This is a genomic window from Streptomyces sp. NBC_01294 (assembly GCF_035917235.1).
Classification (GTDB): domain Bacteria; phylum Actinomycetota; class Actinomycetes; order Streptomycetales; family Streptomycetaceae; genus Streptomyces; species Streptomyces caledonius.
In genome coordinates this window covers 3829188-4054279 of the sequence record NZ_CP108423.1, presented here as the reverse complement: position 1 = coordinate 4054279, position 225092 = coordinate 3829188, and the positions used below count along the sequence as shown (strand labels likewise).

216 protein-coding genes, 3 tRNA genes and 9 pseudogenes are annotated in these 225092 nt (G+C 71.6%); 114 read left to right on the top strand and 114 right to left on the bottom strand.

Going from position 1 to position 225092, the window contains the following annotated elements:
* The first annotated feature begins 374 nt into the window (after positions 1–374).
* The 10 genes from dnaN (at position 375) to OG534_RS18280 (ending at position 12323) form a co-directional block, all read left to right on the top strand.
* Entirely contained in the window at positions 375–1505 is a 1131-nt protein-coding gene (gene dnaN / locus OG534_RS18325; protein WP_326589129.1) for a DNA polymerase III subunit beta, read from the top strand.
* Positions 1506–1694: 189 nt separating this feature from the next.
* Complete coding sequence (gnd, locus tag OG534_RS18320; protein ID WP_326589128.1) at positions 1695–2570, top strand: phosphogluconate dehydrogenase (NAD(+)-dependent, decarboxylating); 876 nt, start codon at positions 1695–1697, stop codon at positions 2568–2570.
* Between the two features lie 117 nt (positions 2571–2687).
* Positions 2688–3824, top strand: coding sequence for a DNA replication/repair protein RecF (gene recF, locus OG534_RS18315; RefSeq protein ID WP_326589127.1), 1137 nt, complete (start codon positions 2688–2690; stop codon positions 3822–3824).
* Positions 3821–4363 (top strand): DUF721 domain-containing protein, encoded by a 543-nt coding sequence (locus OG534_RS18310; protein ID WP_326589126.1) that lies wholly within the window; start codon positions 3821–3823, stop codon positions 4361–4363. Before recF ends, OG534_RS18310 begins: the two co-directional genes overlap by 4 nt.
* A 690-nt stretch (positions 4364–5053) precedes the next feature.
* On the top strand, positions 5054–7123 hold the full coding sequence (gyrB, locus tag OG534_RS18305) for a DNA topoisomerase (ATP-hydrolyzing) subunit B (protein ID WP_326589125.1): 2070 nt from the start codon (positions 5054–5056) through the stop codon (positions 7121–7123).
* 43 nt (positions 7124–7166) lie between these two features.
* Positions 7167–9773: a DNA gyrase subunit A gene (gene gyrA / locus OG534_RS18300; protein WP_326589124.1), complete on the top strand. Its 2607-nt coding sequence runs from the start codon at positions 7167–7169 to the stop codon at positions 9771–9773.
* An 87-nt stretch (positions 9774–9860) separates the two neighbouring features.
* Positions 9861–10418 carry a DUF3566 domain-containing protein gene (locus OG534_RS18295; RefSeq protein ID WP_326589123.1) on the top strand — a complete coding sequence of 186 codons (558 nt, stop codon included), beginning with the start codon at positions 9861–9863 and terminating at the stop codon, positions 10416–10418.
* A 106-nt stretch (positions 10419–10524) separates the two neighbouring features.
* Positions 10525–10598, top strand: a tRNA-Ile gene (locus tag OG534_RS18290).
* A 145-nt stretch (positions 10599–10743) separates the two neighbouring features.
* A complete protein-coding gene (locus OG534_RS18285; RefSeq protein WP_208809277.1) occupies positions 10744–10878 on the top strand; it encodes a DLW-39 family protein in 135 nt (44 codons plus the stop codon).
* A gap of 119 nt (positions 10879–10997) precedes the next feature.
* Positions 10998–12323: a hypothetical protein gene (locus tag OG534_RS18280; protein WP_326589122.1), complete on the top strand. Its 1326-nt coding sequence runs from the start codon at positions 10998–11000 to the stop codon at positions 12321–12323.
* On the opposite strand, the gene OG534_RS18275 is transcribed toward OG534_RS18280, so the two are convergent.
* Together OG534_RS18275 and OG534_RS18270 are read right to left on the bottom strand one after the other, a co-directional pair.
* A complete protein-coding gene (locus tag OG534_RS18275) occupies positions 12310–13650 on the bottom strand; it encodes a serine/threonine-protein kinase (protein WP_326589121.1) in 1341 nt (446 codons plus the stop codon). The two genes, OG534_RS18280 and OG534_RS18275, sit on opposite strands and share 14 nt — an antisense overlap.
* 44 nt (positions 13651–13694) lie before the next feature.
* The gene (locus OG534_RS18270; RefSeq protein ID WP_326589120.1) at positions 13695–14243 is read right to left on the bottom strand and encodes a helix-turn-helix domain-containing protein; all 549 of its coding nucleotides are present in this window, start codon (positions 14241–14243) and stop codon (positions 13695–13697) included.
* 161 nt (positions 14244–14404) lie between these two features.
* Between OG534_RS18270 and OG534_RS18265 the strand changes: the two genes are divergently transcribed.
* Positions 14405–14477 (top strand) — tRNA-Ala (locus OG534_RS18265).
* Between the two features lie 55 nt (positions 14478–14532).
* Here OG534_RS18265 and ddaH (OG534_RS18260) read toward each other — a convergent pair.
* Entirely contained in the window at positions 14533–15399 is an 867-nt protein-coding gene (ddaH, locus tag OG534_RS18260; RefSeq protein ID WP_385148928.1) for a dimethylargininase, read from the bottom strand.
* 338 nt (positions 15400–15737) lie between these two features.
* On the opposite strand from ddaH (OG534_RS18260), the gene OG534_RS18255 reads away from it, so the two are divergent.
* The 12 genes from OG534_RS18255 to OG534_RS18200 are packed head-to-tail and all read left to right on the top strand — an operon-like array spanning position 15738 to position 28579.
* Positions 15738–17051 carry a SidA/IucD/PvdA family monooxygenase gene (locus OG534_RS18255; protein WP_326589119.1) on the top strand — a complete coding sequence of 438 codons (1314 nt, stop codon included), beginning with the start codon at positions 15738–15740 and terminating at the stop codon, positions 17049–17051.
* Between the two features lie 60 nt (positions 17052–17111).
* The gene (locus tag OG534_RS18250; protein WP_326589118.1) at positions 17112–17480 is read left to right on the top strand and encodes a cupin domain-containing protein; all 369 of its coding nucleotides are present in this window, start codon (positions 17112–17114) and stop codon (positions 17478–17480) included.
* The gene (locus tag OG534_RS18245) at positions 17477–19096 is read left to right on the top strand and encodes a class I tRNA ligase family protein (RefSeq protein ID WP_326589117.1); all 1620 of its coding nucleotides are present in this window, start codon (positions 17477–17479) and stop codon (positions 19094–19096) included. The genes OG534_RS18250 and OG534_RS18245 overlap by 4 nt, the downstream gene beginning before the upstream one ends.
* A gap of 17 nt (positions 19097–19113) precedes the next feature.
* Complete coding sequence (locus OG534_RS18240; protein ID WP_326589116.1) at positions 19114–20418, top strand: MFS transporter; 1305 nt, start codon at positions 19114–19116, stop codon at positions 20416–20418.
* 14 nt (positions 20419–20432) lie between these two features.
* On the top strand, positions 20433–21686 hold the full coding sequence (locus OG534_RS18235; protein WP_326589115.1) for an ATP-grasp domain-containing protein: 1254 nt from the start codon (positions 20433–20435) through the stop codon (positions 21684–21686).
* On the top strand, positions 21679–22503 hold the full coding sequence (gene ddaH, locus OG534_RS18230) for a dimethylargininase (protein ID WP_326589114.1): 825 nt from the start codon (positions 21679–21681) through the stop codon (positions 22501–22503). Before OG534_RS18235 ends, ddaH (OG534_RS18230) begins: the two co-directional genes overlap by 8 nt.
* Positions 22500–22835, top strand: coding sequence for a hypothetical protein (locus tag OG534_RS18225; RefSeq protein WP_326589113.1), 336 nt, complete (start codon positions 22500–22502; stop codon positions 22833–22835). The genes ddaH (OG534_RS18230) and OG534_RS18225 overlap by 4 nt, the downstream gene beginning before the upstream one ends.
* Positions 22832–24610 (top strand): ABC transporter substrate-binding protein, encoded by a 1779-nt coding sequence (locus tag OG534_RS18220; RefSeq protein WP_326589112.1) that lies wholly within the window; start codon positions 22832–22834, stop codon positions 24608–24610. The genes OG534_RS18225 and OG534_RS18220 overlap by 4 nt, the downstream gene beginning before the upstream one ends.
* Positions 24610–25113 (top strand): YbaK/EbsC family protein, encoded by a 504-nt coding sequence (locus OG534_RS18215; RefSeq protein WP_326589111.1) that lies wholly within the window; start codon positions 24610–24612, stop codon positions 25111–25113. Before OG534_RS18220 ends, OG534_RS18215 begins: the two co-directional genes overlap by 1 nt.
* Positions 25114–25118: 5 nt before the next feature.
* Positions 25119–26381 (top strand): ATP-grasp domain-containing protein, encoded by a 1263-nt coding sequence (locus OG534_RS18210; RefSeq protein WP_326589110.1) that lies wholly within the window; start codon positions 25119–25121, stop codon positions 26379–26381.
* 36 nt (positions 26382–26417) lie between these two features.
* On the top strand, positions 26418–27563 hold the full coding sequence (locus tag OG534_RS18205) for an NAD(P)/FAD-dependent oxidoreductase (protein ID WP_326589109.1): 1146 nt from the start codon (positions 26418–26420) through the stop codon (positions 27561–27563).
* A 29-nt stretch (positions 27564–27592) separates the two neighbouring features.
* On the top strand, positions 27593–28579 hold the full coding sequence (locus OG534_RS18200; protein WP_326589108.1) for an MmcQ/YjbR family DNA-binding protein: 987 nt from the start codon (positions 27593–27595) through the stop codon (positions 28577–28579).
* Positions 28580–28601: 22 nt separating this feature from the next.
* Here OG534_RS18200 and OG534_RS18195 read toward each other — a convergent pair whose 3' ends face one another.
* The gene (locus tag OG534_RS18195; protein WP_326589107.1) at positions 28602–30050 is read right to left on the bottom strand and encodes an NB-ARC domain-containing protein; all 1449 of its coding nucleotides are present in this window, start codon (positions 30048–30050) and stop codon (positions 28602–28604) included.
* A gap of 175 nt (positions 30051–30225) precedes the next feature.
* Between OG534_RS18195 and OG534_RS18190 the strand changes: the two genes are divergently transcribed.
* Entirely contained in the window at positions 30226–33453 is a 3228-nt protein-coding gene (locus tag OG534_RS18190; RefSeq protein WP_442807105.1) for an AfsR/SARP family transcriptional regulator, read from the top strand.
* A gap of 75 nt (positions 33454–33528) precedes the next feature.
* On the opposite strand, the gene OG534_RS18185 is transcribed toward OG534_RS18190, so the two are convergent.
* Together OG534_RS18185 and OG534_RS18180 are read right to left on the bottom strand one after the other, a co-directional pair.
* Complete coding sequence (locus tag OG534_RS18185; RefSeq protein ID WP_326589105.1) at positions 33529–33702, bottom strand: hypothetical protein; 174 nt, start codon at positions 33700–33702, stop codon at positions 33529–33531.
* An 88-nt stretch (positions 33703–33790) separates the two neighbouring features.
* Entirely contained in the window at positions 33791–34714 is a 924-nt protein-coding gene (locus tag OG534_RS18180; protein ID WP_326589104.1) for a hypothetical protein, read from the bottom strand.
* 208 nt (positions 34715–34922) lie between these two features.
* Here OG534_RS18180 and OG534_RS18175 point away from each other — a divergent pair, with 208 nt between their 5' ends.
* Entirely contained in the window at positions 34923–35456 is a 534-nt protein-coding gene (locus tag OG534_RS18175; protein ID WP_326589103.1) for a LysM peptidoglycan-binding domain-containing protein, read from the top strand.
* Positions 35457–35593: 137 nt separating this feature from the next.
* Here OG534_RS18175 and OG534_RS18170 read toward each other — a convergent pair whose 3' ends face one another.
* Positions 35594–36316: a DUF5324 family protein gene (locus OG534_RS18170; protein WP_326589102.1), complete on the bottom strand. Its 723-nt coding sequence runs from the start codon at positions 36314–36316 to the stop codon at positions 35594–35596.
* Positions 36317–36463: 147 nt separating this feature from the next.
* On the opposite strand from OG534_RS18170, the gene OG534_RS18165 reads away from it, so the two are divergent.
* Both OG534_RS18165 and OG534_RS18160 read left to right on the top strand, forming a co-directional pair.
* The gene (locus OG534_RS18165) at positions 36464–36991 is read left to right on the top strand and encodes a peptidylprolyl isomerase (protein WP_326593688.1); all 528 of its coding nucleotides are present in this window, start codon (positions 36464–36466) and stop codon (positions 36989–36991) included.
* A gap of 132 nt (positions 36992–37123) precedes the next feature.
* The gene (locus OG534_RS18160; RefSeq protein ID WP_326589101.1) at positions 37124–38008 is read left to right on the top strand and encodes a rhomboid family intramembrane serine protease; all 885 of its coding nucleotides are present in this window, start codon (positions 37124–37126) and stop codon (positions 38006–38008) included.
* A 115-nt stretch (positions 38009–38123) separates the two neighbouring features.
* Here the strand turns inward: OG534_RS18160 and crgA are convergent, their stop codons facing one another.
* Positions 38124–38378: a cell division protein CrgA gene (gene crgA / locus OG534_RS18155; protein WP_326589100.1), complete on the bottom strand. Its 255-nt coding sequence runs from the start codon at positions 38376–38378 to the stop codon at positions 38124–38126.
* Between the two features lie 91 nt (positions 38379–38469).
* Here crgA and OG534_RS18150 point away from each other — a divergent pair, with 91 nt between their 5' ends.
* The 6 genes and pseudogenes from OG534_RS18150 (at position 38470) to OG534_RS18125 (ending at position 42446) form a co-directional block, all read left to right on the top strand.
* On the top strand, positions 38470–39243 hold the full coding sequence (locus tag OG534_RS18150) for a DUF881 domain-containing protein (RefSeq protein WP_326589099.1): 774 nt from the start codon (positions 38470–38472) through the stop codon (positions 39241–39243).
* On the top strand, positions 39215–39967 hold the full coding sequence (locus tag OG534_RS18145; protein ID WP_326589098.1) for a class E sortase: 753 nt from the start codon (positions 39215–39217) through the stop codon (positions 39965–39967). Before OG534_RS18150 ends, OG534_RS18145 begins: the two co-directional genes overlap by 29 nt.
* An 89-nt stretch (positions 39968–40056) precedes the next feature.
* Positions 40057–40233 (top strand): hypothetical protein, encoded by a 177-nt coding sequence (locus OG534_RS18140; protein ID WP_030011120.1) that lies wholly within the window; start codon positions 40057–40059, stop codon positions 40231–40233.
* Positions 40230–40868, top strand: coding sequence for an aminodeoxychorismate/anthranilate synthase component II (locus OG534_RS18135; protein WP_326589097.1), 639 nt, complete (start codon positions 40230–40232; stop codon positions 40866–40868). The genes OG534_RS18140 and OG534_RS18135 overlap by 4 nt, the downstream gene beginning before the upstream one ends.
* A pseudogene (locus OG534_RS18130) lies at positions 40817–41704 on the top strand (class E sortase); the annotation flags it as partial. The gene OG534_RS18135 and the pseudogene OG534_RS18130, both read left to right, overlap by 52 nt.
* A gap of 13 nt (positions 41705–41717) precedes the next feature.
* Complete coding sequence (locus OG534_RS18125; RefSeq protein ID WP_326589096.1) at positions 41718–42446, top strand: class E sortase; 729 nt, start codon at positions 41718–41720, stop codon at positions 42444–42446.
* 176 nt (positions 42447–42622) lie between these two features.
* Here the strand turns inward: OG534_RS18125 and pknB are convergent, their stop codons facing one another.
* The 6 genes from pknB to OG534_RS18095 all read right to left on the bottom strand — a co-directional run bounded on the left by pknB (position 42623) and on the right by OG534_RS18095 (position 50749).
* On the bottom strand, positions 42623–44650 hold the full coding sequence (pknB, locus tag OG534_RS18120) for a Stk1 family PASTA domain-containing Ser/Thr kinase (protein ID WP_326589095.1): 2028 nt from the start codon (positions 44648–44650) through the stop codon (positions 42623–42625).
* Positions 44651–44844: 194 nt separating this feature from the next.
* A complete protein-coding gene (locus tag OG534_RS18115; protein WP_326589094.1) occupies positions 44845–46314 on the bottom strand; it encodes a peptidoglycan D,D-transpeptidase FtsI family protein in 1470 nt (489 codons plus the stop codon).
* The gene (locus OG534_RS18110) at positions 46311–47735 is read right to left on the bottom strand and encodes an FtsW/RodA/SpoVE family cell cycle protein (RefSeq protein ID WP_326589093.1); all 1425 of its coding nucleotides are present in this window, start codon (positions 47733–47735) and stop codon (positions 46311–46313) included. The genes OG534_RS18115 and OG534_RS18110 overlap by 4 nt, the downstream gene beginning before the upstream one ends.
* Positions 47736–47766: 31 nt before the next feature.
* Entirely contained in the window at positions 47767–49290 is a 1524-nt protein-coding gene (locus tag OG534_RS18105; RefSeq protein WP_442807104.1) for a PP2C family protein-serine/threonine phosphatase, read from the bottom strand.
* Between the two features lie 93 nt (positions 49291–49383).
* Positions 49384–49881, bottom strand: coding sequence for an FHA domain-containing protein FhaB/FipA (locus OG534_RS18100; protein ID WP_326589091.1), 498 nt, complete (start codon positions 49879–49881; stop codon positions 49384–49386).
* Positions 49882–49891: 10 nt separating this feature from the next.
* The gene (locus OG534_RS18095; protein ID WP_326589090.1) at positions 49892–50749 is read right to left on the bottom strand and encodes a DUF3662 and FHA domain-containing protein; all 858 of its coding nucleotides are present in this window, start codon (positions 50747–50749) and stop codon (positions 49892–49894) included.
* A gap of 293 nt (positions 50750–51042) precedes the next feature.
* Between OG534_RS18095 and OG534_RS18090 the strand changes: the two genes are divergently transcribed.
* The 6 genes from OG534_RS18090 to OG534_RS18065 all read left to right on the top strand — a co-directional run bounded on the left by OG534_RS18090 (position 51043) and on the right by OG534_RS18065 (position 56756).
* Positions 51043–51125 (top strand) — tRNA-Leu (locus OG534_RS18090).
* 289 nt (positions 51126–51414) lie between these two features.
* Positions 51415–53121 carry a sensor histidine kinase gene (locus OG534_RS18085; RefSeq protein WP_326589089.1) on the top strand — a complete coding sequence of 569 codons (1707 nt, stop codon included), beginning with the start codon at positions 51415–51417 and terminating at the stop codon, positions 53119–53121.
* 9 nt (positions 53122–53130) lie between these two features.
* Positions 53131–53790 carry a response regulator transcription factor gene (locus OG534_RS18080; RefSeq protein WP_326589088.1) on the top strand — a complete coding sequence of 220 codons (660 nt, stop codon included), beginning with the start codon at positions 53131–53133 and terminating at the stop codon, positions 53788–53790.
* A gap of 47 nt (positions 53791–53837) precedes the next feature.
* Complete coding sequence (locus OG534_RS18075; protein ID WP_326589087.1) at positions 53838–55238, top strand: DUF2252 domain-containing protein; 1401 nt, start codon at positions 53838–53840, stop codon at positions 55236–55238.
* Positions 55239–55500: 262 nt separating this feature from the next.
* The gene (locus OG534_RS18070) at positions 55501–56262 is read left to right on the top strand and encodes a hypothetical protein (RefSeq protein ID WP_326593687.1); all 762 of its coding nucleotides are present in this window, start codon (positions 55501–55503) and stop codon (positions 56260–56262) included.
* 149 nt (positions 56263–56411) lie between these two features.
* The gene (locus tag OG534_RS18065; protein WP_326589086.1) at positions 56412–56756 is read left to right on the top strand and encodes a rhodanese-like domain-containing protein; all 345 of its coding nucleotides are present in this window, start codon (positions 56412–56414) and stop codon (positions 56754–56756) included.
* A 6-nt stretch (positions 56757–56762) separates the two neighbouring features.
* Here OG534_RS18065 and OG534_RS18060 read toward each other — a convergent pair whose 3' ends face one another.
* The 6 genes from OG534_RS18060 to paaA form a co-directional block, all read right to left on the bottom strand.
* Positions 56763–57905 (bottom strand): acyl-CoA dehydrogenase family protein, encoded by a 1143-nt coding sequence (locus OG534_RS18060; RefSeq protein WP_326589085.1) that lies wholly within the window; start codon positions 57903–57905, stop codon positions 56763–56765.
* Between the two features lie 79 nt (positions 57906–57984).
* Positions 57985–59088, bottom strand: a complete 1104-nt coding sequence (locus OG534_RS18055; RefSeq protein ID WP_326589084.1) for a 2Fe-2S iron-sulfur cluster-binding protein — start codon at positions 59086–59088, stop codon at positions 57985–57987.
* Positions 59089–59595 carry a 1,2-phenylacetyl-CoA epoxidase subunit PaaD gene (gene paaD, locus OG534_RS18050; protein ID WP_326589083.1) on the bottom strand — a complete coding sequence of 169 codons (507 nt, stop codon included), beginning with the start codon at positions 59593–59595 and terminating at the stop codon, positions 59089–59091.
* The gene (gene paaC / locus OG534_RS18045) at positions 59589–60332 is read right to left on the bottom strand and encodes a 1,2-phenylacetyl-CoA epoxidase subunit PaaC (protein ID WP_326589082.1); all 744 of its coding nucleotides are present in this window, start codon (positions 60330–60332) and stop codon (positions 59589–59591) included. Before paaC ends, paaD begins: the two co-directional genes overlap by 7 nt.
* On the bottom strand, positions 60329–60613 hold the full coding sequence (gene paaB, locus OG534_RS18040) for a 1,2-phenylacetyl-CoA epoxidase subunit PaaB (protein WP_030009045.1): 285 nt from the start codon (positions 60611–60613) through the stop codon (positions 60329–60331). The genes paaC and paaB overlap by 4 nt, the downstream gene beginning before the upstream one ends.
* A complete protein-coding gene (gene paaA, locus OG534_RS18035) occupies positions 60610–61659 on the bottom strand; it encodes a 1,2-phenylacetyl-CoA epoxidase subunit PaaA (RefSeq protein WP_385160451.1) in 1050 nt (349 codons plus the stop codon). Before paaA ends, paaB begins: the two co-directional genes overlap by 4 nt.
* 135 nt (positions 61660–61794) lie before the next feature.
* Between paaA and OG534_RS18030 the strand changes: the two genes are divergently transcribed.
* From OG534_RS18030 to OG534_RS18020, 3 genes are all read left to right on the top strand, one after another.
* Complete coding sequence (locus tag OG534_RS18030; RefSeq protein WP_442807103.1) at positions 61795–62457, top strand: DUF5819 family protein; 663 nt, start codon at positions 61795–61797, stop codon at positions 62455–62457.
* On the top strand, positions 62454–63623 hold the full coding sequence (locus OG534_RS18025; RefSeq protein ID WP_326593685.1) for an HTTM domain-containing protein: 1170 nt from the start codon (positions 62454–62456) through the stop codon (positions 63621–63623). Before OG534_RS18030 ends, OG534_RS18025 begins: the two co-directional genes overlap by 4 nt.
* A 112-nt stretch (positions 63624–63735) precedes the next feature.
* The gene (locus OG534_RS18020) at positions 63736–64515 is read left to right on the top strand and encodes a TrmH family RNA methyltransferase (protein WP_326589079.1); all 780 of its coding nucleotides are present in this window, start codon (positions 63736–63738) and stop codon (positions 64513–64515) included.
* Here OG534_RS18020 and OG534_RS18015 read toward each other — a convergent pair.
* Positions 64471–65352 (bottom strand): annotated as a pseudogene (locus OG534_RS18015) (hypothetical protein); the annotation flags it as partial. The gene OG534_RS18020 and the pseudogene OG534_RS18015 sit on opposite strands and share 45 nt — an antisense overlap.
* Before the next feature lie 152 nt (positions 65353–65504).
* Between OG534_RS18015 and OG534_RS18010 the strand changes: the two are divergent.
* A complete protein-coding gene (locus OG534_RS18010; protein ID WP_326589078.1) occupies positions 65505–66146 on the top strand; it encodes a MerR family transcriptional regulator in 642 nt (213 codons plus the stop codon).
* Between the two features lie 44 nt (positions 66147–66190).
* On the opposite strand, the gene paaN is transcribed toward OG534_RS18010, so the two are convergent.
* Positions 66191–67873 carry a phenylacetic acid degradation protein PaaN gene (paaN, locus tag OG534_RS18005; protein ID WP_326589077.1) on the bottom strand — a complete coding sequence of 561 codons (1683 nt, stop codon included), beginning with the start codon at positions 67871–67873 and terminating at the stop codon, positions 66191–66193.
* 124 nt (positions 67874–67997) lie between these two features.
* Between paaN and OG534_RS18000 the strand changes: the two genes are divergently transcribed.
* From OG534_RS18000 to OG534_RS17990, 3 genes are all read left to right on the top strand, one after another.
* Positions 67998–69509, top strand: a complete 1512-nt coding sequence (locus tag OG534_RS18000) for a 3-hydroxyacyl-CoA dehydrogenase (protein WP_326589076.1) — start codon at positions 67998–68000, stop codon at positions 69507–69509.
* Positions 69506–70093, top strand: coding sequence for a TetR/AcrR family transcriptional regulator (locus OG534_RS17995; RefSeq protein WP_326589075.1), 588 nt, complete (start codon positions 69506–69508; stop codon positions 70091–70093). The genes OG534_RS18000 and OG534_RS17995 overlap by 4 nt, the downstream gene beginning before the upstream one ends.
* Before the next feature lie 218 nt (positions 70094–70311).
* A complete protein-coding gene (locus OG534_RS17990; RefSeq protein ID WP_326589074.1) occupies positions 70312–71907 on the top strand; it encodes a hypothetical protein in 1596 nt (531 codons plus the stop codon).
* A gap of 156 nt (positions 71908–72063) precedes the next feature.
* Here OG534_RS17990 and OG534_RS17985 read toward each other — a convergent pair whose 3' ends face one another.
* Entirely contained in the window at positions 72064–72642 is a 579-nt protein-coding gene (locus OG534_RS17985) for an Lrp/AsnC family transcriptional regulator (RefSeq protein WP_326589073.1), read from the bottom strand.
* 178 nt (positions 72643–72820) lie between these two features.
* Between OG534_RS17985 and pdhA (OG534_RS17980) the strand changes: the two genes are divergently transcribed.
* The 3 genes from pdhA (OG534_RS17980) to OG534_RS17970 are packed head-to-tail and all read left to right on the top strand — an operon-like array spanning position 72821 to position 76313.
* Positions 72821–73957 (top strand): pyruvate dehydrogenase (acetyl-transferring) E1 component subunit alpha, encoded by a 1137-nt coding sequence (pdhA, locus tag OG534_RS17980; protein ID WP_326589072.1) that lies wholly within the window; start codon positions 72821–72823, stop codon positions 73955–73957.
* A gap of 50 nt (positions 73958–74007) precedes the next feature.
* Positions 74008–74976, top strand: a complete 969-nt coding sequence (locus tag OG534_RS17975; protein WP_326593683.1) for an alpha-ketoacid dehydrogenase subunit beta — start codon at positions 74008–74010, stop codon at positions 74974–74976.
* Positions 74976–76313 carry a dihydrolipoamide acetyltransferase family protein gene (locus OG534_RS17970; protein ID WP_326589071.1) on the top strand — a complete coding sequence of 446 codons (1338 nt, stop codon included), beginning with the start codon at positions 74976–74978 and terminating at the stop codon, positions 76311–76313. Before OG534_RS17975 ends, OG534_RS17970 begins: the two co-directional genes overlap by 1 nt.
* Before the next feature lie 34 nt (positions 76314–76347).
* On the opposite strand, the gene OG534_RS17965 is transcribed toward OG534_RS17970, so the two are convergent.
* From OG534_RS17965 to OG534_RS17910, 12 genes and pseudogenes are all read right to left on the bottom strand, one after another.
* Positions 76348–77760: an RNA-guided endonuclease InsQ/TnpB family protein gene (locus OG534_RS17965; RefSeq protein WP_326589070.1), complete on the bottom strand. Its 1413-nt coding sequence runs from the start codon at positions 77758–77760 to the stop codon at positions 76348–76350.
* A gap of 268 nt (positions 77761–78028) precedes the next feature.
* Positions 78029–78470 (bottom strand): annotated as a pseudogene (locus OG534_RS17960) (GNAT family N-acetyltransferase).
* Between the two features lie 336 nt (positions 78471–78806).
* Entirely contained in the window at positions 78807–79784 is a 978-nt protein-coding gene (locus OG534_RS17955; RefSeq protein WP_326589069.1) for an NAD(P)H-quinone oxidoreductase, read from the bottom strand.
* Positions 79785–79810: 26 nt separating this feature from the next.
* Positions 79811–80911: a potassium channel family protein gene (locus tag OG534_RS17950; protein ID WP_326589068.1), complete on the bottom strand. Its 1101-nt coding sequence runs from the start codon at positions 80909–80911 to the stop codon at positions 79811–79813.
* A complete protein-coding gene (locus OG534_RS17945) occupies positions 80899–82194 on the bottom strand; it encodes a molybdopterin molybdotransferase MoeA (RefSeq protein ID WP_326589067.1) in 1296 nt (431 codons plus the stop codon). Before OG534_RS17945 ends, OG534_RS17950 begins: the two co-directional genes overlap by 13 nt.
* Positions 82191–83129, bottom strand: coding sequence for a DUF6457 domain-containing protein (locus OG534_RS17940; RefSeq protein ID WP_326589066.1), 939 nt, complete (start codon positions 83127–83129; stop codon positions 82191–82193). Before OG534_RS17940 ends, OG534_RS17945 begins: the two co-directional genes overlap by 4 nt.
* A gap of 330 nt (positions 83130–83459) precedes the next feature.
* On the bottom strand, positions 83460–83999 hold the full coding sequence (locus OG534_RS17935; protein ID WP_030014634.1) for a bacterial proteasome activator family protein: 540 nt from the start codon (positions 83997–83999) through the stop codon (positions 83460–83462).
* A gap of 82 nt (positions 84000–84081) precedes the next feature.
* Positions 84082–86841, bottom strand: a complete 2760-nt coding sequence (locus OG534_RS17930) for an ABC transporter permease (protein WP_326593681.1) — start codon at positions 86839–86841, stop codon at positions 84082–84084.
* A gap of 101 nt (positions 86842–86942) precedes the next feature.
* Positions 86943–87689: an ABC transporter ATP-binding protein gene (locus OG534_RS17925; protein ID WP_326589065.1), complete on the bottom strand. Its 747-nt coding sequence runs from the start codon at positions 87687–87689 to the stop codon at positions 86943–86945.
* 25 nt (positions 87690–87714) lie between these two features.
* Positions 87715–88368 carry a PadR family transcriptional regulator gene (locus tag OG534_RS17920; protein ID WP_326589064.1) on the bottom strand — a complete coding sequence of 218 codons (654 nt, stop codon included), beginning with the start codon at positions 88366–88368 and terminating at the stop codon, positions 87715–87717.
* A gap of 72 nt (positions 88369–88440) precedes the next feature.
* A complete protein-coding gene (locus OG534_RS17915; protein WP_326589063.1) occupies positions 88441–88962 on the bottom strand; it encodes a hypothetical protein in 522 nt (173 codons plus the stop codon).
* A gap of 140 nt (positions 88963–89102) precedes the next feature.
* Entirely contained in the window at positions 89103–90776 is a 1674-nt protein-coding gene (locus tag OG534_RS17910) for a protein kinase domain-containing protein (protein ID WP_326589062.1), read from the bottom strand.
* Positions 90777–91004: 228 nt separating this feature from the next.
* On the opposite strand from OG534_RS17910, the gene OG534_RS17905 reads away from it, so the two are divergent.
* Positions 91005–92576 carry a protein kinase domain-containing protein gene (locus OG534_RS17905; protein WP_326589061.1) on the top strand — a complete coding sequence of 524 codons (1572 nt, stop codon included), beginning with the start codon at positions 91005–91007 and terminating at the stop codon, positions 92574–92576.
* Positions 92577–92656: 80 nt separating this feature from the next.
* Here the strand turns inward: OG534_RS17905 and OG534_RS17900 are convergent, their stop codons facing one another.
* Together OG534_RS17900 and OG534_RS17895 are read right to left on the bottom strand one after the other, a co-directional pair.
* Positions 92657–93073, bottom strand: coding sequence for a pyridoxamine 5'-phosphate oxidase family protein (locus OG534_RS17900; RefSeq protein ID WP_326589060.1), 417 nt, complete (start codon positions 93071–93073; stop codon positions 92657–92659).
* Between the two features lie 144 nt (positions 93074–93217).
* The gene (locus tag OG534_RS17895) at positions 93218–93877 is read right to left on the bottom strand and encodes a response regulator transcription factor (RefSeq protein WP_326589059.1); all 660 of its coding nucleotides are present in this window, start codon (positions 93875–93877) and stop codon (positions 93218–93220) included.
* 326 nt (positions 93878–94203) lie between these two features.
* Here OG534_RS17895 and pdhA (OG534_RS17890) point away from each other — a divergent pair, with 326 nt between their 5' ends.
* The 9 genes from pdhA (OG534_RS17890) (at position 94204) to OG534_RS17850 (ending at position 104363) form a co-directional block, all read left to right on the top strand.
* Positions 94204–95406 carry a pyruvate dehydrogenase (acetyl-transferring) E1 component subunit alpha gene (gene pdhA / locus OG534_RS17890; RefSeq protein WP_326589058.1) on the top strand — a complete coding sequence of 401 codons (1203 nt, stop codon included), beginning with the start codon at positions 94204–94206 and terminating at the stop codon, positions 95404–95406.
* A complete protein-coding gene (locus OG534_RS17885; protein WP_326589057.1) occupies positions 95406–96386 on the top strand; it encodes an alpha-ketoacid dehydrogenase subunit beta in 981 nt (326 codons plus the stop codon). Before pdhA (OG534_RS17890) ends, OG534_RS17885 begins: the two co-directional genes overlap by 1 nt.
* Before the next feature lie 12 nt (positions 96387–96398).
* Positions 96399–97835 carry a dihydrolipoamide acetyltransferase family protein gene (locus OG534_RS17880; protein ID WP_326589056.1) on the top strand — a complete coding sequence of 479 codons (1437 nt, stop codon included), beginning with the start codon at positions 96399–96401 and terminating at the stop codon, positions 97833–97835.
* A 128-nt stretch (positions 97836–97963) separates the two neighbouring features.
* Positions 97964–98902, top strand: a complete 939-nt coding sequence (locus OG534_RS17875; protein ID WP_326589055.1) for a GNAT family N-acetyltransferase — start codon at positions 97964–97966, stop codon at positions 98900–98902.
* A 79-nt stretch (positions 98903–98981) separates the two neighbouring features.
* A complete protein-coding gene (locus OG534_RS17870) occupies positions 98982–99743 on the top strand; it encodes a hypothetical protein (RefSeq protein ID WP_326589054.1) in 762 nt (253 codons plus the stop codon).
* Positions 99740–100225 (top strand): hypothetical protein, encoded by a 486-nt coding sequence (locus OG534_RS17865; RefSeq protein ID WP_326589053.1) that lies wholly within the window; start codon positions 99740–99742, stop codon positions 100223–100225. Before OG534_RS17870 ends, OG534_RS17865 begins: the two co-directional genes overlap by 4 nt.
* 1 nt (position 100226) lies before the next feature.
* Positions 100227–100622: an Imm50 family immunity protein gene (locus OG534_RS17860; protein WP_326589052.1), complete on the top strand. Its 396-nt coding sequence runs from the start codon at positions 100227–100229 to the stop codon at positions 100620–100622.
* Between the two features lie 45 nt (positions 100623–100667).
* Positions 100668–101432, top strand: a complete 765-nt coding sequence (locus tag OG534_RS17855; RefSeq protein WP_326589051.1) for a hypothetical protein — start codon at positions 100668–100670, stop codon at positions 101430–101432.
* A gap of 171 nt (positions 101433–101603) precedes the next feature.
* Entirely contained in the window at positions 101604–104363 is a 2760-nt protein-coding gene (locus OG534_RS17850) for a PKD domain-containing protein (RefSeq protein ID WP_326589050.1), read from the top strand.
* Between the two features lie 112 nt (positions 104364–104475).
* On the opposite strand, the gene OG534_RS17845 is transcribed toward OG534_RS17850, so the two are convergent.
* Positions 104476–104895, bottom strand: coding sequence for a PPOX class F420-dependent oxidoreductase (locus tag OG534_RS17845; RefSeq protein ID WP_326589049.1), 420 nt, complete (start codon positions 104893–104895; stop codon positions 104476–104478).
* A gap of 75 nt (positions 104896–104970) precedes the next feature.
* Positions 104971–106176, bottom strand: coding sequence for a DUF1266 domain-containing protein (locus OG534_RS17840; protein WP_326589048.1), 1206 nt, complete (start codon positions 106174–106176; stop codon positions 104971–104973).
* A gap of 132 nt (positions 106177–106308) precedes the next feature.
* On the opposite strand from OG534_RS17840, the gene OG534_RS17835 reads away from it, so the two are divergent.
* From OG534_RS17835 to OG534_RS17825, 3 genes are all read left to right on the top strand, one after another.
* The gene (locus OG534_RS17835; protein WP_326589047.1) at positions 106309–106548 is read left to right on the top strand and encodes a glutaredoxin domain-containing protein; all 240 of its coding nucleotides are present in this window, start codon (positions 106309–106311) and stop codon (positions 106546–106548) included.
* A 329-nt stretch (positions 106549–106877) separates the two neighbouring features.
* Positions 106878–108773 (top strand): C1 family peptidase, encoded by a 1896-nt coding sequence (locus tag OG534_RS17830; protein ID WP_326589046.1) that lies wholly within the window; start codon positions 106878–106880, stop codon positions 108771–108773.
* A gap of 15 nt (positions 108774–108788) precedes the next feature.
* Positions 108789–109196 carry a protease inhibitor I42 family protein gene (locus OG534_RS17825; RefSeq protein WP_326589045.1) on the top strand — a complete coding sequence of 136 codons (408 nt, stop codon included), beginning with the start codon at positions 108789–108791 and terminating at the stop codon, positions 109194–109196.
* Here OG534_RS17825 and OG534_RS17820 read toward each other — a convergent pair.
* Positions 109168–110373 (bottom strand): DUF418 domain-containing protein, encoded by a 1206-nt coding sequence (locus OG534_RS17820; RefSeq protein WP_326589044.1) that lies wholly within the window; start codon positions 110371–110373, stop codon positions 109168–109170. The two genes, OG534_RS17825 and OG534_RS17820, sit on opposite strands and share 29 nt — an antisense overlap.
* A gap of 182 nt (positions 110374–110555) precedes the next feature.
* Between OG534_RS17820 and OG534_RS17815 the strand changes: the two genes are divergently transcribed.
* The 3 genes and pseudogenes from OG534_RS17815 (at position 110556) to OG534_RS17805 (ending at position 113720) form a co-directional block, all read left to right on the top strand.
* Complete coding sequence (locus OG534_RS17815) at positions 110556–111242, top strand: GntR family transcriptional regulator (protein WP_326589043.1); 687 nt, start codon at positions 110556–110558, stop codon at positions 111240–111242.
* A pseudogene (locus OG534_RS17810) lies at positions 111239–112531 on the top strand (MFS transporter); the annotation flags it as partial. The gene OG534_RS17815 and the pseudogene OG534_RS17810, both read left to right, overlap by 4 nt.
* Before the next feature lie 199 nt (positions 112532–112730).
* Positions 112731–113720: a helix-turn-helix domain-containing protein gene (locus OG534_RS17805; RefSeq protein ID WP_326589041.1), complete on the top strand. Its 990-nt coding sequence runs from the start codon at positions 112731–112733 to the stop codon at positions 113718–113720.
* Between the two features lie 65 nt (positions 113721–113785).
* Here the strand turns inward: OG534_RS17805 and OG534_RS17800 are convergent, their stop codons facing one another.
* Positions 113786–114616: a maleylpyruvate isomerase family mycothiol-dependent enzyme gene (locus OG534_RS17800; protein WP_326589040.1), complete on the bottom strand. Its 831-nt coding sequence runs from the start codon at positions 114614–114616 to the stop codon at positions 113786–113788.
* A 149-nt stretch (positions 114617–114765) separates the two neighbouring features.
* On the opposite strand from OG534_RS17800, the gene OG534_RS17795 reads away from it, so the two are divergent.
* A complete protein-coding gene (locus OG534_RS17795) occupies positions 114766–115545 on the top strand; it encodes a carbon-nitrogen family hydrolase (protein WP_326589039.1) in 780 nt (259 codons plus the stop codon).
* Positions 115546–115574: 29 nt separating this feature from the next.
* On the opposite strand, the gene OG534_RS17790 is transcribed toward OG534_RS17795, so the two are convergent.
* Both OG534_RS17790 and OG534_RS17785 read right to left on the bottom strand, forming a co-directional pair.
* Positions 115575–115940 carry a hypothetical protein gene (locus OG534_RS17790; protein WP_326589038.1) on the bottom strand — a complete coding sequence of 122 codons (366 nt, stop codon included), beginning with the start codon at positions 115938–115940 and terminating at the stop codon, positions 115575–115577.
* A gap of 209 nt (positions 115941–116149) precedes the next feature.
* Positions 116150–116647, bottom strand: a complete 498-nt coding sequence (locus OG534_RS17785; protein ID WP_326589037.1) for an LURP-one-related/scramblase family protein — start codon at positions 116645–116647, stop codon at positions 116150–116152.
* 32 nt (positions 116648–116679) lie between these two features.
* Between OG534_RS17785 and OG534_RS17780 the strand changes: the two genes are divergently transcribed.
* Both OG534_RS17780 and OG534_RS17775 read left to right on the top strand, forming a co-directional pair.
* Entirely contained in the window at positions 116680–117495 is an 816-nt protein-coding gene (locus tag OG534_RS17780; RefSeq protein WP_326589036.1) for a hypothetical protein, read from the top strand.
* Positions 117496–117523: 28 nt separating this feature from the next.
* Entirely contained in the window at positions 117524–118051 is a 528-nt protein-coding gene (locus tag OG534_RS17775) for a DUF4240 domain-containing protein (protein ID WP_326589035.1), read from the top strand.
* On the opposite strand, the gene OG534_RS17770 is transcribed toward OG534_RS17775, so the two are convergent.
* Positions 118042–118707: an MSMEG_1061 family FMN-dependent PPOX-type flavoprotein gene (locus OG534_RS17770; protein ID WP_442807102.1), complete on the bottom strand. Its 666-nt coding sequence runs from the start codon at positions 118705–118707 to the stop codon at positions 118042–118044. The two genes, OG534_RS17775 and OG534_RS17770, sit on opposite strands and share 10 nt — an antisense overlap.
* A gap of 36 nt (positions 118708–118743) precedes the next feature.
* Positions 118744–119298: a Uma2 family endonuclease gene (locus OG534_RS17765; RefSeq protein WP_326589033.1), complete on the bottom strand. Its 555-nt coding sequence runs from the start codon at positions 119296–119298 to the stop codon at positions 118744–118746.
* Between the two features lie 122 nt (positions 119299–119420).
* On the opposite strand from OG534_RS17765, the gene OG534_RS17760 reads away from it, so the two are divergent.
* Positions 119421–121262 (top strand): NHL domain-containing thioredoxin family protein, encoded by a 1842-nt coding sequence (locus tag OG534_RS17760; RefSeq protein WP_326589032.1) that lies wholly within the window; start codon positions 119421–119423, stop codon positions 121260–121262.
* Between the two features lie 93 nt (positions 121263–121355).
* Here the strand turns inward: OG534_RS17760 and OG534_RS17755 are convergent, their stop codons facing one another.
* From OG534_RS17755 to OG534_RS17735, 5 genes are all read right to left on the bottom strand, one after another.
* On the bottom strand, positions 121356–122648 hold the full coding sequence (locus tag OG534_RS17755; RefSeq protein ID WP_326589031.1) for a M18 family aminopeptidase: 1293 nt from the start codon (positions 122646–122648) through the stop codon (positions 121356–121358).
* Between the two features lie 100 nt (positions 122649–122748).
* Positions 122749–123483 (bottom strand): hypothetical protein, encoded by a 735-nt coding sequence (locus OG534_RS17750; RefSeq protein ID WP_326589030.1) that lies wholly within the window; start codon positions 123481–123483, stop codon positions 122749–122751.
* A 137-nt stretch (positions 123484–123620) separates the two neighbouring features.
* Complete coding sequence (locus tag OG534_RS17745) at positions 123621–125447, bottom strand: acyl-CoA dehydrogenase (RefSeq protein WP_326589029.1); 1827 nt, start codon at positions 125445–125447, stop codon at positions 123621–123623.
* Between the two features lie 116 nt (positions 125448–125563).
* Positions 125564–125932 (bottom strand): ATP-binding protein, encoded by a 369-nt coding sequence (locus OG534_RS17740; protein WP_326589028.1) that lies wholly within the window; start codon positions 125930–125932, stop codon positions 125564–125566.
* Complete coding sequence (locus tag OG534_RS17735; protein ID WP_326589027.1) at positions 125929–126138, bottom strand: hypothetical protein; 210 nt, start codon at positions 126136–126138, stop codon at positions 125929–125931. The genes OG534_RS17740 and OG534_RS17735 overlap by 4 nt, the downstream gene beginning before the upstream one ends.
* 117 nt (positions 126139–126255) lie before the next feature.
* Between OG534_RS17735 and OG534_RS17730 the strand changes: the two genes are divergently transcribed.
* From OG534_RS17730 to OG534_RS17710, 5 genes are all read left to right on the top strand, one after another.
* Complete coding sequence (locus OG534_RS17730; RefSeq protein WP_326589026.1) at positions 126256–127107, top strand: helix-turn-helix domain-containing protein; 852 nt, start codon at positions 126256–126258, stop codon at positions 127105–127107.
* Positions 127088–127303: a DUF397 domain-containing protein gene (locus tag OG534_RS17725; RefSeq protein ID WP_326589025.1), complete on the top strand. Its 216-nt coding sequence runs from the start codon at positions 127088–127090 to the stop codon at positions 127301–127303. The genes OG534_RS17730 and OG534_RS17725 overlap by 20 nt, the downstream gene beginning before the upstream one ends.
* A 68-nt stretch (positions 127304–127371) precedes the next feature.
* Positions 127372–127833 (top strand): SseB family protein, encoded by a 462-nt coding sequence (locus OG534_RS17720; RefSeq protein WP_326589024.1) that lies wholly within the window; start codon positions 127372–127374, stop codon positions 127831–127833.
* A gap of 39 nt (positions 127834–127872) precedes the next feature.
* Positions 127873–128832, top strand: a complete 960-nt coding sequence (locus OG534_RS17715) for a helix-turn-helix domain-containing protein (protein ID WP_326589023.1) — start codon at positions 127873–127875, stop codon at positions 128830–128832.
* Positions 128833–129108: 276 nt separating this feature from the next.
* Complete coding sequence (locus tag OG534_RS17710) at positions 129109–130092, top strand: pirin family protein (protein WP_326589022.1); 984 nt, start codon at positions 129109–129111, stop codon at positions 130090–130092.
* Between the two features lie 28 nt (positions 130093–130120).
* Here the strand turns inward: OG534_RS17710 and OG534_RS17705 are convergent, their stop codons facing one another.
* The 8 genes and pseudogenes from OG534_RS17705 to OG534_RS17670 form a co-directional block, all read right to left on the bottom strand.
* Positions 130121–131380, bottom strand: a complete 1260-nt coding sequence (locus tag OG534_RS17705; RefSeq protein ID WP_326589021.1) for an ABC transporter permease — start codon at positions 131378–131380, stop codon at positions 130121–130123.
* A gap of 19 nt (positions 131381–131399) precedes the next feature.
* Positions 131400–132095, bottom strand: coding sequence for an ABC transporter ATP-binding protein (locus tag OG534_RS17700; RefSeq protein ID WP_326589020.1), 696 nt, complete (start codon positions 132093–132095; stop codon positions 131400–131402).
* Positions 132092–133555 (bottom strand): peptidoglycan-binding protein, encoded by a 1464-nt coding sequence (locus OG534_RS17695; RefSeq protein WP_326589019.1) that lies wholly within the window; start codon positions 133553–133555, stop codon positions 132092–132094. Before OG534_RS17695 ends, OG534_RS17700 begins: the two co-directional genes overlap by 4 nt.
* 19 nt (positions 133556–133574) lie before the next feature.
* Positions 133575–134105 carry a hypothetical protein gene (locus OG534_RS17690; RefSeq protein WP_326589018.1) on the bottom strand — a complete coding sequence of 177 codons (531 nt, stop codon included), beginning with the start codon at positions 134103–134105 and terminating at the stop codon, positions 133575–133577.
* Positions 134102–135019: a hypothetical protein gene (locus OG534_RS17685; RefSeq protein WP_326589017.1), complete on the bottom strand. Its 918-nt coding sequence runs from the start codon at positions 135017–135019 to the stop codon at positions 134102–134104. The genes OG534_RS17690 and OG534_RS17685 overlap by 4 nt, the downstream gene beginning before the upstream one ends.
* A gap of 103 nt (positions 135020–135122) precedes the next feature.
* On the bottom strand, positions 135123–135428 hold the full coding sequence (locus OG534_RS17680) for a hypothetical protein (protein ID WP_326589016.1): 306 nt from the start codon (positions 135426–135428) through the stop codon (positions 135123–135125).
* Between the two features lie 344 nt (positions 135429–135772).
* Positions 135773–136289, bottom strand: a pseudogene (locus tag OG534_RS17675) (AI-2E family transporter); the annotation flags it as partial.
* A gap of 25 nt (positions 136290–136314) precedes the next feature.
* On the bottom strand, positions 136315–138552 hold the full coding sequence (locus tag OG534_RS17670; RefSeq protein ID WP_326593680.1) for an ATP-binding SpoIIE family protein phosphatase: 2238 nt from the start codon (positions 138550–138552) through the stop codon (positions 136315–136317).
* Between the two features lie 157 nt (positions 138553–138709).
* Here OG534_RS17670 and aspS point away from each other — a divergent pair, with 157 nt between their 5' ends.
* Positions 138710–140527, top strand: coding sequence for an aspartate--tRNA ligase (gene aspS, locus OG534_RS17665; RefSeq protein WP_326589015.1), 1818 nt, complete (start codon positions 138710–138712; stop codon positions 140525–140527).
* Between the two features lie 84 nt (positions 140528–140611).
* On the opposite strand, the gene OG534_RS17660 is transcribed toward aspS, so the two are convergent.
* Positions 140612–142312 carry a VWA domain-containing protein gene (locus OG534_RS17660; RefSeq protein ID WP_326589014.1) on the bottom strand — a complete coding sequence of 567 codons (1701 nt, stop codon included), beginning with the start codon at positions 142310–142312 and terminating at the stop codon, positions 140612–140614.
* Between the two features lie 411 nt (positions 142313–142723).
* Here OG534_RS17660 and OG534_RS17655 point away from each other — a divergent pair, with 411 nt between their 5' ends.
* Positions 142724–144814 (top strand): PhoX family protein, encoded by a 2091-nt coding sequence (locus OG534_RS17655; RefSeq protein ID WP_326589013.1) that lies wholly within the window; start codon positions 142724–142726, stop codon positions 144812–144814.
* Positions 144815–144877: 63 nt separating this feature from the next.
* Here the strand turns inward: OG534_RS17655 and OG534_RS17650 are convergent, their stop codons facing one another.
* The 4 genes from OG534_RS17650 to OG534_RS17635 form a co-directional block, all read right to left on the bottom strand.
* A complete protein-coding gene (locus OG534_RS17650; protein WP_326589012.1) occupies positions 144878–146137 on the bottom strand; it encodes a HAMP domain-containing sensor histidine kinase in 1260 nt (419 codons plus the stop codon).
* Entirely contained in the window at positions 146125–146826 is a 702-nt protein-coding gene (locus OG534_RS17645; protein ID WP_326589011.1) for a hypothetical protein, read from the bottom strand. The genes OG534_RS17650 and OG534_RS17645 overlap by 13 nt, the downstream gene beginning before the upstream one ends.
* Before the next feature lie 282 nt (positions 146827–147108).
* Positions 147109–149103, bottom strand: coding sequence for an FUSC family protein (locus OG534_RS17640; protein ID WP_326589010.1), 1995 nt, complete (start codon positions 149101–149103; stop codon positions 147109–147111).
* An 80-nt stretch (positions 149104–149183) separates the two neighbouring features.
* Positions 149184–150011, bottom strand: a complete 828-nt coding sequence (locus tag OG534_RS17635) for a hypothetical protein (RefSeq protein WP_326589009.1) — start codon at positions 150009–150011, stop codon at positions 149184–149186.
* Positions 150012–150135: 124 nt separating this feature from the next.
* Between OG534_RS17635 and OG534_RS17630 the strand changes: the two genes are divergently transcribed.
* From OG534_RS17630 to OG534_RS17615, 4 genes and pseudogenes are all read left to right on the top strand, one after another.
* Positions 150136–150657: an RrF2 family transcriptional regulator gene (locus OG534_RS17630; protein ID WP_326589008.1), complete on the top strand. Its 522-nt coding sequence runs from the start codon at positions 150136–150138 to the stop codon at positions 150655–150657.
* Between the two features lie 75 nt (positions 150658–150732).
* Positions 150733–151131, top strand: coding sequence for a RidA family protein (locus tag OG534_RS17625; RefSeq protein ID WP_326589007.1), 399 nt, complete (start codon positions 150733–150735; stop codon positions 151129–151131).
* A gap of 66 nt (positions 151132–151197) precedes the next feature.
* Positions 151198–151605 carry a hypothetical protein gene (locus tag OG534_RS17620; protein WP_326589006.1) on the top strand — a complete coding sequence of 136 codons (408 nt, stop codon included), beginning with the start codon at positions 151198–151200 and terminating at the stop codon, positions 151603–151605.
* A gap of 32 nt (positions 151606–151637) precedes the next feature.
* Positions 151638–151795 (top strand): annotated as a pseudogene (locus OG534_RS17615) (ATP-binding cassette domain-containing protein); the annotation flags it as partial.
* Between the two features lie 279 nt (positions 151796–152074).
* Here OG534_RS17615 and OG534_RS17610 read toward each other — a convergent pair.
* The 7 genes from OG534_RS17610 to OG534_RS17580 form a co-directional block, all read right to left on the bottom strand.
* A complete protein-coding gene (locus OG534_RS17610; protein WP_326594049.1) occupies positions 152075–152245 on the bottom strand; it encodes a hypothetical protein in 171 nt (56 codons plus the stop codon).
* 92 nt (positions 152246–152337) lie between these two features.
* Positions 152338–152742, bottom strand: coding sequence for a hypothetical protein (locus OG534_RS17605; RefSeq protein WP_326594046.1), 405 nt, complete (start codon positions 152740–152742; stop codon positions 152338–152340).
* 186 nt (positions 152743–152928) lie between these two features.
* Entirely contained in the window at positions 152929–153528 is a 600-nt protein-coding gene (locus OG534_RS17600; RefSeq protein ID WP_326589005.1) for a class F sortase, read from the bottom strand.
* A 355-nt stretch (positions 153529–153883) separates the two neighbouring features.
* Entirely contained in the window at positions 153884–154906 is a 1023-nt protein-coding gene (locus OG534_RS17595) for a hypothetical protein (RefSeq protein ID WP_326589004.1), read from the bottom strand.
* A 93-nt stretch (positions 154907–154999) separates the two neighbouring features.
* Positions 155000–155242, bottom strand: a complete 243-nt coding sequence (locus tag OG534_RS17590) for a hypothetical protein (RefSeq protein ID WP_326589003.1) — start codon at positions 155240–155242, stop codon at positions 155000–155002.
* Positions 155243–155263: 21 nt separating this feature from the next.
* Entirely contained in the window at positions 155264–156013 is a 750-nt protein-coding gene (locus OG534_RS17585) for a CbtA family protein (protein ID WP_326589002.1), read from the bottom strand.
* Positions 156014–156055: 42 nt separating this feature from the next.
* The gene (locus OG534_RS17580) at positions 156056–156271 is read right to left on the bottom strand and encodes a CbtB domain-containing protein (protein ID WP_326589001.1); all 216 of its coding nucleotides are present in this window, start codon (positions 156269–156271) and stop codon (positions 156056–156058) included.
* A gap of 189 nt (positions 156272–156460) precedes the next feature.
* Here OG534_RS17580 and OG534_RS17575 point away from each other — a divergent pair, with 189 nt between their 5' ends.
* Positions 156461–156931: a histidine phosphatase family protein gene (locus OG534_RS17575; protein WP_326589000.1), complete on the top strand. Its 471-nt coding sequence runs from the start codon at positions 156461–156463 to the stop codon at positions 156929–156931.
* 132 nt (positions 156932–157063) lie between these two features.
* Here OG534_RS17575 and pucL read toward each other — a convergent pair whose 3' ends face one another.
* The 5 genes from pucL to OG534_RS17550 form a co-directional block, all read right to left on the bottom strand.
* A complete protein-coding gene (pucL, locus tag OG534_RS17570; RefSeq protein WP_326588999.1) occupies positions 157064–157981 on the bottom strand; it encodes a factor-independent urate hydroxylase in 918 nt (305 codons plus the stop codon).
* 281 nt (positions 157982–158262) lie between these two features.
* A complete protein-coding gene (locus tag OG534_RS17565) occupies positions 158263–159612 on the bottom strand; it encodes an aspartate aminotransferase family protein (RefSeq protein ID WP_326588998.1) in 1350 nt (449 codons plus the stop codon).
* Positions 159609–160550 (bottom strand): SigB/SigF/SigG family RNA polymerase sigma factor, encoded by a 942-nt coding sequence (locus OG534_RS17560; protein ID WP_326588997.1) that lies wholly within the window; start codon positions 160548–160550, stop codon positions 159609–159611. Before OG534_RS17560 ends, OG534_RS17565 begins: the two co-directional genes overlap by 4 nt.
* Positions 160551–160725: 175 nt before the next feature.
* The gene (locus OG534_RS17555) at positions 160726–161577 is read right to left on the bottom strand and encodes a PaaX family transcriptional regulator C-terminal domain-containing protein (protein WP_442807230.1); all 852 of its coding nucleotides are present in this window, start codon (positions 161575–161577) and stop codon (positions 160726–160728) included.
* Positions 161578–161696: 119 nt separating this feature from the next.
* On the bottom strand, positions 161697–162305 hold the full coding sequence (locus OG534_RS17550; protein WP_326588995.1) for a GNAT family N-acetyltransferase: 609 nt from the start codon (positions 162303–162305) through the stop codon (positions 161697–161699).
* A gap of 79 nt (positions 162306–162384) precedes the next feature.
* Here OG534_RS17550 and OG534_RS17545 point away from each other — a divergent pair, with 79 nt between their 5' ends.
* The gene (locus tag OG534_RS17545; RefSeq protein WP_326588994.1) at positions 162385–163548 is read left to right on the top strand and encodes an alpha/beta hydrolase family protein; all 1164 of its coding nucleotides are present in this window, start codon (positions 162385–162387) and stop codon (positions 163546–163548) included.
* On the opposite strand, the gene OG534_RS17540 is transcribed toward OG534_RS17545, so the two are convergent.
* From OG534_RS17540 to OG534_RS17515, 6 genes are all read right to left on the bottom strand, one after another.
* Complete coding sequence (locus OG534_RS17540) at positions 163545–166937, bottom strand: AfsR/SARP family transcriptional regulator (protein WP_326588993.1); 3393 nt, start codon at positions 166935–166937, stop codon at positions 163545–163547. The genes OG534_RS17545 and OG534_RS17540 overlap by 4 nt on opposite strands.
* Before the next feature lie 207 nt (positions 166938–167144).
* Positions 167145–167513 (bottom strand): hypothetical protein, encoded by a 369-nt coding sequence (locus OG534_RS17535; RefSeq protein ID WP_326588992.1) that lies wholly within the window; start codon positions 167511–167513, stop codon positions 167145–167147.
* A 24-nt stretch (positions 167514–167537) separates the two neighbouring features.
* Positions 167538–167846, bottom strand: a complete 309-nt coding sequence (locus tag OG534_RS17530; protein ID WP_326588991.1) for an SCO5918 family protein — start codon at positions 167844–167846, stop codon at positions 167538–167540.
* A gap of 122 nt (positions 167847–167968) precedes the next feature.
* Positions 167969–169501 (bottom strand): DEAD/DEAH box helicase, encoded by a 1533-nt coding sequence (locus OG534_RS17525; protein ID WP_326588990.1) that lies wholly within the window; start codon positions 169499–169501, stop codon positions 167969–167971.
* Positions 169502–169864: 363 nt separating this feature from the next.
* Positions 169865–170068 carry a cold-shock protein gene (locus OG534_RS17520; protein WP_030011983.1) on the bottom strand — a complete coding sequence of 68 codons (204 nt, stop codon included), beginning with the start codon at positions 170066–170068 and terminating at the stop codon, positions 169865–169867.
* Positions 170069–170396: 328 nt separating this feature from the next.
* Positions 170397–170660 (bottom strand): MerR family transcriptional regulator, encoded by a 264-nt coding sequence (locus OG534_RS17515; protein WP_326593679.1) that lies wholly within the window; start codon positions 170658–170660, stop codon positions 170397–170399.
* A gap of 386 nt (positions 170661–171046) precedes the next feature.
* On the opposite strand from OG534_RS17515, the gene OG534_RS17510 reads away from it, so the two are divergent.
* The gene (locus tag OG534_RS17510; protein WP_326588989.1) at positions 171047–171562 is read left to right on the top strand and encodes an RNA polymerase sigma factor; all 516 of its coding nucleotides are present in this window, start codon (positions 171047–171049) and stop codon (positions 171560–171562) included.
* Entirely contained in the window at positions 171559–172035 is a 477-nt protein-coding gene (locus OG534_RS17505; RefSeq protein ID WP_326588988.1) for a hypothetical protein, read from the top strand. The genes OG534_RS17510 and OG534_RS17505 overlap by 4 nt, the downstream gene beginning before the upstream one ends.
* Here the strand turns inward: OG534_RS17505 and OG534_RS17500 are convergent.
* Entirely contained in the window at positions 172032–172772 is a 741-nt protein-coding gene (locus tag OG534_RS17500; RefSeq protein WP_326588987.1) for a PP2C family protein-serine/threonine phosphatase, read from the bottom strand. The two genes, OG534_RS17505 and OG534_RS17500, sit on opposite strands and share 4 nt — an antisense overlap.
* Positions 172773–172982: 210 nt before the next feature.
* Between OG534_RS17500 and OG534_RS17495 the strand changes: the two genes are divergently transcribed.
* The 4 genes from OG534_RS17495 to OG534_RS17480 all read left to right on the top strand — a co-directional run bounded on the left by OG534_RS17495 (position 172983) and on the right by OG534_RS17480 (position 176290).
* Complete coding sequence (locus OG534_RS17495) at positions 172983–173228, top strand: hypothetical protein (protein ID WP_326588986.1); 246 nt, start codon at positions 172983–172985, stop codon at positions 173226–173228.
* A gap of 46 nt (positions 173229–173274) precedes the next feature.
* Positions 173275–174645 (top strand): FAD-binding oxidoreductase, encoded by a 1371-nt coding sequence (locus OG534_RS17490; protein ID WP_326588985.1) that lies wholly within the window; start codon positions 173275–173277, stop codon positions 174643–174645.
* A 120-nt stretch (positions 174646–174765) separates the two neighbouring features.
* A complete protein-coding gene (locus OG534_RS17485; protein ID WP_326586481.1) occupies positions 174766–175719 on the top strand; it encodes an IS481 family transposase in 954 nt (317 codons plus the stop codon).
* Positions 175720–175864: 145 nt separating this feature from the next.
* On the top strand, positions 175865–176290 hold the full coding sequence (locus OG534_RS17480; RefSeq protein WP_326588984.1) for a hypothetical protein: 426 nt from the start codon (positions 175865–175867) through the stop codon (positions 176288–176290).
* A gap of 63 nt (positions 176291–176353) precedes the next feature.
* On the opposite strand, the gene OG534_RS17475 is transcribed toward OG534_RS17480, so the two are convergent.
* Together OG534_RS17475 and OG534_RS17470 are read right to left on the bottom strand one after the other, a co-directional pair.
* Positions 176354–177685 carry a chloride channel protein gene (locus OG534_RS17475; protein ID WP_326588983.1) on the bottom strand — a complete coding sequence of 444 codons (1332 nt, stop codon included), beginning with the start codon at positions 177683–177685 and terminating at the stop codon, positions 176354–176356.
* Between the two features lie 67 nt (positions 177686–177752).
* A complete protein-coding gene (locus OG534_RS17470; protein WP_326588982.1) occupies positions 177753–178304 on the bottom strand; it encodes a potassium channel family protein in 552 nt (183 codons plus the stop codon).
* Positions 178305–178439: 135 nt separating this feature from the next.
* Here OG534_RS17470 and OG534_RS17465 point away from each other — a divergent pair, with 135 nt between their 5' ends.
* The gene (locus tag OG534_RS17465) at positions 178440–178835 is read left to right on the top strand and encodes an SHOCT domain-containing protein (RefSeq protein ID WP_326588981.1); all 396 of its coding nucleotides are present in this window, start codon (positions 178440–178442) and stop codon (positions 178833–178835) included.
* Here the strand turns inward: OG534_RS17465 and OG534_RS17460 are convergent.
* The gene (locus OG534_RS17460; RefSeq protein WP_326588980.1) at positions 178793–179671 is read right to left on the bottom strand and encodes a DUF2254 family protein; all 879 of its coding nucleotides are present in this window, start codon (positions 179669–179671) and stop codon (positions 178793–178795) included. The two genes, OG534_RS17465 and OG534_RS17460, sit on opposite strands and share 43 nt — an antisense overlap.
* Positions 179672–179908: 237 nt before the next feature.
* Positions 179909–180415 (bottom strand): C40 family peptidase, encoded by a 507-nt coding sequence (locus OG534_RS17455; protein ID WP_442807098.1) that lies wholly within the window; start codon positions 180413–180415, stop codon positions 179909–179911.
* Between the two features lie 555 nt (positions 180416–180970).
* Here OG534_RS17455 and OG534_RS17450 point away from each other — a divergent pair.
* From OG534_RS17450 to OG534_RS17440, 3 genes are all read left to right on the top strand, one after another.
* Positions 180971–181438 (top strand): hypothetical protein, encoded by a 468-nt coding sequence (locus OG534_RS17450; protein WP_326588978.1) that lies wholly within the window; start codon positions 180971–180973, stop codon positions 181436–181438.
* Between the two features lie 166 nt (positions 181439–181604).
* Positions 181605–182279 carry a DUF998 domain-containing protein gene (locus OG534_RS17445; protein WP_326588977.1) on the top strand — a complete coding sequence of 225 codons (675 nt, stop codon included), beginning with the start codon at positions 181605–181607 and terminating at the stop codon, positions 182277–182279.
* Between the two features lie 63 nt (positions 182280–182342).
* Entirely contained in the window at positions 182343–182555 is a 213-nt protein-coding gene (locus tag OG534_RS17440; protein ID WP_326588976.1) for a DUF4287 domain-containing protein, read from the top strand.
* A 39-nt stretch (positions 182556–182594) separates the two neighbouring features.
* Here the strand turns inward: OG534_RS17440 and OG534_RS17435 are convergent, their stop codons facing one another.
* Together OG534_RS17435 and sigJ (OG534_RS17430) are read right to left on the bottom strand one after the other, a co-directional pair.
* The gene (locus tag OG534_RS17435) at positions 182595–183122 is read right to left on the bottom strand and encodes a DUF1772 domain-containing protein (RefSeq protein ID WP_326588975.1); all 528 of its coding nucleotides are present in this window, start codon (positions 183120–183122) and stop codon (positions 182595–182597) included.
* Between the two features lie 6 nt (positions 183123–183128).
* A complete protein-coding gene (sigJ, locus tag OG534_RS17430; RefSeq protein WP_326588974.1) occupies positions 183129–184094 on the bottom strand; it encodes an RNA polymerase sigma factor SigJ in 966 nt (321 codons plus the stop codon).
* Positions 184095–184281: 187 nt separating this feature from the next.
* Between sigJ (OG534_RS17430) and OG534_RS17425 the strand changes: the two genes are divergently transcribed.
* On the top strand, positions 184282–184686 hold the full coding sequence (locus OG534_RS17425; RefSeq protein WP_326588973.1) for a hypothetical protein: 405 nt from the start codon (positions 184282–184284) through the stop codon (positions 184684–184686).
* A 40-nt stretch (positions 184687–184726) separates the two neighbouring features.
* Here OG534_RS17425 and OG534_RS17420 read toward each other — a convergent pair whose 3' ends face one another.
* From OG534_RS17420 to lxmA (OG534_RS17350), 15 genes are all read right to left on the bottom strand, one after another.
* Positions 184727–185959 carry an NAD(P)/FAD-dependent oxidoreductase gene (locus OG534_RS17420; RefSeq protein WP_326588972.1) on the bottom strand — a complete coding sequence of 411 codons (1233 nt, stop codon included), beginning with the start codon at positions 185957–185959 and terminating at the stop codon, positions 184727–184729.
* A gap of 133 nt (positions 185960–186092) precedes the next feature.
* Positions 186093–187037 (bottom strand): RNA polymerase sigma factor SigJ, encoded by a 945-nt coding sequence (sigJ, locus tag OG534_RS17415; protein WP_326588971.1) that lies wholly within the window; start codon positions 187035–187037, stop codon positions 186093–186095.
* Positions 187038–187087: 50 nt separating this feature from the next.
* On the bottom strand, positions 187088–188059 hold the full coding sequence (locus OG534_RS17410; protein ID WP_442807097.1) for an alpha/beta hydrolase: 972 nt from the start codon (positions 188057–188059) through the stop codon (positions 187088–187090).
* Positions 188060–188307: 248 nt separating this feature from the next.
* Positions 188308–189042 (bottom strand): ABC transporter permease, encoded by a 735-nt coding sequence (locus tag OG534_RS17405; RefSeq protein WP_326588970.1) that lies wholly within the window; start codon positions 189040–189042, stop codon positions 188308–188310.
* A gap of 4 nt (positions 189043–189046) precedes the next feature.
* Complete coding sequence (locus OG534_RS17400; RefSeq protein ID WP_326588969.1) at positions 189047–189838, bottom strand: ABC transporter ATP-binding protein; 792 nt, start codon at positions 189836–189838, stop codon at positions 189047–189049.
* Between the two features lie 95 nt (positions 189839–189933).
* Positions 189934–190959 carry a F420-dependent peptide dehydroalanine reductase LxmJ gene (gene lxmJ / locus OG534_RS17395; protein ID WP_326588968.1) on the bottom strand — a complete coding sequence of 342 codons (1026 nt, stop codon included), beginning with the start codon at positions 190957–190959 and terminating at the stop codon, positions 189934–189936.
* Between the two features lie 5 nt (positions 190960–190964).
* A complete protein-coding gene (locus OG534_RS17390) occupies positions 190965–192218 on the bottom strand; it encodes a M16 family metallopeptidase (RefSeq protein WP_326588967.1) in 1254 nt (417 codons plus the stop codon).
* Positions 192215–193516, bottom strand: a complete 1302-nt coding sequence (locus OG534_RS17385) for a M16 family metallopeptidase (protein WP_326588966.1) — start codon at positions 193514–193516, stop codon at positions 192215–192217. Before OG534_RS17385 ends, OG534_RS17390 begins: the two co-directional genes overlap by 4 nt.
* Complete coding sequence (locus tag OG534_RS17380; protein WP_326588965.1) at positions 193513–194316, bottom strand: class I SAM-dependent methyltransferase; 804 nt, start codon at positions 194314–194316, stop codon at positions 193513–193515. The genes OG534_RS17385 and OG534_RS17380 overlap by 4 nt, the downstream gene beginning before the upstream one ends.
* Position 194317: 1 nt before the next feature.
* A complete protein-coding gene (locus OG534_RS17375; protein ID WP_326588964.1) occupies positions 194318–195328 on the bottom strand; it encodes a T3SS effector HopA1 family protein in 1011 nt (336 codons plus the stop codon).
* Positions 195325–196470, bottom strand: coding sequence for a class V lanthionine synthetase subunit LxmK (lxmK, locus tag OG534_RS17370; protein WP_326588963.1), 1146 nt, complete (start codon positions 196468–196470; stop codon positions 195325–195327). Before lxmK ends, OG534_RS17375 begins: the two co-directional genes overlap by 4 nt.
* Positions 196467–197417, bottom strand: a complete 951-nt coding sequence (locus OG534_RS17365; protein ID WP_326588962.1) for a hypothetical protein — start codon at positions 197415–197417, stop codon at positions 196467–196469. The genes lxmK and OG534_RS17365 overlap by 4 nt, the downstream gene beginning before the upstream one ends.
* Positions 197414–198001, bottom strand: coding sequence for a flavoprotein (locus tag OG534_RS17360; RefSeq protein WP_326588961.1), 588 nt, complete (start codon positions 197999–198001; stop codon positions 197414–197416). Before OG534_RS17360 ends, OG534_RS17365 begins: the two co-directional genes overlap by 4 nt.
* A gap of 123 nt (positions 198002–198124) precedes the next feature.
* Positions 198125–198340, bottom strand: a complete 216-nt coding sequence (lxmA, locus tag OG534_RS17355; protein WP_326588960.1) for a lexapeptide family class V lantibiotic — start codon at positions 198338–198340, stop codon at positions 198125–198127.
* Between the two features lie 163 nt (positions 198341–198503).
* A complete protein-coding gene (gene lxmA, locus OG534_RS17350; protein ID WP_326588960.1) occupies positions 198504–198719 on the bottom strand; it encodes a lexapeptide family class V lantibiotic in 216 nt (71 codons plus the stop codon).
* A gap of 220 nt (positions 198720–198939) precedes the next feature.
* Between lxmA (OG534_RS17350) and OG534_RS17345 the strand changes: the two genes are divergently transcribed.
* The gene (locus OG534_RS17345) at positions 198940–200694 is read left to right on the top strand and encodes an ABC transporter ATP-binding protein (protein ID WP_326588959.1); all 1755 of its coding nucleotides are present in this window, start codon (positions 198940–198942) and stop codon (positions 200692–200694) included.
* Between the two features lie 87 nt (positions 200695–200781).
* Complete coding sequence (locus tag OG534_RS17340; protein ID WP_326588958.1) at positions 200782–201294, top strand: hypothetical protein; 513 nt, start codon at positions 200782–200784, stop codon at positions 201292–201294.
* Between the two features lie 85 nt (positions 201295–201379).
* On the opposite strand, the gene OG534_RS17335 is transcribed toward OG534_RS17340, so the two are convergent.
* Positions 201380–201616 carry a helix-turn-helix domain-containing protein gene (locus OG534_RS17335; RefSeq protein ID WP_326588957.1) on the bottom strand — a complete coding sequence of 79 codons (237 nt, stop codon included), beginning with the start codon at positions 201614–201616 and terminating at the stop codon, positions 201380–201382.
* A 187-nt stretch (positions 201617–201803) separates the two neighbouring features.
* On the opposite strand from OG534_RS17335, the gene OG534_RS17330 reads away from it, so the two are divergent.
* Positions 201804–202793: a helix-turn-helix transcriptional regulator gene (locus OG534_RS17330; protein WP_326588956.1), complete on the top strand. Its 990-nt coding sequence runs from the start codon at positions 201804–201806 to the stop codon at positions 202791–202793.
* 19 nt (positions 202794–202812) lie between these two features.
* On the opposite strand, the gene OG534_RS17325 is transcribed toward OG534_RS17330, so the two are convergent.
* Positions 202813–203073 carry a hypothetical protein gene (locus tag OG534_RS17325; protein ID WP_326588955.1) on the bottom strand — a complete coding sequence of 87 codons (261 nt, stop codon included), beginning with the start codon at positions 203071–203073 and terminating at the stop codon, positions 202813–202815.
* 7 nt (positions 203074–203080) lie between these two features.
* Positions 203081–203302 (bottom strand): hypothetical protein, encoded by a 222-nt coding sequence (locus tag OG534_RS17320; RefSeq protein WP_326588954.1) that lies wholly within the window; start codon positions 203300–203302, stop codon positions 203081–203083.
* A 397-nt stretch (positions 203303–203699) separates the two neighbouring features.
* On the opposite strand from OG534_RS17320, the gene OG534_RS17315 reads away from it, so the two are divergent.
* The 6 genes and pseudogenes from OG534_RS17315 to OG534_RS17290 all read left to right on the top strand — a co-directional run.
* Complete coding sequence (locus tag OG534_RS17315) at positions 203700–204086, top strand: hypothetical protein (RefSeq protein WP_326588953.1); 387 nt, start codon at positions 203700–203702, stop codon at positions 204084–204086.
* 570 nt (positions 204087–204656) lie between these two features.
* Entirely contained in the window at positions 204657–204923 is a 267-nt protein-coding gene (locus OG534_RS17310) for a hypothetical protein (RefSeq protein WP_326588952.1), read from the top strand.
* The gene (locus tag OG534_RS17305; RefSeq protein ID WP_326588951.1) at positions 204920–205288 is read left to right on the top strand and encodes a hypothetical protein; all 369 of its coding nucleotides are present in this window, start codon (positions 204920–204922) and stop codon (positions 205286–205288) included. Before OG534_RS17310 ends, OG534_RS17305 begins: the two co-directional genes overlap by 4 nt.
* Positions 205285–205563 carry a hypothetical protein gene (locus tag OG534_RS17300; protein ID WP_326588950.1) on the top strand — a complete coding sequence of 93 codons (279 nt, stop codon included), beginning with the start codon at positions 205285–205287 and terminating at the stop codon, positions 205561–205563. The genes OG534_RS17305 and OG534_RS17300 overlap by 4 nt, the downstream gene beginning before the upstream one ends.
* Positions 205564–206270: 707 nt before the next feature.
* Positions 206271–208196, top strand: a complete 1926-nt coding sequence (locus tag OG534_RS17295) for a multicopper oxidase family protein (protein ID WP_326588949.1) — start codon at positions 206271–206273, stop codon at positions 208194–208196.
* Between the two features lie 108 nt (positions 208197–208304).
* Positions 208305–208513: pseudogene (locus tag OG534_RS17290) on the top strand (tyrosine-type recombinase/integrase); the annotation flags it as partial.
* A 319-nt stretch (positions 208514–208832) separates the two neighbouring features.
* On the opposite strand, the gene OG534_RS17285 reads toward OG534_RS17290, so the two are convergent.
* A complete protein-coding gene (locus OG534_RS17285) occupies positions 208833–210404 on the bottom strand; it encodes a carboxylesterase/lipase family protein (protein ID WP_326588948.1) in 1572 nt (523 codons plus the stop codon).
* 97 nt (positions 210405–210501) lie between these two features.
* Here OG534_RS17285 and OG534_RS17280 point away from each other — a divergent pair, with 97 nt between their 5' ends.
* Entirely contained in the window at positions 210502–211074 is a 573-nt protein-coding gene (locus OG534_RS17280; RefSeq protein WP_326588947.1) for a TetR/AcrR family transcriptional regulator, read from the top strand.
* Positions 211075–211717: 643 nt separating this feature from the next.
* Here OG534_RS17280 and OG534_RS17275 read toward each other — a convergent pair.
* Positions 211718–212728: a quinone oxidoreductase family protein gene (locus OG534_RS17275; RefSeq protein WP_326588946.1), complete on the bottom strand. Its 1011-nt coding sequence runs from the start codon at positions 212726–212728 to the stop codon at positions 211718–211720.
* Positions 212729–212872: 144 nt separating this feature from the next.
* Between OG534_RS17275 and OG534_RS17270 the strand changes: the two are divergent.
* From OG534_RS17270 to trhA, 3 genes and pseudogenes are all read left to right on the top strand, one after another.
* Positions 212873–213022: pseudogene (locus OG534_RS17270) on the top strand (IS481 family transposase); the annotation flags it as partial.
* A gap of 49 nt (positions 213023–213071) precedes the next feature.
* Positions 213072–214055 carry a hypothetical protein gene (locus tag OG534_RS17265; RefSeq protein WP_326588945.1) on the top strand — a complete coding sequence of 328 codons (984 nt, stop codon included), beginning with the start codon at positions 213072–213074 and terminating at the stop codon, positions 214053–214055.
* A gap of 212 nt (positions 214056–214267) precedes the next feature.
* On the top strand, positions 214268–215008 hold the full coding sequence (gene trhA, locus OG534_RS17260) for a PAQR family membrane homeostasis protein TrhA (protein WP_326588944.1): 741 nt from the start codon (positions 214268–214270) through the stop codon (positions 215006–215008).
* 62 nt (positions 215009–215070) lie between these two features.
* On the opposite strand, the gene OG534_RS17255 is transcribed toward trhA, so the two are convergent.
* Positions 215071–215430 (bottom strand): PRC-barrel domain containing protein, encoded by a 360-nt coding sequence (locus tag OG534_RS17255; protein ID WP_326588943.1) that lies wholly within the window; start codon positions 215428–215430, stop codon positions 215071–215073.
* Between the two features lie 520 nt (positions 215431–215950).
* Here OG534_RS17255 and OG534_RS17250 point away from each other — a divergent pair.
* Positions 215951–217159, top strand: a complete 1209-nt coding sequence (locus tag OG534_RS17250; RefSeq protein ID WP_326593676.1) for a PP2C family protein-serine/threonine phosphatase — start codon at positions 215951–215953, stop codon at positions 217157–217159.
* A gap of 99 nt (positions 217160–217258) precedes the next feature.
* Here OG534_RS17250 and OG534_RS17245 read toward each other — a convergent pair whose 3' ends face one another.
* A complete protein-coding gene (locus tag OG534_RS17245; protein ID WP_326588942.1) occupies positions 217259–217597 on the bottom strand; it encodes a MerR family transcriptional regulator in 339 nt (112 codons plus the stop codon).
* A gap of 995 nt (positions 217598–218592) precedes the next feature.
* Here OG534_RS17245 and OG534_RS17240 point away from each other — a divergent pair.
* Together OG534_RS17240 and OG534_RS17235 are read left to right on the top strand one after the other, a co-directional pair.
* The gene (locus OG534_RS17240; RefSeq protein WP_326588941.1) at positions 218593–218949 is read left to right on the top strand and encodes a PRC-barrel domain-containing protein; all 357 of its coding nucleotides are present in this window, start codon (positions 218593–218595) and stop codon (positions 218947–218949) included.
* Between the two features lie 28 nt (positions 218950–218977).
* Positions 218978–219151: a hypothetical protein gene (locus OG534_RS17235; RefSeq protein WP_326588940.1), complete on the top strand. Its 174-nt coding sequence runs from the start codon at positions 218978–218980 to the stop codon at positions 219149–219151.
* Positions 219152–219323: 172 nt separating this feature from the next.
* Here the strand turns inward: OG534_RS17235 and OG534_RS38695 are convergent.
* Positions 219324–219447: pseudogene (locus tag OG534_RS38695) on the bottom strand (SCO5918 family protein); the annotation flags it as partial.
* 656 nt (positions 219448–220103) lie between these two features.
* On the opposite strand from OG534_RS38695, the gene OG534_RS17230 reads away from it, so the two are divergent.
* Positions 220104–220319 carry a hypothetical protein gene (locus tag OG534_RS17230; protein ID WP_326588939.1) on the top strand — a complete coding sequence of 72 codons (216 nt, stop codon included), beginning with the start codon at positions 220104–220106 and terminating at the stop codon, positions 220317–220319.
* Positions 220320–220522: 203 nt separating this feature from the next.
* Positions 220523–220696: a CsbD family protein gene (locus tag OG534_RS17225; RefSeq protein WP_078626466.1), complete on the top strand. Its 174-nt coding sequence runs from the start codon at positions 220523–220525 to the stop codon at positions 220694–220696.
* 75 nt (positions 220697–220771) lie between these two features.
* On the opposite strand, the gene OG534_RS17220 is transcribed toward OG534_RS17225, so the two are convergent.
* The 3 genes from OG534_RS17220 to OG534_RS17210 form a co-directional block, all read right to left on the bottom strand.
* The gene (locus OG534_RS17220) at positions 220772–221218 is read right to left on the bottom strand and encodes a DUF2267 domain-containing protein (protein WP_326588938.1); all 447 of its coding nucleotides are present in this window, start codon (positions 221216–221218) and stop codon (positions 220772–220774) included.
* 54 nt (positions 221219–221272) lie between these two features.
* The gene (locus OG534_RS17215) at positions 221273–221668 is read right to left on the bottom strand and encodes a DUF2267 domain-containing protein (protein ID WP_326588937.1); all 396 of its coding nucleotides are present in this window, start codon (positions 221666–221668) and stop codon (positions 221273–221275) included.
* A gap of 97 nt (positions 221669–221765) precedes the next feature.
* The gene (locus tag OG534_RS17210; protein WP_326588936.1) at positions 221766–222200 is read right to left on the bottom strand and encodes an Hsp20/alpha crystallin family protein; all 435 of its coding nucleotides are present in this window, start codon (positions 222198–222200) and stop codon (positions 221766–221768) included.
* Between the two features lie 129 nt (positions 222201–222329).
* On the opposite strand from OG534_RS17210, the gene OG534_RS17205 reads away from it, so the two are divergent.
* From OG534_RS17205 to OG534_RS17195, 3 genes are all read left to right on the top strand, one after another.
* On the top strand, positions 222330–223007 hold the full coding sequence (locus tag OG534_RS17205; protein WP_326588935.1) for an HSP18 transcriptional regulator: 678 nt from the start codon (positions 222330–222332) through the stop codon (positions 223005–223007).
* Positions 223008–223081: 74 nt separating this feature from the next.
* A complete protein-coding gene (locus OG534_RS17200; protein ID WP_326588934.1) occupies positions 223082–223480 on the top strand; it encodes an STAS domain-containing protein in 399 nt (132 codons plus the stop codon).
* 424 nt (positions 223481–223904) lie between these two features.
* A complete protein-coding gene (locus OG534_RS17195) occupies positions 223905–224180 on the top strand; it encodes an isoamylase early set domain-containing protein (protein WP_326588933.1) in 276 nt (91 codons plus the stop codon).
* Positions 224181–225092: the final 912 nt, after the last annotated feature.

The following is a 225092-nucleotide window of genomic DNA, read 5'->3' as shown; positions in this document are numbered from 1 at the left end:
TGGACTAGTGGGGGTCCCCTGGGGACAGCCTGTGCAGAACTTTTCGTTCTCCACAGAGACACCGTGTTGTCCACCGGTGTCGCCCACAGGGTCGGTGGATAAAAAACGAGGGTTGACCTGCGAGAACGGGCTTATCCACCGTTTCCACAGGCCCTACTACTACCCCCATAGAGAGTTAGGCCGGTTTCGGTTTTCAAGCGGGTCCTGTGCACAACTCGTCGATCGCCCGCCCCGACGCCTCGCTCCCGACTTGACCGCCGGCCGCACCGAGTGTCGGCGCCGTACGTCAGACTGGTCCCCGGCATCGGTCGAGGCATCGACGAGCCGACGACGAAGGCCGGCAGACGAGCGAGCAACAGCAGGAGGCGGTTCCGGTGAAGATCCGGGTGGAGCGCGACGTACTCGCGGAGGCGGTGGCTTGGGCGGCCCGTAGCCTCCCGGCCCGGCCCCCGGTGCCCGTTCTCGCGGGCCTGCTGCTCAAGGCCGAAGAGGGCAAGCTGAGCCTCTCCGGCTTCGACTACGAGGTCTCGGCCCGGGTCTCCGTCGAGGCGGACGTCGAGGAGGACGGCACCGTCCTGGTCTCCGGCCGGCTGCTGGCCGACATCTGCCGCGCCCTCCCCAACCGTCCGGTGGAGATTTCCACAGACGGTGTACGGGCGACCGTGGTCTGCGGCTCCTCGCGATTCACACTCCACACCCTGCCTGTGGAGGAGTACCCGGCGCTGCCGCAGATGCCGACCGCGACCGGCACCGTGCCCGGCGAGATCTTCGCCTCCGCCGCCAAGCAGGTGGCCACCGCCGCCGGCCGCGACGACACGCTGCCCGTGCTGACCGGTGTCCGCATCGAGATCGAGGGCGACCGCGTCACCCTGGCCTCCACCGACCGCTACCGCTTCGCGGTCCGCGAGTTCCTGTGGAAGCCGGAGAACCCGGACGCGTCGGCCGTGGCCCTGGTGCCCGCCAAGACGCTCCAGGAGATCGCCAACTCGCTGACCAGCGGTGACACCGTCACCCTGGCGCTGTCCGGCTCCGGCGCGGGCGAAGGCCTGATCGGTTTCGAGGGCGCCGGCCGCCGCACCACCACCCGGCTGCTCGAGGGCGACCTGCCCAAGTACCGGACGCTCTTCCCGACGGAGTTCAACTCGATCGCCGTGATCGAGACCGCGCCCTTCGTGGAGGCCGTCAAGCGCGTCGCCCTGGTGGCCGAGCGCAACACCCCGGTCCGCCTGAGCTTCGAGAAGGGCGTGCTGATCCTGGAGGCCGGTTCCTCCGACGACGCACAGGCTGTGGAAAGGGTCGACGCGCAGCTGGACGGCGACGACATCTCGATCGCCTTCAACCCGACCTTCCTGCTGGACGGCCTGAGCGCGATCGCCTCTCCGGTGGCCCAGCTCAGCTTCACCACGTCGACCAAGCCCGCGCTGCTCAGCGGCCGCCCGGCGATCGACGCGGAAGCGGACGAGGCCTACAAGTACCTGATCATGCCGGTGCGCCTCTCCGGCTGATTCTTCGCAGGTCAGGCCCGGTTTCGCAGACCGCGAGGCCGGGCCTCGCCGCGTTACGGGGACAAGGCGCGGCAGCGCGCGCCCCATGGGGCCGGGCGGCGCGGCCCGGCGTAGGCTCGGGGCCGGGGGTGTCCCCGGGATCCACGGGCACCCCGGCAAAGACGGCCACAACGCTTAAGGAACCACCTGATGGAGCTTGGTCTCGTCGGTCTCGGCAAGATGGGCGGCAACATGCGCGAGCGCATCCGCCGCGCAGGCCACACCGTCATCGGATACGACCGCAACCCGGACCTTGCCGATGTCCACAGCCTGCGGGAACTTGTGGACAGCCTGCAGGCCCCCCGCGTCGTGTGGGTGATGGTCCCGGCAGGTGCGGCGACGCAGTCCACCGTCGACGAGCTCGCGGAGCTGCTCTCGATCGGCGACATCGTCGTCGACGGCGGCAACTCGCGCTGGACCGACGACGAGAAGCACGCCGCGGAGCTGGCAACCAAGGGCATCGGCTTCGTCGACTGCGGCGTCTCCGGCGGTGTGTGGGGCCTGGAGAACGGCTACGCGCTGATGTTCGGCGGCGCCAAGGACCACGTCTCACGCGTCCAGCCGATCTTCGACGCCCTCAAGCCCGAAGGCGATTTCGGCGCCGTACACGCCGGCAAGGTCGGCGCGGGCCACTTCGCGAAGATGGTTCACAACGGCATCGAGTACGCCATGATGCAGGCCTACGCCGAGGGCTGGGAGCTCCTGGAGAAGGTGGACTCGGTCACCGACGTCCGCGAGGTCTTCCGCTCCTGGCAGGAGGGCACCGTCATCCGCTCCTGGCTGCTGGACCTGGCCGTGAACGCCCTCGACGAGGACGAGCACCTGGAGCAGCTGCGCGGCTTCGCGCAGGACTCGGGCGAGGGCCGCTGGACGGTGGAGGCTGCGATCGACAACGCCGTGCCGCTGCCCGCGATCACCGCGTCGCTCTTCGCGCGGTTCGCCTCGCGGCAGGACGACTCCCCGCAGATGAAGATGATCGCCGCGCTGCGCAACCAGTTCGGCGGCCACGCGGTCGAGAAGAAGTAGTCGAGAGGGACGACCGCGCAGCCCGGAGCGGCTGCACGGCTCGTCAGCAGGTCAGCAGCAGGTCAGCAGCACAGCACCACAGCGAGTAGTGGGAAAGCCGGGGGAGGTCGGCGCCGTATGCATGTTTCGCATCTCTCATTGGCCGACTTCCGCTCGTACGCCCGGGCCGAGGTTCCCCTCGACCCGGGCGTCACCGCTTTCGTGGGCCCCAACGGGCAGGGGAAGACCAACCTCGTCGAGGCGATCGGCTACCTCGCGACGCTCGGCAGCCACCGGGTCTCCTCGGACGCCCCGCTCGTACGGATGGGCGCGGACCGGGCGATCATCCGCGCGGCCGTCACCCAGGGTGAGCGACAGCAGCTGGTGGAGCTGGAGCTGAACCCGGGGCGCGCGAACCGGGCCCGGATCAACCGGTCCTCGCAGGTCAGACCGCGGGACGTGCTGGGGATCATACGGACGGTGCTGTTCGCGCCGGAGGACCTGGCCCTGGTCAAGGGCGACCCGGGCGAGCGGCGGCGGTTCCTGGACGAGCTCGTCACGGCGCGCTCGCCCCGGATGGCTGCGGTCCGCTCCGACTACGAGCGGGTGCTCAAGCAGCGCAACACCCTGCTGAAGTCGGCGGCGATGGCCCGCCGGCACGGCGGCCGCTCGATGGACCTCTCCACCCTCGACGTGTGGGACCAGCACCTCGCGCGCGTGGGCGCCGAGATGCTGGCGCAGCGGCTGGATCTGATCGCGACGCTGCTGCCGCTCGCGGACAAGGCGTACGAGCAGCTCGCGCCCGGCGGCGGCCCGCTGGGGCTGTCGTACAAGTCCTCCGCCGGAGAGGCGGTGGACAGCGGTGAGGCGCGCACCCGCGAGGCCGTCTACGAGGTGCTCCTGGCGGCGCTGGCCGACGTGCGCAAGCAGGAGATCGAGCGCGGCGTGACACTGGTGGGACCGCACCGCGACGACGTGGTGCTGCGGCTGGGGGAGCTGCCCGCGAAGGGGTACGCGAGCCACGGCGAATCGTGGTCGTACGCGCTGGCGCTGCGGCTGGCCTCGTACGAGCTGCTGCGCTCGGAGGGCAGCGAGCCGGTGCTGATCCTGGACGACGTGTTCGCGGAGCTGGACGCGCGGCGCCGGGAGCGGCTGGCGGAGCTGGTGGCTCCGGGCGAGCAGGTGCTGGTGACGGCGGCGGTGGACGACGACGTCCCGGGGGTGCTGGTGGGAACGCGGTTCGGGGTGTCCGGCGGTGAGGTGACCCGACTGTGAACGAGCACGGCAAGGACCCGCATCAGGAGCAGGGTCGCAAGGCCCCGGAGGCATCCGGGGTGGACCTCGCGCGCCAGGCCCTCGCGGCGGCGCGGGAGCAGGCGCGGGCCCGGGGCAACGCGGCGGGCGGCAGGAAGCGTCAGCAGCAGCCGGGGCTGCGGTCGGGTGCGCGGGCGGACGGCCGGGACCCGATGCCGTTGATGGCGGCGCTGGACCGGCTGCGGACCGAACGCGGCTGGGAGATGCCGATGGCGGTGGCGGGCGTGATGGAGCGCTGGCCGGAGATCGTCGGGCCGGAGATCGCGGCGCACTGCGTACCGGAGCGGTACGAGGACCGTGAGCTGGTCGTGCGGTGCGATTCGTCGGCGTGGGCGGCGCAGCTGAAGTTGCTGGCTCCGCAGCTGGTGGCGCGGCTGAATGCGGATCTGGGGCAGGGGACCGTGCGGATGCTCAAGGTGCAGGGGCCGGGTGGGAGGCCGAAGGGGTATGGGCCCTGGCGGGCGCCGGGCAGTAAGGGTCCGGGCGACACCTACGGCTGAGTCCTCACTGGGTGCGGTGCGCTGCGGGTACAGGCAGCCCGCTCCGCGGGACCCCGGGGCTCCGCCCCCGACCCCGCGCCTCAATCGCCGGCGAGGCTGAAAGAGCGGGGCTCCGCCCCGGACCCCGCGCCTCAAACGCCGGCGGGGCTGAAAGAGCGGGGCTCCGCCCCGGACCCCGCGCCTCGATCGCCGGCGGGCCTGTAAAGAGCCGGGCTCCGCCCCGGGCCCCGCGCCTCAAGCGCCGGCGGGGCTGGATTGTCGCGCCGGGGCTGGATTGTCGCGCCGAGGCCGGATCGTTGCGCCGAGGCCGGAGAGGGCCGTTGGGGCTGGATTTTGCCGGGGCTGGAAGATCGGCCGCTTCGCCCCCGACCCCGTGTCTCGAAGGCCGGCGAGGCGGGCTGGCACGGGTGAGTTTGGTGGCGTCCCTCACGGTAGTGGGAGGTTGACAGTCCGAAGGGCTGGATGCCCGTGTGAGCCTCTTTGAGCCCCTTCCCGGATGTGGGGAGTCGGAGAGAGGAGGTTCAGGGCGGCACATGCGGACTCAGGTACCGGCAAACCCCCATTCATGTCGGTGGTACCGGTAGACTGAAGCAAATCCCGCCCGCTTGCGGGATCCCGCTGACAAACGCTGACAACGCAGATCGACGCAGCCGCTCCTGCTTGCATGCCTGCTGGCCCGGAGTACGGCCTGTGCTGTGCCAGAAAGGGCGCTTCGTGGCCGATTCCGGCAACCCCAACGACAAGAACGAGTCCACCGCCGACGGCGAGGCCGCCGAGGCAGGTGGATCTTCGTATACCGGCAGCAACATCCAGGTCCTGGAGGGCCTGGACGCGGTCCGCAAGCGGCCCGGCATGTACATCGGCTCCACCGGCGAGCGTGGTCTGCACCACCTCGTCTACGAGGTCGTCGACAACTCCGTCGACGAGGCCCTGGCCGGCCACGCGGACACCATCGACGTGACGATCCTGGCCGACGGGGGGGTCAAGGTCGTCGACAACGGCCGCGGCATCCCGGTCGACATCGTCCCGTCCGAGGGCAAGCCGGCCGTCGAGGTCGTCCTGACCGTCCTGCACGCGGGCGGCAAGTTCGGCGGCGGCGGCTACGCCGTCTCCGGCGGTCTGCACGGCGTCGGCGTCTCCGTCGTGAACGCCCTGTCGACGCGCGTCGCGGTCGAGGTCCGGCGTGACGGCTACCGCTGGACCCAGGACTACAAGCTCGGTGCCCCGACCGCCGCCCTGGCGAAGAACGAGGAGACCGCCGAGACGGGCACCTCGGTCACCTTCTGGGCCGACGGCGACATCTTCGAGACGACCGAGTACTCCTTCGAGACGCTGTCGCGCCGCTTCCAGGAGATGGCCTTCCTCAACAAGGGCCTCACCCTGTCGCTGACGGACGAGCGCGAGTCGGCGAAGGCGACGGCGGGTGCCGACGACCCGGACGCGGACGCGGCCGAGCCCCAGGCGCGCACGGTGAAGTACTACTACGAGGGCGGCATCGTCGACTTCGTGAAGTACCTCAACTCGCGCAAGGGCGAGCTGATCCACCCGACCGTCATCGACGTCGAGGCCGAGGACAAGGAGCGCATGCTCTCGGTCGAGATCGCGATGCAGTGGAACTCGCAGTACACCGAGGGTGTCTACTCCTTCGCGAACACGATCCACACGCACGAGGGCGGTACGCACGAGGAGGGCTTCCGTGCGGCGCTGACGGGTCTGGTCAACCGGTACGCGCGCGAGAAGAAGCTGCTGCGCGAGAAGGACGACAACCTCGCCGGCGAGGACGTCCGCGAGGGTCTGACGGCGATCATCTCGGTGAAGCTGGGCGAGCCCCAGTTCGAGGGCCAGACGAAGACCAAGCTGGGCAACACCGAGGCGAAGACCTTCGTGCAGAAGGTCGTGCACGAGCACCTCAACGACTGGTTCGACCGGAACCCGAACGAGGCCGCGGACATCATCCGCAAGTCGATCCAGGCGGCCACGGCGCGCGTCGCGGCCCGCAAGGCCCGTGACCTCACCCGTCGCAAGGGTCTGCTGGAGAGCGCCTCGCTGCCGGGCAAGCTGTCCGACTGCCAGTCGAACGACCCGACCAAGTGCGAGATCTTCATCGTCGAGGGCGACTCGGCCGGTGGCTCCGCGAAGTCCGGCCGCAACCCGATGTACCAGGCCATCCTGCCCATCCGCGGCAAGATCCTGAACGTCGAGAAGGCCCGTATCGACAAGATCCTCCAGAACACCGAGGTCCAGGCGCTGATCAGCGCCTTCGGTACCGGTGTGCACGAGGACTTCGACATCGAGAAGCTCCGCTATCACAAGATCATCCTGATGGCGGACGCCGACGTCGACGGCCAGCACATCAACACCCTGCTGCTGACCTTCCTGTTCCGCTTCATGCGGCCGCTGGTCGAGGCCGGTCACGTGTACCTGTCGCGCCCGCCGCTCTACAAGATCAAGTGGGGCCGGGACGACTTCGAGTACGCGTACTCGGACCGCGAGCGCGACGCGCTGGTGGAGCTCGGCAAGCAGAACGGCAAGCGGATCAAGGAAGACTCGATCCAGCGCTTCAAGGGTCTGGGCGAGATGAACGCCGAGGAGCTGCGCGTCACCACGATGGACGTGGACCACCGCGTCCTCGGCCAGGTCACGCTCGACGACGCGGCGCAGGCCGACGACCTGTTCTCGGTGCTGATGGGTGAGGACGTCGAGGCGCGACGCTCCTTCATCCAGCGCAACGCCAAGGACGTCCGCTTCCTCGACATCTGAGTCGGCTCCGCTGACCGCCGCCTGAAAGGACTTCTGACCAGCAATGGCCGACGAAACAACCCCCACCGCAGAGAACTCCGCGGAGGAGCAGCCCGTGGTGCGCATCGAGCCCGTCGGGCTCGAGACGGAGATGCAGCGCTCCTACCTCGACTACGCGATGTCCGTCATCGTCTCGCGCGCCCTGCCGGACGTGCGGGACGGCCTCAAGCCGGTGCACCGCCGCGTGCTGTACGCGATGTACGACGGCGGCTACCGGCCCGAGAAGGGCTTCTACAAGTGCGCCCGCGTCGTCGGCGACGTGATGGGCACGTACCACCCGCACGGTGACAGCTCGATCTACGACGCCCTGGTCCGTCTGGCCCAGCCGTGGTCGATGCGCATGCCGCTGGTGGACAGCAACGGCAACTTCGGCTCTCCGGGCAACGACCCGGCCGCGGCGATGCGCTACACCGAGTGCAAGCTGATGCCGCAGGCCATGGAGATGCTCCGGGACATCGACGAGGAGACCGTCGACTTCCAGGACAACTACGACGGCCGCAACCAGGAGCCGACGGTCCTGCCGGCGCGCTTCCCGAACCTGCTGGTCAACGGCAGCGCCGGCATCGCGGTCGGCATGGCGACCAACATTCCGCCGCACAACCTCCGCGAGGTCGCGGCCGGTGCGCAGTGGGCGCTGGAGCACCCGGAGGCCTCGCACGAGGAGCTCCAGGACGCGCTCATCGAGCGGATCAAGGGTCCTGACTTCCCGTCGGGTGCCCTGGTCGTGGGCCGCAAGGGCATCGAGGAGGCGTACCGGACCGGTCGCGGCTCCATCACGATGCGCGCGGTGGTGGAGGTCGAGGAGATCCAGAACCGCCAGTGCCTGGTGGTCACGGAGCTTCCGTACCAGACCAACCCCGACAACCTCGCGCAGAAGATCGCGGACCTGGTGAAGGACGGCAAGGTCGGCGGCATCGCCGACGTCCGTGACGAGACCTCGTCGCGGACGGGCCAGCGCCTGGTGATCGTGCTGAAGCGCGACGCCGTCGCCAAGGTCGTGCTGAACAACCTCTACAAGCACACCGATCTGCAGACGAACTTCGGCGCGAACATGCTGGCGCTGGTGGACGGCGTGCCGCGCACGCTGTCGATCGACGCCTTCATCCGCCACTGGGTGACGCACCAGATCGAGGTCATCGTCCGGCGCACGCGCTTCCGCCTGCGCAAGGCGGAGGAGCGCGCCCACATCCTGCGCGGCCTGCTCAAGGCGCTGGACGCGATCGACGAGGTCATCGCCCTCATCCGGCGCAGCAACACGGTCGAGATCGCGCGCGAGGGCCTGATGGGCCTCCTGGAGATCGACGAGATCCAGGCGAACGCGATCCTGGAGATGCAGCTGCGCCGCCTGGCGGCGCTGGAGCGGCAGAAGATCGTCGCCGAGCACGACGAGCTCCAGGCCAAGATCAACGAGTACAACTCGATCCTGGCCTCGGAGGAGCGTCAGCGCACCATCGTGAGCGAGGAACTGGCGGCCATCGTCGAGAAGTTCGGCGACGACCGGCGTTCCAAGCTGGTGCCCTTCGACGGTGACATGTCCATCGAGGACCTGATCGCCGAAGAGGACATCGTCGTCACGATCACGCACGGCGGCTACGTCAAGCGCACCAAGACCGAGGACTACCGCTCGCAGAAGCGCGGCGGCAAGGGCGTGCGCGGCACCAAGCTGAAGCAGGACGACCTGGTCGACCACTTCTTCGTGTCCACCACGCACCACTGGCTGCTGTTCTTCACGAACAAGGGCCGGGTCTACCGGTCCAAGGCGTACGAGCTCCCGGACGCCGGCCGTGACGCGCGCGGGCAGCACGTGGCGAACCTGCTGGCCTTCCAGCCGGACGAGAAGATCGCGCAGATCCTCGCCATCCGCGACTACGAGGCGGCGCCCTACCTGATCCTGGCCACCAAGGGCGGCCTGGTGAAGAAGACGGCGCTCAAGGACTACGACTCGCCCCGTTCGGGTGGTGTCATCGCCATCAACCTCCGTGAGACGGGGGACGGCAGCGATGACGAGCTGATCGGCGCCGAGCTGGTGTCCGCCGAGGACGACCTGCTGCTGATCAGCAAGAAGGCGCAGTCGATCCGCTTCACGGCGACCGACGACGCGCTGCGCCCGATGGGCCGTGCGACTTCGGGCGTGAAGGGCATGAGTTTCCGAGAAGGAGACGAACTGCTTTCCATGAGCGTGGTCCGGCCCGGTACGTTCGTCTTCACCGCGACCGACGGCGGCTACGCCAAGCGGACGCCGGTGGACGAATACCGCGTCCAGGGTCGTGGCGGTCTGGGCATCAAGGCCGCGAAGATCGTGGAGGACCGCGGGTCGCTCGTAGGGGCGCTCGTGGTGGACGAATCGGACGAGATTCTCGCCATCACGCTCAGCGGTGGTGTGATTCGTACGCGCGTCAACGAAGTCAGGGAGACCGGCCGTGACACCATGGGCGTCCAGCTGATCAACCTGGGCAAGCGCGATGCCGTCGTCGGCATCGCCCGCAACGCCGAAGCCGGTCAGGAAGCTGACGAGGTCGAGGCGGACGAGATCGAGACCGAGGTGGCCGACGGACAGGCCGCCGAGGCCGCCGAGGGCACGCAGCCTTCGGCCGGGGAGCACGAGGAGTAAGTCGTGAGTGGAGCCACGGGCGCCGGACCGGCCAAGACTGGAGCGAACGATGCCCGTGGCCCCGCCGCGGACTCCCAGGGGGGAACCGTGACGGACACCCGAGGACCGCAGCCGTCGGCCGATGCGGACGCCGGCCAGGACCGGTCCTCACAGCCCGCACAGCCGTACCAGCCGCCGCAGGCCTACGCGGCGCCCTCGGGCCCGGGGGCGCCGCGGGGTGGCACGGGAGCCACCGCGCAGCGCAAGCCGCGCCCCGGGGTCCGTACGGCCCCCAGGACGCGCAAGGCTCGGCTGCGGGTGGCCAAGGCCGACCCGTGGTCGGTGATGAAGGTCAGCTTCCTGCTGTCGATCGCGCTGGGCATCTGCACGGTCGTGGCGGCGGCGGTGCTGTGGATGGTCATGGACGCGATGGGCGTCTTCTCGACCGTCGGCGGCACCATCAGCGAGGCGACCGGCTCGAACGAGAGCAACGGCTTCGACCTCCAGTCGTTCCTGTCGCTGCCGCGCGTACTGACCTTCACGTCGGTGATCGCGGTGATCGACGTGGTGCTGGCGACGGCACTGGCGACGCTGGGCGCGTTCATCTACAACCTGTCGGCGGGCTTCGTCGGCGGTGTGGAGCTGACGCTCGCCGAGGACGAGTGACCCTCGGACGACGGGTCGGATGACCTGCGCAGACGTCGCCCGACAACGGATTTTGGCCTGACCGGGTCTGTGCGCTAATCTTCAGGAGTCAGCGCGCAGCGCGGATGGGGCTATAGCTCAGTTGGTTAGAGCGCATCCCTGATAAGGATGAGGCCACAGGTTCAAATCCTGTTAGCCCCACAGTGTCGAAGACCCCCAGGCCCCAGGCCTGGGGGTCTTTGTCGTAGGGCCAGTTGGGGGGCCGCCAGGTCACCGAACGGTATCGGTCGGTGTGTATTGTTGGATGCCAGAAGTCCCCTACGTCAACGAAAGACGAGGTCGCGCGGTGAAGAAGCTGCTCCTGGTCGCACTGGCCGCCATCGGCGGGCTCCTCGTGTACCGCCAGATCCAGGCGGACCGCGCCGAGCAGGACCTGTGGACGGAGGCAACCGACTCCGTGCCCTCTGGTTCCGGTGTGTGAGACCCAAGGCATCTCATGAAGCCCCGGCTGCCGCTGCGGCCGGGGCTTTGTGCTGTTCTGTGACGAAATCTTACGTTATGCAAAGATTTGGCTTGCGCTAGCAACTCGGGGTGGGCGTGATGGGTCGGGTACGGACGACAGTGCGGACGGGAGCCGTGGCGGGGGCGGCGGCCCTGGGCCTCGTGGCGGGCCTGCCGGGGGCGGCGCACGCCGAGGGGGCCGCGCCCGGGCCCGTTCCGACGTACCGCGCCGCCGACGGCGCGAAGCCCGTGGAGGGCAAGCCGTCCACGGCGGACGCCCCGCAGATCGAGGCGGGCAGCGTCTACCAGGACACGCTCGGGCCGGGCGAGCGCGTGTACCGGCTCGTCCTCGACAAGGACGAGTCGAACGTCTACGTCTCCGCCGTGGTCCGGCCCGCGCCGGGCGCGAAGGTCTCCGGCGGCGACGGCATCGAGGTGGAGCTGATGACCACCGCCGGCCCGACCTGCGACGACAGCGCCGGCCGCGCCAACTTCGGCTACGACGCCTATCCCATCAGCGCGACCGGCGTCCGGTGGGGGGCGGAGGACGCGAACTGCGCGGCCGCCGGCGTGTACTACGCCAAGGTCACCCGCACCTCGGCCAAGGGCTACGACCAGAGCCCCTGGCCGCTGGAGATCAAAGTCCAGCGGGAACCCGGCCGCGGCGCGGGCGTCCCCACGACGGCGCCCAGCACCTGGCCCTCGGGTCCCCCGTCGCTGCCGGGGACCGAGGCGGTTCCCCGCGCCGGCGGAACCGGCTTCAACGACGCCCGCGCCCTGGGCGCCGGGGTGTGGCGCGACGAGATGCGGCCCGGCCAGACCCGCTTCTACCGGGTCCCGCTGGACTGGGGGCAGCAGCTCGGGCTCAGCGCCGAGCTGTCCTCCGCGACGATGACCAAGACGTACGGCTCCGCCTCGGGCGGGCTCACCGTCTCCCTCTACAGCCCGGCCCGGAGCCCGATCTCCGACAAGGACATCTCGTACGACGGCAAGCAGGCCGGGATCACGATGGGGAAGACCCCTCCCGTCGCCTACGAGAACCGCTTCGCGAGCGACCGGGCCGTCAAGCCGGTGGCCATCGCGGGCTGGTACTACGTCGCGGTGACGATGGGCGGGAAGGTCGCCGAGTTCACCGAGGACGCGACGCCCGTGCCGCTGACCCTGCGGTTGGACATCACCGGCACCCCCGCCAAGGCGCCCGCGTACAAGGGGAGTCTGGCCGCGGGCGGCTTCGGCGTCGACGCCGAGGACCGGACCGCCGCCGAGGAGGGGCTCACCGCACCGGAGGCCGCCGCGGCCGCCGGGAACCGCTCCGTGATGCGGGTCGTGGCGGGCGCCGGCTTCGGCACCGGGACGCTGCTGCTGCTCGTCCTGGGCGGCTGGATCCTGCTGGGCCGCAGGGGACGCGGCGCTACAGCCGCGTGAGCGCCCAGACGCCCACCGCGAAGCAGACCAGCGCCGCGGCGAGCAGCGAGGCCACCGCCTTCGCCGGGGGCGGGGCGATCCCGCGGGCCTTCCGGGCCGGCGGCGCGGCGGCGGGGACCGACGGGGCCATCCCGGTCGCCGCCGTCGGCCCGGTCGGCAAGGTCGGCGGCGGCAGGTGGAAGCTGCCCGTCTCCGAGGGCCCGTACGCGGGCACCTGGGCCGGGACGGCCGGGTACGGGGTCAGCGGGGCCGTCGGGGTCACCGGGCCGGTCGGCGCCAGCGGGGCCGTCGCTGCGGTCGGTGCCGTCGGCGCCGTGGCAGCCGTACCGCGCGGATCCGTACGGGCGGGCTCCGTGGCCACCGTCACCGAGGCCGAACCGCCCGGCTGCGCAGCGCCGGCGCCGGCGCCGGACGCCTGCGCGGCCACCGCCGCCTTCGTGGTGGTGGCCGGCGGGCCCTGCGGACCGAATCCGGGCGGGAGCGGGCCCAGTTGGTCGAACACCTCCACCGGATCCTCGTCCGGGGCGGGCGGCGCCAGCATCTCCACGGCCTCGGCAAGGGCCTTGCGCGCCCCTGTGGCCGTCCGGAACCTGCTCTGCGGGTCCGGCTGCAGGAGGCCGGCGATGACGTCCCAGAGCGGCGCGGGAACGCCCTCGGGGGCGCTGGGGGTCCCATGGGCGAGGAAATGCTCCACCAGGCCCTGGGAATCGGGCTTGCTTCCCTTGAGGAGGTACAGGGCGACCAGCCCGACGGCGAAGAGGTCGGCGGGGAAGTCCGGCTCGGCACCCAGCAGTTGTTCGGGGGCGAAGTAGCCCGGCGTGCCGACCACGTAATCGGTCTCGGTCAGCCGGGGCTCGCCCTTGCGCATGGAGATGCCGAAGTCGGACAGCCGCAGGTGCGGCCGCCCGGTCCCGGTGGCCTCCATCAGGATGTTGGCCGGTTTGATGTCACGGTGGACCACGCCTTCCGCGTGCACCGCCGCCAGCCCCGACAGGAGCTGGTCGAGCAGTGTGCACACGAAACGGGGCGGCAGGGGCCCGTAGTCCCCGATCACGTGGGCGAGGGAGCCGCCGCCGACCAGGTCCATGGTGAACAGGACCTTGTCGTCGTCGGCCGCCCAGCTGGCGGGGGCCAGCACGTGCGGGTGGTCGATCCGCAGCGCCTGCTCCCGCACGAACCGCAGGAGCGTGTGGGCATCGCTCTGCAGCAGGACCTTCGCGGCGACGTACCGGCGGCGCCGGTGGTCCCAGGCCCGCCACACGGCACCCGCGCCACCGCGCCCGATCGGATCGATCAACTCGTACCGACCGGCGAAGATCTCACCCATCGCTGTGCCCGTCCCCCGTCACCCGTCGTCCGCCCTCGTACGTGTCAGTTCTGGTGGGCCTCGTAGTGCGCCACCGCGTCGGCGGTGCGGCCCGCGCCGTACACCCGGAGGAACTCTGCCAGTTCCGGGTGGCTGGGGGCGAGGGTGTTCGCCGCGTCGATGATGTCGCCGGCCGCGGAGACCGAGCGCAGCAGCGACTGGATCTCGCGGACGACCCGCTTGACCGTGGGTGCGCCGGAGCTGGTGGTGGTCTGGCCGCTGTTGCTGAGGACGGAGCCTCCCTGGGTCTTCTTGATCTCGTCCATCCGGTCGGTGGCCTCCGCCGCGCTGACGCTTCCGTCGGCCACCTGGCCGGCGAGGTCCTGGAGGGCCTGGACGCGCTGCACCACGGCCGGGTTGCCGATCTTGGCACGCTGGCCGCTCATCAGCTGGGACAGCATGGGCGCCGACAGTCCGAGGACGGCAGCGAGGCGGGCCTGGTTCAAACCGAGGTCATCTATGAGCCGGCGGAAGAGCGCTCCCAGCGGCTCCCCGTACCAGCTGCGCTGAAGCTCTCTGGCTCTGGCCGTGGCCTCTTGCTGTACTGCGTCCACTCTTACTACTCCCCTTCGCTGGTGCGAACCTCGCGAGCATCTTACGGAGAGTGGTCGCACGGCGGGAGTCCCTATCATTTTGCGAGATGAGGGGGTACACCCGGTACTCTGTTCTGCGGAACGACCACTCTCCCGCGAGGGAGAGGTGCGTCCAGTTCCACGGGGCCTTAGCTCAGTTGGTAGAGCGCTGCCTTTGCAAGGCAGATGTCAGGAGTTCGAATCTCCTAGGCTCCACATGCAAGACCCTCCTGACCTGCGGAAACGCGGTCAGGAGGGTCTTTTTTCTTGCTCAGCGGTCGCGCAGCTCCAGCGTGCAGCACTTGACGCTGCCGCCGGCCTTGAGCAGTTCGGAGAGCTCGACCCCGATCGGCTCGAAGCCCCGCGCCCGCAGTTTGGCGTGCAGGCCGGTGGCCGCGGCGGGCAGGAGCACGTGGCGGCCGTCGGAGAAGGCGTTGAGCCCGAAGACGGCGGCGTCCTCGGCGCAGGCCAGGACGGCGTTGGGGAACATGGCGCGCAGGACGGCCTGGCTGCCCTGGGAGAAGGCCGCCGGGTAGTACATGATCTCGTCGTCCGACAGCACGGAGAGCGCCGTGTCCAGGTGGTAGTAGTCCGGGTTCACCAGGGTCAGCGAGGTGACCGGGAGGCCGAAGAACTCCTGGGCCTCCGCGTGTGAGCGCGGGTCGGTGCGGAAGCCGGTGCCGGCCAGCAGGCGGCGGCCGACGGTGAGGATGTCGCCCTCGCCCTCGTTGACGTACTCGGGCCACAGCGTGTCCTTGTAGCCGCGGCCCTCCAGCCATCTCAGGTACGCGGGCCCCTCCGCGGTGCGTTCCGCGTGCCGGAAGCGGGCGCCGTAGACCTTGCCGTCGACGACGGTGGCGCCGTTGGCCGCGAACACCATGTCGGGCAGGCCCTCGATGGGGTCGATCTCCTCGACGACGTGGCCGAGTTCGAGGTACAGGTCGCGCAGCCCCTCCCACTGGCTGACGGCGAGCGCGTTGTCCGTGCCGTGCTGCGGGTTCATCCACGGGTTGATCGAGTACGTGACGTCGTAGTGCCGGGGCCGGCACATCAGCAGACGGCGGCGGGTGGCGACCCGGGTGGGGCTGTCGGAACGGTAGAGAGCGCCGGCAGGGGTGATGGGCTCGGTGAGCGGCACGAGGGCTCCTTCATGGGGTTTCGACGGAGGCCCGGCCGCCCGAGGGATGGTTCGGGCCGGCCGGATGCGTGTGACACGACTGATCACATGCGCCCCATGGAAATGGCGCCCCGCATTGACCGGAAGCGCCGGAGAACACCGGCCAATCAATGCCCCGACCAGGGGCCGGTGCCGAGTTGATTGTTCGTGTCCGAAACGCCTTCCGGGCAATCGGGCGCTCCCGTCGAATGTGGTCATCACCCGGTTTTCGGGAGCCAACGCAAGTACGGGAACAGTGGCGAGAACCGTCCTGAACGACCGTACAAACCCGTCCACCTGTTCCATCTGGAGGTACTTCCATGGCGCATCGCAACGTCGAACTGCTCGCAGTCGGTGCAGGTCCGGCGAACCTCGCCCTGGCGGTCGCCGTCGAGGAGCTCGCTCCCGAGCTGGCCGGCGACACCCTGCTGATCGAGCGTGAGCAGGACATCGTCTGGCAGCGCGGGATGCTGCTGCCCGACGCGCTGAGCCAGGTCTCCTTCCTCAAGGACCTGGTCACCATGCGCAACCCGTGCAGCCGGTTCTCCTTCGTCAACTTCCTGCATTCCCGGGAACGCCTCGACGCCTTCGTGAACCTGGCCAGTTTCGTTCCCTACCGCAGCGAGATATCCGAGTACCTGCAGTGGGTCGCCGATGAACTCGCCACGGTCCAGGTCGAATACGGCCGCGAATGCACCGCCGTCGAGGCGCAGACGGGCGACGACGGCGAGATCGCCGGCTGGCTGGTCACGCTCGCCGACGGCGACACCATCGGCTGCCGCTACCTCGTGATCGGCGCGGGCCGGGACGCCCACGTCCCCGCCGTGTTCGACGGTCTGCCGGCGGAGCGCGTCATCCACAGCACGCAGTACACGCAGCGCATCGCCGGCGTGCGGGCCGACCTGCCGCACCGCGTCGCGGTGATCGGCGGGGCGCAGAGCGCGGCCGAGCTGTTCGGCGCCGCGCTGCGGGACCTGCCCGAGTGCAAGCCGGCCATGATCATGCGATCCATCGGCCTGAACGGCTACGAGAGCAGCAAGTTCACCAACGAGCTGTACTACACGTCCTTCATCGACGAGTTCTACGACGCGTCGCCCGAGGCCCGCGAGCAGCTGCTCGGCGAGATGTACCGCTCCAACTACGGCGGCCTGTCCCCCGCCACCCTGGACGGCCTCTACCGGCAGTTCTACCAGGACCGCCGCACCGGGCAGGAGCGCCTGGCGATCCACGCGATGACCGACGTCAAGGCCGCGCGGATGGACGGCGAGGAGATCGTCCTCACGCTCGCCGACCGCAAGACGGGCGCCGAGCGCGAGATGCGCACCGACCTGGTGCTGCTGGGGACCGGCTTCGTCCGGGACATGCCGTGGGCGGTCAAGGCCCTCGCGGAGTCGATCGGCCTCGACGAGGTCAACGTGAGCCGGCACTACCGGCTCGACCTGGGCCGCCCGGCGACCGCCGCCTGCTACCTGCAGGGCGTCAACGAGGCCACCCACGGCATCGCCGACTCGCTGCTCAGCGTGCTCGCGGGCCGTTCCGCCGAGATCACCCGGGACATCGTCGCGCACCGCGGCACCGGACCGGTGGAGATCCCGGCCCCGGAGCGCGAGCTCGCGCTCGCCGGCGCGGTCTGAGCACCCCGACCGCGTCCCCCTCACGAGCCGTACCCGCCTGACGAGGAGAGAACGACCCCCATGCTCACGAAGCAACTCGACCGCGACGGACTGACGCACGAGAACGGCCTGGACGCCCAGCGCCTGCTGCCCTGGCCCGAGCTCAACGCCCCCTTCGAGGGGTCCTGGTGCGTGATCCGGCCCGGCACAGCGTCGACGGCGCACGCCCACCACGAGTACGAGATCTTCATCGCCGTCGCCGGCTCCGCGGTCCTGGAGTCGCAGGGCGTCCGCAGGCCCTTCACGACCGGGGACATCGTCCACTTCACCCCCGGCTCCGAGCACCGTGTGATCAACGAGTCCGCGGAGGACTTCGAGATGTACAGCGTGTGGTGGGACCTCGACATGACACAGCGGTTCGCAGCCCGCCACGAAGGAGCCCAGGCATGACACGCCGTACGGTCATCATCGCGCCGCCGCCGACCCCCAACGGGGACCTGCACACCGGGCACCTGGCGGGCCCGTACCTGGCGGGCGACGTCCACGCACGCTACCTGCGGGCGTCCGGCCGCCCGGTGATCTTCACCAGCGGTACCGACGACAGCCAGACCTACGTGGTGTCCAGCGCGGCGCGCGCCGGTCTGACGCCGGAGGAGCTTGCGCTGCGCTCCGCGACGCAGATCCGCGCCACCCTGGAGGCGGCCGGGATCTCCGTGGACGGCTTCGCCCCCTTCGACAAGGGCTACCGCCAGACCGTCATCGACTTCGTCACCGACCTCCACAGCGACGGCGCCTTCCGGCTCAAGACCGTGCGCCTGCCCTACGTCGAGGCCACCGGCGAGTACCTCATGGAGGGCCTGGTCGCCGGCGACTGCCCGGTGTGCCTCCTGGAGAGCCGCGGCGGACTGTGCGAGTCCTGCGGACACCCCAACAACTTCGACGAGCTGCTGCACCCGCGCTCCACCGTCGACCCGGACGCCGTGGTCACGCACCGCGAGGCGCAGATCCTCGTGCTGCCGATGGAGGAGTACCGCGACCGCCTCGCTGACTACTACGTCCGGCACCGGGACGTGCTGCGGCCGCACACCGCGCAGCTGGTCCGCGAGGCGCTGGAGCGCCCGCTGCCGGACTTCCCGATCACCTATCCCACCGGATGGGGCATCCCGGCGCCGTTCACCGAGACGCCGGGGCAGGTCCTCAACGCCTGGGCCGAGGGCATGGCCGCCTCGATGTACTGCACCTGGTACGCGGCCGAGCAGCTCGGTGAGCACGCGGACCGGTTCGACGAGCACTGGCTGTCCGAGCACGGCATCGAGCTCGTGTACTTCCTCGGATTCGACAACGTCTACTTCTGGGGAATGACGCACCTGGCCCTGCTGATGGCGCACGGCGCCCGGTACGTCGAGCCGCACGCCATCGTGTCGAACGAGTTCTACGAACTGGAGAACCAGAAGTTCTCCACGAGCAAGGGCCACGTGGTCTGGGCCGCCGATCTGGTGGCCGAGGTGCCGCGCGACCTGGTGCGCTTCTACCTGGCGCTCACCGCGCCGGAGCACTCCCGTACGAACTTCAGCCGCGAGGCGCTCGCCACCCTGGCGAGCTCCCGGCTGGTCGAGCCGTGGAACCGGCTCGCGGGACGCCTGGACGAACTGCAGGCCGCGGTCCCGGCCGACGCGCTGCTGGAGGTGTCCGAGACCGGCGCCGCGCACGCGGCGATCGTCGTCGAGCGCTTCCGGTCCCACTACGAGCTGGAGAGCTTCAGCCTCCACCGGGCCGCGGACCTGGTGGTCGTCCACCTCGACCGGCTGCTGAAGCAGGCGGACCGCGTCGCGGCGGACGTACCGGGCGACCTCGGGGACCTGGTCCTCGCCGTCAGGACGCTGACCGCGTGCGCCGCTCCGCTGCTCGTGGACCTCGCCGCCCGTGCCGAGCGGGCCGGCGTCGGCCTGACCCTTCCGGCCGGCCCCGTCGCGGCCGCCCCCGTCGCTCCCCTGCGACTCCCCCTCCTGTCCACCGAGGTCGGGGCTTTCGAGTCCTTGGCCGTGCCGGTCGACATCCGAGCCTGACCTCCCGAGGAGCAACTGTGTCCACGATCGCCCCATACCGGCCCAATCGGGCAGAACGTCTGCTCATCCCCGCGACGTTCATCACCAACCTGGGCAACGGCATCCAGCTCACGGCCGCCTCGTACCTGGTGTTCTCCGAGGAGAACACCATGCTCGCGGTCAGCTGGCTGATGATCGCCGTCACCATTCCGCAGGTGGCGCTCTCCCTCTTCTTCGGCAAGCTCGCCGACCGCTTCGACCGCCGCACGCTGGCGATGATCTCGGACCTGGCCAGTGCGGCCGCGGCGATCGGCCTGCCGATCTGGCTGGCCCTCGGCGGTGACCCGTCCACGGTCAGCTACGTCGCCAGCTTCGTCCTGTCGATCTCGGCCGCGCTCTTCTTCCCGGCCAGCAACGCCCTGATCAAGGAGCGCATCCCCGAGGCCCGGCTCGCCCAGTTCAACGGCAACGCGGAGATCGCCATCCAGGGCGGCACGCTCGCCTCGGCGGCCCTCGGCGGCTGGGTGATCGTCTGGGTCGGCACCACCTCGCTGTTCTACTTCAACGCCATCACCTTCCTCCTCTCGGCCGCCCTGCTGTTCTTCATGGGCCGCCGTCCGGCCGACGTGGTCCTCAGCGCCCCGGAGGCCGCGGCCAAGGCCGCGGCGGCCGCCGCCGCCAAGCTGTCCAGTGCCCGCGCCCCGCTGGCCCGCCTCGCGGTGCTCTACATCATCGGCAACATCGTGATCATCGTCGGCAACAGCATCATGCTGGTCCTGGTCATCGAGGGCTTCAAGTCCAACGCCGGCTACCTCGGCATCGTCGACGCGCTGTTCGGGATCGGCGCGCTGTTCGCGGCGTGGGCCTTCAAGAAGCTGAGCGCCAAGGCGACCGTCCTGAAGACGGCCCTGATCGGCTACCTCGCCTTCTCCGTCCTCCTGGTCCTGGAATCGATCCACCTCTACTCGATGATGGCCGTCATCCCGTTCGCGGCGATCGCCTTCTGCGTGGCCCGCATCTCGGCCCGTACGGCCCTGATGAGCGCGGCGCCCGAGGAGCGCACGGGCTTCGTGTTCGGCGCCACCAACGCCTTCGGCCTCGCGGCCGGCACCACGGCCGTCGTCCTGATCTCGCTCCTGGTCGACGCCACCCACGTCCGCAACGGCTTCTACGCCCTGTCCGTGCTCACGGCCCTCATCGCGACCGTCACCGTCATCTCCCTGCGCAAGCACGACCGCGAGGTCGCGGCTGCCGCCGCCGCCGAGCAGGCCGCTCCGGTCGCCGAGTCCGCCGCCTCCGACACCGAGACCGTGGTCGCCGAGCCGGTCCCGGCCAAGGTCTGAGGGGGGAACCGGAGATGAAGCTGCTCGCCATCGAGGCCAGCCAGAACGCCACCTACTACGTCTCCCGCTACCAGCAGATCCAGGACCGCGGAGCACAGGTCTACGTGCTCAACGGCCTGGGCACCGAGGACTTCTGGGACGCGGAGCGCTACCGGATCGCCGGATCCAAGCACATCGAGGACATCGTCACGGCCGCCAAGGTCTGGCACGCGGAGGAGGAGTTCGAAGGGGTCCTGACCTTCTCGGAGTCCGGGGTCGTCACGGTCGCGGTCGTCGCCGACGCGCTGGGACTGCCGACCATCGGGTTCGAAGCCGCCCGGACCAGCCGCAACAAGCTGCTGATGCGCCAGGCGCACGAGCGCGGCGGCGCGGCCCACCCCGGCTTCCGCTACGCCCCCGACGCCGAGGCCGCGGTGGCCGCCGGCGCGGAGCTGGGCTACCCGCTGATCCTCAAGCCGACCCTGGGCGCGGCCAGCAACTTCGTGTTCAAGGTCGACGACGCCGAGGAGATGCGCGCCCGCTTCGAGGACGCCACCCGGGGCATCGAGACCATGTCCTGGGCGCTGATGGAGGCGGACGGCCTGGACCTGGGGCCGAACGGGATCATCATCGAGGGCTACCTCGACGGCCACGAGCACCTCATCGAGGCGCTGGCCTGGGACGACGAGGTGTACCTCGGCTCCATCGTGGACCGGATCACCGTCGAGAGCGGGACCTTCGACGACGACGTCCACCACGCGCCGAGCTCCCTGACCCCCGAGCAGGTGGCCGCCGTCCACGAGGTGGTCCGGGACGCGGCGCACGCCCAGGGACTGCGCCGGTCGGTGCTGCACGCCGAGGTGAGGTTCCACCAGGGCAAGCCGTTCATCCTGGAGATCGCGATCCGTCCCGGCGGCGGCGGTCTCGACCACATGGCACGGATCAGCGCGGGCCACGACCCCATCCAGTGCGTGGTGGACGTGGCCCGGGGCACCCGGCCCGACGTCTCGCACTACGCGCCGACGTCCGTGCACACCGCCGCGATGTGCCTGATCAGCGGGGCGGGCACGGTCGAGTCGATCGAGGTGCCGGCCGACGTCGCCGAGGACCCCGCGGTGTTCTTCCTCAAGATCACGGCCGGGCCGGGGACCGTCGTCAAGCGGCCGCCGGCGGGCAACACCATCCTCGGCTTCCTCGGGGCCACCGGCACCTCCCTGACGGAGGCGCTGACCACGGCCCACGTCCTGGCCACCCGCATCCGTACGGAGATGAGGCCGGAACATGGCTGAGCCGACGGAGCGGCGGTCCACGAAGCGGTACTACCTGATGTGCCGGCCCACCCACTTCGAGGTGAGCTACGCGATCAACCCGTGGATGAACCCGGACAAGCCGATGGACGCGGGCCTCGCGCTGGCCCAGTGGGAGCGGATTCGGGACCTGTACCTCGGCTTCGGACACGAGGTCTCGTACATCGACCCGGTCGAGGGCCTGCCGGACATGGTGTTCTCCGCCAACGGCGCCACGGTGATCGACGACAAGGTGCTGATCGCGAAGTTCCGCCACCAGGAGCGGGCCGCCGAGGCCGACGCGTACCGCGCCTGGTTCGCGGACCGCGGCTACGGCGAGGTCCTCGTCCCGGAACACGTCAACGAGGGCGAGGGGGACTTCGCCCCGGCCGGCCGGCGCGTCCTGGCCGGCGCGGGATTCCGCAGCGACCCCGTCGCACACGAGGAGCTCCGCGCGTTCTTCGGCCTTCCGGTGGTCGGCCTGACCCTGACCGACCCGCGCTTCTACCACCTGGACACCGCGCTGTGCGTCCTCGACGACGACCTGGTGGCGTACTACCCCGCCGCCTTCTCCGAAGAGAGCAGGGAGGTGCTGCGGGAGCTGTACCCGGACGCGATCCTCGCCACCCGGGACGATGCCGAGGCCTTCGGTCTGAACGCGGTGAGCGACGGACTGAACGTGGTCCTGACGGAGACCGCCACGGACCTGATCGATGAGCTGCGCGCACGCGGCTTCGAGCCGCACGGCGTGGACATGTCGGAACTGCTGAAGGCCGGCGGCGCGGTCAAATGCTGCACTCAGGAGATACGACACCGGTGATCGACTACGACGGCAGGAGTTTCCGCAACACCGGTTACCCGTCCGACCAGGACGCCCCCGTCGGCCACTACCGCCAGGAAGGCGACCTGCTCTGGGCGGACTTCGACGGAGGTCCGGTCCGCCGGGGCTCGCTGAACGGGCGCGTGGAGCCCGACGGGAACCTCGAATTCGCCTACACGATGGTCCTCGCGGACGGCGAGGTGGTCGCCGGGCGGTGCTGGAGCACCCCCGAGTTCCTGGACGACGGACGGATCCGGCTCAACGAGCGCTGGGAGCGCTACGGCGCCCACGCGGACAGCGGCGAATCCGCATTGGAGGAGGTACCGAGATGACCCCGCCCACCACCCCGCTCCGCGGGGGCAGCGTGACCTGGGCCTGCACCAGCGGCTTCAGCCCGGTCTTCATCTTCCCGTTCACCCCCGGCGAGTACTACGGGGTGGCCAACCTGCACGAGTTCCAGACGCTGATGTACCGCCCGCTGTACTGGTACGGCAGCGGCGGCCAGCCGACGGTCGACTACGAGCGCAGCCTGGCCGAGCCGCCGCAGTGGAGCGAGGACGGCCTGACGGCGACGATCACCGTCAAGCCCTACAAGTGGTCCAACGGCGAGACGGTCGACGCCGACAACGTGATGCTGTGGATGCACCTCCTGGAGGCCGAGAAGGACAGCTTCGGCGGCTACACGCCGGGCTTCTTCCCGGACAACCTGGCCGGCTACGAGAAGGTCGCCGACGACAAGGTCAGCTTCACCTTCGACCGCGCCTACTCGCACAACTGGGTGCTGATGAACCAGTTCAGCACCATCACCCCGCTGCCCAGGGCATGGGACCGCACCGGCGACGACCGGCCGGCCGACGCCACCCACGACCCGGCGCAGGCCTCCGCGGTCTACGCCTACCTGCGGGCCTGCAACGACGAGCGCAAGAGCTGGGACACCAGCCCGGTGTGGAGCGTGGTCAACGGTCCCTGGAAGCTGAGCAGTTACACCATCGACGGGGTCTCGGGCGAGGCCGTCCTGGTGCCCAACGAGAGCTACTCGGGCCCCAACAAGCCCTACCTGGACGAGTTCCGGCTGGTGCCCACGGCCTCGGACACCGAGCAGTACGAGATGCTCCGCCGCGGCCCGGACGCGCTCGACGGCGTGCAGATCGGCTTCCTGCCCTTCGACGAGGTCACCGAGCCGGCCGAGGACCCGCAGCGCGGCGGCCCCAATCCGCTGGGCGAGCACTACGATCTCGTGCCCCAGCTCACCTACAAGATCCATTACTTCCCGATCAACTTCAACAACCCGACGGTCGCCGGAAAGATCTTCAAGCAGCTCTACTTCCGCCAGGCCCTGCAGTCCTGCCTCGACTCCCGGGGCGCCATCCGCGACGTCTACAAGGGCTACGGCTACCCGACGACCGGGCCCATCCCGGCGCTGCCGGACAGCCCGCTCCTCTCGCCCGCCGCGCACGGGGACCCGTACCCCTTCGACGTCGACGCGGCCCGCCGCTTCCTGACCGAGAACGGCTGGGACACCAGCTCCACCCCGGGTACGTGCGTCCGCGAGGGCACCGGACCCGGGGAGGCGGGCGAGGGCATTCCCGCCGGCACCCCGCTGCGGTTCTCGATGCGGTACGCCAAGGGGCACGAGACCCTGACCGAGGTCATGCGGAAGTTCGCCGCCGACGCCGCACGGGCCGGCATCGAGATCGTGCTGACCGAGGTCGAGGCGAGCGTCCTGGTCCTGGAGGACACCACCTGCACGCCGGGCCCCGACAGCCCCTGCCTGTGGGAGTTCAGCGACTGGAACGGCGGGTGGGGTTACGGCCCCGGCTTCTACCCGACCGGAGAGGCCCTGTACTCGACCGGCTCCTCGGTCAACTTCGGCAGCTACAGCGACCCGAAGGCGGACGAGCTGATCGCCCGCACGGTGGTCAGCGACGACCTGGAGGACCTCTACGCCTACCAGGACCACATCGCGCAGCAGGTCCCGGTCATCTGGATGCCGAACTTCCCCTTCCGGCTGCTGGAGGTCGCCAAGGACCTCCAGGGCGTGGCCCCGGTCAACCCCTTCGGGCTGATCAACCCCGAGGACTGGCACTACGTCGGCGAGGAGCGGTGATGTACCAGCGGCTGATCGACCTCCTCGACGGGCACCGGGCCCGCTACCGGCTGATCGACCACCCGGCCGAGGGCCGGACGGACCTGGCGAGCGTCCTGCGCGGCCACCCGCTGGAGCAGGCCGCCAAGTGCATCATCGTCCGCGTCAGCATCACCAAGCGGGTCGGCAAGTACGTGCTCGCGGTGGTGCCCGGGGACCGGCAGGTCGACCTGGACGCGGTCGCCGCGCTGTTCGGCGGGGGCCGCACGGCCTTCGCCACCCCCGAGATCGCCGAGCGGCTGGCCGGCAGCGTCTGCGGCACGGTGATGCCGCTGAGCTTCCATCCCGATCTGCACCTCGTCGTCGACGAGGGCCTGATCCTCACCGAAGAGCTCTACTTCAACGCGGCCCGCCTGGACCGCTCCGTGGCCCTGTCCACCCCCGACTACCTGGCCATCGCCACGCCGCAGGTCGCGGCCATCGCGACGGCCGGGGACCGGGTCCTGACCCACTCCGCGAGGTGACGAACATGACTGATGACGCCAACGTGACCGATGACGGCGTGGTGATCCTGGTCGGCAGCGGACAGCAGGCCTACCGCGAGTACCTGCTCGCGGGCGCGGCCCGCCGACGCCCGATCTGGATCCTGGACGCGGCGGAGCCGACCTGGCAGACGCAGTACGTCATCGGCTCCACCACGGTCGAACTGCTCGACCGGGAACGCCTGGTGCCCGACCAGGAGGCGCTGATCGCGGCCGCCGAGGCGGTGGCCGCCGAGCACCGGGTGGTGGGGGTGTTCAGCTACGACGAGACGCTCGTGGTGACCACCGCGCTCATCGCCGAACGGCTCGGACTGCCCGGCCTGACCCCGCGGGGCGCCGACAACTGCCGCAACAAGCACAACACCCGGCAACTGCTGACCGCCGCCGGGCTGCCGCAGCCGCACTTCGCCTGCGTGACCGACGCCGGGGAGGCGCTCGCCGCGGCCGACTCCTTCGGCTACCCGGTCGTGCTCAAGCCCCGCGGCATGGGGGCGAGCATCGGCGTCATCCGGGTCGACGGACCCGAGGCGGTCCGCGCGGCCTTCGAGGTCGCGGACACCGCCAGCCACGGCGGGAACAGCGCCTACGAGGGCGGGGTGCTGGTCGAGGAATGCGTCATGGGACCCGAGATCAGCATCGACGGAGCGGTCTTCGACGGCAGCTGGACCCCGCTCTTCCTCGCGCACAAGGAAGTGGGCCTGGAGCCCTACTTCGAGGAGACCGGGCACATGGTCAGCGCCACCGACCCGCTGCTGGCCGACGAGGAACTGCTCGGCGTACTCGGGGAAGCCCACCGCGCCCTGGGCATCGGCTACGGGATCACCCACACCGAGGTGAAGCTGACCTCCCGCGGCCCGGTGATCATCGAGGTGAACGCCCGGCTGGGCGGCGACCTCATCCCGTACCTCGGCAGTCTCGCCACCGGGATCGAGCCGGGCGAGGTGGCCGTCGAGGTCGCCACCGGCAGCCGGCCCGCGTGGACGCCGGCCAGGGCCCGCACCGTGGGCATCCGCTTCCTCTACCCGCACCGCAACGGCACGGTCCGCTCGGTCGACGTGCCCTCCCTCCCGGACAGCCCGGGGCTGCTGGAGGCGAACGTCATGGTCCGGCCAGGCACCTCGCTGCTGCTGCCGCCGGAGGGCTACCTCAGCCGGTACGCCAACGTGATCTGCGCCGGCGACTCCCCGCTGAGCTGCGAGGAGTCCCTCGCCAAGGCGACGGCGCTGACCACGATCGTCCTCGACAGCTGACCCACAGGCCATCGGAACACGGAAAGGAGGTGTGTGATGTCGGCGAGGGTGACGGTAGTGGGCGGCGGTGTGATCGCCCTGCTCACGGCGGTCGAGTGCGTGCTCGAAGGACACAAGGTCACGGTCGTGGACCAAGGCCCCATCCCGCACAGCAGAGCCACCTCTTTCGACCAGCACCGGATCCTGCGGGCCCTGCACCCCGCGGATCCGCGGACCACGGAGGCCGCGCTGCGGGCACACCGCCGCTGGGTCGAACTGGAAGAGCTCTTCCTGACGCGGTTCTACGAGCAGGTCGGCGCGCTCACCGTGCTGCCGCCCGCGGCGGCGGCGGACGGCGCGGCGATGCTCGGCGACGCCGGGGGCAGCGCGAGGGAGCTGACGGCGGCCGGCCTGTCCGACCGCTATCCGCACCTGCACGTGGACGGCGGTCTCGGCGCGGTGCTCGAGGACGAGGCGGGGGTCCTGCTCGCCGAACGCGTCCTGGCCGCCTGTGTCGGCTGGCTGAAGTGGCAGCGGGGCATCGAGCTGATCGAGCACCGGGCCGTGACCGCCGTGGACGGCGAGAGCGGCAGCGTACGGCTGGTGGACGGGCGGGTGCTGCACGGTGACGCGGTGCTCGTGGCGGTGGGGCCCTGGTCCCGGGGCCTGCTGCCGCAGGCCGTCGCGGAACGGCTGACCCTGCACCGGCAGTCCCTCCTCTACTGCCGGGTGCCCCGCAACCAGGCGCGGGCCTGGGCGGCCACCCCGGCCATCCCGGCCCTGGGCACCAGGGGCGGGGCCTGGCTGATCCCGCCGGTGGCGGGCACGGCCCTCAAACTGACCTCGGCCACCGCCTGCCGGGTGGTGGACGACATCACCGACTACGCCACCGACCCGTACTGGCAGCGCAAGCTGGAGAAGGAGTTCGGGGACATCCTCCCCGGCTTCGGCCCGGCCTGGGTCACCGCCGCCAAGGACGCCTACTACACGTCCTTCACCGAGACCGGCGGCCCGCTGCTGGTCGCCCTAGGCGGCGCGGGATACGCGTACGCGGCCTGCGGTGGCACATCCTTCAAGTTCGCGCCGCTCATCGCACGGTCGCTGGCCGACCGGCTGACCGGCAGGAGTCCGTCGCTGATCGGCCTCGGCGCGCTCGACGGGCCACCGCTGGACGTCCACGCCCCGCAGCTCGCGGGCCTGTGAGCCGGCGGCCGGAAGTGGAGGAGGACACGGTGGTCACGGTGCACGACGTACGGCGGCTCGCGCTCGCCCTGCCCAGGACCGAGGAGCACCTGATCCGGGACCGGGTGAAGTTCCGGATCGGCCAGATCGTCTATCTGGCGCTCTCCCGGGACGAGAGCGAACTGGGCTTCGCCTTCCCCAAGGAGGAGCGGGCGGCGCTCGTCGCCGCCGAGCCGGAGAAGTTCTTCCTGCCGCGCGAGTCCGACCTGCGGTTCCACTGGGTGGAGGCCAGGCTCCCGGCCCTGGACCTGGACGAGCTGACGGAGCTGGTGACCGAGGCCTGGCGGATGGTGGTGCCGGCCCGGGTCGCCCGCGAGCACCTGGACCCGCCCGCCGCACCGGAGCCCCCGCCCGCCCCGACCCTGGCCGAACTGGAGGCCTCGGCCGAGGTGTTCAACGGGTTCGCGGGAGTCGACCGCAGCTGGCTGGCGCTGCGCGAGGAGACGGCGGGCGCCCTCGACCTCTCCGACGCCGGGCACCGCACGGCCCTGCACCGCTGGCTGAACTCCTGGGGCTGCCGGATCCGCTACCCGCGCGAGGGCGAGCCCGACCTGTTCGGCGAGGGGCTCGCCGCCTGGTGGGGACGCCACCGCCTGCCGGACGCACCGCTGGCCGGGCTCACCCCGCGCGACATCGCCCGGTTCGTCCGGGCCTACGAGGAACTGGCGGCCCTGCCGATCGGCCGCCGCAGCCTCGGCCCGACCGCCGCCTCCAAGGCGCTGTACGCCCTGCGCCCCGCCTCGGTCATGCCCTGGGACGCGGCCATCGCCGACCGGCTCCACGGGGCCCGCGACGGGGCGGCCTTCGGCCGCCACCTGCGGATCGGCCGGAGCTGGGCGCGTGCGGCGCTCGCGGAGGCCGGCGGCACGGACGAGGTGGCCCTGTGCGCCCGTCTCGGCCGGCCCGGCATTCCCCTGTCGAAGATCCTCGACGAACACCTCTACGTCACGATCACCTACGACGCGAGGAAGACATGAGCGGGCGGGCGGCCGGCCGGGACTACCGCGGGAGCCGCGCGTGCACGGGCGCCCCGGGGCGGGCGGCGGGCGCCGGCGCCTCCTCCGTAGGGTCCGGCTGGGCCAGCGCGAAGGCCCGGGCCATCGGGGTCAGTCCGTACTGCACCGGCAGGTCGGAGTGGTCGAGCAGGCCCGCGTCGAGGAGCCGTTCGAGGAGGTCCTCCACCGGCTGGGCGGACCGCTCGACCAGGACGGCGAGCGCGTCCGCGGACTCGTACACGACGTTGTCCACGGAGGGCGGGTTGTCCGAGTCGGCGAACTGGCGCAGCATCAGCCGGGCCCACGGGGTCAGCAGCCGGTAGGCGCTGTCGAGGCGGACGCTCAGGGAGTCGTCCCCGACCTGCAGCCGTCTCAGGAACCGGCCGGGCTCCGGCCGTCCGTCGCCGAGCAGCTCGGACACGGCGTCCTGGAGCATCCACTCGGGCCGGGCCGCGATGCGCCGGCCGGCCAGGTTCAGCGCCAGCGGCAGGTCCCCGCAGGCATCGGCGAGGCGCAGGCAGGCGCGCGGCTCGGTGCCGACCCGGTCGCCGCCCAGCAGCTGCGCGAGCAGCTCCATCGACTCGTCGCGGTCCAGGGCGGGCAGCCGGATCCGGCCAATTCCGTCGAGGCCCAGCAGCCGGGAGCGGCTGGTGATGATGATGCGGCTCTCGGGCGCCGCGATGAGCAGCTCCCGTACCTGGCGCTCGTGCTGGACGCCGTCCAGCACCACGAGCAGCCGCCGCCGGTTGAGCAGCGAGCGGTACAGGCCGATCCGCTGCCCGGGGTCGTTCGGGATGCGGTCGGCGGGGATGCCGAGCGCCTCCAGGAAGCCGCCCGCGATCCCGGCGGCGTCCTTGCGTCCGTCCGCGGCCGGGTCCAGGTTCGCGTAGAGCTGCCCGTCGGGCAGGTTCACGGCGAGCTCGTGGGCGAGCCGCAGGGCGAAGGCGGTCTTGCCCGCGCCGACCTGACCACTGATCACGAGGGGGGCGACGGCGCGCTGTTCACCATACGAAGGGGCCGTCATGGCCCTGGCCTGCTGGAGCAGTGCACCCCGTCCCACCAGCGGGTGGGGCTCCATCGGCAGCTGGGCGGGCGGCGGCAGGACGGCGCGCACGCCGGCGGCGCGCAGCTCGTTCTCCTGGTGCTGCTGGACGGCCTTGGCCGCCGGCCGGGCCGCTCCGTCATCGCCCTCGGCGCGCGCCGCCTCGTGCCAGCGGCGCTCCCAGCCGGCGCGGTCCCCGCCACAGGCCTCCGCGAAGGCGAGGGCCACCTGAAGGGTCGGGAGGCGGTATCCGGCGGCCGCGTCGGAGAGCACCGAGGCGGAGAACATGGCCCGCGTGGCCATGTCGCGGTAGCCGGGACTGCCGGCCGCGGCCCGCAGCCTGCGCAACTCCCGGGCGAACGCGGTGACTGGTCCGGCATCGGGGGCCAGCGGTCTCTCCAGTCTTCCCACGACTCTGCTCCTTTGGCATTCGCTCCGTGTGCTGCCTGCTGCGGCCTGCTCGTGAACTGTCGATGTCGCCCTTCCCGATCTGCTACCGGATGCTTACCGCGCGCTAGCAGGAACCCCTATGATCCGGTTGACATGGCCTGGCCAGGGGCCCTGTTCACTTGGGGGTGGATGCCCGATGCCGGGGGCGGATTCGGATTCCGGGGAGAGACGGAGCGTGGATCCTGTGGGGGACAGGACGCGCTTCAACGTGCTGGGGTCACTTGAGGGCTGGGTCGACGAGAAACGGCTGCGGCTGGGGGGATCGATCCAGGAACGGGTCCTGTGCATGTTGCTCCTCGAAGCCGGCCGGGTGGTGCCCGTCGCCCGGCTCGTGCAGGCGACCTGGGAGAACGACCCGCCGGTGACCGCGGCGCACCAGGTCCGCAAGGCCGTCGCCGACCTGCGGCGGCGCATACCGGACGGGACCGAGGTGATCGTCACCGACGGGCCGGGATACCGCGTGGTGGTGGCGGACGACCAGGTCGACCTCCTGGAGTTCGACGCGCTGACCAAGGACGCGGCCCGGGCCGTGCGGCAGGGCCGGCAGTCCGAGGCCGCCGACCTCCTGCGGGCCGCGCTCGCGCTGTGGCGGGGCTCCGTCCTGTCGGGCGTGGGCGGACCGGTGATCGAGGCCGCGGCGACGGCGCTGGAGGAACGCCGGCTGGCGGCCGCCGAGCAGCTCTTCGACCTGTGCCTGGCACTGGGCGAGAGCGGTGAACTCATCTCCGGCCTGCGCGAACTGATCACCCGGCACCCGCTGCGGGAGACGCTGCGCGGCCAGCTGATGCTCGCCCTGTACCGCTCGGGACGGCAGGCCGAGGCGCTCAAGGAGTACGGGGAGGTCCGCGGGCTCCTCGTGGACGAACTCGGGATCGATCCGGGACCGCGGCTGGCCAGGCTGTACGAGGCGATCCTGCGGGACAGCCCCGAACTGGCCACGCCCGAACGGCCCGCCCCCGTACGCCCGGCGCCCGAACCGGCCGCTCCCGTACGGCCGGCGCCCGAGCCTGCGGTGGTCCCCGTACGGCCGGCGCCCGAGGAAGCGGCCCCCGAGCCCGCGGCCCGTGCGCAGCCGGTGCCCGGGCAGGCGCGAGAGCAGCCGCAGTCCCAGCCGCTGTCCCCGGCCCCGCCGGGGGACGCGGCCCCCGCACCCGCCGACGCCCCGTGCACCCTGCCGTACGACCTCCCCGACTTCACCGGCCGCGTCAAGGAACTGGCCGAACTCTTCGACTACGCCCAGGATGAGGGCCGGGGCGGCGAGCGGCACTCCCGGATCGTCGCCATCGACGGCATGGGCGGCATGGGCAAGACCACCCTGGCGGTCCGCGCCGCCCACCACCTGGCCCCGCGGTATCCCGACGGGCAGCTCCACATCGACCTGCACGGATTCACCCCGGGCCGCCAGCCCGTGACGCCCGCCGCCGCGCTCGACAGCCTGCTGCGGGCCCTCGGGACACCCGGCGACCGCATCCCCGAGGACCTGGAGGGCCGTACCGGCCTGTGGCGCTCGAGGCTGGACGGCCGGCGGATGCTGCTCCTGTGCGACAACGCGGTCGACGCCGCGCAGATCCGGCCCCTGCTGCCCGCTTCGCCCGGCTGTCTGGTGCTGATCACGAGCCGGGGGCGGCTGCTGGACCTCGACGGCGTCGAGTGGGTGTCCATCGGGATGATGGAGCCCGAGGACAGCACCAGCCTGATGACCGAGACGCTCGGCACGAACCGGGTGGGCGCCGAACCGGAGGCGTCCGCCGAACTGGCCGAGCTGTGCGGCCACCTGCCGCTGGCCCTGCGGATCGCGACCGCCCGGCTGCGCAACAGGCCGCGCTGGACGGTGCGTTACCTGGTCGAGCGGCTGCGCGACGAGACGCGCCGGATGGACGAGCTCAGCTCGGGCGAGCGCAGCGTCGCGGCGACCCTGCGCCTGTCGTACCTGGCGATGGACGAGGAGTACCGCACCGCTTTCCGCATCCTGAGCCTGTACCCGTGCGCCGGTACGGACGTGCACTCGGCGGCGGCGCTCCTCGGCACGGCGGTCCGCGACGCCGAGGACGCCCTGGAGTTCCTGCTCGACGTCCACCTCGTGCAGCAGCCCGACATCGGCCTCTACACCTTCCACGACCTGGTGCGCAGTTTCGCCCAGAGCCTGCGGGGCCCGGCGACGGCGGCCGACGACGCCGCGGCGGTCGAGCGGCTGCTCGGCTACTACCTGACGACCTCGAACGCGGCCTGCGAGATGCTCTTCCCCGGCCGTGAGCGCCGGCCCACCGGCATCCCGCCCTACCACGGCGAGCGGCCGTACTTCAGGAACGCCGACCAGGCCGTGAGCTGGTTCGACCGGGAACAGGCGGGACTGCTCGCCGCCGTGTCGCTCGCCGAGCGGTGTGGCCACGACCGGTACGCGGCCTGTCTGAGCCGCAACGTCGGCTTCCACCTGCACGCGCACGGACAGCTCGACGAGTTCTGGAGCGTCGGGCACCTCGCGGTCGCCGCCGCCCGCCGGCTCGACGACCCGGCACTGCTGGGCATCAGCCTGGCCAACCTGGGCGCCGCCTGCTGGAAGCTCGGCCGCTTCGAGGAAGGGCTGGAGGTGGCCACGGAGGCGCGCGACACCGCGGTGCGCGCCGGGGACCGGCACACCGAGGCGCACAGCGAGTCGACCATCGGGCTGCTGATGTCGATGCTCGGGAGGTACGAAGAGGCGCTGCCCCTGCTGGAGCGGGCCGTCGCCATGGCCCGGGAACTGGGCAATCCGCGCGCGGAGGCCGAGGCCCTGACCATCCTCAGCACGCTGTACGAGCGGTGGGGCCGCTATCCGGAGGCGGCCGCCGCCGCCCGCCAGGCGCTCGACGTCGGCGGTGACCCGGTCAACGAGATCATGGCCCTGACCGACCTGGCCTTCGCCCACGTGGGCCTCGGCGAGGACGCGGACGCCCACGAGAGCCTGAAGCGTGCCCGTGACCTGTGCGACGAGACCAGGTCGCCCGGGGACGTCGCCCTGGTGTTCGCGCTGTCCGCCCAGGTCGCGGAGCAGCGGGGCGACGGTTCGCAGGCGCGCGCGTTCGCCGAGCGCGCCCTGGTCCTCGGGCGGACGAGCGGTGCCCCGATCCGGCTGGCGAAGGTCGTGAACGTCCTCGGCCAGCTCCACATGACGTGGGGGGAACACGAGGAGGCGCTGGCCCTGCACGCCCAGGCCTACAAGATCGCGGCGCCGATGAGCTTCCGCTCCGAGGAGGCGTTCGCGCTGGTGGGGCTCGCCCGGGCGGCCGAGGCGCTGGGCGACGCGGAGACCGCGGCCGGCCACCGCGCCGCGGCGGAGGAATTATTCGACTTCATGGGTCTGCCGGAGCACCGCCGGTCGCACTGACCCCGCACGTGGACGTGCCCCGCACCGGATCTCCGGTGCGGGGCACGTCCACGTCCTGCGCGGCGCACGGCCGGCTTACGGGGTGGGGACCGGGGAGGGGAGCGGGGAGGGAGCCCCCGGACCCTTGTTGTCCGCGACCACCTGGTACCCGGAGGGCTGACCGGCGTCCACCGAGGACACCGTCACACCGACCGCGATCGCCAGCGTCGCGGCGAAGATCCCGATCAGTCCAGCCAGCTTGCTGCGCATGTGTTGAACCCCCTGGTTGCGTACCCGGTGCGCGGTTCCCGTGTGGTGCGGTGGCCGCTCTCGACAAGACAAAGACTGGCCGAGGGCCTTACCGGTCCGTTCCCCTCTCGATACCGCTCGCGGCCGTGGCACGGGAACCGCCGTTCCCGCCCCGTTCCCGTTCCCGTTCCCGGTCCTCGTCCCGGGCCGCCGCGATCCGCGATCCCCGCGCGCTGACCAGCACGTCCGTCCGCGTGGCCCCCGATTCGTACCCGGCCAGATCCAGCAGGGCCCGCACCGTCGCGCGGATCCCGGCCCGCTCCGCGTCGTGGAGCGGCGCCGCGTTCCCCTCGGGGGTGATGTCGGCGACCAGGTGCATCCCGTCGACCGTGAGGGTCTCCACGCGGAACTTGGCCCCCGTCAGCAGCTCTTCGACGAGGTACGGGGCCGAGTGCCGGGCGGTGACGGCCTGTTCGGCCCACTGGTCGAGTCCTGGCCGGTCGTGCACCGGTACGGTCCACCAACAGCCGCTCTTGTCGGCCGACTTGATGACCACCGGCAGCGGGAAGTCCTCCGCCAGGGCGCGCGCCTCGGCGACGGACTGCGCCTCCTCGGCGCGGACGGCCGAGGTCCGGCTCTGATTGAGGATCCGCCGGATCGTCACCGCGTCGGGCAGCCGGCCCGCGGGCTCCTCCCGGCTCGCGGAGAGCTCACGCAGGACTTCCTCCGCGGCGGCCGCGGACCCCGTTCCCAGACCCTTCTCCAGATCGCTCGCGAGGTACAGGACGTGCCCGATCCCGTGCTTGAGGACCGTGTCCGCCAGCAGAGCGCGCAGTGCTTCCGCGTCGTCGAAGTCCACCTTGAGGAGCCGCTGCGGGGGCAGTCCGGCGGGGGGTCGCGCGTCCTGCGGCCGTGGCCGCGGTCCGAGATCCGACACCACCCAGACGTCCAGGCCCGCCACGACCGCGGCGCTCACGAGCCCGGGTCCGGGCCTGACCAGCACCACTCGTTCCGCGGCCTGTTTGATGATCACAGCATTCTCCTCCATCGTGTCCCACGATGCTGGCGCCCCGTCTTCCCGGTCCCTTCCCGCCGCGGTACCGAATAGGTGTACGGGCCTTGCATCCCCCGGATGGCCCCGTCACTGGGCCGCCCGGCGCCCGGTGTCCGACAGTGGGGGAAGGCACCGAGCCCAGGGGGCACCATCACGCCGGAGGCGTACACACCGGAGGCGTACAGACATGGGACTCTTCGACTTCCTGAAGTCCGACAAGAAGAAGGCGGACGAGGCCGCCGAGAAGGTGAAGCAGCAGGTGCAGGAACAGGCGGCCGCGCGGGGGACGCCTCACGCGAGTTCGGCGGCCGACGCCGCCGCTGCCACCAGGGCCGCCGCCGAGCGGATGACGGCCGCGGCGCCGCCCCGGCCCGCGACCCCGACACCCGGGTCCGCCGCGCACAAGGCGGTGCCCGCCACGCCCAGGCCCCCCGCGATGCCGAAGGCCGCTCCCTCCGCCGCGGCGCCGGGGGCGATGCACACCCCCACGCCCAAGTCGGCCGCGCACAAGGCCGTGCCGGCGGCCCCGGTGCCGAAGCCGCCGGCCGCCGCGGCGCAGCGCACGTACACCGTCAGGGCCGGGGACTCGCTCTCCGAGATCGCCCGTCGCGAGCTGGGCAACGAAGCCCGCTGGCGTGAGCTCTACGCCATGAACCAGGGCGTCGTCGGCTCCAACCCCGACCTCCTGCGCCCGGGCATCGTCCTCACCCTCCCCGGCTGACCCGGCTGACAGGGCGGCGTGGGCGGCGGAATCCGCAACGGCCGGTCCCACGTGGAAGGGCCCGGATCCAGCAGGATCCGGGCCCTTCCACGGTGCTCGTTGCCGGCGCGCGTCGCCCGGCGCGGCTCAGCGCGTGTTCAGCGCTTGTCCTCCGGGCCCGGACCGGACCCGGCCTCGCGCTCCTTCTCCGCCAGCTCGTCGTCGAAGCTCGCGGGAGCGGCGTCCTGCGTGGACAGCTCCGTGGCCGCCGGCGGTTCGACGAGCCAGTCCGGGTTCGACTGCTGGTCCCACCAACGCCACGCCAGGTAGGCGCCGACGGCCAGCACGCCGACCACCGCGACGCCCTTGAACAGCCGGCCGCACTTGGCCCGCCGCTCGTGACGCCGCACCAGCTTCTGCACCTCCTTGGCCGACACCTGGCCGCGCAGCGCCGCCAGGGCCGCCGTCGACCGCGACGCGGCCTCCTCGGCCACCGGCGTGGCGGCCGCGATCGCGCTCTCGATCCGCGGCTGTGTGTAATCGGCCGCCTGCCGCGCCGCCAGGCGCGTCTGCTCCACCGCCTTCGTCGCCGCCCGGTCCACGTGCGGCGGCACGTGCGCCCGCGCGGCCTTGAGCCGGGGATGCAGATGGCTGTCGTAGGTCATGCGGGCATGCCGCGCGGCGCCGTTGGCCGCGTGCGACATCTTGGGCGCCAGCAGCTCGTTCGCCTCCTGCGCGTAGTGCACCGCGGCGTCCCTGGCGGATTCCGCATACGGCGCAACTGCCTCCGTCGCGTGCCGCACGGTCTCCCTGGCGCTCTCGGCTGCCAGGCGCACGCTGTCCTTGCCGGTCACGGGATCCTCCTCCTCGGTGGCGGACACAGTTCACCTTTCCACCCTTTGTCGGATCATGCCTGCCATATCGCTGACAGGCATGCGTGACAGGGCATACGGGTGGACGATTTCAGTGCCGCGGAGCGCTCCGTGCGACCATCTGGACCGACAGTGATGACTATGGAAGGCAGATCCGTGGCCGAGAAGCTCTACGCCACCCTGAAGACCACCCACGGCGACATCGAGATCGAGCTTCTGGAGAACTTCGCTCCGAAGACCGTCCGGAACTTCGTCGAGCTCGCCACGGGCGCCCGCGAATGGACCCGCCCCACCGACGGCCAGAAGACCACGGACCCGCTGTACGACGGCACCGTCTTCCACCGCGTCATCAGCGGCTTCATGATCCAGGGCGGCGACCCGCTCGGCAACGGCACCGGCGGCCCCGGCTACCAGTTCGCGGACGAGTTCCACCCCGATCTGGCCTTCACCAAGCCCTACCTGCTCGCCATGGCCAACGCGGGCCCGGGCACCAACGGCTCGCAGTTCTTCATCACCGTCGCGCCCACCGCCTGGCTGACGCGCAAGCACACCATCTTCGGCGAGGTCGCCGACCCGGCCAGCCGCAAGGTCGTGGACGCCATCGCCGGCAGCGCCACCAACCCGCGCACCGAGCGCCCCCTGGACGACGTGATCATCCAGTCCGTCGTCGTCGAGAAGCGCTGACGGACCGGATTCCGTCCCGGGCCCAGCGGGCTCACCGGGCGCACCGGGAACCTTTCCGCCCCGCCCGTCCGTACTGGATACATACCGGACCGGCGGGGCGCCCCCCTGCCCCGCCGCCGATCGAGGGGACCGATGGACACCGACCGTCTGCCGGGCTGCTACCGCCACCCGGACCGCGACACGGGGATCAGCTGCACCCGCTGCGAGCGTCCCATCTGCCCCGAGTGCATGATCAGCGCCTCGGTCGGCTTCCAGTGCCCCGAATGCGTCCGCGAGGGCTCCGGCGCGGGGCACCGCCCCACCGCGAACGCGCCGCGCACCATCGCCGGCGGGGTGGTCGCCGCCGACCCCCACCTCGTGACCAAGATCCTCATCGGGATCAACGTCCTGGTGTTCCTGGTGGCCGCGGCCAACCCGGCCCTGGTGGTCCAGCTGGAGTTGATCGGCCGGTACCGGGAATTCGACCAGTTCCTCGTCGGCCCCGTCGAGGGCGTCTCCACCGGCGAGTACTACCGACTGCTGACCTCGGTGTTCCTGCACACCGAGTGGTGGCACATCATCGGCAACATGCTCGCCCTGTGGGTCATCGGCGGTCCGCTGGAAGCGGCACTGGGCCGGGCCCGCTACCTCGCGGTCTACCTGCTGTCGGGCCTGGGCGCCAGCGCCCTCGTCTATCTGCTGACCGCGCCGAACACCGCGACCCTCGGTGCGTCCGGCGCCGTCTTCGGCCTGCTCGGCGCCACCGTCGTGCTGGTGCGCCGGCTGCGGTACGAGATGCGGCCGGTGATCGTCATGGTCGTGCTGATGCTGGTCCTGACCTTCGTCCCGCTCGGCGGCAGCCTCAACGTCTCCTGGCAGGCCCACGTGGGCGGCCTGGTGACCGGCGCCCTGGTCGGCCTGGGCATGCTCACGCCCGCCACCGGCAGGACCCGCACACTCGTCCAGTGGGGTACCTGTGTGGTGGCGTTCCTGCTGGCCGCGGCGGTGATCGTGCTCCGCACGGCGGAACTCACCTGATCACATCGGCGTCAACTCTCCACAGAGTTATCCACAGATCTTCTGTCTTTTCCTCAGGTGTGGATGACGCTGTGGATAACTCATGGGGAGAGCTTCCATCAGGGACTGGTGCGTGCTACTTCCACTGCGTGGAAACGCCGAATCCCGCGGCGATGAATCCGAAACCGACCACGATGTTCCAATTGCCCAGTGCCTGGATCGGCAGCTGGGTCTCGGTCACGTAGAAGACGACGATCCACGCGAGTCCGATCAGGAAGAACGCCAGCATGACCGGGGCGACCCAGCTGCGGTTCGTCAGCCGGATGCTCTGCGGCGTCCGCGTCGGCGGCGGCGTGTAGTCGTCCTTCTTGCGGATACGTGACTTCGGCACGAGGGGCTCTCCTGTCGATGCGCTGGGGACCTTGCCTGCCCCGGGCGTCCGTTAGCGTAGTGGACCTGTGGCGTTGAAGGAGAAGGGTACGTTGAGCAATTCCGACGACTCCTCCGCGGGTCCCCGTCGCCGGGCCAGACCGGTCCGGCTGCTGACGGCCGCCGTCTTCGCCCTGGCCGGGCTGCTCTTCGTCACCAGTTTCAACACCTCCAAGGGTACGAACATCCGGACGGACGCCTCACTCCTGAAGCTGTCGGACCTGATCAAGGAACGCAGCCAGGACAACGCGGAGCTGGAGCAGAGCATGGGGGCGGTACGCCGCCGGGTGGACACGCTCGCCGATCGCGACGACGGCAGCACCAAGGCCGAGGACGCCAAGCTGGCCGCCCTGCGCGCGGCCTCGGGCACCCAGGAGCTGTCCGGCAAGGGCCTGACGGTCACCCTCAACGACGCCCCGCCGAACGCCACCGCCCGCATCCCCAACGTGCCCGAGCCGCAGCCCAACGACCTGGTGATCCACCAGCAGGACCTGCAGGCCGTGGTGAACGCCCTCTGGCAGGGCGGCGCCGAGGGCATCCAGGTCATGGACCAGCGGCTCATCTCCACCAGCGCGGTGCGCTGCGTGGGCAACACCCTGATCCTCCAGGGCCGGGTCTACTCCCCGCCGTACAAGATCTCGGCGGTCGGCGACCCGGCCGCGCTGAAGAAGGCCCTCGCCGCCTCCCCCGCCCTGCAGAACTACCAGGCGTACGTGAACGCGTACGGGCTCGGCTGGAAAGTGGACGAGCACAAGGCGCTGACACTTCCCGCCTACTCCGGCACAGTGGACCTCCACTATGCGAAGCCGGTGGCGCCCACCCCGTGATCGGGTCCGTCCCGACGTCCTGCTGCGCCTGGTGGTACGGACGTTCAGCGAGGTGTGCCTGACGGCGGGCACGCTGATCGTGCTGTTCGTGGCGTACGTCCTGCTGTGGACCGGGGTCAAGGCCGACCGGGCCATGGACGGCGAGATGACCCGGCTGCGCGACGGCTGGGCGGCGGCTCCGGCGGCCGCGCCGCAGCCCGCGCAGCCCACGCCGTCGGCACCCCCGGCGGCCCCCGCGGAGCCGGAGCGCTACCCCGCCGGCAAGGCCTTCGCCGAGATGTACGTCCCCCGCTTCGGCCCGGACTGGGTCAAGCCCGTCCTGGAGGGCACGGACCCCGAGCTGCTCAAGCGGGGCCTCGGCCACTACGCCGGCACCGCCCGCCTCGGCGCCGTCGGGAACTTCTCGGTGGCCGGCCACCGGCGCACGTACGGGGACCCCTTCAAGGACTTCCCGCGGCTGCGCCCGGGAGACGAGGTGATCCTCAAGGACGCGGGCACCTGGTACACGTACACGGTGCGGGGCGGACCCCTGCGCACGCTCCCGACCGACATCGGCGTGGTCGACCCGGTCCCGGAGAAATCGCCCTTCGGGCAGCCCGGCCGGTACCTGACGCTGACGACCTGCGACCCGGAGTGGGGCCACAGCCACCGGCTGGTCGTCTGGGCGGAGCTGACCGGCACGCGCACCGCCGAGCGGGGCAGACCGGACGGTTTGTCCAGGTGACCCACCCTTTCGGGCCGCTGCCTTTAGTCTGTTCGCGTACCGCCCCTGCGGTGCGTTGAACGAACGCGGACGAAAAGGAATCAGGCGGCATGTACGGCTGGATCTGGCGGCACCTGCCGGGCAACGCGTGGGTACGCGCGCTGATCTCACTCGTACTGGTCCTCGCGGTGGTCTTCGTGCTGTTCCAGTACGTCTTCCCGTGGGCCGAGCCGCTCCTGCCGTTCAACGATGTGACGGTGGACGAGGGATCGGGAGCCACTCCGTGAGCGCGCGCATTCTGGTTGTCGACAACTACGACAGTTTCGTCTTCAACCTGGTCCAGTACCTCTACCAGCTCGGCGCCGAATGCGAGGTCCTGCGCAACGACGAGGTCGAGCTCTCGCACGCGCAGGACGGCTTCGACGGCGTGCTCCTGTCCCCCGGGCCGGGCACGCCGGAGGAGGCGGGCGTCTGCATCGACATGGTCCGTCACTGCGCGCAGAGCGGCGTTCCCGTCTTCGGCGTCTGCCTCGGCATGCAGTCGATGGCCGTCGCCTACGGAGGGGTCGTGGGCCGGGCGCCGGAGCTGCTGCACGGCAAGACCTCGCCCGTGGTGCACGAGGGCCGCGGGGTCTTCGAGGGGCTGCCGTCACCGTTCACCGCCACCCGGTACCACTCCCTCGCCGCCGAGCCCGAGACCCTGCCCGGCACGCTGGAGGTCACCGCGCGCACCGAGGACGGGATCATCATGGGCCTGCGCCACCGGGAGCACGACGTCGAGGGCGTGCAGTTCCACCCCGAGTCGGTGCTGACCGAGTGGGGCCACCGGATGCTCGCGAACTGGCTCGTGCGGTGCGGTGACGCGGGTGCCGTGGAGCGCTCGGTGGGGCTGGCCCCGGTGGTGGGCAAGGCCGTCGCGTGACCGCGGTCGCGCCGTCCGCGCCCACGGAGGGCCGGGCCGCGCGACGCAGGGCAGCTCAGGAGGCCGCGAAACGGACCGCCAGACGCACCCGGAGGCGGGGCGGGCGGCGGCGCAGGCGGCCCGCGTCGGGCGGCCCGGTGGTCATCGCGAGCCGGCTGGGCGGAGAGCTGTTCATCACGCTGGGCCTGGTGATGCTGCTGTTCGTCGCCTACCAGCTCTGGTACACGAACCTCGTGGCGGAGCGGGCGGCGAACGGGGCCGCCGGCTCGCTGCGGCAGACGTGGGAGCGCCAGGCCGGTGAGGGCGAGCCGGGTGAGGTCGGGGCCGCCGCACCGCCCGTCACGGCCTTCGAGCCCGGCCAGGGCTTCGCGATCCTCCACATCCCGAAGCTGGACGTGAAGGTCCCCGTCGCGGAGGGCATCAGCAAGCCGAAGGTGCTGGACCGCGGCATGGTCGGGCACTACGGCGAGGGCGCACTGAAGACGGCGATGCCGGCGGACGAGAAGGGCAACTTCGCGGTGGCCGGACACCGCAACACGCACGGTGAGCCCTTCCGCTACATCAACCGGCTGGTGCCCGGGGATCCCGTCGTGGTCGAGACCCGGGACGCCTACTACACGTACGAGATGACCTCGTCGCTGGCGCAGACCCCGCCGACGAACGTGGCGGTGATCAAGCCCGTGCCCGAGGGATCGGGGTTCACGTCCGAGGGCCGGTACATCACGCTGACCACCTGCACCCCGGAGTTCACCAGCACCTACCGGATGATCGTATGGGGCAGGATGACCGAGGAACGCCCCCGCAGCCAGGGCCCGCCGCCCGCGCTGACCAGCTAAGGACGAATCAGCAGTGTCTCGTGCCCGCCGCCGCGCCGCGGCCCCGCCCGCCGGCAGCCGCAGTGTGCTCGCCGGGTTCCTGAGCCTGCTGGGCGAGGTCCTGATCACGGTCGGCCTGGTGCTCGGCCTGTTCGTGGCCTACTCGCTGTGGTGGACGAACGTGCTCGCGGACCGGCACGCGTCGGCGGGGGGCGACCAGGTGCGCCGGCAGTGGCAGACACCGGACCCGTCGACGCCCGCGCAGCCGGGGGCGCTGGACACCAAGGACGGCGTCGGCTTCCTGCACGTGCCGGCGATGAAGAACGGCGAGGTGCTCGTCAAGCAGGGGACGGCGCCGGACATCCTCGACGACGGCGTGGCCGGGTACTACACGGAGCCGGTGAAGTCGGCCCTGCCGTGGGACGAGAAGGGGAACTTCGCGCTCGCCGCCCACCGGGACGGTCACGGGGCGAAGTTCCACAACATCGACAAGGTGAAGAACGGCGACGCGATCGTCTTCGAGACCCGGGACACCTGGTACGTCTACAAGGTGTTCGCGGAGCTGCGCCAGACCTCGAAGTACAACACCGACGTGATCAACCCGGTCCCGAAGGACTCGGGCAAGGCCGCCCCCGGCCGGTTCATCACGCTCACCACCTGCACCCCGGTCTACACCTCGAAGTACCGCTACATCGTGTGGGGCGAGCTGGTCCGGACGGAGAAGGTGGACGCGAAGCGCACGCCGCCGGCCGAGCTGCGCTGAGCCGCCGCTGAGCCGCTGAGCCGCTGAGCCGCTGAGCCGCTGAGCTGCGGGGCCGCTGAGCCCGGCGGCTGCGGTGCTCCGGACCAGGAAGGCCCCTGGGCGCCGCTGTGAGGCCCGTACGCAAAAGGTCCGGCCCCCGGGGAGGGGCCGGACCTTTTGCGTACGTAGCGGGGCGTCTAGCGGCCGTCCAGGCCTCCGATGAAGCCGCCGCCGTTGTTGCCGCCGTTGTTGCCGCCCTGGCCCGGCGTCGTGATGACGTTCACGTTCTGGCCCGGGGTGGCCGGGGCACCGGGCTGCGGGTCGGTGCCCACCACGATCGCGTTGTCGTCCGACGGGCCGACGACGACGCTGCCGAACCTCAGGTTGGCGCGCCGCAGATCGTCCTTGTACTGGCCGAGGGTCCGGCCCGCGAAGTTCGGCACCGCGGTCTGCGCCGAGGCCTTCGCGATGCTGATGTTCACCGTCTTGTTCAGCTCGAGCGGCGTCCCCGCCGGGTACTGCTGATCGACGACCGTGCCCGGCGCGGCTCCGGGCGAGTCGATCTCGGTCACGCTGCCGAGCCGGAGGTTGACGGCCTTGAGGGCCTTCTCCGCGTCTTCCTGCTTCTTGCCCTTGAGCTCCGGGACCGAGGCCTTGGAGACTTCCTTGGCGACGGTCAGCGTGACGACGGAGTTCTTCTCCGCCTCGCCGCCCTTGGGGCTCTGGTCGAGCACGGTTCCGGCGGGGCGGTCGGACTCCTTGGCCTTCCGGTCGACCTGGAAGCCCTTCTCCTTCAGCGCCGCCTCGGCCTGCTCGTACATCAGGTTGATGACGTTGGGGACCGGCTCCTTGGGCGCGCCCGCGGAGATCGTCACCGTGACCGTGGAGCCGTCCTCGACCTTCTTGTCGGGCTGCGGGTCCTGCTTGCAGACGTTGCCCTTCGGCTGGTCCGCGCAGGGTGCGTCGCCGCCCTTGACCACCGTGAGTCCGACGTTGTTGCCGCTCTTCTGGGCCTGTTCGAGGGTCTGGCCGATGAGTTTGGGCACGGCGGGGCGGTTGTCGGCGGTGTCGCCGAAGAGGGAGCGGCCGATGAGGATCGCGCCGACGAGGACGAGGATGCCCGCCGCGACGAGCAGGATCGTGGAGGCCTTGCTCTTCTTCTGCTGGCGGCGGCTGGGGCCCTGGTCGTAGCCGCCGTGGCCCTGGTCGCCGTAGCCGTACCCGCCGTCGCCCGGGGGCATCGGCGGCATCATCGAGGTCTGGCCGGCGTCGGTGGTGCGCAGGGCGGTGGTGGGCTGGTCGTAGCCGGGCTGCCCGTAGCCGTGGCCTTGGTCGTGCGGGTAGCCGTAGCCGGCCGCGCCCATGGTGGCGGTGGCGGCGACGGGCTGGCCGTCGAGGCAGGCCTCGATGTCGGCGCGCATCTCGTCGGCCGACTGGTAGCGGTAGTCGGGGTCCTTGACCAGGGCCTTGAGGACGATGGCGTCCATCTCGGGCGTGATCTCGGGGTCGAAGTTCGACGGGGGCTGCGGCTCTTCCCGTACGTGCTGGTAGGCGACGGCCACGGGGGAGTCGCCGACGAACGGGGGCCGGACGCTGAGCAGCTCGTAGAGCAGGCAGCCCGCGGAGTAGAGGTCGGAGCGCGCGTCGACCTGCTCGCCCTTGGCCTGCTCGGGCGAGAGGTACTGGGCGGTGCCGATGACGGCAGCCGTCTGCGTCATGGTCATGCCGGAGTCGCCCATGGCGCGGGCGATGCCGAAGTCCATGACCTTGACCTGGCCGGTGCGCGTCAGCATCACGTTGGCGGGCTTGATGTCGCGGTGCACGATGCCGGCGCGGTGCGAGTACTCGAGGGCCTGGAGGATGCCGATGCACATCTCCAGCGTGCGCTCGGGCAGCAGCTTGCGGCCGGAGTGCAGCAGCTCGCGCAGGGTGGAACCGTCGACGTACTCCATCACGATGTACGGGATGGAGATGTTGTCGACGTAGTCCTCGCCGGTGTCGTAGACGGCGACGATCGCCGGATGGTTCAGCGACGCGGCCGACTGGGCCTCGCGCCGGAACCGGGCCTGGAAGGACGGGTCACGGGCGAGATCGGCACGCAGGGTCTTGACGGCGACGGTACGGCCGAGCCGGGTGTCGTGGGCGAGGTAGACCTCGGCCATGCCACCACGGCCGAGCACGTGGCTCAGCTCGTACCGGCCGCCGAGGCGACGCGGCTCTTCCATAACGTTGCAGCCCTCTCCGTCAGTCCCGACCGCACCTGTGTGTGGTCCGGCGGTGTGCTGTTCGCGCAAAGGCTACCGGCCGATCGTCCGTGATCGGTTCGTGGCCACAGGCTGATACTGGACCGGTACCGTACGCTCGGTTCCGGGCGGAATTCAGTGACGTGCGTCACTCCGCTCCACCCGCAATCCGGCGGTTACTTCTGGCTCTTGAGCACCGCTTCCATCACGGCCTTGGCGACGGGGGCGGCGAGACCGCCACCGCTGATGTCGTCGCGGGCCGTGCCCTCGCTGTCCTCGATGACGACGGCTACGGCGACGGGCGAGGCGCCTTCCGGGTTCTCGGCGTAGGAGATGAACCAGGCGTACGGACGCTTCTTGTTGCCCTCGCCGTGCTGGGCGGTGCCGGTCTTGCCGCCGACCGTCACGTTCTTGATCTTGGCCTTCTCGCCCGTGCCCTTCTCGACGACGTTGACCATCATCTGCTGGAGCTTCTCGGCGTTCTCGGCGGACAGCGGCCGGCTCATCTCCGACGGGTCGTGCTTCTCGATGATGTCCAGGTTGGGGGACGTGAGGTTGTCCACCATGTAGGGCTTCATCAGCTTGCCGTCGTTGGCGATCGCGGCCGTGACCATGGCCATCTGCAGCGGGGTGGCGGCGGTGTTGAACTGGCCGATGGCGCTCTGCGCGTTGCCGTCCTTGCCCATCTTCTTGTCGTAGATGCTGGCGAACGCGCGGACCGGGATGTCGATCTTGTCGTTGTTGAAGCCGAACTTCTCCGAGGTCTCCACCATCTTGTCGCGGGTGACCTTGTCACCGAGGTTCGCGAAGACGGAGTTGCACGAGATGCGCAGCGCCTCGTTGAGGCTGGCCTTCTCGCACCCTGTGTGGGAGTTCGGCAGCTGGGTCTTGGTGCCGGGGAGGAAGTACGGCTCGGGGGTGTCCGTCGGGTCGTCGATGCCCTTGACGACGCCGTGCTCGAGGGCCGCGGCCGCGGTGACCACCTTGAACGTGGAGCCGGGCGGATACGTCTCGCGCAGCGCGCGGTTGACGAGCTTCTTGTCCTCGCTGTCCTTCAGCTCGACCCAGGCCTTCTCGTCGGCCTTGGAGTTGCCCGCGAAGCTGGAGGGGTCGTACGAGGGGGTGGAGACGAGGGCGAGGATCGCGCCGGTGCGCGGGTCGATGGCGGCGACCGCGCCCTTCTTCTCGCCGAGCGCCTTGAAAGCGGCCTTCTGGGCCTCGGGGTTGAGCGTGGTGACGACGTTGCCGCCCTGCTTCTTCTCCCCGGTGAACATGCCGATGGTGCGGTCGAAGAACAGCCGGTCGTCGTTGCCGGTGAGGATGCCGTCCTCGAGCGATTCGAGCTGGGTGGCGCCGAAGGCCTGCGAGGCGTACCCGGTCACGGGCGCCCAGAGCGGGCCGTCCACGTAGGTCCGCTTGTACTTGTAGTCGCTGCCGGCGGTGACCGCGGAGCCGGTGATCGGTGCGCCGCCGTTCACGATGATGTTGCCGCGTTCGGTGGCGTACTGGGCGATCTGGACCCGGCGGTTCTCCTTGCGCGTGCTGAGTTCCTCGGCCTGCACGTACTGCAGCCAGTTGGTGCGGATCAGCAGGGCGAGGACGAGCAGCCCGCAGAACAGCGAGATGCGGCGCAGGGGCTTGTTCATGACGGGCGGACCACCTGGGTCATCTCGGAGTCGGGGGACGGGGCGGGGGCCGGGGCAGGTCGGCGTGCGGTGTCGCTGATCCGGATGAGGACGGCGATGAGGATCCAGTTCGCGAGGACGGAGGAACCGCCCGACGCGAGGAAGGGCATCGTCATGCCGGTGAGGGGGATGAGGCCCATGACGCCGCCGGCGACCACGAAGATCTGGAGCGCGAAGGCGCCGGAGAGGCCGATGGCGAAGAGCTTGCCGAAGGGGTCACGGGCGGCGAGGGCGGTGCGGACGCCCCGCTCGATGATCAGCCCGTAGATCAGGAGGAAGGCCATCACCCCGGCGAGGCCGAGCTCTTCGCCGACGGTGGAGAAGATGAAGTCGGAGTTGGCGGCGAAGCCGATGAGGTCGGAGTTGCCCTGGCCCCATCCGGCGCCGAGGACACCGCCGGAGCCGAAGCTCATGATCGACTGGCCGACCTGCTCGCAGGCGCCCGAGGTGGCGTAGCAGCCGAAGGGGTCGAGCCAGGCGTTGACGCGGGCCTGGACGTGGCTGGCGAAGGAGGCCACGACGACGGCGCCGCCCACCGACATCAGCAGGCCGATGACGATCCAGCTGGTGCGCTCGGTGGCCACGTACAGCATGACCACGAACATGCCGAAGAAGAGCAGCGAGGTGCCGAGGTCGTTCTCGAAGACCAGGACCAGCAGGCTCATCGCCCAGATCATCAGGATCGGGCCGAGGTCGCGGCCGCGGGGCAGGTAGAGGCCCATGAAGCGGCGGCTGGCCAGGGCCAGGGCGTCACGCTTCACCATCAGGTAGCCGGCGAAGAAGATCGCGATCACGATCTTCGCGAACTCGCCGGGCTGGATGGAGAAGCCGCCGACGCTGATCCAGATCTTGGCGCCGAAGACGTCGGCGCCCAGGCCCGGGATGACGGGCAGGATCAGCAGCACCAGGGCGCCGGCCATGGAGATGTACGTGAAGCGCTGCAGGACGCGGTGGTCCTTGAGGATCAGCAGTACGGCGGCGAACAGGGCGATCGCCAGCGCCGTGTACATCATCTGGCGGGGCGCGGAGGGCGAGAAGTCACCGAAACTGCGCTTGGCGAGGTTCTGCAGCCGCTCGGACTGGTCCAGGCGCCAGATCAGGACCACGCCGAGCCCGTTGAGCAGGGTGGCGAGCGGAAGCAGCAGCGGGTCGGCGTACTTCGCGTACCGGCGCACGACGAGGTGCGCGATGCCGGCGAGGACCGCGAAGCCGAGGCCGTAGACGAACATGCCGGGGGGCAGGTCGCCGTGGATCGCCAGACCCACGTTGGCGTAGGCGAAGATCGGGATGACCACGGCGAAGACGAGCAGCAGAAGCTCGGTGTTCCGCCGGCTCGGCAGCTCGATGGCGCCGATGGTGGTCGTGTTGGTGACAACGCTCATGGTGTGGCAGGCCCCCTGTGCCCGCGTGTGTCTACTGCTTCCCGCACAGGCCGACCAGCTGCTGCTCCTCGGGAGTCAGGCTGGGGCCGGGTGGCTGGCTGTTCTGTGCCTCGGCGTTGCGGCGTTCCTCGTCCTTCTTGCAGGCGGAGACCTGGACGCCGAGGTCGTCGAGCTTCTTCCGGGCGCCGTCGAGGCTGCCTTCGCTGATGGTGGCCTCGACCAGCTTGCGCTTGAAGGGCGGGAGGTACTTCAGTTCGATGTCGGGGCGGTCGGTCTCCACCTTGGAGAGCTCCAGCGGCCCCAGCTTGGGGCTGATGCCGCGGAAGAGCGCCACGTGCTCGCCGTTCTTGCCGACGTAGAACTGGGTCTGGGTCCAGCGCCAGCCGGCGTAGAGGCCGCCGCCGATGACGCCGACGACGAGCAGCAGGGTCAGCGTACGCGTGGTCCACTTGCGCCCTTTGCTGCGGCGCCTGCGGGGGTGGTCGTACGTGTCCTCGTAGCCGGGGTCGGCGTCGTAGCCGTCGGCCTCGCCGAAGCTGCCGTAACCGCCGCCGCCCTTGGCCTGGCCCTGCTCGGAGTACCCGTAGCCGGGGGCGTCGCCGCTGCCGGGGGGGCCGAAGGATCCGGCGGGCGGCGGTGCCTGGCGGCCGAGGCCCGAGGCGCGGCCCGCCGGGGTCTGCATGGCGTTGCCGCCGTCGAAGAGCTGGTGCTGGTTCTCGGCGACCGCGCCGACGACCACCGGGGTGTCGCTGACCTGGGCGGCGAGGGTGTCGCCGCTGTCCGTGTCGAGGACGTCGGCGACGATGCAGGTGATGTTGTCCGGGCCGCCGCCGCGCAGCGCGAGCTGGATCAGGGACTGCACGGTCGCGCGGGGACCGTGGTAGTCGGCGAGGGTCTCTTCCAGGGTCTGGTGGGAGACGACGCCGGAGAGCCCGTCGGAGCAGATCAGGTAGCGGTCGCCGGCCCGGACCTCACGGATGGAGAGGTCGGGTTCGACGATGTCGCCGCTGCCGAGCGCGCGCATCAGGAGCGAGCGCTGCGGGTGGGTGGTCGCCTCCTCCTCCGTGATGCGTCCCTCGTCGACAAGGCGCTGCACCCAGGTGTGGTCCTGGGTGATCTGGGTGAGGACGCCGTCGCGCAGCAGATAGGCGCGGGAGTCGCCGACGTGCACGAGGCCCAGGCGCTGGCCGGTCCACAGCAGGGCGGTCAGGGTGGTGCCCATGCCCTCGAGCTGGGGATCCTCCTCGACCATGGCCCGCAGCTGGTCGTTGGCGCGCTGCACGGCCGTGGCCAGGGACGTGAGGATGTCGGAGCCCGGGACGTCGTCGTCGAGCTGCACGAGGGTGGAGATCACCTCGGAGCTCGCGACCTCGCCGGCGGCCTGACCGCCCATGCCGTCGGCGATCGCGAGGAGACGGGGGCCGGCGTAGCCGGAGTCCTCGTTCCCCTCGCGGATCATGCCCTTGTGGGATCCGGCTGCGAACCGCAGGGACAGACTCATGCGCACCTGCCCTGTCGACGAAGCTTCCTCCGGGTACAACCGGTCTCGAGCCACACTGCCCACCCTCCGGTCGGGAGCGCGCTCGTGTCCGTGTCCTCGGTGGGACGGATCGCCGCCGCGCGCTCGCTCCGCTCGCTCATTCTCGTACTACTTCCGCAGCTCGATGACGGTCTTGCCGATGCGGATCGGTGCGCCCGGCGGAATGGGCGTCGGGGTGGTCAGCCGGGTCCGGTCGAGATACGTGCCGTTGGTGGACCCGAGATCCTCGACGATCCACTGGCCGTCACGGTCGGGGTAGATCCTGGCATGGCGGCTGGACGCGTAGTCGTCGTCCAGCACGATCGTGGAGTCGTGGGCGCGGCCCAGCGTGATCGTCTGGCCTGCGAGGGCCACCGTGGTTCCGGTGAGGATGCCCTCGGAGACGACGAGCTTGGTCGGCGCACCACGGCGCTGGCGCTGCTGCGGTGGGGCAGCCTGGCGGCCCGCCTGCTGCGGGGCGCCGCCGGCGCCGCCGCGGCGGGAGCCGCGCTGGGTCACTCTCGTTCCGAAGAGATCGCTGCGGATGACCTGAACGGCCACGATGACGAACAGCCACAGAACGGCTAGGAAACCCAACCGCATGACCGTCAGGGTCAGCTCTGACATTGCCCCCGCTTCACCCTTCGGCTTGCCGGTAAATGATGGTCGTGCTGCCCACGACGATCCGCGAGCCGTCGCGGAGCGTAGCGCGGGTGGTGTGCTGCCCGTCCACCACGATGCCGTTGGTGGACCCGAGATCCTGGATCGTCGAGGGCGTTCCGGTCCGGATCTCACAGTGCCGGCGCGATACGCCGGGGTCGTCGATCCGCACGTCGGCTTCCGTGCTTCGGCCGAGTACGAGCGTGGGGCGCGAGATCTGGTGGCGGGTGCCGTTGATCTCGATCCAGTGGCGCCGGGGACCCCCCGGGGTCGCCACGGGGGCCGCTCCGGCGGGTCCGCCGGGAGCGGGCCGTCGCGCGCCGGGTCCGCCGGGCGGCGGGGCGCTGGGCATGGGCGGGGCGGCGACCGGCGGGTAGCCGTAACCGCCCTGCGGCTGGTTCTCCGGCGGGTATCCGTAGCCGCCCTGCGGTGAGGGCGGCCCTGCCTGCGGCTGGGAGGTGCTGGAGGCGAGGGTGCGGCTGCGGACCCGGTAGAGCCCGGTGTCGAGGTCTTCGGCCTTCTCCAGGTGGACCTTGATGGGGCCCATGAAGCTGTAGCGCTGCTGCTTGGCGTAGTCGCGGACGAGGCCCGCGAGCTCGTCGCCGAGCTGCCCGGAGTAGGGGCTCAGGCGGTCGTAGTCACCGGCGCTGAGTTCGACGATGAAGTCGTTGGGGACGACGGTCCGCTCGCGGTTCCAGATGGTGGCGTTGTTGTCGCACTCCCGCTGGAGGGCGCCGGCGATCTCCACCGGCTGGACCTCGGACTTGAAGACCTTGGCGAAGGTGCCGTTCACCAGACCTTCGAGTCGCTGCTCGAACCGCTTCAGAACTCCCATGGGGCACCTCCTCCGTCGTTGTCGCCCTGTACTGCTTACTGATCGTATCCACGCGTGGCGGATTCGGGTGGTTCCCCATCGCTCCTGTGAGGACGAGTGTTGGTCCTCACAGGCGATCGTAGGGGCGCTCCCAGGACAGTGTCCCGCACCGGGAGCGGAGCGCGGGAGGGGCCGTCCGCAGCGGGGTGCGGGGGCGGCGGGAAAGCGATGTGAAACCACCCCGTCCACCGTGCTAATGTTTCGACGTCGCCAGGGGAACGGCCCGAAAGGGAAGAACCACTGGGGCGCTGCTCGGGCGAGTGGCGGAACGGCAGACGCGCTGGCTTCAGGTGCCAGTGTCCTTCGGGACGTGGGGGTTCAAATCCCCCCTCGCCCACATCGACGAGACGGTCGTCACTGCGAAAGCGGTGGCGGCCGTTTCGTGTTGTCCGGCCCGGCCCGGCCCGGTCCGGCCCGGCCCGGTCCGGCCCGGTCCCGATCCCGGTCGCGTGTGTGACGTACGTCCCTCCCAAGGGGCTCCTGACGTGCGGTGTTTCGACGGACCCGGTTCGGGTTGATCAACTGTCCGCATGGCGAGACCAGTTGTGTCCGTCCGACTTTCGTTGCGGCGGACGGCGACGAAAGAGGGCGGCCGCGGGTGCGGGCGGGTGTCTAGGGTCGGTCGGGTGGATGTGAAGGCGAAGACGCGTGCGGGCTGGGACTGGCTGAGGGGGCCCGAGCCGTGGACCCGGCGGATGCTGGCGGGGGACCTCGCGCTCGCCGGTGTGCTGGCCATCCTCGGGCTGGGCGTCGAGGAACTCGACCGGGGGTCCGGGCAGCGGATGCTGCTGGGCGCCGTGGTCGTGGTGGCGCTGACCCTGCTGCGCCGGCGGCTGCCGGCGACGACGCTCGTGGCCGGTTCGGCGCTGAGCTCCGCCCTCCCGGGACTGTTCTTCGTCCTGCCGCTGCTGGGCTGGTCGGCAGGGCGGCGCATCGTCGGCGTGGGCCGGGCGCTGGGCTGCTTCACGCTGGCCTTCGCCGCGTCGCTCGCCTTCAGCGTCCTGGACCAGTGGTCGCAGATGCGACCGCTGCTGGTGATCGTGTTCTCCACGCTGATGTTCCTGGCGGTCACGGTGATGCCGGGGCTGGCCAGCCGGTACTGGTCGCAGCGCCGCACCCTGCTGGCCGCGCTGCACGAGCGCAACGGGCAGCTGCTGCGCGAGCGTGCCATGGTCGCCGGGCAGGCGCGGCTGCGCGAGCGGCAGCGCATCGCCCAGGACATGCACGACAGCCTCGGCCACCAGCTGGCGTTGATCTCCGTGCACACGGGTGCGCTGGAGGTGGATCCCGTGCTCACCGACCGTCAGCGGGAGGCCGTGGGCGTGCTGCGGCAGGCCTCGGTGTCCGCGATGCACGAACTGCGCGAGGTCGTCGGCATCCTGCGCGACGGCGTGGAGGCGCCCGCGCCGGTGGAGGAGGCCCAGCCCGCGGCGCGCGGCGTGGCCGGGATCGTGGGGGTCGTGGAGGCGGCACGCGGTGCCGGGACCGAGGTGCGGATGACCACCTCGGGGCGGCCGAGGCCGCTGGTCGCGGCGTGCGACCACGCCGCGTACAGGATCGTGCAGGAGGCCCTGACGAACGCCTACAAGCACGCTCCGGGGGCGCCGATCACGGTGGAACTGCGGTACGAGGACGACTCGCTGGTGGTGGAGATCGCCAACGGGCCGTCGGCCGGACCGGGCGAGGACGTGGTGTCGGGCGGGCAGGGGCTGACGGGGCTGCGCGAGCGGGCCCGGCTGGTCGGCGGCATGGTGCACGCGGGTCCCGCCGAGGGGGGCGGCTTCCGGGTGGCCGGGGTGCTGCCGTACGGCGCGGAGCCGGCCGGTGCCCAGGACGTGGCCGACGACTTCGGGCAGCGGGCGCAGGCGCAGAAGCTCACGCAGCCTCAGGCGCGGGGGCGGCGCGGCGAGCAGCAGCCGATGGACTGGGCGGCGGTGGACCGGGAGCTGGCCGTACGGGTGCCCAGCCGCAGCGGTGGGATCGCGGTGGGCTGCGGGATCGCCTTCGCGGCGGTGGTGGTGCTAGTGATCGTGACGGTCGCCGCGGCGGTGATGTTGATGGACTCGGCGGGTGACGCGATGATCAGCCGGGACGAGTACGACGCCGCGCAGGTGAACGAGAGCGAGAAGGCGGTCCGGGGGCGGCTGCCGAGCGGCGCGAGCTTCCTGACCGCGGGAGCCGATCGGAAGGGGCCGCCCCGGCCGGAGGGCTCGCAGTGCCTGGCGCTGCTCGCCGACCATCAGCCCAGCACACTGACCACGGATCTGGTGTACCGGTTCTGCTTCAAGGACGGCAAGCTCGTCGACAAGCAGGCGTACGAGGTCAAGCAGTAGGAGCACGGGGTGACAGCCGAAGTGATCAGAGTGGTGATCGCCGACGACGAGCCGCTGATCCGGGCCGGGATCAGGATGATCCTGACCTCGGCGCCGGACATCGAGGTCGTCGCGGAGGCGGCGAACGGCAGGGAGGCGGTGGAGCTGGCCCGCCTGCACGCCCCAGGCGTGATGCTGCTGGACATCCAGATGCCGGTGATGGACGGGCTGACCGCGCTGGGGGAACTGCGGCGGGCCGCGCCGGAGGTGCGGGCGCTGATCCTGACCACCTTCGGCGAGAAGGAGAACGTGCTGCGGGCGCTGGGCCAGGGCGGCGCGGGATTCCTGCTGAAGGACTCGGCTCCCGGCGAGCTGATCGGAGCGGTCCGGGCGGCCGCGGCCGGGGACGCGTACCTCTCGCCGGGGGCGGCCCGGCACGTGGTGGACCAGCTGGCGTCGGGGAAGGCCGCCGTGCGCGGTGAGGAGGCCCGGCGCCAGGTGGCGGAACTGAGCGAGCGGGAGCGCGGTGTGCTGGCGCTGCTGGGCGAAGGGCTGTCCAACGCGGACGCGGGCCGGCGGCTGCACATGAGCGAGGCGACCGTGAAGACGTACGTCAGCCGGATCCTGGCGAAGCTGGACTGCGAGAACCGGGTCCAGGCGGCACTGCTGGCCAGGGACGCCGGGCTGTAGATACGGTCGGCGCGTTCGAGAAGCGATCAACGGGTGGGGGCGGCGCCATGGCGGCGGTAGCAGGGCAGCGGATTCCGGACGTGGCGGGGTTCGCGCCGCGGGTGGCGGCGGGCTCTCCCAAGGAGGAGGGCAAGGCGCTGCGCGCACGCGTGCCGCGGGCGGCGCACGCCGCGTTCGAGGCGCCGGCCGGGCGGCCGGACGCCGTGCGGGCGGTGGAGGAGTCCAACGCCGGCCGGGTCGCCGAGCTGACTCCGATACGGGTGGGCCGGATGGCCGCGAACCCCTTCGCGTTCCTGCGCGGGGCGGCCGGGCTGATGGCGCACGACCTGTCCGGCGGTCCGGTGACCGGGGTCGGCGCGCAGATCTGCGGTGACGCGCACGCGGCGAACTTCGGTCTGTACGGCGACGCCCGCGGGCGCCTGGTCATCGACCTGAACGACTTCGACGAGACCGTCTTCGGCCCGTGGGAATGGGACGTGAAGCGGCTGGCGACCTCGCTGGTGCTGGCCGGCCGGGTGGCCGGCGCGGACGAGGACACCTGCCGGGCGGCCGCGCTGGACTCGGTGGGCGCCTACCGGCGCACCATGCGGCTGCTGGCCAAGCTGCCCGCGATGGACGCGTGGAACGCCATCGCGGACGAGGAACTGGTCTCGCACACCGATGCCCGCGACCTGCTGGGCACGCTGGAGCGGGTCTCGGAGAAGGCCCGCAACAACACCTCCGCCCGGTTCGCCGCCAGGTCGACGGAGATCGGTCCGGACGGTGGCCGCCGCTTCGTCGACGCGCTGCCCGTGCTGCGCCGGGTCGGGGACCGGGAGGCGGCGGCCGTGGCGGCCTCGCTCGGCTCCTACCTCCATACGCTGCAGGGCGACCGGCTGCCGCTGCTGGCCCGGTACGCCATCCACGACGTGGCCTTCCGCGTGGTGGGCACCGGCAGCGTCGGCACCCGCTCGTACGTGGTGCTGCTGCTGGACCACCGGGGCGAGCCGCTGGTGCTGCAGGTGAAGGAGGCGCGGCCGTCGGTGCTGTTGCCGTACCTGCCCGGTCTGGGCTTCGTGTCGCAGCCGGAGGAGCACGAGGGCCTGCGGGTGGTGGCCGGGCAGAAGCGGATGCAGGTGGTCTCGGACATCATGCTCGGCTGGACCACGGTGGAGGGCCGGCCGTTCCAGGTGCGGCAGTTCCGCAACCGCAAGGGCAGTGTGGATCCGGCGGCGCTGGCCGTCGACCAGATCGACGACTACGGCCGGATGACCGGCGCCCTGCTGGCCCGGGCGCACGCGCACAGCGTCGACCCGCGGCTGCTGGCCGGGTACTGCGGGAAGAACGAGGAGCTGGACGAGGCGATGGCGGCCTTCGCGGTGGCCTACGCCGACCGGACCGAGGCCGATCACGCCGATCTGGTCGCGGCGGTACGGGCCGGGCGGATCGCGGCGGAGGCCGGGGTCTAGGCCGGGGTCTAGGCCGGGGTCCGGGCCGGGGTTCAGGCCGGGGTTCAGGCCGGGGTTCAGGCCGGGGTTCAGGCCGGGGTTCATGGTCCGTTCCGGGCGCTCTCGGCCGCTGTGGTGCGGGCGATGTTTCACGTGAAACATCGCCCGCGCGGGGTGGCCGTAGGCTGGCCGGGTGAGCGAGCAGACCGAGCAGCCCGAGCAGCCAGTCCCCGGTGATTCCGGCGACTCCTCCGTCACCGGTGAGGAGCGCCCCGAAGCGCGCCTGGAGCGGGCTGTACGGGCCGCCGAACAGGCACTGATCGAGTTCGAGATCGCGGTGGAGACCTTCCGGGTGGAGGTGGAGAACTTCTCCCGCCTGCACCACCAGAAGCTCGGCCCCATGTACTCGAGGCTCGACGAACTGGACGCGCTGATCGCCGAGGCGAAAGCGGCCCGCAGCGGGGATCCCGAGGACCTCCGGCGGGCGAAGGAAGCGCGTGCGCTGGTCATGCCGATGCCCGGGGTGGACGAGCTTTTCCACGACTGGCTGGACTCGGACGGGATCTCCGACGACGCCGCCGCGATGCTCACCGACCGGCCCGTGCGGCCCCCGGAGCGGGTGCGGCCCTCGGAGGAGGTCCGCCGCCTCTACCGCGAGCTGGTCCGCCAGGCCCACCCGGACCTGGCCCAGGAGGACACCGAGCGGGAGCGGCGCGACGCGTTCATCGCGCGGGTCAACGCCGCGTACGGGCGGGGCGACGAGGGGCTGCTGCGCGAGCTGGCCGAGGAGTGGGCGGCCGGGCCGGCGCCGGTTGCTGCGCGGCTGAGCGAGAGCGAGGAGCTGTACGAACGGCTGGAGTGGCTGGCTCGGCGCAAGGAGCTGTTGGCGCTGGTGGCCCGGGAGCTGGAGGACAGCGCGATCGGGTCGATGCTGAGGATGGCGCCCGAGGATCCGGACCGGCTGCTGGAGGAGATCGCGGAGCAGCTGCTGGCGCAGGTGTCCGAGCGTGAGGCGGAGCTGGCGGTTGCGCTCGCCGCTGAGTGAGGCTGAGTGAGGGCGGGTGCGGCGCCGCTGCCGGGGCTCCGCCCCGGAGCCCGCGCCTCAAACGCCGGCGGGGCTGGATTGGTGCCCGCGGGGCTGGGGCGGGCGTCGGCTAGGTTGGAAGGACAATCTGCGATGAGAGAAGGCGACGTATGAACTTCGGACCGCTTCCCTCGGTGGACGCCGCCGCGGTGCCCTCCGAAGGCTTTGTCCTTGACGTCCGTGAGGACGACGAATGGGCGGCCGGCCACGTCGAGGGCGCTCTGCACATCCCGATGAGCGACTTCGTGGCCCGCTTCGGTGAGCTGACGGAGGCCGTCGACGACGGCCGCCGGGTCTTCGTGATGTGCCGGGTCGGCGGGCGTTCCGCGCAGGTCACCCAGTACCTGGTGCGCCAGGAGATCGACGCCGTGAACGTCGACGGCGGGATGCAGGCCTGGGACGGTGCCGGGCGCCCGATGGTGACGGACAACGGGAACCCGGCCTTCGTGCTGTAGTCCCGCTCAGGCGAGGGGGTGGGCGGCCAGCAGGTCGCCCAGGGCCTCCTCGTGCGCGGCGGCCGGGCCGAGCTGGAGTTCCAGCTGCTTGGCCCAGGCGTGATAGCGGTGCAGCGGGTAGTCGGTGTCGGCGCCGAAGCCTCCGTGCAGGTGCTGGGCGGTCTGCACGACCCGCCGTACGCCCTCCGAGGCCCAGATCTTGGCGACCGCGACGTCCCCCGGGCTCGGCAGCGGACCGCCGGCGCCGCCGGTCGCGGCGTCCAGCCGCCAGGCGGCCTGCCACAGGGTGACCTCCATCGCGCGCAGGTCGATGTAGCGGTCGGCGGCCTGGACGGCGACGGCCTGGAAGGTGGCCACCGGGAAGCCGAACTGCTCGCGCTTTCCGGTGTACTGGCTGGTCATGCCGAGGACGGCCTCGCCGAGCCCGAGCGCCAGCGCGCAGGTCCCGGTGGCGAGGAGGAGGCGCAGCCGCTCCCAGGCCTCCGGGTTGTCGATGAGGTGGGTCCGCTCCACCCGGACGCCGTCCAGGGCGAGTTCGGCGAGCCGCTCCCCGCTGGTGGACACCTGCTCGGCGAGCGCGAGGCCTTCGGCGGTGCGCGGGACGAACGCGAGGACGGCCTCGCCCTCGCCGGTGTGGGCCGGTACGGCGATCCAGTCGGCGTTCTGCGCCCAGGGGACGGCGGTCTGCGTGCCCTCCAGGATCCACACCCCGCCGTCGAGGCGTGCGGTGACGGCGAGTTCGGCCGGGTCGTGGCCGGAGCGGCCGTGCGCGGCGGCGGTGAGCACGAGCGTGCCGCGCCCCGCGGCGGGCAGCAGGGCGGCGGCCAGTTCGGGGCTGCCGTGGGCCTGGACGGCCATCGCGGCGGCGCAGTGCTCCAGCAGCGGGACCCGCGCCAGTACCCGGCCGGCCTCGCGCAGGACCAGGCACAGGGCGATGGCGTCCAGGCCGGCGCCGCCGTGTTCCTCGGCGAGGACCAGGCCCAGCAGGTCGGACCCGGCGAGCTTGGCCCACAGGGGGCGGTCGAAGTCGTCGGCGACGGCCCCCGGGGTCAGCGCGGGGCTGGGAACGCCGTCGGGGGCGACGTCGGCGAACACGGCCCCGGCCGCCTCGACGGCCGCCTGCTGCTCCTCGGTGAAGGTGAAGTCCACTGCCTGTCCTCCCGCGCGCGTTCAGGTCTGACGGTGCGTCAAGATAGAACACGTTCTGGAAATTGGACAGGGGTACTCCCTAGCGGTCGAAGTCGATCTCCACTTCCTCCGTCACCGGGTGCGACTGGCAGGCCAGCACGAACCCGGCCTCCGTCTCCTCGGCCTCCAGCGCGAAGTTCCGGTCCATCCGGACCTCGCCCGACACCACGAACGCCCGGCAGGTGCCGCAGACCCCGCCCTTGCAGGCGTACGGGGCGTCCGCACGGTTGCGGAGCACCGCGTCCAGCAGCGATTCCCCGTCCTGGACCGGCCAGGTGCCGGAGCGCCCGTCCAGCCGTGCGGTGACCCGCCCGTGCGCCGGGGCCGCCGCGGCGCCCGTGCGGACCGGCGCCGTGGTGTCCTCGACGTGGAAGATCTCCTCGTGCACCCGCGTCCGGGCGACGCCGAGCGCGCCCAGGGCCCGCTCCGCGCCCTGCACCAGGCCGTAGGGGCCGCACAGGAACCAGCTCGTCACCTCCGTCACCGGCAGCAGCGCGGGCAGCAGGGCCGCCAGTCGCTCCTCGTCCAGCCGTCCGGAGGGCAGCCCGGACTCCTGCTCCTCCCGGGAGAGGACCGTCACCAGCTGGAACCGGGCCGGGTAGCGGTCCTTGAGGTCGGCGACCTCCTCCAGGAACATCGTCGAGGCCGCCGTACGGTCGCTGCGCACGAGGCAGAAGCGGGCATCGGGCCGGGTGGCCAGCAGGCTCGCGGCGATCGACAGCACGGGCGTGATGCCGCTGCCGCCGACGATCGCCGCGTAGTGCCCCGAGGCCGGTGCCGCGGCGGGCTCAAGGACGAAGCGACCGGCCGGGACCATGACGTCCAGCACGTCCCCGGCGACGATCTCCTTGTGCGCGAACGTGGAGAACTCGCCGCCCTCCACCAGCCGCACCCCGACCCGCAGCTCCGCCGGTCCCGGGCCGTCCGGCACCGGGGCGGGGGAGCAGATCGAATACGTGCGGCGGATCTCCGAGCCGCCCTCGGGGGCGGTGCGGCGCAGGGTCAGGTGCTGGCCGGGGGCGTGCCGGTACTCCTCGCGCAGTTCCCCGGGAACCCGCAGGGTCAGTGCCACCGAGTCGTCGGTGAGCCGGTCGACTGCCGCCACCGTCAGCGGGTGGAACGCGCCGTGGCGGGGGGCGGCCATCTAGAGCTCCTTGAAGTGGTCGAACGGTTCGCGGCAGGCGGTGCAGCGGCGCAGCGCCTTGCATGCGGTGGAGGAGAACCGGCTGAGCAGTTCGGTGTCGGTCGATCCGCAGTGGGGGCAGCGGACCGACAGGGCGATCGGGACCGGCCCGCCGGCCGCGTGCGGCCGGGGCGGGGCGATGCCGAACTCGGCGAGCTTGCGGCGGCCCTCGGCGCTGATGTCGTCGGTGGACCAGGCGGGGGCCAGCACGGTGGTCACCCGCACCTGGGGTATGCCGTGACCGGTCAGGGCCCGCTCGATGTCGGCCGACATGGCCTCGATGGCCGGGCAGCCGGTGTACGTGGGGGTGAGGGTGACCTCGGCGTGGCCGTCCTCGTGCATTCGCACCCCGCGCACCACGCCCAGCTCGCCCAGGGTGAGCACGGGCAGCTCGGGGTCGGGGACGGAGCCGGCCAGCTCGGCCAGCTCCGCCTCCAGGCGGGTCGTCGCGGCGTCGGTGGTCACCATGACGCCCCCGGGTGGCTGCGGTGCAGGTGCTGCATCTCGGCGAGCAACCGGCCGAACGGCTCGGTGTGCAGCCCCTGGCGGCCGGCTCCGGCCACCCAGGCGCCGGTGCGCGGTCCCTCGGGCAGAGCGAGACCGGCCCGCTCCAGTACGCCGGTCAGCGCGGCCAGCCAGCGTCCTTCCAGGGCGTCCCGGTCCAGGTCGCCGAGCCCCTCCACCGGCTGGAACATCTCCCCGGTGAACTTCCACAGGGCGTCCAGGCCGGCCCGCATACGGCGCCGGCTCTCGTCGGTGCCGTCGCCGAGCCGCAGGGTCCACTGCTCGGCGTGGTCGACGTGGTACGCGGTCTCCTTGACGGCCTTGGCCGCGAGCGCCGCGAACGGGCCGTCCCCGCGCGCGAGCTCCGTGTAGAGCCCGTGCTGGTAGAGGGAGAAGTAGAGCTGGCGGGCGATGGTGTGGGCGAAGTCGCCGTTCGGCTGCTCGACCAGCTGGAGGTTGCGGAAGGACCGCTCCTCGCGCAGGAACGCCAGCTCGTCCTCGTCGCCGGCCATGGACAGCAGGATGCGGGCCTGGCCGAGCAGGTCGAGGGCGATGTTGGCGAGGGCGACCTCCTCCTCCAGGACGGGGGCGTGCCCGGCCCATTCGCCGAGGCGGTGGGAGAGGATCAGCGCGTCGTCGCCGAGCGCGAGAGCCGCCGCGTAGGTGCCGGCGGTGCCGGCGGTGGTGTCGGTGCTGGTCACAGGTGGCTCACCCCCTCCGGGATGTCGTAGAAGGTGGGGTGCCGGTACGGCTTGTCGGCGGACGGGGCGAAGAACGGGTCCCGCTCGTCCGGGGAGGAGGCGGTGATCTCGGTGGAGGGCACCACCCAGATCGAGATGCCCTCGCCGCGCCGGGTGTAGAGGTCGCGGGCGTTGCGCAGGGCCATCTCCGCGTCGGGGGCGTGCAGGCTTCCCGCGTGCGTGTGCGAGAGGCCGCGGCGCGAGCGCACGAACACCTCCCACAGGGGCCAGTTCTGCGTCATACCCGTGCCTCCTCGTTCTGTCCGGCGTGCTTCGCCGCTTGCTGTGCCGCCTGCTTGTCCGCATACGCCGCGGCCGCGTCGCGCACCCAGGCGCCTTCCTCGTGCGCCGTGCGCCGCTGGCTGATCCGCTGCTCGTTGCAGGGGCCGTTGCCCTTGAGCACGTCCCAGAACTCCGCCCAGTCGATGGCGCCGAAGTCGTGGTGCCCGCGCTCCTCGTTCCACTTCAGGTCCGGGTCGGGCAGGGTCAGGCCGAGGGATTCGGCCTGCGGGACGGCGATGTCCACGAACCGCTGGCGCAGCTCGTCGTTCGAGTGCCGCTTGATGCGCCAGGCCATCGACTGCGCCGAGTGCGCCGACGCGTCGTCCGGCGGGCCGAACATCATCAGCGACGGCCACCACCACCGGTCCACCGCGTCCTGGGCCATCGCGTGCTGGGCCTCGGTGCCCTGCGAGAGGGCGAGGAGCAGCTCGTACCCCTGGCGCTGGTGGAAGGACTCCTCCTTGCAGATGCGGACCATGGCGCGCGCGTACGGACCGTAGGAGCAGCGGCAGATCGGCACCTGGTTGGTGATCGCCGCGCCGTCCACGAGCCAGCCGATCGCGCCGACGTCCGCCCAGGTCAGGGTGGGGTAGTTGAAGATCGAGGAGTACTTCTGCTTGCCCGAGTGGAGCTTGTCGAGCAGCTCGTCACGGCTGGTTCCGAGGGTCTCGGCCGCGCTGTAGAGGTACAGCCCGTGGCCCGCCTCGTCCTGGACCTTGGCCATCAGGATGGCCTTGCGGCGCAGCGAGGGCGCGCGGGTGATCCAGTTGGCCTCGGGCTGCATGCCGATGATCTCGGAGTGGGCGTGCTGGGCCATCTGGCGGACCAGGGAGGCCCGGTATTCGTCCGGCATCCAGTCGCGCGGCTCCACCCGCTCGTCGGCCGCCACCGCCGCGTCGAATGCCGCCGCGAGCTGTGCGCCCAGGTCAGCAGTCATGCCTGTCCCGTCCGTCCCGTCTGTCCCCAGGGCCGTGTCCGGTCCCGTTTCCGGGGTCACTGCCACCATTCCGGCCCCTTCTCAGAGTCTGCCGTCCGCCCGACCGACCGATCGTTCGGTTCATCCGCTTCAATGGTGAGACGGCGGCCCGTAGGGTGTCAACCTCTGTGGTCAACCCTGTGGACGCCGGACGATCGGGGCGGGATGGATTCGAACGAGCAGGAGCCCGCCGAAGGGGCCGCTCCGCCACCCCCGCGGGCACCCGGAATCGCCGGCCTCTCCACCCCCTACCGGGTCGTGACCGCGCTGGCCCTGGGGGCCATAGCCGTGGCCGCGTGCGCGCACCTCGCGTTCGTGTTCCTGCACGTGGCCCCGTCCAACACGGTGAGCAAGCGGCACGCGAAGACGATCGACGACTGGATCTACCCCGAGTTCGAACAGAACTGGAAGCTCTTCGCACCCAACCCGCTCCAGCAGAACATCGCGGTCGAGGTGCGCGCGGAGGTGCGGACGGCCGGCGGCGAACTGATCACCACCGACTGGCGGAACCTGAGCGCCGAGGACGGCGAGGCCATCCGCCACAGCCTGCTGCCGAGCCACACGGAGCAGAACGAGCTCCGCCGGGCCTGGGACTTCTTCACCGGCTCCCACGACGAGGACAACAAGCCGAACGGCGAGCGCGGCGAGCTGTCCGAGGAGTACCTGCGGCGGATCGCGGTCGACCGGCTCACGCCGGAGCACCGGGGCGGCCACATCCTGCGGATCCAGCTGCGCTCGGCGACGACGGCGGTGCCCGCGCCGAAGTGGAGCACCGAGACCACCGACACCCAGACCTACTACCGGGAGCTGCCGTGGTGGACGGTGTGAGGCGCGCCCGCGAAGCCGTGGGCCGGGCGGCCGCGCAGGTCACCGGGCAGGCGCTGGGCCCGTACCAGAGCGCCGTGGTGCGCATCGGCTTCGCCGGTACCTGGCTCTTCTTCCTGCTGCGCGAGTTCCCGCACCGCGCCGAGCTGTACGGGCCGGACGGGCCGTGGAGCTGGGCCCTGGCGGAGCGGCTGACCGCCTCCAACGGGGCCTTCACGGTGCTGATGTGGTCCGACTCGACGCTCTGGTTCGAGATCGTCTACGCGCTGTCCGTGCTGGCGAGCGTGGGGCTCATGCTGGGCTGGCGGACGCGGGCCACGTCCGTGGTGTTCATGATCGGGGTGCTGTCGCTGCAGAACCGCAGCGTGTTCATGGGCGACGGCGGCGACAACGTCATCCACCTGATGGCGATCTACCTGGTGCTGACCCGCTGCGCGCAGGTGTGGTCGCTGGACGCGCGCAGGGTCCGTACGCACGGCTCGGCGACGGCGGGGGCGGGCGGGCCGGTGCTGTGGGCCGTGCTGGGGGCGGTGTTCGCGTACGGGGCCGCGACCGGGCGGTTCAGCTACGGCTGGCTGGCGGGGTTCGCGGCGGTGTGGGTGGTCTGCGCGCTGTGGTGGCTGGTCGACCGCTACGAGCCGGAGGGCGAGGGGCGGGCGGTCCTGGACGTCCTCGCCAACCTGCTGCACAACGCGGGGATGCTGGTGATCATGGCGGAGGTCTGCCTGATCTACGCGACGGCGGGCTGGTACAAGATCCAGGGGTCGCGGTGGCAGGACGGGACGGCGCTGTACTACCCCCTGGGGCTGGACTACTTCACCCCGTGGCCGGGGCTGTCCGCGCTGGTGGCGGGGAGCGGGACGCTGGTGATGCTGCTGACGTACGGGACGGTGGCGGTGCAGGTGGCGTTTCCGTTCACGCTGTTCAACCGGCGGATCAAGAACGTGCTGCTGGCCGTGATGATGCTGGAGCACGCGGGGATCGCGGTGCTGCTGGGCCTGCCGTTCTTCTCCTTGGCGATGATCGCCGCCGACGCGGTGTTCCTGCCGACGGGGTTCCTGGTGTGGGTGGGCGTGCGGTGCGCTGTGCTGCGGGCTCGGCGGGCCGCGGCGGATTCCCCCGCGGACCCCGTCCCGCTGGACGCGGAGCCGAGCCCCGTCCCCCGCTGAAAGAACGGGGCTCCGCCCCGGACCCCGCGCCTCAAACGCCGGCGAGGCTGGATTTTCAGCCCGGAGAGGCCCGCGCAGCGGCTCGAACAGGGGCGGGCCGTAGGGTCGGGGTATGAGTGAGGATCAGGATCCCGAAGCGGTCGCGCGGCACTGGCGGGAGGCCGCCGTGCGGGCGGATCTCGTCCTGCTCGACGGGTTCCACGCGCTGAAGCACGCCCTGCGCTTCGGGGCCGACGTGCGGATGGTCATCGCCGAGGACCCCGCCGCCGTACGGGCCCTCGCCGCCGAGCTGGCCCCGGACGTCGAGCCCGACGTGGCCCGGCTGGTGCGGCGGGCCACGCTCAGGGAGGTCATGCCCCGCGTGCACCCCACCGGCGTCGCGGCCCTCGCGGTACGCCCCGACCGGGCGGCCGGCCTCGCCGCGCTCGGGCGGATGCCCAGGCCCGCGCCCGTCGTCGTGCTCGACAACCCGCGCAACCTCGGCAACGTCGGCGCCGTCGTCCGCCTCGCCGCCGGCTTCGGCGCCACCGGCGTGGTGACCCGCGGCGACCTCGACCCCTGGCACCCGAACGTGGTCCGGGCCGGGGCCGGGCTGCACTACGCCACCACCGTCGCGCGCCTCACCCTGGACGAGCTGCCGCCCGGGCCGCTCTACGCCCTCGACCCGGAGGGCGAGGACATCCGCGCCCTCACCCTCCCGGACGACGCCCTGCTCGCCTTCGGCTCGGAACGCCACGGGATCTCACCGGAGCTGCGCGCCCGGGCCGACCACCTCGTCTCCCTGCCGATGCGTCCGCAGGTCTCCAGCTACAACCTCGCCACCAGCGTGGCCATGACCCTCTTCCACTGGGGCGGCCCGCCGGCCGGCGAGCAGGGCGGCGAGGACGCCTAGCGCGCCCGCGGCCAGGATCAGCGCGGCCGCGCCGAGCGTCGCCCCGTCCGGGTGGATGAGCGACTGGCCGCGCAGCGCCTGCCAGGTCACCAGCGCGAACGTCGCGGCGTAGACCCCGCCGGCCACCAGGACCAGGTGCAGCCGTACCCGCTCCCGCCGCAGCAGGGCGAAGCGCGCCGCGAGGACGGTCAGCGCGAGGACGAGCAGCGGGAGCAGCTGCAGTGCGTGCATGCCGAAGAAGTGCGGGACGCGCAGGTCACCGCCGGTGGTCGACCAGCCCGTGAGCGGCATGGCGGGGCCGCCGTCCGGTACGCCCACGCTGTGGGCGCCCACCACCGGCGCGTCGTCGACCGCGAGCTGCGCCTCGGTGGGGCGGGTCATCGCGAAGCCGATTCCGGCGCCCGCGAGGGCGAGGACGGTGGCGGTCCGGATCGCCCAGGTGGTGGCCCGGTCGGCGACGCGGGTGCGGAAGAGCAGCACGGCGATGACGAGCGTGGCCGTCCACAGCACGACGACGGTCACGGCCATCGCGTTGTAGAGCCGCTCGTCGAACGGAGTGCCTTGGTTGAAGTGGCTCTGCCTGCCCCGGATCACCTGACCCGTCATGAGCAGCATCTCCACCGCACTGGCCGCGGTGACGACCGTGCCGGCCCACCAGGCGGTCCTGCGCAGCCGTGGGCGGGCCTCGACGGCCAGGGAGAGCATCCAGGCCAGGCTGAGCGCGTAGCCCACGAACGAGACGGCGAACTTGAAGGGTTTGGCCCAGATCGGGGCGCCCACGAGCACCCTGTCGTCGACGGCGAGGCCCACGGCGGAGCCGACGGCCCACACCGCCATCACGCCCGCGAACACGGTCAGTGGCCGGTGCCAGGTACGCAGTGAAGACACGGTTCCCCCCACAGGAATGGATAGTGGCGCTTGCCGCTATCTGATAGCGCCACTATCTATGATGGGCGGGGACAGAGCAAGCAGAAACGGGTGGACGCACGATGCGCATCGGGGAATTGGGCCGCCGGACCGGGGTCTCGGTACCGACGATCAAGTACTACGTACGGGAGGGCCTGCTCCCGCCCGGCGAGCTGACCAGCCCCAACCAGGCCAGCTACGGAGAGGCCCACGAGCGGCGGCTGCGGCTCATCCGGGCCCTGCTGGAGGTGGGCGGTCTCTCCCTCTCCGCCATCGGCGAGGTCCTCGACGCCGTCGACGACAAGGAGCGGCCGGTGCACAAGGTGCTGGGCGCGGCGGCCGACCGGCTCGTGCCGGGGCACGCCTCGGAGCCGGACGCGGAGACGGACCTGGCCCGGGACAAGGTGGCGCGGCTGATCGGGGCGCGGGGCTGGCGGGTGTCGGCCGACGCCCCGGCGGCGGAGGCCCTCACGGTGGCGCTGGCGGCGCTGGCCCGCGTGGGGCACGCGGGCTTCGGCACCGGGGTGCTCGACGAGTACGCCGAGGCGGCCGAGCGGGTGGCCCGCGCGGATCTCGACCACGTCATGCGCCAGGTGGCACGCGAGGACCTGGTCGAGTCCGTCGTGGTCGGGACGGTCCTGGGCGACGCCATGTTCGCGGCGTTGCGCAGGCTGGCCCAGGTGGACGCCTCCGCCCGCACCTTCGGAAGCGAGGCAGCGGGGTAGCGAGGTGGCGGGGGGCGCCCACCCGGGCCGGCAACGCGCCGGTGTCAGGCCTGGCGGCGGACCTCCACCACGCGGAAGCGGTTCGCGACGAAGGCTCCGTCGCACAGCGCCGCGTTGGCCGCGGGGTTGCCGCCCGAGCCGTGGAAGTCCGAGAACGCCGCGGTCTGGTTGACGTAGACCCCGCCGGTCAGGTTCAGGGAGAGCTGCGCGGACTCCTCCAGGCAGACCTCCTCGATCGCCCGCTCGGTGTCCGCGGACGTCGTGTACGCGCCCACCGTCATGGCGCCCTTCTCCCGCACCGTGCGGCGCAGCAGGTCGAGGGCGTCGGCGGTGGTGTCCACGGCCACCGCGAAGGAGACCGGGCCGAAGCACTCCGAGAGGTAGGGCGCCTCCGGGTCCGGCTTGGCCGCGTCCAGCTTGACCAGGACGGGGGTGCGGACCACCGCGTCCGGGAATTCGGGGTTCACGACCTCCCGGGAGGCCAGCGCGACCTCGCCCAGTCCGGCCGCCGCCTCCAGGCGCGCCTTGACGTCCGGGTTGACCAGCGCGCCGAGCAGCGCGTTGGCCCGGGCGTCGTCGCCCAGCAGGCCGCCGACCGAGGCGGCGAGGTCGGCGACGACCTCGTCGTACGTCTTGGGGCCGGCGTCCGTCGCGATGCCGTCGCGCGGGATCAGCAGGTTCTGCGGGGTGGTGCACATCTGGCCGCTGTACAGGGAGAGGGAGAACGCGAGGTTCGCCAGCATGCCCTTGTAGTTGTCGGTGGAGTCGAGGACGACGGTGTTGACGCCGGCCTTCTCCGTGTAGACCTGCGCCTGGCGGGCGTTGGTCTCCAGCCAGTCGCCGAACTCCGTGGACCCGGTGTAGTCGATCAGCTTGATCTCGGGGCGGACCGCGAGGGCCTTGGCGATGCCCTCGCCCGGACGCTCCACCGCGAGCGCCACCAGGTTCGGGTCGAAGCCCGCCTCGGCGAGGACCTCGCGCGCCACCTGGACGGTCAGCGCGAGTGGCAGCACGGCCCGCGGGTGCGGCTTGACCAGCACCGCGTTGCCGGTGGCGAGGGAGGCGAACAGGCCGGGGTAGCCGTTCCACGTCGGGAAGGTGTTGCAGCCGATCATGAGGGCGATGCCGCGCGGGACCGCCGTGAAGCTCTTGCCGAGATTCAGCGGGTCCTTCTTGCCCTGCGGCTTCGACCAGTCGGCCTGCCCCGGGACCCGGGTCTGCTCCTCGTACGCGTAGGCCACCGCCTCCAGGCCGCGGTCCTGCGCGTGCGGGCCGCCCGCCTGGAACGCCATCATGAAGGCCTGGCCGCTGGTGTGCATGACCGCGTGCGCGAACTCGTGGGTCCGGGCGGAGATGCGGGCCAGGATCTCGATACAGACCAGGGCGCGCGCCTCGGGGCCCGCGTCGCGCCAGGCACCCATGCCGGCCTTCATCGCGGGCAGCAGCACGTCCGGGTCCACGTGCGGGTACTCGACACCCAGCTCCGGGCCGTACGGGGACACCTCGGCGCCCGTCCAGCCGTCGGTGCCGGGCTGCCCCAGGTCCAGCCGCGTGCCGCGGACGGCCTCGAAAGCGGCGAGCCCGTCGGCCGGCGCGGTCTCGCCGTACGCCTTGGGGTGCTCGGGGTGCGGGGACCAGTAGGCACGACTGCGGATCGCCGACAAGGCCTGGTCCAGGGTGGGCCGGTGCTTGGCGGACAGCTGGGGGACGGTGAGCTCGGCGGCCATCAGGGACCAACTCCTCGTTGAGCCGGGCGAAGAAGAGCAGACTGGAGTTAGAGTAACCGAACGATCGGTCGGGACAAGTGGGCCCGGCGGACCTGTGGACAAGTCGGTGCGGGAGGATCAGGACATGACAGCAATCGAACGGTCCCGCACTGTGGCGGTCGTCGGCGCGGGCACCATGGGCCAAGGCATTGCCCAGGTCGCCCTTCTCGCAGGTCACCGCGTGCTGATCTACGACATCAACGCCGCCCTCGCCGCCGACGGCGTCGGTTTCGTGCAGGACCGCGTCGAGCGGATGGCCGCCAAGGGCCGCCTCGACCGGGCCGAGGCCGAGGACGCGATCGACCGGATCGGTGCGGCGGGCGACCTCGCGGCCCTCGCAGGGGCCTCCCTGGTCATCGAGGCGGTGGTCGAGAACGTCACCGTGAAGCAGGCGCTCTTCGCCGCGCTCGAAGAGGTGGTGGAGCCGGACGCGCTGCTGGCCACCAACACCTCCTCCCTCTCCGTCACCGAGCTGGCCGCCGGGCTCGCGCACCCCGGCCGCTTCCTCGGCCTGCACTTCTTCAACCCGGCCCCGCTGCTCCCGCTCGTCGAGGTGGTCAGCGGTTCCGCGACCGACCCGGCCGCCGCCGAGCGCGCGTACCGCACCGTCCTCGGCTGGGGGAAGACGCCGGTCCGCTGCGCCGACACCCCCGGTTTCATCGTCAACCGGATCGCCCGCCCCTTCTACGCCGAGGCCTTCGCGGTGTACGAGGAGCAGGGCGCCGACCCGGCCACCATCGACGCCGTGCTCCGCGAGAGCGGCGGCTTCAAGATGGGCCCGTTCCAGCTGACCGACCTGATCGGCCAGGACGTCAACGAGGCTGTGACCCGCTCCGTGTGGGAGTCCTTCTTCCGCAGTCCCAAGTTCACCCCCTCCCTCGCGCAGCGCCGGCTGGTCCAGTCCGGCCGCCTCGGCCGCAAGTCGGGGCACGGCTGGTTCCCGTACGGCCCGCAGGCCGTGGCCGCGCAGCCGCACACCGCCGGACCCGAGGAGGCCCCGGCCAAGGTCACCGTCGTCGGCGACCTCGGACCGGCGGCGGACCTGGCCGACCTGCTGGAGGAGGCCGGGATCGCGGTCACGGCCACCGAGCACGGGGGCCCGTACATCCAGCTGCCCGGCGAGGGCCAGCTGGTCCTCGCGGACGGGAAGACCTCCGTCGAGTTCACGGACGTCGTGTACTTCGACCTCGCGCTCGACTACCGCGGCGCCACCCGGATCGCGCTCTCGGCGGGCGAGGACACCAGCGAGCGGACCCTCGCCGAGGCGATCGGCCTCTTCCAGAAGCTGGGCAAGCAGGTCTCCGTCATCGGCGACGTCCCCGGCATGATCGTCGCGCGGACCGTCGCGATGCTGATCGACCTCACGGCCGACGCCGTCGCCCGCGGCGTGGCCTCCGCCGAGGACATCGACACGGCCATGCGGCTCGGCGTCAACTACCCGGTGGGACCGGCCGAATGGCACGACCGGCTCGGCCGGGACTGGGCCTACGACCTGCTGCACCACCTCGACGAGCGCTGCCCCGGCGGCCGGTACGCGCCCTCGCTGGCGCTGTTCAAGCTGGGCTACGCCGCCGGCGACGAGGAGGGGGAGCAGTGACCACGGCCAAGCGGGACACGTACACCCCCGAGACGCTGCTGTCCGTCGCCGTCCAGGTCTTCAACGAGCGCGGCTACGACGGCACCTCGATGGAGCACCTGTCCAAGGCCGCGGGCATCTCGAAGTCCTCGATCTACCACCACGTCGCGGGCAAGGAAGAGCTGCTGCGGCGGGCCGTCAGCCGCGCCCTCGACGAGCTCTTCGCGGTCCTGGAGGAGCCCGGCGCGGTACGGGGCCGGGCGGTCGAGCGCGTCGAGTACGTCACGCGCCGCACGGTCGAGGTGCTGCTCTCCGAGCTGCCGTACGTGACGCTGCTGCTGCGCGTCCGCGGCAACACCCTGACCGAGCGCTGGGCTCTGGAACGCCGCCGCGAGTTCGACCACCAGGTCGCCGACCTGCTCAAGGCCGCCGCGGCGGACGGCGACCTCCGGGCGGACGTGGACATCCGGCTGGCCACCCGCCTGCTCTTCGGCATGGTGAACTCCCTGGTCGAGTGGTACCGCCCGCACTCGGGGACGGGCCCCGACCAGCTCGCGGACGCGGTCGTCCACATGGCCTTCGACGGCCTGCGCACGGTCCGCTGAGGCTTCGGGGGGACCGATCCGCCCGGTGTCGGCGGGGCTCTGTACGCTGATCAGGATTTCCGTCCTGAGCGCGTTCAAAAAGCCGCTTTTGTAAAGAAAATGGGGGGCCGGTGCGCAATCGCCGTCTCGTAATCTCCGCTGCCGCCATGGTCGCGGCCGGCATTGGCCTCATCCCTGGCGTGGCCCAGGCCGATCCGGCCAAGCCTGACGCGCAGGGTATGAGCAAGCCCGACCTGGACCTGGGCCTCGGCAAGGCGTCCAAGTCCAAGGAGCACTCCTTCACCAGCCCCGCCGACCGCACGGTCCGCAAGGCGCTGCCCTCCGCCAAGACCGGCGTCGCCGCCGCCCCGCAGGCGCAGGCGGCCGTCGCCGGCAACCCGGACCTCGCGATAGGCCTGAACGCCTACGGCACCTCGGCGCACTCCCTGGAGCTGGACACCGCTTTCACCAGCGTGGACGCCACGCTGGAGGTCACCATCGACTGGGGCGACGAGAAGACGGAGGTGGTCAGCACGACGGTGGACAACACGGACGAGAAGACCACCACGCTGACCAAGGCGCACACCTACGCCGAGGTCGGCGCCTACACGGTCAAGGTCACCGTGAAGGACGTCGCGAACAACGTGACGGCGACCAACACCATCGCGGTCGTCACTCCGGGTTCGGACTTCACCCCGTACGCCCCGACCCGCCTGCTGGACACCCGCAACGGGACCGGCGCGCCGGCGGGCACGGTCCAGCCGTACAGCTCGACCCGCGTGAAGGTCGGCGGCAACGGCGGCATCCCGGCCGGGGTCACCGCCGTGGTCCTCAACGTCACCGTCACCGACACCAACAGCGACGGCCACATCATCGCCTTCCCCGAGGGCACCGAGCGTCCGACCACGTCGAACGTCAACTTCAAGGCCCGTCAGACCGTTCCGAACCTGGTCATCGTGCCGGTCGGCAAGAACGGCTACGTCGAGCTGGCCAACCGCAGCTCGATGCCGGTCAACCTGATCGCGGACGTCACGGGCTACTTCAGCCACTCCGCGTCCAGCGGCTACAGCCCGATCACCCCGTCCCGCTTCGTCGACACCCGCGACGGCCTCGGCACCGTCAAGGGCCAGCTCGGCGGACGGAAGACCTTCTCCACCCAGATCAGCGGCCTGCGCGGCGTGCCCCAGGGCATCAGCGCCGTCGCGCTCAACGTGACGGTCACCAACCCGAAGGAGGCCGGCCACCTGTCGGTCTTCCCGGGCGGCGCGGCCACCCCGACCGCGTCCAACCTGAACTTCACCGCCGGTCAGACGATCGCCAACTCGGTGATCGTGCCCGTCGGCGCGGACGGCAAGATCAGCGTCTTCAACGGCGCCTGGGCGGGCACCGACGTCATCGTCGACGTCGTCGGCTTCTACAGCACCGACAGCAAGGGCGCCTTCCTGCCGCTGGCGCCGGAGCGTCTGCTCGACACCCGTGACCCCGCGAGCTGGGACGGGGGCCCGCTGGGGGCTCGCAGCTACATCTACATGCCGCTCTCCTACGACGAGCCCGCCATCTCGGGCTTCGTGATGAACGCCACGGTCACCAACACGCAGGGCGACGGGTTCCTCACGGTCACCCCGGACCCCAACTCGATGGACGACTACATCAACGGGGCCGAGGACTGGCCGACGCCGCCCAACTCCTCGAACCTGAACTGGACGAGGGGCGCCACCGTCCCGAACCTGGTCCAGGCGAGCACCGGGTCCACCGGCATCGTCGACTTCTGGAACCAGGGCTGGGACGACACCGACCTGATCGTCGACCTCTTCGGCTACTACGACACCAAGTGATCCACCGGTAGCACCGGAGGGGCACACAGCCGACGCCCCGGGAACGGCCCGTACAGGCCGTTCCCGGGGCGCTGTCGTACCCGGACGGCCCACCGGCCGCCACGCGCTTCTGGCGGGCCGCCACGCCCCACCGGCCGCCACGCTCCCGGCGGCGGCCTACTCCTCGGCGATCGCCGGGGCCCCGCCCGGGCCCGGCCCGCCCGGCCCCGTGTCCAGCAGGTCCGTCTCCTCGAAGACCAGCAGGGTGCGCGTCGAGAGGACCTCCGGGATGGCCTGGAGGCGCGTGAGGACCAGTTCGCGCAGGGTCCGGTTGTCCGGGGTGTGCACGAGGAGCAGCACGTCGAAATCCCCGCTGACCAGGGCGATGTGCGCGGCGCCCGGGAGCTCGCGGAGCTGCTCGCGGACCGTGCGCCAGGAATTCTGGACGATCTTCAGGGTGATATAGGCGGATGCGCCCTGGCCTGCGCGTTCGTGGTTGACGCGGGCCGTGAAGCCGCGGATCACCCCGTCGTCGATGAGCCGGTTGATGCGGGCGTAGGCGTTCGCCCGCGAGACGTGCACCTGCTCCGCCACCGACCGTATCGACGCACGGCCGTCCGCCTGGAGCAGCCGCATGATCGACCGGTCGATCGGGTCCAGGGGGCGCGGTGCCACAGGAGGGCTTGCGGAGGAGCCGGGTGCGCCACCCGGTGGTGCCGGTACGGAACCCGCTCCGGCCATTTGTTCATCCGGCATTGCCCGATGCCTCCCTCTCCTGGACGTCCTGCATCCATCCCAGGGCCCAGGCGCCAGTTTGTCCACAGCCTGGAGCCGCCTGTAGCCAAAATGCGCAGACAACCGAACAATCGGTAGGTGAGGGGCCTCACATCCGGGGCACCCCCTGCCCGCTTCCCACGAGGAGGTGTACGCCGCCATGACGGTCCAAGAGCTGCCCGGTGCCGGTGCGTCCCACCGTCCCACCCCGCCGCCCGCCTGGAGGCCCCGTACGGACGCCGCCCCGCTGCTCCCGGACGCCGAGCCCTACCGGGTCCTCGGAACCGAGGCGGCCGACCGGCTGGACCCCGCGTTGATGCGCCGGTGCTACGCCGAGCTGGTGCGCGGCCGCCGCTACAACGCCCAGGCCACCGCGCTGACCAAGCAGGGCAGGCTCGCCGTCTACCCCTCCACCGTCGGCCAGGAGGCCTGCGAGATCGCGGCCGCGATGGTCCTGGAGGACCAGGACTGGCTCTTCCCGAGCTACCGCGACACCCTGGCGGCCGTGGCGCGCGGACTGGACCCCGTACAGGCGCTGACCCTGCTGCGCGGCGACTGGCACACCGGATACGACCCGCGTGAGCACCGCATAGCCCCGCTGAGCACCCCGCTCGCCACCCAGCTGCCGCACGCGGTGGGCCTGGCGCACGCGGCCCGGCTTCGCGGCGACGACGTCGTCGCCCTCGCCATGGTCGGCGACGGCGGCACCAGCGAGGGCGACTTCCACGAGGCGCTGAACTTCGCCGCCGTCTGGCAGGCCCCGGTGGTCTTCCTCGTGCAGAACAACGGCTTCGCGATCTCCGTCCCGCTCGCCAAGCAGACCGCGGCCCCGACCCTGGCCCACAAGGCCGTCGGATACGGGATGCCCGGCCGGCTGGTCGACGGCAACGACATCGCCGCGATGCACGAGGTGCTGTCCGAGGCGGTCCGGCGGGCCCGGGCCGGCGGCGGTCCGACCCTGATCGAGGCCGTCACGTACCGCATGGAAGCCCACACGAACGCCGACGACGCGACCCGCTACCGCGGTGACGCCGAGGTCGAGGCCTGGAAGGCGCACGACCCGATCGTCCTGCTCGAGCGCGAGCTGACCGCGCGCGGGATCATCGACGAAGCGGCCGTCCAGGCGGCGCGCGACGAGGCCGAGGTGATGGCGGCGGCGCTCCGCGAGGGGATGAACGCGGACCCGGTGGTGGACCCGATGGACCTGTTCGCGCACGTGTACGCGGAGCAGACCGACCGGCTGCGCGAGCAGGCGGCCATGCTCCGTGCAGAGCTGGAAGCCGAGGACCAGGCGTGACGACGGTGGCGGCGGCGAAGTCCGCGAAGCCGGGGGCCAAGCCCTCGACGATGGCGCAGGCCCTGACCCGGGCCATGCGCGACGCGATGGCCGAGGACCCGACGGTCCACGTCATGGGCGAGGACGTCGGGACGCTCGGCGGGGTCTTCCGGATCACGGACGGGCTCGCCAAGGAGTTCGGCGAGGAGCGCTGCACGGACACCCCGCTCGCGGAGGCGGGAATCCTGGGCGCGGCGGTCGGCATGGCCATGTACGGGCTGCGGCCGGTGGTCGAGATGCAGTTCGACGCCTTCGCGTACCCGGCCTTCGAGCAGCTCATCTCGCACGTGGCCAAGATGCGCAACCGCACCCGCGGCGCGATGCCCCTGCCGATCACCATCCGGGTGCCGTACGGCGGCGGGATCGGCGGCGTGGAGCACCACTGCGACTCCTCCGAGGCGTACTACGTGGCGACCCCCGGTCTGCACGTGGTGACCCCGGCGACGGTCGAGGACGCCTACGGGCTGCTGCGCGCGTCGATCGCGAGCGACGACCCGGTGATCTTCCTGGAGCCGAAGCGGCTGTACTGGTCGAAGGCCGACTGGTCGCCCGAGGCGCCGACGGCCGTCCCGGGCATCGGGAAGGCGATGGTCCGGCGGACGGGCGCGAGCGCGACGCTGATCACCTACGGCCCTTCGCTTCCGGTTTGCCTGGAGGCGGCCGAGGCGGCGCGCGAGGAGGGCTGGGAGCTGGAGGTCGTCGACCTGCGCTCGCTCGTCCCCTTCGACGAGGAGACGGTCATGCAGTCCGTACGCCGTACCGGGCGCGCGGTGGTCGTCCACGAGGCGAACGGCTTCGGCGGACCCGGCGCGGAGATCGCCGCTCGCATCATGGAGCGGTGCTTCCACCACCTGGAGGCGCCGGTGCTGCGGGTGACGGGCTTCGACATCCCGTACCCGCCGCCGATGCTGGAGAAGCACCACCTGCCGGGAGTGGACCGGATCCTGGACACCGTGGCCCGCCTGCAGTGGGAGAACTGATGCCGCAGGTAATGGAATTCAAGCTTCCCGATCTCGGGGAGGGCCTGACCGAGGCCGAGATCGTCCGCTGGCTGGTGGCCGTGGGCGACGTCGTCGCCATCGACCAGCCGGTGGTCGAGGTCGAGACGGCCAAGGCGATGGTGGAGGTTCCGTGCCCCTACGGCGGTGTGGTCACCGCCCGCTTCGGGGAGGAGGGCACGGAACTCCCGGTCGGGGCGCCGCTGATCACCGTCGCGGTGGGCGCGCAGACGCTCCCGGAGGCCCCCGAGGCCGAAGCCGAAGGCGAAGGCTCCGGCAACGTGCCCCGGCCCCTGATCGGTTACGGCACGGACCACTCGCGCCCGGCGCGTCGGCGACGGGTGCGACCCGTCACCGCCGAGGTCTCGGCGCCGGCCGCGGCTCCGGTCGCGGCTCAGGTCACCGTGCCGGCCGCGGCGCCCGTCGCGCCCGCCCCGGCCGTCCCGGCCGGGCCCGTGCCCGTGATCTCGCCGCTGGTGCGCAAGCTGGCGCGGGACGGCGGGGTCGACCTGCGCGCCCTGCACGGATCCGGACCCGAGGGCCTGATCCTGCGGGCGGACGTCGAGGCGGCGCTGGCCGCGCTGCGGGCCCCCGAGCCGGCTCCCGTCGCGGCTGCGGCCGTGGCGGTGCAGGGCGAGCGGATCCCGCTCAAGGGCGTGCGCGGGGCGGTCGCCGAGAAGCTCTCGCGCAGCCGCCGGGAGATCCCGGACGCCACCTGCTGGGTCGATGCCGACGCCACCGAGCTGATGGCCGCCCGGGCCGCGATGAACGCCGCGGCCGGACCCAAGATCTCGGTGCTCGCGCTGCTGGCCCGGATCTGCACGGCCGCACTGGCCCGGTACCCGGAGCTCAACTCCACCGTGGACCTCGCGGCCAAGGAGATCGTCCGGCTCCCGTCCGTGCACCTGGGGTTCGCCGCGCAGACCGAGCGGGGCCTGGTGGTCCCGGTGGTCCGGGACGCGCAGAACCTCAACCCCGAGTCCCTGTCGGCGGAGTTCGCCCGGCTGACCGAGCTGGCCCGCGCCGGGAAGCTGGCCCCGTCCGACCTGACGGGCGGCACCTTCACCCTGAACAACTACGGGGTGTTCGGGGTCGACGGCTCCACGCCGATCATCAACCACCCCGAGGCGGCGATGCTCGGCGTCGGCCGGATCATCGCGAAGCCGTGGGTGCACCAGGGTGAGCTGGCGGTGCGGAAGGTCGTGCAGCTGTCGCTGACGTTCGACCACCGGGTCTGCGACGGGGGCACGGCGGGCGGCTTCCTGCGCTACGTCGCCGACTGCGTCGAATCCCCGGCGGTCCTGCTGCGCGGCCTTTGACGATCCTCGCCCCCGGGTATGGGGGCGATTCCCTTCAGCTCGCGTGGGCGGGCTTCGGGGCTTCACGCATCCGCCTCCGGCCTGAGGCCGGGACTCGCACCCTGGGGATGCTGCGCGTGCTGTTGATGTCCGAGCCACCCGTCCGGCGGGCTCGGGCCTCGATCTCGACCGAGGCGTTGTGGTCGGCGTCGTCCTCGTGCCCGCAGTGGGTGCAGGCGAACAGCCGGCCGCATCCCTTACGGGATCCGGGATCAACTTGGCCGCAAGCGGCGCAGGTCTGGGATGTGTGGAACGGCGGGACGGTGACGAGTACGGACCCGTGCATGCAGGCCTTGTACTCAAGCTGGCGCCGCCGTTCGCCGGGGGTGTTGTCGAGGATGGCCCGGTTCAGCCGGGCTTTCTGCCGGACGTTCCTTCCCGGCTTCTCGGCGGTGCCCTTCGCGGATTTGCTCATGTTCTTCACGCACAGGTTCTCAATACCGATTAGGCCGTGGTTTTTGGCGAGATCAGTGGTGAGCTTGTGCGTGAAGTCCTGGCGTCGGTTGGCCTGCCGGGTGGTGAGCCCAGCGATCTGGGCGATCGTCGTACGCAGCCGGTTGCCGTACTTCCCTCCGTTGTACTTCTTCGCGTACGTGACCTGGCGGGCCTTGCGCTGCTCCAGCGCCCTGAGCCGCTTCTGCTCGTTGGCGGTCAGCGACGGCGGCATGAGGCGGGGTGCCGTCTCGGTGGACACGAACGCGGAGGCGGCGACCCCGAAGTCCACCCCGCACGCGGGCTTCCCGTTCGGCGCGTCCGGCTTGCGGCCGGTGTGGACACCGAAGGAGATGTGCCAGCCGTTGCCATCCCGGGAGATGGTGGCGTTGCGGATCGTCCCGCCGATCGCGCGGGAGAGCCTGAACCGCAGCCAGCCGAGTTTCGGCAGGCGCACTTCGGCCCACTTACGGTTCAGCTTGCGGACCTCGACCGCCTGCCCGGGAAACGGAATCGACAGGCGGTGCCCGCGCTTCTTCCGCGCCGGAAACCGGGCCGGATGCTCGGGGTTCCAGAAGTTGTCGTAGGCCCGGTCAAGGCTGCGGAGGATCTGCTGGCCTGCCTGAGCTGGGAGCTCCCCGATCCACTCCAGGTCGTTGCGGGCGGCGGTGAGCTGCTTGCACTGCTCGGCTGAGCGCAGGGTGTACCGGCGCTGCTCCCACAGGTACACGCGCTGTTCGAGGGCCACGTTCCACAGAGCGCGCGCCGTATGCCCCCACCCGATCAGGACCTGGCTCTGATCCCCGGTGGGGTACGCACGATACTTGCGCCCCGCGTCTGCCTTCACGCTCTCAGCGTGCCGACGGTTTACGATCGGCATGACCTGGATTCGGAAATTTACGCATTGTGCTTTCGTGGGCGCGCACACTTGGTCTTCGTGACGAAATACCGGCATAAAATGCGCACCGATGCGCATCTAAGAGGAGACCATGTGCACGGTGTGCGCGGACTTAAGAACGCGAGCTGAACGAGTTCCGAGAACGATTAAGTACACCTCCTCGTGACTTCCTGCCCGAGGTCGCCATCTCGAAGCTGCTCAACTCCCTCATGAGCCTCTCCTCCCGGCATGCTCCGCCAGGGGTACCCCGAACCAAGTCCGGCGCTGCTGGCGGGCCCAGCGCCTTCGAACAAAAGCTGTTCGACTATCACCATGCCCGGAGCAACGAGCTCCAGGCCAGTCGGGGTCAGGGAAGCCGCAGGTCGATATAGGGGATGGTGTCCCCCGATAGCAGGTATCGCTCGGTCTCGACGAACCGGTGATTCTGCGCGAACCGCAGACCGTCGTCGTTTGAGGACAGGACGACGGTCTCGATCACCTTGGCACCCAGCTCCCGCGCCCGGTTGACCCCGCGCGCGTAGAGTACTTCGCCGAATCCCTGTCCACGGTGAGTGCTGAGCACGCGGGCGATCACTGTGGCCGTCAACGTGTCGTCTGCCGACGGGCGCACCGTGCTAGCAGCCCACGAGTGCATCACCGAGATACGCGACCTCCAGGTGGTGGAGCTGGGAACGTTCCCGTACCTCGTCCAGAGACAGGAGGTGGGTGGGGATGATCATGTTGTGGACGTACTGCCAGTCTTTGAGAGTGGCATCGCCGTCCGGCTGCTGAAAGCGAAGGTCAGACATCGCAGCAGGAGACCCGAGTACTCCTCGGACGTCAACTCCGTATGCCAGTCGGCCGCCGTTGGCAGTACACGTGCCAGCCGCCAACTGAGACGACCTCTACTCCCGGTAGCTCGGTAGGGGTCGGGGAGCGGGCGGGCGGGTACGGGTCCCGCTCCGCGGAGCCTCTCCCCGCCCCGCCCTCGCTCCGTGTCCCGGGCTCTGCCCGGACCCGGTCCTCAAACGCCGGACGGGCTGAAACATTCAGCCCCGCCAGGGGGCCCCTCCCAGCGGTAGCCGGGGGAGTTTGAGGCGCGGGGGTTCGGGGGCAGCGCGCCCGCAGCGGCGGCGCGCCGGTTCTCAGACCGTGAGCAGGAGTTTGCCCACGTGGGTGCTCGACTCCAGGACGCGGTGGGCCTCGGCGGCCTCCCGCATCGGGAACGTCCCGTGGACCACCGGACGCACCCGCCCCGCAGCCACCAGCGGCCACACGTGCTCCCGTACGGCCGCGATGATGGCCGCCTTCTCCTCCAGCGGGCGGGCCCGCAGGGAGGTGGCGGTGATCGCCGCCCGCTTGGCCAGCAGCGCGCCGAGGTTCAGCTCCGCCTTGACCCCGCCCTGGAGACCGATCACCGCGAGCCGGCCGTTCACGGCCAGCGCGTCCACGTTCCGGGCGAGGTACTTCGCGCCCATGATGTCCAGGATCACGTCCGCCCCGCCGCCGCCCGTCGCCGCCCGCAGCTCCGCCACGAAGTCCTGCTCGCGGTAGTCGATGAGGATGTCCGCGCCCAGCTCCTTGCAGCGCGCCAGCTTCTCCGGGCCGCCGGCCGTCACGGCGACCGTCGCGCCCACCGCCTTCGCGAGCTGGATGGCCATCGTCCCGATCCCGCTGGACCCGCCGTGCACCAGCAGGGTCTCGCCGGGGCGCAGTCCGGCCACCATAAACACGTTGGACCACACCGTCGCGACGACCTCGGGCAGCGCGGCGGCCGTCACCAGGTCCACGCCCGCCGGGACCGGCAGCAGCTGGCCCGCCGGGACGGCCACCCGCTGGGCGTACCCGCCGCCGGCCAGCAGGGCGCACACCTCGTCGCCCACCGACCAGCCGGACACCCCCGGCCCGACCGCGGCGATCCGCCCGGAACACTCCAGCCCCGGATGGCGCGAGGCGCCGGGCGGCGGGTCGTAGAACCCCTGACGCTGGAGTACGTCGGCGCGGTTCACGGCGCTCGCCGCGACCTCGACGAGGACCTCGCCCTCGCCCGGCACCGGATCGGGTACGTCGGTCCAGACGAGGGCCTCGGGGCCGCCGGGCTGCTCGATGGTGATCGCATGCATGGCCCGGAGGCTACGCCAACTCGCGCCTACTCGGCGGGACCTAGCGTCACCTTCGGCGAAGTGGGCGGCGCCGCCCGCACGATGGTGATGAGACGGTCCGTCAGCTGGATCGGGCTCGCGTGCGGGTCGTCGTAGGCGAGCAGCCGGTGCCCGCGCAGCACGTTCACCACCAGGTCCTCGGTGTCCCGTACCGACTTGCCGACCTCGGACTTCCTGGCCGGGCGTTCGATCAGGTCGAGTCCGCTGCCCTGATGGATCAGGTCCTCCATCACCGTGCCCGCGCTCGGGCTGAGCACCGACAGGCCCAGCAGCCGGCCGGCCGCGCTCGCGCTGGTGATGACGGCGTCCGCGCCGGACTGGCGCAGCAGCGGGGCGTTCTCCTCCTCGCGCACCGCCGCGACGATCTTCGCGCCGCGGTTGAGCTGCCGGGCCGTCAGCGTGACCAGGACCGCCGTGTCGTCCCGCTGGGTGGCGATGACGATCTGACGGGCCTTCTGCACCTCGGCGCGGAGCAGGACGTCGGAGCGGGTGGCGTCGCCGACCACGCCCGTGAACCCTTCCGCGTTGGCCGTGTCGATCACCTTGGCGCTGGGGTCGACGATGACGACCTGCTCCTTGGAGAGGCCGGTGGCCAGCAGCGTCTGCAGGGCCGAGCGGCCCTTCGTGCCGAAGCCGACGACGACCGTGTGCTCACGCAAGTTCTTCCCCCAGCGCTTCAGCCGCCACTCTTCCCTCGTCCGCTCCGTGAGGACTTCCAGGGTGGTACCGACCAGGATGATCAGGAACAGCACGCGCAGCGGGGTGATCAGCAGGATGTTGATCAGCCGTGCGCTGTCGCTGTACGGGACGATGTCGCCGTAGCCGGTCGTCGACAGCGTGACGGTGGCGTAGTAGAAGCAGTCGAGGAGATCGACCGTCTCGTTGGCGTTGTCGTGGTAGCCGTCGCGGTCGAGCCAGACGATGAAGACCGTCAGGAAGAGCACGGACAGGGCCATCAGCAGGCGCTTGGTGACCTGGCTCAGAGGCTGCTCGACGATGCGTTTGGGCAGTTTGACGCGCCGGGAGACGAGTTTCTCGTCGGCGGCGCGGGCCATGGCGTCCTGGCCGTGAAGTTTCACGTGAAACATCCTCCTGAAGCCCACGGCAGATCGAGAATTTCCAGGTCCTGCCCGGACCGCGCGCCCTTGGGCGGTACGACGGCCAGCGCGTCGGCGGCCGCCACGCCGCGCAGCATCGCGGGACCGTGGAAGCGCAGCGGCACGGCGTGCTCGTCGCTCAGCAGCACCGGGACCAGCCGGGTGTCGTACGGGTGGCCCGGTACGTCGCCCTGGACCGGCGCGGTGTAGCCGGGGCGCCTGCTGCGGCCGGCGAGGGCGCGCAGCAGGGGTTCGGCGAGGGTCAGCAGCCCGGACACGGCGGCCAGGGGGTTCCCCGGCAGCCCGACCAGGTGCCGGCCGGCGTCGCGGGACCCGATGCGGGCCAGCAGCATCGGATGGCCGGGGCGTACGGCGACCCCGTCGACCAGCAGGTCGGCGTCGGCCTGGCGCAGTACGGGGTGGACGTGGTCGACGGGTCCGGAGGCGGTGCCGCCGGTGGTCACGAGGACGTCTGCGGTGGACGTGGTGACGGCCTCCAGCAGGGCCGCGGCGCCCGCCGGATCGTCGCCGAGCCGGCGCGTGCCGACGACCTCGGCGCCGAGGCGGGTGAGCCAGGGCCCGAGCATGGGGCTGAGGGCGTCGCGGATCAGCCCGTCGTGCGGGAGGCCCTCGGTGAGCAGCTCGTCGCCGAGCACCAGGATCTCCACGCGGGGGCGCGGCCGGGTGGCCAGCTCGTCGTACCCGGCGGCCGCGGCGAGCCCGAGCACGGCCGGGGTGACCAGGGAGCCGGCGGGCAGCAGCAGGTCGCCGGAGCGGCACTCCTGCCCGCGCGGGCGGATGTCCTGGCCGGTGAGGACGGCCCGGTCGGCGAAGAGCTGGGTGCCGGCCTCACGGCAGTGCTCGCTGCGGATGACAGCCGTGGTGTCGGCGGGGATCCGGGCGCCGGTGGCGATCCGTACGGCCTCGCCGTCGGCGAGCGGCTCCGGCCGGTCCGAGCCGGCCAGGACGCCGCCGCCGCTGCGCATGCTCCAGGGGCCCGGGCCGGCGACGGCCCAGCCGTCCATGGCGGAGGTGTCGAAGGACGGCAGGTCGGTGAGCGCCTCCAGGGAGACGGCCAGTACCTCGCCGAGGGCGTCCGCGAGGGGGACCCGGTGCGTACGGGGCCGCACCGCGGCCCCGGCGTGCACGGCGGCGTCCCGGGCCCGCTGCCAGTCCACGGCACGGTGTCCGCCCGCGCCGCCGCCCTCGGGGGCGCGGCTGACCAGGGCCAGGGCCTCGTCCAGGGCCTGGTCGGCGGAGTTCGTGGGGGTCATCCGGAGCCGTTCTGTTCGGCGGCATCGTCGGCCTCGGCCTCGGCGGCCCAGCGCAGCGCCAGGTCGGCCGCCTTGCGGGAGGCTTCGGCGACGGCCTGGGCGGGGTCGGCGCCGGTGGCGGCGGCCTGGGCGGCCGCGTAGCCGACCAGGAAGGTGGTCAGCGGGGCGGCGGGCCGGGCGACGCCGTGGGCGGCGTCGCGGGCGAGGTCGAGCAGGGTCTTGGTGTCGACGGCGAGGTCGACGCCCAGCTCGTTCTTGACGGCGGTGATCCATTGGTCCAGCACGGTTCCATGCTCCCTGATCCGGGCGCGGGCGGCGGCGAGATCGTCCCAGGTGTCGCAGTCGAAGGAGGCGAGCGGCTGCGTCGTGACGCGGGCGAGGTCGAGTTCGGCGGTGAGCGCGCGGAGCGGGAGCCCGGTCAGGTTGCCGTGTTCGGCGGCGAGCAGGGCGATCTCGCGGCGCAGGGGTTCGGCCCGGTAGGCGGCGACCAGGGGCTGGTCGCGGCCGTCGGGGTCCTGGAGCATCGCGCCGTCGGTGCCGGGTGCGGTGTCCGTGCCGGGTGCGCCGCCCGTGCCGGCCGTGCCGCCCGTGCCGCCCGCGCCGCCCGCGCCGGGCGGGTTCAGCAGGGTCCGTACGGTGTCCCGGTCGAGGAAGGGCAGGTCTGCGGAGAGGACGAGGACCAGCTCGGCGGTGGTCTGGCGCAGTCCGGCGTCCAGCGCGGCCACCGGGCCGCCGCCGGGCGGGTCCTCGCGGGTCCAGCGGACCGGGCGGGCGGTGGGGCGGCGGGAGCCGACCACGATGGTGGTCCGGGCGTCCGGGCAGGCGTCGAGGACGCGGTCGAGGAGGGCGCGGCCGCCGACGCTCAGCGCGGGCTTGTCCACCCCGCCGAGTCGCTGCGCGGCACCGCCGGCCAGCACGATCGCGTCGTAGCTCATGCCCCAGAGTATGCGTCGAGCATGTCCCCTGCGGGGAGCCCCACTTACCGGTGGCTTCTCCCGGCTGCCGGGGCCCCGCCCCGTACCCCGCGCCTCAATCGCCGGCGGGGCTCAAAGATCGGGGCTCCGCCCCGGACCCCGCGCCTCAAGCGCCGGCGGGGCTCGAAGATCGGGGCTCCGCCCCGGACCCCGCGCCTCAAGCGCCGGCGGGGCTGGGTTGGTGCGGCGGGGCTGAAAGATCGCCTCAAACGCCGGCGGGGCTGGATGGTGAGAGGCGGGTCCGGATGCGCAGGGCATCCGGGCCCGCCTTCGTCTGCCGACCGCCGGGGGCTAGAGGTAGGGGCCCGAGCGGATTGCGCCGTGGCCGCCGTCTTCGTCGTCGTCGTGGGGGCCGCCCGGCGGGAGGGCGCGGCGCATCTGTTCCAGTTGGGCCCGCGCCGCCATCTGCTGCGCGAACAGGGCCGTCTGGATGCCGTGGAAGAGGCCCTCCAGCCAGCCCACCAACTGGGCCTGGGCAATGCGCAGTTCGGCCTCGGAGGGAATGGCCTCCTCGGTGAACGGCAGCGACAGGCGCTCCAGTTCCTCCACGAGTTCCGGGGCCAGGCCGTCCTCCAGCTCCTTCACCGAGGCGGCATGGATGTCCTTGAGCCGGACCCGGCTCGCCTCGTCGAGAGGCGCGGCACGTACCTCTTCCAGGAGTTGCTTGATCATGCTGCCGATCCGCATGACCTTGGCGGGCTGTTCGACCATCTCCGTCACCGGGACCTCGCGCGACTCGTCATCGGCGTCGCCGACCGCCGTCCCGTCCTGTCCCACGATCAGGACGTGCGGGGGACTGTCCTGCGACCGTTCACTCCTCGGCATCTCCATGCCGTCATTCTCTCGCACACCTTCGCTCTCACACGGTGTGCCCCCGTACAGGCGTGATCCAACCTGTACGGGGGCACCGACATCAGCCCGCCGCGCGGCGCGCCAGCGCCCCGCTGGAGCGGGTGACCAGCGCCGCCAGCAGTGCCGCGCCCAGCGGGACCACGATGATCAGCGCGCCGAGGGTCTCCCACGGCACGGCGATCGGCACGTAGGGCACGGAGTCGGCCGATGACAGGTAGCCCTCGGTGGCGGAGTTCTCGGTGAGCCGTTCCAGTTCCCGCCGCTGGGTGAGCCGCAGCCCGACCGCCGGCAGGATCCCGGCCGCCGAGCCCAGGACGACGCCCATCAGGGCCACCACCCCGCACTGGAAGCCGCTCAGCGTCCGCCGCACGCGCGGCGCCGCGCCCACCGCGGACAGGGTCTTCAGATCGGCCTCGGCGTCCGCCTGGGCGAGCCCGGTGGCGATGCCGGCCGCGCCGATGGTGACCAGGCCCGCGAAGACGGTGAGGGCGAGCAGGACCAGGTCGTCGTTGCCCTGGTAGCCGGCCTCGATGCGCAGGGAGGCCTCCACGCCCATCCGGTCGATCTCCCCGGCCAGCTTCTGCCGTTGCTCGCTGGCGACCGCCCCGTCGGTGCTGAAGTACGAGCCGGACGGCGCGGTGGCCAGCCCGGCGGCCTTGACCGCTGCGGGCGGCAGGATCAGCTGGATGCCCCAGCCCTCGACGCTCTCGGGCGCCAGGTGGACGGCGATGACCTTGTCCTCGCCGGGAAGCTCCTGGCCCAACCCCTGGAAGACGTTGGCCCCCTCCGGGCCGCTGACGACCCGCAGGGTGAGCTTGCCGTCCTTGACCTGCCGCTTGTCGAAGGCGACGGGCTTGCCCGCCTTGAGCGCGGACACGGTGCCCGGGTCGGTGACCGCCAGGACGGTCAGCAGCTTCTCGTCGGCGACGACGGTGGCGTGCTGGGTGCCGCGCCGGGGCTCCTGGCAGCGCCAGTCCTGGCGCAGTTGCCGCGTCTCCGCCTCACCGAAGGCGTCGGGGCCCTTGGGGTTCTCGTAGAGAGGGCAGCGCTGGTCCTTGGGTTTGATGATCTCGACCCGGCCGCAGCCGGGTTCGGCCGAGAAGGTGTCGCAGGTGGGCTTGCCGACGACCAGCCGGTCGACGTCCGCCCGCAGCGCCAGCGGCAGGTCCTTGGCGAGGGCCTCCCGCAGCGCGGGCACCTCCTTGTAGGCGTCGTTCTCGGTGGTCTCCAGCAGGCCGGTGCCGTGCGGCAGGTCGGCCACGTACTCGTGGCGCATCTGCACGTCCCGGCTGTGCTCGTATGTGGCCACGGCGACGGTGCCGGCGACGGCGGCCAGTACGGCGGCCACGGCGGGCGCCGTACGCCCCCGGTTGCGCACGGCGTCGCGCAGCGCGAGCCGCGGCGACAGCGGCAGCCACCGCCCGAGCCGCCCGAACAGGCCGACCAGGACCGGGGTGAGGGCGACGATGCCGAGCTCGGCGAGGGCGCTGCCGCCCGCCACGACGGCGGAGCCCATCTCGGACGCGCTGCCGTACAGGGCGATCGCGGCACCGGCGGCGACGGCGAGCAGGCCGATGACCGGCAGCACCCGGTTGGCGCGGCGCACCCCGCGGCGGCCGGTCAGCGAGGCCAGTACGGTCTGGCGCGACGCGGTGATCGCCGGGACGATCGCGGACAGCAGTCCGGTCACGACGGCGAGCAGGGCGATGCCGGCCAGCTCCACCGGGCGGAAGTCGAGGCCGCCGAAGCGGTTGCCGAGCTGTTCCTCCAGCACCGGGCGGAGCGCGACGGTGAGCACGACGCCGATCGCGGTGCCGACGACGGCGGCCGCGGCGCCGATGACCAGGCCGCCGGAGAGCACGATGGAGCGGATGTGGCGCCGGTCGCCGCCGTTGGCGCCGACCAGGCCGAGCTGGCGGCGCGAGCGCCGGGCGCCGACCGCGAAGGCCGGTCCGGCGAGCAGGCAGATCTCCAGCATGGCGAGGCCCACGACGGTGGCCAGGACGGCCATTTCCGCGGTGTTGCCCCCGCTCATGTCGGTCCGGAAGTAGGGGTCCTGCTTGTAGAGGGGCACCTCGGAGTCGGCGGGCGGGTCGATGAGGACGGCGCGGGACAGGACGACCACGCCCTTGGCGTTGGCCGCCTTGACCTCGTCCCACGTGATTCCGTCGCCGCCGACCTTGACCAGGTACGCGTCATCGCCCCGCACCTCGCGTGCCCCGGAGGCCTGGAGCAGCTGGTTGAGCGGCTCGATCAGGGTCCCGGGCGGGGCGATGAGCTCCTCGCGGCCGAGGTGGCTGGGAAGTTCGTACGCACCGACGATCTTGTACGAGGAGTTCGCGCCGCGCGGGGTGACCGAGGAGCCGACGAAGAGGCCGGAGTTCTTCAGGAACGCGGTGGTGGCGATGACCTCGCCCGCGCCCTCGGGCAGCCTGCCGCGGTCGAGCGTGATCAGGCCGGCCGCCAGCGGGTGGTGCGTGTCGATCTCGCGCAGCTCGGTGTCGAGCAGCCCGTGTGCGGTACGGACCTTGCCGTAGCCGCCGGAGTCCTTGAGGACCTGCGTCCCGGCCGGGAACGCGGACAGGTCCAGGTCGGGCCGCTTGCCGCCCGGCATCGACGGGCCGTCGTAGGCGTCGTAGCCGCCGACGGGCGAGTAGCCCGAGCCGTCGGGCTTCTGGTAGATGCCCTTGGTGATGCCGGTGGCGTTCACCCGGGCGTCCGCGGCCCCCATCAGGCGGGTGACGGACTGCTCGGGGGAGAGTTCGGCGCTGCGCAGCGTGAGGTCGGCGGCGCTCACCCCGACGATCGGCAGGGCGATCATCGCGAGGACGAGGGAGCTGCGGCCCTTGGCGCGCCAGGCGTCGCGGCGGGCTATGCGCAGCGCCGCGACCCAGGAGTGGTACCAGCCTTGGAGCGAGGAGGTCACTGGCCGGCCACCTGACCGGACAGGAGGGAGTCGGCCTGGCTGCGCAGGGTCTCGTCGACCACGCTGCCGTCGCGCAGGAAGACGACGCGGTCGGCCCAGGCGGCGAACCGCGGCTCGTGCGTGACGAGGACCCCGGCCGCGCCCGCGTCGCAGCGGGAGCGCAGCAGGCCGAGGACGGACTCGCCGGTCTCGGAGTCGAGGGCGCCGGTGGGCTCGTCGGCGAGGACCAGGCGGCGGTCGCCCACGAGGGCGCGGGCGATGGCCACGCGCTGCTGCTGGCCGCCGGACATCTCGTCCGGGAAACGTTCGGCGAGGGCGCCCAGGCCCATCTCCTCCAGCGCGGCGAGGGCGGAGACCCGGGCCTTGCGGGCGGAGATCCCGTCGAGCTCGCGCGGCAGGGCGACGTTCTCGGCGGCGGTGAGGGCCGGGATCAGGTTGTAGTCCTGGAAGACGTACCCGATGCTGCGGCGGCGCAGCGCGGCGAGCTGCTTGCGGCTCGCCGTGGTGATGTCGGTGCCCTCGACGATCACCCGGCCGCTGCTCGGGATGTCGAGGCCGCCCGCAAGGGTGAGCAGCGTGGACTTGCCGGAGCCGGACGGGCCCATGACGGCGACGAGTTCGCCGGGGAAGACGGAGAGGTTGATGCCGCGCAGGGCGTGCACTTCCGTCGCTCCGCTGCCGTGCGTGCGGACGAGTTGGTCCAACTGCAGGACGGGCTGCTGGTTCTGGTGCTGGTCGGGCATGAAGGGTCCCCCCTGGAGCGGTTGTTCAGCCACGTCGCGTGCGGGCGGCGCGGGGCCGGGCGGTGGTGGTCGGGGCCGGAGCTTCGGCCGCGGCGGCCTGGGGCGGTTCGGGTGCGGCGGCTCTCCGGTCGGCCGGCAGGGAGAGCCGGACCAGCCGGGCTTCGCAGTGGTCGAGCCAGCGGGCCTCGGCCTCGGTCTGGAAGATCAGCTGTTCCAGGACGAGCAGCCAGGCCACGTCGTCGCGTTCGCGGGACTCCCCGCTCTCGACCGCGGTGAGCGCGGTGGCCTTGAGCCGGGTGTAGTCCTGCATCGCCTTGATCGTGGCGTGCCGCTGGGACTGGATGACGGCGCGGATGTCCACGCCGGGGGCGCCGACGGCCATGGCGAGCTTGATGGCCAGTTCGTCGCGGGGCGGGTTGGCCCGGTCGACGGGGCGCTCGTACCACTGGCGCAGTTCGGCGCGCCCGGGGGCGGTGATGGCGTACAGGGTGTGGCCGGCGGCGTCCTCGCCGTCGGGGGCGACGAGGCCGTCGCGTTCGAGGCGGGCGAGGGTCGTGTACACCTGCCCGACGTTGAGCGGCCAGGTGGAGCCGGTGCGGGATTCGAACTCGGTGCGCAGCTGTGAGCCGTACCGAGGACCCCGTTCCAGCAGGGCGAGAAGCCCGTGACGGATCGACATACTCAGTATGTATACCGAGTATGTTCACTCTGGGCAACCATCCTGAGATGTACGCCGGAAGGGGGAGGCGCCCTAGATGCTGCGGCGCAGTCGCACCCCCATGTAGCCCAGGCCCAGCCCCATCAGGGCGAATCCGGTGCCCAGCGGCAGTATGTGCGCGGCCAGGTCGGCGGCCCGGTCGTTCGGCTCGGTGCCGAGCGCCCTGATCACCACCTCCGGAGGGGTCGGGGCGACCGTCGGCGGGGGCAGGGGCAGGGGCGGGTGCGGGGGCGGGGGCGTGGGCCGGGTGCGGGGGCGGACCGGCAGCGGCCGGGAGGCCACCGTCAGGTCCGGGTTGGCGCGCTCGCCGGCCGGCCGGCCGGGCCGCTCCCGCCCGACTCCGGCGACGCTGCCGGCGAGCTCCTCGTCGGGGTCGTCCGCGGCGGGGCGTGCGGGGGAATGGCGGGCCGGGACGAGGGGCCCGGCGTACGCGGAGGCGGCGGGCGTGATGACGGCGGCGAGGAGTGCGGCGCAGGCCAGCCAGCGCGGCGGGCGGAAGCCTTGGATCACGGAGAGCCCCTCCCGTCCCGAGCGACCGAGCTGCTCGCTGAGCATCGGAGATATGGGCTCAGATTTACATAGTGGGGCAAAACCGGCATCCCGGGTGCCCCATCGGGGTTCCCGGGATGCCGGTGTGTCGTGCTGCGCCTCGCGTGTGTGGCGCTCGTGTGCTGCGCTCGTGTGGCGGCGGTCCGCTATTCGGGGTTGCCGGTCGACACGGTCAGGGTGTACTCGGTGTTTTCCTTGTCGATCTTGTCGCCGGAGGCCGGGGACTGGATCAGCACCGTGTCCTTGCCGTAGACGGCCTCGTCCTTCGGGACGATGGTGTACCTGCCGCCCGAGGCCTGGATGCACTCCTTCACGGAGAGCAGGTTCTTGTACTTGAAGTCCGGCGCCGAGTACTTGCCGGCCTCGCTGTAGTGCTTCACCGGCTCCGTGCACTTCTTCGGGTCGATCGTGCGCGTGATGTCGGGACCCTTGAACCCGGGCTTGGCGGAGGCGGACGCGGAGGTCCCCGGGTCCGCCGTGGTCCCTCCCTTGTCCTTGTCGCCGTCCATCGAGATCGCCGCGATCAGACCGCCGACGGCCAGCAGCGCCACCGCGATCGCGCCCACGACCACCTGCCCGTTCCGCTTGCCGTCGCCGCCCGCCGCCGGCCCGGTCGCCGTGCTCGCCGGGGAGATCGTGTACGGAGGCGGGGTCTGCGGCGCGTACTGCTGCTGCGGCGGGGGCGTGTGCGGGTAGGCGTAGCCGCCCTGCGCGTGCTGCTGCGGGGCGGGCGCCGGCGTCGGCGCGTACGGGGCCGGGGTGTGCGGGGCCGGGGTGTGCGGCGCCTGGTAGGGCTGCTGCACCGACTGCGGCGGCGCCTGGAACCCGGAGTCCACCGGCGGGAACACCGCCGAGGACACGCCCGCGCCGCTGCTCAGCGGCCCGTGGCCCTGCACGATGACCGGCGCCCCGCCGTGCCCGGAGCCCAGCACCCGCGCGACCTCGTCGCCCATGGCCGCGGCCGTGGGGAAGCGCTCGTTCGGGTTCTTCTTCAGGGCCCGCGCCACCAGCGCGTCCATCGCCGGGGTCAGCGAGCGGTTGATGGAGGACGGGGCGACCGGCTCCTCCTGCACGTGGGCGTACGCGATGGCCAGCGGCGAGTCCGCGTCGAACGGGATCCGGCCCGTCAGCAGCTGGAACAGCATGATGCCGACCGAGTACAGGTCGGAGCGGGCGTCGACCCCGCGCCCCAGCGCCTGTTCGGGCGACAGGTACTGGGGGGTGCCGACGACCATGCCGGTCTGCGTCATGGAGGTGACGCCCGACTGCATGGCGCGCGCGATGCCGAAGTCCATCACCTTGACCACGCCGCGCTTGTTCACCATGACGTTGCCGGGCTTGATGTCGCGGTGGACGAGCCCCATCTCGTGGCTGGTCTCCAGGGCGGCCAGCACGTCGGCCGTCACCTTCAGCGCCTTGTCCGCCGGCATGGCCCCGTACTGCCGGATGTCCGCCTCGAGCACCGAGCCGAGCGGCAGGCCCTCCACGTACTCCATGACGATGTACGGCATCACCGCGCCGTCGCCCCCGGTGGCGCCGCCGAACGTCACTTCGCCTTCACCGGTATCGAATACCGAGACGATGTTCGTGTGCGACAGTTTCGCTACAGCCTGGGCCTCGCGGCGAAATCGCTCGCGGAAGGACTGCTCGCGGCCGAGATCGCTGTGCAGGGTCTTGATCGCAACCTGCCGGTCGAGCGCCGAGTCGTACGCCAGATATACGGAGGCCATGCCACCGGCACCCAGCAAGTCCCTTAGCTGGTAACGGCCACCGGCCAGAGAGCCGCCCGCGTACTGGCCCTGAGTGCCGTCCTGGCTCATGACTGTTGCTTCCCCTCGGGATGTGTCCCCACGCCTCTGGCCGGGCGCATATGGCGCCCAGTCTGCCCGAGGGCAAGCACCAGTCAAGCCAGGTGCCCTTTCCGTGACCACACGGGCACAGGTGGCTTTGTCCGAACGGTGACCGGTTCCGAGGCTGTAGCGTTCGTCGGAGCACCGAGACGAGGACTACCGCTCAGCGGCGGCCGAGAGATACGACGGCGAGGACTGATGGCACCCGAACCCGAGGGAAACGGCGCCGGGATGACCGATGGTCCTGAGCACTGGGGCGCGGGCGGCCTGGTGGGCGACGGCCGTTACCGGCTGACGCACCGGCTGGGACGCGGCGGCATGGCCGAGGTGTTCGCCGCCGAGGACGTGCGGCTCGGCCGCACCGTCGCCGTGAAGCTGCTGCGCGCCGACCTGGCCGAGGACCCGGTGTCCAAGGCCCGCTTCACCCGCGAGGCGCAGTCCGTCGCCGGACTCAACCACCACGCCGTCGTCGCCGTGTACGACTCGGGCGAGGACCGGGTCGGCCCGAACACCGTCCCGTACATCGTCATGGAGCTCGTCGAGGGCCGCACCATCCGCGACCTCCTGCTCAGCGCCGAGGCCCCGGGCCCCGAGCAGGCGCTCATCATCACCTCGGGCGTGCTCGAGGCCCTCGCGTACTCGCACCAGCACGGCATCGTGCACCGCGACATCAAGCCCGCGAACGTCATCATCACCGAAACCGGCGCGGTCAAGGTGATGGACTTCGGCATCGCCCGCGCCCTGCACGGCGTCCAGTCGACGATGACCCAGACCGGCATGGTCATGGGCACCCCGCAGTACCTGTCGCCCGAGCAGGCCCTCGGCAAGGCCGTCGACCACCGCTCCGACCTGTACGCGACCGGCTGTCTGCTGTACGAACTGCTCGCGCTGCGGCCCCCGTTCACCGGCGAGACCCCGCTGTCGGTGGTCTACCAGCACGTGCAGGACGCGCCCGTCCCGCCCTCGCAGCTGCCGGAGGGCCGGCACATCCCGCAGGAGCTCGACGGGCTCGTCATGCGCTCCCTCGCCAAGGACCCGGACGACCGGTTCCAGAGCGCCGAGGAGATGCGCGGGCTGGTCCAGTACGCGCTCCAGATGCTGCACGACCAGGGGGCGAACACCGGCACCTGGAACACCGGCCCGGTCGCCATGGCCCTGCCGCACGGGCGGGGCGGCGCCACCACGGCCATGCCCGTGAGCGGGACCGGCGGGCAGCAGCACTACCCCTCGCACGCCTCGACCTCGCAGTTCCAGCAGCCGATGGTGCCGCCGCTGAACCCGGACGACGGCTCGGCCTTCCCCGGCGGCCACGGCGGCCCGGGCGGCAACGGCGGCGGCTACGACGGCTACGACGACCGCGGCGGCAGCCGCTGGAAGATGTGGCTGTTCGCGGTGCTCGCGATCGTCGCGATCGCGGGCGGCGTGGCCTACGCCGCCAAGACCGTGGGCGCGAACGGCAACGAGAAGAAGCCGGAGATCACGCAGAGCACGCCGAGCGGCGAGCAGAGCAAGCCCAGTTCCCCGGACACCCTGCCGACGCAGAAGACCGCGGAGAACCCGCTCCCGACCAACGAGACCCAGCCCACGGCGACCCGTTCCCGGACGCAGAGCTACAGCCCGTCGCCGACGGCCTCGGCCTCGGCTTCGGCTTCGGCGTCCCCCACGGCGACCAAGAGCACGTCGGCGTCCCCCACGGCGACGAAGTCGGCGCCGCCGTCGCCGACGGCGTCCAAGCCCGTGGAGCCGCCGGGTCCGAACTCCCAGGAGTGAGGCACGAGCACGGCGGGCCCGGTGGAATCAATTCCGCCGGGCCCGTTCCCGTATCCGCACAACATCTGCACACCGGACGGTCAGAGCGCGTGCCGGTAGTGCCGGTCCGGATTCCCGGCGAGCGAGTGCACGGTGATGAACTGGGGTTCGATCCTCATGTGGACGGGGTCGAAGACCGCGCCGTCCACGAAATGCGGAACCGGGCCGAAGAGTTCCAGCTCGGCGGTGGTCGGCTCGACGACCTGCGCCGTTCCGGTGAACTGGACCGACCAGAGGTGGGGGTCCAGGGAATTGAAATTGTCCGCCCCGTACGCCACGACGCTGCCGTTGCAGGCCTGGTGGTAGCCGAAACCGGCGTGCATTCTCAGCACGACCCTGCCGTCCACCACGATGTGGCGGGCGAGGGCGAGGAAGGGCAGCGCGCGCAGGCTGGTGGCCACCCGGCCGTACGGCACCCGGCGCAGCAGTTCGATGGCGTGCAGTTCCTCTGAGGACATGGGGTCCACTGTCCGCTGCCGGCACCGCGCCGGGAAAGAGGAGCCCGCCCCGACGGCGGGGGACGTTGGTCCCGAATGAAACGGTGCGCCCCGCGGAACCGCAGAGGCGTCCGCACGCCGTCACACCGTGTCACCGCCGGGCGGCTAGCGCTTCTCGGCCTGCAGGCGGGCCACGTAGGCGGCGGCCTGGGAGCGGCGTTCCATGCCCAGCTTGGAGAGCAGGCTGGAGACGTAGTTCTTGATGGTCTTCTCGGCCAGGTGCAGCCGCTCGCCGATGACGCGGTTGGTCAGGCCCTCGCCGATCAGGTCGAGGATCTTCCGTTCCTGCTCGGTGAGGTTGGACAGGCGGTCGTCGCGCTTGCCGCCCTTGCCGTCGCGCAGCCGCTCCAGCACGCGGGCGGTGGCGACCGGGTCCAGCAGGGACTTGCCGGCGGCGACGTCGCGCACGGCGCTCAGGAGCTCATTTCCGCGGATCGCCTTCAGCACGTAGCCCGAGGCGCCGGCCATGATCGCGTCGAAGAGCGCCTCGTCGTCCGCGAACGAGGTCAGCATCAGGCACTTGATGTCCTCGTTCCGGGAGCGCACCTCGCGGCACACCTCCACGCCGCTGCCATCCGGCAGGCGGACGTCGAGAACGGCCACGTCAGGGCGGGTGGCGGGGATCCGGATCAAGGCGTCCGCGGCGGTACCGGCCTCGCCGACGATCTCGATGTCCTCTTCGACCGACAACAGTTCGTGGACGCCCCGACGTACCACTTCGTGGTCGTCCAGGAGGAATACCTTGATTTTTCCGTCTTCGCGCACGAAGTCAGTTTCACACACTCACCCCTTCCCTGCCGGAGTTACCCGGGATAACGTGCCGTTGTTCCCGGCCCCTGCAAGGCTGTGACCAGTGGTTGTTCCCGCGGCCGCGGATTTACTTGGAAATCCAAGCAAAAACGCAGGTCAAACGGGGTTTCGCAGTTATGCGGCGCACTGGGTAACGTGCATTGCGCAGGGCACTCGCCGGGGCACCTGTCACGCCTGAATCCCGAACGCGACGCGCACCCACCCCGTGCGCTCGTTACGGATACAGGTGAGCCGCACTGGACCCCGGAGAACCCGGGTGCCGGACCGACGGAGGAGCACACGTGACCGTGGAGAGCACTGCCGCGCGCAAGCCGCGACGCAGCAGCGGCACCAAGCGGGCGGCAGGCGCGGCGAGCGCCGCCAAGCCCGCCGCCGCTGCCACCGCGCAGACGCAGGACGCCGTACCTCAGCTCGTACAGCTGCTGACGCCCGAGGGGGAACGGGTAGAGAACGCGGACAACGCGGAATTCGCCCCCTTCGTCGCAGACATCACCACCGAGGACCTGCGCGGGCTGTACCGCGACATGGTCATGACCCGTCGTTTCGACGGCGAGGCGACCGCCCTGCAGCGCCAGGGAGAGCTGGGCCTGTGGGCCTCGCTCCTCGGCCAGGAGGCCGCGCAGATCGGCTCCGGCCGGGCCCTGAACGACGAGGACTACGTCTTCCCGACCTACCGCGAGCACGGTGTGGCCTGGTGCCGGGGGGTCGACCCGACCAACCTGCTCGGGATGTTCCGCGGCGTGAACCACGGCGGCTGGGACCCGAACACCAACAACTTCCACCTCTACACGATCGTCATCGGCTCGCAGACGCTCCACGCGACCGGTTACGCGATGGGTGTGGCCAAGGACGGCGCCGACTCGGCCGTCATCGCCTACTTCGGCGACGGCGCGTCCAGCCAGGGCGACGTGATGGAGGCCTTCAACTTCGCCGCCGTCTACAACTCCCCCGTGGTGTTCTTCTGCCAGAACAACCAGTGGGCGATCTCCGAGCCGACCGAGCGCCAGATGCGCGTGCCGCTCTACCAGCGCGCGCAGGGCTTCGGCTTCCCCGGCGTCCGCGTCGACGGCAACGACGTGCTGGCCTGCCTGGCCGTGACCCGCTGGGCCCTCGACCGGGCGCGCCGCGGCGAGGGCCCGACCCTGGTCGAGGCGTTCACGTACCGGATGGGTGCGCACACCACCTCCGACGACCCGACGAAGTACCGGCGGGACGAGGAGACGGCGGCCTGGGAGGCGAAGGACCCGATCCTGCGCCTGAAGGCCCACCTGCTGGCCACCGGCGGTGCCGACGAGGCCTACTTCGCCGAGCTGGAGGCGGAGAGCGAGGCCATGGGCAAGCGCGTCCGCGAGGCCGTGCGCGCCATGCCCGACCCGGACACCATGGCGATCTTCGAGAACGTCTACGCGGACGGGCACGCGCTCGTCGACGAGGAGCGCGCCCAGTTCGCGGCCTACCTCGCGTCCTTCGAGGAGGGTCACTGATGGCTGTCGAGAAGATGTCGATCGCGAAGGCGCTCAACGAGTCGCTGCGCAAGGCCCTGGAGCAGGACCCGAAGGTCCTGATCATGGGCGAGGACGTCGGCAAGCTGGGCGGTGTCTTCCGGATCACCGACGGCCTGCAGAAGGACTTCGGCGAGGAGCGGGTCATCGACACCCCGCTCGCCGAGTCGGGCATCGTCGGCACCGCCATCGGCCTGGCCCTGCGCGGGTACCGGCCGGTCGTGGAGATCCAGTTCGACGGGTTCGTGTTCCCCGCGTACGACCAGATCGTCACGCAGCTCGCGAAGATGCACGCCCGCGCCCTGGGCAAGGTCAAGATGCCGGTCGTCATCCGCATCCCGTACGCGGGCGGCATCGGCGCGGTCGAGCACCACAGCGAGTCCCCGGAGGCGCTCTTCGCGCACGTCCCGGGCCTCAAGGTGGTCTCCCCCTCGAACGCGAGCGACGCCTACTGGATGCTCCAGCAGGCGATCCTCAGCGACGACCCGGTGATCTTCTTCGAGCCGAAGCGCCGCTACTGGGACAAGGGCGAGGTCGACTTCGACGCCATCCCCGGTGAGCTGCACAAGGCGCGCGTGACGCGCGAGGGCTCGGACGTCACCCTGGCCGCCTACGGCCCGATGGTGAAGGTCTGCCTGGAGGCGGCGGCCGCGGCCGCCGAGGAGGGCAAGTCGGTGGAGGTCGTCGACCTGCGCTCGATGTCCCCGGTCGACTTCGACGGGCTCCAGGCGTCGGTGGAGAAGACCCGCCGGCTCGTGGTCGTCCACGAGGCCCCGACCTTCCTCGGCATGGGCTCGGAGATCGCCGCTCGCATCACGGAGCGGTGCTTCTACCACCTGGAGGCGCCGGTCCTGCGCGTGGGCGGTTTCCACGCCCCGTACCCGCCGGCCCGCCTGGAGGACGAGTACCTGCCGGGCCTGGACAGGGTGCTCGACGCCGTCGACCGCTCGCTGGCGTACTGAGGAGCCACGTTCATGACCATCCGCGAATTCAAGATGCCCGACGTGGGCGAGGGCCTCACCGAGGCCGAGATCCTCAAGTGGTACGTCCAGCCGGGTGACACGGTCACCGACGGACAGGTCGTCTGCGAGGTCGAGACGGCCAAGGCCGCCGTGGAACTGCCGATCCCGTTCGACGGCGTCGTGCACGCGCTCCTCTTCGAGGAGGGCACCACGGTCGACGTCGGCCAGGTCATCATCTCCGTCCAGACCGGTGACGCCGGGGCCGAGGTCCCGGCGGTCGTCGAGGCCGCCCCGGCGGTCGCCGCGGCGGCAGCCCCGGCCGAGGCCGAGCCCGCCCCCGAGGTGCGCCAGCCCGTCCTGGTCGGCTACGGCGTGTCCACCGCGTCCACCAAGCGCCGCCCGCGCAAGGCGGCGGCGGACACGGCCGCGCAGAACGGCTCGGCGGCCCCGGCCGCCGCCGCGGCTCCGGCGGCTCCCGCGGCTCCGGCCGCACCGGTGCTCCCCGCCGTCCCGGCCGGCGAGCGGCCGCTGGCCAAGCCGCCCGTGCGCAAGCTCGCCAAGGACCTCGGCATCGACCTGGCCTCGGTGGTCCCCACCGGCGACGGCGGGGTCGTGACCCGGGAGGACGTCCACGCGGCGGCCGCCGCGGCGATCACCCCGCAGGCCGTGCCGGCCGCGGTCCAGGCCCCGGCGGCCGTACCCGCGGCTGCCGCTGCCGCGGTCCCGGCCCCGGCGGCCCTGACGTCGGAGCGGGAGACCCGTATCCCGGTCAAGGGCGTCCGCAAGGTCACCGCCCAGGCGATGGTCGGCTCGGCCTTCACCGCGCCGCACGTCACCGAGTTCATCACCTTCGACGTGACCCGCACGATGAAGCTGGTCCAGGAGCTGAAGGCCGACCCGGACCTCGCGGGGCTGCGCATCAACCCGCTGCTCCTCATCGCGAAGGCCGTCCTGGTGGCCGTCCGCCGCAACCCGGACGTCAACGCGTCCTGGGACGAGGCGGCCCAGGAGATCGTGCTCAAGCACTACGTCAACCTGGGCATCGCGGCGGCCACGCCCCGCGGGCTGATCGTCCCGAACATCAAGGACGCCCACGCCAAGACGCTCGGCGAGCTGTCGGAGTCCCTGTCCTCGCTGGTCGCCACGGCCCGCGACGGCAAGACCTCCCCGGCCGACATGCAGAACGGCACCCTCACCATCACCAACGTCGGCGTCTTCGGCGTCGACACCGGTACGCCCATCCTGAACCCCGGCGAGTCCGCGATCCTCGCGGTCGGTGCGATCAAGCTCCAGCCGTGGGTCCACAAGGGCAAGGTGAAGCCGCGCCAGGTCACCACCCTGGCCCTGTCGTTCGACCACCGCCTCATCGACGGCGAGCTCGGCTCCCGCTTCCTGGCCGACATCGCAGCCGTCCTGGAACACCCCCGCCGCCTGATCACCTGGGCGTAGCGGACCGCACCACGCTCCACCCGATGGCCGGTCTCCCCCTGGGAGGCCGGCCATCGGCCGTTGCCGGTGCGCGGCCTCCCGGCAGGAAAGCCCTGGCCGGGGGATGCGCCCCGTGTGATCCTCTCCGGATGTTCTTCCGCGCTGCCACCGCAGACCCCGCAGATCTGGACCGCGCCGTCGCCTACCCCGCCGACGGTCCCGTCCCCGCCCTGACCGCCGACAGGATCCGGGAGGAGCTGGACGGGAACCGGTTCCGGCCCGAGTGGACCTGGTTCGCCGAGGACGAGGACGGGGAGATCCTGGCCCGCGCCCTGTGGTGGGGCCGTGCCGACAGCGAGCGGCCCATCGCGCTCGACTGCCTCCAGGTGCGGGCCCGCGTGGCCGACCCGGCCGCCGTGGCCGCCGGGCTGCTCGCGGCCGGGCACGCCGCCTTCGGGGGGCTGCCCGTCTACAACATCTCCCTGCCCCGCGGCTGGCGCGAGGATCCGGAGACGGCCGCCGCGGTCGCCTGGCGCCAGGCGGCCGCGTACGAGGCCGGCCTGACGCACGAGATCGAGCGCCTGCGCTACGAGTGGACCCCGGCCGCCGCGACGACGGCGCCCACCGGCCGGCTCGTCTTCCGCGACGGCACCGACGAGGAGTTCCTCGACGCCTTCGTCCGGCTGTCCGCCGGCAGCCTCGACCTGCACACGCAGAGCGAGCTCCGGTCGATGGACGCGGAACAGCTGGCCCGTGAGGACGTCGCGTTCTACCTCGACTGCCCCGGCGAGCGCTCCTGGTGGCGCCTGGCCCACCTCCCGGACGGCACGCTCGCCGGCATGGCCATCCCGTCGGCGACCCCGTACCACCGCAACGTCGGCTACCTCGGCGTCGTACCGGAGCAGCGCGGCCGGGGCCTGATCGACGAGATCCTGGGCGAGATCACCCGCTTCCACGCCGCCGAGGGCGCCGAACGGATCACCGCGACCACCGACACCGTCAACGTCCCGATGGCCGCCGCCTTCGACCGCGCGGGCTACGAGGTCACCGAGATCAGGCTGGTGCTGGAGGAACCGCCCAAGGCCTGAGAGGCGTGTTCCCCTCGGAGCCCCGATCGCAGGGCTCATCACCGCGCGACGGGGCGCACCCCGAAGGACGACGAACCGAATGAGCAGCCGCAGCGGTACCCCCCGGAATCCCGCCCCGCTCTGGCCGGGCTACCGCGCCGAGCCGTCGTATGACGGCCCCGGCCGGAGCCGGGTCTTCCCGGCCCCGGTGCCGGCGGAGCTGCGGGCGCTCGGCAACGAGGTCCGGGCGGCCGACTGGCCGGTGCGGCTCGCCTTCCGCAGCTCCCGGACCGCGCTGCTCGACACGCTCTGCCGCTGGCAGACCCTGCGCGCGCTGGCGTACCTGCACCTGCTGGCCGCCCGCACGGGGGACGAGCGGCTGCCGGCCGACCTGAGGGCGGCTCCGGGCCTGGAGGCGGCCGGCGATCCGGGCCTGCCCGGGCTGCTGGCGAGGCTGGAGCAGGCCGCCGCCGGCCTCCCGGCGGACCTGCTGGACGCGGTCGTCCGCGACAGCGGAGGGCTGCTCGCCGACAACCGGTTCGCGGCCTCGGTGCTGGCCGCCGGGCTCACCGCCGATTCCCGGCCGGGGGACCCGGACGAGGCGGTCTCCCGCGCCGTGGTGCTTACCAGCTACTGGTACGAGGTCCCCGGGCTGCGCGGCGCGCTGGCCCTGGCGTGGAGCGCGAACCTGTTCGTCTGCTCCTGGCTGGGCTGGTCCCGGCGGTTCGTGTACGGCGACCCGGCGGGAGGCATCGGCATCACCTCGGACCCCCGCCCGCCCCGCCCGGCGGCATCCGCACTCCCGCAGTGGGCGGCGCCCCTGCTGGACCGCATCGAGCCGGGCCCGGGAGGGGCCTCGTGACCTGGACCGACTTCGTCGTGAACGACCGGCCCTTCGCGCCGTACTACGACGACGTGCCCGAGCTGACCGGGGTCCGGCTGCGCTCGGTGCACCTGGACGGCTGGGGCTCGTCCGTCGTCCTGCGCCTCGACCTGCCGGCGTTCCCCGACCGCTGGGACGGCGGGCCCGGGGACACGATGCAGTGCCAGCTCGGCTTCTCGCACGTCGAGGACTTCGTGATGGAGGGCTGGCGGCCGCCGGTGACCGCGGATGTCGTGCTCACCGAGCTGCCCCGGCACCGGCTGGCCGTGCGCGCCGCGGCGCCGGGGACCGAGGTCTCCTTCACGGCGGCCGCGTCCGTGCTCGCGGGGAAGCTCAGCGTCTTCACACGGGACGCGGACGGCGGTGACGCAGGGCCGCGCCGGTTCACCAGACCGGCCGAGACCAGGATGTACCCGACGCTGCCGCCGACGTACGTCAACCCCTTCTACGAGCGGCCCTGAGATGAACGACGTCCTCTGGCCCGAACTGGCGGCCCTCTACGCGACCCCGCCGGACCTGTCGACCTGCCCCCTGTACTACGTCCACGTGGACGAGCGGGACACCTCGGTCACCCTCGGCTTCGAGACCGGGCGGCTCCCGGACCACCCCAGGCCGGAGTGGGAGGAGAAGCCGTACAACACCCTGCTCTTCTTCGTCATGTTCACCGGCGTGGACGAGCTGCGCGTGACGGGCATCGCCGCCGAACACCCGGACCGCCGCGACCGCACGGTCCGCGTCACGAGGACCGGCTCCGGACGCCAGCAGGTCGCGGTGACCAGCGACAACCGCACCCTCGCCTTCTCGGCCGCCGCCTCCGCGGTCATCCGGAGCCGCGTGTACCTCCAAGGCCCGATCTGAGGGGCACTGCGGGCGGTAACCTCCCGCCCGGGGAAGGGGGTCGGGGTGTCCATCGCCGAACTGCAGGTGTACTCCGTCGAGGAGGCCGACGTCACGGGCGGCGTGTGCGTGGTCCGGTGCGTCGGCGGGGTGGCGCGCGCCGGGCAGGTCTACGCCGTCGGTGAGTCGAGGATCGGCCTGCGCCACATCGAGCGGTACGGGCGCCCCGTCGGCTCCTTCGACGCCGGACACGTCGCGAAGGTCCACCTCACGGGCGCCATGGTCGCGCTCCTCACCCGGGGGCAGGTGCTGACCTCGGTGCCGCCCGACGGGCACGCGCTGGAGGACCTGGAGGCGTGGCTGGCCACCGGCCCGCCGCTGGGGGAGGAACCCCACCCGCGGACCCTGCGCGTCCTGGCCGGCGTACGGATGCGGGACGAGCGGCTGCCGGACGAGGTCCGCCTGCGCTGGGGCCGGGTGGCGCTCACCGCCACCGACCGCTGCGCGCGGGCCGAGGCCGTGCCCGATCTGGTCCGGGCGCCCGAACGCGCCTGCGTACAGGTCTACTTGATCCAGCAGTTCGGCCCGGACCGCGGCGGCGACCCGGCGGCCCTGTGCCGGGAGCTGCTGGCACTGATCGATCTGACCCCGGAGCAGGCGGCGGTGCAGGGCAGCGTCTGGCGGGACCTCCCGCACCACCGCATCCGGCACCTGCGCCGTATCAAGGGCCTCATCCCCTGGCTGGTTCTCGTCCGGCCGCACCTCGGGGACGGCGACCCCGCGGCAGCGGCGGTGGACGCGTGGGCGACGGTGCGGACGCTGTTGCCGTAGGCCTGGTTCCTCAACAGAGGTGACATCGACTTTCGGACAATGGATGATGATCCTGGTTTTCGCGGGTCAGCGTGCGCCCGACTGTCGCTGGGGGAACAAGACGTCTACCAGTCGTGCGGCGCCGCGCCCGTGATGGCTCTCCATCACCTCTTCGCGAAGGAAACCCTTCTGGTGCGTCCCACTCGTGCGACGGCCCTGCTGACCGCAGGTGTCGTCACCCTTCTCGGTGTCCCGGTCGGTGCTGCGGCCGCCGCCGAGACCCCGACCAGCCTCTACGTGAGCAACCACACAGGCTCCAACTGCTCCGACGCGGGGACCGGCACGCAGGCCATCCCGTACTGCACGATCTCGGCGGCGGCCAAGGTCGTGGAGCCGGGCCAGACGGTGCGGATCAAGCCGGGCATGCCGTATGCCGAGGCCGTCACCATCGACCGCTCCGGGGAGCCGGGGAAGCCGATCAGCTTCGTTCCCGACGCGCAGTCGGGCCGTGTGCAGCTGTCCACGGGCCAGAGGCTGACCGTCCGCGGCGCCTCCCACGTGGTGTTTCGCGATCTGATCACCCTCGGCGGCGTCCACGTCAAGGGTTCCTCCCATGTCGAGCTGGACCGGATCTTCAGCCGGGACGGCGATCGCAACGCGCTCGCGGTCGGAGAGGGAAGCACGGACGTGCGCGTCAGCCGGAGCTCGCTGGCCGGGGTGCTGGTCGACGGCGGTTCCCGGAACACCGTGCTCGGCCGCAACGGGATATCGGGCAATTCCCGGTCGGCGGTCACCGTGGTGGACGCGCCCGGCACCGTCATCACCAACAACACGCTCTCCGGCCACTGCGCGGCGACCCTCTCGGTCACCGGGACCTCCACCGCCTCCGGCCTGTTCAACAACGTGTTCAGCACCGAGAACACCAGCAGCGCGTGCACGTCGGCCGATCCGCGAAACGCCGTCCTGGTGTCGCAGAGCGCGGCGGCGGGCACGCTCGCCGACTACAACCTGGCCTCCGGCATGGCCGGTCACGATCCGGTGCCCTACAACTGGTCCGGCACCACGTACAAGGACGCGGCGTCGTTCCGGGCAGCCACCGGCCAGGGAGCGCACGACGTCCTGACGGCGTCCGCCGAGGAAACCGACTCGTTCGAGGGCTCGCCCCGCATCGACTCCGCCGACGCGACGGCTCCGGGCGTCCTGCTCACGGACCTCTACGGAAAGCCGATGGTGGACGACCCGCTCGTTCCCAACACCGGGAAGAACGGCGGGTACCTCGACCGCGGCGCCGAGGAGTTCCAGGACGAGCTGCGCCAGGTCACGGTGACCGTCGACCCGGCGCACGCGCCGGTCGGGACCGAGGTCCAGGTGCAGGCGGTCTCCGACAGCCGCTGGCCCACCACGATGAGCTACCACGTCGACTTCGGCGACGGGACGCCCCCGGTCGAAACCCGGCAGGGCACCGGCCCGCACGCTCTCGCCAAGCACACCTACGGCCTGCCGGGCGACCACGTGATCAAGGTGACGGCCGTCAACGGCACCGGTCAGAAGGTCTCCGCCGAGAAGCCGGTCAAGGCGACCCCGCAAGGCCCGGGGACGGCGGCCTTCGCCGCCACGCAGGTCCTGCCGCCCGCGGGAGACACGGAGGCGCACCTGCCCCCTCTGACCTTCGCCTTCGACGCCTCGGCGTCGGTGACGACGTGGCCGGTGGCACGCATGGAGGTCGACTTCGGCGAAGGCTGGTTCCAGGCCTACGAAGGCCTGCAGACCGCCCAGCACACGTACGACAGGCCGGGCGACTACAAGGCGACGGTCAAGCTCGTCGACACCAAGGGCGGCACGTCCACGACGACCCGGACCGTGCGGGTGGACTACGCGCCGTCCGGCTACGTGGCCGTCACGCCCATCCGTCTGCGGGACACCCGTACCTGGGGCGGCACCCTGCAGGGTGGCGAGCCCACCGCCGTGGCCATGCCGCTCAACCTCCGGACGGGGAACTCGACTGCGGGCGGCATGTCCGCGGTGGTCCTCAACGTGACCCTCACCGGTGCCACGCAGGACACCCACCTCAGTGTGTCCCCGACCCGCGAGGACCGTCCGGCGACGTCGAACGTCAACGTCCGTGCGGGCGGCACCACGTCGAACACGGTGACCGTCCCCGTCGACAAGTACGGCTGGGTGTGGATGCGGCTCAACTCCGGCCAGGCCGCGATGATCGTGGACTTCATGGGCTACTACCAGCCGAACACCGGGCAGAAGTTCAGCCCGGTCGCCCCGACCCGGCTCGCGGACACCCGTACGGCGGGCGGCGCGCTGGCCGGTGGTACGACGCGGCCGGTGAAGGTCGCGGGGGTGAACGGCATCCCGGCGGACGCCAAGGCCGTCGCGGTGAACCTGACGAGCACGGCGGCAACGTCGGACTCGCACGTGATCGCCTACCCGGACCCGGCGCATCGGCCGGCGGTCTCGAACCTGAACCCGGAGCCGGGTAAGGACAAGTCCAACCAGGCCATCGTCCCGGTCGGCCCGAACGGGACGATCTGGCTGTACAACAACGCCGGTTCCACGCACCTGATCGTGGACGTGGTGGGCTACTACGGCGCCGACGGCAAGGCCCTCTTCACCCCGGTCGCGCCGAAGCGCCTCGCCGACACCCGCACCACCGGCAAGCTCGCCCCGGGCGCCACCACGACGGTCGCCGGTCTGCCGGCCGGCGCGCTGGGCGCGGTGCTGAACCTGACGGCCACCGAGACCACCGGTCCCGGCTTCCTGACCGTGTACGGCTTCGGGTCCGCCCGTCCGGAGGCGAGCAGCCTCAGCGCCCTGCCCGGTCTGACCGTCCCGAACCACGTGACGACCCCGGTCGGGGACGGCAAGGTCAGCGTCAGCAACAGCTGGGGCGGCTCCAACCACGTGATCACCGACCTCCTCGGCTACTTCACGCAGGGCTAGCCGCACACAACAGCACACCGCAGCACACCGCAGCACACCGGAGCCCCGGCCCCCGCACTCCGCGGGGGCCGGGGCTCCGGGCCGTTCGGGGGTACCCGCGCCGGCCTCAGCCTCAGCCGCCGGCGCGGGCCGCGTTGCCGAGGACCTTGGTCGGGGTGATGCGGACGACCACGCGGACGTCCTCGGCCGGGGCGTCCCGGTATTCCTTGCCGGCGCCCGGGCCGAGGTACTCCTCGGCGATGCGGACGGCCACCGCGCGGCCGACGTCCTCGGTGACGGTGGCCGTGCCGCGGATCTCGGCATACAGGAAGGGGTTGGCCAGGTCGAAGACGGTGAGGCCGACCCGCCCGTCCCGGACGATGTTGCGCTCCTTGCGGCGGCCCTGCTCGGTGGAGATCAGCAGGTCGCCGCCGTCGCGGGTCACCCAGATCACCGAGCTCTGCGGGCTCCCGTCGGGGTTGATGGTCGACAGGACGGCGGGGTGCGGGGAGTCGAGCAGCCCCCGTACGGTCTCGTTCAGCTCAACAGTCATGGCGGCGAGGCTAATCGGGGCGGCGCCGCGGCCGCCGCCGGTTTCCGGCCGCGGCCGCCGACTACCCGAGGTCGGTCAGTTCCAGGGGATGTTGCGCCAGGGGCTGGCCGGGTCGGTGGTCAGGGCGACGTGGGCGGCGAGGGCGGTCGTGTACCAGGTGCCGAACTCCTCCTCGTCGAAGTGCAGGCACCGTCCGAGGACGTACCCGGCGGAGAACTCCTCCCACGAGCGGTAGGTCTGCCGGGCCGCCTCCCCGGCGCGCAGCACGGCCTTCTCGGCCTCGTGGAGGGTCCCGTAGCGGCAGCCGATGCCCCAACGGGCCATCTGGGAGGCCCGGCCGACGTCCCAGCCCTCCACCGAGCGGACCCAGCCGTCCTCGGGGAGCAGCCCGTCGGCCCGGAAGCGCTGTTCGTAGCGGGCGATCCGGCCGATGAGGCGCTTGACGCCGGCGATCTCGCCCTCCACCTCGGCGGTGGGCCGCGGCCGGGCGACGGTGACCCCCTCGGGGGTGATCTGCGGCTCGGCGGAGCGTTCGGCGCTGCGGCGCAGGGTGGCCTCGGCGGCGTGCCGCCAGTGCTCGACGTCGACGGGCCCCGCGAAGTCGGAGGCGAGGACGCGGCGGACGCGCAGCGTGAACTCCCAGACGGGGCTCACCATGTCGGCGTTCAGGAGCGTGTCCAGGGTGGAGAGCCACTCGTGCCGGTCGGTGATGCTCCAGCTCTTCGCGACGCGGCGGCGCTCGTGCTGGTAGCCGCCGCCGTGGTAGGCGAGGGCGTTCCAGAACTCGCCGTTCGTCACGGCGAGATGGGCGCCGACGGCGAGCCCGTGGGCGATGGGCCCGTGCAGCGGGCCGCCGGTGAACAGGGCGTGGACCGTGCCGTCGGGCAGGCCGTAGCAAGGGGCGGCGTCGGCGTGCGCGCGCCAGCGGGCCAGGTCGGCGGGGGTGGTGGTGAGGTAGGCCTCGGCGGGCGAGCCCGGGTTCACGGCGAGGAAGGCGGGGTCGTCGGCGGCCCAGACCTTGGAGAACCAGCCCAGGCTCCGGGACTCGAAGACCGTCTCGGGGGTGGGCGCGGGCAGCATGCCGGCGGTGCGGACGACGAGCATGCGGTCCGGGGTGGGGTGGAAGAAGACCGCGTCGGGGTGCGCGTCGGACTGGACGCGGGGCTGCACGAGGTAGAGCTGCGTCCGGGCGAGCACATCGAAGTACGCGGCCCAGTCACCGGCGGTCTTGGCCTCGTACAGCTCTCTCTCGATGACGCTCGGCGCGATCCAGGTCCCCATGAGGGGACCCTATACGGGCGCCCGTACGGGCCAGCCGGCCCGTACAGCCCACTCCCTGACCGGCGGCTTCCGGCATAGGCTGCGGGGCATGACCCGGTTCGTGTGCGCGCAGTCCGTCCACTCGGCGGCGGGATGAACACCGTCACGATGTACTGGCGGCCGGGGTGCGCGTTCTGCATCAAGCTCCGCGCGCAGCTGCGCCTGGCCCGGATCCCGTACCGGAAGGTCAACATCTGGCGGGACCCCGACGCGGCGGCCTTCGTCCGCAGCGTGGCCGACGGCAACGAGACGGTCCCGACGGTCGTCGTCGGCGGTCACCCGGCCATGGTGAACCCGTCCGTCCGCCGGATCCGCGAGGCCCTGCAGGACTGAACTCGCGCTGGACCGGACAGTCTGGTTCCGCTTCCCTTGCGGGCGCCCGCACTCGGCGGGAGCGTGCGTGCCGCGTGGTCTCGGCCTGCCCGGCCTGCCGCCGCTCCCGCTCCCGGTGGAGCTGCCGGCCCTGCCCGTCAAGTAGCGCCCGCCACCGCGGGCCCTGCCGTTTCCCCGGCGCCCGGGCGGCGCCGGGGACACCCGCACGGTCGCGCGGGGGCACGCCCCCTCGTGCCCCCGCGCGACCGTGCGGACCCCCTTGACGCCCCCCGGCGCCGGGGGGACGCTCGCGGGTCTTGAACGCGAACGGTTGCAGCTGGGGGGCCGCTATGCCGGAGGAGTCCGTCCAGACGGCGGGGGAGCTGCGCGCGCAGCTCGTCGCGCGGGGGGCGCGCTGGTCGGTCCTGGAACACCTGGCCGACGGGGATCCGGTGCCGCGGCCCTCGCTCGGCCTGGAGCCCGGGGCCAATCTGACGCCCGCCGAGGACGCGGGCGTGATCGACCTGCGGCGGATCGTCGGGCACGAGAGCGGCAATCCGCACCTGACCCGGCGCCGGGCCGCCCACGGGCTGCTGCCCGGCGCGGCGGGCGCGGCCGTCGGCGCCCGGCCCGCCGCCGTGGACTGGCGCAGCCGCTGGGGCCTGCCGTGGATCACCAAGGTGAAGGACCAGAACCCGTGCGGTTCCTGCTGGGCCTTCGGCGCGGCCGGCCTGGTGGAGTCCATGGCCCGCATCGAGCACGACGTATGGGCGGAGCGCTCCGAGGGGGACGTGCACGACGGGCTGCGCTTCACCTGCGGCCAGGGGTCCAATCCCGAGACGGCCCTCGACTGGATCAAGGGCAACGGCGGGCTCGCCGACCCGGACTGCTGGCCGTACGGCACCCCGCCCGCCGGTCTGCCCGCCGCCCGCCGCGACGCCTGGCGTGCCGAGTACACGCCCAGCTGGGACCGGTCCGGCCGGACCGTGCGGATCACCGACTACGTCCGGCTCGGCGACGTGGAGCAGCAGAAGGTCTGGCTGGACACGGTCGGCCCGCTGACCGCCTGCTTCGACGTCTACGACGATTTCTTCGGGCTGGGCGCAGGGGTCTACCAACGCACCAGCGACCGACTCGCGGGCGGCCACTGCGTGTTGATCGTCGGCTACGACGACGCGGCCGGCTGCTGGCTGTTCAAGAACTCCTGGGGGACGGGCTACCACGTCGGCGGCTACGGCCGGATCGCCTACGGCGAGGCCGGCATCGACCACTGGGCCAAGTGCGGCCTGCGCGGCACCAACATCGACCCGTGGACCAAGCGCCGCCTGCACACCGGCAACGTCTACGAGAGCGGCAACGGCCGCGCCCACCGCAACTTCGAGCTCCTCGCCACCACCACGGGCGGCCGCCTGCGGCACTGGTGGCGCGAGGGCGACGCTCCCTTCGCCTGGGCCCGTGCGGAGGCCTTCGCGAACGACGCCTCCGGCCAGCCCGCTTTCACCGGTACCACCTACAACCGCAACATGGAGTCCCTGCACGTGACCACCGGCGGCCGGTTGCGCCACTGGTACTTCGAGCAGTCCGTGCGCGTCTGGCGCGACGGCGGTGTCTTCGGCCCGGGCGACGCGGCGGTCGGCTCGACCCCGGCCTTCATCCAGAGCGACTACGGCAAGCCGGGCAACTTCGAGGTGGTCGTCCGGACCGCCGACGGCCGCCTGAACCACTGGTGGCGGATCAACGGCGCCCCCTGGACCTGGAACGACGGCGGTCGCTTCGCCTCCGGCATCGCCCACTACGGCCCCGCCCTCGTCCAGACCCGCGCCCGCCACCTCGACCTCGTCGCCGCCCGTACCGACGGCCGCATGCAGCTGTGGTGGCGCGACGACCCGAACGGCTTCGCCTGGCGGGCCGGCGAGGTCTTCGGCAGCGGTACGGCGGCCATCTCCGCGCCCTGCCTGATCGAGGGGCAGTACGGGGCCGCCGACGAGGACACCGCCGGGAACTACGAGCTGTGCGTGGCCGTCGAGGGCGGGCACGTCGAGCACTGGTGGCGTGGCAACGCGGGCGGCTCGGCCTGGCGCCGCAGCGCGGTCTTCGGCCGTGACGTCGCCTCGGTCACCGGGATGCTGCAGGGCAGCTTCGGGTTCAACCTGGAAGTCATCGTCCTGCGCACCGACCGCCGTCTCCAGCACTACTGGCGGGACGGCGCGGGCTGGCACGAGGGGTCGGTCATCGGCCCCGTCTGAGAGGACCGGGCGGCCGTGGAGGTACGGAGCGTCGTGCTGAGCCCCGGTGAGCGGTACGAGCTGCGGCTCACCGGGCGCGGGGCGCGCGGGTACGTCTGGACCTGGCAGGTCACGGGGGACACGGACGTGGTGACGGTGACGGAGGGTCCGTCCGCCGTCGGTGTCCCGGACGGCGTCCCGGGTGCCCCGGATGCCTCCAGCGCCTCCAGCGCCCCGAGCGTCCCCGCTGACCCAGGTGACCCCGGTGTCGCGCTGCCCGGGGCCCCGGTGGAGCGGACCTACGTCGTACGGGCCCGTTCCCCGGGCGGGGGCCGGGCCAGCATCCGCTTCGCGCAGGTCCGCCCGCCCTACCCGGACGAGGCCCCGTACGACGAGTTCGTGCTGGACGTGGAGGTCACCTCGGGGACCGGCGGCGCGGCCTGAGGGCCGCGTGCTGCACGGCCTCCAGCGGGCCGCGGCCGAAGCGGCGCAGCCACAGCCACGACCCGGCCGCCAGGACCAGGCTCACGCCCGCCCACAGGCCCATCACCCACCAGGGGCCGCTGCCGCCCAGCCGGCCGGCGAGGCCCAGCCCGATGCCGTAGCAGAGCAGCATGCAGAGCAGGTTCTGGGCGACGTAGCAGGACAGGGCCGTGCGGCCGACGGAGGCGAGGGCGGTGCTCGCGGGCCGCGGGATCCACCGCCGGTCGAGGGCGATGCCGATCAGGCCGATGTAGCCGAGGGAGAGCAGCGGCGCCACGCCGTAGCGGCCCAGGACGAAGAAGTCGTCGCCGCCGAGGGCGGTCACGGCGTTCAGGGGCAGCCCGAGGCCCAGGCCCCAGGCGGCCATCCGGGTCCGGATGCGCCGGCCCTCGGCGGTGGCGGTGAAGGCGCCGGCCCGGTGCAGCCGCACGCCGAGGAGGAAGAGGAAGACCAGCAGCCCGAAGGAGAACACGGGCTCGATCCGCAGCGCGAGGGCGTTGTCCAGGCGGAAGGCGATCTGGGCGCCGTAGCCGCCGTCCGCGTACAGCTCGACGGCGGCCGGGCCCGGGCCCTCCGGCGCGGTGTCCGGTGTGGTGTCCGGTGTGGTCAGCGTGACCAGCGTCAGCAGGGCGACCAGCGTCAGGTGCACCCCGCCGGCCGTCCACATCGCCCACCGCCGCACCTTCTCGGAGCGGGCCAGCAGCCAGGCGACGAGCAGGGCGGTCACGGCGTACCCCATCAGCACGTCCCAGGCGAAGACGAACACGAAGTGCACGGTGCCCTCGACGAAGAGGAACGCGGCGCGCCGCGGGTAGCGGCCGGGCCAGGGGTCGCCGCGGCGCGCGGCGGAGTCGTACTGGATGGCGAGGCCCACCCCGAACAGGACCGTCAGCAGCGCCAGGAACTTGCCGTCCGCGAGGAAGCGGAACACGTTCTCGGCGATGTTCGCGGCGGAGGGGTCGCCGATCGGGTCGGGCACCCGCATCCCGCCCTGGAGCACGCCCCACTCCGAGCCGGGGGAGGCGAAGATCCACACGTTGGTCATGAGCGTGCCGAGGACGGCGGCGCCGCGCAGGACGTCCAGGAGGGGGAGCCGGGCGGTCTTCCGGACCACCGGGGCGAGCAGGGTGTCGGCCATGACTCCAGCGTCCCGGCGCGCGCGGCCCCGTACGTCCTGCGGGCGGACGAGGGAGCCGTACATCCTTCGACGGAGGGCGGGGGGCCGGTCGTCGTCCTTCATCGACGCAGGGCGGGGCGGGCCGTCGTCCGCATCCTGGACCCGGCCACGGCTTGCACCTCTGTTGTATCTATCCTGTGCCCATGCGTGCCGCCACCCCTGCCTCCACCACGCCCGCCTCCTCCCCCACCACGCCCGCGACCGCCGCCGACCGCGTCTACCGGCACGTCAAGCAGGGCGTGCTCGACCGCCGCTACGAAGGCGGCACCCTCCTGACCGAGGGCGAACTCGCCGAGGCCGTCGGGGTGTCCCGCACGCCGGTCCGCGAGGCACTGCTGCGGCTGGAGACCGAGGGGCTGCTGAAGCTGTACCCGAAGAAGGGCGCGCTGGTCCTGCCGGTCTCCGCGCAGGAGATCAACGACGTGCTCGAAACCCGGCTGCTCGTCGAGGAGTTCACCGTGCGCAGGGCGGTGCCCGCGCCACCCGGCCTGCTGGACCGGCTCGCCGCGCTGCTCGACGAACAGCGCCGGCACGCCGCCGAGGGCGACCTCGCCGCGATGATGGCCGCCGACCGGGGCTTCCACGCCGAGATCGTGCGCAGCGCCGGCAACCAGATCCTGTGCCGCCTCTACGACCAACTCCGCGACCGGCAGCTGCGGATGGGCGTGGCCGTGCTGCACGCCCACCCCGACCGGCTGGAGCGCACGCTCGCCGAGCACGCCGAGATCCTGGACGCGCTGCGGGCCGGGGACGCGGACACGGCGGCCGCCGCGGTCCGCGGGCACATCGGGCGGGTCGAGGCGCTGGTGCGGCGGGGGCCCGGTCGATGACCGCCCCGCACCTGGTCAAGGACCCTCCCGGCGGGAGGAAGGCCGTAGCCGTCTGGTCCATCGGCGTCGCCGTCTACTTCGTGGCGGTGATCTTCCGTACCAGCCTGGGCGTGGCCGGTCTCGACGCCGCCGACCGCTTCCACGTCAACGCCTCGGCGCTGGCCGCCTTCTCCCTGCTCCAGCTGCTCGTCTACGCGGGCATGCAGATACCCGTGGGCCTGATGGTCGACCGGCTCGGCACCAAGAAGGTGCTGACGCTGGGCGCGGTCCTCTTCACCGCGGGCCAGCTCGGCTTCGCGCTCTCGCCGTCCTACGGGATGGCGCTCGCCGCCCGGGCCCTGCTGGGCTGCGGCGACGCCATGACCTTCATCTCGGTGCTGCGGCTCGGCACCCGGTGGTTCCCGGCCCGGCGCGGGCCGCTGATGGCCCAGCTGGCCGGGCTGGTCGGCATGGCGGGCAACCTCGTCTCCACGCTCGTCCTCGCGCCCGTCCTGCACGGCGTCGGCTGGACCGCGGCCTTCGCGGGGAGCGCGGTGGCGGGGCTGGTGGTCCTGGTGCCGCTGGTGCTGTTTCTGCGGGACCACCCGGAGGGCCACGGGCCGGCGCAGCCCGCGCCGCGGCGCACGGGGGTTTCCGGAACCTCTGGAACCTCTGGAACTGCCGGGGCTTCCGGGGGGTTCGTACGCCGCCAGATCCGGGAGTCCTGGGCCGAACCCGGCACCCGGCTCGGCCTGTGGGTGCACTTCACCACGCAGTTCCCGGCGATGGTGTTCCTGCTGCTGTGGGGGATGCCGTTCCTGATCGAGGCGCAGGGGCTGTCGCGGACCACCGCGGGCGGACTGCTGACGCTGGTCGTCGCCTCGAACATGGCGCTCGGGCTGGTCTACGGCCAGATCGTCGGCCGCCGTCAGTCCTCACGGATCCCGCTCGCCCTCGGCACGGTCGGGCTCACGGCCCTCCTCTGGGCGGCGGTCCTCGTCCACCCCGGCGACCGGGCGCCCATGTGGCTGCTGGTCACGCTGTGCCTGGTCCTCGGCACCTGCGGCCCCGCGTCGATGATCGGCTTCGACTTCGCCCGCCCGGCCAACCCGCCCGAGCGCCAGGGCACCGCCTCGGGGATCACGAACATGGGCGGCTTCATCGCGTCGATGACCACGCTGCTGGCGGTGGGGGTCCTGCTGGACGCGACCGGGGACAACTACCGCATCGCGTTCTCCACGGTCTTCGTCCTCGAAGCGGTGGGCATCACCCAGATCCTGCGCCTGCGCCCGCGCGCACTGGCCCGGGAGGCGGCCCGCAACCGCCTCGCGATCCCCGCCCAGACGCCCGCCCAGACGCCCGTACAGGCACCCGCACGGACGCCCGTACCGGAAGCGGAACCGGAGCCGGTGTCCGGTGCGTGTCCCCTGCCGGAAACAGCCGGGCGCGAGGCGCAGTAGGGCCGCAGCCCCGCGGGGCGAGCGGCGTCGGGAGGGGGAACTGCCGGAGATGTGGACGAAAGTGTCCGCCGCCGCCGTGCCTGCGGTGGAGAGGTTCGACTGGTTCAACGACGTCGTCGCCAGCGCGCTGATGCCGACCGCGCTCAGCAGCGAACGGTCCGCCGACTTCCAGGCGGAGGCGGCCGTGCTGGACATCGGCGCCGCGCAGGTCTCCTCCTTCGAGTACTCCCACGTACGGTCGCGCCGCACCCCCGCACTCATCCGGCGGGGGGACCCGGAGCAGTACCAGCTGGCGCTGCTGACCCGCGGCCGGATGTGGATGTCCCAGTGCGGCAGCGACGCCGAACTCGCCCCCGGCGACATGATCCTGTGGGACACCTCGCACCCCTTCGAGGCCGACTGCCGCGCCGGTAACGGCACGCTCAGGGCCCTGGTCGTCCAGCTGCCGAGGACCGCCCTGCCCCTGCGGGCCGGCAGGATCGACACGCTGCTCGGCCGACGCATCGGCGCGGACATCGGCATGGGGGCCGTCCTGGCGCGGTTCATCGCCTCGCTCGGAGCGCACGGCTCCGAATGCGCGCCGCAGGAGCTGCGCCGGATGGGCACGGTGGCGATCGAACTGGCCGCCGCGTGCCTCGCCCAGCGCGTCGACGCGTACGGGGAACTCCCCGCCGAGACCCGCGCCCGCGCCCTGCGCGAGCGGATCGACGCCTTCGTCGAGCACAACCTGGGCGACCCCGCGCTCACCCCGGGCCTGATCGCCGCCGCGCACGGCATCTCCGTACGGGCCCTGCACGCGCTGTTCCGCACGGAGCCGGAGAGCGTCGCGGCCACCGTCCGGCGCCGCCGCCTGGAGCGCTGCCGCGCCGACCTGGCCCGCCCCGAACTGGCCGGCCGCCCCGTCCACGAGATTGCCGCCCGCTGGTGCTTCGCCAACGCCCCGGCCTTCAGCCGCGCCTTCCGCGGCGCGTACGGGATCAGCCCCACCGATTTCCGCCGCGCCGCGGCGCGGGACCGGTTCAGCCCCTCCGGCGTGTGAGGAGCGGGTCCGGGGCGGAGCCCCGGGTCCCGGCGAAGCCCGGCTTCGCCGTGACCGGGGCAGCCCTACGGAGTCACGGCGAACTGCGTCAGGATGGCCTCCGCCAGGTCCGCGTCGCCCTCCACCTTCACCCGGTCCGCGACGGTGTGCGCGCGCACCCGCCCCGCCGCCAGCCGGACGTACGTCTCCCAGTCCAGCGCCAGCGTCACGGCCGGGCCCAGCGACGGCGCCTTGTCCACCGTCCCGCGGCCCTCCGCGTCCACCCGCACCGTCCGCATGAACTCCAGCGGACCGTGCACGTCGATCACCACCGCCGAGTTCGCCGGCGCCCCGGCCCGCTTCGCCACCACCTTCGGCAGCCCGGCCAGCAGGATGTCGCGCGCCACGTACGCACCCGGCGCGTCCCAGTTCCCCGGCGCCCCCAGCGCCGCCCGCAGGTCCTGCTCGTGGACCCACACGTCGAACGCCCGCAGGCGCAGCGCGTCCTCCAGGGTCACCTGTTCGCCCAGCGGCCCCCGCACCATCGTGGCCGGATCCCGCTTCTCGTTCCGCAGCTGCCGCGAGCGCCGGATGACGGTGTACTCCAGCTCCGAGGTCATCTCCGGCGCGGTGTGGTGACGCCGTACGTCGACCTGCACCTCCATGTACCGGCTGAACTCGTCCACCACGTGCCGCAGGTCCCTCGCCACCGTGTGGATCGGCCGCGGGTCCCCGAGCTGCTCGCATTCGATGCCGATGATGTGTGACACGACGTCACGGACCGACCAGCCGGGACACGGCGTCGCCCGGTTCCACTCGCCCTCCGTCAGGGGGAGGACCAGCTCGGATATCGCCTCGATGGAGTGCGTCCACGCGTCGGCATAGGGTTGGAGGCTGGGATGCGGATGGACGGTCAACGGGACCCCTCGCGGTGCTGTTCAGTGGCGCGTTTCGGAAGCAGTGGATTCAGTTTCCAAAACTACGCTGCCGGTGAGCACCCCGGCAGTGCTTTCGTGTGACGATCGTAGGCCCGAGTTGACGGCTTGAACGCCAGGACGGTGGTAGTGTGCGCGCCTCGCTGATCCAAATCGCAGTGAACGAGGGCGAGTCGGTGTCATCCCGACGCGCCCGCGTGGCCGAGCTCGTACGGGAACAGGCGGGCTCGGACCTCGTCGTCCTCCCGGAGCTGTGGCCGGTCGGCGCCTTCGCCTACGAGCAGTTCGAGACCGAGGCCGAGCCGCTGGACGGCCCCACCTACGAGGCCATGTCCAAGGCCGCGCGCGACGCCGGGGTCTGGCTGCACGCGGGCTCGGTCGTGGAGCGCGCGGGCGACGGCTCGCTCTACAACACCGCCCTCGTCCTCTCCCCGGCGGGCGAGCTGGCCGCCACCTACCGCAAGATCCACCGCTTCGGCTTCGACCAGGGCGAGGCGGTGCTCATGTCCGCCGGCGAATCCCTGACCACGGTGGAACTGCCGGAGCAGACCCTCGGCATCGCCACCTGCTACGACCTGCGCTTCCCGGAACTGTTCCGCGGCCTGGTCGACGCCGGCGCCACCACCCTGGTCGTCGCGGCGGGCTGGCCCGCGCGACGCCGGTCGCACTGGACCCTGCTCAACCGGGCGCGCGCCGTGGAGGACCAGTCGTACGTCCTGGCGTGCGGGCTGGCCGGCACCCACGCGGGCGTCGAACAGGCCGGTCACAGCCTGGTGGTGGACCCGTGGGGCGAGGTCCTGGCGGAGGCCGGCCCCGGCGAGGAGGTCCTCACCGTCGACCTGGACCCGGCCAAGGTTCCCGAGACCCGCGCCCAGTTCCCGGCCCTGAAGGACCGCCGCCTGGGCCGCTGATCCGCTGACCGGCTGATCCGCTGCCCCGGTCAGCCGGTGTGGAACCAGGACCAGATCGCGAGCGCGGTGGGCACCGGGCACGCCAGGGCGCCCAGGAGGAGCAGACGGCTCGCCGGGGCCAGCCGGCGGACTCCGGGAGCGAAGGCCAGGGCGGTGAGCGCCGCGGCGGCGCCCGCCACGACCAGGGCGACGCGCAGGACGAGACCTCCGACCGGGCCCCCGGCCGCCGCCATCCAGACGACGGCGATGCCGAAGAGGCTGGCCAGCCAGGCGAGCGAAAGGAAGGTGGCCGTCCACAGCAGGGCCGCGAGCACGGTGACGACGGGCCGCTCCCTGGGGACGGGCCTCGTCGGCTGCCACGGGCCGTACAAGGCCGCGTACGTGCTGGGGTTCACCGTGGGTTCCTTCCGTGGGGACGTGCACCATCCTCGCGTCCGGCCCGCCGCCACGGCATGAGTGCGCGTGCTCATTTCCCGGTGGGCCCGTACTCACGCGGGCCCGTACTCACGCGGGCCCGTACTCACGCGGGCCCGTACTCACGCGGGCCGGTACCCACGCGGGGCACGGAGGCGGGCACCGGCACGGAGGCGGGCCCCGGCACGGCCTAGAGGTCGTCCTCCCGCTCCTTCTCCGCCATCCGGATCACGCACACCGCGACCGCGACCAGCAGCGCCGCGTCCGCCTCCTCCCGGACCACGTCCACCGCGTACGTCTCGCGGACCCGGTACCACTGCCGCGAGATCAGCGCGAGCAGCTCCCCGTCGTACTCGACCTTGAACTCCCGGTCCAGGATCCGCCCGCTCACATCGAGCTCGGTGCCCTCGGCCATGGTCACGCGGAAGTGGTTGCGCAGCAGCGAGAACCGCTTGCGGCGGATCACCGCGAGCCGCCGGTCGTCCCGCTCCAGGGTCATGGCGTCGCGGAAGACGAGCAGCTTCTCCCGCAAGGTGATCAGGATCCGCCCGTCCGGGTCCTTCAGCTCCAGCGTGTCCCGGAACCGCAGCGCCTTCCCGTCGACGAGGAAGGCGTGCCGGCCGTCCTCGTCCTCGATCCAGTAGTCGTCCCCGATGGCCAGCAGTTTGTCCCGTACGAGGTATTTCATGCGCTGATCAGTGCCCGCGATAGGTTGGCGCCATGCCTCTGCTCTTCGTGACCGATCTGGCCTACCCGGCGCGCGGCCGCCGCTACTGCGACGAGGACATATTCCTCACCTCCCGGCTGCGGGCCGCCGGCTTCGAGCTCGCCCTGTGCCACCCCGCCGACGCGGAGGCGCTCCTCCCCCTGGGCTTCGACGCCGTGATCGTCCGCAACAGCGGCCCGGTCCTGCACTACCAGCAGGCCTACGACTCCTTCCGCGCCGCCGCCCTCGCCGCCGGCACCCCGGTCTACAACCCGCTCACCGGCCGCGCCGACATGGCGGGCAAGCAGTACCTCCTCGACCTGACGGCCGCCGGCTACCCGGTCATCCCGACGATCGACGACCCGGCGCGGCTCCCGGAGCTGCCGCAGGTCCCCTCCTACGCGGTCAAGCCGAAGCAGGGCGCCGACTCCATCGGCCTCACCTTCACGGCGGCCCCGACGGGCCCCGCGGGCGAGATCCTCATCCAGCCGCGCATCGACTTCACGTACGAGGTGTCCTTCTACTTCGTCGACGACGCCTTCCAGTACGCCCTCTACGCGCCCGACCCGGCCCGCCGCTGGGAGCTGAGCCCCTACGCGCCGACCGACGCGGACCTGGCCTTCGCCCGCGCCTTCATCGAGTGGAACACCCTCGACCACGGCATCCAGCGCGTGGACGCCTGCCGGGCGCCGTCCGGCGAACTGCTGCTCGTCGAGCTGGAGGACCTGAACCCGTACCTCTCCCTGGACCTCCTCCCGGCGCAGGTGCAGGACGCCTTCGTCGCGGCCCTCACCACATCCCTCCACTCCTTCCTCAGCGCCCACGCCTGATGTCAGACCCGGCTGCCAGGCTTTCCCCATGGACAAGCAGACGTTCTGGCAGCTGATCGAGACGGCCCGCGCGGACGCGGCGGCGCACGAGGTGGCCCCGCGCGCGGCGGAACTCCTGGCGGGTTTCCCGGAAGCGGAGATAGCCGCGGCCCAGCAGGTGCTGTGGGACCTGCTGGCGGAGTCCTACCGCAGCCCGCTCTGGGCCGCGGCCTACGTGATCAACGGCGGCTGCTCGGACGACGGCTTCGACTACTTCCGCGGCTGGCTCCTCACCCAGGGCCGGGCGACCTTCGACGCGGCCCTGGCCGACCCGGACTCCCTGGCGGCCCACCCGGCGGTCCGCGAGGCCGCGGCGGAGGGCCTGGAGCTGTGGGACGAGGAGGCCCTCTCGATCGTCTGGACGGCCTACGAGACGGCCACCGGCCGCGAACTCCCGGCGGACTCCTTCACCATCGGCTACCCGCCCCTGGACCCGTCCTGGGACTTCGACTTCGACGACGAGGAGCAGGTCACGACCCGCCTGCCCCGCCTGAGCGCCCTTTTCGACTACTCGTAGCGGTACAGCAGCGACTCGCGCTCCTGCTGCCGGATCTCCTCGATCGTCAGACCGGGGAGGTCCAGGTGGGAGAGCGTGACCTCGGCGGAGCTCGGGGCGGCGTCCTCGTCGAGCCACTGCCCGGGCTTCCACGCGCTGCCGCGCAGCAACGCCTTCGGACAGTGCTGATAGGCCTCCTCGACGCCCACCACGATCGCGCTGCGCGGAGCCTTGCCGACGGAGGTCAACTGCTCCAGCAGGCGCGGATCGTCGGAGACGCAGGCCCTGCCGTTCACGCGCAGGGTGGTGGCCCGGCCGGGGATGACGAAGATCAGCCCGGCGCGGCCCGTCTCCACGATGTTGTGGCAGGTGTCGAGCCGCTTGTTGCCGGTGGCGTCGGGAACGGCGAGGGTGAACTCGTCCAGGACGGCGACGAATCCGGGCGGACCGCCGCGGGGTGTCACATCGCAGTGCCCGTCGGCGCCGGCGCTGGCGATGAACACCAGCGACGACCGCCCGATGACGGCGCGGGCGACATCGTGGATCCGGTCCACGCTCTTGCGCCGGGCCGCCTCACCGGGCTCGCCGTACAGCTCGCGCAACCGGTCCGCGCTCCGCACGGCAGTGGCGTTCACGGCATCGAATATCCGCCCGCTCGGCGGCGTAGTGGCTGTCACGTACACGCACGCTACCGGCTCCCGGCTACCGGCGATCTAGAACCTGCTGGTGTCGAGCTCGATCCCGAACGGCTCGGGCAACCGCACCGCCGTCCCGAAGGGATGCGGCCCGTCCACCTTGGTGTATCCAAGCCGCCCGGGCCCGGCGAACAGCGTGACGGTCTTCTCCATCCGGTCGACCAGCAGATACAGCGGCGCCCCGTACTCGGCGTACCGCTTGCGCTTGACGACGCGGTCGGTCTCGGCGTTCGACTCGGAGGTCACCTCGACGACCAGCAGCGTCTGGTCGGGTACGAGTGCCCCTCCGCCGTACGTGAGTTCCTCGGGGACGACTGCGATGTCGGGCACGTACCAGTTGGACGATCCCGGCAGATCGAGGTTGCCCGAGCCTTCCACACAGCCGAGCTCGTCCACCCGGGCTTCGATCTGGCGCCGCACGAGCTTGGCAGTCCGCTCGTGATCCCAGTTTGGTGTCACGGTGGCGATGACCCCTTCGACGATCTCAGTGCGGTCCCCGCTGTGGTGCTGGATGGCGTACTTGAGGGCGTGCTCGGGATCGATGCCCTCGCCGTACTCGTGCGCGGTGGTCATTGCGGACGACTCCTTCGCTGCCTACGGTCAGGCTCCCACGTGTGCCGTCCGCTCGTCGTCCCCCTTGCGGGTGCACATGGACCTGTGATCCGGCGTCCATGCGCGAGTGGCAAGCTTGAAGCATGAACGATGTCGCCCCGGCGCACACCCCCGCGCCCGCGCCCCGACGTGCCCGTGTCCGTGCCCCCGAGCTGATCGGCAAGGGTGGCTGGCTGAACACCGGAGGCAAAGAGCTCACCCTCGCCAGCCTGCGAGGTAAGTGCGTTATTGTCGATTTTTGGACGTTTTGCTGTATTAACTGCTTGCACGTCCTCGACGAGCTGCGCGAGCTGGAGGAGAAGCACCGCGACACCGTCGTCATGATCGGTGTGCACTCGCCGAAGTTCGTGCACGAGGCCGAGCACTCCGCCGTCGTCGATGCCGTCGAGCGGTACGAGGTGCACCACCCCGTGCTGGACGATCCCGAGCTCGCGACCTGGAAGCAGTACGCCGTACGGGCCTGGCCCACGCTCGTCGTGATCGACCCCGAGGGGTACATCGTCGCCCAGCACGCCGGCGAGGGGCACGCCCACGCCATCGCGCGGCTGGTGGAGGAGCTGGGGGCCGAGCACGAGGCCAAGGGGACGCTGCGGCGCGGGGACGGGCCGTACGTGCCGCCCGAGCCGGTCGCGACCGACCTGCGGTTCCCCGGGAAGGCGCTGCTGCTGCCGAGCGGGAACCTGCTCGTGTCGGACACCACCCGGCACCAGCTCGTCGAGCTGAACGAGGACGGGGAGAGCGTCGTACGGCGCATCGGGAGCGGAATCCGCGGTTTCACCGGGGACAGCTTCAGCGAGCCGCAGGGGCTGGCGCTGCTGCCCGACGGCCGGGTGGTCGTCGCCGACACCGTCAACCACGCGCTGCGCACCTACGACCCGGCCACCGGGACGGTGGAGACCGTCGCCGGGACCGGGCGGCAGTGGTGGCAGGGGTCGCCGACCTCCGGGCCCGCGCTGGAGGTGGACCTGTCGTCGCCGTGGGACGTGGCCTGGTGGCAGGGCAAGGTGTGGATCGCCATGGCCGGTGTGCACCAGCTGTGGACGTGGGATCCGGCGGACGGAACCGTCGAGGTCGCGGCCGGCACCACCAACGAGGGGCTGCACGACGGGCCCGCCGCCGAAGCCTGGTTCGCCCAGCCCTCGGGGCTCGCGGCGGCCGGGGACCGGCTGTGGATCGCCGACTCCGAGACCAGCGCCCTCCGCTACGTGCAGGACACCCCCGACGGCTACGTCGTCACGTCCGCCGTCGGGACCGGACTGTTCGACTTCGGGCACCGGGACGGGGACGCGGGCCAGGCCCTGCTCCAGCACCCGCTCGGCGTGACCGCGCTGCCCGACGGCTCGGTCGCGGTGAGCGACACGTACAACCACGCCCTGCGCCGCTACGACCCGGCCACCGGGCAGGTCTCGACCCTGGCCACGGATCTGCGCGAGCCCAGCGACGCCGTGCTGGTCGGCGACGACATCGTGGTCGTCGAGTCCGCCCGGCACCGGCTGACCCGGCTGCGGCTCCCGGAGGAGGCGGTACGGGTGGCCGCGGTCGCCCACCGTACGCAGCGGGCCGCCACCGACGTGGCGCCCGGCACGCTCCGCCTCGACGTGGTCTTCCAGGCGCCGACCGGCCAGAAGCTGGACACCCGCTACGGTCCGTCGACCCGCCTGCTGGTCTCCTCGACCCCGCCCGAGCTGCTGGCGACGGGCGAGGGCGCCGGGACCGACCTGTTCCGGGAGCTGGCGCTGAACCCGGACGTCACCGAGGGCGTGCTGCACGTCTCCGCGATGGCGGCGTCCTGCGACGACGACCCGTCCAACGAGTACCCGGCCTGCCACGTCCACCAGCAGGACTGGGGCGTGCCCGTCCGCGTCACCGCCGACGGCGCCTCCCGGCTGCCCCTCGTCCTCGCCGGGATGGACGACGAGGGGTAACACCCACAACCACGGCCACAACCACGGCCACAACCACGGCCACAACCACGGCCACAACCACCGTCACGGCTGCCGCGCGGCAGCCGTGACGGCTCAGCCCTCCAGGAAGGCCACCAGGGAGTTCGCCAGCAGGAACGGGTCGTCCGCGCCGCACAGTTCGCGCGCGCTGTGCATCGAGAGGATCGCGACGCCGATGTCCACGGTCTGAATGCCGTGGCGGGCGGCCGTGATCGGGCCGATCGTGGTGCCGCACGGCATCGAGTTGTTGGAGACGAAGGTCTGCCACGGCACGCCGGCCCGCTCGCACGCGCTCGCGAACACCGCGCGCCCGCTGCCGTCCGTCGCGTACCGCTGGTTGACGTTGACCTTCAGGATCGGGCCGCCGTTGACCCGCGGGTGGTGCGAAGGGTCGTGCCGCTCCGCGTAGTTGGGGTGGACGGCGTGCCCGGTGTCCGAGGACAGGCAGATGGTGCCGGCGAAGGCCCGCGCACGGTCCTCGTACGTGCCCCCGCGTGCGAAGACTGAACGTTCCAGCACGTTCCCCAGCAGCGGGCCGTCCGCGCCCGTGTCCGACTGCGAGCCGTTCTCCTCGTGGTCGAAGGCGGCCAGTACGGGGATGTGGTCGAGCTTCCCGGCGGCGGACACCGCCACCAGCGCGGCGATCCCCGCGTGCACCGACAGCAGGTTGTCCATCCGCGGGCCGGCCACCAGCTCGCGGTCGCGGCCCAGGTACGAGGGCGGCTCGATGGAGTGGACCATCAGGTCCCAGCCGGCCACCGAGCCCTGGTCCAGGCCCTCTTCCTCCTCCAGGAACGCGATCAGGTCGCCCTCCTGCACGTCGCCCAGACCCCAGATCGGCTGCATGTGCCGCTGCTTGTCGAGCTTGAGGCCGTCGGTGTTCACCGACCGGTCCAGGTGCACGGCCAGTTGGGGCACGCGCAGCAGCGCGCGGTCCACGTTCACCAGGCGCTCACTGCCGTCGCGCAGGGTCAACCGCCCGGCCAGGCCCAGGTCGCGGTCGAGCCAGGTGTTGAGCAGGGTGCCGCCGTAGATCTCGACGGCGATCTGCCGCCAGCCCTGCGAGCCCGTGTCCGGCAGCGGCTTGACCCGCAGGTTGGGCGAGTCGGTGTGCGCGCCGACGATCCGGAACGGGGTGTGCGCGACCGCGCCTTCGGGGACGTACCAGGCGATGAGCGCACCGCCGCGGAGCACGAACCTGCCCCCGGTGCCCGCATCCCAGGCGTCCGTTTCCGACACCTGCCTGAAGCCTGCCTTCTCCAGCCGCTCCGCCGCGTTGGCCACGGCGTGGTACGGCGACGGACTGGCCGTCAAAAAGGTCATCAGATCGTCGGTGTGGCCGCGGTCGAAGCGGGCGGGAGAGCTCATGTGGTTCACCTTAACGACGGTCGTGTTCGTCATGGCCGGACTGCGAGGGATGGCCGGAGGTCGAGGCCGCACGGTGGGTGATCTGCGGTCCCGTCGGTTTTCAGCCCGGCGGGCGCTCGAATCGGCGCTGCAACTGCCTGCGCTCGCCCCGGCGGATGCGCGGGAGCATCTCCGGGGTCTGCGGGGAGCGCTGCGCGCGTCTCTTGCGTCCGGCGCAGAAGATACAGGCCTCGCCGGGGGGCGCGTCGGGGTCGATGGGAGCGCCGGGGTGCTCGGAGCAGCCCGAGGCGTTCCGCGGCCGGGACAGCTCGCGGGCGACGATGAAGGCGCGGTGCAGGTCGTCGGCCATCTGCACGAAGTGGTCGGGGGGTGAGGACAGCGAGAGGTGGAAGCGGCGGTCCTCGACCGTGCGCAGGCAGTCGCGCAGGGCCTGGAGGGTGTACGGGGGCTCCGGGACGGGATAGCCCAGCCGGCGCTGTTCCCCGGCGGGGGCCGCGGCGGCGGCCCGGGCGCCCTGGGAGCGCAGGCCGAGGCGGCGCCGGTCGTTGCAGATGAGGCAGCGGCCCCAGCCCTCGGGGGCCTCGGGGTCGAGGGCGCCGTTGGGGTGCTCGGCGCAGCCGGTGTAGCTCTTGGCGGGGGCGAGGCCGGCGGCGGTCTGGAAGGCGATGTAGAGCGCGTCGGCCACGCCGTCGTACTCGGCGGGGTGGGCGCCGTCGTACAGCTCCCGGAGGTGGTCGCCGAGGCTGCCCAGGGTGGCCTGCAGCTCCTTGAGGGCGTACGGCCGCCCGGTGGGGACGGAATACCCCCTGCTGTGCTGCTGCTCCTGTGGACTCATGCCTACGAGCGTCCCACGAACCACCGACAAGACGGGAACGCGCCCGTCGCACAGGCCGGTGGCCGGGGCCCCCGGAGGGGTCCCGGCCACTGTGCGTGCACCGCGTGCGTGTGACGGGCGGGGCGGGCGGGCGCAGCCTAGAAGGCGGCCTCGTCGAGCTCCATGAGGGAGTTGTCGACGGCCTCGGCCAGCGCGCGCTGGACCGAGACGCCCGGGAGGATCTCGGCCGCGAAGAACTTCGCGGCGGCGATCTTGCCGGTGTAGAAGGGGACGTCCTTCGCGGAGGCGCCTCCCAGCTTCTCGGCGGCCACGGCGGCGCCCTTGAGCAGCAGGTATCCGACGACCACGTCACCGGAGGCCATCAGCAGGCGGGTGGTGTTCTGGCCGACCTTGTAGATGTTCTTGACGTCCTCGCCGGTGGCGGTGAGGTCGACGATCATCTGGCCGACGATGGCCTCCAGGTCGACGGCGGCCTTGGCGAGCGCGTCGCGGGCGCCGGCCAGCTCCTCGCCGCCGACGGCCTCGGCCAGGAACTTCTTGATCGTCTCGGAGAGGATGTTCAGCGAGGCGCCCTGGTCGCGGACGATCTTCCGGAAGAAGAAGTCCTGGCCCTGGATGGCCGTGGTGCCCTCGTAGAGGGTGTCGATCTTGGCGTCGCGGATGTACTGCTCGATCGGGTACTCCTGCAGGTACCCGGAGCCGCCGAAGGTCTGCAGGGACTGCGCGAGCTGCTCGTAGGACTTCTCCGAGCCGTAGCCCTTGACGATCGGCAGGAGCAGGTCGTTCAGGCCGATCTCGGCGGAGGCGTCCTGGCCCGCGGCCTGCTTGACCTGGATCTCGTCCTGGACGCTGGCGGTGTGCAGGACGAGGGCGCGCATGCCCTCGGCGTACGCCTTCTGCGTCATGAGCGAGCGGCGCACGTCGGGGTGGTGCGTGATGGTGACCTTGGGCGCGGTCTTGTCCATGAAGTTCGCCAGGTCCGGGCCCTGCACGCGCTCCTTGGCGTACTCCAGCGCGTTGAGGTAGCCGGTGGAGAGGGTGGCGATGGCCTTCGTGCCGACCATCATGCGGGCGAACTCGATGATCATGAACATCTGGCGGATGCCGTCGTGCTTGTCACCGATCAGCCAGCCCTTGGCGGGGTGCTGGTCGCCGAAGGTCATCTCGCACGTGTTGGAGGCCTTGAGGCCCATCTTGTGCTCGACGTTCGTGGCGTAGACGCCGTTGCGCTCGCCCAGCTCGCCGGTCTCCCAGTCGAAGTGGAACTTCGGGACGAGGAAGAGGGACAGGCCCTTGGTGCCGGGGCCGTGGCCCTCGGGGCGGGCGAGGACGTAGTGGAGGATGTTCTCCTCCATGTCGTGCTCACCGGACGTGATGAAGCGCTTCACGCCCTCGATGTGCCAGGAGCCGTCCGCCTGCTGGATCGCCTTGGTGCGGCCGGCGCCGACGTCCGAGCCGGCGTCCGGCTCGGTGAGGACCATGGTGGAGCCCCAGCGCTTCTCGACGGCTATCTGCGCGACCTTCTTCTGCGCCTCGTTGCCCTCTTCGTGGAGGATGCCGGCGAACGCCGGGCCGGAGGAGTACATCCAGATGGCCGGGTTCGAGCCGAGCAGGAGCTCCGCGTAGGCCCAGATGAGGGAGCGGGGCGAGGTGGTGCCGCCGATCTCCTCGGGCAGGCCCAGGCGCCAGTACTCGGAGTCCATGAAGGCTTCGTAGCTCTTCTTGAAGGAGGCCGGGACGGGCGCGGTGTTGGTGGCCGGGTCGAAGACCGGCGGGTTGCGGTCGGCGTCCTCGAAGGAGGCGGCCAGCTCGTTCTCGGCGAGGCGGGCCAGCTCGGACAGGACGCTCTTGGCGGTCTCGGTGTCCATCTCCTCGAACGGACCGGTGCCGTACTGCTTGTCGCGGCCGAGCACCTCGAAGAGGTTGAACTCGATGTCGCGGAGATTCGACTTGTAGTGCCCCATGGCGACGGCTCCGTTAAGGCTCGGGGAGACAGGTTCCTCGTACATACCAATCGGTAACAACATGATGCTACCCGCCGGTAATAACGGCAACCCTTCCGAGCCGACTGTGACCAGGGTCAAAGCTCGCACCAGACCGTCTTGCCGTCCGGGCCCTGCGTGACCCCCCATCGCAGGGCCACGGCGTCGAGCAGGGCGAGGCCGCGCCCGGACTCTTCGGTTCCGCCCGCCTGCCGCAGTACGGGCCACGCGCGCGGATCGGGATCGGTGAGCTCGACCCGCGTACGGGCTGCCCTTCCGGTCCCGGTGACGCGCAGGGTGACGGCGGTGCCCTCGCCGAGGTGGGTGATCACGTTGGCCAGCAGCTCGCTGACGCAGAGCTCGGCGTCGGGGCAGGCTTCGGCGTCCCCGAGGTGCTCGCGCACGGCGTGGCGGGCGAGGGGGACGGCCTTGGGGACGGCGAGCAGCCGGATGGTGAGGGCGTTCACCGGCCGCCGGCCAGGGCGACGGCGAGCTTCTGGGCCGTGGCGGCGTTGCAGTTGCCGAGGGTGATGAGGGGCGGGGAGTCGTACCGCCCTGCGTAGGAGAGGAGCTGGAGGTCCATCGAGGGCAGGGTGATCCCGTGCGCCGAGAGGGCGGCGCGCAGCGCGTCGAGGGCCTCGATGGCCTTGCGGTCGTTGGGGTGGTCGCTCATGGGGGCGCCTACCGTTCCTGTGCGGAGTGTGACGAAGTCCTCACAGACTGGCGTGGGTCGGCATACCGTGGGAAGGGTTTCGGGCTCCACAGTGCGAGGTGTGGAAGGCGGGCGGTTGTGGCCGCGAGTAAGGACATTGACGGCTCCGAGAGTGTTCCGGCCTTCTATGGCACGGAACTGCGCTGGAGGCGGGAGGTGGCAGGCCTCACGCTTCAGCAGGCGGTGGAAGGCAGCTTCTACGGGGTCAGCTACCTGAGCGAGATCGAGCGCGCTCAGCGCCGGATGCCGGTGGATCTGGCCCGGCACGTGGATCAGGTGCTGCGGACGGACGGCTTCTTCGAGCGGCGCTGCGAGGACGTTCGGAAAGCCCGGAAGGGTGCGCACGCGGAGTACTTCGCGCCGGTCGCGGAGGCAGAGACGCGGGCGCGAACCATCGAGGAGTGGAACAGCGCGCTTGTTCCCGGTCTACTCCAGACCGAGTCGTACGCGCGCGCGGTCATCCGGTCCACGCACTCCCTGGACCTCAAGGAAGAGGTCGACGCGAAGATCAGTCAGCGCCTGGGGCGGGCCAAGCTCTTCGACGACCCGAAGAAGCCGGAGTACTGGGTCATCCTGCATGAGTCCGTGATTCGCGAACCGATCCTCCGACCGGCTGAGATGGCCGAACAACTAGACCGGATCGCCGCCCTGGCGGATCGCAGCCGCATCGTTCCACAGCTCATGCTGTGGAACGCGCCCACCCGGCCTTTCATGGAGCTCTCGCTCCTGTTCATGGAGTTCGATGACGAACCGCCGCTGATGTACACGGAGGGGCCGTACCACGGCCAGACGATCGACGATCCGGCCCTCGTGAGGCAGTACCGCAAGGCATACGATCTTCTCAGGGCCGCCGCCTTGCCGCCGGATGCGTCCCTCGCCAGGATCAAGGATGCGGCTGAGGATTACCGAAATGGCAAGCAACGGCACTGACTTCCGTACTGCTGTCTGGCGTAAGAGCAGCTACAGCAACGGCGATGGAGGGAACTGCGTCGAGGTCGCGGACGGCTTGGTCGGAGTTGTCCCCGTCCGGGACTCGAAGAGGCCGCACGGGCCCGTCGTGATCGTCGCGGCCGGCGCGTGGGTTCCGTTCGTACGGGCTCTGAAGGCCGGGGACCTCTCGGGCTGAGGCCACCGCCGGGCAGCGGTGGCCCGTACCCGCCGGTACGGCCTCGGCCACTCGGTAGGGTGGGCCGCATGTACGGCTACGACCAGAACCCGGGCGCCCAGCAGCAGGGCTACGCGCAGCAGCCCCCGCAGGGCTACGCGCAGCAGACGCCGCCGCTGTACCCCGAGCCGTCCCCGCCCTCCCTCGCGGACGCGGTACGGGCCTTCACCACCGGCTCGCTGTCCGCCGAGGACTTCCAGCAGATCTTCGCGACCTCGAAGGTCTATTGCCCGCGCGGCGAGACCCCCGGATTCCTGGCGCTGCACAACACGCAGCAGCCGGTCATCCCCATGTTCACCACGCTCAAGGAGCTGCGCCGGTACGCCGGCAAGGAGTCCAAGTACTTCGTGATCACCGGCGCGGAGGTGATCGACCTGCTGCCCACCGGGTACGGCTTCGTCCTCGACATGGAGGGCGACCACCGGATGGTCTTCGACGCGAAGGCGGTCGAGCAGATGGTCGACTTCGCCATGCGCCGCATGTACGGCTAGACGCTCCGGCTGAGCGCGGGGGCGGGCGCGATGCTGAGGGTGCACTTCACGGCAGAGGACCTGCTCAACGTCAGGTTCGCGAGCGAGCCGCTGCCGCTGGTGGAGCTGGCCATGGCGCTGGTCGCCTGGCAGCGCACCGACGAACCGGCGGTTTTCGGCCGCTGGCGCGGCCGCCTGGGCCAAGAGCTGCCGGCCCGGGTCCGGCCGTTGCTGGACCTGCTGCTGCCGGACGGCGACAACCCGGAGTTCGTCGAACCGTACGCGCGCACCCTGGAGGAGGGGCTCGTCGCCGTACGGGACGCGGGTGCGCTCCTCACCGCCGACGAGCTGGGCCGGGCCGTCGCCCGGGCCCCCGGCGCGGCGTCCCGGCTGCGCGCGCTGTGGGGGCAGGACCGCGAGGCGTGGGACCGGCTGGGCGGTGCGATCCGGGCCGGGCACGAGGTGGCCGTGGCCCCGCACTGGACGAGGATCCGCCAGTCCTTCCGGGCGGACGTGGCCTGGCGCACCCGGCTGCTGGCCGCGCACGGCATCAAGGCGTGCCTGGCCAGTACGCACCCGCGCGCCGCCTGGTCGGGCACCGTCCTGGAGGTCGACCGGCCGCCGCACTACGAGGTCCGGCTCGGCGGGCGCGGCCTGCTGCTGATGCCCTCGTCGTTCTGGACGGGGCGCCCGCTGATCGCGCGGGGCCCGGACGGCCCCGACGGGGCGTACCTGCTGCTGTACCCGGCGCTGACGCCGCTGCCGCTGGTCGGGCCGGGCCCCGCGCAGGGGGCGCTGGACGCGCTGCTGGGCCGGACCCGGGCGGCCGTGCTCCAGCTGCTGGTGCAGCAGCGCACGACCTCGGAGCTGGCCCGGGACCTCGACATCAGCCTGCCCTCGGTCTCCGAGCACACCCGGACGCTGCGCGCGGCCGGGCTGATCACCACGGAGCGCGACGGCAAGGCGGTCCTGCACTCGGTGACGGGCCTGGGCGTGGACCTGCTGCACAGCGGCGGCTGACGCACCCTTCGGTCCTGCCCGAAACCATCGCGGCCGTGGCCGGGGCTGCCGAGTATCGGTGCTGCGGGGGTGATGGCGCCGGGTACGGGGGTCCTGGCGGTGTCGCCCGCGCAGGTGTCCGGCGGAGAGCGGCGACCTCGGTCGTCGTTCTCGCCGTAACCGCAGGTCGGACCACCCAGGGCCCCGGGGGAAATTTCCCCCGGGGTTCCTCTGTTCTGCAGGTGTGGCAGAAAGTTCGAGTTTCAACTAAACTCGACGCAGAAGGAGGTCCTGACCATGCCCGCAGTGACTGTTGAGAACCCGTTGACGCTTCCGCGCGTGGCCGAGCCGCAGGCGGCCGTCCCCCGCAAGGTGCTCGCCGTCGTCTCCGCGCCCGGTGGCTTCGAGGGTGAGGGATTCCCGGTGCGCCGCGCGTTCGCCGGCATCAACTACCAGTACCTCGACCCGTTCATCATGATGGACCAGATGGGCGAGGTGGAGTACGCGCCGGGCGAGCCCAAGGGCACCCCCTGGCACCCGCACCGCGGCTTCGAGACCGTCACCTACCTGATCGACGGAACCTTCGTCCACCAGGACAGCAACGGTGGCGGCGGAGTCATCAACGGCGGCGACACCCAGTGGATGACCGCCGGGTCGGGCCTCCTGCACATCGAGGCCCCGCCGGAGTCCCTCGTCGTCAGCGGCGGGCTCTTCCACGGCCTCCAGCTGTGGGTGAACCTCCCTGCCTCCGACAAGATGATGCCCCCGCGCTACCAGGACATCGGCGGCGGCCAGGTCCAGCTGCTGACCACCCCGGACGGCGGCTCCCTGCTCCGTGTGATCGCCGGCGAGCTGGACGGCCACGAGGGTCCGGGCATCACCCACACCCCGATCACGATGATCCACGCGACCGTCTCGCCGGGCGCGCAGATCACCCTGCCGTGGCGCAAGGACTTCAACGCGCTGGCGTACGTCCTGGCCGGCCGCGGGTCCGTCGGCGAGGACCGCAGGCCCCTGCGGACCGGGCAGACGGCCGTCTTCGGCGAGGGCGGCTCGATCACGGTGCGGGCGGACGAGTCCCAGGACTCCAACGCCCCGGACCTGGAGGTCGTGCTCCTCGGCGGGCGCCCCATCCGGGAGCCGATGGCGCACTACGGGCCGTTCGTCATGAACAGCCAGCACGAACTGCAGCAGGCGTTCGACGACTTCCAGGCGGGCCGGCTGGGCACCATCCCGACCACCGCGCGGGAGCGGACCAAGTCGGCGGAACAGCACTCCTAGGACACGCGAAGGACAGGGCCCAGCGGCGCTAGCGGCGCAGGGCCTCGGCCGGTTCGGTACGCGAGGCCCGCCACGCCGGATAGAGGCCTGCCAGGACCCCGGTGACCAGTCCGATCAGCGGCGCCACGGCGACGGTGGCCGGCGACATCACCGGGGTCCAGTCGCGCAGGGCCGACACCGCGACCACGGTGAGCGTGCCGAGCGAGGTGCCGACCAGGCCGCCCACCGCGCCCTGGGCCGCGGACTCGGCCAGGAACTGGACCATGATGTGCCGGCCGCGCGCACCGAGCGCCCGGCGCAGGCCGATCTCCCCGGTCCGTTCCAGCACCGCCACCAGCGTGGTGTTGGCGATCCCCACCGCGCCTATGACGAGGCAGATCGCCGCCAGCAGCAGGAACAGCTGGTCCAGGTCGGTGGTGACCCCTGACCGCAGGGACCGCGGATCGGGCGGCGGTACGGGTGCCAGCCAGTCGGGATGGTCCGGGCGCAGGGCGGGCGGCAGCTCCCCGGCCACCTGGCGGGCCGCGCCCAGCTCGGTCACCACCAGCATCCGGGCCCGCTGGGAATTGTCCGGCGGCCCCCACAGCTTCTCGGCGGTCCGCCGGGGCACGACCACCGACAGCAGCAGGTCCGCTTTGCGGTCGGCGCCGGTGGCGATGCCGACCACGGTGAACGGGTGGTCTCCGATGAACACCGCCGGGCGGCTCTCCAGCGTGGTGATGCCCAGGCGGGCGGCCATTGCCGAGCCCACCACCGCCACCTGTTCGGCGCGCCCGTCGTGGAAGTCGTCGAAGCCCCGTCCCGAGCCGAGGGTCAGCCCGGCCGCGCGCAGCATTCCGGGGGAGGCGGCGACCACCGGGATCCGCTCGCCCGTGGCCCCGGCCACCGGGGCCGACCGTACGGTGTTCCCGCCGAGCGGGACCGGCCAGAACACCCCGGCGGCCGTGACCCCGTTCAGGGCGCCCGCGCGGGCGTCGGCGTCGGCGGGGAAGGCGTTCGGCACCTGTTGCGCGAGTTGCGGATCGCCGCGGCCGGCCGTGTCCTCGACCCCGACCTCGGTGGCCGTCATGGCGTTGAACCGGCTGTCGATCTGCGAGGACGCGGTGGCCGTGAGGCCCAGGATCGCCACGAAGGTGCCCACCCCCAGCACCGTGCCGAGGCCCGTGAGGGCGGAGCGGGCGGGGCGCTGGAGCATTCCGGCGAGTGCCTCGGCGAGCAGGTCGCGTGGTGAGAACCGGGAGGGCGTGATGCCGGCCGCGGTTTCGGTGTCCTTCCGTCCCCACCTCACCGTTTCCCCCTCACTGTTGTCATCGGCGGACGACCTCGCCCAGCATCCCGTCGCGGATCGACACGGTCCGCCGGCCCCGCTCGGCCACCCGCGGATCGTGCGTGATGACCAGCAGGGTCAGCCCGTCGGCGTGCAGTTCGTCCAGCAGGGCCAGTACGGAGTCGGCCGTGGCGGTGTCCAGGTTGCCGGTCGGCTCGTCGCACAGCAGCAGCGACGGCTCGGCGACCAGGGCGCGGGCGATCGCCACGCGCTGGCGCTCACCACCGGACATCCGGGTCGGCAGGTGGCCGGTGCGGTGTCCGAGGCCGACCCGGTCGAGCGCGGTACGGGCCCGGTCGGCGCGCTCCGACCGCGGGACGCCGTTGTAGACCATGGCGAGGAGCACGTTCTCCAGGGCGCTGCGGTGCGGCAGGAGGTGGAAGGACTGGAACACGAAGCCGATCCGCTGCCCGCGCAGGGCGGTCCGGTCGCGGTCGCGCAGAGCGCCGGTGTCGATGCCGTCGAGCAGGTACCGGCCGCCGGTCGGGGCGTCGATGAGCCCGGCAACGTTCAGGAAGGTCGACTTCCCGGAGCCGGAGGGGCCGACGACCGTGACGTACTCGCCGCGCTCCACGGTCAGTTCGCAGGGCCGCAGGGCATGGACGGGCGGAGGTCCGGGGTAGGTGAGCCCGACGCCCTCGAAGCGGACGACAGGGGGGAGGCCGGCGCCCGTCATGGCTTCGCCTGGGCGACCAGCACCCGGTCGCCGTCGGCGAGCGTGCCCCCGCCGACCGGATCGACCTGGACCATCCCGTCGGCGGACATCCCGGCCCGCACCTCGACCCGGCGCCGGTCCCCCTGGGCCTGCGGGTCCTTGCCGAGCACCGTGACGGTGGTCCGGCCGTCCGCGCCCGCCGAGATGGCGGACAGCGGCACGATCAGCACCGGCTCCCCCGAGGAGGCGGCGGTCACGGTGAGCCGTACGCCCTGCCCGGTGAGCTGGGGGTCGAGGGCCTGGTCGGGTTTGACCGTCAGGGCGTACCCGCCGGGATTCTGCGGGCTGTCCGGGGCGGCCTGGCCGGAGCCGCCGCCCGTCGGAGCGGCCCCGGCCGCCGCCGGGGTGGGGTCGGCGGCCACCGATTCGACCGTCGCGGCGGCGCTCAGGCCGGTGGCCTCGGACAGCAGCTGGACCTTCATCCCCGGTTTCACGAGGTCCTTCTGGTGGGCCGGGAGGGAGGCCCGGATGACCGGGGCGCCCGCCGAGATGCTCAGCAGGGACTCCGGGACGGGCTCGCCGACCGATGCCTTCACCGCGTCCACCCGCGCGGGGAACCCCTTGACGAAGACCAGCTCGTCGGCCGGGACCATGGGGCCGGCCGACGCCCGGGCCGTGTCCAGCCGGGACTTGGCCTTGGCCAGGTCCTGCTGGGCGAAGGTGAGCTGCAGCTGGGCCTCCGAGACGTTGCCGCCACCCTCCTTGGCCGTCTTCAGGGCGTTCTTCGTCGTGGTGACCTGCCGCTCGGCCGTGTCCCTCGCGTCCTCGGCCGCCCGTACGTTCTCCGCGTCGGCCGGATCGGCGGGCCGCGGGGCGTGTCCGAGCGCGGTGTAGAAGGCGGTGACCGCCGCCTTCGTCCCGGAGCCGTAGGTGCCGACCGGGTCCGCGCCGGTGGGGTGCCCCAGTGCCGTGAGTCCCTGCTGAAGCTGTCCCACGTCCTTGCCGGTGGCGCCGGGCTTCAGGTCCCTGTACACGGGCAGCGCGCCGGCCAGCGTGAACACGGGCCGTCCCGAGACCTCCAGGAGCACCTCGCCGGCCTGTACGGCCGTACCGGGCTGCTTGCTGACCCGGGTGACCACGGGCTTCGCGCCCGTCGCGGCCCCCGCGCCCGCGCCGGGCGTGACGGTCAGGGTCTGCTCGGCGGTCACGGTGCCGCGCACGACCACCGACGAGGTGAGCACCCGCCGTTCCACCCGGTCGGCGAGCACGGAGGCGGGCGGCGGCGCGGCGTCGGCGGCGACCTGCGAGGGGGAGCGGATGGTGGTGGCGACGACAACCCCGGCCCCGGTGAGCACGACCGCGCCGGCGACGACCCAGATCAGGATGCGGCGGCGGCTGCCGAGTGAGGACGGCGCGTCCACCTCCCCGGTCGTGCCGGCCACACCGGCCTCTCCGGGAGAGTCGGGCTCTTCATGTTTCACGTGAAACCCACTTCTCGTTTCAACAGTTCTCGCCGAGTACGTCGACCGAGCCGACCTTCCAGGGGGCGCCCTCACGTTCGCGGATCATGGTGAAGGCACCCTGCTGGGAGGGCTTGTCCTCCAGCTGGTCGATCGGCCGGCCGGTCGCGGAATCGTGGATCAGCCAGCGGTCCAGGTCGACGCAGTCGTGCACCACCCGGGTGTGCTCGCCGGTCGTCTCCATACCGGTGACGCGGTGGCCGACCTCGCCGAGCAGGACCTGCCCCGACTCCTTCGACTGGGCCAGGTTGTCGCGCAGCTCCCGCAACTGCCTTCCGGCGGCCACCTGTTCCAGGCCCGGATCCTGTGGGTCGGGTGTCCGGTTCGCCGCGAGCCAGGTGGTCCAGTACGTGTCGTACGCCCGCGTCACGTCCGCGCTCGGCGGCCCGGCCGAGGAGCGGGGCGGGTCGTCCGCCCCGGGGGTGCCGGAGGCGGCCTTCGTGCACCCGGTCGCCAGGGCCAGTACCAGGACCAGCAGCGACGCGGGCAGAACGGCTGCCGGGGCCCTCACGCGGAACCGTCCTGGAGGACCTTCTGGGCGAACCTGACCTGCTCGCCCAGGCGCTTCTTCTCCTGGTCCAGGCCCTCCTTGTGACGTTCGACCAGGCCGTTCTGGTAGGCGGTGAGGACGGCCGTCCAGGTGTCGGTGAGCTTGGTCCGCTGCTTGCAGGACACGTCCGTGGTGGCGGCGGTGATCTCCTCGGAGGTGACCGGCCCGGTCCATCGGGTGCCCTCCATCTGCTGGAGCTCCCAGGGGTTGCTCACCTGGAAGCCCGCCTCGCGCATGCAGGTGCTCCACTGGGTGATGCCCGCGGTGATCCGGCTGTCGCCCCGGGCCCGGTCGCCGGCCTGCTGGACGAGTTCGTCGAGCAGTTTGGTGCCGCTCTCGGTGCTCTTCGGATACAGCTTGCGGGTGGCCTCGCCCGAGCAGCCGCCTTCAGGAGCTCCGGGGTACGGCGGCGCCCCGTCCTGCGCTCCGAAGAGGGCGGCCGTCTCGTTCGGATCGCGTTTGGTACCGGCCTCCGATCCGCGGTCCGGTAATGCGCCGGACCGGTAACCGGATTTCTTCGCGGATTCCGCATCCACCAGGCCGATTCCGCTGGTGGTCGGCTTGGCGGTGGTGTTGGCGTAGGTACTCGAATTCTTGAAGGAGGCGAATCCGACGCGACGCATACAGGATTCGGTGAGGATGTCCTGCGCCTGCTCCATCACCTTTTGCTGCGCCTTGTCGAACGAGTAGGCGTCGAGGGGGAGCGTGGCGTTCGCGGGGTCCGGCTGCGGGCTGACGGTCACCTGTGGTTCGGCCGAGGGCCCGGCCGATCCGCCCTGTTCCGGGCCTGCCGGGTCGGCGGTGCAGGCGCTGAGCGCCGCGGCCGCGACGGCGCCGGCGATCAGCAGGGGCAGCCGTTGGCGCGCGTGGAGCACGATCAGCCTTTCCGTGGTGGGACGGGGGCCGTACACTGCCCGGCGCGCCCGGGGCCGGGACCGATTCCAGCGGTCCCGGCCCCGGGTACGCGCGGGCGCCTGATCAGCAGGGGGTCTTGGCCCACTTGGTGAGCAGGGTCATCGAGCTGTAGCCGGTGACGCTGGTGTTGTTGTTGCGGTGCTTGTCCCACCACTTGTTGCCGTTGATGACGGTGCCCGCCTTGTAGCAGATGGGCGTGATGGTGTGGCTCCGGTAGCCGAGGCCGTTGATCGCCGACGTGGTCGTGGAGTTGGCGCGGATCCGCACCCCGTCCTCGGTGTAGTCGCCGGCGTGGGCGGCGGTGACCGACCCCATGACGATCGCAACGGTGGAAAGCGCCACCGCGCTGAGCTTTGCTGCCTTGCGCACGCTGTCTCCTCTTTGATGATCGGACACGTTCATGTGCAGCCCGAGAGGAATTCCAGCGTTCGGATCCCCCCGGTCCGGAGAGAGACGATGGCACGAACATTTATTTCGTGCCAGGGGACATCGGGGATCCGGCCGAGAGCGGCCGGAATGCTTCTTCCCCCGCCCGCGCGGACGTTCACAGGTGTAATGATCCATTTCGCCATAGTCGCAGGAGAGCGCCTGCAGGAAATGCGACGGTCCCCGATTCTCCGCGAACGGATGATCGGGGACCGCTTCGGGGTTGGCCGAAAATATTCGCCATCCGGCGCGACCCGGACCCTCGGCTTTCGCCGTGCCCCGGCTTCCTCGGCTTCCGAGTACTGGGCCCGCAGTTCCGAGATCACCCCGAAGACGGCCGCCGTCAGCGGGACCGCCAGCAGCATCCCCAGGATCCCGGCGACGCTCGCCCCGGCGGTGATGGCCGGCATCACCACGGCCGGGTGCTCTGCACCGTGCGGCTCTGCACCACGCGCTGCAGTATGTACCCCTCGATCATCTGGACCAGGAGCACCAGGCCCAGCGCCCACAGCCCGATGACCCAGCCCCGGTCGGCGAAGGCGACGAGGGTGCGAGGACGACGATGTACGTGGCGCCGCCGACGACGGCGACCACCGCGAGGCAGGTCAGGGCCGCGGCGAGCGAGCGGTTCATCTTCATCCGGACCAGGCGCCGGTGCATCGGCCCGAGCAGGGCGGTGCCGAGCACGGCCAGCAGTACGGGCGTGACGGCGGTCTGGAAGACGATGCACAGCCATACGCCGACGGCGAGGACCGCGGTGACGAGCAGCGCGACGGCGGACCAGGCGACACCGCTGTATCCCATCACGGTCCGCCGCGCCCGCCCCGGGCTAGAGCGCCGGTTCGGTGTCCGCCTTCGCCTGTTCGTGCAGCTCGAACCAGATCGACTTGCCCTCGCCGCGCGGGTCCACGCCCCAGCCGTCGGCCAGCATCTCCATCAGCAGCACCCCGCGGCCGCTGGACGACATCTCGCCCGGGTGCCGCTTGTGCGGGAGCTCGTCGCTGGAGTCCGCGACCTCGATGCGCAGCCGCCGCACGCCCAGCTCGCCCACCGCCTCCGCGACCAGCAGCGCGTCGCCGTCGGTGTGCGTCAGTACGTTCGTCACCATCTCGGAGACCATCAGCACCGCCGAGTCGACCTGGTCGGCGTCGGCCCAGTCGTGCAGCAGCTCGCGGATCTGCCGGCGGGCGCCCGCGATCCGTTCCGGTTCCGCCTGGGCCACCGTCAGTACCGTGCGGCGCGCGGGGCGGGCCGGGTGCAGCAGCGGGGTGCCGCAGCCGCAGCCCTCGCCCTCGCGGCACAGCAGCACCACGGCTATGTCGTCCTCGCGCCGGTCGGCCAGCGGGCCGGTGGTGTGGTGCGAGGACGGTCCGTGCACGGCCTGGACCAGCAGGTCGGCCAGTCTTTCGAGGTGCGGTGCCTCGAACTGCCCGGCGCCTTGGCCGCCCTGGCCGCCCTCGGGCAGGTGCGTGTCCGACTCCAGGACCGTGCGCAGCCGCGCCCAGCCGGTGTCCAGGTCGTGCCCGCCGGTCTCGATGAGGCCGTCGGTGCAGAGCATCATCGTCTCGCCGGGTTCCAGGGTGAACCGGGTGGTGGGGTAGTCGGTGTCGGGGACGATCCCGAGGGGGAGTCCGCCCGCGGTGGGGCGCATCATGACGGTGCCGTCCGTCATCCGGATCGCGGGGTCGGGGTGGCCGGCGCGGGCCACCTCCAGCATGCCGGTCTTCGGGTCGCACTCCACGTACAGGCAGGTCGCGAACCGCGGGCTCTGGAAGTCCGCGTCGACGTCGGCGCCCTCGTACGGGTCGGACTCGTGCGAGGAGCACAGCCCTGCGAGGAAGCGGGAGGCGCGGGAGAGCACCGCGTCCGGGCGGTGGCCCTCGGACGCGTACGCCCGCACGGCGATCCGCAGCTGGCCCATCAGGCCGGCCGCCCGGACGTCGTGGCCCTGCACGTCGCCGATGACCAGCGCGAACCGGCCCGACGGCAGCGGGATCATGTCGTACCAGTCGCCGCCGACCTGGAGGCCGCCGCCCGTCGGGACGTACCGGGCCGCGATCCGCATGCCGGGGATCTCCGGGCCGAGCTGCGGCATCATCGACCGTTGGAGGCCGGTGGTGAGTTCCCGCTCGGATTCGGCCACGCCGGCGCGCTGGAGCGCCTGCGCGAGCATCCGGGCCACGGTCGTCAGCACGGACCGCTCGTCGGGGGAGAAGGACGCGGGGTGCTTGAACGCGGCCATCCAGGCGCCCATGGTCCGCCCGGCCACGATCAGCGGCAGGAAGGCCCAGGACACCCGGTCGAAGCGCTGGGCGAGCGGCCAGGCGGCCGGGAAGCGCCGTTTGTAGTCCTCGGGGGTGGGCAGGTAGATGGCCCGGCCGGTACGGACGACCTCCGCGGCCGGGTAGTCGGTGTCCAGCGGCATGTCCGTGAAGGGGCCCTCGTCCCCCGGATCGTGCCCGTGGTGTCCGATGATCGACAGCCGGTCCCCGGCCACACCGAAGACGGCCAGCCCGTCCGGGTTGAAGCCCGGCATCGACAGCGAGGCCGCGACCCGCAGCACCTCCGCCGTGGACCGGGCCTCCGCCAGCGCCCGTCCCGCGTCCAGCAGGAAGGCCTCACGGGAGCGCCGCCAGTCGCCCGTGATGGGGGTGTGCGCGGCCGTGGTGCCGGGCTGGGGCTCGGCGATCTCCTGGATGGTGCCGATCAGCTCGTAGTCCGGGGTCCCTCCCCCAGACTCCGTCCGGGGGGACCCCCCTGCCGACCGGTTCTCCAGCGGTTTGGAGCGGCTGCGCACGGTCCGCAGGACCCGGCCGTCCACGTCCATGATCCTGAGCCGGGCCTCGGCGAGCGTGCCCTCGGCCACGGCCAGGTTCACGATCCCGTTGATCTCGTTCCAGTCGACCGGGTGGAAGCGGGAGCGTACGGAGACCTCCGGCAGCACCACGGGCTCGGCGGGCAGCCCGAGGAGCCGGGCGGCCTCGCTGTCGAGCGTGACCGTCCCGGAGGCGTTGTCCCACCGCCACAGGCCCGTCGCGATGGCGGCCAGGACGTCCTCGGTGCGCACCCGGCCATCTTTACAGGTCATATCCGTTACGTGCCTGTTCGGGCAGCCGCCGGACGCATTTGCGCAGGCTGGAGGGAGTGCCCGACCCGTGACCATCCCGGACGGTAACCTTGGGACGGTTGAATCCACCCTGGTATCGCGTAGAACTGGATGACTGATGCATCGGTACAGGTCCCACACCTGCGGCGAGCTCCGCGCCTCTGACGTCGCCGCCGACGTCCGACTGAGCGGCTGGCTGCACAACCGTCGAGACCTGGGCGGCATCCTCTTCATCGATCTGCGGGACCACTACGGCATCACGCAGCTGGTCGCCCGGCCCGGCACCGCCGCCAACGAGGCGCTGAGCAGCGTCACGAAGGAGACGGTCGTCCGCATCGACGGCAAGGTCGTCTCCCGCGGCGCGGACAACGTCAACCCGGAGCTGCCGACCGGCGAGATCGAGATCGAGGTCGCCGAGGTCGAGGTGCTCGGCGCGGCCGCCCCGCTGCCCTTCACGATCAACACCGACGACGGTGTGAACGAGGAGCGGCGCCTGGAGTACCGCTTCCTCGACCTGCGCCGCGAGCGCATGCACCGCAACATCATGCTGCGCTCGGCCGTGATCGCCGCGATCCGTCACAAGATGGTGGCCCTCGGCTTCAACGAGATGGCGACCCCGATCCTCACCGCGACCTCCCCCGAGGGCGCCCGTGACTTCGTGGTGCCGTCCCGCCTGAACCCGGGCAGGTTCTACGCCCTGCCGCAGGCCCCGCAGCAGTTCAAGCAGCTGCTGATGATCTCCGGCTTCGACCGCTACTTCCAGATCGCGCCCTGCTTCCGCGACGAGGACGCCCGCGCCGACCGTTCGCCGGGCGAGTTCTACCAGCTCGACGTGGAGATGTCCTTCGTCGAGCAGGAGGACGTCTTCCAGCCGATCGAGCGCCTGATGACCGAGCTCTTCACCGAGTTCGGCAACGGTCGCGAGGTCACCTCGCCGTTCCCGCGGATCCCGTTCCGCGAGTCGATGCTGAAGTACGGCAACGACAAGCCCGACCTGCGCGCCAAGCTGGAGCTCGTCGACATCACCGACGTGTTCGAGGGCTCGGAGTTCAAGGCGTTCGCCGGCAAGCACGTGCGCGCCCTGGCCGTCCCGGACACCGCCGCGCAGCCGCGCAAGTTCTTCGACGGCCTCGGCGAGTACGCGATCTCGCTGGGCGCCAAGGGCCTGGCCTGGGTGCGGGTGGGCGAGGACGGCGGGCTGACCGGCCCGATCGCCAAGTTCCTCACCGAGAAGAACCTCAAGGTCCTCACCGAGCGCCTGGGCCTGGTCCCCGGCCACGCCGTGTTCTTCGGCGCGGGCGACTTCGACGAGGTCTCCAAGATCATGTCCGGCGTTCGCGTCGAGGCGGCCAAGCGTGCCGGCCAGTTCGAGGAGAACGTCTTCCGCTTCTGCTGGATCGTCGACTTCCCGATGTACGAGAAGGACGAGGAGACCGGCAAGATCGACTTCTCCCACAACCCCTTCTCCATGCCTCAGGGCGGCATGAAGGACCTGGAGGAGAAGGACCCGCTCGACATCCTGGCCTGGCAGTACGACATCGTCTGCAACGGCATCGAGCTGTCCTCCGGCGCCATCCGCAACCACGAGCCCGAGGTCATGCTGAAGGCCTTCGAGATCGCCGGGTACGAGGCCGAGACCGTCGAGCGCGAGTTCGCGGGCATGCTGCGCGCGTTCCGCCTGGGCGCCCCGCCGCACGGTGGCATCGCCCCGGGCGTGGACCGCATCGTGATGCTGCTGGCCGACGAGCCGAACATCCGCGAGACGATCGCCTTCCCGCTGAACGGCAACGCGCAGGACCTGATGATGGGCGCGCCGACGGTGCTGGAGGAGGCCCGTCTGCGCGAGCTGAACATCGCGCTGCGCAAGCCGGTCGAGACGAAGCCGGCCGACGCCAAGCCGATCGCCGAGGCCGTCCACCCGGACGCCGCGCGGTAGTCGGACCGGTCGTGACGAAGGGCCCGGGATCTGATGATCCCGGGCCCTTCGGTCGTTCGTTCTCCGGCCCAGGGGCCGTTTTCCCTAGAAGCGCTCCAGGATGCCCTTGAGGAGGGCGGCGGAGGTCAGCTCGGCGGGGGCGGGGCCGGCGTGGAAGAAGCCGGCGTTCTCGGCGTCCAGCTTGCGCAGGAAGTCGAAGGCCTTGGCATCGTGGTCGCCGAAGGCGACGAACTGCCAGTGGACGTCCGGAGCCGAGCCGGCCGCGTCGGTCAGGGCCTGCCGGGCGGGCTGGCGGTTGTCGGGCGCGCCGTCCGTCTGGAAGACGACCAGGGCCGGGCCCTCGCCGCCGTCCTTCTGGTAGCGCTCGAGGACGGCCTCGACGGCCACGTGGTAGCTGGTGCGGCCCATCCGGCCGAGCTCGGCGTGGCGGGCCTCGACCCAGGCCCCGTCGTGCCCGTCGAGGGACAGGTCGGCGGTGCCGTCCACCTCCGTGGAGAAGAACACGGTGTGCACGGTCGCCTCGTCGTCGAGGTGCGCGGCGAGGGCGAGGGCGTGGTCGGCGAGGTACTGGGCGCTGCCGTCCTTGTAGAACCCGCGCATCGACCCGGACCGGTCCAGGACGAGATACACCTTCGCGCGCGCCCCGGGCTTGCCCTTGCCGCGGAGCACCTGGCCGGCGGCCTTGTACGCGGCGAGGACCTCGGGCGCGCGCCGCCGCACGACGGCCAACGCCTGCGCGGGCCCGTCAGCGGCCTCCTCCTCCGCGGCCAGGGCGTCGGCCTCCGCCTCGACCTCGACCTCGGCCTCGGCCTCGACCTCGACCTCGGCCTCGGCCTCGACCTCGACCTCGACCTCGGCCTCGGCCTCGACCTCGGCCTCGGCCTCGGCGGCGACCGGCTCGACGACGGCCTCGTCCTGCGCCTCGGGCGCGGTGGCCTCGGCGGCGACCGGCTCGACGACGGCCTCGTCCTCAGCCTGCGCCGCGGCCTCGCTCTCAGCCTCGGACTGCTCCGCGGCGGTGGCTTCGGCCGCCGCCGGTTCGGCCTCGGGCTGCGCCTCCGGCGTGGTGGCGGGCTCGTCCGCAGAAACGTCCTGCGCCTGCGGCGCGGTGGCCTCGGGCGCGGCTTCGGCCTCGGGCTGCTCCGCAGCGGGGGCGGTGTCCGCCTCCGGCGCGGTGGCCTCGGCGGCGACCGGCTCGGCGGCGGCCTCGTCCTGCGCCTCCGGCGCGGTCGTCTCGGCGGCCGCCGGCTCCGCTTCGGGTGCGATGGCCTCGGCGGCAGCCGTCTCCGGCGCCTCGGGCGCGGTAGCGGCGGGCTCGTCCGCCTGCGCCTGCGGCGCGACGGCCTCGGGCGCGGTGTCGGCCTCGGGCTGCTCCGCAGCGGCGGCGTCCGCCTCCGGCGTGGTCGCCCCGGCGGCAGTCGGCTCCGTTTCGGGCGCGGTGGCCTCGGCGGCAGCCGGTTCTGCCAAAGGCTCGTCATGCGCCTCGGCGGTAGCCGGCTCCGCCTCCGGTGAGGTGGTGGGCTCCGCAGCGGGCGGAATGTCCGCCTTCGGGGCGGTCTCGGCGGTAGCCGACTCCGCCTTGGCGGCAGCCGGTTCCGCCTCCGTCGCGGGCGACGGGTTGTCCGGGCCGGGCTTCGCCGCAGGCGCACGGCGGGCTTCCGGCACCGTCGGGTCCGCCGCCGGCGCGGGGGCCGTGAGGACCGTGCCGGACTCCCGGTCCCGGGGAGCGGACTGAGGGGGAACAGTGGGGTTGTCGAAGGACGCCGCCACCAGTTCGGCAGCCACGTCCAGGGGCGTACGTTCCGCCTGGTTGGGGACAGCGGCCGAGGGGGCGTCCGTAGTGTCCGGAACGGGTTCTTCAGACCGTCCGAACACCTTGCGCAACAAGCTCCGAATACCCATGGGCCAGGCCTTTCGCATGAGTGCGTGCGTCATTTGTCCGTGCTGCGCGGATGATCCCTGCCCAGAGTGGACACGTAAGGTTATCGGCCGCCCGGCTGGATCTTCGGCAGGGGCGCCTTTCGTGGCGTCCGGCTCCCAAAGGCACCCACACCGCCCGCGAACTGCCGCACCGACGTGCCGGGTTCACCGACCGTTCATCCCCGCGCCGCCGCTTCGGCGCAACCCGGGCCTAGCGTCGCGGCTGGATTGTTCCGACACGTTGTCGGCGCCCACGCAGCTACTCGGAGGACACTCGTGCGCAAGCTTCTGCCGTTCATCGGCAACCCGCATGGGAGCGGCCGGTCCGCTCTCACCTGTCGTTACCGCTGTGGCGACGCCTGCTTCCACGAGGTGCCGAACACAAGCGACAACGAGTACGTCGGCGACGTCATAGCCCGCGCCTACTCCCGCCGCTCGATGCTGCGTTCCGCCGCCGTCGTGACGGTCGCCACCGCCGCTGGTACCGCCGTGGCCCTCAGCGGCCCGGGCCAGACCGCCAGCGCCACCCCCGCCGGCGAGGCCGACGCCGCCCGCGCCGGCAAGAACGGCGAGGCCGCCCGTGGTCTGCGCTTCAAGTCCGTCGCGCCGAACACCGACGACAAGGTCACCGTCCCCGAGGGCCACGACCAGAATGTCGTGATCCGCTGGGGCGACCCGATCGTCAAGGGCGCCCCGGGCTTCAACCCCGACAAGCAGACCGCTGCCGCGCAGGCCGGTCAGTTCGGCTACAACAACGACTTCCTGAGCCTGCTCCCGCTCGGTGGCGACTACGAGCGCCAGCAGCTGCTCGTGGCCAACCACGAGTACACCGACGAGCACCTCATGTTCAAGGCGTACGACCCGGCCAACCCGACCCGCGAGCAGGTCGAGATCGCCTGGGCCGCGCACGGCCTGTCCGTGGTCGTCGTCCAGGAGGACCACCGCAGCGGCAAGCTGACCGCGGTGAGCCGCCACCACCTCAACCGCCGTCTGACCGCCACCAGCGAGTTCCGGATGACCGGTCCGGCCGCGGGCAGCGCCCTGCTGAAGACCTCGGTCGACCCCTCCGGCACGAAGGTGCTCGGCACCCTCAACAACTGCGCCGGCGGCACGACCCCGTGGGGCACCACCCTGCACGGCGAGGAGAACTTCAACCAGTACTTCGGCAACGCCGGCCAGGTCACCGAACCCGTCCAGGCCGCCCGTCTGAAGCGCTACGGCATGACCACCGGCGCCACCGAGCGCAAGTGGGAGCGGTTCGACAAGCGCTTCGACGTGGCCCAGGAGCCCAACGAGTCCCACCGCCACGGCTGGGTCGTCGAGCTGGACCCGTACGACGTGAACTCCGTCCCGCGCAAGCGCACCGCGCTCGGCCGCTTCAAGCACGAGGCCGCGCAGCCCCGCCTGACCGAGGACGGCCGTCCGGTCGTCTACATGGGCGACGACGAGCGCTTCGACTACTTCTACAAGTTCGTCTCGTCGAAGCAGATGAAGAAGGGCAATTCGCGCGCGGCGAAGGAGCACAACCTCACGCTGCTCGACGAGGGCACCCTCTACGTCGCGAAGCTCACCGGCGACTCCCCGGCCGCCGAGCTCGACGGCTCCGGCAAGCTCCCCACCGACGGTGAGTTCGACGGCTCCGGCGTGTGGATCAAGCTCGCCACCGGCAACGTCTCGCACGTCGAGGGCATGACCGCCGACGAGGTGTACGTCTTCACACGCCAGGCCGCCGACAAGGTGGGCGCCACCAAGATGGACCGCCCCGAGGACGTCGAGCCCTCCCCGCGCACCGGCCGCGTCTACGTCGCGCTGACGAACAACACCGACCGCGGCAAGCCCGGCAAGGCGGAGGGGGCGACCGAGGCCAACCCGCGCAACCTGAACAAGCACGGCCAGATCCTGGAGCTCGCCGAGAACTTCGACGACCCGGCCGGCGACGGCTTCGCCTGGCGGCTCTTCCTGGTCGCGGGCGACCCGAACGACCCGGCGACCTACTTCGCGGGCTTCCCGAAGGACAAGGTCAGCCCGATCTCCTGCCCGGACAACGTGGCCTTCGACCCGCACGGCAACCTGTGGATCTCCACGGACGGCAACCAGCTCGGCTCCCACGACGGCCTGTTCGGCGTCGCGACGGCCGGTGAGCGCCGCGGTGAGCTGAAGCAGTTCCTGACGGTGCCGCGCGGCGCCGAGACCTGCGGCCCGGTCATCCAGGACAAGCGCGTCCTGGTCGCCGTCCAGCACCCGGGCGAGATCGACGGCGCGTCCGTCGAGAAGCCGCAGTCGGTGTGGCCCGACGGCCCCGGCAAGATCGTCCGCCCGGCCGTCGTCTCGGTCTGGCGCAAGGACGGCAAGAACATCGGCGTCTGATCCCGTTGTTGGGTCGATGTTTCACGTGAAACACAGCTCGCGTGAAGCATCGGCCCGTCGCGGTCAACTCCCGTCCGGCAGCCGCCCGACGGGAAGAGCGAGCGTCGTCAGCGCGCCGCCGTCCGGCGCGTTGGCGAAGCTCAGCGCGATCTCCAGCACCGCCGCCTGCCCCACCACGATCGTGAGCCCCAGCCCGTGGCCGCGCCCGCGTCCCGGGTCCCCGGTGCGGAAGCGCTGCGGGCCCTGCTCGATCAGCTCGGGCGGGTACCCGGGCCCGTGGTCGCGGACCGCCACCACCGGGCCCTCCACGGTCACCTCGACGGGCGGGCGGCCGTGCTTGTGGGCGTTGGCCAGCAGGTTGGCCAGGATCCGGTCCAGGCGGCGCCGGTCGGTGAGCACCACCGCGTCCCGGATCACCCGGACCGAGGCGCCGGGCCCGGCCGCCGCGACGGCCCGTTCCACCGCCCGGCCGAGTTCCACCCGGGCCAGGTCGGCACGTTCGACGCCCGAGTCCAGCCGGGAGATCTCCAGCAGGTCCTCGGTCAGCAGGTGAAGGGCCTTGAGCCGGTCGTTGATCATCTCCTTGGGGCGGCCCTCGGGCAGCAGCGACGCCGCGGCGAGCGAGCCGGTCAGCGGGGTGCGCAGCTCGTGCGCGACGTCCGCGGTGAAGCGCTTCTCCGCCTCCAGCCGGTCCTGCAGCGACCCGGCCATCGAGTCCAGCGCGTGTGCCACGTCCCGTACCTCGTCCCGGGTGCCGCCCGGCCCCGGATCGTCCCCGTCGGCCGGGAAGCCCACCCGGGCGTCCAGGTCTCCGGCGCTGATCCGGCGGGCCACGGCGGCCGTCGTCGCGAGCCGCCGGCTGATCCGGTCGGCGAGGAACAGGCCGGCCAGGGCCACCACGCCGGCCGCGAGCGCCGAGGAGGCCAGGATCGCGGCGTCGATGTCCCGCAGCCGGTCGCGGGTGCTCCCGTACGGGAGCCAGACCGCGAGGGCCTTGTCGTCGGCGGGCCCGGCCGCCCACATGACGGGCTCGTCCTTCTGCTCACCGACCATGCTGCCGGTCTGGCCGCGGGCGACGAGCGCGCGCAGGCGTGCGGGCAGGTCGGGCGGGTCCAGGGCGGCGTTCACGTCGCCGTGCGCGGTGCCGTACTCGTAGTGGCCGAGGGCGTGGTCCAGCTCCGTGTCCGCCTCCTTGCGGACCTCCCCGACGATCTGCCGGGCGACCACGTTGTGCACGAGGATTCCGAGTGCGGCGGCCACCATGCAGCACACCATGGTGGTGGTCAGGGCGATCTTCCAGCGCAGGCTGCTCAGCGCGCGCATCGCCGGCTGTCTCCGCTCAGCGGGACGTCCGTGAGGCCGGGGCACTCGTCGAGGGTGAGCTGGGACAGGTTCATGATCCCGGCCTTCGGGTCCCACACGTAGTCGGAGACGCCGACGTACTGGGAGTTCGACGTCGGCTCGCGGACCGCCAGGTGCTCGGCCGCCACCTCCACGCCCTCCAGCACCGCGCGCCGGGACAGGATCCGGGCGATCCGGCCGTCGTCCCGGACGGTGTAGACGCGCAGCTCGCTGAGGCGGCCGTCGATGTCGAGGGCGGTGATCAGCTCCTCCCGCCCGTCGCCGGTGAGGTCGTGCAGGACCGGGGGCCGCACCGGGCAGTCGGCGCCGCCGTCCACAGCCTGTGTGCAGAGCGCGAGCCGCCGGACGGCGCGGGGGTCGACGAGCCGGCCCGACCCGCCGTCCTGCTCGGTGGCGGAGGTGATGTCGGCGCGTACGGCGTCCAGCGCGTTCACGCCGCGCATGCTGAGGGCCGGCACCGGGGGGAGGCCGGGGACGACGGCGGCCGTGCCGGGCTCCTGGCCGGGTTCGGGCGGGGCGGGGCGGATGTCCTTCCACAGGCTCTGCGGGGCGTGCACGGTGCCGAGGTCGCCCTCGCTCTGGAGGCCCTCGACGTCGGCGCACGCCGTGAGGACCACGGCGAGGACGATCACGGCGGGGGCGCGGTGCATGCTCCGATGCTCTCCCGCCGGGCGGCTCCCGGCCCGGACTCAGGCCCATCCGGGGGACGGGCCGACCGGCCACCGGCCTGCCGGCCGCCTTGGGCTCCCGCCTGCCGGCCGCAGCGGGCTCCCGCCGGGACACCGGCCTGCCGGCCGCACCGGGGCTCCGCCCCGGACCCCGCGCCTCAAACGCCGGCGGGGCTGGATTTGCCCGGGCGGAGCCCGGTTTCGGGAAGGGGCGGGCTGGGTGGACGGCTGCGGGCAGGGCCCGCGAAGCCGTTCCGGCCAGGGTCAGGGGTCCGGTTGGGTGATGGCTCTGGCGGCCGCGAGTTCCTGGTGGACCGGGGCCAGGACGCCCGAGGAATCGCCCTGCGGCTCCGCCTCGACCCGTACCGGCGTCGTGCTGCTGCGGACCCGCCCGGCCAGTTCGCGCAGCTGCCGTACGATCCCCTCCACCTCGTCCGCCGTGGGCGGCGGAGCCCCGTGGTTGACCCGGACCCGCGCGGCGGTGGTCGCGTCCACGATCCGCTCGACGGCGACCACGAGCGGCCACCACGCCGTGGCCCGCGTGCCCGTCGGCGGGGGTTCCGTCAGCGCCCGCTGGAACTCGCTGCGCACGCCCGACAGGTCCCGGTAGATGCGCCGCCGGGCCTGGAGGCGGGCGGTCCGCGCCGCCGCGCGCGCGGCGTCGTCCGCGGCCGGCGCGAAGGCCCGTTCCACGTAGCGGGCGGCGTCGTCCACGGTGTCGGCGAGCCGGTCCCCGATCCGGGTGTGCCAGCTCTCGGGCCACAGCAGGTACCCCGCGACGAGGGTGATGGCGCAGCCGATCAGGCTGTCCAGCAGCCGGGGGCGGATCAGGTCGAAGCCCTGGTGGTTGAGCATGTCCGAGAGCAGCAGGATCACCGGGGTGATCGCGGCGGTCTGGAAGGCGTACCCCTTGACGGAGAAGGCCGGGATCAGCCCGGCGAGCACCATCATCACCGGCACGACCGCCCAGCCGCGCGGCACCTCGGCGAGGACGGCGGCCGCGATGACCAGCCCGCCGGCGGTGCCGAGCGCGCGCAGCACGGCGCGGGAGAACACCGAGCCGAAGTCGGGCTTGAGGACGAAGGTGACGGTCAGCGCGACCCAGTAGGACCGCTCGAACTCGATCACCGATACGAGGATCTGCGCGAGCCCGATGCACAGCGCGAGGCGCAGCCCGTACCGCCAGGAGGCCCGGGACAGCATCATGTCGCGCACGGCCCGCCGGGCCCGCACCCGCAGCGCGGCGGGCCGGCCGAGGCGGTCGTCCACGTTGTACGGGTCCGGTTCGGCGAGGTACACGATCCTGGCCGCGTGGCGCAGGGCCCCGTCGACGGCCTGCTCGGCCGGGGTGTGCGCGGCGGGCAGCTCCAGTACGGGCGTTCCGGTGCGGCCCTCCTCGACGGCGGTGGCGAGGGACCGTACGGCCGCCGGGATCTCGGGCGGCAGCGGCCGGCCGCGCAGGTGTGCGGCGGGCGCGGCCTCCACGAGGGGGATCACCACATTGAGCTGGGCCAGCATCCGCACGAGTGAGGGGCTGCGCCCGTGTACCCGGGCCCGGCGGCCGAGCACCAGGTCGTAGGCCTGGTTCAGGGCCTGGGTGACGTCCAGGCGGCGCTCGTCGTAGGCGGAGCCGGGGCGTCCGGCGGCCTCCAGGGCGTCGGCCAGGGCCCGGTAGGTGGCGGCGACCGCGGCGCGTTCGGGCTGCCGTCCGCGCAGCGGCCAGCCCAGCAGGCTGAGCGCGAGGACGAACAGCCCGCCCGCGCTCAGCAGCAGCGGGGCCGTCCACCAGGGCTCCGGCATCGGGATCCCGGCGCCGATCACCGCGTTGAGCAGGAGCAGCAGTCCGGACACGGAGGCGACCGTGCCGATGGAGGAGATCATCCCGGAGACCAGGGCGATGAGGGTGAGGACGCCGACGGCGAGCCAGCCGTTGCCGTAGACCAGGGTGCCCAGGGCCACGCCGACGGCGCCGAAGAGCTGCGGGACGGCGATGTTGAGGACCCGCATCCGGTAGGCGTCGGCGGTGTCGCCGATGACGCCGGAGAGGGCGCCCATGGAGGCGAGTGCGCCGTACTCCGGCTCGTCCAGGGCGAAGCCGACGGCGAGCGGGGCGGACAGGGCGACCGCCGCCCGGGCCACGGCGGCCCAGGGGATCGGTGCGGAGCTCGGCTTGAGTCCCTGGAGCAGCCAGGAAGGGGGAGCGAGCGGATGGTGCCGGGCTCGCCGCGACGATATGTGTTCGGTGCGTTCGGTGCTCATCCCGCTTCCGTGCCGCCGCTCGCGAATCGGTTCTTCTGGGTTCTTCTGCGTGGTTCTGCGTGTGTTGGTACCTTCCGAGCTTATGGGGTGCGGCGTAGTCGGCCCATCACCCATGCGACGAGCGCGGCGGCGAGCCCGATGACCAGCACCACCCAGGCGGTGGTGCGCAGGAACGCGGTGAGGGCGTCGTACACCGCCCCGGCGGCGGGCCGGTCGATGTCGGCGGGCAGGTCGTCCAGGGTGAGCCGGCGGCACACCTCCACCGCGAGCCACAGCAGGACGGCCCCGACCGCGAGCCCCAGTCCGGTCGCCATCACGGCGCGCCGCCGGTGGACGGCGATGGCGATGGCCGCCGCGGCCAGGACCACGGTCAGTGCGGGGAGCCAGACGCCGGCGAGCTGGAGCATGCGGAAGCCTTCCCGGAGAGCGCCGAGGTTGTCGTACTCCATGACCTTCACGGACAGGTGCGTCACCGGGATGAGGTCGGCGAAGGGCACGCCGTCGGCGACGAGTTCGCCCTTCACCTGGGCGATGACGGGCGCGACGTCGATCGTGAGGGCGTCGCCGTGGCCGGTGGTCAGCGCGTCGAGGAAGGCCGCGTGGGCGGCGCGGTTGGCCGCGTCCCAGGCGGTCCGGTAGGCGGGGGTTTCGGCGAAGGAGTTCAGGGCTTCGCCGAGCAGGGCGTCCACCCCGATCTGGAAGGGTCCCGCGTCGATCTGCCCGGCGAGGGCGCGCGTGACCTGGGTGACGACGACCTGCTGCACGTCCTGATTCCCGGCCAGGGGGGACATGGCGGCGGTGTAGCGGTCGGCGTCGCCCAGCTCGTGATCGGCCCAGTACGCGACGGCGCTCGCGGGCACCAGCAGGGCCACGAGCGCGATGAGTACCGCCGACAGGATGGTGCGCACGTCACCAGGGAAAGCGCGCGCGGGCCGCGGCGCGAGCGGTGTTGCTGCGGGCGGGTGGCGGGCCGTCCGCGGGAGTGGCGCCTTGCCTCCCTGATTCTGGACATCTAATATCCAGAATATGAAGATGAGCGAGGGTGTCGAGTGGGCGCTGCACAGCTGCGTCAACCTGGCCTGGAGCGGCCCGGACCGGGCCGTGTCGGCGGCGCGGCTCGCCGCGTGGCACGCCCTTCCCCCGGCCTACCTCAACAAGCAGCTCCAGGCGCTGGCCCGGGCGGGCATCGTCACCTCCACCCCCGGTCCCCGCGGCGGCTTCCGGCTGGCCCGCCCGCTCGCCGCCGTCTCGCTCATGGACGTGGTCGCCGCGGTCGAGGGGCCCGACGAGGCCTTCCGGTGCGCGGAGATCCGCCGGCAGGGGCCCGGCGGCGGCGCCCCGGACGGTGCCGACGTCGGTGCTGGTGCTGGTGCAGGCGCCGGTGACGCGGAGGCCGATGCCGCCGACTGCGCCATCGCGCACGCCATGAGCCGGGCCGAACTGGCCTGGCGCAGGGCCCTGGCGGCCCAGAACCTCGACGAGATCCGGCAGCAGGCCGAACGGCAGGCACCCGGGGCCCCCGAGCGGCTCCGCGCCTGGCTCGCCGCGCAGTAGCGAGACCACATCGCACGTACGGAAATCGGCAACGGCACGGCAACAGCAACGGAAGACGGAAACAGGGAGCTCGGCATGACGCGCAGCATCATCAACCCGGCAGGACTCCACACCCCGACCGACTACGGCTACAGCCACATCGTCCACGCCCCGGGCGAGCAGGTCTTCGTCGCCGGCCAGTACGGCTCCGACGAGAGCGGCCACGTCGTCTCCGACGACTTCGCCGCCCAGGTCGAGCGGGCCTTCGCCAATCTCCGCACCGCCCTCGCGGCCGTCGGCCTCGGCCCCGCCGACGTCGTCCGCATCGGCACCTACGTCGTCGGCCACGACCAGCGGAAGCTGGAGGTCCTCGTCAAGCACCTGCACGCCACATGGGGCACCGAACTGCCCGCCCAGACCCTGATCGGGGTCGCCGCGCTCGCCCTGCCCGGCATGCTCTTCGAGATCGACGCCGTGGCGGTGCGCACGCCCTGACCGTTGATCCACTTGCCGGTCGGTGGCGGTGGGTGTGCCCTGGATGATGGGAGAGAGGAGCCCGTCATGGCACATGCGGCACCCACCGCCCACAGGCGGCACAGCAGGCAGTCGACGGACATGGCCCACCTGAGCAAGAGCGCCTACGCGCGCCCGCTGCTCCTCGGACTCGTCTACGGCGTCTGGGCCGCGTTCATTCAGCGCCAGACGGGCCCGGTCGACGCGGGCAACGTCTTCTACGGGATCCTGTGCGGCGTGCTCTTCGCCGGGATCATGTTCGGCCTGGCCCGGGTCGGCCCCCGCATGAAGCGCGAGGCCCACGCCGCCGCGTACGGGGCCTTCGGCGGCATCGCCGTGGGCTACCTGCACAGCCTCACCGGCCAGTCCGTCCTCAAGGCCGTCGTGGTCGGCCTCGCCGTCGCCGTGGGCGTCGGCGCGATCGCGTTCTACCGCTACTACACGCGCGAGGACTGAGTCTCACGCCTTCCGCCGGCCACGCCATCGAGATGGTCGGCCTCGTCAAGGTCTTCGGCGACAACCGGGCCGTCGACGGGGTCGACCTGAAGGTCCCGGAGGGGACCGTCTACGGCGTGCTCGGCCCCAACGGCGCCGGCAAGACCACCGTGGTGAAGATGCTGGCCACCGTGCGCGGCCTGATGGCGGGCGAGTGGCCCGCCTCCGCGATCGCCTGGTCACTGGGGTGGTCGGGGCTCCTGGTCCTGGTGTTCGGACCCGTCACGATGCGGCTGTACAACCGCAAGTAGCCGTACTTTCGGCCGGTCCGGGTCCGTACCTCTGCCCGACGCGCACGCGCACGCGGGGCCGCAGGGCCGGGACTGACGTTGGCACCGGTTCCCGTGCCCGTGGTCGAACCTCACGTGACCACGCTCCGTTGCCGAGGGCAGGGGAACCGGTGCTCCTCCACGTCAGGGGCGGCGCGCTCCTACGCAGCCGTTTCCGTGGTGGCGTTCTGCTGCGGTTCGCTCTCGGACTCGACGGTCTCGGCCGGAGTCTTCGGCGGGGCGGCCGGCTCGGCCTTGTGGACCGGCGGGGCGAAGCGGGTGACCTCGGCGCGGAGCATGGCGTTCAGTGCGGCGTAGGGGTCGATGGGCATGGCGGAACCTCACGGTGCTCAGGGGGGGTGTGGGGGCTGCGCTGCGAGCTGGAGGGTGCCCTGCCGGTCGGGCCGGACCCTCCTCGACCCGCTCAGCAGCGCAGGACCACACTCCGTACCGCCCGCAGGGACGCGGCCGGATCGGCCGTCCCCGCGGCGGGCCCGCACGGCGGGCCGTCCGCATGTTTCACGTGAAACACCGCGAGCGGTGTCCGCCGTACGCCGGTCAGGCTGCGCGCGACCGTCCGTACGGCCGCCCGTGCTTCGGGGCCGGCGGCCGGATCGGACTGGCCCTCGCCGGGCTCGGTGGGCTCGGCGGGTGCGGCCGGCGCAGTGGGCGCGGCCGGCGCGGCGGGCGCCGGGGGCGCGGTGGAGGAGGGACGGTGCTCGGCGGCCGCGGCGCCCGCCGGACCGGCGCCGAACACGCACAGCAGCACGACACACACCACGGTCAGGGCCCTGGTCAGTGCCGAACGCGTGCGTCGCCTTCCGTTCATGCGAGGGGTGTGCCCCGCCACGCCGAAAGACTCCCGGACGGGCCCCAAGAAGCCCCCGACCGGGCGACGAAGACACCCCCCACGGCGGACGGCCGGGCGGTGCGGCCCGCTCCGGCCGACGGGCGCGGCCCGACCCGGTGAGGAGATGACTCGCCGCCCTCGCCGGTGGTGGGGCACCGCGCGGGTTCAGTGCGTGCGGCGCTGCCCGGTCAGCCGGGCCAGCACGGCGGTCTCGCCGCCGACCAGCCGGAGTTGGGCCCGGCCGGCCGCTTCCTCCCGGCCGCCAACGGCCCCGGGCGAGATGCGTACGACGGTGAACACGGCCGTACGGCGGTCCGCGCGGGGGATCTCGATGGTCCGGCCCCGCCGCAGCTCGCCGAGACGGAGCCCGTCCCCGGTGACCACGGCCGTCCCGGCCGCACCCGGAGCCGGGCCGCCGGTGTCCCAGGAGACCTCCTCGCGCCCGCCGGTCAGCGGCACGTCGACGCCCAGGCTCGGGATGCGCAACCGCAGGGGCTGCGCGGCCCGGAGCGGTTCGGTGACCGCCCGAAGCGGCCCGGCGGCGGTTCCCGGCGGCCTTGCCCCCCGGCCGGGGGCCTGCTCGCCGGCCTGCTCCAGCTCCCGCACGAGACGGCGGTGACCGGACAGCCCCAACGCCCGTGAGGGCAGCGCGTCGTCGGTGGTCGCGACCGCGTGCTCGGCCCCATCGGTCCGCTGCAACACCACGATGGTGGTGGCCAGCAGAGCCACCGTCAGTGCGGTGACGACCCACTTGGCGCGGGGCATGGGATTCCCTCCTGTCCGGCGCGTACGGCCGGGTCATGTGAGCAGTGGACACCTCCTCTGCCCATCGGCACCCTGTGAAACACGGGGGACTGACATGGCGTCACGGGCGTGTCGTCGCCCGATCCGGGCGTCTTCGCAGCTCGCGGAGGGTCCCCCCGCCCCCGGCCGGGGCCAGAAGGCGTGCACCCGAACGGGTGAGTCGTGCGCGGGGATCCCCCGGAGCGTGTCGGTGGTGCGCGGCAGGCGCGCGGACGTGGTCACGCCCATGCCCCTTGCGCGAACGGCCGCTGTCCGACGCGCTGGTGAACCTGCCGGTGGGCCGGTGGGCCGGTGGGCCGGTAGGCCGGTAGGCCGGTCACTTCGGCGCGACGGCTCCCGAGTCCGGAGACTGCTGCATGCCGGAGGTGTCGACCGCCTCGAAGTCCGACCCCTTGATGTCCTTGAGGGCATCGAGCTGGGCGTTGTCCCAGCCGGAGTTCTCTTCACCGGTGAGGTACCAGGGCGAGCCGTTGTCCGCGACGATCGCACCGTACTTCTTGAGCGCCTCGGCCACGGCCCTGGCCTGCGGGGCCATCTGCGAGGTGTCCACGGAGCTCTTGAGCCGCAGCCGCAGGCCCATGGGCGGCAGGGACTCGTCCGCCGCGGCGCCCGCCTGGTGCCGGGCGGGCCAGATGTAACTCTGGTCCGAGCGAGGCACGGTGATGCGGATCGCGTGGTCGATGCTCCCGCTCGCCGCCTCCTCGTAGCGCGCGAGGCCGGGGAGGATGGCCAGGCCGGCGGCGTCGGCCGATGTCCATCCGTCGGGCCGCAGTTGGTTGCTCCGCAGGTCGAAGATCGCGCCCGAGCCGGCGTGCCAGGCGGTGTCCGTCTGCTTCCGTGCGTCGAAGAGCTCGTAGGACTTGCAGAGGTCGCGGTCCCAGACGATGACGTGCCGGTCCCCGTCGCTCGCCGGACCGTTCTCGATCCCGGCGTTCGGCGGGATGCGGTACCCGGACGTGTCGCTCTCCTCGGCGTAGTCGAAGGTGACCTTCGTTTCCGGCACCGCCGTGTCCGAGACGGTGATGGGGATGCCGAACGGCTGCCCTTCGACGAGCCCCGATCCGAAGTCCGGGTGCAGGGGCTGCGCGGAACCGATCGAGGCGACGTACGCGGCGGAGTTCGGGTGCACGGGAAGGGTGTCCACGGGTGCGCGCCAGAAACTGTCCGGCAGCGAGGTCGGACAGTCGGCCGGCTGCTGTCCCCGCGCGGACGCCGGCGCCATCGCCTCCGCCGTGGGAGACGCCCTCCCGCCGGAATCCGTGTACCCGCACAGCAGGCCCGCGGCGGCCAGGGCGGCGGCAGTGGCGAGTGCGGGGGCCCGACTGCGCAAAACGATCATGACTCCGCCGCCTTCCCTGTGAGCCACTTCCAGCGTAGGCACGTTCCCGCGCCGCCGCTCGGCCGTGCCCTTCGAAGGACGGCCTTCAGCGGGTCACATGACGACGGCGGCGGTGCCCGCCCCCATCAGTACGGCGGCGAGGTGCACGGCCGGGTGGCCGTAGTCGCCGTACCAGAGGTGGCGGGCCAGGCCGCCGAGGGCGGCCAGGGCGGCGATGACGCCGATCTGGCCGAACAGGGTGACGGCGCAGCAGGGGGCCAGGAGCAGCAGGAACGAGTTGAGCCAGAACGGGGCCGCGCCCGTCCAGCCCCGCCATTCCCTGATCGCCGTCGGCATGTACTACCGGCCCCCTCGTGGTCAACTCATCGGCTGCACAGCCTCCTTGGGTGCGGAGGTGGGCACAAGGGCCCGTTCGGCTAGAAAAGCGAAGGCCAGGCCGAAAGTCGTCCACAGGGTGGTCTGGATGGCCAGGGACGCGAGGCGGAAGTCCCAGATCAGCGCCGCCGGGAAGCCCACCGGGACCTCGTTGATGCCGGGCAGCACCGCGTACGAGATTCCGACGGCCACGGCGAAGCCCAGGCCGGCGACGACCGAGGCGTTCCAGTTGCCGAGCCTCGGCGCGAGCCGCCGGCCGAGGAGCAGCGCGCCCGCCGCCAGCAGCGCGCTGAGGGCGATCATCAGGAGGTAGAGGGCGGTGCGCCGGGCGGCCGTCTCGGGGTCGCCGACGGCCGGGGGATTGGCGGGGTACTTGAAGAACGGCACCAGGGTCACGGTGACGAACAGGCTCGCCGTCACCAGCGCGGCCGTGGCCCGCGGGCCGAAGCGGCCGATGCGGCCCAGGGCGTAGCAGTAGACGAGCGCGGCGATGCCGCCGAGCGCGACCCCGTACAGGAGGACGCCGGTGCCGAGGCCGGCCGTGGCCTGGAGGGCCCGGCTGACCGGGGCCTCCTCGCCGTGGTCGTGTCCGTGCGCGGCGGCCTCTTCGATGGCGATCGCCGCGTCCACCTTGGACTCACCGAGGAGGTAGGCGACGAGGAAGGCGGCGGCACCGGCCAGCAGGCCGGCGAGCATGCCCCTGACGAGCAGCGTGCGGGGGGAAACGTTCATGGTTCGGTTCCCTTGCGGAGACGGAGGTCAGTGGCAGGGGAATCAGTGGCAGGGGAAACCGAGCAGGTGGCGGCCGTCGTGCAGCCACTCGTGGATGGTCTCGCCCTCGAAGATCGCGGTGGCGCCCTGCTCGGCGCCGACGAAGTAGAGCAGGACCAGCATCAGGATCCCGACGAACGCGGCCCAGGGGGCCAGCGCGGAGAGCGAGATCGGGGCAATGGCGGGTGCGTTCGTCGTGGGCACGGCGGAGTGGGCCATGGCGGAACCTCCAGAGGGAACACGCGTCCCGGTCAGTGGTGCTCGCGACGACGGTGGCGGGTCTGACTTGCCTCCCCCTCCGGGAGGTTTCACAGTGGCGCGACCGTGCCGGATTCTCACCGGTACTTCCGTCCGACCGTCGTCATGCAGTTGTGTTGTGCGTGACGCTACCGCGCTTACGCTCCCCTTATGAAGACCCCGTTGATACGAGTCCACCTCGTAAGGCTCCCACTGGACGCAGCAGCCCGCCAGGGGTGCTTCGGTCACGCGCGGCCGTGCCCCGGGTACGAGGGCCTGCGGGGTCTGGACACCGGGGAGTGGGCGGGGCGCACCCTGGACGAGGTGGCGGCCGAGGACCCGGCGGCCGTGCACGCCTGGCTGACGGACCCCGGGTACGCGCCGCCGGGCGGGGAGTCCGTGGGCGCGCTGATCGCGCGTGTCGGGGCGGAACTGGCCGGTCTGGCCGCGGGCACGCACCGGGCCGTGGTCGAGCAGGCCGTCGTACGGGCGGCCGTGGTGCACGCCCTGGACCTGCCCGCGGCGGCGTTCTGGCGGCTCGACGTGCGGCCGGAGTCGGTGACCACCCTCACCGGGCGGGCGGGGCGCTGGAACCTCCTCGTGGGGCAGCCCGAGGACGGCTCGCAGCAGGACCGGCAGTAACCGAACGGGCCGCAGCCGAACGGGTCACAGCCGAACGGGTCACAGCCCCACACGCGCCCCGGGCAGCAGCGCGGCCCGGACCCCGCGACGCGGTCCGGGCCGAACTGACGGTCTACGAGGCCGAGGTTCGGGCTAGGCGACGATCCAGTCGGACGTCGCGATCACCGGCTGCACGCCGTCACGGTGCACGGTGCCCTCGATCAGGCCGTACATGCGGTCCGCCGCGAAGTAGACCTCGTTGTCGTTCTTGAGGCCGAAGGGCTCCAGGTCGACGAGGAAGTGGTGCTTGTTGGGGAGGTTCAGCCGCACCTCGTTGACGCGGGGGCAGTTGTCGAGCACGCGCTCGGCCATCTGGTTCAGGGTCTGCTGCAGCGAGTACGAGTACGTCTCCGCGAAGGCTTCCAGCATGTTCTTGCGGACCTTCTTGTACGACTGGTCCCAGTCGTACCCGGCGTCGTCGGCGGCCAGCGCCGAATGCGCCCAGCGCGCGGTGACCTTGGTCGCCAGGATGCGGTCGTACGCCTCCTGCAGGGTCGTGTACTTGTCCTTGATGTAGCCGTGGAACTCGGAGTTGGTCGAGTTCATCACCGTCAGGTCCTTCAGACCCGAGATGACCTGCAGGCCCGTCGTCTCGCTGTAGGTGATCTGCGCGGTGCGCACCTCCTGGCCCTTGCGGACGAAGGAGTGCTGCTCCTTGCGCGTCGGGACCGGGATGCGGTCCCACACGTACTCCTCGATGCGGATCTGCGCCTCGCGGATCGGCTGCTGGGAGGAGACGAAGTGCTTGGCGAGGAGGATGCCGAAGGCCTCGGGGGACTCGATGCCGTGCTCCTTGCCGAAGGCGTACACCGTGTTCTTGGTGGTGTCGGTCGGCAGGCAGTTGGCGTTGTCGCCGGTGAGGTGCACGTCGCGGAACTCACCGCGGAGCGCGACCGAGACGTTGAGGTCGCGGATCTCGTGCCAGGAACCGTCGCCGCCCTTGCGGGTGACCTTCACGATGCGGTTCTCGGCCTTGCCGTACTGGTTCTGGGCCAGGACGTGCTTGCTCATGCTGTCTTCCTTCGGGTCTCGGGAACACGGAGTCCGGTCGTCTGGATCCCGTACGCCCGGCGTCCAGCGCCCGCCCGAATCAAGGACGTCCCGCTCCCCGCCGTTCGGCCCTTCCGCGAAGGACCGCCCCGGGACTGACGTGCATCCCGGTCCGTAGGTGCTTGGCCTGTTTTGGTGTCATGGCCTGCAACGGATTGCAGCATGTGTACGGGGTGGCGGCCACCGCACGAATCATCCGAACACCAGCACCCACGGATTGGGCGACCGTACAGATTCGCTGGTCAGACGGTGTGTGCGTCCGCCACCGAGAGGGCCTCGTCGAGGATCGCCAGCCCCTTGGCGACGTCCTGCGGCGTGATGTTGCAGGGCGGCGCGACGTGGATGCGGTTCCCGGCGATGAGCGGCCAGAGCCCGCCCTTCTTGCACGCGGCCCCGAATTCGGCCATCGGGGCGTTGTCCGCCCCGGCCGCGTTGTACGGGACCAGCGGCTCGCGCGTCTCCTTGCTGCGTACGAGTTCCAGGGCCCAGAAGGTGCCGAGGCCGCGGACCTCCCCGACCGACGGGTGCCGTTCGGCGAGCGCGCGCAGGCCGGGGCCGAGCAGCTCCGCGCCGGTGCGGGCGGACTGCTCGACGATGCCCTCCTCCTCCATCACGTTGATCGTCGCGACGGCGGCCGCGCAGGCGAGCACGTGCCCGGAGTAGGTCAGTCCGCCCGGGTAGGGCCGGCGGGCGAAGGTCTCGGCGATGGCGGCCGAGATGGCGACCCCGCCGAGCGGTACGTAGCCGCTGGTCACGCCCTTGGCGAAGCAGATCAGGTCGGGCGTGACGTCCCAGTGCTCGGAGGCGAACCACTTACCGGTGCGCCCGAAGCCGACCATGATCTCGTCGAGGACGAAGACGATGCCGTAGCGGTCGCAGAGCGCGCGGACCCCGCGCAGATAGCCGTCCGGGTGCACGAGCACGCCCGGGGCGCCGCCGACGGTCTCCAGGATGATCGCGGCGATGGACTGCGGGCCCTCGAAGACGATGGTGTCCTCGAGGTGGCGCAGCGCGCGCTCGCACTCCTCGGCCTCGGTCGTCGCGTAGAAGGGCGAGCGGTAGGCGAACGGCCCCCAGAAGTGCACGACTCCGGCGGTCGCGGTGTCGTTGCCGAAGCGGCGGGCGTCGCCGGTCAGGTTGATTGCGGTGGAGGTGGCGCCGTGGTACGAGCGGTACGCGGACAGCACCTTGGGCCGGCCGGTGTGCAGGCGGGCCATGCGGACGGCGTTCTCCACGGCCTCGGCGCCGGCGTTGGTGAAGAAGATCTTGTCGAGGTCGCCCGGGGTGCGCTCGGCGATCAGCCGCGCCGCCTCGGAGCGCACGTCGACGGCGAAGCCGGGCGCGACGGTGCACAGCTTGGCCGCCTGCTCCTGGATGGCCGCGGTGACCTTGGGGTGCTGGTAGCCGATGTTGGTGTAGACGAGGGCGCTGGAGAAGTCGAGGAAGCGGTTGCCCTGGTAGTCCCAGAAGTACGACCCCTCGGCACCGGCGACGGCGAGCGGGTCTATGAGCTCCTGCGCCGACCAGGAGTGGAAAACGTGCTTCCGGTCAGCGTCTTTCACGGTGGCGAGGGCGTCGGCTTCTGCGTTCATGAAACGAGCGTAGTTGTCCAGGATGTGGACGCGGCGGGGGTCGCCCTGTCGCCTGTCCTGCTGCCTGCGGCGTTGCCTGCCACATCGGCCGTCCCGTCGGCTGCCCCGTCGGCCGTCCCGTCGGCCGCGCCCGGGTCCTCCGCCGCGTCGGTGAGCAGACAGGTGCGCATCCGCGCCAGGGTCCGGGCCAGCAGCCGGGACACGTGCATCTGGGACAGGCCCAGCCGGTCGCCGATCTCGGCCTGCGTCAGGTCCTGCCCGAAGCGCAGCGCGATCAGGGTGCGCTCGCGGTCGGGGAGCCCGGCCAGGACCGGCTTGAGCGTCTCCAGGCACTCGATGCGGTCGTACGCGCGCTCTTCCTCGCCGAGGGTGGGCCGCTCGTCGTGGGCCTCCCGGTCGCCCTCCTCCTGCGCCGGAGCGTCCAGGGAACGCGCGGAGTACGCGCACGCCGCCTTCTGCCCCTCCGCGAGCTCCTCGGGCGTCACGTGCAGGTGCCCGGCGAGCTCGGCGTCCGTGGGCTCGCGGCCGAGGGCCTGTTCCAGGGCGTCGTGCGCCTTGGCCACCTCGATCCGCAGCTCCTGGAGCCGGCGGGGGACCTTGACGGCCCAGCTCGTGTCCCGGAAGAAGCGTCTGATCTCGCCGGTGATCGTCGGCATCGCGAACGAGGCGAACTCCACCCCGCGCTCCGGGTCGAACCGGTTGGTGGCCTTGATCAGGCCGATCGTGCCGACCTGGACGATGTCCTCCATCGACTCGCTCCGGCCGCGGAACCGGCGGGCGGAGTACTTCACGAGGCTGAGGTTGAGCTCGACGAGGGTGTTGCGGACGTAGGCGTATTCCGCGCTGCCCTTCTCCAGCTCGGCCAGTCTCCGGAACAGGGACACGGACAGGGCCTTGGCCTCGTGCGTTGCGACGTCTGTGAGGTCTGTACGGTGCATGGCCGCGCACCTCCGACGGTCTGTCCCCGGGGTTCGGAGGCCCCGGGGGTGCGTACGTCGTCGCGCTGTTTCAGGAGGTATACCCGCCCGAATCGGCCCATACCCAACCCGTTCGCGGGGCCAGGTCGGGCCAGGTCGGGCCAGGTCGGGTCAGGTCAGGCCAGGTCGGGTCAGGTCAGGCCAGGGCTTCGCCGTACAGGCGGAACAGCCGGGGCCCGCCGGGCGGGGCGGCGGCCGCCAGCCGGGCCCAGGCGCCGGCCGCCGCCGCCCGGGCCGCCCTGCCCGGCCAGGGCCGCGGCAGCAGCTCCGGCGGGAGCAGCGGATCCGGCAGCATCGCGGCGGAGAAGGCGGCGGCCAGCGCGACGGCCTGCGCGATGACCTGCGCCGATCCGGCCACCGCCCCACCGTCCGGTCTGCCCTCCCCGGCCTGCCCGGCGGGAGCCGCCCGGCCGGCCAGGGCGCCCAGCGCCTCGTACCGGGCTGCGATCTCCGGCAGCGGCCACAGCCGCTCCGCCAGGGCCCGAGGGTCCGTGATGCCGCCCACGGCCAGATCCCGCGTGCCGAGGCAGCTCAGGGACTGCGCGAGGCCCAGTTCCGCCGCCCGCGCCCGCACGTACGGGCCGATGGCGTTCGGCGTGACGTACAGGCCGCCCTGGACCGGCGCCGCCCCCAGCCCGGTCAGCGTGTCCCGCAGGGCGTCCCGCGACGCCCGCGCGGATTCCGGTACGGCGAAGGCGAAGGCGTGCCAGACCCCGTCCCACGGCTCCAGGCCCCGGTCCTGCCGGTACGCGTGCCGTACGAACTCCACCTCCGGTACGAGCGGCAGGCCCCCGGGCCCCGGCTCCGCGCCCGCCATCCGCAGCACGGACCGCCGGCCGCGCCCCTCCACGGTGAAGCGCCCCTCCGCCACCAGCCGCTTCACGCACAGCCGCACCTGCTGGTCGGTCATCCCGAGCAGCCCGGCGACCTCGTACAGCTCACCGCCGTCGACCGTCCCGTCCTCCCGGACCAGCGCGTGCACGACCATCCGCGTGGGGATCCCGCCCGCGCCGGCGGCCGTACCGCCCGCATCAGCCGTGCCGCCCGCGCCGTCCGTGCCGCTCACGTCGCCCGTCCCGCCCGTCCCGCCCGTTCCGCCCGTTCCGCTCACCGCGCCACCGCCTTGTGCATCGTCGTCACGCCCCCGAATCCCAGCAGGTCCCGCAGCCAGGGCGTCCGCCGCACCCGTACCGCCCGGAACCCGTACCGCTCGTACAGTGCCCGCGCCCGGGGGTTCTCCTCGACCACGTCCAGCCGGATCCGTCGGCATCCCTGCGCCACGGCGACCGCCTCGATCTCCCGCAGCAGCAGCCCGCCGATGCCCCGGCCCCGCTCGCCTGGGTCCACGGCGATGCCGTCCATGACCAGCTCGTCGCGGGCCGGGGTGCGTTCCAGCAGGGCCAGCAGGAACACCCGGTACAGGCCCCGTACGCGCCCGTACTGGGCCCTGACCGCGGCCGCGTCGCCGCCGACCAGGCCGCGCCCGCCCAGCTGGTAGCCCGCCACGCCGACCACCCGGCCGCCGTCGGGGCCGCCGGACAGCGCCGTCACCGCCCGGTCCGCGTGCAGGTGCCCGGCGATGAACCGGCGCCCGGCCTCCGCGGGGCCGAGCGCGTGGCCCAGCTTCCCCGCGAAGGCCTCCCAGTACAGCTCGGCGACGCGCGCGGCGGCCCCTTCGGGCATCCCGCGCCGTACCTCCACGCTCTCCGTCGTCATACGCACAAGCATAATACGTTCATCGACGATACGATCGTTCTTGACATGAGCGAATACGCGCAGGAATCCGGAGCCCCTCATGACCGAGCCCCGCACACCCCGCACACCCGGCACATCCCGCACCCCCGCCCTGCCGCGCCGCCGCACTCCCCGCGGCGTCCGCGTCCGCAGGGTCCTCCTGGCCGTCCTCCTCCCGCTCCTCGCCACCGCCCTCCTCCTCACCGGCGTCGTCCTCTGGCAGCACAGCTACGACCTCCACGAGGAGCGCGTCACCGTCCCCGCCGCCGGCCACGACCTCCCCGGCGTCCTCGCCACGCCCGTCGGCCGGGGCCCCGGTCCCTTCCCGCTCGTGGTCTTCGTGCACGGCGACGGCGAGGTCGACGCCACCCACGACGGCTTCTACCGCCCCTACTGGGAGGCCTTCGCCCGGGCCGGATACGCCTCGCTCTCCCTCGACAAGCCCGCCGACTGGCTCGGCCAGACCATGGACGACCGGGCGCGCGAGACCATCGACGCCCTCGCCTGGGCGGCCCGCACCCGTCCCGAGATCGACGCCACCCGCATCGGCCTGTGGGGCGCCAGCCAGGCCGGATGGGTGATGCCCAAGGTGGTGGCGCAGGCACCGGACCCCGGCGTGCGCTTCGTCATCGCCGTCGGCACCGCCGTGAACTGGGAGCGCCAGGGCGAGTACCACCTGCGGGCCGTGCTCCGCGCGGACGGGGCCGGCGGCGAGCGCACGGCGGCCGCCCTGCGGACCCGGGAGGCCACGCTGGCGCTGCTGCGGCGCGGGGCGACGTACGAGGAGTACCGCGCGAGTCCGGGCGCCGACCCGGAACTCACGGCGGACCGCTGGACGTTCATCAGCCGCAACCACACCGCGGACGCGACCGCGGACCTGAGGGCGATGCGGGACAAGGGAGCCACGGGGGCCATGGGTGCCACCGGCGCCAAGGGGGCCACGGCCGCCGTCCCGGTGCTGCTGATCTCGGGCGCCGACGACCTGAACGTGGACGGCACCGAGACCGAGGCCGTCTACCGGAGCCTGCTCGCGCCCGGCACGCTCACGGTCCGCCGCTACCCGGGAGCGACCCACGCCCTGCTCCGCACCCCCGTCGAGCGCTCCTCCTGGCGGCTGACCCTGACGGCCGTGTTCGCCCCGCGGGCGCTCTTCCCGCCCGGCCTCCTCGCCGACCAGCGGCGATTCCTGGAGGAGCTGCCGGGTGAACGAGCCGGAGCAGGCTAAAGGGGCTTCGCCTCCGCCGAAGGAACCGGACCGGCCAGCGTGACCCGCGCGAGCTCCCGTACGGACTCCAGCGCGGCTCCCGCACCGTCCCGCGCCGCCCCGGTGACGTACTCCTCGTACTCCTCGTGCTCCTCGTACGTCTCGTACGGCTCGTACGGCTCGTCGTACGTCTCGCCGAGCGCGGCCCGCACCGCGCTCTCCACGCGCGCCGCGTCGGCGCGCGAGTGGTCCGGCCCGCCGCGCACCGCCAGGGCCGCCGACAGCAGCCGCGCCGCCTCCCGCGGCCGGTCCAGCCGGACCGCCTGGTCCGCGATGCCGACCAGAACCTGGGCGACCGTGGGCGCGTGCAGGGAGGCCAGCGCCAGTTCGAGCGCCTCGGCCCGGTGGGCCCCGGACGCCGCCAACTCGCCCTCCGCCGCGTCCAGATAGCCGAGGGAATCGAGCATCACCACTTGGAACACCGGGTGGACGGCGACCTCGCGGACCGCCTCCCTGGCCCGCGCCAGCTCGGCCCGGGCCAGGGCCGGCTCACCGCTCCAGCGCGCCAGGTCCGCCTTGCCGTGCGCCATCATGGCCAGCGTCTCGGGCCAGCCGGCCGCCTCCGCGTCCCGCTCCGCCCGCGCCATGGCCGCCGCGCTGCCCTCCGGGTCCCCGGCCAGCCGGCACAACTGCGCCTGCCGGACCCACGCGTACAGCCGGTCCTCGATGACGCCCAGCTCGCCGATGACCGCGACGGCCTCCTCGTAGTGGCCGATCGCCGCTTCGTGATCGCCGCGCCGGGCCACCAGGTCGGCCAGCAGCGTCAGCGCGAAGGAGATCCCCCAGCGGTCCCCGACCCCGCGGAACGCGGCCAGGGCCGCCTCGATCGCGGCCTCCGCCCGCGCCGGCCGGCCGCCGGCCCCGAGCAGGGTCTTGGCTCCCTCCAGCAGGCCCTGGGCCCGTACCCAGGGGTCCTCGTCGGCCACCAGCCCGTCCCACGCGTCCACCGGCGGCGCCTCGCCCCGGCCGGCGCTCCGCAGCAGCCGGTCCAGCGGCTCCAGGAACCGGACCACCGGATGCCGGCTCCCCGTGCGCTGCGCCAGCAGCACCCCCTGGCGGAGCAGCTCCCCGGTCTGCCGGTCGTCGCCGACACCGGCCGTCGTGAACAGCACGGCCAGCGCGCACGCCACGGCCCGGGACTCGTCGTCCGCGGCCGTGTCCGCCGCCGCGTTCTCGTGAGGCCCCCCGTCCGGCCCCCCGGCGACCGGCAACGCCAGCGCCTGCGCGGCGAGTTCGGCGCCGTCCGCCTTGTGCCCGCTGAGCCACCAGTACCACCCGGCCGCCGCCACCACCCGTACGGCCGCCCGCGCGTCGCCCGCCGCGAGCGCGCCGCGCAGCGCCGCGGCCAGGTTGTCGTGCTCCGCGGTGAGCCGCGCGAGCCACTCCAGCTGCTCGGCCCGGCGCAGGTACGGGTCCGCGGCCTCGGCCAGCCCGGTGAAGTACGCGGCGTGCGCCCGGCGGACCGTCTCCTGCTCACCGGCCTCGGTGAGCTTCTCCAGGCCGTACGCCCGGATCGTCTCCAGCATTCGGTAGCGCCCGTCGCCCGCCGTCACCAGCAGGGACTTGTCGGCCAGCGACGTGATCAGGTCGAGCACCGCGTCCACCTCGACCGGGCCGCCCGCGCAGACCCCCTCGGCCGCCTCCACCGTGGCGCCGCCGGGGAAGGCGGCGAGCCGCCGCAGCAGCGCACGCTCGGCCTGCGTCAGCAGTTCCCAGCTCCAGTCGACCACCGCCCGCAGCGTCCGGTGCTGGCGCGGAGCCGTCCGCGAGCCGCCCGTCAGCAGCCGGAACCGGTCGTCGAGCCGCGCCGCGAGCTGCTCGGCGCTCATCGTCCGCAGCCGGGCCGCTGCCAGCTCGATGGCCAGCGGCATCCCGTCCAGCGCCCGGCAGATCCGGGTCACCGCCGGGGCCGTCTCCTCGGTGACCGCGAAACCGGAACGCGCCGCCGCGGCGCGGTCGTTCAGCAGCCGGACCGCCGCGTACGACATGGCCTGCGCCGCGTCCGCGTCCCGCGGAGGAAGCGCCAGCGGACGGACCGGCCACAGTGCCTCCCCGGTGAGGCCGAGCGGCTCGCGGCTGGTCGCCAGGATGCTGAGCCCGGGGCATTCGCCGAGCAGCCGGTCGGCCAGTGCGGCGGCCGCCCCGATCAGGTGCTCGCAGTTGTCCAGCACCAGCAGGGCGGTCCGGGTGCGCAGCGCCGCGGCGAGCCGGTCGAGCGGGTCGCCGGTCGCCGACGCCTGGTCCCGGAGCGCCAGGGCGTTCCACACCGCCTGCGGTACGTCGGCCTCCGCGCTCAGCGGTGCGAGCTCCACCAGCCAGACGCCGTCGGGGAACCGGCCGAGCAGGGGCCGGGCGCTCTGGACGGCCAGCCGGGTCTTCCCGGCGCCGCCGGGGCCCGTGAGCGTGGTGAGCCTGAACCGGTCCATCAGGGCGTGCACGTGGGCGAGGTCGTCGTCCCGGCCCACGAAACTGGCCAGGCCGGCCCGCAGATTGGTGGGTGTCGGTGTCGGCTGTGGCTGATGTGTCTGCTGCTGCTGCTGCTGCTGCTGCGCGTCGGCGGGCTGCGGTGCGGCCGGTACACGGGCCGGCGCGGGGGCCGCGGGCGGCCCCGCGGGGACCTCGCCGCGCAGGACGGCGGTGTGCAGCGCGGACAGTTCCGGCGAGGGGTCGGCCCCGAGCTCCTCGGCGAGGGCCTCGCGCGCGTTCCCGTACACCGTGAGTGCCTCGGCGGGCCGCCCGGCCGCGACGAGAGAGCGCATCAGCGCCCCGGCGAGCCCTTCCCGCAGGGGGTGTTCGGCGACGAGGGCGGTGAGCTCGCCGGTCAGATCCCGGCCGCGTCCCACCCGTAGATCCGCCTCGATCCGGTCCTCCAGGGCCGCCATGCGCAGTTCCGACAGCCGGGTCACCGGCGCCCGGAAGAAGTCGGAGCCCGCGACGTCGAGCAGGGCGGGGCCCCGCCACAGCTCCAGCGCCTCCCGCAGCACCCGCGCGGCCGTGTCCGGATCCCGCGCCAGGGCCCCGCGGCCCGTCGAGGCCAGCCGTTCGAAGCGGACCACGTCCACCGCGTCGGGTTCGACGGCGAGGCGGTACCCGGCCGGATGCGATTCCACCTCCACGCCGGGCAGGGCCCGCCGCAGCCGGGAGACCAGTGCCTGCAGGGCGTTCGTGGCGCCCGACGGCGGGTCGTCCTGCCAGATCCCGTCGATCAGCAGCTCGGAGGCGACCACCCGCCCCGGTTCGAGCGCCAGCAGGATCAGCAGGGCCCGCAGCCGTGTCCCGCCGACTCCGACGCCGCTTCCGTCCTCGCCCCGTACCTCCAGGGCCCCCAGCATCGAGATCGAGATCCGCATGCCGACATTGTGCGGCGCCGCCCGGGGATGTCGCCATGTCGTTGTCGGAGGGTGGCGGGCGGGCCGAAATGCCGCCGTCTTCACGGCGATTGGTCCGACCGGGAAACGCGCATTCCGCTTCCGGGAAATCAGCGCGGCGCCGGGGCAGCACGCGAGACGGCCCCTGCGGATGAACGCGGGGGCCGTCTTCGGTGTGGTGGAACGGGGCTATTTGTCGGAGTAGCTGAAGTCTCCGACGGTCCAGGCCCCGACGTCCTTGACCGCGATCCGGTACATCCCGCCGGTCTCGGGGATGCCCAGGGTGCCCTGGAGGATGCGCGCCACGTGGAAGTGCAGGTGCGAGGGCGCTCCGCCGCTCTGTCTGTCACGTCCGGGGGAGCTGAAGATCTCGGCGAACGGCCCCAGTTGGTCGGAGTCCCGCAGGACCTCGGCCACTCGCTGGCGCCAGACGCTCTCGGGGGCGAGGCGGCCCGTGATGACCGCGCCGTGGACCACGACGGTCAGGGACATCTGATTGGTCTGCTCCGACTCGACCATGGCGGCGAGATCGAGGAGCAGGTCGTCAGGGATCGACATGGACAACGACTCTAGCAAGCGCCGTCAGGCATCGGCCGGGCTTCCGAGGAGCGCCGAGGCAGCCTGCAGCGGGGTCAGGGCGGGCGCCGGCGCGGGCACCGAAAGGTCGCGGCAGGTGAAGCCGAGGCGGGTCAGCGCCCGGGTGACCTCGGCCGCCGTGAAGTCGCGGCGGTCCTGCCGGGTGATGACCTCGCCGACCTGCTTGACGGGGTAGGTGCGGCGGCTGATGATCACGGACGCTCCCGTGACGGGCTCGGCCTTGACGCCCTTCATCTTCTCCTCCACCTCGCTCTTCTCGAGGTCGAAGGGGTATCGGGCGATGACGAAGCGCATGATGCCTCACAGACTGGACGGAGTACCCGGGACGGCGGGTCGGGCGTGGCGGCGGGACGGGCGTGACAGGACCAGCGTGACACCCGCGGGGCGCCGGCGTGACACCGGCGTGGCGCGGCGGGTCAGGCGGCCATGCCCAGGGAGCGACGTCGCTCCTGGGCGGGGCGGCTGCGTCGCCCGCGGGAGGAGCTCGTGCTGCGCTTGGGGCGGTCCGACTTCGGCGCGGTGATGGTGACCGGGACGCCGGAGGGGGCCTGGGCGCCGGTGATCCGGCTCAGCGCCTCCTCGCCCGAACGGACCTGGGTGGTCTGCGGGACGATGCCCGCGGCCGCCATCAGACGGGTCATGTCGCGCCGCTGGTTCGGCGTGACCAGGGTGACGACGCTGCCGGACTCGCCGGCGCGCGCGGTACGGCCGCCCCGGTGCAGGTAGTCCTTGGGGTCGGTGGGCGGGTCGACGTTCACGACGAGGTCGAGGTTGTCGACGTGGATCCCGCGCGCCGCGACGTTGGTCGCCACCAGCACCGTCACGTGCCCGGTCTTGAACTGGGTCAGGGTCCGGGTGCGCTGCGGCTGCGACTTCCCGCCGTGCAGCGCGGCGGCCCGTACACCGCTGTTCAGCAGGTGGCTGGTGAGCTGGTCGACGGCGTGCTTGGTGTCCAGGAACATGATCACCCGGCCGTCGCGGGCCGCGATCTCGGTGGTCGCCGCGTTCTTGTCGGAGCCGTGGACGTGCAGCACGTGGTGCTCCATCGTCGTGACCGCGCCGGCCGTGGGGTCCACCGAGTGGACGACGGGGTCGGTCAGGTAGCGCCGGACCAGCAGGTCGACGTTGCGGTCGAGGGTGGCCGAGAACAGCATCCGCTGGCCCTCGGGGCGCACCTGGTCGAGAAGCGCGGTGACCTGCGGCATGAAGCCCATGTCGGCCATCTGGTCGGCCTCGTCCAGCACGGTGATGGCGACCTGGTTCAGCCGGCAGTCGCCGCGGTCGATCAGGTCCTTGAGCCGTCCGGGTGTCGCGACGACGACCTCGGCGCCGCCGCGCAGCAGTCCGGCCTGCCGTCCGATGGGCAGGCCGCCCACGACGGTGGCCGTACGCAGCTTCATGGCGCGGGCGTAGGGGGCGAGCGCGTCCGTGACCTGTTGGGCCAGCTCGCGGGTGGGGACCAGGATCAGGGCCAGCGGCTGGCGGGGCTCGGCGCGCTGTCCGGCCGTACGGGCCAGCAGTGCGAGGCCGAAGGCGAGGGTCTTGCCGGAGCCGGTCCGTCCGCGGCCCAGTACGTCACGTCCCGCGAGGGAGTTCGGCAGGGTCGCGCCCTGGATCGGGAACGGGACGCTCACGCCCTCGGTGCCGAGCGCGGCCAGCAGCTGCTCGGGCATGTCGAGGTCGGCGAAGGCCTCCACGGCCGGGAGCGCCGGGGTGATCGTCTTGGGGAGGGCGAATTCGCCCTGGAGCGCGGTGGAGCGGCGGCCGCCGTAGCTGCCGCGGCCGGAGCCGCCGGAGCGGCTGGGGGCCGACGAGCCGAAGCGGCTGCCGCGGCCGGAGCCGCCGGAGCCGCTGGAACCCCCGTAGGAGCCGTAGCCGCCGGAGCTGCCGGAGCCGCCCGTGCGGGGGCTGCGGGAGGAGCGGTCGTTCGTGCGAGTGGTGCGGTTCATGCAGAACCTTCCTCGATGCGGCGCGTATCGAGGAATTCCCGGCAGGGGGATTCGCGAGAACGAGCCGAAGAAAAGACGAGGCAGAGCCGTGCCGGAAAGAGCGGGCCGGACTGCCGTGGAGAGAGTGCCGCGCTGCGCGTCGCAGAGCCGGGGAACCGGCGGACGGCGTGCGGGGCAGGGGGCGAGGCGGCGCGTCGTGGGAGACACTGCCGTCCGGCCGGACGATGAGGCGGGCCGGCGCTGAGCGCCGTCACCCGCCGCCCACGCGGGCCGTCGCAGAGCGACAGGCGTGGGCAGGGGAAAAGCAACGCGCCGAGGCCCGCACCCCAAGGTGCGGGCCTCAGCTGCGTGAACGCGTCAGCGTCAGGCGGGAACGATGTTCTCGGCCTGCGGGCCCTTCTGGCCCTGCGTGACGTCGAAGGTAACCTTCTGGCCTTCCTGAAGCTCACGGAAGCCAGAAGAGGCGATGTTCGAGTAGTGGGCGAACACGTCAGCGCCGCCACCCTCCTGCTCGATGAAGCCGAAGCCCTTTTCCGCGTTGAACCACTTCACGGTGCCAGATGCCATATGAATTCTCCTTTGGGGCAGTGCCCGGACTCGCACTGTGCGAATGCCGGCGTCGCCGTGATGATTGCCCCGTCCGGACCGTGCACATTTCACTGCATGCACCGGAAATAAAAAGTGCGCCCACCTAAAGTCCGGTGAGAGCACTTGTAAGTTTTTTGGGAACCACAACTGCAACTGACATCACAGTAGCACAGGGGGAACGGGCAGGCGGGGAAAGTGTTTCCGCCCCGCGTCGCCCTGATGTGAAATCTCGTGGCCGGTCGGACGTAATTCTGCACTTGCAGTAACAGATATACGGGGTCGGAAGTCATATAAACGGTCGGCCGCCTCAGGAAGCGCCGCGCCGGAGCCTCATCTCCTCGTTCAGCTTGAGGGCCTCTTCGAGCTGGTCCTCCAGCGCGACGATCCGGCAGGCCGCGTCCACCGGCGTACCGCCGTCGACGAGCTCCCGGGCGCGGGCGGCGATGCGCAACTGGTAGCGGGAGTAACGGCGGTGGCCGCCTGCCGAACGGAGCGGAGTGATGAGACGGGCCTCGCCGATGGTGCGGAGGAAGGCGGGTGTGGTGCCGAGCATTTCTGCGGCCCGGCCCATCGTGTAGGCGGGGTAGTCGTCGTCGTCGAGGCTGTCGGCGAGCGGGGACTTCTCAGGGGTCACGTGACAGACGCTAACCCTGATGGGAGACCATGTCTACTCTCGCCATGACAGATTTCCTCCAGGATTTCCCTCCGAAGTTCTGCGCTCTCCGCGGGATATTTTCCCGGCCGTGTGCTGCGGCCCGGGCGCCCGGCCCCCCATGGGGCCGGCCCCGCGGTTTTCCGGTGGAAATGGCGCAGGCGCGGGCCTGCGCCGCCCGCCCCCGCCGGCGCCGCCGGGTGCGCCTTCGCCGGGCGCGTCCGGTGTGACGCAGGTCATGGGGAACGTTCCGGCCGGTCGACTCCCTCTTCCCTCCTGAGGGACCGTCAAGCAGGAGGAAGGCGATGGGAATTCCAGGGACCGATCCGGCCGACCTGGCCGCGCTGGTGCGCTCCGCCCAGCGCGGCGACCGGATGGCCATCCAGGAGCTGCTGGACCTGCTGGCCCCCTACGTCGGGCGGCTGTGCGGCCCCATCGCCCTGCAGGACGGCCCGGACGCCGCGCAGGAGGCACTGATCGTGATCTTCCGCAGCATCGGTCAACTCCGCGAACCGGCCGCGCTGTTCGGGTGGGCTCGGGTGATCGCCGTACGGGAGGCGGTCCGCATCGCCCGGGCGGCCGCCCGGGCCGTCCCGGACCCGCTCGACGACGTGCCCGCGCGGGACGATCCCCAGCTCGCCGCGGACGTGCGCGACGTACTGCGGCGGCTCTCCCCGGCGCACCGGGCCGTCCTGGTCCTGCGGGACCTTGAAGGGCTGGACGAGCACTCCGTGAGCGCGCTCCTCGGCGTGCCCGCACCCACCGTGCGGACCCGGCTCTTCCGGGCCCGCCGCACCTTCCGGAAGGCGTGGGACCGTTGAACGAATCCTGGCCGGTCGCCGAACTCGACGCCGTCCGCCGGCTGCGCGTGATCGCCCGCAGCACGCCGGGCACCACCTTCGCGGAGCAGCTGCTCGACGCTCCCTTCGACCGGGTCTGGGCGATCGCCTCCGACCTGGAGAACCAGCTGCCCCTGATGATCACCGACATCGGCACCTTCACCGTGACGTCGGCCGTGGGCGAGCGCCTCGAAGCCAGGGCCCGCAGCCCCCTGGGCCTGCGGGCGCGCTTCGACGTCGTGCTGCGGCCGGGCTGGTGCCTCATGCAGAGCAGGTTCGTCCTCGGCGGCATGGCCGCCGTGGCCGAGGGGGGCGGGACCCGGCTCGCCTTCTTCGGCGGTCTGCGCCTGCCGGGCCTCGGGGCGGCCGACCGCGTACTGCACCCGCTGATGGCCCCGATGGGCGCCAGGGCCCTGAAACGGCTCACGGACCAGCTCGACGGGCCCGCCCGTTAGGCGCCGATGCGGACCAGCGCGAGGGTGATGTTGTCGGGGCCGCCGGCGTCGATGGCGGCCTTCCACAGCTCGAAGGCGGCCCTGCCGTCGTCGTGGACCCGCAGCAGGTCCTCGATCTCCTCGTCGGGCACCGGATCGGTCAGCCCGTCGCTGCACACCAGGTAGCGGTCCCCCTCGGACACGGCGAAGGCCGCGATGTGGGGGGTGATCTCGTTGTAGCCGCGGCTGCCGCCGAGCACCTGGGTGACGGCCGAGGTGGTGCGGTGTCCGGGGGCCGGCGCGGGGCTGTCGTCCACGCTCACCTGGCGCAGGCCGTCCTGCGCCGCGTGGAAGACCTTGCTGTCGCCGACGTTGAACGCCAGCAGTGTCTCCGGCAGGACGAGGGCCCCGGCGACCGTGGTCCCCATGGTGGCCAGCTCCGGCCGGCCCTCGGTGGCCGAGTACACCGCGCGGTTGCACAGGCTCAGCGCGTCACTGACGGCTTCCTCGCCGTCCAGCGAGGGACCGAGCGAGGAGAGCTGGCGCACCACCAGCTCGCTGGCCACCTCGCCGGCCGGCTGCCCGCCGAGTCCGTCGGCGACCGCGACGACGAGCGGCCTGCCGAAGGGGAACACCAGCGTCTGGGGATTCTGGGTCACGGTCCCGCACAGGGTCCACGGTCCGACGACGAGGCTGTCCTCGTTGTGCTCGCGCACCAGCCCGGCATGACTCAGGGCGGTCACAGCTATGTACGGCACTCGACGTCCCGCCTCTCCGCAACGACAACGGCAGACGCGTCCCTCACCACCCATTGTGGCCCCGCTCCGGCATGCGGGGGACGCCGTGCCGGAGCACCCTGGTCGTGGAGCCGCCTGTTCCCCGACCGGTGGCCCGGTCAGGAAGGACTGCCGCAGATGTTCGCGAGGCTGAGCACCTACCAGGGATCACCGGTCCCCGCGGGGGGAGATGTGACCGCGAATTCGGAGGCGATCGTCAGGCTGGTCCAGGACGTTCCCGGCTTCCGGGGCGTCTACTACCTCGTCGACCGGGCCACGGGGGAGGCCAAGACGCTGACCCTGTGGGACGACGAGCGGACCATGCGGGACAGCGAGGAGCAGGCCGCCCGGATCCGCGAGGAGACCGCGCAGCGGGAAGGCCAGCGGGTCGTGTCGGTCGAACGCTTCGAGGTGGGGTTCAGCCACCTGCAGCCGTAGCGCGGCCGCGGCCCCCGCGGGAAACGACGTACGAGGAGCGATGGCCATGGGCAAGCTCTCGATCGACCAGCTGCGCGAACGGGTGCGCGGCACGGTCGTCACCCCGGACGACGAGGCCTACGACGAGGCCCGCACCGTCCACAACGCCATGATCGACCGGAGGCCGGCCGCCGTCGTGCGCTGCGCCAACGCGGGCGACGTCATGGCCGCGGTCGACTTCGCCCGCGAGAACGGGCTCGACCTCGCGGTGCGGGGCGGCGCGCACAGCGTGCCCGGCTTCGGCACCTGCGACGACGGTGTGGTGGCCGACCTGTCCGGGATGCGCGGCGTCCGCGTGGACCCGGTGCGGCGCACGGCCCGCGCGGAGGGCGGAGCCACCTGGGGCGACTTCAACGCGGCGACGTACGCCTTCGGGCTGGCCACGACCGGCGGGATCATCTCCACCACGGGCGTCGGCGGGCTCACGCTCGGCGGCGGCATCGGATACCTGGCCCGCGGACTGGGCCTGAGCTGCGACAACCTGATCTCGGCCGATGTGGTGACGGCGGACGGGCAGCTCCTCGTGGCGAGCGAGGAGGAGAGCGCGGACCTGTTCTGGGCGCTGCGCGGCGGCGGCGGCAACTTCGGCGCGGTGACCTCCTTCGAGTACCGGCTCAGTCCCGTCAAGGACATCTACGGCGGACCGATGCTCTTCGAGCTGGCGGACGCCGCCACCGTCCTGCGCTCCTTCACCGAGTACATCGCCGACGCGCCGGAGGAGCTGGGCGGCTTCCCGGCCTTCCAGATCGCCCCGCCGCTCCCGTTCATCCCGGAGGACCGGCACGGCGACACCTTCGCCCTGATCGTGGCGTGCTGGTCCGGGCCGCTGGACGAGGGGGAGCGTGCTCTGCAGGCCTTCCACGACTTCGCCCCGGTGGTCGCCGAGCACGTCGGTCCCATGCCGTACCCGGCGCTCAACAGCGCCTTCGACGCGCTCGTACCGCCCGGCCTCCAGCACTACTGGAAGGCCAACTTCGTGACCGAGCTCAGCGACGCCGCGATCGCGGCGCACGTGGAGCACGGCGCCCGCCTGCCGGCCGTGAACTCGACCGTCCACATCTACCCGATCAACGGCGCCTGCCACCGCGTCGCGCCCGACGCCACGGCGTTCGCCTACCGGAACGCGTCCTTCGCCACGGTCATCGCCGGGATGTGGCCGGACCCCGCCGACAACGAGGCCAACATCGCCTGGGTCCGCGACTACTACGACGCGACCGCCCCGCACTCGGAGGACGGCGGCTACATCAACTTCATGGCCGATGACGACCAGAGCCGGATCAGGGCCAACTACAAGGGGAACTACGACCGCCTGGTCGAGGTCAAGCGGGCGTACGACCCGGGCAACCTGTTCCACATGAACCAGAACATCAAGCCCTAGCTGTAATGCCCCGGGAGGTTGTGGACGGGTGATGCAGGTCTCGGCTGGGGGATCTTGAACGGGTGAGGGCCTTCCGGGTTTGGTGTGGATTGCGACGTCTACACCGACCGGAAGGCCCTCATGCCCCACCGTAATGCACCCCTGACCGAGACCGGACGGCTGCGGCTTGCCCGCTGCGTGGTCGAGGACGGCTGGACCCACCGCCGGGCAGCCGAACGCTTCCAGGTCTCCCCGACGACCGCCCAGCGGTGGGCCGACCGCTACCGAACGCTCGGCGACGCGGGCATGCACGACCGGTCTTCCCGCCCGCACAACAGCCCGCGCCGGACCCCGACCCGCACCGAACGCCGGATCATCAAGGTCCGCGTCCTGCGCAGGTGGGGACCCGCCCGCATCGCCCACCTGCTCGGCCTGGTGCCCTCAACCGTGCACCGGGTGCTGACCCGGTTCGGCCTGGCCCGCCTGTCCCATCTGGACCGGGCCACCGGCCGCGTCATACGACGCTACGAACGACCCAAGCCCGGCGAACTCGTCCACGTCGACATCAAGAAGCTCGGCAACATCCCTGACGGCGGCGGCCACAGGGCTCTCGGCCGACAGGCAGGCCGCAAGACCAGGTCCGGCACGGGCTACAGCTACATCCACACCGCCGTCGACGACCACTCCCGCCTCGCCTACAGCGAGATCCTGGCCGACGAGAAGAAGGAGACCGCCGCCGGCTTCTGGACCCGGGCCCAGGCGTTCTTCACCGGCTGCGGGATCACCGTCGAACGCGTCCTGACCGACAACGGCGCCTGCTACAAGTCCCACGCCTGGCGCGACACCCTGGCGGCGGCCGGGATCACCCACAAGCGAACCCGGCCCTACCGGCCCCAGACCAACGGCAAAGTCGAACGCCTCAACCGCACCCTGCTGGAGGAATGGGCCTATGCCCGCCCCTACCGGTCAGAGCAGGAACGACGCGACGCTTTCCCCGGCTGGCTGCACACCTACAATCACCACCGCGGACACACCGCGCTCGCAGGCAAACCACCCGCCAGCCGCGTCCCCAACCTCACAGGGCAATACACCTAGCCGTTGCGCGTCGGCCCCCGGCACCAGCCCGCCGACGGTGGCGGACCGGAGTGGCGCGGATGCGGAATGTCACGGGATCTGCATATTTTATCGGGTGTACCGGAAGATCCGGTACACCCGATTTGTCTGATTGAGGAAGGCCTCCATGAAGCGTTTCCCGGTGATCGGTGTGCTCTGCATCAGCGCGGTTTTCGGCCTCTCCGCATGCTCCGACGACCCTTCGCCCTCGGAGGAGGCCACCGAGGCCGCAGCCGACCTCTGCACCGACCTGGGCGCGCTCAAGGCCGACAACGCCAAGCTGAAGGCCCTGAACCCCGCCACCGCGACCAAGGACCAGATCAAGGAGGCCTACGACGCGGTCCAGGACGACTGGGCGGACGTGAAGGAGAACGTGAGCAAGCTGCGCGAGGCCGAGCGGGCCGCCGTACAGGCAGCTGCCGAGGACCTCAAGGAGGGCTACGAGGACCTGCCGGGCGACACGACCGGCAAGGACGCGCTCACCCAGCTGCAGCCGCAGATCCAGAAGCTGGACGCGACCTCGACGGCCGCCGCCGCCGGCCTCCAGTGCTGACCTGACCGCGGGCCACCAGGTGATCCGGTGACCGGGCCACCAGGTGATCCGATGACCGGTGACCTAGTGCACCGCGCGCCCCGCCGGGAGCATCTCGGTGACCACGAAGGCGACCACGGCCGACAGGATCACGACCGGCATCATCGCGGCGCTGCCGAGCAGCAGGACCACCAGCACCACGCTGCTCACCGGCAGCCGCAGCGCGCCGGCCGCGGTCGCCGCCATGCCCGCCGCCATCGCGGGCACGATCCCCAGGCCCGGCAGGGGCGCGAGGAGGACGCCCGCCGCGCCGCCCAGGAACAGCGCGGGGAACACCGGGCCGCCGCGCAGGCTGCCGAGGCACAGGGCGTAGCCGGCGCCCTTGAACGCCAGGACGGCGATCAGCGCACCGACGCCCCAGGCGTGCGGGTCCGAGGCCAGTGCCGCCAGGGTCGCCTGACCGGACGAGGCGACCTCCACGGGTGAGCGGCCGGTGAGCAGCGCGTAGAGGCAGGCGCAGGCCGCGGCGCCCAGGGCGCACAGCACGGTCCGTACGAGGGGCCGTGCCGCGACGTACCCGGCGATCGCCCGGGCCCCGTTCAGTACGGGGTGCAGGGCGAGGGCGAGGGCCACGGCGATCAGGACCGACCAGAGCACATCGGCCGCGTCCAGGCGGGGCACGGGCACGGACAGGTGCAGCGTGAGGTCCCCGGTCGACAGCCCGGTCCAGCGTCCGAGGCCCGTGAACACCAGGGACCCGATGCCGGTGGACAGCAGGGACGGCAGCATCACCGCGAACAGCTGCGGCCCGCCCACTCCCGCCACCTCGACCAGCAGGACCGCGGCGACCAGTGGGTTTCCGAAGATCGCGGCGATGGCCGCCGCGGCTCCCGCGGCGCCCACGAGTGCGGTGCCCTGCGGGGTCGCCGGTGCCTGGGAGAGATCCCGGAACAGCAGGGCCAGCGCGGTGCCCAGGGCGATCAGCGGGGCCTCCGGGCCCAGCACCGCGCCGAACGGCAGGCCGGCCGCCGCCGCGAGCACCACGCCCGGCAGCACGGCCGGCGTGGTGTCGCCCATCTGCACGCCGGCCGCGGGGATGTGACCGCCGCGGCCGGGGAGGTGCGTGGCGATCAGGCCGACCGCGGTGCCGGCGACGAGCAGCAGGGGAAGCGGCCACCACCAGGGCGGGACGTCCCAGCCCAGCGCCTCGGGGAGGTCCGCCCACAGCGCGTGTTCCGCCTTGTGCAGGGCGACGAGGAACCAGAAGGCGGCCAGGGACACCGGGATGCCGATGAGGGCGCAGAAGGCGAGCAGTTTGAGGTATCCGGCGCTGCGGAGCAGGTGTCGCAGAACGTCCGCTTCCGGCGGCTGCGTCGTTCCCGGGGGCGGTTCGGATCGAGGACGCGACTGCGGCATGGATCACTCACTTCCTTTCCGCTCCCTCGATGGTCCACCTCGGCGGGGTACTTCGCCGCCGGAGCCCTCACGGCTCCTCCTCCGGGCCGAACGCCTCCGAACCGCGCCTGCGCATCCCGACCCTGACCGCGCCGAGGAGGGCCTTGGCGATGACGCCCACGACGACCAGGTCGGCGACCATCTGCAGGGTCGTCAGGACGCGGCCGGTCCCGGTGGTGGGGACGATGTCCCCGAAGCCCACGGTCGCGAACACCGTGACGGTGAAGTAGAGGGCGTCTGTACGGTTCAGCGGCTCCGTGAACGCGCCCGGCACCGCGTCGGAGAGCAGGAAGTACGTCGCGGAGAACAGCACGAGGAACAGCGGTACGGCGGTCGCCAGCGCCTCCACGGCGCGCAGCCGCGGGTACTCCGCACGGGCGATGGCGACGACCTGCCAGGCCGCCAGCAGGCCGAAGAGCACCATGCTGATCCCGAGCGTCACGACGGTGAGGGCGCCGAACCCGCTGTCCAGGGGTGCCAGGTAGAACAGCGCCGTGAGCAGGACGACAGAGGCCAACGAGCGCAGGGCGCTGCCCCACATGGCGCGTTGGCGTCGCCGCCCGGCCGCGTTGCGTTCCATGGCTTCAGGAGAACGGCCCGGAGGACATCGTGCGAGCGGAGCGGCCGGGTGCGCAGGAGGCGCCGTCCGCTCGGCATGCGGGTTGGCGTTGGCGCCTGTATCAATGAAGTACCACGTGCATGATCGGAGTCGAGCATGGACGACTATCCCCTTCTCAACCTCTTCTGGACGATGCTGTGGTTCTTCCTGTGGGTCATGTGGTTCTTCCTCCTCTTCAAGGTCATCACGGACCTCTTCCGTGACCACAGCCTTGGCGGATGGGGCAAGGCGGGATGGCTCATCCTGGTCCTCGTGCTGCCGTTCCTCGGCGTTTTCGTCTACCTGATCGCCCGCGGCCGCAGCATGCACGAACGGGACGCGAAGCAGGTCCAGGAGAACGAGCAGGCCTTCCGCGCCTACGTCCAGAAGGCGGCCGGGCCCGGCGCCGGAGGCAGTTCGGCGGACGAGCTGCACAAGCTCGCCGCGCTGAAGGACAAAGGCGACATCACTCAGGAGGAATTCGACCGGGCCAAGGCCAAACTCCTGGTCTGAACGGATCGCCGCACCGGTTCGACGAGGCCCCGCCCGACCCCGGGCGGGGCCTTCTCCGGTTCCGTTTCCGTTTCCGCTTCCGGGCCTGGCGGCGGGCTAGTCGGCCTGGTGACGCGGAGCGCGATCGAGCAGTCGTGTTCCTTCGCCGCGGCGACCAGCGCGGGCACGTCGATCTGCTGGAGCACCGTGGCCGTTCCGGGCCAGCGGACGACGGTGGTGCCGGGGCCGGGGCCGGGGCCGGTGCCGGTGCCGGTGCCGGACTCGGTGTCGCCGGTGCTGCCGGTCGCCGCGGGTGGGGCGCCGGGGGCGGTCCGGCCGGGGTCGTACGGGTGCTCGTACAGGGCGTCGTACAGCCGGTGCGCGCGGGTGGTGATCGCGGTCAGCGAGTGGGCGAGCTGGATCGAGGTGAACGCCTTGAGCTGCAGCGTCCACATCAGGGCGAGGGCGACGAGGGTGAGCGCCATGCCGGCGGACGGCACGATGACCGAGACCGTCGGACGGGTGCCGATGGACAGCCCCGCGGTGATGCAGAAGACGAAGACACCGACGGCGAACGCGAACGCGCGCCAGACGATCGGCTCGTCGCGGAAGAGGCCGAGGCGCGGGGTGAAGGTGGTCGCGGAGAACTGCACGACCAGGAAGAGCATCGAGTAGATGATGCTCACCAGGCTGATGACGCCGAACCCGATGGTGAACAGCATGGTCGCCGCGCGCCCTGTGTCCACCTGCGTTCCCACCTGGAGCTGAGGAAGCAGCAGGCCCAGCGCCAGCCCGGCGATCGCGCAGACGAGCTGGGACGCGTCCCGGCGCATCGCGCGCGTGGGCTGGTGGAACATTCGGCCTCCCCCGGAGTGCTCCGACCGATCGCGGCCGCTCCCCGCCATTGGACATGTGGCATGGCCGGACGCGCCTGTTCAGCTGGGCCCTCCAGGTGATCGGCGCCGCCGGCCTAGGGGGCGGGGGATGGGGGGAGGGGAGGGAGGAAGGTCCAGGTCGCCGACCCGGGCCTTCCTGCACCAGCCCCAGGCTCTTTCAGGCCATGAGCTGAAACGGTTCAGCATGAGAGTCCGGGATCAGTTGGCGCGGCCGTAGCGGACACTTCCGGTCCAGATCCGTTCGAGTCGTACCCGGGTGCCGGGGCGCGGGGCGTGCCAGATCCTGTCGTGTCCGGCGTAGATGCCGACGTGGCCCATGGTCACGCCTTTGGGGAAGAAGACCAGGTCGCCGGGTTCGCGATCACTGCGCGAAATGTGCTGGGTGTGCTCGTACTGCTGATCGGCGGTGCGGGGGAGCCGCCGGCCGGCTTTTCGGAAGGCGTAGAGCGTCAGGCCGGAGCAGTCGAACCGTTTGGGTCCCGTGGCGCCGAAGGCGTAGGGGGCGCCCTTCTTGGAGGCGGCCACGGCCACGGCCTTGATGCCGTACGGCCCCGCGGCGGCGCTTTCCGCTTGCGCGGTGGGCCCGGTCGCCGTTCCGGCGGCCAGGAAGATCAAGAGGAAGAAGAGCACGCGGGCTCTGGGGGTGCGGCCAAGGGGTCGGCTGTTCTGAGCGGCCCTGCAATAGTCCGTCCTGGAATAGGGCATGGCGATACCTCCGCATCCGGATACAAGGAACACCCAGCCGGGGCTGGGCAGATCATGCTTTCGGTGACATGCGTTTCGGCTCTTGATAGCCGCCCAGTGTTCTCCGATGGATTTCGCTATTCATCATCGGACACGGCAGGAATTGTCCCGATTCTGCAACGAATCCGAGAAGATATGGAGAAATGATTCTCGTTCCATCTGGCAGGATTTATAGCGGTGATGACCCTGTACGGGCGCCCGCGGGCGTCGTCCGACGGCCTGCGGTGAACCGGGGTCTGACCGGCCTTCGGCCAACGCGGACGGTCAAGAGCAGCCCTGTCGGCGCCAGTTGGGAAAGGCGGCGGGTCGAGAGGCGCCACCACGACGGTCGCGGCACGTCCTTCGACCGGACCGCCGCGAGCGGCCGCATTGGATCATGGCCGAAACTCGCCTGTCTACTGTGCTGTAGGACAGTAGTCGTGCCTGCTCGGGCGACCTATTCTGCGAGCGCTCGGTCCCGACGCCTCCGGAGTGCCGCGTTCCCCTCCCACCCCGTTCACGCTCACCGGAGTCTCCATGTTCGTTCGCCCGGCCGCGCTAGGAAGCGCGGCGGTGGCCCTGCTCGCCTCCGCCCTCGTCTCCGGCTGCTCGGGAGGTTCCGCCGAACCGACGAGTGCGAAGTCGCCCCCGCCGAGCGCCCAGGAGGTGGCGTACTACCGCTGCCTCGAAGCGAACGGCGTCATCCTGGAGAAGCGCGACGACGGCCGGCTCCGCGTGGACAAGGACAGGTTCGACGCCGACGTCGAGACCAAGGCCGCGGCGAAGTGCGTGGACCAGCTGCCTCCCGAGCAGGCGGCCGCGCCGGCCCCGGCCGAGTTCCTGGCCAAGGCGAGGAAGCTCAGCGCCTGCGTGCGCGAGAACGGCTTCCCCGGCTACCCGGACCCCGATCCGAAGACCGCCCAGGTCGAGTTGACCGCCGAGCAGCAGCCGACGTACCGCACGCCCGAGTTCCAGGCCGCCGCCAAGAAGTGCTCCTCTGAATAGCGCGGCGGCGCGTGCGGCGTGTGGGGTGCGTGCGGCGCGTACGCCCGTCTCGGGAGGCTGACCGCTCCGGACGGCTGTGATGTGACCCAGGTCACTCAGGCCGAATCGATGACTTCGCCTTCCGCCACCGGTCATACGTGCAGGACCTCAACGAGGAAGGCACGTCATGGCACACACGCTCAGCTCCCCCGCCAACGTCGTCCGCTCCACCGACGCGCCGCGCCCGGTGACGCGGGCCCTGCTGGCCGGCGGCGTCGTGGCGGGCCCGGTGTTCCTGGGCGCGGGCGTCGCTCAGGGTCTCGCGCGCGAAGGCTTCGACTTCACCCGCAACGCGATCAGCCAGCTCGCCCTCGGCGACCTCGGGTGGATCCAGGTGGCGAACTTCCTGCTCACCGGCGCCCTGGTCATCGCCGGAGCGGTCGGGATGGGCCGGACCCTGCACGGCGTCCCCGGCGGAGCCTGGGCCGCGCGCCTGGTCGCCGTGTTCGGCGCCTCGTTCCTGGCCGCCGCGGCGTTCCCCGCGGACGCCGGGGCCGGCTTCCCCATCGGCGCCCCCGAAGCCGCGTCGCTCAGCGCCCACGGCGCCGTCCACATGCTCGGCGGCATGCTCGGCTACCTCGCGCTGTGCGCCGCCTTCCTCGTACTGGCACGCTCCCTCGGCTCCCTCGGACACCACGGCTGGGCCCTGGCCGCCCGCCTGGCGCCGGCGGGCGTCCTCGCCGGCTTCGCGGGCTCCTCCGTCTCCGTTCTCGCCTTCACCGTGGGAGCCGGGCTCGGCCTGGCAGGCCTGACCGCGGTGACGGCCAGGCTGGCCACCACGGCGCCGCAGCCGACCCACTAGTCATCCGCCACCCCATTCCCCTCCCCCATCGATCTCATCTCGCTGCAGGAAGCAGGGACACACATGACCGACGCCGTGAAGGGCCCCGCCGCCTACTTCCCCTCGATCGAGAAGAAGTACGGCCGCACGATCGCCGAGTGGAAGGACCTCATCCGCTCCTCGTCGCTGACCAGGCACATGGAGCTCGTCTCCTGGCTCAAGTCCGAACACGGCCTGGGACACGGCCACGCCAACGCCTTGGTCGCCCACACGCTTGCCGAGAACAGCGGCCAGTGAGCGGATTCCGGCGCAACGGCTGCCCCGCTCGGTCGAGGGTCACGACGCTGCGCCTGGGCTCGGCTCGCCACATGGCTGCTTCCCGCCCGTCGGGGGTCGCTTCAGGGCGAGGACGATCAGCAGGGCGAAGGCGGTGAGGGCGGTGAGCGTGCGCAGGTTGTTGAAGAGCTCCCAGCGCCGCAGGATCTCCGCGTGATCGACCGGTGCCGAGGTGAGCGCCCATTCCTTGATCCGGCCGTTGATCGGCACGTTGCCGAGCCGGGTGATGAGAAAGGACGTCAGCGTCAGCAGCGCTGCCGTACCCGCGATCAGCCGGGTACGGCCGTGCGTCAGGGCCGCGAGGGTGAGGGAGCTCAGCGTCGACACGGCCATCGCGGCCTGCATGGTGATGCCGTTCATCTTCATCAGCTCGGCGTGGAACGACAGCCGCATGTCGAGCGGCACTGCGTTGAAGGTGGGGACGAGGTTGGCCGCGCCGTAGCCGAACGCCCCGGCGAGGAGGCCGGTCGCGAGCAGGGCGAGTCCCAGGAGGAGGCGGGTGAGGCGGATGCGCAGGTGCGTGGGCACGCCTGGTCAGCCCTCTCCGTTCTCGGTCCACGGGCGGAGCTTCTCCGGGTTGCGGACCGCCCAGATGCGGGTGATGCGGTCGCCGGTGAGGCTGAACGCCGCCACGGTGACGGTGACGCCGGAGTGCTGGGCGACCAGGCCGGGCCGGCCGTTGACCGTCCGTTCCAGGAGCGTCAGCCCCGGCGCCTTGTCGGAGATGTGGATCAGGTACTGGGCGATGTGCTCGCTGCCCTCGACCGGGCGCAGGACGGTGCCGACCATGCCGCCGCCGTCGGCGGTCATCGTGGCGTCGGGGTCGAGGAGGCCGACGAGGGCCTTGATGTCCTTGGCCTCCCACGCCTCCTTGAAGTCCCGTACCAGGGCGGCCTGCCCGGCCGCCGAAACCGCCGGAACCGCCGGGGCGTGCGCGGCGCGGATGCGCCGGCGGGCCGAGGACGCCAGCTGCCGGCAGGCCGCGGGCGTCCGGCCGACGATGTCGGCGACCTCGGCGAAGGGGTAGCGGAAGACGTCGTGCAGGATGAACGCCACGCGTTCGGCCGGCGTCATCGACTCCAGTACGACGAGGAAGGCCATGTTCACCGACTCGTCCAGGGTGATCCGGTCGGCGGGGTCGGCCGGTTCGGCGCTGCTGCCGCCCGCCCGTCCGCTGATCCACTCCGTACGGTCGGGCAGCGGCTCGGGTATCCACGCGCCGACGTACCGCTCGCGCCGGGCCCGCGCCGACCCGAGCAGGTCCAGGCAGATGCGGCCGGCGACCGTCGTCAGCCAGGCGCCGGGTGACTCGATCGCCTCCTGCTGCTGCCGCGACATCGCGTACCAGCGGGTGTAGGTCTCCTGCACGGCGTCCTCGGCCTCGGCCAGTGAACCGAGCAGCCGGTAGGCGAGGTTGATCAGCTGGCGCCGTTCGCCGACGACCGCGCTCAGGTCCGGCTCGGACGACTCGTGCCCTGACCGCTCGGATGGGGTGCTCATGTTCGCGACCGCTCCCTGGTTCTTCTGTCTGGTCCGCTTCGGCTCTCTCAGCACTTCGACGAAACACTGCACCGGATGGTGAGTTCAACGGAGTTCTGCGCTTCGCCTCACATTTCGGGGGCCCGCGTCGTCGGACTGTCGAGACACTGACGATCCACCGCCGCGAGGCAGAAGAGGGGGCCGCGCCATGGCCACGCAGACGACGGCAGTACCGGTCCGGATCACGTTCGTGCAGGTAGCGATAGCCGTACAGACCCTGGCCCTCTTCTTCCAGGCGGCAACCGCCGGCCTCCTGCTGTCCTCGTCGTACGGTGCGACACTGCACGACGTCGGCTCACGCGTGATGTACGGCGCATCGATGCTGTACGTGCTCGCCGCGATCCTGGCATGGCGGCCGGGCGGCGGCTCGCCCCGCCCCATCCTGTACGCGTCCGGTTTCCTCGTCCTCGCCTCGGTGCAGGTGGTGCTGGGCATCGCGCACATGCCCTCGCTCCATGTCCCCCTGGGCATCCTGATGTTCGGCCTGAGCATGCTGGATCTGGGCCAGGTGCTGTTCACCCGCTTGTCGCAGCGCACCGGCACCCGGCCGTAGCCGACCGCCCTGACGATCCGCGTCCGCGTCCGTGGCGGGGTCAGACCGCTGCCTGCGCCTGTGCGCGGTTCCGGTCCTCCTGCCGTACGACACGCCGGCGCCGGGACGGCATGCCCAGGGTCGGGTTGGCGACGCTCCAGGCCGCGCCCTTGCAGATCAGTTCCTTGAAGAGGGCGGCCGTGCGGCCCGTCAGTGCCTTGTCGACTGCCTGGTCGTCGGCGGTGACGGACTGGATCAGGCCCTCCTTGCGGCCGAGGGAGACGCACTGCTTGGAGTAACCGATCGAGACGTGGGGGACCTTGGTGCCGGTGAGACGGGCGGCGATGGCGTCGGCGGCCTGCCAGGCCATGGGGACGCCCGAGGCGCAGGACATGCGCAGCGGCTTGTCGCCCGGGCCGATCGCCATCGCCGCGTCGCCCACGGCGTACACGTCCGGGTGGGAGACCGAGCGCATCGTGGTGTCGACCACGATCTGGCCGCGGTCGGTGAGCTCCAGGGCGGTGGCCCGGGCGATCGGGTGGACGGCGAAGCCGGTGGTCCAGACGGTGACGTCGGCGGGGATGGTCCGGCCGTCGGCGGTCGTCACGCCGTGCGCCTCCACGGCGCCGACCCTGGTGTGTTCGTGGACCGTGATGCCGAGCTTGTCCACCACCTTCCGCAGGTGGGCGCGGCCCTTCTCCGAGAGCCAGTCGCCGAGGGCGCCGTGGGCGGCCAGGGCGACGTCGAGGTCCGGACGGGCCTCGGCGATCTCGGTCGCGGCCTCCAGGCCGGTCAGGCCGCCGCCGACCACGATCACGGGCCGGCCGGCGTCCAGGGCGGCCAGGCGATCGCGGAGGCGCAGGGCGCCGGGGCGGCTGGACACCTCGTGGGCGTGTTCGGCGGTGCCGGGGACGCCGCCGTCGTTCCAGCCGCTGCCGAGGGCGTAGACCAGAGTGTCGTATTCCAGCGCCTCCAGCGCTTCCCGCTCCTCCAGCGCCTCCCGCTCGGGGCTGTCGGGGGTGGTGGCGACCGTCACCGTCTTGCGGTCCACGTCCACGGCGGTGACCTTCGCGCGCTTCAGTTCCACGCCCGTGCCCGCGAACATCTCGCCGAACGGCCGGGGCGTGAGGTGCTGGCCGGCCGCGATCTGGTGCAGCCGGACGCGCTCGACGAAGTCGGGCTCGGGGTTGACGAGGGTGATGGTGACGTCCTCGCGGTGCAGCCGCTTGGCGAGGCGGCCGGCGGCGACGGCGCCGGTGTAGCCGGCTCCGAGGACGATGATGCGGTGCTGCATGTCCGTGCTCCTGTCTGGGCGGGGCTGCCGTTGTCCGGCGTGGTTTCGCCCCTTGAACCGGACAGCCCCCCGTTCCCTGACAGGATCCGGATGTGACCTGCGTCACATCTCCTCACGCCTCCTCCCCACCCCCTCAGAGGGTGTGGAGCGGGGCCTCCCGGTGGTCCGCGGCGGCCCACTGCTCGGTCGCGCGGACGAGCTTGTCGGGGTTGACCTGGTTGCGGATCGCGGCAATGCCCTCCGCAGTGACCTCCAGGCAGGTGATCGCGACGACCCGCCCGTCCACGACCGCCACGATCGCGGGCCCGCCGTTCGCGGTCGTGGCGTAGATCTCGGGCGCGCCGCCGACGTGGGCCCGCTTCGCCGCGCTGGGCTTGAACAGGCCGCGCATGAACGTGGCGACCGCGAGCGCGCCCTCGAACGCCTTCGCGCGGGCCAGGACCTTCCCGCCGCCGTCGCCGACCGAGACGGCGTCCTGGGTGAGCAGGCGTACGAGGGGTTCGGTACGGCCACTGGTCGCCGCGGCCAGGAACTCCTCGACGATTCTCCGGGCGGCGACCTCGTCGATCTCGGTACGCGCCTTGCCGTCCGCGATGTGCTTCTTGGCCCGGTGGTGGATCTGCTGACTGGCGGCCTCGGTGATGTCCAGGATCTCGGCGATCTCCCGGTGCGGGTAGTCGAAGGCCGCGCGCAGCACGTACACCGCCCGCTCGCCCGGCGACAGCCGCTCCAGCAGGACGAGGACGGCGTACGACACCGACTCGCGCTGCTCGGCGGTGTCGGCCGGGCCGAGCATCGGGTCCCCGGTGAGCAGCGGCTCGGGCAGCCACCTCCCCACGTACGTCTCGCGCCGGGCGCGTGCCGAAGTGAGCATGTTGAGGCACCAGTTGGTGAGCACCTTCGTCAGCCAGGCCTCAGGCACCTCGATCCGTTCGACGTCGGCGGCCTGCCAGCGCAGGAACGTCTCCTGCACGGCGTCCTCCGCCTCGCTCGCCGAGCCGAGCAGCCGGTAGGCGATGGCCTCCAGCCGGGGCCTGGCAGTCTCGAACCGGTCCACGTCACTCATGATCAGGGCCATGCCCGCGATCCTAGGCGCCCCCGGGACGCAACGGCAGGCGAGCCGGCGGGCTACTCGTGCAGTGCTTGGCGCAGCGCTTCGACGGCCATCGTGCGTGCGACAACGGTCGCCTTGGAGTCGCGGAGGCTGTCGAGCATCAGGAAGTCATGGACCATCCCCAGCACGCGTACCGCCGTGACGTCCACTCCCGCCTCGCGCAGCTTGGCCGCGTACGCCTCGCCTTCGTCGCGCAGCACATCGGCCTCGTCGGTGATGACCAAGGTGGGCGGAAGGCCGCGGAGTTGCTCGATGTCGGCGCGCAGTGGCGAGGCATGGATTTCGGCGCGCTGCGCGGGGTCGGTGGTGTAGGCGTCCCAGAACCACTTCATCCCGTCGCGGGTGAGGTAGTAGCCATCGGCGAACTGCTGGTACGAAGGGGTGTCGAAGTCGGCATCGGTGACCGGGTACAGCAGCACCTGGGCCGCCAGGCGGACATCGCCGCGTTCCTTGGCCATCAGCGCGAAGACGGCGGACATGTTGCCGCCGACCGAATCGCCGCAGACCGCCATCCGGGAGGCATCGAGGTTCCGTTCCTCGCCGTTCTGGACGATCCACTTGCCGACCGCGTAGTTCTGCTCGATCTGAGTGGGGTACTTCGCCTCGGGGGCGAGGTCGTAGACCGGGAAGACCACCGCGGCCTCCGATCCGGTCGCCAGTTCCCGGACCAGTCGGTCGTGCGTGGTCTCGTCGCCGAACACCCATCCGGCGCCGTGGATGTACAAGACCACCGGGAGGGTTTTCGTCACGCCCCCGGGGCGGATGATCCGGGCTCGGACCTGGCCGTATCGACCTGCGTCGACCTGCACCCACTCCTCGTCCACCGCGGGCTTGGCCACTCCCTGGCCCGCCTGGAGACCATCAAGGATCTCTCGGCCGTTCTCCGGTGGGACTTCGTAGAGGCGGGGGTGCGGCTTCGTGGCATCCACCAGTTCCTGGGCCGCGGGCTCCAGGACCGGCGTCGGGAGCAACGAAGAAATAGCCATGGCGTGCCTCCTGCCTCACAATGCGGTCGCGACGACCATCTCCCATCGTCTCTCAGCAGCGCACCGGTGCAACCGTGGCACGGATCTGGCACGGATCTGGCGCGGGGAGGGGTGGAGAGGCCGGGGCAACGCAAAGGCCCCGGGTCTGTGACCTGGGGCTTTGCTGTGGAGCGGACGACGGGAGACGACGGGAGACGACGGGAATCGAGCCCGCGCCATCAGCCGAGGCATCTTCGCAGCGTCACACGTCACACGTCGCGACGGGCGAAGAGCCGATGCGCCAGCAGCGCCAGCGCCGCGCCCCACGCGACCAGGACCAGCAGACCGTACGGCGCATCCAGCGCGCCCGGGAAGGTCAGACGGTCACCCAGCACGCTCAGCTGCGCTCCGTCCGGGAGGAAGCGGCCCACCTTCGGGAACTGGCCCAGCACCATCAGCTGACCGAACGTCCCCCACACCACCAGGCCGATGACCGCGACCAGTTGACTGCGCACGACGAATCCGACCGCCGCACCCCACGGGCCTGCCAGAGCGCAGACCGTGACGACCGCGGCCGCGATCTGCCAGCTGCGCCCGTCCAGGACCAGCGCGGCGTCCTTGGCCGAGAACGCGGCAGCTCCGATCGCCAGCGAGCACAGCACCGAGACCACGCCGAAGACCAGCCCCGCCAGGGCCGCCACCAGCAGCTTCGCGCCGACGACGGCGCCGCGCCCGGGGGCGTACAGCACGCTGCGGCCGATCGAGCCCGATTTGAATTCACCCGTCACCAGCAGCGCGCCGAAGACCGTGGCGAACAGGGCCGCGGAGCCCGCGAGCTTGATGACCCGGTGGGAGGTCTCCACCGCTGCCGCGTGGAGCTCGACTTCGGCGTGGACCGCACCGAGCTGGCCGAGCGCGACGAGCGCCAGCGCGACCAGGAGCAGGCCGGGAAGGGCAGCGCCGGAGCGAGCCTTGAGTGTCTCGGCAGCAATGTGATGTTGCATCGAGTTACGCACGAGAAGCCTCCCGGTGGGAAAGGGAGCCCCTGACGGGGCTGTCGGCAGGACCTTCGACCAGCCCGAAGTACGCGTCCTCCAAGCGGCCGTTGCCCCGTCGGATCAGGTCCTGCAGGGAGCCCGTGAACAGGACCGAGCGACGCAGTACGACGATGTCGTCCACGCTCTGCTCGACCTCCGAGAGCATGTGGCTCGCGATGAGCACGGTCCTGCCCTCCGCGGCGACCTGCTCGACCAGCCGGCGCATCCAGCGGATGCCGTCCGGATCGAGTCCGTTCAGCGGCTCGTCGAGGATGAGGAGCTCGGGGTCCGGGAGGAGGGCGACGGCCAGCGCCAGGCGCTGCCGCATGCCGGTGGAGAGGGCACGGATGCGCTTGCGGGCCGCGCCGCCCTCCAGGCCCACCTGCGCGAGCACCTCGTCGATGCGGGATGCGGGCAGACCGAGCGCACGGGCGGATATCTCCAGCTGCCGCCGTACGGTCATCCGCGGAGGGAAGCCGATGGCGTCCATGACGACGCCGATCCGCCGGGCCCGCTCCGGCGCCGTACCGGGCTCCGTGCCCAGGACGAGCGCGGTGCCGCTGTCCGGGCGGGCCAGGCCCAGCAGGATCCGCAGCAGGGTGCTCTTGCCGGCGCCGTTGGGGCCGAGCAGGCCGGTGACCTTTCCCGGCCTCAGCTCGAAGGAGACGTCCTCCAGCGCCCGGTGGTCGCCGAATCTCTTGCCGATGCCCGACAAGGCGACGCTGGCGCTGTCTGCGCGGTGCGGGTGTTCCCTGCTGTTCACGACTCTTCTTCCTGCTCGGGCTGCCGGACGATGGAAGCGGAATGCTCTATCCGCACTTCCCAGCAAAGCAGTTGGGGTTCGCCTCCCGTGGCCGCTCAGCCCGCAGCATGCTGCCGCGGGCGCGGCAGCATCCTGTCGCAGGCGGCGAGGACCTCCTCCATGTCGGCGACTGCCGCGTGCACGCCTTCGGTCAGCAGGACGCCCGAGGGATTGAGCATCACCTCGTCCACCCCCGCGCGGCGGTAGCCGTCGAGAGCCTCGGCGATCTCCTCCGGGGTGCCGGTGACGACGACCTGCCCGCCCAGCAGCGCGTCAGCCGTGCCGACCGGGTCGTGCGGGTCCACGGCGACACCGGCCTTGCTCAGCATGTCGGCGTAATGCGGGGCTTCCAGGTGCCGGCCCGCCGCGGCCAGGGCGAGACGGCGGGGATCCCTCCCCGGGCGTACGACCGCGACATGGACGGCGGTGGCGATCCTCGGCCGGACGCCGCGCCCCTGCGCGCCTTCGTGCAGGGCGGGCCGGAGCGTCCCCGCGATGTAGGACGGCGGGGTCATCCAGGTGACGGCCACATCGGCGACCTCCCCGGCGGTCCGGGCCATGCCGGGGCGCAGCACCCCGGCGCCGACCTCGACCCGCGGCGCGTGGTCCAACGGCAGGAGGCCGCCGTGCATCTGGTGGTACGGGCCCTCGTGGCGGACCGTCTCGCCGTCGAGGAGGGAGCGTACGGAGGAGAGGTAGTCACGGACCGCGGTACGCGGGCTCGCGTACGGGCTGCCGGTGAGACCCGCCACGAAGTCCGGGTTGCCGATGCCGAAGCCTGCCACGACCGGCTGACCGGTGATGAGCGCGAGGGAGCGGGCCTGGAGCGCGGCCTCGTAGGGGTGGCGCAGCGGCAGCAGCGTCACGCTCGTGCCGACCGGAACGGTATGGCCCATCCCCGCGAGATGTGCCAGAACCTGGTGCGTCTCGGCCTTGAAGGACTGGCACATCCACAGCCTGCGGGCGCCGCTGCGCTGCACGAGGGAGGCGAAGGGGGCGACGAGTTCGGGGTGGTCGGGCTGGAGGGGGTAGAGGACCGCGGGGGTGTGCGGGGCGGGATCGGCCGGGGGCGTCGCGTTCACTGGATCTACCGGTCGCTTTCGTCGTCGTCGAGGGTCGCGATCAGGGTTCGGGACGGGTGGAGGAATCGCGCTGCCGCCTCCGCGACATGTGCGTGCGTCACCTCGGCGAGGGCGCGGCGGTACGTCGCCAGCCAGTCCAGGGGCAGCCCGGCCGCCGCGAAGCCGGCCAGCGCGCTCGCCTCCTCGGTCCGGGTGGCGAGTGCGAAGCGCGTGAACCCGGTCGCGTAGGCGCGGGCCCGGTCGAGCTCCTGCGGGGTGGGGCCGTCTGCGGCGAGTTCCCGCAGGCAGTCGGTGATCTCCTCGGCGATCCGGGCCGCCGTGCCGGGCGCCCCGGCACACTCGATCTCCAGCCAGTCGCCCGCCCGGTTCCCCCGGATCTGTGCGGATATCGCGTACGCGAGCCCGTGCCGGTCCCGGACCCGGCGGGCCAGCAGCGAGGACGCGTACCCGCCGAGGGCCAACTGGGCGAGGTGCAGCGGGGCGTGACCGGGGTCGGTGGCGGGGACGGCGGGGCCGGCCGTGAGCACGAGAGCCTGACCGGCGGAGCCCGCGGGTGTGGGCCCGGCGGGGACCGTGATCCGGCCGGGGAGCGGCGTGCGGCGTACGAAGCGCGGCAGGACCAGCCCGGACGGGCCGCCCGTCCAGTCCGCCAGCCGCTCCTGGACCAGGGCCGTGACGTCGTCGGGTGCGTCACTGGTCATGACCAGCAGCACCGAGCCCTGCGGTACGACGGCCCGTGCGTGCAGGTCGTACAGGTCGCCGGTCCCCGGCTCGCCGCTCTGCCCGACCGGCGGGTCCATGAGCGGGTGGCTGCCGAAGGCATGGCTCAGCAGGGCCCGCCGGAGCCGCTGCCGGGGGCCCGGGATGCGAGGGACGTCGGCAGCGCGCCGCCGGACGAGGGCGAGTTCGCGTTCCCGGTAGGCCGGGCGCAGCAGCAGATCGGCGAGGAGGTCCAGCGCGCCGGGCAGCCCGGCGGACAGCACGCTCGTCGCCATGACCAGCGACTCGGCGGTGACGACGGTGCTCAGTTCGGCGCCCAGGTCGGCCGCCCGGTCGGCGATGTCCTGGCGGCTGCCGTCTCCGGCCGTGGTGCCGGTGCCGAGGCACCCGGCGAGCAGCTCCCGGGCGGGGGTCAGGTGAGGCGCGGTACGGGCGTACGGCAGGACCAGACGCAGCTCGGCGAGCGGTGCGCCCGGCGCGTGGACGACGACGACCCGCAGGCCGTTGCCGAGGGTCGTGTCGGTGGTCTTCCGGTTCACCGGTTCTCTCCGAGTTCGGTCACCGAGCAGGGTCCGGACAGCAGGACGCGGGCTGCGGCGGATACGTCGTCCGGGGTCACCCGGGCCAGGTCACCGGGAAGCGCGGCGAGACCGCCGCTGCCGGGGAAGAGCAGTGCCGTGCGCCCCTGGGTGACGCTGCGGGCGGTGAGGGAGTCCGCGGTGCGGTGACAGGCGAGGAGCAGCGCGTTGACCGCCCGCTGGTGCTCGTCCGCGCCCGCGGGGCGTTCGGCCGCGTCGCGCAGGACCTCCAGCCAGCTGTCGACCGCCTCCTCGGCGGATACTCCGGGCGCCCGGGCCAGGAGTACGAGGGCCAGATCGGGCGCGGCCGACGCGAGCCACTGCCCGTGATAGCCGCAGGTGATCCGGGCGGAGGTGAGGCGGGAGTCGCGCCGGGTGAGCTGCGGCAGGCGGTGCCGGCCGAGCGCCTCGGCCAGGACGACCTGGGCCAGGTAGGCGTGCCGGTGGGACACCGGGTCGGGCAGGGGGTATCCAAGGGCGACACCGCTGACGGGGGAGGGCAGCGGTGCCGTCCGGATCGGGGCCGGCGTGGATGCCGGCGTGGATGCCGAAGCGGAAGCTGAAGCTGAAGCGGGAACGGGAACGGGTGCCGGATGCGGTGCGGCGACGGGGTCGTCGGCCGGCGCGGTACCGGCCGGCAGCGGTGCGAAGAGCGAGTCCACCGAGGCCGCCACCCGGTCCGCGTCCACGTCCCCCGTCACCGACAGCACCAGCGCGTCCGCCCGGTAGTGGCGGCGGAAGAAGGCCGTCGCGTCGGCGGCGGTGATGCCGGCCAGCTCCTCCGGCGTACCGAAGCTGTCGCGGCTGCCGGGGTGAAGCGCCTCCAGAGCCGTCTCCCAGAACCGGCCCCCGGCCGCCGCGCCCCGGATCTCCTCGGCGATCACACCGGTCTCCGTTCGGAGCACGGCCTCCTCGGGAGCGAAGGTGAGCAGCCGCCGCGCCTCCCACTCCAGGACGTCCGGCAGCATCCCGGCCGGCACGGTGGTGTGGAAGACGGTGTGGTCGCGGTGCGTCTCCGCGTTGCAGACTCCGCCCGCGCCCTCGACCCGGGCGACGTGGCTGTCCAGGCCGTCGTCCCCGCCCATGCGCGGGAACATCAGGTGCTCGACCAGGTGGGCCATGCCGTGCTGCCCCGCCGGGTCGTCGTCGCCGCCCACCGCCACCGTCAGCGCGACCGAGACGAGGCCGCTCCCGTGGCCCGGCAGCGGTTCCACCGACAGCCTGAGGCCGTTCGGCAGCCGGCCGGCGTACGGACTCATGCCAGCGGCCGGAAGACGGAGACGCACATCTTGCGGCTGTCACCGCCGTCGAAGGGCTGCTCCTGCCAGCCGGAGTAGCGGCCGACCAGTTCCAGGCGGGCGATCGCCGCCAGCAGGTCCAGCTCGCTCGGCCACAGGTAACGCATGACCGTGGAGGAGGACTTGGGAGCGGCGCCGTCCAGGAAGAGGGTGCTGTTCAGCAGCATGTTCTGCGACGCGGGCAGCACGTCCAGCGATTCGATCACGACACCGCGGGTGCCGACCGGGCGCGTGGTGATCTCGCTCTTGCGCTGGACGTGATAGTCGCTCGGATCGAACGTCTCGATCACCACATGACCGTCTGCCGCCGTGTGCCGGGCCACCGCGTGCATCAGCGCGATCTGCTCGTCGATCGCCATCGCGCAGCACAGCACGTTGAAAGGCGCCAGCACCACATCGAAGGTCCGCCCCAGGTCGAGGGAGGCGAGGTCGCCGAGCACCGGGGTGATCCGGCCTTCCGGGTCCTTCTCCGCGAGCCGGGCGAGCATGCCCTCGGACGTCTCCACCCCGTGGACCTGGAAACCCTGGTCGGCGAGGGGCAGGGCCACGCGCCCGGTTCCCACGCCGATTTCCAGGACGCTCGCGCCCGGCTCGGCGAGGGTCAGCAGGTACTCGGCGATTTCGGAGCTGCCGGGATAGATGTCGTCGTACACCTCGGCGATGGCGTCGCTGTAGGCCGTCGTGATGGCCGTGCCGAGGCTGGTCGCGTCCGTCGTCGTCGCGTCCACTGTCGTTGCGTCCATCGTCGTCGTGTCGCTCATGTCAGTTCCCCTCCGTCGTGGAGATGTTGTTCTCGGGGTGCAGCGGGTCGATCCCCGCCGCCCGGAATTCCCGGGCGATGTGCTCTTCCAAGGGGCCCCTCGGCGAGCCCTTCCTCCATCCGCCGGCCGCCGACGCGTGGTCGACCAGGGCCGTGGCCAGCGCGAAGCTGCGGTGCTGCCCGAAGCTCATGCTGCTCTGGCCCGGCCGCGGGTCCTTCGGATCCCACGCGGCCGCCACGCCCGGCGCGAGGCGCTCGGTGAACAGCGAGGTGTCCGCACCCGTCCCGGACAGGCCCCGCACCGCCTCGACCACGGCGCGCTCGCCCGGCTCGTGATCGCCGTGCAGATAGACGACCAGACCGTCCCGGCGCGGGAAGTCGTCCGGGTCGGACAGGGCCTTCGCGTGGTACAGCGCGCCGATCCGCTCCAGGGCCGCGAGGGTGGCCGCCCACAACGCCGCCGCGCTGTCCCCGTCGAGGGCGTGCAGGAAGAGTCTGCGGATGGCCCCGGCAGGGCGGGGCAGCGGGCGCGACCCCATGACGTAGAAGAAGCCGGGTGACAGGGCGGGCCGGGCCGCCTCCAGTGCCAGTTCCACGACGTCCCCGGGCCGGAGCCGCGCCCCGGGGTCGAGGAGCCGGTCGGCGGGCACCCGGGCGGTGATGTCCGGCAGGCGTACGACGAGCTGGCAGCCGCCGGGCCGGTGCAGCACCTCGATCAGCCGGCCCGGGGTGGGTGTCCAGGCGTGCGGGACGCCCGCCGCCAGCCGCTCCTCCAGGTGTACGTCGCGCAGACTGCGCCGGGGCGCACCGGCGGGGTCCCGCCGCTGCGCACCGTTCCCCGCGTGGAACTCCTCGTACAACGCGTTGGTGAGGCGCCCGCGCAGGTCACGGGGGCTGTCCGCGGTGATCTCGCGCCCGTCGACGGTGGCCTGGAGGGCGTCGCCCCGTACGGAGACCAGGTCGAGGGCGGACGCCAGCCTCGGGGCCAGGACCAGTGTGTCGGTGAGGGTCATCGGGAGCTCCCGGAAGGCGCTTCGAGCCGCAGCGTGGAGACGGCTCCGGACGGGTTGAGCAGCAGGACGCGTCCGATGCCGGCCGCCGCGCGGGCGACGGGATTGAGGATGGCGTGGGCCTGGGCCGTGGCGATCAGCCGGTCGTACATGTGCCAGCCCGCGAAGCCGACGGCCCGCTCGGCCAGCCCGGAGTCGGGAACGCGGCATTCGAGATAGCCCTGCCAGAAGGCGGCGATGCGGGGAACGTGTCGGCGCAGACTGGCCGCGCCGCGCTCGACGATCTCCTCGTGGGTGAGGCCGAAGCCCAGGGCGGGCGCGCCCGGGTCACCGGTCGGCGCGAACACGGAGTACGTCGCCTGGAAGAGCCATTCGCCGATGAAGGCGCCGACGTCGCGCGCCGGGTCGGCGATCCTGAACTCCTCCCAGTCGCAGAGGTAGAGCGTTCCCTCGTGGTGGATGAACTGGTCGAAGCGCAGATCGCAGTGGGCGGGGGTGAGCGGCGCGGCCTTCTCCCGGTCGCGCAGCAGATGCAGCGCGGAGACGACCTCGGCGTCGTCCTGGACCAGTTTCCAGGCGGCGATCTGCGCCATGCTGCGTTCCTGGAGCGCGCTCCACGGGAAGGCCACCAGCCAGCCCAGGGGCGGCAGCGGTGCCTCGCCGGAATCGACGTCGGTGCCGCTCGTGTCCAGCCCGTGCAAGGTGGCCACGGCGCGGCCCGCCGCACGGCACAGCGACTCGTCGAAGTCGCCGTCCAGGGCGACTTCGGAACCGGAGCGGGCGCCGGACAGCAGCCGGTAGGCGCTCAGCGCGGCCGCCCGGTGCGTGCCGAGGTGGGCGGGGGAGCGGAGCGGGGAGTCCGCGGGAAGCTGCCCGACGAGGTCCTCGTACGCCAGCGTGCGGTCGAGCTCGCGGCTGCTGCCGTCGGGTGCGCGGACGACGGTCTTCACGAAGACCTGGTCGCCGCTGGTCGTCGTACCCGCCCAGTTGTCGTTGCGCCCGCCGAACGCGGTGAGCCCGTCCGGTACGAAGCTGCCGAGACCGAGCTGTTGCAGCAGCTCGGTCACCTCGGGAGCGGAGTCCAGTTCGGTGGGCTGGTACCGCAGCAGCGCGGGCTGCTGCTCGGTCGAGGTCGCTGTAGTCATGACACTCCCTGGGGGACCGCTCTGCGGCCCTCCTCGTCGATCAACTCGGCGGTAAAGGCGATGTAGCCCAGGAGTTCGTCGTCCCACCCCCGGTAGATGGCGAAGTCCTGCATGTGTGTGACGACCCGGAGGACGGCGGCCCGTCCGATGAGCACCGGGTCCGGGCCGGGCCCGTAGGCCTCCAGCAGCACCCGCCGCAGATCCGAGGAGTCGTGCGGCGGCGCCGCCCAGGCCAGCTCGACGAGCTCGCCGAGCAGCCAGCCCAGGTCCAGCTCCGGGCGTCCGGCGGCGAGGTCCTCCCCGGTCAGCAGCGCCACCCTGCCCCGGCTCAGGGGCGGTATCAGGGCGCCGAGCGAGGCCCAGCCGTGGACCAGCGACCGGGTGCGGGGCCCGGTCGTTCCCCGGGCGGTGTCCGGCGCGAGGTCGTCGGCCCAGCCGAGCAGCCGGTCCATCCGGTCCTCGCCCCAGACCGAGAGGGTCCGGTCCTTCAGCTCACTGCTCCCGTACGCCCAGGCGCGCAGCCGCGTCAGTCCCGGCGGGGTACCGAGCGGGACCTCGTCGGGTACGGGTACCGCGTGCAGCGCGCGCAGGGCGCGTGCCGCCGAGGCCAGCGAGTGGGCCACGAGCGCGCGGGCCTGGGGACGGAAGTCCCTCAGCCAGGCGGCGGCGGAGGCCGTTCCGGCAACCCGGTGCAGGAGGCCGTCACCGGCCGGCTCCGGGACGGTCAGCAGCGCGGCGCCGGTCTCCGCGGCCAGGTGGGGGACCAGGTGAGCCGCGGGCGCGGTGAGCGGGCGCTCGACCTGCGCGCCGGGCCCCTGCCACCAGAGGAATCCGCCGTCCTGCGCTCGGTGGACGCGGGTGGTCTGCAGTCCCGTCCCGTACTCCGTGACCAGCTCAAGGCGGTGCAGGTCCGCGGGAGTCGGGACCGGCAGGGTGCCGGAGGTCATGGCTTCGCACCCTTCCTGCCGGTGACGTGGGCGACGCAGAGGTCGTACAGCTCGTTGAGCGGCGCGGAGCCGCCGTCCTCCAGCTCTCCGGTACTCGCGCTGACGGCGGGGATCGTCGGCGCGACGACCACGCCCGGCCGGGCCCGCAACAGGTCCAGGTGCCCTTGTACGACGGGACTCCTGTGGGCCGCGGGCGGCAGCGAGGGGGCGACGCCCACGACGGCCGCGGTGGACTGGAGGGCGAGCAGCAGAGGAGTATCGGTGATGCCGAGGGCGTACCGGCCGACGAAATGCAGCGTGGCCGGGTGTACCAGGACGAGATCGGCCCATCGCGCCAGCTCGACATGCGGCACGTCGACTCCGGAGAATTCACTCCAGTCGTCGATGAAGACCTCCTTGCCGGAAAGTACCGCGACCGCGTCCGCGGACACGAACCGCAGGGCCGAGCGGGTCAGCGCGACGCGTATCTCCGCCTCGGGGTGTGAATTCCTCAGCCAGTTGATCCAGAAGGGGAGGAAAGCCACCCCGAGTGCCCCTGTTCCGACGACGAGCACCCGCCTGAATCCGGTGGCCGGAACGTCCATGACTCCTCCTCTCGGGTGTTGTGGTGCGGACGGATGGGGGTGGGGGATCCATGCCCGGGGCCGGCCGGCCACCGTGGACGCCGTGCGTCCTGGGCCGGCCGGTCCCCGATGGTCACGGGGTGATCAGCACTTGCTCTCGACGGTCCGCGCGGCGAGCGAGCCGAGGGCGGCGGCGCAGGCCTGCGAGGAGCGCGCGGAGATGATGCCGGCCTGGATCGCCCACGGGATGGTGGGGCTGAAGGCCGGGGCGGCGGCGTTGCCGTCGTGCAGGCCGAGCTCCTCCGCCGAGGTGTAGGCGGTGTAGCCGTCGAACAGGTCCTTCTCGTTGACGTTCTGCATGGGTGATCCCTACTTCGCTTGGTGAATGCGGTATGGCCGAGGCGGCCGGTGGTGCTGTGGTGCCGTGGTGCTGTGGTGCAGTGCTGTGCCGAGTCCGTGCGGGGCTGGCCGATCCGGGGGCTACGCGTCCTGGGCCGGCCGGTCCCCGATGGTCACGGGGTGATCAGCACTTGCTCTCGACGGTCCGCGCGGCGAGCGAGCCGAGGGCGGCGGCGCAGGCCTGCGAGGAGCGGGCGGAGATGATGCCGGCCTGGATCGCCCACGGGATGGTGGGGCTGAAGGCCGGGGCGGCGGCGTTGCCGTCGTGCAGGCCGAGCTCCTCCGCCGAGGTGTAGGCGGTGTAGCCGTCGAACAGGTCCTTCTCGTTGACGTTCTGCATGGGAAGCTCCTTCAGCTTGCGCAGATGAAATCCCCGGACCGCCGGTCTGGCGGCCGGTGTCCGCCGGTATCCGCCGGGGACAGATCGATAGTGACCTTCCGCCCGGGGCTCGCGCCATTGCCACTTGCGGCATTGCACACACCGTCAACTCCGCTACGGGCAATGGCATTGCCGCAAGTGCCAATTCCGCCCACGCGTGAAGAGGATTAGAAATACGTGTGTGAACACTTCTGACGTAGAACAGCCCAAGGCTGAGCGGCCCGCGCTGCGCGCGCTGCTCTCATACGCGCGACCGCACCGCAGTGTTCTTCTGCTGGTGCTGCTGCTGACCTTGCTCGGCAGCGCCGCCGGTCTCGCCCAGCCGATGGTCGTCCAGTCGGTCCTGACCGACCTGATGGCCGGCGACGGCCTGCGCGACCAACTCCTGCTGCTGGTCGGCCTGCTCCTCACGTCCATAGCCCTCATGTGGGGGCAGGCATGGCTGAGCGAGCGCACGGCCGAGCGCGTGGTCCTCCACGTACGCCGCGGACTCATCGCCCGGCTGATCCGGCTGCGCACCAGCGAGCTGGACCGCACCGAACCGGGTGGGCTGACCACCCGGGTGACGTCCGACAGCACCCTGGTGCAGCATGCCGCGACCGGCGGACTCATCCAGATCGTCGACGGCTCGATCCACCTGCTGGCCACCGTCGTGCTGATGGGCGTCACCAGCCTGCCCCTGCTCGGCATCACCTCGGTGGTCCTGCTGGTGGTCGGCGTCGCCATGGGCGTGGTCCTGCCGCGGATCCGCAAGGTCACCACCCAGGCTCAGGAGTCCGTCGGCGAGATCGGCGCCGCCCTGGACCGCGCACTCGGCGCCGCCCGTACGGTCAAGGCGAACGGCGGCGAGGCCAAGGAGACCGAACGCGCCGGCGCCGCCGCCGAGCAGGCGTACCGCGCAGGCCTCGCGGGTGCCCGCTACCAGGCGATGATCGCGGTGCTCGCCGGGCTGGTCGTCCAGGCGTCGTTCCTCGCGGTGATCGGGTTCGGCGGGGCGCTGGTCGCCACGGGCACGCTGAACCTCGCTGCGCTGATCGGCTTCCTGCTCTACCTGTTCAACCTGGGCAGCCCGATCCTCTCGCTGGTCTCCGGGACCACCGCCCTCCAGCAGGGCCTCGGCGCACTCGCCCGCATCGAGGAGGTCCGGGAGATGGAGACCGAGGACGACGTGGACGTGACGCCGGCCCGCCCCACCGGTCCGCCGCCGGAAGTCGTCGTGGAGAACCTGGAGTTCGCCTACGAGGGCCGTACGCCTACCCTGAAGGGGACCAGTTTCACGGCGCCGGCCGGCGCCGTCACCGCGATCGTCGGTTCCTCCGGATCGGGAAAGACCACGGTGTTCTCTCTGATCCAGCGCTTCTACGACATGGACGGCGGCAGCATCCGTCTCGACGGGACCGACATCCGCTCCCTGAGCCGGGCCGACCTCCGGCGCCGTATCGCCTACGTCGAGCAGGATTCCCCGATGCTCGCGGGAACCCTCCGCGAGAACCTTCTCTACTCGGCGCCCGACGCCACCGACGAGGCCGTGGCCGAGGTGCTGCGCAAAACCCTGCTCGACGAGTTCGTCGCGGGACTCCCGGACGGGCTCGACACCGAAGTGGGCGCGCGTGGTCTCGCCCTCTCCGGCGGCGAGCGGCAGCGGTTGGCCATTGCGCGGGCGTTGCTCCGCGAACCGCAGGTCTTGCTGCTGGACGAGGTCACGGCACATCTCGACGGCCTCAGCGAGCTCGCGATGCGCAAGACCGTGGAGCAGGCTGCCGAGAACTGCACGGTGCTGCTGATCGCGCACCGGCTCTCCACCGTGACGTCCGCCGACCAGCTGATCCTCTTCGACGACGGCCGGGTGGGCGATCACGGTCCGCACCGGGAGCTGCTGGAGAGGAACGACCTCTATCGCGAGCTGGCCGCGACCCAGCTGGCCTCCGCCCGCTGAGAAGCCCGCGCCGCCCTCACGGAAAATCTGCCCGGCGGTTCATCCGTGATGAACCGCCGGTTCTGACCGCACTGAAGGACTTGACTCATGAACGACTCAGACCGAACCCCCATCGAGGACACGCGCTTCGGCGAGATCACCGTCCGGCAGGACGGCCAGAACGCTCTTGAGGTCGAAGGCGAGGGGATTCCCCGCGTGACCCTGGAGCGCGACCCCGAGTCGGAGGTGGATCCGCAGATCGCCATAGGCACCCGTGACCCGGCCCACCTCACCATGAGGATCGACGGCCTGGAAGTCGGGCTGAAGCCGGCGAAGGGCGGCCTGAGCAGGCGCTCGTACCGGGTGGACGTGGAGTACCAGGGAGCGGACTACCGCCTGGTCCCGGACTCGATTCCCAACAGCCGGTTCACCCGCGACGGCGTGCACATCGGTGATTTCTCCTGCGACGGCGACGAAATGGTCCTCGCCGAATGGAAGGAGGGCGCCGACATCCGGCCGACGGACGCCGCGATCGGATACGCCCTGGCCTCGGCCTTCGGCACAGGCGCCCAGCCCATGTGGATGATGATCGTCGACGGTGTGGCCGCCGCGCTCCCGTAGGGCACGGTCCGCATGCGAAAGGGGCCCCACCGGCTTGGCCGGTGGGGCCCCTTTGGACGTCAGGTTTGGACGTCAGGTTTGGATGTCAGGCGGCGCTGCGGGGTGCCATGTCGAGGCCCTTGATGTCGTCCGCGTAGAGGTGGGAGACGATCGCGGCCTCGAACCTCGACTTGAGATGAAGCTTGCGCACGATGCTGGCGGTGTGCGCCCGTATCGTGCGCTCCGCGATACCGAGGTGCCGGGCAAGGCGGCGGTTCTGCTCCCCTGACGCCAGCAGCAGGAGCACCTCCACCTCGCGGCCGGTGAGCGCGGAGAAATCCATCAGGTCATTTTCAGCCAATGTCTTCAAAGTAACTTCCCCCGTTGAAGGTTCATGATTCATGTCACTTTCGGCGGCTACGCCGGACTTGGTTCTTTACCTGGGCATTACCCTTCGTTCCAGCACGTAAGACTGCGCGCCGTCTGACTCATGGCGTGCGGTTATCGATCGGAAGGCCTGCGGGGGCAACGTGAACGGCACCAGCCTGCTCATACTCGGACTCACCGTCACGGAGGAGCGGGTCTACCGCCACTTCCTGCGCAACCCGGGAACGCTGGGTGAGGACATCCACGTCCTCCTGCACGCCCCCCGGGAAGAGGTCGAGGCCGCCCAGGCCAGACTGTCCCAACTCGGCCTGCTGCACGGTGATCAGGCGGCGTTCTGCGCCACCGACCCGGAGGTCGCCGTGGGCCGGCTGACCGATCTCCGGCTGCGGGACCTGCACGAACAGCTGCAGCAGGTCACCCAGTCCCGCCACCTGATAGCGGACCTGAGGGCCGAGCAGGGCGCCAAGTCCCCGGTGCCTCAAGGAGTGGAACGGCTGGAGGAGCTGGCCCAGATCCGCGACCGCATCGACGACCTGGCCTTCTTCGCTCGCGAGGAGATCCTCTCCGTGGAGCCCTACACGGCGCTGACGGCCGACAACATCATCCATTCCCGACCGCTCGACACCCGCTGTCTGCGCCGCGGCCTGCGTATCTGCAGCGTCGTCCGCAAGGAGGTCCTGGACCACCCGCCCACCATCGCCTATCTGCGTGAACTCATTGCCCAGGGTGCGTCGATCAGGGTCGCCGAGGACCTCTCGGAGCGGATTCTCGTCTACGACCGGCAGACCGCTCTGGTTCCCGTCGACCCGGCGGACACCTCACGCGGCGCGCTGGTCACCCAGCAGGCCGGTCTGGTTTCCAACATCCTGGCGCTCTTCGAGAAGATCTGGGACGAAGCCGTCGATCTGTCCTTGCTGATCGATGCCGGATCCGAGTCGGTGGATGTGCTCTCGGAGATCGAGCGGCGGGTACTGGAGGAGCTGTGCCGGGTCGGCAAGGACGAGACGGGGGCCCGGAACCTCGACATCTCTGTCCGTACCTACCGCCGTCACGTCGCCGATGTGCTGCGCATCCTGGAGGCCAGCAGCCGTCCGCACGCCGCGCTGCTCGCGAGGGAGCGGGGCTGGATCTAGCCGCGGTCACCCCGGCGGACTACGGTCCCTCCGCGCGCCAGCCACGCAGCGAGTTGTCCGCGAGCGCCCCCGCCAGCCAGGTCCGGACCGCGTCTGCCGCGTCTTCCCCCGGAGCGCCCGCCGTACGAACCAGCATCCTGATCCGGCCCGCTCTCACCTGCTGCGTGCACGTCCAGTCCGCCGGCAGCAGGCCGACGAGCCGGATGACGGCGGTCTCCTCCGGCGCGGCTCCCGGGCCGGCCCTGACCAATGCCACCTCGTGAGGCTGCCGTTCGCTCATCACGCTCTCACTGCCAGCCGTTGACGCAGGTCAGCTTCGCGATCAGCTGCGATGCCGGCCGGTGCACGGGCTGCGCCCCGAGGTCGGGCAGGGGCAGGGGAAGCGACATCGAACAGATCTTCTCCGGTGCGGCCTGGCGGGGGGTCGCCGCCGAAGCCTCGGCCGGTACCAGCAGGACCAGGAGTGCCGTGGTCGGCACCAGTGCTGCGGCGATCTTCTTGACGCTCATGGGTATCTCCGTGGGATCGAAGAGCGGTGGTGGTCGTCCGGCTGTTTGCCGGTGAGAACAACCTTGTCAGCGGACGGTGCCGCTTCCCACGGAGATCGATGTCAGCTTGTTGCACCTCGGGCATCAGCTTCGTGCCAAGCCGCGGCGGGCATCGCGGGCGTGGTGCCGTTGCATCCCTGGCTCCCGGGGGATCGCCAAGCGGTCGATCCGTAAGGAAGCACCGGCGAAGAACCGGCCGGCGGCCCTGGGACGACCGGGCACTCCAAAACCAGCGGCAGTCACCACATGATCTCCATAAGATCACAGGCGCCGACGATCGGAACTGGTCGTCCCGCACATTCTCGCGACGCCACGGTCACGATGCGTCGGATGCCACGATCGAAGGAGCAACACCGCAATGAAAGCCCAGGAGAGTACCGACGTCTGGTTCCGCTCCGACCACCAGACACTCGAAGAACTTGCGACCGCGCTCGGGGCGGAGGTGGACACCGTCGACGAGGAAAACTATTGGGAGTGGGTCATCGCCGACTTCGCAGGTGTTCAGATCGACATCACGCGCACCCACACCACGGCGCCCCAGGACACGGACACCCGGATCTTTCCGTCCCCGTACATGGATCTCTCATCGTTTCCCCGGCACGTCATTCGCGAGCTCGTCACCGGTCTTCAGCGCATCGGGATAGACCCGATCCACGTCGGCGAGTGGGTGTACCTGCGTGACAACGACTTCGACCGGGTGGTGCACGAGACGATAACGGCCGAGGCACCCCCGACCCGGAGTTGATCCAGGCCGGACCCGGGGCTGCGCGAGGGGGGCGTGGTGCCGTGAACCGGCCTGTGTGGGCGAGTGGTTGAGGTCTCGCATTTGGTGGTGCGAACAGGCGAATTCGAACGGACTCGTGGCGCAGGTCGCGCGAAGTGCGTCTCGTGATTAAGGACCTCGGTGGGCCCGATTGGTGCGAGCGGTGCGGCAAAAGCCGACTGGCCAGGGCGTTCCGCTGGATTGGGGCACGCGGAGGCCACAGCGAGGGTTGAGAGGTCTAGACAATGACGAAGGCCCAGATCGTTGACCTGGGCCCCCTGACCTGTTGAGATGATGGTCGGGAGTGGCGTGGGCGCGGCCCCGTCGGGCCCTCTGGTGACCGCTGTGTACCGCCTCTACTGGCACGTGGTGGCGCGGTCGGCGGCTTTGCATGGCTCCTGTCTGCCGTGACGTAACCCCTGGGCGCCTGGCGCCCGTGCGCTTCAGGGCTCAGCTCCCACCCATTTCCATGGTGCGTTGCTTCTCTCGGCTTGGTCCTTTAGCGGGAGAGTCCCATAGCGTCATGTCCTGGTGACGGTTTATGCTCGGGTCGTGCGAGCCGCGAGTGAACCCCTGACAGACGACGAGAAGTCCGACCTGGACGACGCCCTCAAGGCCGTCCGCCGGGCAGAGCAGGCCCTTGCGCGGGCGCAGGCGCACCTTAATCGCACGGTGGGCCGGATCGGCTCCGCCGACCGCTACGGGCAGAAGGCTGCGGCGGGCCGCCGTGTCGGCTGGTCCCGCCAGCACGTCACCACCCTTGCCAACGCCTACCGTGCGGGCGAGCTTGACCAGGAGGAGAGGACCGAAGCCGCATGAGCACCGCGCCCCAGCCGTCCGCTGTCCCGCAGCCGCCCGCCCAGCCCGAGGCGATCCGAGCCGCCCTCGCCCAGGTAGCCCCGCAGCTGCTCGCCGACTTCGACCGCGACCGCGCGGCCAGCACCGCCCGCGCGCGCGCCGAGGTTTCCGCCATTCCCCTCCGCACCTTCACGGAGGCGTGGGCTGTTGAGGTGGCCATTGCCCGACACCCGGAGACCGCTGCCCGACTCCACGTGCTCGAGGCCCGCGCCGGAGAGGTCACCGACCTCGGCGAGGCCCGGGACATCGCCGCCGAGATCAGCCGCATCCGCAACGCAGCCGCCGCCGAGGCCGGCCTCCGTACCGCTGGCGAGACCGCCCGGTGACCGACGACCGTTGGGTGTGGGAGTACGCCTTCCACGCCGAGGACGAGGTGGGCTACCCGAAAGTCGTGCGCGATGAAGTGAAGGCCGTCGCCGACCAGATCGTCGAGCTGGCCGACCTCGGCATCGACCCGTCCCAACTCGGCGACCCCACTCCCGGTACGGCTCGCCGTCACATGCTCCCCTCCGGTGGGTGGTTCGAGACCCAGGCGCTCCCGCGGATGAGGCCGCGCCTCTTGGCCGTGGTCCTGGTGGTACCGCCGCCGCACTTGCTCTGACGCGAGAAGGGCAGGGGTGCGGGGGTGGTGCGCGGCGCCAGGAAGGCCGGGACAACGACGAAGGCCCAGGTCGTTGACCTGGGGCTTTTGTCATGGAGCGGATGACGGGAATCGAACCCGCGCTATAAGCTTGGGAATCACCCTGCACTTGGGGGTGCGTATGGCTGCTGACCTGCGGAAACGACTGCGAGAGACGCGGGTCGCGTTGCCGTGTCGGATCCTTTGCCGACCGCTGTTTGCCGCCCCTACTGGCACGTTGTGGCACGGCCCCTGACTCGACACGGCTCCTGTCCGACGTGAGAAAACCCTTGGCGCGCGTCGATTAGGTACCCGGTGGTCCCTGCACGACCTGGTACGCGTCTGGCATGACCTCTTCGTCTTCGTCTCGAACGTGATCAGGAGCGCGAACCTGTAGCCCGCGGGTTCATCACCGTTGGCTTTTCCGATTGCTGGACGAGCCATGTGCCGCCAACGGATTTTTGGCCGGCACTCCGCCGATTGTCACCCGCACGCCGTTGGCTCCGACGGTTCGAGGACACGCCGGGCATCATGCCATCGCTCAATGTGACTGAACCGTAACATTCGGTGACGAAACGATCGGCGCCCTCGGGCTGTGGAAAGCGGGAGAAATGATCGCGCGAAGAGGCCTGCTCGTAGCCGGGGCCGTTGGTGGGGCGGCCCTGGTCCTTCCGGCACCCAATGGGGCGGTGGCACTCCCGAACGGGACCGCGGTGGCCCCGGGGGCCGGGTCTGCCCGTACATTCCCAGTCCCCACCCTGGACCCAACGACCATTCCGAAATACGTCACCAATCTGGTGATCCCGCCGGTGATGCCGAAGGCTCGCCACCCGCAGCGGCACGGCATCGACACGTACGTCATCGGCGTCCGGCAGTTCAGCCAGCAGGTACTGCCGCCCACTCTGCCGTCCACCACCGTGTGGGGGTACGGCTCGCTCGGGGACAAAGCCACGTTCAACTACCCCTCGTTCACCATCGAGGCCAAGGCCGACCGGCCTGTCCGGGTCACCTGGGTGAACGATCTCGTCGACAGCCAAGGCGGTTTCCTCCCGCACTTGCTGGCGGTCGATCCCACCCTGCACTGGGCGAATCCTCCGGGTGGCAAGTCCGGGCGCGATTCCCGGCCGACGTTCACGTCGACGCCGGGTCCGTATGCCGGACCCGTGCCGCTCGTCACTCACCTGCACGGTGGGCATTCCACCGAGGAGAGCGACGGCTACACCGAGGCGTGGTACTTGCCGCGCGCGAACAACATTCCCGCTGGATTCGCCACCGTGGGCTCGTTCTACGACGAGTTCCGGGAGAAGTTCGCCGAAGCGCACGGCCTGAAGTGGGAGCCGGGTACAGCGACCTTTCAGTACGCCAACGACCAGCGGGCGTCGGCCCTCTGGTTCCACGACCACACCCTGGGGATGACCCGGCTCAACGTCTACGCCGGACCCGCCGGGTTCTACCTGCTGCGCGGCGGCGAGTGCGACCTGCCCGAGGGGGTTCTGCCCGGACCGGCGCCCGCCTTCGGTGATGCGCCGGGCACCCGGTACCACGAGATCCCCCTGGCCATCCAGGACCGGTCGTTCAACTCGGATGGCTCGCTGTTCTACCCCACGAGCCGGGAATTCTTCGACGGGTTCGCGGGCCCGTACGTTCCCACCACTGATGTACCTCCCATCTGGAACCCCGAATTCTTCGCCAACACGATGGTGGTCAACGGCCGGACATGGCCGAAGTTCGAGGTCGAACCGCGCCGCTACCGGCTGCGCTTCCTCAATGGATGCAATGCCCGGTTCCTGATCCTGAAGATCACGGACAGTCCGACCGTCCGGCCGGCCCGGTCGGCCGTACCGTTCTGGCAGATCGGCAACGAAGGCGGATTCCTGCCCGAACCGGTTCAGCTGGAACGGCTGCTGTTGGCCAACGCGGAGCGGGCCGACGTGATCGTCGACTTCACCGGGATCGCTGAAGGTACCGAGCTGTACCTCATCAACGAGGGCGCGGACGAACCCTTCGGCCGGGGCGAACCAGGCGTGGACTTCCCTGTGGCGGATCCGGCCACCACCGGGCAGGTGATGAAATTCGTGGTCGGCCCGCTGGTGGGCGAAGATGCGAGCGTCCTACCGGATCGGCTCCGGCTGCCCAGGATCAGGCCGCTCGGTTCGGCGAGCGTCACCCGACGGCTCTCCCTCAACGAGGTGAACTCCAGCAATCCCCTGGTTCCACCGGGCACGCCGGTCCAGGCCATGCTCGGGACAGTCGACTCCGCCGGCAATCCGGTGTTGCTCGGCTGGGCCGACCCGGTCACGGAGAACCCGAGGCTGAACGCGACCGAAACTTGGGAGCTGCACAACTTCACTGTGGACGCCCACCCGATCCACATCCACGAGGTGGCGTTCGAGGTGGTTGACCGGCAACCGTTCAACGGGTCACCCGTTCCGCCGGAGAGCTGGGAGCGTGGCTTCAAGGACACCGTGATCGCCTACCCGGGAGAAATCACCCGGGTGAAGGCCCGTTTCGACCACCCTGGTCGCTTCGTCTGGCACTGCCACATCGTCGAGCACGAGGACAACGAGATGATGCGGCCCTACCAAATCGGAGGCAGGCGCAAGAAGGACCACTGACAGGTCAGCGCCCGAGGTGTCTTCGGCGGCCTGCGACGGCCAAGGCGAGCATGGAGTGCGCGGGCCTCGTCGTGGGTGCCCGCGTCGACGGTCGGACGGCCTGCTCTTCGTGGGTTCTACGACCTTCGGCACACCGGGCACACCTTCTCCACCAGGTCCGGGGCGACGCTGAGGACACGATGGTGCGGGCCGGCCGGTCCTCCGAGAAGGCCGCGTTGATCCACCAACACTCTGATCACGAGCGGCAGAAGGAGGTGGCGGCCGGCCTTGACGGGATGGTGCAAGCGGCTCGTCAGAAGGCCGCCGAGCGGGCCTGACTGGGAGGATGTGGTGCGCAAGTGGTGCGCGCCTACCAGTCAGGTCTAGACAATGACGAAGGCCCGGGTCGCTGACCTGGGCCTTCTTGCAAGAGCGGATGACGGGAATCGAGCCCGCGCTATAAGCTTGGGAATCACTCGGCACTCGGGGGTCTGAAACCCTGGTGACCTGCGAAAACGTCCGCTGCGGAGCCGAGTTCCGGGGCCCGCGGACCCCCCCATGCCGACCGCTGTTTACCGCCCTGACTGGCACGTAGTGGCACGAGTCGTGTGCTGCCCGGCGTCCCAGGCGCCTCGGTCGGCGGGACGACGCTTGGCGTCAGCGGAGGTTCTTCCAGAACGCGTAGTCGTGGTCCTTGGTGAACTCCGCACGCTTCCACGGCCCCGAGGCCAGCGACTGCACGTAGCCGCCGCTGCGGAAGCTCGGCCAATCCGTCTTCCCGGACTCGGCGAAGTCCGCCCAGGTGTCCGTCATCCGCTTGCCGAGGCGTTCCTGCTTCTCCGTCAGCTTCTCGAACAGTGGCAGCTTGAAGTCGAAGAGGTAGGGCAGCTCCGACATGTGCGAGGCGCGGAGCTCGAAGCTGAGCTTCGGGTCGCCTGCCCACGAGGGCGTCTCGCGCTCGCTGAACTCGAACATCCGGGTCGGCGTCCACTGCGACAGCAGCCGGGCGGTGTCCAGTGTCGGAACGGACCAGTCGCGGTCGGTCAGGACCGTTGCCAGGGCCTCGCCGGCGGAGCTGAAGCGGCTCAGCGGGTAGCGGGCCAGGACCGCGTCGGCCCGGTCGCCGAACTCGTTGCGGATTTCGGGCTCGTACGCCTCGGGCGGCATGGGACCGCCCCTCAGCTCCTGGCCGAGGATCCGGCCGCGCTCCTCATCGTGGTTGACCCCGATGAGGACCGGGACGCGGTTGAACCTGCCCGTGCGCAGCGCCTCGGCGGGGGCCAGTGGCATGAGGTCCGTACCGGCGATCGGCCGTGGCTCGTTCCAGGTCCCGTACGCCTTCATGAGCGTGGCCGCGTCCGTGCCGCGCAGGCAGGACTCCGCGTCCTTGTAGCCCTTGCACTTCTTGAGCTCATTGAGGCTGTCGAGCGTAGCCTTGGCCTCGGCTTCGGCTTCCTCCCGGGTGCGGGAGCCGCCCGTGGCGCAGGGCGAGCTCTGCAAGATGGCGCGGTGGAACAGGCCGGTCGACTTCGGCGAGGCGAGGTGGCCGCAGACGCTGTAGCCGCCGCCGGACTCGCCCATGATCGTCACGTTGCCCGGATCGCCGCCGAAGGCGCCCGCGTTGGCGCGGACCCAGCGCAGCGCCGCCTGCTGGTCCTCCAGTCCGAGGCCGCCGGAGGTCTTGAGCGCCGGATCGGACAGGAAGCCCATGACACCGAGCCGGTAGTTGACCGACACGACGACGGCGCCTTCGGCGGCCAGTCGCTCGGGTCCGTACAGGTCGCCACTGCCGAACATCAGGCTGCCGCCGTGGATCCACACGATCACCGGCCGCTTGCCGGTCCGCGTGGCGGGGGTGGTGACATTCAGGTAGAGGCAGTCCTCGGCCTCGCTGGGGACCCCGATGGGCAGCCCCGCCGGCTGCGAGCAGGGGGATCCGGGGGCGGTCGCCTCGCGCACCCCGGTCCAGGGTGCGGCGGGCTGTGGCGAGGCCCAGCGCAGGTCCCCTACCGGCGGGGCCGCGTACGGGATGCCCTGGAAGCTGCGCAGGCCGTCGCTGTCGGCGGTGCCACGCACGGCGCCGCCGGTGGTGCCGACGACCGTGCCGGCGGTGCCGCCTGCTGCCGCGTGTGCCGGGCCGGCCAGTCCGACGCCCAGGCCCATGCCCAGCGTGGTCAGCGTGAGGGCGGCGGCGATGAACCCCTTGGAAACGTTCCTGGTGTGTCTCATGGCCCGAACGCTACGCAGATTGGCACGATCGTGCAATACGTTTGTATAACTCGATCGCATGAGGCGTTCGTGTCACACGGGCGCTAGGCTCGTGAGCATGGGAAACCGCGAAGCCCTGCTCATCGGCGCCAAAGCCTGCCTGCGGGAAAAGGGATACGACCGCACCTCTGTGCGTGACATCGCCACGGCGGCCGGCGTGAGCACGGCCGCCGTCGGCTACCACTACGGCTCACGCGAGGCACTGCTCAACCACGCCCTGTTCGAGATCCTCGACGAGTGGGGCGACGCGATGGGCCGGGCGCTGGTCCCCGACGCCGACGGCTCCTCCAGAGCGCACTTCGAGCGCATCTGGGAGAGCCTGATCGAGGACTTCGGTGCGCACCCCGACCTCTGGCTCGCCTCGGTGGAACTGTTCATGCAGGCCCAGCGGCAGCCGGAGCTGCGCGCCGCTCTGGCCGGGGGCACCGCTCAGGGGCGGCGCGGCATGGCGGCCATCCTGGACGGCGTCCGCGAGGAGGACGTGCCGGACACCTCCGTCCGCACCCTCGGCACCGTGCAGTTGGCGCTCGTGTCGGGCGTGATGCTCCAGTGCCTCAGCGACCCCTCCAGTGCCCCCACTGCCGCCGAAGTGCTCGAAGGCCTCCGGGCCCTGGCCGAGTTGGCGCGCTGACCATGACAGACAACGAAGAAGGCCCAGGTCGCTGACCTGGGCCTTCGTTCAAGAGCGGATGACGGGAATCGAACCCGCGCTATAAGCTTGGGAATCAATGGTGCTCGGCGTGCTGGTATAGCCTCTGACCTGGGAGTATGCCCCTCTGCCGAGGTCTCTGGAGGGCCTTGCCCGCACCCGTGATGACCGCTGTTTACCGCCCCTAAGGGCACGGCTGGGGCACGTGAACCGCGCTTGCCGAGGCGGGTGCTTGACCGCTTCGATCGGACCGGCAGTTCTGGGGTCCGACAGCGGCGATTTTGAGGTGACCTTGCAGGGGCAATCGCTGTTCCAACTAGTGCTGCTGGTGCGATGTCGGACGTCTGCGGCTGGGCCTGAGATCTGCTCTCGTGGGGATGCAGCGTGGTGTTTTGCCGTCTTACGGTCGACCTGCACCTAGCTGTTCTGTCCCGGGAGGTTGTGGACGGGTGAGCCAGGTCTCGTCTGAGGGATCTTGAAGGGGTGTGACCCAGATACGCCAGAAACCCGCCAGAACTTGATCTCGGCCTGCTGAGTGCCTGACGGTGTCGGGGATCTTGGCGATGACTATCGGCCATGCCCTCGACATCTCAGTCTCCAAGATCCCCGACCTCGTCACCCGCGATCAGCTCTGCGTCTCCTCGCGGCGTCCAATAGCGGCCGCATCGGGTACGACGAGCAGCTTGCCGGTGGTACGCCGAGCCTCCAGATCGCTGTGGGCCTGGGCGGCCTCGGACAATGCGTAGCGGCCCGTTACGGTGACCTCAAGCGCCTTGGAGCGCACCCACTCGAACACATCGGCGGCCCGTCGGAGCAGTTCGGACCGATCGGCGATGAAGTCCCCGAGGCTGGGCCGGATCAGGGTCAGCGAACCGCCGTGGGCGAGCCGAATCGGATCAAACGGCGGCACGGCACCACTTGCCGCGCCGAAGAGCACGAGATGGCCGCGGGTTCGCAGGCTGGCGAGGCTCGCATCGAAGGTGTGCGCGCCGACGCCGTCGAAGACAACCGGCAGTCCCTGACCGCCGTTGAGCCGCCTCACCTCGGCTGCGAGATCGTCGACTGCGGAGGAAAGGATCACCTCAGCGGCCCCGGCACGCTTCGCCAGCTCGGCCTTCGCCGTGGTCGACGTCGTGCCGATCACCCTGCCGCCGAGATGGGTGATGAGCTGGGTCAAAAGCAGCCCCATGCCACCAGCAGCCGCATGCACGAGCACCGTGTCGCCCCCCTGAACCGGGTAGGCGTCCTTGACGAGATAGTGCGCGGTCATGCCTTGGAGGAGCACGGCGGCGGCGGTCTCGAAGCCGATATCGTCGGGCAGCGGCACCAGCCGGGAGGAGTCCACGACGGCCCGCTCGGCATAAGTGCCGGGAATCTCCACCCAACCGACCCGGTCCCCCACTGCGACGTCAGCGACGCCGGGTCCAACTTCGACGACCGTGCCCGCGCCCTCAGCGCCCGGGGTGAAGGGCAGCGGGAGGCTGTACCGGCCCTCGCGGTGGTAGACGTCGAGGAAGTTGACCCCGGATGCGGCGACCTCCACGACCGCCTCGCCCGGACCCGGCCGCGGCTGGTCCACATCGACCTCCTGCAGCACCTCGGGACCGCCCACTTCGTGCACCTGAATCGCTCGCATGGCCCTCCAATAACGGCTCATCCCCCACCAACCCCGTTGATGGCGATCCGATTCCCGGCAAGCAGACCAGCCCGCCGCCCTTGCCGAGAGCTGAGACGCCTGCTTTGCACCCGGGTCTGGGACAGGAGACCGAGGCCGTCAAGGGCCTACGCCCGCCCCTACCGGTCAGACATCGAACGCCGCGAAGCGTTCCCCGGCTGGCTCCACTCCTACAATCACCACCGCGGACACACCGCACTCGCAGGCAAACCACCCGCAAGCCGCGTCCCCAACCTAACGAGGCAATACACCTAGCGCCAGAACCTGATGGCACGAGGGACCGGCTGGCTCGTAGGATCCATGGATGGTTGACCGGAGCGGAAATGGCCTGCCAGTTCTCAGCCAGTGGATGGACGGAGTTCCGACCCACCCACTGCGTTGGTACTTCGAGGCGGAGCGTCCGAGCCGCTACCGGGGCGCCGTCCATGCGTGGTGGCGAAGCCCCATCCTGACGGCGATAGAGGAGACCCTCGCCATTCTGGAGCGGGTCCAGCCTGACGGGCTCCTTGCAAAGCGTCAGGATTTCCGGGGGTTCTGGGACCAGAGCGCGGAGGGTATGGAGCTCTTCCTTACGCACCGAGCCGAACTCACGGTTGCGTCGCACCTTGCGGAGAGTGGTGTGCCGTTCCGGTTCAACGGAGGCGAGGGGCCCGATCTACTCCTCGACGCCGGTGAGATGCGATTCGGTATCGAGGTCAGCTCGCGTCGACCGAAGAGCCTGGACAGCTTGACCCGCGAGTTGCGTGCTGGGCTTCAGGCGAGAGGCATGCCGGCGGTCGTGACCACATCCACTGACCCGATTCCTCCCGTAGCGATCCGGGAGAAGGTGCGCAGGGAGATTATCGAGGCGTTCCTGCCGTCCGACGGAGGGCCGGGGGTCACATCCATGCGAGTGGAGGCTGCGCCGGCCAGACCTGAGGACGGAATACCTGCTGCGTGGGTGACCATCCGGGTCACGCCAAACGAAAGCGTCAGCAGGATGGCAGCGCCGTACAACAGCCCTCACATGATCGCGACGGCACAGGAAGTGGCGCGCAACGTGCTGAGGGAGCCGCGAGCAGTCCGAGGAGGTGTGCAGTGGCCGCGTATCCGTCGGAGTGGGCCGATGCCACGACGGCGATGTCCGCGACACGCTCGACGTCGATTCGGCTGGCTTCGAGGCGCGGGTCCAATCCCAGTCGCTGTACCAGCTGATGGGAAAGGGGGGCGGATGCGTGGGAGTGGAACTCGGGAAGCATCGGCGGTCCTTGAACGTAGGAGAGCGGAGAGGCCCGTTCGGAAGCTCTGATCGTTCCCGTGACCCACCGAATTACACGACTTCCCGGGCTCCATTCGCCGGCACGCCTCCCCGGCCGGAACCATGAGGCGGCTGACCGGGCACGTCCGGCGACGCCGGGCCGGCAGTCTGCGGCAGTCCTCCGGGAAGGCCTGCGGGCAGGCTCCTAGCATGACCACATGGTTGCGAGCGATGCCCAGCAGTCCGAGTCGGGATGGGAAGCAGTGTCCCGAGACCAAGCCGAATTTGGCGGTGCTTCCTCCACACCGGCGGTTGGGGGACACGAGCGCAACCATCCGGTTGCCGACCTGGTCGAGCGGGCGGCCGATCTGGTCGAGCCGATCAAGCCGAAGCTGCGAGGCTGGCTTCACGCAGGAATGGTCCCCGCGTCGCTGGCCGCCGGTATCGTCCTCATCTGCCTGGCCGAGACACCGCCGGCCGTCCTGGCCTGCACCGTGTACTCCGTCTCCGCATGGCTGCTGTTCGGTACGAGCGCCGTCTACCACCTCGGCACCTGGGGGCCACTCGGTGAGGCCGTTCTGCGTCGCCTCGACCACGCGAACATCTTCCTGATCATCGCCGGGACCTGCACCCCGCTTGCCGTGCTCCTTCTTCCCCCTGGCCAGCGATCCGTCCTCCTGTGGATCGTGTGGACGGGCGCCCTGGCGGGCATCGCCTTCCGCGTCCTGTGGGTCGGAGCTCCCCGCTGGCTGTACACCCCCTGCTACCTGGCCCTGGGCTGGGCACCGGTGCGCTATCTGCCCGACTTCCTGCACAGCGGCGGGGCGGCCGTACTCGCTTTGATCGTGACCGGCGGGCTCCTCTACAGCGCAGGTGCGGTCGTCTACGCCCTCCAGCGCCCTGACCCCTCACCCCGCTGGTTCGGTTACCACGAGGTCTTCCACGCCCTGACCGTGGCAGCGTTCACCGCTCACTACACCGCCATCTCCCTCGCCGCCTACTGACCACGACGTGGTTGCGGTGCGTACCAGCCCAACTGTGCGGGGCCGGCAATTGGCCCTTTGCGTCAGGGCGCGAGCGGGCGTCGAAGGGCGACGTAGTAGTCGCCGACCGCGGAGAGGTAATCGTCGTCGGCCGTATCGCTGTCGGTGGTGAACTGAGGTGCTGCTTTGATCTCTTCCTGCGTGCCCGAGAGCGTCACCGTCTGTGCGTCGGGGTCGATGCCGGTGACGGCGCCGGCCGGGATCAGGACACTCTTGCCGAACACCCACACGCCGGTGTCGACCACCAGGTGCTGCCTGCCGGGCTGGTCCTGCTGGCGGTCCACGTGCCCGATGGCACCGTCAGTGGCCTTCACGGTGAAGCCCACCAGGGACTGCCGAGATGTGTAACCGCTGTCCTGCGCGTACGTCCACACACCGCCCACAGAGCCGTCTCCTCATCCTCTGCAACCGTCCCGGGGCCTCGCGGGCGCCCCGGCTCGTATCGTCCCCTTCGCATGCCCCGGCGCTTGCCGCGCAATCCTGTGCCCCGACATTCCGGGAGGCCGAACCATGCCGTTGGCCGTGCGGCATCGAGCGAGGTCGAGCCGGCAGGGGAGCCGTGCCTGCTGTTCGGGTGATCCAGTCGGGCAGCACGGCCTTCACAGGCGCAGGCAGGCCCCCGGTCCGCGGGTCCTCGGGCAAGGTGGGCACCGGTCGGTCCGGTGGGTTCCTCGGACGAGTGCCGGGCGTGGCCGCGGGCCTGGGAACGGTCCACGTGCCGGCGCCTTGGCACGGCTGTGTTGACGACGATCAAGGCCTCGGGCGGCCCGGCGAGAGTCGGGCAGCAGCCCTCGCGGCGAGTGCGACTACTGCCTTCCGGAAAGGGGCGAGGCCATGCCACCCACTGAGCACCGGGATCCCGGCGCCCAGCAGCGGCGCGCCGGCGGCGAACAGGAGGGGGAAGTGGACCTTGCAGGCGCGCTCGCGGCAGCGGAAGCCGCTTCCCCGGTCGAGTCCCTGGACGTTGTCGCGCGGATGCTCCGGGACCGCCTGCACGCTGCCTCGGTCTCGTTCCTGATCGTCGACTTCACCGGATCTTCGGTGGTACGGCTGGGAGCGGCCGACGACGTCAAGTCCGACGAGCCCCCTCAGCGCATTCCTCTGCCCGGCACCCTCTACGGGGACGTGGTGCGCACACAGCGGCCGGCCGTGCAGCGGGAGGGCACCGGAGCGGTCAGGGTCGTGGCGCCCGTGACCAACCGCGGCGACGCGATCGGGCTGCTGGAGCTGTTCCTCTCTGATCACCCCGATGAGGACGCGATGGGGCAGATCGCTGCGACCGCGCACGCCTTGGCCTACATCGTCATCGCGAACCGCTCCTTCACCGATGTCTACCAGTGGGGCCGCCGCACGCGGCCCCTGACCCTGGCGGCCGAGATCCAGCACCGGCTCCTTCCCGCCTCACTGGCATGTGAGGCGGCCCAGTTCACGGTCGCCGGAGCGCTGGAACCGGCGACGCACGTCGGCGGTGACACCTTCGACTACGTCGTAGATCGCGACACCATGCAGCTCTCCGTCACCGATGCCATGGGCCACGACGTGGAAGCCGCACTCCTCGCCACTCTGGCCGTGGGCGCCCTCCGTAGGGCCAGACGTGCGGGCGCCGAGCTCGAAGTACAGGCCTTGGAGGCCAACCGGGCCGTCACCGACCACGGCAGGCGGGGCTTCGTCACCGGGCAGCTGCTGCGCATCAGCCTGCTCGACGGGATGACTCAGTTCGTCAATGCGGGGCATCCTTGGCCGCTGCGCCTGAGACACGGGAGGGTCGAGGAGATCGTTCCCGAAGTGGATCTACCGTTCGGGGTCCATCCCCGTGCCGCTTACGGGGTGCAGCGGCTGGACCTGCAATCGGGTGACCGGCTGGTGATGCTCACCGACGGCATGCTGGAGCGCCGTGCTGTCGAGGTGGACCTGCCCTCTCTGATCGTGGACACATGCGATCTCCACCCCCGCGAGGCCTCGCGGGGGCTGGTTGCAGCGGTGCTGCACGCTCACGGTGGCCGCCTCCAGGACGACGCCACGGTCATGTGTCTGGACTGGCACGGCACCCATCAGGCCACGCGCAGCGCTGACGCCGGGGCGGACCTCACAGAAGCATCAGCGCCTGAATAGCACTCCACCCACGACCGATGGTGACGACCGAAGCGGGGCGGTCGCGCGAACGCCGCCCTGGGGGCGCGCGGCCCGCCGATGCCGGCGGGCACACTCACCTCAGGCCGAGGCCGGCGGCGCGGCCGATTCGGCGGCGCGGCGGTATTCAGCGTTGATGCGCTGTGCTTCCTCGAGCTGGTCTTCGAGGATGATGATGCGGCAGGCGGCCTCGATCGGGGTGCCCTGGTCGACGAGCTCCCGAGCGCGGGCCGCGATGCGCAGTTGGTAGCGGGAGTAGCGGCGGTGGCCGCCCTCGGAGCGGAGCGGGGTGATGAGGCGGGCTTCGCCGAGGGCGCGGAGGAAGCCCTGGGTGGCGCCGAGCATCTCCGCGGCCCGGCCCATGGTGTAGGCGGGGTAGTCGTCGTCATCGAGACGGCCGAACGAGTCATCTGCTGTCATTGAACCTCTCTCATGGAACGCATGGAGGGGCCCTGGTGCCGTACGGCACCAGGGCCCCGAAGGAACTACTACACCATCTGTCGGCCCTGATACTGCGCCGACCCTGTGTTTCCGCCGACCCGGCCGACACGCTGCCGGGAGTGCGGGGATCGCGGTTGCTTGACCGGAGACCACCTCACTATCGATGTCCTGCGGTACCCGGGCTCAGACTTCCGCCCGGGCGATCCTGATGGCGCTCGGCTCCTCCGTTCTTCCCTCGGTTATCAATTGCCTACTGCTGGTACTGCTCTACTGCGTACTGCTGGTGGCCTGACCCAGCGCCACTCTTCGGCAGCCAGCCCCGTCGCCCATCCTGCGTCTGCTCTGGCTTGGAACCCCACTGCCGAACTTCCCGGTGCGCGCGCCCGCAGCTGACGCCTTCACCGAGGTGCTGCTCACTTACTTCACTGCTGGGTACTGCACTTACGGGTACTGCCACTGCGTCAACTGCGGTACTTCTTACGGCGGCCCCTGATCACTGCGGGCCACCCGGTCCGGTCGTCAGTCCCGTCGCCGTCCTGCAGCAACCCTGGCTTCGGAACTCCACCACCGCACCGTCCTGCGCACTGCAACTTCGGGTACTGCTGCCCGGCAGTTCGTCTCTGCCAGGCCCTGCTGTCTCTCTGGGCTACGAGAGAAACCATAACCACGCCACCGCCCAATGTCTACTCCGGCCATCATAGATTTCCGCGTGTTCGACGGTGAGGTAATCCACCCCCAACGGCAATGGGACGGGGAGTGAGGCCAAACCGGGCACGGGACACCCGCCACGGCTCGGAGCGGTGCCGCTGGGGGCTCCGCGCGATGAGCTGGAGAGCACAAGGAAACCGGTCGGTGACGTCGTGGCCGGCCGCCCGGGATGGAGCCGCGGGCGGCCAGGCTGGTGTGGGCGGGCTTCGCGGGGCAGGCTGGAAGTGCACCGGGTCGGTGCACCGCCGTGCGAAGGGAAGCCGGGGATGATCCAGAGCGCGGATGTCCGTGAGTGGCGGACCCACGACGTCGTCGACGCCGGCGGCCATAAGATCGGCACGCTGGAGGCCGTCTACGTGGACACCAGCACCGACGAGCCGGCCATGGCCACCGTCCAGGTGGGGCTGCCCACCCGCCGCCACCTGGTCTTCGTCCCGCTGAACGGCGCGATCGTCGGGCCGGGCTACGTCAAGGTCGACTACGACCGGTCTCTGGTGAAGAAGTGCCCGGCGATCGGGACGGACGATGTCCTGCCCGTCGAGGGCGAGGCCGCGGTGTTCGCGCACTATGACCTGCCCTACCAGCCGGGCGCGAACGGTGAGCGGCAGCTCGCCCGCCGCTGACCGGCCTATTGAGGAGGTGCCTCACGGCATGGTGCTCTTCCTGATCCTCGTCATCGTGGCGATCGTGCTGGGCATCATCGGCGCTGTCGCCGAAGGGCTGCTCTACCTGCTGATCATCGGCATCGTGGTGTTCGTCGCCGCCCTGGTGTACCTGGTCTTGCACATCCGGCGCTCCGGCCGACATCACCGCACACTGCGCTGAGACCTTTCCTCGGGGACCGGCTGTGAGGCCGGCGGCGGGCGGCCGAAGAGCAGGGCGTAGCCGCGCTGAAAACGGTTCTACTGCGGGCGGGATGACGGCCAGGGCGCCATTCGGGACGCAGGGAGCAGCCGTCGGCGGCACGTTCGGGTGTCGGCTTGCGCAGTCCTGTCCGTCAGATGGTCACCGGGATGCCGAGCATCGCGGAAGCCTGCTGGAGCGGGCTGAGGACACGCGTGGGCACGGAGACCCGGGGAAGGTCGCGGCAGGTGAACCCCGAGGTGGGTCATGGCCCGGATGGCCCTGCGGCCGGTGGCCGCCGTATGCGGGCTGCCAAAGGCGGGTCGGTTGGGCACCCTCCCGGATGCCCAGGTCGACGGGTCTCGATTCGGGTTTAAACGTTGCCGGGCGGCATGTCCTGACCCTGACGCTGACATCGCCGCCCGCGATGAGTCCGCCCCGGCCGGGTCAGAGCCAGCTGGGGCGCAGGACGGCAGGTGCCCGGGCCGCAGGGGGCCCCGGCCTCGGGGCGCTCGGGGCAATCCCCGGGACGGGTGTCCACCTCACACCGGTGTCCTAGAGGATGAAGAATCGTTTTGACGAACGTGACGGATGATCATTGGGCGAACTCCAGCCGCGGCGCACAGGCCGGCGGTGGCAGGCGCAGAGCGGTTGGCCGTCTTCCGGAACAAGCGCGCCGAAGGCCTTTCCTTAGCCCGGCACACGCCCGTGACCAGATCCCCGGAGAAGTCGCGGACCAGGGCACACCCCTGTACACGCAGCTCCTCGCCCGGGGCGCCACCTTCCCCTGCCGCCCCGACGCGCTGTGGCGGCGTCTGGTCTCTCCCCATCACCTCAGGTGCGGGACGGAAAACACCTGGCGTCAGCTCCACCCGGCGGGGGAGCCCCGCCCCGTGGAAGGCGCAGCCGAGTCGGTTCATTCGGAGGCACTCACGTGATCCACGCTTCTCTGGTGTGCCGGGGCTGCTCCGGCACCCTCTACGCCGTCTCCACCATCTGCGCCCCCGTCGCTCCCACGCCCACCTGGGAAGTCGACCATGACCACACCCCGGAAGCATGTCCCCTACGCCCTCTCCTGCCGCTGGAAGGGGTGGCCGCTCACGTCCACGAGCTCCCCGAGGCCGCTCAGGTCCTGTCCGAGCCGGCCTGACACGATCCCGGCTCGTGACCACCGCGCTCCGGCGCGCTGACACGGCACCTCCATGCCCCGCGCGGACTGCCTCGACATCCAAGTCATCGTCGAAGACCCCAGTCGCTTCGGGTCGGGCCGTGGTGCCCCGTCTGTTTAGGAGGGATCCCACCGGTCATACGGGGTTCTGTAAGACCTTTCCATCGAACAGGGAGTGATCAGCTGTGTCTGGTGAGCAGAAGGCCGAGGCGAAGGGCGAGCAGGCCAAGGGCAAGCTCAAGGAGACCGCTGGCCGCCTGACGGGCAATGAGCGGCTGACCGCCGAGGGCCGCGCGGAGCAGGCCAAGGGCGATGCCCGCGAGGCCAAGGAGAAGGTCAAGGACACCTTCAAGCACTGACTCCTCGTGTGAACGGTGCCGGGACCGCAGTAGCGGTCCCGGCACCGTTGCATGTCCGCGCGCAGCCGGCTCCGGTCAGGCGGCGGCGCGCTGAGGCCGGCGCAGTTGCGCCTGTCCGAAGAGGAGTGCGTAGTCGTCGGGAAGTCGCTGGAGGATGCGGGCGAGGAGGTCGGGTCCGGCGAGCGCGGTGACGGTGGCGAACACGGCGCCAGTGTCCCAGCGGGCGATGGCCGGGCTCACGCCGGTTCGTGCGGCCAGGTCCTTGACGAAACCCCAGCCGGTGAGCTGTTCGGTATCGGGGATCTGGGCGGTCAGGGCGAGGGAGGCTTCGACGGGCAGGCACTGGGCGAGGTCGAGGCGCTCGTCACCGGTGATCTGTCGGCCGAGCCCTGCAAGAACGGTGCGGACGGCTTCTTCCGCACGTTCGAGGGTGGGGTAGGCGCCCTCGTAGCGGACGCGTTCCAGCATCTGGTCGAACGTCATGGCGGGGGTGGGCCGGTCCGGTCGAGGCTGGTCGTACATGGTGCTGCGGTTGCCTTTCTCTTCGAAGGTTCGAGTTCCGGCCGTCGGCGCTGGTCAGGCGGGCTGGGGGTGGCCGAAGAGGAGGTCGTAGCCGGGGGGAAGCTGGAGCAGGACCTCGCGCATGAGGACGTCACCCGCCGCGGCGGCCACGGTGGAGAGGACCGCGCCGATGTCCCACAGGGCTGTCTTCTCGGTGGCGCCGTCGATCCAGGCCGCGGTCGCGCGGACGAAGCGCTCGGGTGAGAGCGGTTCGGCGGCCTGCAGGGGATTGAGGAGGATCAGGGCGTACGTCTCGGGGAGCCGGGCGGCGAGCTCGGCCCGCACGGTGCCGACCAGGTGCGCGCCCAGCAGGGCCAGGACGATGCGGGCCGCCCGTTCGGCTTCCGGCAGGGTCGTGTACTCGCCGCGTTCCTGGACGTGGGCCAGGAACGCCTCCCTGCGTATCGACATCACGTCACCTCCGGGGAGGGGTGAAGGGGCAAGGGGCGCGGAGGGCGGGGTGCCGGAGGGGGATCGGTTTCCCCGTCCTCCGCCGCTGCGGGGCTGGTCAGCCGGAGATCTGCTTGCGGCCGGACTCGCCGCCGATGCTGATCTTGCGGGGCTTGGCGCGCTCGGCGATCGGGATGCGCAGGGTCAGGACACCCGCGTCGTAGTCGGCCTCGATGTGCTCGGTGTCAAGGGTGTCGGCCAGCATGACCTGGCGGGAGAAGACGCCCAGGGGTCGCTCGGAGAGTTCCATCTGTACGCCGTCGGACTTCCCCGTGGGCCGGCGCTCGGCCTTCACCGTCAGCATGTTCCGCTCGACGTCGATGTCGATCGCCTCGGTGCTCACTCCGGGGAGGTCGAAGGCGATCACGTACACGTCGCCCTGGCGGTAGGCGTCCATCGGCATCACGGAGGGCTTCGACCAGGTGCCCGACGTGCCGGAGAGCTGCTGGACGATCCGGTCCATCTCGCGGAACGGGTCAGTGCGCATCAACATCGCGAAACACCTCCAGTTGGTTCAGGCAGAAACTGCCAATGCGCTTCAACGTGCTCCCGTTGTAACATGTCATCGAAGCGATGACAAGTAAGGAGTCATCTGGAGGATGACAGAGCCACGGAGAACGCCATGAACGAGGCCGCCGAGCCGACCGCACCGCCCACCCAGGTCCCCTTCCTCGCCGCCGCGGCGGCACTGGAGACCATCAACCAGGCCCTGCGGGACGCGCAGCGACCCTCCGCAGCACGAACGACGGCCCCGACGGGGCGCGCGCCGGACCCGGGGCCACACCCGGCCCTGGCCGCGCTGTTGCTGCTGCGCGAGGTCCGCGAGCAGCTCGCCGACTGGGAGAGCGGCCTGATCGAGACCGCACGCGGGCGGGGCGCGAGCTGGGCCGACCTCGCGGGCCCGCTCGGGGTTGCCAGCCGCCAGGCCGCAGAACGGCGCTACCTGCGGCTGCGCCCGGGAGCGGCCGGGAGTACCGGCGAGCAGCGGGTCCAGGCCACGCGCGACACGCGCGCCGCCGACCGCACGGTGACCGCCTGGGCCCGCGACAATGCGGCCGACCTGCGCCGTCTCGCCGGCCAGGTCACCGCCCTGACCGGTCTCCCCGACGGTGCCGAGGGCGCCGTCGGCGCCCTGAACCTGGCCCTCGCCGCCGACGACGCCGCCCGCCTCGTCCGCCCTCTGATCGACACCCGTGCCCACCTGCGAACCGAGGACACCGAGCTCGCCGAACGCATTGACGCCCTGACCCGGCACACCGTCCGGCTCCGCCAGGACACCCACGACCAGCGAAGCACCTGACCCGCCCCTCCCCCGAACCGCCGACCGGACCACGGGCTTCGGGGGCCACGCCACGAACCTAGGAGTGACCCACGATGGCCGAACGCTCTTCCCCGGAGGCCAGCGGCAACGCCATCGCCGTGGAAGTCCTGGAGCACGCCGTTGCCATCAGGCCCTCGGGCGAGATGGACATCGAGACAGCCCCCGCCCTGCGGTTCGCCCTCGCCGAAGCCCTCACCCACGCCTCACCGGCCAAGCCCGTGACGGTCGACTGCAGCCGCGTTTCCTTCTGCGACTCCTCCGCGCTCAACGCACTCCTCGCCGCCCGGCGCGCAGCACAGGAGACCGGAACCGTCGTTCGCCTGGCAGCCCCCAACCACCAGCTCCTGCGCCTCCTGGAGATGACCGGCACCCTGCCCCTCTTCCCCGCGGACCACGACCCGCCGCCCGGCGACCGCTCTCCGGAGGGATGGCCGGACGGCCTGCCTCACTAGGCACACCGGTCGCATACGGGCGCCGCCCGGATCACCGGCGGGGACGGTCGCCTTCCGGGGCCAACCCCCTGCCACAGACCAGGACCGAACCCCGCCGGGCCGCCCTCGCTGAGTTGGGCTGGAGTGGGGGTGACACTGCTTCGGCGCCAGCCGGTCCGAAGTTTGGCGCGCTCGCGGAACGTCTGCTTCGCATGGCGCAGGACCCGGCCGGTGTGGCTACGGGGCCCCGGCCGGGTCCTGCTTGCGTGGGGCAACCCGTCGTCGTACCCCACGTGCACTGTCACATGTGCCCGGTTGTGCGTCCTGCTGGGTGCAGCGGGTGGGTGACCCGGTGGCCAGTACGGCGGCGTCGGCGTGCGCGGCTCCTGCTCTGCCCTGAGCATGGGCCCGTACTGTCCCTCCCCCTGTCCGTCAGGAGTCTCTCGTGCTGGAACGCGCCGTGCGCAAGGACCGCGCCAAGGTCACCTTCGTTCTGCCCGCCGACACCCCTGCGGCCGAGGTGAGCGTGGTCGGCGACTTCAACGACTGGTGCCCCGGCGTGCACCCTCTTACTCTCCGCAAGGACGGTAACCGCGCGGTCACCGTTGAGCTGCCCACCGGCAGCAACCATTCCTTCCGCTACCTGGCCGCCGGCGACTACTGGTTCAACGACGACACCGCCGACGAGCAAGACGGCCCCAACAGCCGTATCCGCACCTGATCGCGTCTCGCAAGCGCTCTCCGATGCCGGCTTCCAGAAGATCGCTACCGCCGGCGAAGGTGCGCACCTGATCCGGCACGCCTGTGGCGTCATGGTCGGTTGGCTTCCGGAGGGACACGCTGCTGCGAGTAGTGGGCGAATAGGTCCGGGCAGCCGCCGTCCTGGGCGATGAAGCCGAGCCCTTCTCCGCGTCTAACCTTCACGACGAGGCCTCCCACTCCATGCGGAACGCGGAGGTTCGCCCGGGTTCGTGACTATCCGGGCCGCCTCCACGAGAGTGCAGTGGTCAACGAGCTCCCGGACGCGGGCGGCGGTGCGCAGCTGGGTAGCGGGAGTAGTGGCGGAGGACGTCGGCGAGCGGAGCGGGTGATCAGACAGGCCTGGAGAGGAAGAGGGGGGGCGGAACGAGGGGAGGGGCCCCAGTGCGTTCAGCACCGGGGCCCCGAAGAAACTGCTACACCATCTGCCGGCCCTAGTCCTGCGCCGGCCTACTGTTTCCGCCGACCCGTCCGAACGGGGACAGGCTGCGCGGGGATCGCGGTTGCTCGACCGGAGACCACCTCACTATCGATGTCCTGCGGTACCCGGGCTCAAGGCTTCCGCCCGGGCGATCCTGATGGCGCCTCAACTCCTCCGTTCTTCCCTCGGTGATCAACTGCTTACCAAACGGGAGAGACTGCGAACTGCGGGTTGCTGCGCTTACTGCTGTACTGCGGGAACTGCACTCACTGCGGTACTGCTGATACTGCGTACTGCTGGTGGCCTGACCCAGCGCCACTCTTCGGCAGCCAGCCCCGTCGCCCATCCTGCGTCTGCTCTGGCTTAGAACCCCACTGCCGAACTTCCCGGTGCGCGCGCCCGCAGCCGACGCCTTCACCGAGGTGCTGCTCACTTACTTCACTGCTGGGTACT

Bases quoted from the DNA above. Each gene is read 5' to 3' on its own strand.
- gnd (WP_326589128.1), top strand. From the start codon at position 1,695: ATGGAGCTTGGTCTCGTCGGTCTCGGCAAGATGGGCGGCAACATGCGC.
- recF (WP_326589127.1), top strand. From the start codon at position 2,688: ATGCATGTTTCGCATCTCTCATTGGCCGACTTCCGCTCGTACGCCCGG.
- gyrA (WP_326589124.1), top strand. From the start codon at position 7,167: ATGGCCGACGAAACAACCCCCACCGCAGAGAACTCCGCGGAGGAGCAG.
- OG534_RS18280 (WP_326589122.1), top strand. From the start codon at position 10,998: ATGGGTCGGGTACGGACGACAGTGCGGACGGGAGCCGTGGCGGGGGCG.
- OG534_RS18275 (WP_326589121.1), bottom strand. From the start codon at position 13,650: ATGGGTGAGATCTTCGCCGGTCGGTACGAGTTGATCGATCCGATCGGG.
- OG534_RS18255 (WP_326589119.1), top strand. From the start codon at position 15,738: ATGGCGCATCGCAACGTCGAACTGCTCGCAGTCGGTGCAGGTCCGGCG.
- OG534_RS18250 (WP_326589118.1), top strand. From the start codon at position 17,112: ATGCTCACGAAGCAACTCGACCGCGACGGACTGACGCACGAGAACGGC.
- OG534_RS18245 (WP_326589117.1), top strand. From the start codon at position 17,477: ATGACACGCCGTACGGTCATCATCGCGCCGCCGCCGACCCCCAACGGG.
- OG534_RS18235 (WP_326589115.1), top strand. From the start codon at position 20,433: ATGAAGCTGCTCGCCATCGAGGCCAGCCAGAACGCCACCTACTACGTC.
- ddaH (WP_326589114.1), top strand. From the start codon at position 21,679: ATGGCTGAGCCGACGGAGCGGCGGTCCACGAAGCGGTACTACCTGATG.
- OG534_RS18220 (WP_326589112.1), top strand. From the start codon at position 22,832: ATGACCCCGCCCACCACCCCGCTCCGCGGGGGCAGCGTGACCTGGGCC.
- OG534_RS18215 (WP_326589111.1), top strand. From the start codon at position 24,610: ATGTACCAGCGGCTGATCGACCTCCTCGACGGGCACCGGGCCCGCTAC.
- OG534_RS18210 (WP_326589110.1), top strand. From the start codon at position 25,119: ATGACTGATGACGCCAACGTGACCGATGACGGCGTGGTGATCCTGGTC.
- OG534_RS18205 (WP_326589109.1), top strand. From the start codon at position 26,418: ATGTCGGCGAGGGTGACGGTAGTGGGCGGCGGTGTGATCGCCCTGCTC.
- OG534_RS18190 (WP_442807105.1), top strand. From the start codon at position 30,226: ATGCCGGGGGCGGATTCGGATTCCGGGGAGAGACGGAGCGTGGATCCT.
- OG534_RS18185 (WP_326589105.1), bottom strand. From the start codon at position 33,702: ATGCGCAGCAAGCTGGCTGGACTGATCGGGATCTTCGCCGCGACGCTG.
- OG534_RS18175 (WP_326589103.1), top strand. From the start codon at position 34,923: ATGGGACTCTTCGACTTCCTGAAGTCCGACAAGAAGAAGGCGGACGAG.
- OG534_RS18160 (WP_326589101.1), top strand. From the start codon at position 37,124: ATGGACACCGACCGTCTGCCGGGCTGCTACCGCCACCCGGACCGCGAC.
- OG534_RS18145 (WP_326589098.1), top strand. From the start codon at position 39,215: ATGCGAAGCCGGTGGCGCCCACCCCGTGATCGGGTCCGTCCCGACGTC.
- OG534_RS18140 (WP_030011120.1), top strand. From the start codon at position 40,057: ATGTACGGCTGGATCTGGCGGCACCTGCCGGGCAACGCGTGGGTACGC.
- pknB (WP_326589095.1), bottom strand. From the start codon at position 44,650: ATGGAAGAGCCGCGTCGCCTCGGCGGCCGGTACGAGCTGAGCCACGTG.
- OG534_RS18115 (WP_326589094.1), bottom strand. From the start codon at position 46,314: ATGAACAAGCCCCTGCGCCGCATCTCGCTGTTCTGCGGGCTGCTCGTC.
- OG534_RS18110 (WP_326589093.1), bottom strand. From the start codon at position 47,735: ATGAGCGTTGTCACCAACACGACCACCATCGGCGCCATCGAGCTGCCG.
- OG534_RS18100 (WP_326589091.1), bottom strand. From the start codon at position 49,881: ATGTCAGAGCTGACCCTGACGGTCATGCGGTTGGGTTTCCTAGCCGTT.
- OG534_RS18095 (WP_326589090.1), bottom strand. From the start codon at position 50,749: ATGGGAGTTCTGAAGCGGTTCGAGCAGCGACTCGAAGGTCTGGTGAAC.
- OG534_RS18075 (WP_326589087.1), top strand. From the start codon at position 53,838: ATGGCGGCGGTAGCAGGGCAGCGGATTCCGGACGTGGCGGGGTTCGCG.
- OG534_RS18065 (WP_326589086.1), top strand. From the start codon at position 56,412: ATGAACTTCGGACCGCTTCCCTCGGTGGACGCCGCCGCGGTGCCCTCC.
- OG534_RS18055 (WP_326589084.1), bottom strand. From the start codon at position 59,088: ATGGCCGCCCCCCGCCACGGCGCGTTCCACCCGCTGACGGTGGCGGCA.
- paaD (WP_326589083.1), bottom strand. From the start codon at position 59,595: ATGGTGACCACCGACGCCGCGACGACCCGCCTGGAGGCGGAGCTGGCC.
- paaB (WP_030009045.1), bottom strand. From the start codon at position 60,613: ATGACGCAGAACTGGCCCCTGTGGGAGGTGTTCGTGCGCTCGCGCCGC.
- paaA (WP_385160451.1), bottom strand. From the start codon at position 61,659: ATGGTGGCAGTGACCCCGGAAACGGGACCGGACACGGCCCTGGGGACA.
- OG534_RS18030 (WP_442807103.1), top strand. From the start codon at position 61,795: ATGGATTCGAACGAGCAGGAGCCCGCCGAAGGGGCCGCTCCGCCACCC.
- OG534_RS18020 (WP_326589079.1), top strand. From the start codon at position 63,736: ATGAGTGAGGATCAGGATCCCGAAGCGGTCGCGCGGCACTGGCGGGAG.
- OG534_RS18010 (WP_326589078.1), top strand. From the start codon at position 65,505: ATGCGCATCGGGGAATTGGGCCGCCGGACCGGGGTCTCGGTACCGACG.
- paaN (WP_326589077.1), bottom strand. From the start codon at position 67,873: ATGGCCGCCGAGCTCACCGTCCCCCAGCTGTCCGCCAAGCACCGGCCC.
- OG534_RS18000 (WP_326589076.1), top strand. From the start codon at position 67,998: ATGACAGCAATCGAACGGTCCCGCACTGTGGCGGTCGTCGGCGCGGGC.
- OG534_RS17990 (WP_326589074.1), top strand. From the start codon at position 70,312: ATGAGCAAGCCCGACCTGGACCTGGGCCTCGGCAAGGCGTCCAAGTCC.
- OG534_RS17985 (WP_326589073.1), bottom strand. From the start codon at position 72,642: ATGCCGGATGAACAAATGGCCGGAGCGGGTTCCGTACCGGCACCACCG.
- pdhA (WP_326589072.1), top strand. From the start codon at position 72,821: ATGACGGTCCAAGAGCTGCCCGGTGCCGGTGCGTCCCACCGTCCCACC.
- OG534_RS17975 (WP_326593683.1), top strand. From the start codon at position 74,008: ATGGCGCAGGCCCTGACCCGGGCCATGCGCGACGCGATGGCCGAGGAC.
- OG534_RS17970 (WP_326589071.1), top strand. From the start codon at position 74,976: ATGCCGCAGGTAATGGAATTCAAGCTTCCCGATCTCGGGGAGGGCCTG.
- OG534_RS17965 (WP_326589070.1), bottom strand. From the start codon at position 77,760: ATGCGCATCGGTGCGCATTTTATGCCGGTATTTCGTCACGAAGACCAA.
- OG534_RS17955 (WP_326589069.1), bottom strand. From the start codon at position 79,784: ATGCATGCGATCACCATCGAGCAGCCCGGCGGCCCCGAGGCCCTCGTC.
- OG534_RS17950 (WP_326589068.1), bottom strand. From the start codon at position 80,911: ATGTTTCACGTGAAACTTCACGGCCAGGACGCCATGGCCCGCGCCGCC.
- OG534_RS17945 (WP_326589067.1), bottom strand. From the start codon at position 82,194: ATGACCCCCACGAACTCCGCCGACCAGGCCCTGGACGAGGCCCTGGCC.
- OG534_RS17940 (WP_326589066.1), bottom strand. From the start codon at position 83,129: ATGAGCTACGACGCGATCGTGCTGGCCGGCGGTGCCGCGCAGCGACTC.
- OG534_RS17935 (WP_030014634.1), bottom strand. From the start codon at position 83,999: ATGGAGATGCCGAGGAGTGAACGGTCGCAGGACAGTCCCCCGCACGTC.
- OG534_RS17930 (WP_326593681.1), bottom strand. From the start codon at position 86,841: ATGATCGCCCTGCCGATCGTCGGGGTGAGCGCCGCCGACCTCACGCTG.
- OG534_RS17925 (WP_326589065.1), bottom strand. From the start codon at position 87,689: ATGCCCGACCAGCACCAGAACCAGCAGCCCGTCCTGCAGTTGGACCAA.
- OG534_RS17920 (WP_326589064.1), bottom strand. From the start codon at position 88,368: ATGTCGATCCGTCACGGGCTTCTCGCCCTGCTGGAACGGGGTCCTCGG.
- OG534_RS17915 (WP_326589063.1), bottom strand. From the start codon at position 88,962: ATGCTCAGCGAGCAGCTCGGTCGCTCGGGACGGGAGGGGCTCTCCGTG.
- OG534_RS17910 (WP_326589062.1), bottom strand. From the start codon at position 90,776: ATGAGCCAGGACGGCACTCAGGGCCAGTACGCGGGCGGCTCTCTGGCC.
- OG534_RS17905 (WP_326589061.1), top strand. From the start codon at position 91,005: ATGGCACCCGAACCCGAGGGAAACGGCGCCGGGATGACCGATGGTCCT.
- OG534_RS17900 (WP_326589060.1), bottom strand. From the start codon at position 93,073: ATGTCCTCAGAGGAACTGCACGCCATCGAACTGCTGCGCCGGGTGCCG.
- OG534_RS17885 (WP_326589057.1), top strand. From the start codon at position 95,406: ATGGCTGTCGAGAAGATGTCGATCGCGAAGGCGCTCAACGAGTCGCTG.
- OG534_RS17880 (WP_326589056.1), top strand. From the start codon at position 96,399: ATGACCATCCGCGAATTCAAGATGCCCGACGTGGGCGAGGGCCTCACC.
- OG534_RS17875 (WP_326589055.1), top strand. From the start codon at position 97,964: ATGTTCTTCCGCGCTGCCACCGCAGACCCCGCAGATCTGGACCGCGCC.
- OG534_RS17870 (WP_326589054.1), top strand. From the start codon at position 98,982: ATGAGCAGCCGCAGCGGTACCCCCCGGAATCCCGCCCCGCTCTGGCCG.
- OG534_RS17860 (WP_326589052.1), top strand. From the start codon at position 100,227: ATGAACGACGTCCTCTGGCCCGAACTGGCGGCCCTCTACGCGACCCCG.
- OG534_RS17845 (WP_326589049.1), bottom strand. From the start codon at position 104,895: ATGACTGTTGAGCTGAACGAGACCGTACGGGGGCTGCTCGACTCCCCG.
- OG534_RS17840 (WP_326589048.1), bottom strand. From the start codon at position 106,176: ATGGGGACCTGGATCGCGCCGAGCGTCATCGAGAGAGAGCTGTACGAG.
- OG534_RS17835 (WP_326589047.1), top strand. From the start codon at position 106,309: ATGAACACCGTCACGATGTACTGGCGGCCGGGGTGCGCGTTCTGCATC.
- OG534_RS17830 (WP_326589046.1), top strand. From the start codon at position 106,878: ATGCCGGAGGAGTCCGTCCAGACGGCGGGGGAGCTGCGCGCGCAGCTC.
- OG534_RS17820 (WP_326589044.1), bottom strand. From the start codon at position 110,373: ATGGCCGACACCCTGCTCGCCCCGGTGGTCCGGAAGACCGCCCGGCTC.
- OG534_RS17815 (WP_326589043.1), top strand. From the start codon at position 110,556: ATGCGTGCCGCCACCCCTGCCTCCACCACGCCCGCCTCCTCCCCCACC.
- OG534_RS17805 (WP_326589041.1), top strand. From the start codon at position 112,731: ATGTGGACGAAAGTGTCCGCCGCCGCCGTGCCTGCGGTGGAGAGGTTC.
- OG534_RS17785 (WP_326589037.1), bottom strand. From the start codon at position 116,647: ATGAAATACCTCGTACGGGACAAACTGCTGGCCATCGGGGACGACTAC.
- OG534_RS17780 (WP_326589036.1), top strand. From the start codon at position 116,680: ATGCCTCTGCTCTTCGTGACCGATCTGGCCTACCCGGCGCGCGGCCGC.
- OG534_RS17775 (WP_326589035.1), top strand. From the start codon at position 117,524: ATGGACAAGCAGACGTTCTGGCAGCTGATCGAGACGGCCCGCGCGGAC.
- OG534_RS17765 (WP_326589033.1), bottom strand. From the start codon at position 119,298: ATGACCACCGCGCACGAGTACGGCGAGGGCATCGATCCCGAGCACGCC.
- OG534_RS17760 (WP_326589032.1), top strand. From the start codon at position 119,421: ATGAACGATGTCGCCCCGGCGCACACCCCCGCGCCCGCGCCCCGACGT.
- OG534_RS17755 (WP_326589031.1), bottom strand. From the start codon at position 122,648: ATGAGCTCTCCCGCCCGCTTCGACCGCGGCCACACCGACGATCTGATG.
- OG534_RS17750 (WP_326589030.1), bottom strand. From the start codon at position 123,483: ATGAGTCCACAGGAGCAGCAGCACAGCAGGGGGTATTCCGTCCCCACC.
- OG534_RS17745 (WP_326589029.1), bottom strand. From the start codon at position 125,447: ATGGGGCACTACAAGTCGAATCTCCGCGACATCGAGTTCAACCTCTTC.
- OG534_RS17735 (WP_326589027.1), bottom strand. From the start codon at position 126,138: ATGAGCGACCACCCCAACGACCGCAAGGCCATCGAGGCCCTCGACGCG.
- OG534_RS17725 (WP_326589025.1), top strand. From the start codon at position 127,088: ATGGCAAGCAACGGCACTGACTTCCGTACTGCTGTCTGGCGTAAGAGC.
- OG534_RS17720 (WP_326589024.1), top strand. From the start codon at position 127,372: ATGTACGGCTACGACCAGAACCCGGGCGCCCAGCAGCAGGGCTACGCG.
- OG534_RS17710 (WP_326589022.1), top strand. From the start codon at position 129,109: ATGCCCGCAGTGACTGTTGAGAACCCGTTGACGCTTCCGCGCGTGGCC.
- OG534_RS17700 (WP_326589020.1), bottom strand. From the start codon at position 132,095: ATGACGGGCGCCGGCCTCCCCCCTGTCGTCCGCTTCGAGGGCGTCGGG.
- aspS (WP_326589015.1), top strand. From the start codon at position 138,710: ATGCATCGGTACAGGTCCCACACCTGCGGCGAGCTCCGCGCCTCTGAC.
- OG534_RS17650 (WP_326589012.1), bottom strand. From the start codon at position 146,137: ATGCGCGCGCTGAGCAGCCTGCGCTGGAAGATCGCCCTGACCACCACC.
- OG534_RS17645 (WP_326589011.1), bottom strand. From the start codon at position 146,826: ATGCACCGCGCCCCCGCCGTGATCGTCCTCGCCGTGGTCCTCACGGCG.
- OG534_RS17640 (WP_326589010.1), bottom strand. From the start codon at position 149,103: ATGAGCACCGAACGCACCGAACACATATCGTCGCGGCGAGCCCGGCAC.
- OG534_RS17630 (WP_326589008.1), top strand. From the start codon at position 150,136: ATGAGCGAGGGTGTCGAGTGGGCGCTGCACAGCTGCGTCAACCTGGCC.
- OG534_RS17625 (WP_326589007.1), top strand. From the start codon at position 150,733: ATGACGCGCAGCATCATCAACCCGGCAGGACTCCACACCCCGACCGAC.
- OG534_RS17620 (WP_326589006.1), top strand. From the start codon at position 151,198: ATGGCACATGCGGCACCCACCGCCCACAGGCGGCACAGCAGGCAGTCG.
- OG534_RS17610 (WP_326594049.1), bottom strand. From the start codon at position 152,245: ATGCCCATCGACCCCTACGCCGCACTGAACGCCATGCTCCGCGCCGAG.
- OG534_RS17605 (WP_326594046.1), bottom strand. From the start codon at position 152,742: ATGAACGGAAGGCGACGCACGCGTTCGGCACTGACCAGGGCCCTGACC.
- OG534_RS17600 (WP_326589005.1), bottom strand. From the start codon at position 153,528: ATGCCCCGCGCCAAGTGGGTCGTCACCGCACTGACGGTGGCTCTGCTG.
- OG534_RS17595 (WP_326589004.1), bottom strand. From the start codon at position 154,906: ATGATCGTTTTGCGCAGTCGGGCCCCCGCACTCGCCACTGCCGCCGCC.
- OG534_RS17590 (WP_326589003.1), bottom strand. From the start codon at position 155,242: ATGCCGACGGCGATCAGGGAATGGCGGGGCTGGACGGGCGCGGCCCCG.
- OG534_RS17585 (WP_326589002.1), bottom strand. From the start codon at position 156,013: ATGAACGTTTCCCCCCGCACGCTGCTCGTCAGGGGCATGCTCGCCGGC.
- OG534_RS17580 (WP_326589001.1), bottom strand. From the start codon at position 156,271: ATGGCCCACTCCGCCGTGCCCACGACGAACGCACCCGCCATTGCCCCG.
- OG534_RS17575 (WP_326589000.1), top strand. From the start codon at position 156,461: ATGAAGACCCCGTTGATACGAGTCCACCTCGTAAGGCTCCCACTGGAC.
- pucL (WP_326588999.1), bottom strand. From the start codon at position 157,981: ATGAGCAAGCACGTCCTGGCCCAGAACCAGTACGGCAAGGCCGAGAAC.
- OG534_RS17565 (WP_326588998.1), bottom strand. From the start codon at position 159,612: ATGAACGCAGAAGCCGACGCCCTCGCCACCGTGAAAGACGCTGACCGG.
- OG534_RS17560 (WP_326588997.1), bottom strand. From the start codon at position 160,550: ATGCACCGTACAGACCTCACAGACGTCGCAACGCACGAGGCCAAGGCC.
- OG534_RS17555 (WP_442807230.1), bottom strand. From the start codon at position 161,577: ATGGTCGTGCACGCGCTGGTCCGGGAGGACGGGACGGTCGACGGCGGT.
- OG534_RS17550 (WP_326588995.1), bottom strand. From the start codon at position 162,305: ATGACGACGGAGAGCGTGGAGGTACGGCGCGGGATGCCCGAAGGGGCC.
- OG534_RS17545 (WP_326588994.1), top strand. From the start codon at position 162,385: ATGACCGAGCCCCGCACACCCCGCACACCCGGCACATCCCGCACCCCC.
- OG534_RS17540 (WP_326588993.1), bottom strand. From the start codon at position 166,937: ATGCGGATCTCGATCTCGATGCTGGGGGCCCTGGAGGTACGGGGCGAG.
- OG534_RS17535 (WP_326588992.1), bottom strand. From the start codon at position 167,513: ATGTCGATCCCTGACGACCTGCTCCTCGATCTCGCCGCCATGGTCGAG.
- OG534_RS17530 (WP_326588991.1), bottom strand. From the start codon at position 167,846: ATGCGCTTCGTCATCGCCCGATACCCCTTCGACCTCGAGAAGAGCGAG.
- OG534_RS17525 (WP_326588990.1), bottom strand. From the start codon at position 169,501: ATGAACCGCACCACTCGCACGAACGACCGCTCCTCCCGCAGCCCCCGC.
- OG534_RS17520 (WP_030011983.1), bottom strand. From the start codon at position 170,068: ATGGCATCTGGCACCGTGAAGTGGTTCAACGCGGAAAAGGGCTTCGGC.
- OG534_RS17515 (WP_326593679.1), bottom strand. From the start codon at position 170,660: ATGGGCCGGGCCGCAGAAATGCTCGGCACCACACCCGCCTTCCTCCGC.
- OG534_RS17510 (WP_326588989.1), top strand. From the start codon at position 171,047: ATGGGAATTCCAGGGACCGATCCGGCCGACCTGGCCGCGCTGGTGCGC.
- OG534_RS17490 (WP_326588985.1), top strand. From the start codon at position 173,275: ATGGGCAAGCTCTCGATCGACCAGCTGCGCGAACGGGTGCGCGGCACG.
- OG534_RS17485 (WP_326586481.1), top strand. From the start codon at position 174,766: ATGCCCCACCGTAATGCACCCCTGACCGAGACCGGACGGCTGCGGCTT.
- OG534_RS17480 (WP_326588984.1), top strand. From the start codon at position 175,865: ATGAAGCGTTTCCCGGTGATCGGTGTGCTCTGCATCAGCGCGGTTTTC.
- OG534_RS17475 (WP_326588983.1), bottom strand. From the start codon at position 177,685: ATGCCGCAGTCGCGTCCTCGATCCGAACCGCCCCCGGGAACGACGCAG.
- OG534_RS17470 (WP_326588982.1), bottom strand. From the start codon at position 178,304: ATGGAACGCAACGCGGCCGGGCGGCGACGCCAACGCGCCATGTGGGGC.
- OG534_RS17465 (WP_326588981.1), top strand. From the start codon at position 178,440: ATGGACGACTATCCCCTTCTCAACCTCTTCTGGACGATGCTGTGGTTC.
- OG534_RS17460 (WP_326588980.1), bottom strand. From the start codon at position 179,671: ATGTTCCACCAGCCCACGCGCGCGATGCGCCGGGACGCGTCCCAGCTC.
- OG534_RS17455 (WP_442807098.1), bottom strand. From the start codon at position 180,415: ATGCCCTATTCCAGGACGGACTATTGCAGGGCCGCTCAGAACAGCCGA.
- OG534_RS17450 (WP_326588978.1), top strand. From the start codon at position 180,971: ATGTTCGTTCGCCCGGCCGCGCTAGGAAGCGCGGCGGTGGCCCTGCTC.
- OG534_RS17445 (WP_326588977.1), top strand. From the start codon at position 181,605: ATGGCACACACGCTCAGCTCCCCCGCCAACGTCGTCCGCTCCACCGAC.
- OG534_RS17440 (WP_326588976.1), top strand. From the start codon at position 182,343: ATGACCGACGCCGTGAAGGGCCCCGCCGCCTACTTCCCCTCGATCGAG.
- sigJ (WP_326588974.1), bottom strand. From the start codon at position 184,094: ATGAGCACCCCATCCGAGCGGTCAGGGCACGAGTCGTCCGAGCCGGAC.
- OG534_RS17425 (WP_326588973.1), top strand. From the start codon at position 184,282: ATGGCCACGCAGACGACGGCAGTACCGGTCCGGATCACGTTCGTGCAG.
- OG534_RS17420 (WP_326588972.1), bottom strand. From the start codon at position 185,959: ATGCAGCACCGCATCATCGTCCTCGGAGCCGGCTACACCGGCGCCGTC.
- sigJ (WP_326588971.1), bottom strand. From the start codon at position 187,037: ATGGCCCTGATCATGAGTGACGTGGACCGGTTCGAGACTGCCAGGCCC.
- OG534_RS17410 (WP_442807097.1), bottom strand. From the start codon at position 188,059: ATGGCTATTTCTTCGTTGCTCCCGACGCCGGTCCTGGAGCCCGCGGCC.
- OG534_RS17405 (WP_326588970.1), bottom strand. From the start codon at position 189,042: ATGCAACATCACATTGCTGCCGAGACACTCAAGGCTCGCTCCGGCGCT.
- OG534_RS17385 (WP_326588966.1), bottom strand. From the start codon at position 193,516: ATGAGTCCGTACGCCGGCCGGCTGCCGAACGGCCTCAGGCTGTCGGTG.
- OG534_RS17380 (WP_326588965.1), bottom strand. From the start codon at position 194,316: ATGAGCGACACGACGACGATGGACGCAACGACAGTGGACGCGACGACG.
- OG534_RS17375 (WP_326588964.1), bottom strand. From the start codon at position 195,328: ATGACCCTCACCGACACACTGGTCCTGGCCCCGAGGCTGGCGTCCGCC.
- lxmK (WP_326588963.1), bottom strand. From the start codon at position 196,470: ATGACTACAGCGACCTCGACCGAGCAGCAGCCCGCGCTGCTGCGGTAC.
- OG534_RS17365 (WP_326588962.1), bottom strand. From the start codon at position 197,417: ATGACCTCCGGCACCCTGCCGGTCCCGACTCCCGCGGACCTGCACCGC.
- OG534_RS17360 (WP_326588961.1), bottom strand. From the start codon at position 198,001: ATGGACGTTCCGGCCACCGGATTCAGGCGGGTGCTCGTCGTCGGAACA.
- lxmA (WP_326588960.1), bottom strand. From the start codon at position 198,340: ATGCAGAACGTCAACGAGAAGGACCTGTTCGACGGCTACACCGCCTAC.
- lxmA (WP_326588960.1), bottom strand. From the start codon at position 198,719: ATGCAGAACGTCAACGAGAAGGACCTGTTCGACGGCTACACCGCCTAC.
- OG534_RS17340 (WP_326588958.1), top strand. From the start codon at position 200,782: ATGAACGACTCAGACCGAACCCCCATCGAGGACACGCGCTTCGGCGAG.
- OG534_RS17335 (WP_326588957.1), bottom strand. From the start codon at position 201,616: ATGGATTTCTCCGCGCTCACCGGCCGCGAGGTGGAGGTGCTCCTGCTG.
- OG534_RS17325 (WP_326588955.1), bottom strand. From the start codon at position 203,073: ATGAGCGAACGGCAGCCTCACGAGGTGGCATTGGTCAGGGCCGGCCCG.
- OG534_RS17320 (WP_326588954.1), bottom strand. From the start codon at position 203,302: ATGAGCGTCAAGAAGATCGCCGCAGCACTGGTGCCGACCACGGCACTC.
- OG534_RS17315 (WP_326588953.1), top strand. From the start codon at position 203,700: ATGAAAGCCCAGGAGAGTACCGACGTCTGGTTCCGCTCCGACCACCAG.
- OG534_RS17305 (WP_326588951.1), top strand. From the start codon at position 204,920: ATGAGCACCGCGCCCCAGCCGTCCGCTGTCCCGCAGCCGCCCGCCCAG.
- OG534_RS17285 (WP_326588948.1), bottom strand. From the start codon at position 210,404: ATGAGACACACCAGGAACGTTTCCAAGGGGTTCATCGCCGCCGCCCTC.
- OG534_RS17280 (WP_326588947.1), top strand. From the start codon at position 210,502: ATGGGAAACCGCGAAGCCCTGCTCATCGGCGCCAAAGCCTGCCTGCGG.
- OG534_RS17275 (WP_326588946.1), bottom strand. From the start codon at position 212,728: ATGCGAGCGATTCAGGTGCACGAAGTGGGCGGTCCCGAGGTGCTGCAG.
- OG534_RS17265 (WP_326588945.1), top strand. From the start codon at position 213,072: ATGGTTGACCGGAGCGGAAATGGCCTGCCAGTTCTCAGCCAGTGGATG.
- OG534_RS17245 (WP_326588942.1), bottom strand. From the start codon at position 217,597: ATGACAGCAGATGACTCGTTCGGCCGTCTCGATGACGACGACTACCCC.
- OG534_RS17240 (WP_326588941.1), top strand. From the start codon at position 218,593: ATGATCCAGAGCGCGGATGTCCGTGAGTGGCGGACCCACGACGTCGTC.
- OG534_RS17235 (WP_326588940.1), top strand. From the start codon at position 218,978: ATGGTGCTCTTCCTGATCCTCGTCATCGTGGCGATCGTGCTGGGCATC.
- OG534_RS17220 (WP_326588938.1), bottom strand. From the start codon at position 221,218: ATGTACGACCAGCCTCGACCGGACCGGCCCACCCCCGCCATGACGTTC.
- OG534_RS17215 (WP_326588937.1), bottom strand. From the start codon at position 221,668: ATGTCGATACGCAGGGAGGCGTTCCTGGCCCACGTCCAGGAACGCGGC.
- OG534_RS17210 (WP_326588936.1), bottom strand. From the start codon at position 222,200: ATGTTGATGCGCACTGACCCGTTCCGCGAGATGGACCGGATCGTCCAG.
- OG534_RS17205 (WP_326588935.1), top strand. From the start codon at position 222,330: ATGAACGAGGCCGCCGAGCCGACCGCACCGCCCACCCAGGTCCCCTTC.
- OG534_RS17200 (WP_326588934.1), top strand. From the start codon at position 223,082: ATGGCCGAACGCTCTTCCCCGGAGGCCAGCGGCAACGCCATCGCCGTG.